Below are 230,686 nucleotides of genomic sequence, written 5' to 3' on the forward strand. Positions count from 1 at the left end.
CCTATGAACTTCTAGAAACTTGGTATGTTGAACCGAAAATTACCCAACTTCTACCGGATTTGTACGTGAATAATTTGGTGACAATTGTGGTGAATCGGATTAACTGGAATCGGGAAAAATATCTCGGACAATATGTTTTTTTGACTCGATTTGGTTCGGTTACTCGCAGTTATGGTTATAATTTACGAGTCTGTAATCGTTTGGGCGATTTGCTGGCTTACTATGTTTGTAATTTTGAAGAAAGTCCGTTAAATTGTGACGTGCAAATTCGCTCGGAAGGATTCCGAATTCGAGATTTTCGCAATTTTAACCCCGAATAACCCCGCCTTGCTAGTCCACAAGCAACTTTTTTCGAGATGTGCATAAGCTCCGATGGCTTGGAAATAGGTTTGATTGAACGACAAACATTTTTCTTTGTGAGCATCGGAGAAAAGAGCTATGAAACTGCATCTTACCACCGGACTGGCTGTATTATTAACTCTCGTCACTACCAACCCGGGCGAAGCCAAAGTTCTTAAAAATCTCAACAATGGTAACTCTTATCCGACCGGGGTTGAGACTTTAATCACTCCCAAAGTTCAAACCTCTCAAGGCGACGATACCGAAGCTAAACTGTTACTTGAGATGGGTTTACAGCAGTTGAAAAGTCAACAGTGGGAACAGGCGATCGCCACCCTAGAAAAAGCTTTAACCAAATTTCGTCAAGTCAACAACCGTCTCGGGGAAGCGGGAACGCTCGCTTTGATCGGTTCAGTTTATCACGAACAAAAAGATTATACTAAAGCGCTCGAATTTTATCAACAAAGTTTAACCCTAGTCCGACAACTTAGCAATCCCAGCTTGGAAGGGATGTTATTGCGGGCGATGGCGGGTGCAAATCATGCTTCAGGAAACATAAAAGAAGCGATTAATTATTATCAACAAGCTTTATCTTGGTTAAAACAATCGGATTTATCCGCTCCGGAAAGACAGAAACTTGAAGCTTTGGTAGGATACAGTTTGGGCGTGGCTTATCATCAAGATGGCAATTATCAAAAAGCCGTCGAATATCTAGAGCCAAGCACACAACAACTCGAACAATTGGGCGATCGCGCAAATCAAGGGATTGCTCTGAGTTATTGGGGTAAAGCCTTACTCGGATTAAACCAATACAACCAAGCCCTCGATCGCCTACAACAAAGTTTACCGCTACTTCAACAGGCCGGCAACACCTTACAACAAGCCGAGAGTTGGTTGAGTATGGGTGCAATTTATTTGATCCAGAAAAACTCCCAAGACTCATTAGAAGCTTATCAAGAAGCGGGTCGTCTGTATGGTCAAGTCAATAGTCGTCTCGGAGAGGGAATGGCGCTTGAAGGGAGCGGTTTGGCTTACTATCAGCTTGAACAATATTCTCAAGCCATACAATCTTATCAAGAAGCCGCTTCTATTTTTGTCCAACAGAAACTTCCAGACCGTCAAGGACGGGTTCTCTATCGTGCCGCCAGGATTTATGGTAAACTTGACCAAACCCAAGATGCGATCGAAACTTATCAACAGGCGTTAGAAGTTTTCCAAAAAGCGGGCGATCGCTTCGGAGCGGGGATCACACTTTATGAGTTGGGAGCAATTTACAGCAAATTGGGACAGTCTCAAACCGCTTTGGAGTCTTATCAGCAAGCACTGGCTTTATTTGAACAACTGGGCGATCGCTCTCGTCAAGCCGGAATTCACTATAGCATGGGGTTAGTCTACAGTCGCAGCAGTCAACCCCAAAAAGCAATAGATTCCTATCAACAAGCGTTATCGATTTTTGAGGAGTTGGGGAACAACCAAGCCGTCAGCGACATCCGCAAGCAAATAAAAGAAATAGATTGAGGTATTTTACACCGAACCCGTCTTTTTGGGGCGGCTTGGTGGGTAAATTGAGTACAGAGACTACAAAACCCGGTTTCTCTAAAGTTACCGGGTTTTTGCTACCCCGAGACCCGAGACCCTGATTAAACAAACTGCATAAGCTGACCGGTTCGATACATATGTCAGAGTAGATAACCACTATTCCCCGAATTGTCTTTCAGCTATGGAAACGCAAGCCACCCGGATAGAAAAATTGATTCTCAGTGCGTTAGTTGCTCTTGTGACAGCCACAGTTTCGACTCAAGTGGAAATTCAAACCCTAGCTGAGACAACGCTTGCGAGCTTATATCCGGGGATTTTAGCGAATCAATAAACCGTTTTCAAGTCTCGAAATTTTTCCGGATCTCCTCTAATTGAACCTTGTTGACTTCTTGGTAATCACGATGAAATCTATCTCCTCCCTACAATCTCGGTTAAAATCTCTGCATCAAACGGGCGTTCAACAGTTGAATGAACAACAATTAATTCCGGCTCTTAATACATTTCAACAGATGTTGGCGATCGCCGAAGAAACTGAAAGTTTAGAGTATCATGTAGAAGCGTTGCATCAAATCGGGATGATCCACTATTCTCTCAAGCATTATAGTTGGTCAATTAACTGTTTAAAACAAATTCTTCAGCTTGCTCCTAGCGATGCAAAATCCTTAAGAGTAGCCACAGTTTGCAATGATATTGCTCGGGTTTATTGTTCGGCAAAGCAATATTCTCAAGCCCTGCGTTATGCGGCTCAAGCGCTCGAAGTTTTTCTGAAACTGTCTAATATAAATGGAATCGGCATCACGTTAAATTATTTGGGAGAAATCTACAATCATCTGGGAATGTTTGAGCAATCCCTGCAATGCTGTCGGAAAGCGTTGACCATTTTTCAAGATACTAATGATACCATTCAAGAAGAAAACTTGAAAAATAGTATCCACGAAGCGGCCGCTCTCCACAATTTGGGATTAGCCGAATATCATCTAGATAGACCCCGCCAAGCTTTGGCTTTCCTCAATCAAGCTCTAAGCATTCGTCAAAAACTGTGTTCGTCTCCCAACAAAAAACGCGAAAGAAAATGTTCTAACACCGATGTAAAAGCCCGTTCAGAAATGGCGAAAACTTTGGGTCAAATCGGAATCGTTTACTTCGGCTTAAAAGAATATAGAACGGCGATTGAATACTATAAAAAAGCCGCCCAAATCTACCAACAGAACAACCAGCTTGAAGAACAAGCGAAACTCTTGAACTATATCGGAATCGCCTGCTATAAAAAAGCCGATATTTCTCAAGCGTTGTGGTATCATCTTAAAGCCCTAGAACTGTTTGAAAAAATCTCGAATTCCAAGTCTAAAGAAAACTATTTACCTCATATCCTTTCTGTCTATCAAAGATTCCAACTTTCCGATCAAGGCGTAAAATTGTATCAGCGAGTCCAGGAACTCTTTGAGATGATGGAAACCGAGGTTAGCTAAAATGAAAGATTGCAGGCAGTTTACAGTCACCCTTCGGGTGACTGTAAAAGACTGGTGACTGTAAAGGTTTTGTGTGAGATTCCGGATAAAGATGAATTCAACCGTTTCTAAATTTAATTTAAAAGTTCAACAAGTCGAACAAGTCTGTCTGTTTGAATTATCTTGGGGTCAAGGACAACACCTAGAAGTCAAAATCCCCTATCTGGAAACACTGACAAAATTTTATCAAGAGTGGCAAGACACCTATTTAAACTTCTACAAACGCCCTTTGCGAGGACGAGTCGTCAAAAAAGGTCAACTCTCGGTGCCAGTCGATTGGCACGCTAAACTGGTAGAAGCCGAAGCCAAACTCCTGGCAGAATTTCATCGCTGGTTGCGACACGAAGAACTCTTTGAGATCCGCGCAAGCATCGCCAAAGCCGCCTCAGATCATCTGCGAGTTGAACTCAGCTTATCCGTCACCCCCCTAGAATTATCCCGCCTACCTTGGGAAGCTTGGGAAATAGGCACCGAATTCGCCGCATCGGGAAAAATTCGCATCCTTCGCACAATCTATGCTCGCTCCAAAAGAATTTTACCGGCCCCCCGCCAACGAAAAGCCAGAGTTTTAGCAATTTTGGGCGATGATACCGGATTAGACTTTCAAGTGGATAAACAAGCGGTAAAATCCCTCTCTTCTATTGCCGAAATCGTCTTTGTAGGTTGGCAACCGGGACAAAGTTCAACCCAATTAAAAACTCAAATTGCAGAAGCGATCAAAGACGCACGCGGTTGGGACGTCCTATTTTTTGCCGGTCACAGCAACGAAACCAGCCTAACCGGAGGGGAACTCGGCATTGCACCGAATATTTCCCTGTCTTTGCGTGAGATCGAACAACCCTTAACCCTGGCGATACAACGGGGGCTACAATTTGCTTTATTCAACTCCTGTAAGGGTTTAAGTTTAGCCAATACATTGATCGGTTTGGGCTTGAGTCAAGTCGCCGTGATGCGCGAACCGGTTCACAATCGAGTTGCTCAAGAATTTTTGCTACAATTTCTCCGCAGTCTGGCCGAATACAAGGACGCACACGATGCGATGCTGGCGGCCTGTCAGTTTCTCAAACTGGAAAAACAAATAACCTATCCATCAGCCTATTTAATCCCCTCTTTATTCCGTCACCCAGAAGCGCCCGTTTTTCGTCTTGAACCCTACGGGTGGAAACAAAAACTCAAACGTTGGTTGCCCACCAAAACAGAAGCGATCGCCGTTGGGGTCCTGTGCGGGTTAAGCTGGCAACTGTCGGTGCAGGAATTATTACTCGACCAACGCCTGTGGGTGCAGTCGGTTTACCGTCAAATGACCCTTCAGACTCCCACCCATTCGCCCCCGGTGTTGATGGTTTCCATTGACGAAGAATCGATTAAACGGGCCAGAATCTCCGCTCCCCGGCCGATGAATCGCCGCTATTTAGCCCAAATTATCGACCAACTCGCCCTGTTAGATTCTCCGGTTGTCGGTGTGGATTATTTGCTTGATCGCCATCAACCCGAAAATGACCCGATTTTAGCCAATTCCGTTCGCCAAGCTGTAGAAAAGCGAGGAACTTGGTTTATATTTGCCACGAAAAGCCGTTCTGTAGGCGGTTGGTTTGAAGTTTTACCGGAAATTGCCGATCCCAACTGGAGTTTTAACGGCGATCTGCGGGTTTTGGGTTATCCCCCCCACTATATGAGTCTGGTTCCTTTACCCGAGGAGAATTCCCAACAGCGTTTACCTTTGTCTTATCTACTCGCCTTGGGATATTGGGTTCATTATGAATCTACACCAAATGAATCTACACCAAGTGCGACGACGATACCTAAACCCCAACTCGACGCTTCGAGCCAATTATTATCTCAGGTGAGGGCTTATTTACTCGAAACTACCACAAAAGACTACGGAAAGCTTTTTTCCCCCAAGGCGGTATTACACCCCCTAACCAATTGGGCTTATTTATTGCGTCAATGGTGGTTACAGCCGATTATTGATTTTTCTATTCCTCCCGAACAAGTTTATCAAACTATTCCGGCTTGGCAACTCCTCGAACAACCCTCCGAGATTGACTCGCTGATTGACTTAGATCAATATGTCATTTTGATCGCCCCCGGTGGATACGGTGAAGCGGGTGTGGAGACGGAGGGGGAGGATAATTATCCCGTACCGAGCGCTCTTGCTTATTGGCGATCTCAACAAAATCCTCCCGATTTACGTCCGATTTTACCAGGAGGTGAAGTTCATGCCTACATGGTACATCATTGGTTGAATCGCCGACTGGTCACGCCGATTCCCGATTTGTGGATGCTGGCGATCGCGGCTTTGTTGGGAAAGGGTACCGTGTTGGCTGTGGGGCAGATTTCCCGCAAGCAGTGGAAAAAAATTCTAGCAATGATTGCTGTTAGCGGGATCTATGGCGGAGCCAGTTTACAACTTTATATCACGGGAGGGATACTATTTCCTTGGTTTTTACCAACTTTAACTTTTTGGACGTATATTGTTGTGGCTTTCGTGGAGAGGAAATCTTATGGCTAAATTTTATCGGATGTTGTTAACGCTGGCTTTGACTGTATTTTTGGGTGGGGAAGCGGTGACGGGTACGGTTATATCCCGTCGGGTTGTCGAAGGTTTGAGTGAGAAAAGCCTGTTTTTGTCTCAAAATAATTTACCCCCAGAGTCGAGTGATGGCGGATCGCGTTATGCGGATACTTATGCCGATACTTCTTGGAGAGAGTCGTTTTTTAACAATCAACCTCCCGAGTCGGGTGATGGCGGATCGCGAGGGGGGCCACTGTGTCCTTTGACTCCGATGGATAATGCAACGGGAATTGAAGTTTTTAGCGATCGCCCCACGTTGATTTGGCGGGGAAATTTAGCCCGAGTTGAACTTTATCCCCATAATAATGATGAGTTGCTCTGGAGTCAGGATATCTCAGAAGGCTCGCGACAGGTTCAGTATACAGGAGTTCCGCTCAAACCGGGTCAGACTTATGATTTAATGTTGTTTGAAACGGTTTCCGATACGTTCCCTTTGCCTGCGATGCAGGTGACGTTTACGGTGATGGAAGCTGACAAGCGCCAACAAGTGAGTCGGGTGTTGGAAGAACTGAATACTGAACTTGAACAAAATGGCGCTTCTGAAGAAATGATCGCCCTGATTCGTTTTAATTATTTAGCAGAAAATCGGTTATGGTCTGATGCTTTGACTGAGGCTTTTTCGGTTCAAAATCCTTCGGCAGAATTGCAAGAACTTCGCGAAGAAACGATTCCTCAAAAGTTTTGTAACCCTAATCGTCCAAGTAGTGGTATAATGCCTCCGAGTTAAATCTGAAGGTGTTTTCATCGGTCTCAAAAGATGGCTATTCTTTGCCTCGCTTAACTCATATGATATCCGGTTGATTAATGTCTGTTCTGGGGCGGGGCGGGTTTAAACAGTGAACGAGTACCGTGCAGTGAACAGTTATAGCAGGCAAAACTTACCCACTGATAACTGAAAACTGTAAACTTTTTTCACGCTATCACTGATAACTGAAAACTGTAAACTGTAATGAACTCGCCCCTACGCTTGGAATTCTTGATGGGTCGGATATCATATCATTGCCTTGACAATTTTTAGTTAGTTTGAAGTTAATTACATTGAAAAAATGGCTGAAATTTTAGGAACTCCGGGAAATGATGATCTCGCCGGTACCGTCGAGAATGATTTTATGTTTGGGTTGGAGGGAGAAGATACGATTAATGGCGCTCTCGGAGATGATACGATTATTGGAAATCAGGGTAGAGATATTGTTTCGGGGAATGAAGGCAATGATATTTTGTTTGGAGGTCGAGATAATGATTTTATTAACGATCAAATCGGTTTGAATCAAATTTTTGGTAATTTAGGGAATGATCTTTTAGCCGCAGGTGGCGGAGATGATAGTCTTTTTGGCGGTCAGGGTAATGATAATTTATTTGGCGGTCAAGGTAATGATATTATCTCTGGGGATAAAGGAGATGATTTATTAATTGGCGTCGATATTACCGTTTCTAACCCCGGACAGGGAGAAGTTGATACGTTTAGCGGGGGGACGGAAAGTGATATTTTTGTCGTCGGAGATGAGAATCAATCTTATTATCTTGGGGGTGGAAATGCGGATTTTGCATTGATTACTGATTTTGCACCCACCCTAGATCGAATTAATATTAATCAGAGTAGTAGTCAGATTCGATTTCTTGATTTTACCTTCGGAGATTTCGGGGCCGGTGTGGGAATTATTGCCAGTGAAGATTTGATTGCTTTTCTTCCCGGTGTGAATGCAGGACAATTAGAAATTGGTCGAAATATCACCCCTGTAGTTTAATCATTTATCGGTTTAATTTCTCCGATCTCCGGTAACTTCCATTGAGATTCTCAACTGTAGAGACGTTGCAGACAACGCCTCTATTTTTTCTCTAGTTCCTGTTTCCGACTATAGCATTATTTTCTATATTTTATATAAAAGTTTAAGATGATATCATGTCCGACTAATCAATCTGAAGCGATGTAGGGGCGGGAACGACCGCGATCTTGACGACTACTCCGAGATTAAACTAAACCCGCCCCACCCCCATAACACGCATTAATCAAACGGACATCATATGATTAATACAGAGAAACCATCGGATCTAAAGTTAATAAACGGCTAATTTCATCAGTTTGAAATCCGAGGGCCATTGGTCGTTGAACGCCCGATAAAATCTGCACATCGTACAATTCTGTAATTATCCCTTCTAATCGTAACCAATTGATAATTTTACCTGTTTTCAAATCAATTACCATCAAACCACAACAAGGTTTAACATGATTTTTATCTAAGTTATCATCTAATTCTAAGCCCGAGAAAGTTCCCTCTCTAGGTTTTGATAATCCCACAATTGCCCAATTTTCCCAAAAGGCTAAACCTCGTAAATAACCGGGGCAAAATGTAATGGGTTCAAATTTCCCTCGCTCTAAATCAATATAACCAAAATAACCCCGACCTGAGTTCAACACCCACAATTTTTCTTGATAAAAACGGGGAGAATGAGGCATTGATAATCCCGTGAGAATGATTTCATTTGATTTAACATCAATCACACACCCTCCATTTTGCCTTTGTTCTCGCCAGCCATCAACATAATCAACCTGACTCACCGCCGTTACATAGCCCGGTTCTCCGTCTACCATCGCCAAACCGTTGAGATGACAACAATCTTGATTGATAATTTTAGAAATAAAAGGCGGTTTCCAAAGCGGCGTACAACTATTTTCTAGACTAACCGTTGCCAAACAATTGAGTAACGTACTGACAAAAATGATGCGATTACTTTTATCTATCGCAATATCATGGATATCTAAATCTCCAGTTGTGTAGCCAATTCTCGGAATATAAAGATGATCGTAACCATTATAAAATTGTCCTGGTTTGAGAACATTATTAAATTGCCAGAGTTGATATTTTGAACTCATGTAGAGTTGTTCGGGTGTGGTATATAATCCCATCGCCCGGTCAAATAATCGCTCAAAACCTGAAATTCCGCCATTTTGATTCACACCTATTAGTAATAGTCGTGAGGTTTGATAAGTTGTAAAGGCTAAACTAATTTGCTTCTCTTGCAACCAGTCCGTGAAATGAGAAGAAGCGGTAATTTGGGGTGATGTTGATGGCGGTTGTTTTGAGTCAGTTTTGGATTCCATCATTAAAGGTATAGACTATTTTAATTGTAGCTTATTAGCAGATGAGAGACGTTCGAGATGAACGCCTCTACAAGTAGTCTTCTAGATTTGAACGAATGGATCAACAGCGATGAAATCAGGAGTTTCTACCCCCCTGAGAATGGCAAGTACATTGTCTCCCAGACTGATTTCTGTATCGTTTCCGTTCGCAGTAATAGACAGTTGGTCGGGGGTAATTTCCTCCGCTAAACCAATCAAATCTATTCCCAGTTCAAAGTCAACAATAGTATCAATTCCTTCACCTTCGGCGAGGACAAACGTATCCATTCCTTCACCGCCAGATGAGTCATCCCCAGTCAGGGTATCATTGTCTAAACCGCCTCGCAATAGATCATCGCCATCATCACCAAAAAGTTGATCCTCTCCTTCACCGCCGAAGAGTTCGTCATTACCGCCTTTACCGCCAATTCGATCATCACCCTTACCTCCAATTAGCGTATCATTACCGCCATCTGAACCACCAGGAGAACGATTATTTAGGTCCCCTCGGATGAGATCATCGCCATCACCTCCCTCAATTAGGTCATTACCCAAGCCACCCGCCAGAACATCATCACCTTCTAAACCTTCGATAACGTCGTCTTCTGTGCTTCCAACTACGGTATCATTTTCGCTCGTTCCGACTAATACATCATCATCACCATCATCATCATTATCATCATCATCATCATCATCATCGCTGTTGTCTGCTTGATTGATCAATACCGAGACTTCTTGAATGAAAGAGGAATTCGGTTGCGCCAAGTCTAGATTACCATCTCCGTTGAAATCAGCCAAGGTAAACGAACCAAAATTGTTCCGTTGGAATGGAGAGTTTTCGGCAGGATTCAAATTCCCTTGCTCATCTCCGAGTAACACGGTAATCTGGTTATTTGAATAATAATCAACAAAAATATAGGAACTGAGTGCGGCATCGAACTGACCATCACCGTTGAAATCGCCTACAATTAGATCACTAACTGATTGATTGAGTTCAATCGTTTGTTGAAGTTCTAAATTCCCCGTTCCATCTCCTAAAAAGACTTCCAGGCTATCTTCAAACAAGAAGGAGTTATTGGGATCAGCTTCACTGGTGACTGCTAACAGGTCAAGATTTCCATCACCATCAATATCTGCCGATTTGAAGAATTTGGGATTTTCGACATCAACATCACGACTTCCACTAAATTCGCCCTCTCCGGTTCCAAACAGCACTGAAGTTTGAAGACCAAAACTGTAAGAATTGTAGGAACTTCGCTCAACTACGAGGTCAAAATTACCGTCTCCATTAAAGTCACCAATTGTTGATGGTTTTCCAGATAAGACTTCAATTGGAGTGCTAGGTGAGTTCAACTCTCCTGTTCCATCTCCTAACAGTACCGAAGAGCGGTTGACCGAATTACCCGACTCATAATTATAGACATAATATTCCTTAACCAGGACATCAAGATTACCATCGCCGTTGAAATCTACCACATCAATTTCATTGGGAAATTGGAAGTCTTGAGCAAGAGGAATACTGCTACTTTCTTCAAATTCTCCGTTGCCATTACCTGACAAGATTTGGATGCTGAAATTTCCAGAAAAACCATTGACAACTACGAGGTCAGATATGCCATCGCCATTCATATCTCCGGCTGCAACTTGATTGATATTTTCAAGTTCAATCTGCGTACCTGGGGCAAAATCTCCTTGTTCGTCTCCGAACAAAATATCCACAGTTTGTTTGAACAAAGAGGTGGAGATTTCGAGATCTTCTAACCCATCGTTGTTGGCATCGGCAACGATAACGTTGTTAATATTTTGTCCCAGATCAACACCTTGATCTAAGCTAAAATCTCCTGATCCATCTCCTAATAGTAATGAGAGTGTACTCTGACTACTATAAGTATAGTTATCAAAGTTAGATACAGTTGTCTGAACGGCTAAGTCGAGATTACCATCTCCGTCAAAGTTTCCAGTTTTGAAAATTCCGGAAAACCCATCAAACTGAGTTGTAAAGCTGGCATCCGATGAGAATTCTCCGGACTCATCTCCTAGAAATACGGAGACGTTTGTTTTATTGGTAAATGAGGTGTCATCAAAGATTGTCTCAACAACGGTTTTGTCTACCGAACCATCATTGTTTAAATCTGCGAAAAGAGTTGGAATGAAATTGTCAATTTCAAAGGGAGATCCGGGTACGGGAGTAAAGCCATTCTCATCCCTCAATAACACTTCAACCTGCGAGGGGAAAATGGAAAAATTCTGGAATTGCAGATCGCTTAAGCCATCATTATTTACATCCGCAACCGTAACGTTGCTAACATTTTCTCCGAGATCAACACCTTGATCTAAGCTAAAATCTCCTTCTCCATCTCCTAATAGTAATGAGAGTGTACTCTGACTACTATAAGTATAGTTATCAAAGTTAGATACAGTTGTCTGAACGGCTAAGTCGAGATTACCATCTCCGTCAAAATTTCCAGTTTTGAAAATTCCGGAAAACCCATCAAACTGAGTTGTAAAGCTGGCATCCGATGAGAATTCTCCGGACTCATCTCCTAGAAATACGGAGACGTTTGTTTTATTGATAAACGAGGTGCCATCAAAGATTGTCTCAACAACGGTTTTGTCTACCGAACCATCATTGTTTAAATCTGCGAAAAGAGTTGGAATGAAATTGACAATTTGAAAGGGAGATCCGGGTGCAGGATCAAATGTGACCACACTATTGTTAGACGCTTCGAGCATAATTAATCGCCTCTGGTTATGAAAGTGTATTTGTTCTGTACAAATCTAGGTTGCTACATTCGTACAGCAATTTTTTACCAAATTCACCAAAAGCATTAGAGATTAAGGTACCTTTAAATCTCTAATACTTTGCATTCAATACTTTTAAGCTGCTATGTGTTGAGCAGCTTTCTCGACAAAATCATCGCTAATCTTTTGTTCTGTTACAGCATGAGGAAAGGCAATGCTTACAAAGTAGATTAGAACTCAAGCTGTATATCACCCATGAGTCAACTTTATTCACCTCTAACTTAAAAGTCAATTACCTTTACTGAATCTTTAAAAATGGGCAAGATGAACTTTGAACAACAGCTTTTAATGTAGAGCAGACCCTGAAAATTCCAGTTTTTACTGCAATTTTTACTATTACCATACTAGGAAACTTTTCATCGACTTACCAGTCACACAAATGAGGACTTGACATTATTCTACATTTATGGTTATACTCTTGAATTGTCGTTGAAGAGTAGGGGGAAGTGAACAGTTATAAATACAGGAGACAGGAGACAGGAGACAGGAGTTAGAAGAACTGGAGTTGGGAAAAAACTGTTAATTGTTAACTCCTTTGACTGGTCACTGATAACTGATAACTGATAACTGATAACTAATAACTGTAAAAACTGATAACTGTAAACTGTAATGAACCCGCCCCTTTGAGGGGATTATTGATTATTATCAGCAGATGAGAGGCGTTCGAGATGAACGCCTCTACAAGTAGTCTTCTAGAGTTGAATAAATGGATCAAGAGCGATGAAATCAGGAGTATTTACCCCACTGAGAATAGCGAGTACATTGTCTCCTAGACTGATTTCTGTATCGTTTCCATTGGCAGTAATAGACAGTTGGTCGGCGGTAATTTCCTCCGTTAAACCAATCAAATCTATTCCCAGTTCAAAGTCAACAATAGTATCAATTCCTTCACCTTCGGCGAGGACAAACCTATCCATTCCTTCACCGCCAGATGAGTCATCCCCAGTTAGCGTATCACTGCCCAAACCGCCTCGCAATAGATCATCGCCATCACCTCCGGAGATCAGGTCATTACCCAACTCACCCGCTAAAACATCATCACCTTCTAAACCTTCGATAACGTCGTCTTCTGTGCTTCCAACGAGGGTATCATCTCCGCTCGTTCCGACTAATACATCATCATCACTATCATCATTATCACCATCATTATCATCATTATTATCATCATCGCTGTTGTCTCCTTGATTGAGCAATACCGAGACTTCTTGAGTGTAGGAGGAATCAGGTTGCGCCAAGTCTAGATTACCATCTCCGTTGAAATCAGCCAAGGTGAAAGAACCAAAACCATTTCGTTGGAATGGAGAGTTCTCGGCCGGATTCAAATTCCCTTGCTCATCTCCCAGTAACACGGTAATCTGACTACTTGGATAATAATCAAAAAAGTTATCGGAATTGAGTGCGGCATCGAACTGACCATCACCGTTGAAATCGCCTACAATTAGCTCACTAACTGATTCATTTAGGGCGATGGTTTGTTGAAGTTCTAAATTCCCCGTTCCATCTCCTAAAAAGACTTCCAGGCTATCTTGAAACAAGAAGAAACCATTGGGATCGGTTTGGCTGGTGACAGCTAACAGGTCAAGATTTCCATCACCATCAATATCTGCCGATTTGAAGAATTTGGGATTTTCGACATTAACATCACGACTTCCACTAAATTCGCCTTCACCAGTTCCAAACAGCACTGAAGTTTGAAGATTAGCACTGTAAGAATTGTAGGAATTTCGCACAGTTACGAGGTCAAAATTACCGTCTCCATTAAAGTCACCCACTGTGGATGGTTTTCCAGATAAGACTTCAATGGGAGTGCTAGGTGAGTTAAACTCTCCGGTTCCATCTCCCAACAGTACCGAAGAACGGTTGACCGAATTATTTGCAGGAAAATAAAAGCCATTATCTTCCTTTATAACGATATCAAGACTACCATCGCCATTGAGATCGACAACATCAATCTCATTGAGATATTGAAAGTCTTCATTCAGAGGAACACTGCTACTTTCTTCAAATTCTCCGTTCTCATTACCTGAGAATATTTGGATGCTGCGATTTCCAGGAAAACTATTAAAAAATACGAGATCGGGTATGTCATCGCCATTCATATCTCCGGCTGCAACCGGACTGGAAGATTCCAGTTCAATCTCCGTACCTGGGGCAAAATTTCCTTGTTCGTCTCCGAACAAAATATCAAGAGTGGCGTTGAAAGATGAGGTGGAAATTTCGAGATCTTCTAACCCATCGTTGTTGGCATCGGTGACGATAACGTTGTTAACATTTTCTCCCAGATCAACACCTTGATCTAAGCTAAAATCTCCTGCTCCGTTTCCTAATAGTAATGAGAGTGTACTCTGACTGCTATAAGTAGAGTTATCAAAGTTAAATACAGTTGTCTGAATGGCTAAGTCGAGATTACCATCTCCGTCAAAGTTTCCAGTTTGGAGAATTCCGGCAAACCCATCAAACTGAGTTGTAAAGCTGGCATCCGATGAGAATTCTCCGGACTGATTTCCTAGAAATACTGAAATGTTTGTTGTGTCAGTTAATGAGGTTTCATCAAAGATTATTTCAGTAATGGCTTTGTCTACCGAACCATCGTTGTTAAAATCTCCGAAACTAATCGGATTGAAATTGTCAATTTCAAAAGGAGATCCGGGTACGGGAGTAAAGCCATTCTCATCCCTCAATAACACTTCAACACTGCTACTTTCTGGAATGGGCAAAAGTGAAGGTTCAGAAGGAATCGGTTCTACAGGTAAAGGATCATCGCTTGAAATGGGTTCAGAAGAAATCGGTTCTACAGGTAAAGAATCATCGCCTGAAATGGGTTCAGAAGGAGAGTCTACCACTGGAGAAGGTAAGAGAGGAAAGACGGGAAACTCTTGGATTTGGAGATCGCTTAAGCCATCATTATTTACATCAGCAACCGTAATATTGCTAGCATTTTCTCCGAGAGCAACTTCTTGATCTAAGCTAAAATCTCCTCCACCATTTCCTAATAACAATGTGAGTGTATTCTGACTACTAAAAATATCGTCATCTGAGTTCAATACATTCCTTTGAAGGGCTAAGTCGAGATTACCATCTCCGTCAAAGTTCCCAGTTTGGATAGTTTGACCAAACCCCTCAAACTCAGTTGTAAAGCTGGGATTCGATGAGAATTCTCCTAATTCATCTCCTAGAAATACAGAGACATTTGTTGTGTTTGTAAACGAGGTGTCATCAAAGATTGTCTCAACAACGGCTTTGTCTACCGAACCATCATTGTTAAAATCTGCGAAACTAATCGGATTGAAATTATCAATTTCAAAGGGAGATCCGGGTACTGGAGAAAATGTGACCACACTATTGTTAGAGGCTTGGAGCATAATTTAATACTCTCTGGTTATGAAGTAATGTTTTTTTGGTCTAGAAAATGGGCTTTATACCATGTCCGGTTGATTAATGCGTGTTCTGGGGGCGGGTTTTTTTAATTGAGTAATGGGTGTCAGAGATGGTTTAGAACCCGCCCCTACATAGTCCTAATCGATTAGTCAGATATGATATTACACTTGATTGTTCAAGTGTAGAAAATTCTCTGATAAGTAGTTGCCAATTTGCCTGAAATTGTGTGACTTTTTGTAACATTATCAGAAGCCAATGTTTTCCGATGTGATTTTCAGACCATAGAGTTGAATCGAAACCTTCGTTCACTACTGACCATAACGGTTTTATATAGGGATTGAGGACGAAAAACGGCTGCGTCTGCAACTCCTCAAACCGAACTTCGAGGGTTAGATTGACGCTCTAATGGTGTTCTATATAAGTTTCTGAAATTGCCCTGCTTTTTTTCGGAGATTCGATACTTTTTTTTATAAACTTTTTTAAGTAGCGTTGAAAAACCCGGTTTCTCAATAGAAACCAGGTTTTTGGGATGTACACAAGAGGCGATCGCACACCGATGGACTTGTCCCCCGGTTCATCTGGATGAGAGAGTCAAATTGAACTCTATCATTGATTGATTATTCAAGACTTTTGGGGAAAGAAAACATCCAACAGACTTGACCCAATCAGCCGTTTAAACGACTGCAAACAAAACATTTTCAAGCTGTTTTATGGCTTGATCTAAGTTATCATTAACAACCTCTAAATCAAATTCTTTGGCGGCATTAATTTCTTCTGCGGCTCGTTTTAAACGTTTCGCGATCGCTTCGTCCGAATCTTGAGCGCGACTTCTCAACCGACGTTCTAATTCTAACATAGAAGGCGGGTGAATAAAAATTAATTGCGCTTGGGGAAATCGTTCTCGAATTTGTCGGGCGCCGATCAACTCAATTTCTAATAAGACCGACTCTCCGGCTTCAATGCGTTTTTTAACCGGATCTAGGGGAGTCCCATAATAATTTCCGGCAAATTCCGCCCACTCTAACAACTCTCCATTCTGCACCATTTCTTCAAAGCGATCGCGATCAACAAAATAATAATGTTTGCCGTCAATTTCACCGGGACGGGGGGGACGGGTGGTGACAGAAACGGATAAATGAAGTTGACGATGGCGTTCCAAAAGTTGGCGGACTAGAGTACCTTTACCAACTCCACTCGGCCCTGTAATTACAATTAATCTACCTTGAGATACCATATCATTCTCTGTATGTTTTTCCAAATTTGTCTCGGGTTCGAGGAAGGAACCCGGAAAATATTTTGATATTATGACACTTTACAAGCCCAATCTAATCAGAAATTTTTCGAGCGACAAGTACAATTGAATCGAGACTAGGTGTTAGAATCTTCTCGGTTGAGAACAAATCGATGAGCAACAGTTTCCGGTTGGATAGCAGAAAGGATAACATGACTGGAATCGGTAATAATTACAGCCCGAGTCCGACGGCCATAGGTCGCATCAATTAATTGTCCTCGATCCCGTGCATCTGTAATGATACGCTTGATCGGAGCAGATTCAGGACTAACAATGGCAATCACTCGGTTGGCTGAGACAATATTGCCAAAACCGATATTGATAAGTTGAATATCCATGTTTGGCCTGGGAATAGGGATCACAGAGGCTGGTAGCTCTTAATTTAATGATAGAGAGAATTTATGAGAGTTACAAGCTGAAAACTCATCCAAAATACTGATTTTAGATGAAACTGACGGTTTGAACCTTTTTTTTCGCTCATCCGTCAAAACAGTTACCCCTGATCCGCTTCTGATTTAGCTGCTGAGGTTGGCATCTCTTGAAATTATTTTTATCCGGTTTTTATTACTTTTTCTCGGCGTGAACGTAGTCAACAAAATAAAATTTGGGTTCTAGCCAAAACTTCAACAAAGCGTAAATTCCCAAACCGATTAAAGCGGTGATAACTAAGGGTAAACCGACTCTTAAACGCCAAAAATCAGGTAAAATAGCCGCAGTAGAAATGGCGATCGCACTCAGAACCAATAATCCAATTTGCCAGCGTTGAACGGCTTTTAACGCTCGCCGGCAACTGCTACAATGTTGAGTATGTTGCTGATAGCGATCCAAAATTTCTCGTCGAGTTTTATTCGTCGGTAAGACGTCCGGTTGAGAAATTCCCACCTGTTCCCAAGGTAATTTTCCCCCGCTATACTGATCGAACCATTTCCGAAATTCTATCACCAACCGATCCGCTTCTGTGGGAAGTTTATAAGCGGTTTTCCAACTTTGGGTTTTCTGCTTTTGTTGGAGAAAACGTTCCTGTTGGTGTAAAAAAATCATATCCCCATCCAAAACCAAATTCCGAGTTTTAACGTGTTCCCACCATCGGGGAATAATTTTATTCAATCTTTGGGCAAAGTTGCGGGTAAACAGGGCGACAATTCTTGATTGTCCGGGGGAAACGGGAACACAATAAGTAACCAAACCCACTTGTTTACCATCGGTTCCGAATTCTATTTCATATTCTAAACGACAGGGCGGTTCAAAGGTTATTTTTGTCTTTAAAAAACCCTCGTATTTGGCTTCAATAATATCGGCTTGAGATCGAATAGTTTTTAGAGGAATAGGCTTGCCTTTCTCGCGATTTCCTTGAACTCCATGATGAGCAAAAGGAACGTGACTGGGGTCAGCAATATTTTCAACTAACGTTTGCCAATCATATTCTAAATCCCGCACGTAAGACGACCAAACAAAGCCTTTACTCGCATCAATTTGAGGGGATAAAGGTAAAGGAGTATTTGCAGCTTGTTCGGTTGAATTTGGGTCGGCCCAAACCCACAGTAAATCATTAACTTCTTGAGTCGGAAATGTTCTTACACAAAAATTATCTTTATTTTTACTAACAATCTCCGGTTTTTCCGCCTGGGGAATTGACGTACAAATCCCGTTTTCATCAAATTCCCAACCGTGATAACTACACATTAAATTACCCGTTTTTTCATCAACTCTACCCTCGCTCAACGGTGCTAAACGGTGGGGACATTCATCCAAAAATACCTGATAATTTGGGCTATTTTTCGGCTTCCAAATAACGAGATTGATTCCTAAGAGTTTAACCGGGGTTGGTTGTTCGGGATTGAGATCTTCGACGGGTGAGAGGGGATACCAATTTTGAAAAAAGTTAAATTCAGTTCGCATAAATTCGGAGGAGTAATAGGGAGAATTTTGCTTGAGTATTGGCTTTTATTATTGTACAACACCTGAGAACACAAAAACCCGATAACTTTTGCGCGTACCGGGTTATTCTAGCCGTAGGGCGGGTTTATATAAATTGTTTGTGGGAAGACATAAATCGGCTCAGAACCGGCCCCTACATCACTGATAGGTAACAATAAGTTATAACAAAAAACCCGGTAACTTTTGTGCGTACCGGGTTATTATAGAGGAAAATACAGTTAAAAATCGATACTCAGCGGCGCTCTCGGGAAAGGAATCACATCGCGAATATTGCCCATTCCGGTCATAAATTGTACCACCCGTTCAAAGCCCAAACCAAATCCCGCATGAGGAACGGTGCCGTATTTTCTTAACTCCAAATACCACCAAAGTTCCTCGGGGTTAACGTCCATTTCTTTCATGCGACTTTCGAGAACATCTAAGCGTTCTTCCCGCTGAGAACCGCCAATAATTTCCCCAATTTTAGGCGCCAAGACATCCATCGCCCGAACGGTTTTTTCATCGTCGCCCAACCGCATATAAAAGGCTTTGATATCTTTCGGATAATCGGTAACAATTACGGGTTTTTTAAACAATTCTTCAGCCAAATAACGTTCGTGTTCCGACTGCAAATCCAAACCCCAGCTTACCGGGAATTCAAAATTTTTATCCGCCTTTTCCAAAAGCTTAATTGCCTCGGTATAGGTGAGACGTTCAAATTGGTTGTTGATAATATTGTCTGCGGTTTCCAAAACCGTTTTATCAATGCGTTGGTTGAAAAACTCCATATCTTCCGGGCATTTTTCCAACACATACTTAAAGATGTATTTTAAAAACTCCTCGGCCAAATCCATATCGCCTTGTAAGTCACAAAAAGCCATTTCCGGTTCAATCATCCAGAATTCTGCTAAATGGCGAGAAGTATTAGAATTTTCCGCCCGAAACGTCGGCCCAAACGTGTAAACATTTCCAAACGCCAACGCCATAATTTCAGCTTGTAACTGACCGCTAACGGTTAAAAAAGCCGGTTTTCCAAAGAAGTCTTGACTAAAATCAACCTCCTTAGATTCTGTTAGCGGTAACTTTTTAAAATCTAAACTTGTGACCCCAAACATTTCCCCCGCACCTTCGCAGTCACTCGAGGTAATAATAGGAGTATGAATCCATAAAAAACCCCGTTCTTGAAAGAATTGATGAACCGCCGCCGAACAAGCATTTCTGACCCGAAAAACGGCACCATAAGTATTAGTTCGGGCGCGTAAATGGGCAATTGTGCGTAAAAATTCAAAAGAGTGACGCTTCTTTTGCAACACATAAGTTTGGGGGTCAGCATCCCCATAAACGATAACAGACTCCGCCTTGAGTTCCACCCGTTGTCCTTTAGCCGGAGACTCCACCAACGTTCCGGCAACCTCAATTGATGCGCCCGTGTTAAGCTGTTTGAGAGTATCTTGATAGTTCTCGATATCGGGATTCAGTACCACTTGCAAGTTCGCCATTGCAGAACCATCATTAACTTCTACAAAAGCAAATTCTTTGAACTCTCGCTTGGTTCGTACCCAACCTTTAACCGTTAATGCTTCATCGGGTTGACCACTTCTGAGTATTTCTGCAATGCGTCGCGTCGTCATACAATCTATTTCCTTAAACAAACTGACTCGGGAATCGAGTCATCGCAGGCAACGCCTTTTCAAGGCGGTGTACCGATGACCGATTTTTGCCTAATCTTACTGTTCACACTATAGTTCACCCGTTCGGGAGTTGGAAGGAACGGTGTCAGGTTTGTAGGGGCGGGTTCTGTCTGCGAGGTATATTTTCCTAGCAATAATATTGCTAAACCCGCCCAACCCCTGTAGGGGCGGGTTCAGTCGGGATGTATGTTTTCCTAGCAATAATATTGCTAAACCCGCCCAGACAACAGCAATGACGGGTCAGGGACGGGTTTATAGAAGTTGTTGCTTAGAAGACATAGATTAATTGCAGAACCCGCCCCTACAATACTGGTCACTGTTCACTGTAAAAGACCAATTCCTGGTACAATGAACAATTAACGATTTCAATCAATGTTGAGGAGACCGATTCAATGCCACAAGCGGTTGGCGTGATTCAAACCCTTGGCTTTCCGGGTGTGCTAGCTGCGGCCGATGCGATGGTGAAAGCCGGACGAGTGACTTTAGTTTACTATGGGTTAGCCGAACGGGGTCAGTTTATGGTTGCGATTCGGGGTGGGGTTTCTGAAGTGAAACCCGCAATGGAAGCAGGAATTAGAGCGGCAGAGAATACCTTTGGTTGTACAATTATTACTCACTATACTATTCCTAACCCTCCCGAAAACTTGGAAGCTGTTCTTCCGATCGCTTATACCGAAGAGAGCGAACCGTTCCGAGTTTAATATCGTTTCACCGATTAGCAAAGCTAAAGCTTAACATAAGTATGAATTTGATCTAGACAGTCGCCAATCTTCTTACAATCAGTTTAGTTCAATCCGATCATTTTGCATTCATTCATCAGGAGAAGTTCCATGTCACAACAAGCCGTTGGCGCACTCGAAACCAAAGGATTTCCCGGAATTCTAGCTGCCGCCGATGCGATGGTGAAAGCCGGCCGTGTTACCTTAGTCGGTTATATTCGGGCAGGAAGTGCGCGTTTTACGGTAATGATTCGGGGGGATGTCTCCGAAGTTAAAACGGCTATGGATGCCGGAATTGCAGCAGTAGAGAAGGTGTATGGGGGGGCATTGGAAACCTGGGTGATTATTCCTCGTCCCCATGAAAACGTCGTTGCAGTTCTTCCGATTGATTTTAGCGAAAATGTCGAACAGTATCGGGCGGCGGCCGAAGGTTTAACCCTTCCGGGACTGCCAAACGGTAGATAGACCATCGGGGAATCGGGACAAAATGTAAAGATTTTGATCGGATTTCCGATTCGATTGAGTCGGGGATAGCAAAAATAATAGATACAATCGCGGCTTCGGGAATTTCCGAAGTCTAGTTTTGCGTTGATGTTTTGAGGGTTCTGATCAATTGTCCCTGTTCCCTATGTCCCGAGTGAGTTGCACGGTTGTAGAGATCCTAGCTAGCATATAGCAGGTCAATAAAACCGATCACCTTAGAGAGGAATTATCAAAGTATGAATTTACTTGAGAAAATGTTTGGTGTTCAGGATACAGACCGCCGAATATCACTATCTCCTGCCGAAGCCTTTGCAGCTATAGCTGTGGCGGCGATCTCAGCCGATGGCTACCTGTCTAACGAAGAACGTCATCGCATTGTCGAGGTCCTATCCCAGGTCGATCTGTTTCAAGGATACTCCGAACAACGCCTGACGGAACTGTTAGAAAAACTGTTTAACCTGCTGTCGGTGCGAGGAATCGATCCGTTGGTGGCGATCGCCAGGGAGTCATTACCGCACCAATTGCAAGAAACAGCATTTACCGTCGCCGTTGACTTAGTATTAGTCGATGGGGAGTTATCTCCGAAGGAAAAAAGCTTTATCGTGCGTCTGTGGAATATTATGGATATCCCCGTCGAAACGGCTTCTCAAATCTTAGATCTCAAAGTTGAGGAGTATGATGCCGTCGAGATCGCCAATCAAAGCTAATTAACATTCGTCTCCTCACTCAACTTCTGGGTTTGCTCTCTAAAATCTGTTCGTAGGCTTGGATCGTGGTACGGGCGATCGCATCCCAACTATAATGTTCTAAAGCAAACTGTTTCGCATTGTTCCCCCGTCGCCGTCGTTCCTGTTGATTTTCTAAAGCCGATCCAAGCATGGCCGTGATTTCATCCACTTCACAGGAACTCACCCAACCTGCTTCTGCAAGTTTGACTTGTTCGCAAATCTGCACACCATCAGAAATCATCACAGGTATTCCCGCTACCATAGCTTCGGCTACCGCAATGCCAAAATTTTCATAATAGGACGGTAAAACAAACAAATCAGCCTGCTGCAATAATCTCGCTTTTTCTTCCCCGGTGACAAACCCTGGAATTGTCGTGTATTCTCCGAGAGTAGACTGTTTAATCTGGGTTTGAATTTGGGTTTCGTAGGCGGGATCTTGAGGATTCGATCCCGCTAAAATAAATTGAAACTTGTATCCGGTTGCTAACAGTCGTTCTAACGCCGGAATCAGCAAGTTTAGCCCTTTTTTCGGTTCAATTCGCGACATGAACAAAATCACCGGGGGATCATTTGGTACTGTGTTGTCCGCTTGATATACAGGAGGATTCACCCCCAACGGAATCACCAAATCTCGGGTTGATACCCCAAAACGTTCGGAAATTTGCGCTTCGGGTTGGCTGGTAAAATGCAAAGCCGCAGCCCCGGCAATATTAGGCCGTTCTAATAGGGTTGCATAAATTTGTTTCAATTGCTTTTTTTTCTGCAAATCGGCCGGATCGAGGGTTCCCAAAGGGCGCAAAATATAGGGCAATTGACGCATCCTCGCCACCGTCGCCGAAGCGCTACTGACCGGAGAAAATAAAGCGTGAATGTGAGCCAAATCAAACTCGCCCGCGTGTTGCCACAACCAGTTTAAGAGATTGAGGGAAAATTTATAACGTCGAAAGGGCGAACAGCGAAAATAACGCACGGTGTAGCCATCTTCCGACACGGGTTGGTTGAGGGGAACATCCATTGGCGGTTGACCCGTATCGCCGTTTGAGTCTGTCGTTAAAATGGTGACATCTACGCCTTGGGTCGCCAACGCCGCCGACAGTCCCCGCACCATCTGACTGGGGCCACCGTAAACTAAAGCTATGGAAGGAATGATTTGAAGTATTCGCATTTTACAGTCACTCATTACCAGTCACCCTTCGGGTATCTCCTTCGGAGACGCTGCGCGAACGGCAGTCGCTTCACTTGGGGGGACCCCAAGACCGCGCTGCAACACCTGTCACCAGCGCGTTCCTTGCGACTTGGCGGCTTCCGTCGAGAGCGCGTTCCTTGCGACTTGGCGGCTTCCGTCGAGAGCGAAGTTCGTGCATAGAGTTATTTCAGTTTACAGTAAACAGTTTCTCCCCACCTCCCCACCTCCCAACTCCTGACTCCTAACTCCTGACTCCCAACTCCTTTAAAATTTAATTCGCTGTCGGTGGTTGGCGACAGACTGCACCAGTCCAATGGCTATAAAATTACTCAATAGCGCCGAACGCCCATAACTGAGCAGGGGTAAAGGAATACCTGTCACCGGAGCCAAACCGATATTCATGCCAATATTAACAAATACCTGAAACACCATCATACATAAAACGCCAATGGCAATCAGGGAACCAAAGGTATCTTTTGCGGTTAAGGCGATCATCACCAAACGCCAACACAAAACCCAAAAGGCGAGCAACACGCAAATACAACCAATAAACCCCAATTCTTCGCCAATGGCTGAAAAAATAAAGTCGGTATGTTGTTCGGGGATAAAATCTAACTGGGTTTGGGTGCCTTGATGGAGTCCGCGTCCGTAGAGTTGCCCCGAACCAATAGCGATCCGAGATTGTATTAAATGATAACCGGCGCCGAGGGGATCTTGTTCGGGGTTGAGAAATCCGGTTAGACGTTGTTTTTGATAATCTTGGAGCAAACCCCAAAAGAAGTTTCCCAGTTTTCCAGCACCCAAATTGGCTAAAACCGCTAACGGCGCCGTTAACCAACGCAGGGGTAAACTCCACCAACCGACAAACCCCATTAATACCGCCCAAACAATACCTGCATCTTCGTAAACGGTGAATAAAATCACCGAAGCGATGGGGGCGACTAATAAAATTAACCAACCGGGATGAACGTTTCCCCAGTAAAGCATTCCCAGGGTGATCGCTCCGAAGATCAGGGAGGTTCCCAAGTTGGGTTCGATAAAAACTAATCCCCAAGGAACTGCGGCGATCGCTAACATTCTAATCAAATCGGGAATGGTTGGGCTGGTGCGTTCGTGTAATAATGCCGCCAGGGTGATGATAATCCCGACTTTGGCAAATTCTGACGGTTGAACGTGAAAGCCGCCAATATTAATCCACCGTTGCGCCCCCAAAGCGGTTGTCCCGATAATTTGTACCGCGATCAGGGCGATAATGCTGGCAATATAAATAACCCATTTCCATCGCAGCAATTTTTCATAACGACAGCGGGAAATCACGATGGCGGAAACTAAACCGACTCCTCCGGTGATCCAATGTTGCCACCAGTCTGTTAAGCCTTGGTTAAGTTCGACACTGCGGATCATCACTCCGCCTAAAACGGTCAAACCGATACACAGCACAAACAAAAAGAAATCTACTTGTTCCCAAGCGGAAAAGGGGGTTCGCCGACGTCTTCCCAGGCGTATTTTATCTATCATAGTTTCGGGTCGTGTTTTGAATGGTGGTGTTTTATTTATTGTTTTCAAACGCTTTTAGGCACAGTCGGGAGTCCCTGGTTTAGATTTTTTAGTTGGTGGCTGTCGGTTCATAGAGGTACTCGAAGGCGTTACCATCGAGATCTCGACCGTAAAACGATGCGGTACCGTCTCGGTGTTCGTGTATGGGGCTGACGTCTACGCCTTCGGTTTTAAGCTGTTCGTAGGCGGTTTCCATTTCTCCGCGATCGCTAAAGACGAACCCAAAATGGGCACCTGCTTGGTCATAACCGGGACTGAGGAGGGCTAACCCGTCTTCTCCGGCTTTGAGATAGGCCCAGTCTGTATCTTTCCAAACCAGTTTCATGCCTAAATTTTTATAGAATTTTGCCGCTTTGTCTATATCGTTGACGCAGATGGCAACGTGTCCGAGTCGTTTCAGTTTCATGGTCAATATTTGTTAATATGCTTTTCTGCTGATTATTTTACCGCTTCTGTTGTGACCTGACCGACGGGGTTAGCGCGATCGCGCAGGGGACTGACTGCATAAGTTCTAACAATTGGGATATAGGTTAAATTGAATGGCTCAAGTGTGTTACACGTTCATAGCTATAACTTCAGTACGCTCTCCCGCTTGGGTAGGGTGTATTTTTTATTGACTATCGGTCAAAAACCCGGTTTCTCATCAGTCCCCAAAAACCCGGTTTCTCAAAGAAACCGGGTTTTTTATTCTAGTTTTTTATTCTAGAAAAGCGGATATTCTTCTGCCGGATAAGCCGACCATTCCCAGGTTGAACCGGGATAATTTTTGGCGGAAAATCCTAAGTCCACCAACACGGTTGTTAACCACGCCGATCGCACGCCTCCGGTACAATAACTGACTATTTCTTTGTCGGGTGTAATCCCTTTTTCTGCCAATTTTTCTAAGATTATTTCTCGGGAAAATAACATTCCCTTTTCATCGATTAACTCTTTATAATAAAGGTGAATAGCTCCCGGTAAATGACCGCCCCGTTGTTCTCCGTAGGGGGTTTCTCCGGCATATTCTCGGGGTTCTCGACTGTCTAAAATTACTAAATTTTTGTCATTTAAACGGCTTTGGAGTTGTTCGCGATCGCTCTGCCAATTTTGACAGCGTTGAACTTGAAAATCTCCCGTTGGGGATTGAATCGGTTTTAGATGACTTTTAACCCTTAAACCGGCTCGAACTAACGCCCCAAAACCGCCATCAACCCAAACCGCTTGAGAATGACCCAAACTGCGTAACATCCAAACGATGCGACCGTCTTCGCCCCATCCGGTTTTCGGGTCAATATAAACGATAACCGGTTTGTTCTTAAAAATACCCAGAGCTTGTAATTTTTTAGTTAAAATGCGATCGTCGGCGAGCAGTTTTCCGCGATCGCTGGCGGCTTCGGGTGAAAAATCCTGCCAACGGACAAAAGTGGCATTTTCCAGGCGTTCTAAGTGTAACATCGGGAACGAGCGGGCATCTAAAAGGGTGGCACCTTGTTCGGTGAGAATTTTAGCCTGTTCGCCGCTGACGATCCATTGTTGTTGTAAGCCTTCGGGGTCAATGCGAAGTCCGGCAAATTCAGATCGAGGTGAACTTTCGAGGCTCGGAGTCCCAAACCGCAGGTAAGCGTATACCGCCCCCAACCCGATCAAGCCAAGTCCGGCCAATCCCAGAAAACGGAAAGGATAGTTAAAAATACTGAGTGCAATGGCATCGATGAGCAACTTTTTCCCCTATGAAGACTGGATTCCTAAAGAAAAAGCAAAGAAAATCAAGTGTTAACAGAGATCAGATTAAGTTAAAGTCGTAAAGAAATCCCTCTGTAAATGTACTGTTAACTACTTTAAGCTGGCGTGGAAAATGTGACAATAGTAGGACTTTGAGTTCGTTGAAGCGTTCCCAAGATTCGCTCCAGGCTTGGAGGAGGATTTCACAAGGCAATGCCAGTATGACTCAATCTAGACAAACAGGATACAATAGACGCGAAAGTTAATGTTCTGGGTCTTCAAATCAAAAAAATTATCGATAATCTTCATCGGGAGCAGGAGTGCTGTTCAGACAGGCTGGAAACGATTGCTACAGAGATAGCGAGATTCAGCCTGATATGATTTCTGCAACCGAAAACTTGTCCTAACCCAACAGGCCGATAGAAAGGAGAATCTATGACTCAATCCCTCATCCCCGCAACTGAATGTCCGATTCAAATTGAGGACGATCGCACCGGAATGAGTGTGGACACGCTCAAACGGGCATTTGCGGATAATCTCTTCTACTTGCAAGGGAAGTATGAGTCCTTTGCCACCGCAGATGATTTTTACATGGCGCTCGCCTACACACTGCGCGATCGCTTGCTCAACCGTTGGCTGAAAACCTTTAAAACCTACACCGAAAACAACGTCAAGGTGGTCTATTACCTTTCGGCGGAATTTTTGATGGGGCGTCATCTCGGCAACAGTCTGATCAACCTCCACATCTACGAAAAAATCCGTCAGGCGGTTGAGGAGTCGGGACTGAATTTAGAGGAACTGTTAGAGCGAGAACCCGATCCCGGTTTGGGAAATGGGGGCTTAGGGCGTTTGGCCGCCTGTTTCCTCGACTCTCTGGCCACCTTAGAAATTCCGGCCGTCGGCTGCGGTTTGCGCTATGAGTTTGGGATTTTTCACCAAACCATTCAAGACGGTTGGCAAGCGGAAATTCCCGATAAATGGCTGCGTTTTGGCAACCCCTGGGAAATTGCCCGTCCCGATCAGTTTGTTGAGGTGAAGTTTGGCGGCCATACGGAAATGTACCACGATGATAAAGGTCATTTTCGAGTGCGTTGGATTCCCTCAACCACGGCCATTGGCATTCCCTACGATACGCCGGTTCCCGGATACGATACCAACACCGTTAACCCGCTGCGGCTGTGGCGGGCTGAGGCCAGCGATGACTTCAATTTTGATGCGTTCAACGCCGGAAACTACGACGGTGCGGTTGCGGAAAAAATGCGATCGGAGACCATTTCTAAGGTTCTCTATCCCAACGACAACACCCCTCAAGGGAAGCAACTTAGACTCGAACAACAATTTTTCTTCGTTTCTTGTACGTTGCAGGATATTCTTCGCACCCATTTGATGCACAACAAGAGTCTGCACAATTTACAAGAAAGCGCCGCCATTCAGCTTAATGATACCCATCCGGCGGTGGCGATCGCCGAAATGATGCGGCTGTTGATCGACGAACACAGTCTTGATTGGGATACCGCTTGGCGGATCACTCAAAATACTTTTGCTTACACCAACCATACTCTGATGCCGGAGGCGTTGGAAAAATGGTCGGTGAATTTGTTTGGTTATCTTCTCCCCCGTCATCTGGAAATCATCTACGAAATTAATCGCCGTTTTCTCGAAGATGTCAAGTTGTGGTATCCCGATGATAAGGGGATGTTGGCGCGTTTATCCCTGATTGAAGAAGGGCCGGAACAATATGTTCGGATGGCGAATCTAGCTTGTGTGGGATCTCACGCGATTAACGGTGTGGCGGCGCTGCACACGGAACTGTTGAAACAAGACACCCTGCGCGATTTCTACAAGCTTTGGCCGGAGAAATTCTTCAATAAAACAAACGGCGTGACTCCCCGTCGGTGGATTTTGTTGAGTAATCCCTCGCTGTCTGAGCTTTATACCTCTAAAATTGGCAATGGTTGGCTGAAAAATCTCGATGAACTTCGCAAGATTGAAGCCTACATCGAAGATCCCGGATTCCGCGAACAGTGGGACCAGATTAAGCTTGAAAATAAGCGCAAACTCGCCGATTATATCTGGAAACATAACGGTATTGGCGTCGATCCCAATTCGATGTTTGATGTACAGGTGAAGCGGATTCACGAATACAAACGTCAGCATTTGTGTGTGCTGCACATTATCACCCTGTACAACCGCATCAAACAAAATCCCAGTATTGATATTGTGCCGCGTACTTTTATCTTTGGTGGTAAGGCGGCGCCGGGATATTTCATGGCGAAACTGATGATTAAATTGATCAATGCAGTCGCCGAAGTTGTTAATGCAGACCCCGATGTTCGCGGACGGTTGAAGGTGGTTTTCTTGGCGAATTTTAACGCTTCTCTGGGTCAGAAAATCTATCCGGCTGCGGATTTGTCCGAACAAATTTCAACGGCTGGAAAAGAAGCTTCCGGTACGGGTAATATGAAGTTTGCCATGAATGGGGCGATGACTATTGGTACCCTGGATGGGGCGAATATTGAAATCCGCGAAGAAGCCGGAGAGGAGAATTTCTTCTTGTTTGGTTTAACCGCAGAGGAAGTTTACAAGACTAAAGCTGCGGGTTACAATCCTTGGGAATATTACAGCAAAAATGCCGAGTTGAAAGCGGTGATTGATCGGATCACATCGGGATATTTTTCTCATGGGGATAAGGATTTGTTTAAACCCATGATTGATTCCTTTATTCACCACGATCCTTATATGCTGTTTGCGGATTATCAGTCTTACATTGAATGTCAAGACCAAGTTAGCAAAGCATTCCAAGATCGCGAAGGTTGGATTAAAATGTCGATTAAGAATGCTACCCGCATGGGTAAGTTTTCTAGCGATCGCACCATTAAAGAATACTGCGAACAAATCTGGAATGTTAAGCCGGTTCCCATTGAAGTGGAAGAATACAATCAAGATACTGCGGTGTTAAAAGTCGCCAAGTAATCTTTCCAGACCCAGAAACCCGGTTTCTTTGAGAAACCGGGTTTCTATTTAAGAAGTGGGTTGATGATATTTTGTACCGTCGGGTAAGGTGACGTTTTCCATAACATTATTGTACAATTCAGCCCGACTCCAATTGGCACCTTTTAGGTTAGCTTCACTCAAATCAACTTCAATTAAACGGGCGTATTCTAATTTAGCATTGATCAGGTTTGCTTCGGCTAAACAGGCGCTTTCTAGGTTACTGGTTCTGAAATTAACCCCGCGAAGATTCGCCCGGTTTAAGTCGGCAAACTTGAGATCGGTTTCGCTCAAATCCGCATTCATTAAGTTCGCGTTGCGGAGAATAGCCTGTTGAAGTTGAGCTTGTTTAAAGTTGGCATTCTCGCAGATTGCATTTTCTAGTATAATACCATTAAGTTGAGCTTTTAGCAAGTTAGCATTGGTTAAATTGACACCGGTTAAATCGCTAACAATGGGCGCTGTTGAACCGTTGTTTTCCTCTAAATAGGGATTCAAATTGGCTTGTTTGAGATTGGCACCGGTGAGATTTGCGCCCTGCAAACAGACTCCTTGTAAATTTGCTTGAGCCAAGTTACTATTTTTGAGATTGGCGCGGTTTAGTTGAGTTTGTTGGGAAGAAAAACATCCCAGATTTGCCAATTTTAAATCGGAATTTTCTAAGTTAGCTTGAGTTAAATTACTCCCGCTAAGTACGGCGAAACTTAAATCCGCACCCCGCAAGTCGCAACCGCTTAACTTGGCATTTTTCAGGTTTGCTTTTTTCAGGTTAGCATTTCTTAAATTGGCATTAACGAGGTTGGCACCTTCGAGATTTGCTTGTTCTAAATTCGCCCCGGATAAATTAACACCCCTGAGATCTGCGTTTGGTAAGTTCGCTTTTGACAGGTTACTATTTTGAGCATTTTTGCTTTTGAAAAGCTGGCGAATTGAATCAAGAATTTGATAATTTTTATTTCCCAACTTGTGAGGTTTGGGGTTGAACGAAGGCGGGATATTGGGTTCGGAAAAACAGACAGTCATAATGCACACCTGGAGTAAAATCTAAAAACCCCGAGTCTCAAATGTTAAAATCAAGTCTAGTTAAAATTTTTCACCGGTGATGCGATCGCCTGATCCGATGTAAAATTAAAGAAGATGAGACTGTGGGCGTTCTACAGCTACATATTTCTCGGGTTCAACCTCTTATGCAGATTGACGCTTTTTGGCTTGTCTGGGGGCTTTATTGTTCGGGATTAAAACCAAAGGGCGGTAACGTTTCTTGAAGTTCCGAACCCAGACTAACGGTCACGATGAATTTTTCCTCTAAACTTCCAACAACCTCGGTGAAAATATAAGGATAATCATCGCCGGGATTTAATCCCTGTTCGTCTAAAATTGTGCTGGCATCGCTGACTCGTAACTGCACTTGATGGGGTAAACTCGTCTGAGAAGGGGTTCCCAAAATCAGTAATAATTTCCATTCGCGAACCGTATCTGACTCTAATTCCCCGGTTACAGCATATAACCGCAAAGAGGTTTCAGCCAGTTGTAAATCTCGATAACCGACTTTAGCTTGAGGGGAAATTTCTACTCCTTGTTGTTGAAGTTGTTGCAGAATTATTCCCATTTCTTCGGAAGTATCTCTCATGTTTCTCATAGCCGGATAACCTCTCATTTCGAGGGAAACGTCAGGAAGGAGAACCCAAGAGAATTCATTCGCTAAATTATCGAGTTCATCCCGCATCCAACGCCCCAAATTGATGGCGGGTTCGCTGATGAGTTTGAGGAGATCTTTGAGATAAGTTTTTTGGGTTTCAATCAACTCAGATTGACCAATTTCACCTTCTAAATCGGTTGTATTTTGGATTTGATAAACCCATCTTAAGAGTGAGGGATGGGTGAGTATTGCTGTGGCTTGTTCCCAGTTTAACAGGTTCCACAGTTGAGGGTTTGACGCTTGATTTTGAGGTTGAAGTTGGGGTAAAATTGTTTGTAATTGTGCTGTTTGAGCCGAAAGTAAAGTTTGACGGTTTGGAATTTCCGGTAACGGAATGGCTGCGGGTTCCAAACAGCGTAAATAGAGAAGTAATTCCTCGGTTTCTGGTTCAAACCATTGTAAGGGAATGGAATAAGTCCAGTCTTCATCCGGTTCTAAATTTGCATTAATTTTGGCGGCGATCAGATTTTGATAGGAGATAAAACCGGAAACAGCGACGGTTTCAAGTTCTTCTTGAACTTCCACCAACACATAAAATTGAGCCGCGTATTCGGGTAAATCTAATACCGCTTGAGGAACGGTAACAACTTCATCCAATAAACTTCCAACGGTTACTAAACAAACTTTAAATTGATTAACTTGTAAATTACAAACGGCGTCTATTGTATTCGCAATTTCCGGATTAAAAATAGAACAATTTTCGCGGTTAACAGTAAATTCATCGCCCCGTTCTTCCAACCAGTTTTCAAAGCCAAATAAAGCTAAAGCGTTTAAATAAGTAAACCATTTCCGAGATTCATCTTTAAGGGGATGAGTCAGTTCTATAGCGCGATCAATTTGTTCGTTAGATAAAGAAACAGACGATGTTGAGAAGGCTTCAAAACCGAGCGAAATTTCCGTTAATAAAGATGAATTACTCATTTTTAGTTCTCCTGATTCTGTAAATTAAGCGGGGGGAAGTTGTGATGCACGATTCCATTATAATCGATTGAGATAGCATAGAGGTAGAAGGTAAATTTTAACACTTATACTGACAATCTATCTGCTCACAAAGTCGCCGAGAAAATAAACTTTTTGTCGAACTTTCTTGGGAATTGTGAGATTCCGATTCTGCTTCTTGAATCACCCGGTCAATTTGTTCGTTGAGCGCTTCATCAAGTTGAGAATCGAGAGTTTTATCCAAACTTTTTAAGCGTTGAGAATCAGTATAATTTTTAGCAAATTCGAGAATGCGATCGCGCAGTTGAATTAAAAGAGTTTGTCGAACATCGGCTCTAAATTCCTTCAATTTTAACAAACGAGTCACTTGATACTGTGCTTTTAACCCTAACTGTTTGGCAATTTCTCCCATTGATTCTCCCCGACAATGAAATAGACTCAACGCTTTTAAAAATTGTTCTCTTTTTTCCGAACTCCGACCTTTAAACTTACTCAATCTTTGCTCAATCACTTCTAACAAACTGACATCCAAACAGGTTAAAAACTGTTGGCGGTACTGCTCTAAAAAGGCGACCTGTTGGCTATCATCTTCTGTTGTCGGTTCCTCGGGATAAACCAACTTATCCGATCCTTCCAACTCGGAATCATCGAGGGATTTAGTCGGAACTTGACCGCCGCGAACATAAATCCGATAATCTCTTAATTGAGTAGAAATCTCTTGCAGAGTTTGAGCAACCATTTTCGTAGAAATCGAAAGATCAAATTGAGCTTTTAGAAACCGAGTCATTTGTTCATATTGTTCGGGAGTTGGAGGTTGACATCGCCGTTTAAATCCGCTCGTGCGTTGTTGAAGTCGTTGGCTGCGATAAATGCTGTGATAGCTAGATAAAATTTGACTACTGCGTTGAATTTCCACCGGAGTCAGTTGATAAACCTCGGACAAAATTCGCTCAAGTTGTTTGGGTCGAGTATCGTTCAATATCGCCCAATTACTCACCATATAAATTCCCCGTTCGAGCAGAAACGTGTTCAATTCGGGATGGAATTTAACGCGGCGATTGGTCCAGGTTGCCAAACTGCTTTGTTGGGGGTCAAAACTGTCAAGAATTTGTCGAGCTAAAGACTGGTAATCACTATTTTTTGGGTTAATTTCCCCAGATTCATCAAGAACTAAAGGAAATAAATCTTGACGACTAAAACCGTGTTCTTCCCCAAATTTAGCCTCTAGATACAAACAGGTTTGCTCAATTTCCCAAGAAATAAAACACAAAAGACAAAGTTGAGCATCTGTTGAACCTAAATCGCTAGAAGGAAGGGTGGACGGTTGGCGATACCACTGAGTCAATTGTTTCTGAATGGGAACATCGGACACTTCGGTGCGAGTCGCCCACTCGGAGAGTGCTGACTGAAAAAATGCTTTAGCTGAGGGGATTTCGGAAATTTTCCGCTGTCCCGAACTTGTGAGTTTGACCAATTTCCAGTATTTTGACGCAGTACCCATTGAAATTTTAAGTTGGAGTTGGCGATGGTGAGCAGTCAACAGACTTCCACTTGATTCTAGTTTGTCATTATTTCACCTCCATGTCCTTTTTTGGGTGTTCTGTTGGGGTTGGTTCCCTTCTGCTGATACTTATTTCTGGAGATTTTCGGCCTATGCACTTTGCGTCTGAGTGTAACAGGCCGATTGAATTTACGCAATCAAAGCCGAAGGATTCGCCGTCTGGGTCAAAATTTGTTCAACTTCCGCAACAGTTAAATTGGGGTTTGCACTCAACATCAACGCCGCAACACCCGCCACATGAGGCGCCGCCATTGACGTTCCCTCATAATATTCATAATTATTGTTGGGGGTGGTAGAGTAAATATCGACTCCGGGGGCGACAACATAATCTAAGGGGTTAAAACCCGCCTGATTGGAGAAATCGGCGAAATGATTGTAAAAGTCGGAAGCACCCACCGCAATTCCGATCTCTGTGGCGTAGTTCGCGGGGTATTTCGGTACAAACTCCCCATCATTTCCGGCGGAGGAAACCACAACAACCCCATTGTCTGTAGCATATTGAATCGCTTCTTGGAGCGGATTGAAGTGATAGTAGTAGCTACTATAACTCTCGAAACCCAAACTCATGTTAATCACATCGGCACCGTTGTCAACAGCGTAACGAATCCCAGAGACAACGCTATAAATTCCCCCCTGATCATCTGTCAAGACTCGGACGGGCATAATTTGAGCGTTGGGAGCGACGCCGGTTATCCCAAATTCGTTATTTTCTGCGGCGATAACTCCGGCGACATGGGTACCGTGACCGTCTAAATCCATCGGATCGCGGTCATAATCAATAAAATCCCAACCGTTGACATCATCTCGGAAACCGTTCCCATCGTCATCTATACCATTATTGGGAATTTCATCAATATTTTGCCAGATGCGACTGTCGAGATCGGGATGATTGTAGTCTACTCCGGTGTCGAGTACCGCCACAACCACGCCTTCGCCGGTGTAACCCTGACTCCAAACTTCGGGGGCGTTAATTCGATTGACTCCCCAGTTGGGATCGAGGGTGTCGGGAACATCAACAAAGGGAACCGGAGAACCGATCGCCTGACTAACCGCAGCAGATGCGTTAATCAAACCGTATCCGTCTACAGCATCAAAACCGGAAACGGACTCATTAACCGGGATCGGCGTTGCGGAGAGGTTCAGGGTATAGGGTGTAGAACCGCTAAACTGGGTAACGTTGATGTAGTAGGTTCCCGCAGGTAAAGTCGCGGAAATATTTTCGGGGAAGTTATCCCATCGCAGAGAGTAGTCAATGATTTCATCGTAATCAACAAAACCGTCACTATTGCGATCGTCGATTAATTGTAAATCTGCATCTGCGATTAAACCATCTAAAGATAGATGCAGGTTGCTGGCGCTGTGGAGTTCAATCCGATAATAGTCGTCGAGATCGAAGATTCCGACAGAATCGCTCACGGTTTGAGTTCCTTCGATCAAACCCAAATTTTGAGCGGTGATTAAAGTATCATCGACGACCGGAAGTCCAAACTGATCGCTGAGGTTTTCCCCTGTGACTGGATCTGTGGTGAGGTGGTTTTGACTCGGATCGGGGTGATGATCCCAAACTTCAGCAGTAAGGGTGGGTTCGAGGGGTTTTAAGGCGGGAAGTTGGGGAACCGAAGCCCGGATCGGATCGGAATATCCATTCCATTCTGGGCTGTTGAGGGGTTCTGGGGTCGTTAAATCGACCAGATGCAATCCTGACCAATCTGCTTGTTGAGCGTCAAACATAGAGATGAACGTTACACAACGCTGTATACACCTGACTCAATGTATCTCTGAGGGAAGAAAGCTTATGCAGTTTAGCAGTCTCTCTGGAATCTGTAAATCCGATCGACTCCCCCCGATGCGGACTCGCTCATTTATCAATGGATAATGGATAATGGATAATTGATGATTGATGATTGATGATTAATTAATCAGGTTGAAGACCTCTCCTTTTAAGGAGAAAAAAGAAAAATTATTTTCAAAGCTTATTTTTAAAGCCTATTCTTTCTTTCCTGTTCGGGGTTCAGAGTCAAGTTTAAGGGAGTGGGATTGTTGATTTTACAGTGAAAATATTGGCGGTAGAGTTCACAGCTAATTCTTGCTCGATCGTTTTCGAGATAAATTAACCCCAAACTTAAGAGTTTAAACGCTTCAACTTGATCGACTGGGATTGGGCTTTCGGCGCTGAGAACTTTTTGAAAGGCGATCGCTAACTCCCGATTTTCTTGAAGATACCAGGCTTGACTTTGAAGGTGATCGCTATAAATTCCGGTGTCACTGGTAGCGGTTTCAATTAGATCTTTTAGCTCTATTTGTTGTAAGACGCTGTGATAAAAAGTTAATCTCACCAGGTAGGGAAATCCCCCGACTAATTCCATTAATTGGGATAACTCATCGGCCGAGAGATTTAACCCGTGATACCGCCCCAAATTAAAGACTTGTTCGGAGGTAAAAGGGGGTAAATCTACAGATAAACCCATGTTAAACGGATAGGGTATGGTGTCGATGCGAAGGTCTATTTCTGTTAAACTAACGAGCAGTATACGCAGTTTTTCCCATTGGCTGAGGTCTCGGGTTTCTTCGTGCCAAGAACGCAGGAGAACGAGTAGATCTCGCCTCAGCGATGGATATTCAAAAAGCTGATTGAGTTCGTCGAGTGCTAAAACGATGGGGCTGTTAATTTGTTCAAATAAATAGCTTTGAAAATAGAGGGTACAGCTGACTATAGCCCCCATTTCTTCATTCCAATATTCATCGAGTTTGGGATCTAATCCCAGTTGGCGGGCGCTATTGGCACAAAGCCAGCGCAGAAATTTTTCGCTTGAGGATAAGACTTCACTTTCTGCACGGTTGAGACTAATTTTTACGGTTTTAAATCCCTGATTTTGAGCAAAATCCAGTATTCTTACCATCAGGGAGGTTTTTCCCATTTTACGCGGCGCTTTGATGCGAATTAAAGAACGGGGTTTTTGAATTTCTTGATAACAGGTTGATTCGATGGGCGCGCGCTCTATGTAAAACCGAGAGGTGAGGGGTACTTGTCCTTCCGGGGATTCTATGTTAGTCACCTCGGATGTATCCTGGACTCCGCTTTGATTGAGTTCTCCTGACTTGATTAATTGTTTTTCGAGAAGAAAACGACAGTTGGTTTTGCTAATTTTTTCACCCAGGATTTCAGAAAGGAGATTCCATAATTTCGGCGCCGCTCCATTTTTGAGGTAGCTGGGAGAATAGCCATTTTCAATCGCTATTTGATCGTAGGTTTTTTTTACATCCTGCAAGGATTCGCTCAGAATCACTTTCTGAATATAGCTTAAAGGACTCCCTGTCCGAATACTGACTAAAGTATCGGTCAACTCTACTATTTCTTGAACACCCATCCCTAAAATTCACCCAATAGTTTCCTCTCGGTCTAGTATAGCCGCATTTTCTATTGACTTTAATTTTTGAGGAATGTCATATTCATATTCTTAGCCCTCTTAAAAAGTTCAGATAAAATTTATTTAGAACAATTGGGCCAGGGAGGGATATCTTTCTATCTGTTTTTTTACACTTTCTAGCTGTATAGTAATCAAAAATTTCTTGGAGGTTATTGCTTCGGTGATCAGAAGCATTGAAAATTATATTACTGAGTCAAGAGATCACGACTCAAGGAGTTTCAGCACAAAAAGTCTAGAAAACTGTCTAAAAAGTCTGAAGGTGAGCAAGTGAGTCTAAAAAGTTTAAAAAGTCTAAAAAGTTTTTAATGTTTGAAAAGTATAAAAAGTTTTTAAAGTCTCCACTCTATAACTCTGATAGTCAGTCCGCTACGAAAACCTATAGAGTTTTTAGAATTACACTACGGATTTTAAGAAATTGAACTGGCAACGCTAATCATTTCACGTTAGCCAGTCCACCTCAACAAAACCAGTCACAGTATTAATATGCCAGGGTTAATACCCCTTCGACAATACATAAAGTTAGTCTTTTGGTAGATGCGATGATACTGAGTTTTCAAGTATACTAAATAGGTTTTGGCTACTCACTGTCCCTATTCCTGTCCCCCGGGTTTTAACGCACAAACACGGTCATTTGTCAATATCTAAAGTTAGTTAATCTTCGTCAAAAAGTTAACAAAATATTAAATCTGTATCGAATTTGATAGTGCCGAAAAAGACCAAACTGTACATTACAAATAAATGCCAGGAGTATGAATTATGGCTAATGTTGTCTTCTATGAAAAACCCGGATGTAAAAATAACACTAAGCAAAAAGGCTTACTACAAGCAGCAGGCCACCATTTAGATGCTCGCAATCTTTTAACTGAATCTTGGACACCCCAGAAACTCCGTCCTTTTTTCGGGAATTTACCGGTAGCAGACTGGTTTAATCGTAGCGCACCCCGCATTAAATCGGGAGAAGTTGATCCCAGTCAAGTCAGTGAAGAAATCGCTCTTAATTTAATGATAGCCGATCCGCTGTTAATTCGTCGCCCCTTAATTCAAGTCGGAGAAATTTGTCGGGTTGGCTTCGATCCCGATGCGATCAACACTTGGATCGGTTTAAATTCCACCACTCCCCTTTCTGAAGACTTAGAAACTTGTCCCCGTTCCCACGCCGAAACCCCCTGTAAAACTCACAGTCATTAAAGTTTTACGGGTTCAGTTCAAAATCTTTCGGGCGCTACAGTTTGCGCCCTTATTTCTAACAATTAAACTAAGATTTACTGGAGTAGTAAAACGCAATTTCTTTCGGTTTTAGCCCTTCAAAACCCGCCTCAGTTAACATTTGATTCAGTTCGTCTTGGGGGATGTGTTTGGCGCCGATCCGCACGATCCGCGATCGCATTGTATTTGATACCCCACTGCGTTGACGTCCGGCTTCTAATCCCATCACTTGATTGTAGAGATTTAGTTTTTCTGAAGGAATTGGGCTACCATCTAAATCGATTCCCTCCGCGATCGCCCGATCGACTGCATCTGCACCTTGGGTACTTTGAGCGTCTGATGTCATATTTCAGTCCGAATTTTACCGAAACAATTCTATCAGATTTGGTTGCCCGGATTTCAAAACAATTAAAAGCCCACCTCAACAGGTGAGCCGAGTGGAATATTACGCTCGGTATTGCTGGATTATCTATACAGTAGCAGTTTAGTCGGCGGATCGTCCGTATAGATCTATACTTACTCCAATTTTTTTAATTAAATTTTTGAACGAAAAACATTCGCTTCTCTCTAAAGACAGAAATTTAACTTTGCTGTCTGTTTCCAAGTCGGTGGAAATCCGACAGAATTACCACCTTTGAGAAATTCTGAACAAAATCTAATTTCAACTCAGCCTAAATTAATCTTCCCCTCAATCGGACTTAATTCCGGGTTTAATCTTTCCTAATAATCTTCTCTTAAAGTAATAATTGAAGCGTAAAACAGAGATATTTATCCAGGAGAACACCATGAAAAAGATGTTCAGTTTAGTTGTGTTAGCTGCACTCGGTATCGGCTTATTTCCAACCCAACCCGCTCAGGCTCAATATACCCAAAGTGGGGTAACAAATGATATTGTTTGTCGGTTTAAGTACAAGTTCGCCGACGAAGATTGGATGAGCGGTGATGCCAGTGGAACAACTCGTTTGAACGCTAAAAATACACGAAATAAAATTATTGATGGTCTGGAAAGCCAAGCGGATTCAACGGGAACCGAGTTACAAGTTGTTCATTTAGGTTGTCGCGATCCTTGGGGTCAAAATTAGTTCCTCAAAGATGTTGTTTGGGAATTTAAGACAATTTTATATTAAAATCAGGGTCGCGCAAAGTGAGTTTACTAACCTCAGTAAGCTCATTTTGTGGTGGTTTGGAGAAAGCGCTTAACAAAAAACCCCCCAAACGATTATAATTAAAAAACCCAAAAAAGATGATCCGTTTGCCCGCCCATGAAACTTTCGCAGAAACAACTCAACATTTTGTCAGTTTGTCCGCGTCGGTTTCAACAAACCTATTTAGATCAACTGATTTCTCCCCCTTCTCCCGATCAAGAAGAACGCCTCGCCTGGGGAAATCGGTTTCACCTGTTAATGCAGCAGCGAGAATTGGGCTTACCGATAGAAGATTTAATGTCAGAAAATCCTCAACTCGCCCAAGAATTAAGCGCCTTAATTCAAGCGGCTCCCGCTCTTTTTCGTTCAAATTCAAATTCTCCCGACCCAACCTTTCGAGATGCGGAACATCTGCGAACGCTAAAATTTGGAGAACATCTTTTAATTGGGGTGTATGATTTGTTAATTGCCGATGAGAAAACCGCTCAAATCCTCGACTGGAAAACCTACCCCCGTCCTCAAAATTACGTTCATATTAAAAACAATTGGCAAACTCGCCTTTATCCTTATCTGTTAGTCGAAACCAGCGATTATTTACCCGAACAAATTTCAATGACTTATTGGTTTGTCAAAGGAAATCAAAATTCGGGGCCACAATATTTATCCCTTCCCTACGACAGCCAAAAACATCAACAAACTCAACAGGATCTCGCCCAACTGATCGCCCAACTCGACGAATATCTCCACCGCTACGAACAAGGAGAATCCTTTCCCCAAGTCGAAATCTCAACCGGATCTTGTCAATCTTGTTCTTTTGCCGTTCGTTGTCAGCGTCTTCAGGAAACCGAGGATAATTTTGGGGAATTTGGGGAATTGAACGTTAACAAATTGCCAAATCTCGCTACAATTGAAGAAATCCCGATCTAAATCTCTGGGAGATTTATACAGGGGTTGGCAGAAAAACCCGGTTTCTTCTTCGGCGATCGCTGTCTAAATTTTCAAATCTCGTTTACCAACCGGGTTTATAGGTAAGTCCTCATGTAAATCTTGTCAATATTTTCTTCCTCCAATTCTAAATTCAATCCAATTCAAACTCAATCCCCATGTGGCAAATTCAGCCGACTGTTGAGATTCCCGACTGGATGATTCCGGCAATTCGCGAGCATATCCCCCAGATAAACGGAGGTTTTGCGGCACAATTACTCATTTCTCGGGGAATAAAAACCCCCGAACAATTGGCGGTTTTTCTCGACGCCAACCTCTACAAACCAAGCAGTCCGTTTGAGTTTGGATCGGAGATGAAATGGGCGGTGAATCGATTAGTTATTGCCCGAAACTGCGACGAAGCGATCGCCATTTGGGGAGATTTTGACGCCGATGGAATTACCGCAACCTCTGTATTGTGGGAAGGTTTGGGTCAATTTTTTAACCAAAAGGGAAGTATAGACGCAACCACAGAAGATGCTTCGGCCTATTTATCCTACTACATTCCTAACCGTTTAACCGAGTCTCACGGCTTGAATATTGCCGGAATTGAACAATTAGCCCAACAAGGGGTGCGGGTGATTGTCACTTGCGACACGGGAAGTACAAATCTGGCTGAAATTAAACACGCCAAACAGTTAGGAATTGATGTAATTGTTACCGATCATCATACCTTACCGCCCGAACGTCCGCCCGTCGTTTCGATTATTAATCCCCGCAATTTATCCCCACAGCATCCCATGTATCATTTATCCGGGGTTGCTGTTGCTTATAAACTGGTTGAAGCCCTCTACAAAACCTTACCAGATATTCCCCAACAACCCCTAGAAGATTTGTTAGATTTGGTGGCAATTGGGTTAATTGCCGATTTGGTTCAGTTAACGGGAGATTGTCGTTATCTCGCCCAATGTGGCATCGAACAACTGAAAAAACAACAGAAAAATCCCACCCGTCCCGGCGTCGGAAAATTATTGGATTTGTGCAAACGAACCGGAGACCGTCCGACGGATATTTCCTTTGGTTTAGGCCCAAGAATTAATGCGGTGAGTCGCATTCACGGAGACGCAAGTTTTTGTGTGGAATTACTCACCAGTCGGGATGAAAAACGCTGCAATCAATTGGCTTTAGAAACCGAACTCGCCAACACTCGCCGCAAGTCGCTTCAGCGAGAAGTTACCCGAGATGTCATCAAAAAACTCGCCCAATTAGACTTATCAACCACTTGTGTAATTGTATTAACAGACCCCCAATGGCCGACGGGAGTTTTGGGGCTGGTGGCGGGTCAAATCGCCCAAGAATACGGACGACCGACGATTTTATTAAGTAGCGATGTTGGGGGAAGTTTAGAATTAGAAGATTCACAAACCCCAGAAAATCGTCAACTTTTTGCCCGGGGTTCGGCCCGTTCGGTTAATCAAATTGATCTGTACGAATTGGTTAAAGGTCAGGCCCATTTATTACATCGATTTGGCGGTCATCCCTTCGCTGCGGGGTTGAGTTTACCTGTAGAAAATATTCCGATGTTTACAGAAGGAATTAACCGCCAACTCCGCGAACAAATAGAACAGATACCCGGCGGAGGTTTGGAACCAATTGTACAGGTTGATTTGGTTTGTACCGTTGCCGAATTGGGGAAGGATTTGTTTCAAGAATTAAAAGTATTAGAACCCTGCGGAATGGGTAATCCTGTCCCCCATATTTTAATCGAAAATTGTTGGTTTAGCAACCCCTGGAATCAAAACGAAAAAGATATTAGAGGTCAGAAGGTTTCTTATATTAAAACCACGTTTGAACTGTGGGATGAATCGGTACAAGTTGGCTTTCCGGGGGTGTGGTGGGGTCATTACAAAGATGAACTTCCCGAGGGACGCTGTGATGCTGTTGTCGAACTTGATTTTAATACTTATAACAAACGCTATGAAGTGAGGTTGTTAGAAGTTAGATCGGCTGAAAATTCAGATGTAAAGCCAATTTCTCCGAAAATAGATTATATTATTGATCGGCGAAATGAGAAACAAAATCACTCGGAAGATGAACTTTTAAACGGGATAAAACCTTTAATGATTAAAGATTGTCCGACGAGTTGGGATGAGTTGCGGGTGTGGTTTCGGCGTTTAATTCATCCTCAACACCAGTTAATTTTGGCTTATCAACCCAAACCGGAAATTTCACCGCTAGAAATTTGGGAAAAACTGATCGGAATTGCCAAATATTTAAGTCGAACCGGAGAATCGGTCAGTCGGAAAAAATTACAGAAAACATTAACCATTGGTGATTCAAGCTTGATGTTGGGGTTTGATTGTTTGAGACAATTGGGATTTAAAATCGAATATCGCGATCGCGAATTTTTTATCATCAAAACCGAAAGTCTAGAAACAACTGAAGCCGAACAACAAGCCGAATTTTCGGAGTTACTTCAAAGGTTTTTAGCCGCTATTCGAGAAGAACAATTTCGCCGAAAATATTTCTGTGAAGTTCCCCTCTCTACCATTCAAGCGATCGCCCATCAAACTCTCAATCAATTGTCTACCGTTTCTTCCGAGTTAAAATTTTAGGAAATCGAAAAAGGTGATAGAAAAGCGAACGTTTGTAGTTGGGCGTCAGCCCCCTTTTTTCTGCGCTCAAGCGCAACGACGAACCCGCTGTTTTAACTCCTTCTTACGAGAGAGCAACAGAAGGTTTTAGCGTCAAACTGGGTAATAAATCTTCTAAATTGAGATTTGTTGCAACTTGAGCCAATTGATTAACATCGTGGGGGTTTTCCAGATAAGGTAAAATCCCTAAAACCGGAATTTGAGTTAACGATTCAATCAAATCAATCGGAGTCCAATTCTCAATTTCTTGTTGCTCGCAAGGTTGAACACAATTAAGAACAATTCCTCTCAAATTCACCCCCATTCGACGAGCCAAAGCCACATTAGAAACCGCTTGCGCGATCGCCCCCAACCGAATAGGAACCACCAAAACCGTTGGTAAACGCCAATCTCGCGCCAAATCCGCTACAATTAACTCGTGGGTAATCGGAGAACCCAAACCGCCCAGCGCTTCAATTAAAATAAAATCTCGCTGCTGTTGGAGATTACAAAAAGCCGCCCAAACCTTTTCTAATTCTACCCGACGCCCTTCTTGTTCGGCTGCAATAGGAGGGGCTAAAGGCGCTTCAAAATAGAGAGGAGTAATTTCTTCGGGAGACTGTTCGAGGGAAAAAAGTTGACTATACAATTCGCGATCGCCAACCCCAGACTGTAAAGGTTTCATTACCCCCAAACGCTGAGAACAAACATATTTTTTCCAATAAGCAATCAAAGCGGTTGTTAATACCGTTTTCCCCGCTTCCGTATCGCTTGCAGAAATCAAAAGTGAATTCATCATAATAACTTATCGCCTTAAAAAACAGGAAATTGACTGATATTTATCCCGAGCAAAATGAACTCAACCGGTATCATTATTATCTATATTCTCCTCTCCAGCTTCTTGTTCAGTTTCAGGAAAAAAAGTCGGTTCTTTTGGCTCAGATTTAGAAGAAGAAGTCGGTTCGAGTTCCGATGACTCTTGAGCCGGATCTTCAGGTTTGGGAAAGACTCTAATTTTCGGTTCCTGAGAAGATTTCGGAGGTTCATCGGGCTTGGGTTCGGGAATCAATTCCGGTGTGGGTTCCGGTTCCGGTTCCGGTTCAAAAGTCGGTTCCGGTTCCGGTTCGGGTATCGGTTCCGGTTCAAAAGTCGGAGTCGGTTCGGGAATCGGTTCCGGTTCAAAAGTCGGAGTCGGAGTGGGTTCCGGAGTGGGTTCGGGAAGGGGTTCGGGAGTCGGAGTCGGTTCGGGAATCGGTTCCGGTTCAAAAGTCGGTTCCGGGATCGGTTCGGGAATGGGTTCGGGTATCGGTTCCCAAGTCGGCTCCGGTTCCGGCTCCCAAGTCGGTTCCGGTTCGGGAAGGATGGGGGGGAGAGTGTTAACCAGACTCACCTCCAGGGTGTAATCGCTTTTGGAAAATCCGGGTAAAGTTTGTAACTCAATGATATAGTCCCCGGTCTGAGACACCGTTCCCTGCCACAAAGAAACCTCTTGAGCCACCGCATTTTGTTCGGGATCGTAGAGGCTGAATAACACACCCTCGCCCGAAATGGACACATAAAGCTGTTCGTTGGCGGCCGCCGAGACAATATAATCGGTTCTTTCGGTGGCTGTGACAGAACCTTTTTTGACCGCTTCCGGCCCATCGGGATACACATCTAGACGGCGAACGATCGGTTCGGGAGTCGGAGTCGGTTCCGGCGTCGGATCGGGAGTCGGTTCCGGTCTGGGAGTCGGTCTGGCTTGGGGAGTGCGAGAGGGAAAAGGTTCGAGAGTCGGACTCGGTGTAGACGGCGGACTGATCACCACCCGGGGAGTTTCACCGGGTTTTTCCTCGTCGGAGGAGATTAAACTGCGAATTAACGCTACCGTTCCCCAACCGGTCAGCAGTGCAACCGCGATCCCCGTCGCAATAATCGCCCAGGGATTTTCCCAAATCGATTTCGGGGAAGTGGCGGGAATACTCGGATTTGATTGATTCGGGTGGGAACTCCCCGGACTGTGAACAAGAGGTTGATTTCCCACCGCCAGGGTTTTCATTTCCGATAAATTCGCCCCGGTTGATGAACCCGAAGAAGCGGGAGCGGGAGCGGGATCGAGGCTTTGTAAAGCCCGTTCGACTTCCGACGCCGACTGATAGCGATCGCCCGGTTGACGACTGAGCATCCGGTTTAAAATTTGAGCAAAAGCCGGACGGACAATGGCCAAGGGTTGCCAATTCCAAGTGAGAGTGGCTTGATCGAGTAACTGATGGGGATCTTGACCGGTCAGCAGTACAATCGTTGTCACCGCCAACGCATAAAGATCGCTACTGGGGGAGACTTTCCCGGTTTGCAACTGTTCGAGGGGTGCGTAGCCCATTTTCCCGACTCGGGTAACGGGGGGTAAGGTTCCCACCGTCGAATGAATTTGAGTCGCCAAAGCGTTGACCACCCCAAAATCGATTAAAACCGGGAGTTGATCCCGTTGTCGGAGAATAATGTTATCGGGGGAAATATCCCGATGAATGATTCCCAGGCTGTGAATATGATCGAGAATGGGTAAGATTTCTCGCAAAAACAGCAAGACTTCCGCTTCAGAGAAGGTGGTGGGAAAGCCTGGGGGGGCGTTTTTTCGTTCGTTGAGTAGGGTGTGATAGGTTTTTCCTTCTACATAGTCTTGAACCAGAAATAGGCGTTGGTTTTCTTCAAAGACTGCACAAAATTGAGGAATTTGGGGATGTTTTATTTGGTAGAGAACCTGGGCTTCTCGCCGGAACAGTTCTTTGGACTTCTCAAAGGCGTAATTTTCCGTCGTCGGGGGAATGAATTCTTTGAGCGCACAGCGTTCGTTAAAGCGTCCTTGGTCTTCGGCTAAATAGGTACGACCAAACCCCCCCTGACCCAAAATATCGATCAAGCGGTAGCGATGTTGCAGAACTGTTCCGAGTGGGATGGCAGGTTGCATAGAAGGTCGATAGAGAGAAGCTCTTCAATTCTAAAGTTTAGATGAACGATTTTGTCAGCGCTCAGTGGTCAGTTCTTTAACTGTTCTCCCTGTGGCTGTCGGGTAGAGGGATTGATACACAGACAACGGTTTTGTGAGAAACAGGGGTTTTGGGGAAAGTTCTCCCCAAGAAAATTGTTTCTACTTTAACTCTGATTGGCAAGTTTGCCTAGTCGTTTTGTAGACCAGTTTCTCAAACGGTTACTCAATTTGATCCCGACTTTTACGGAAGCACTGGAAAATTTCCTGATAAAAGGAAGTGGGCGATCGCGATTTTAACGATTTGGGGACCTCTTGAGGTTGTCTGATGACCAGCCTGGTGATTCCCAATGGTAAGACGGATCTAGCATGGACTCATTTTAATCTGATGGTTCTCTGTCCTGTTTGTCAAAACGAATATCAACCGGAAATGGTTTCTTTTTGTTCGGTTTGTGGTTGGGATTTGACTCCCTGTCCACCCGCTTTTCAACAACGCCAGAGTCTACAAGAGGCTTGGGCCAGACAGGTGTGGGAAAAATTACAAGACTTAGAAAAAATTGCTCAAACTGACCGTTTGAAGGATCTATCTCTTAATCGAGAACCTCAGGAGATTTTGACTTCTAAAACTTTGATTTTTACCTCGAAAACTTTACAAGAATTACGCTCGGAGCGGGGGATTAATTATACTCCGCTTCGTTGTCTTTTGGAAGCCAGACAGTGGCGAGAAGCTGATGAGGAAACTACTCGCCTGATGTTGTTGGCTGCCAAACGCGAAAAGGTCGGTTATCTTGACCTCTACGCTATTCGCGATTTTCCTTGTACCGATCTGTTTACGATTAATCAACTCTGGCTTGAATACAGTCGCGGACATTTTGGTTTTTCTGTACAAAAACGGATTTGGGAAAGTTTGGCTAATCAAAAACAGTCCGCTTCTGAAGCCGATTTGGGGGATTATTTGGGATGGCGAAAACAGGGGCAATGGTTGGATTATGATGACTTGATTTTTGATTTGCGATCGCCTCAAGGTCATCTTCCCGTTGGCTTCGCTTGGTGGGTGGTTTGGTGGTGTATTTCTTTGTCTCGCGTTGTTGTTTATGAGGTGTTTGAACGTCTTAAAAGTTGTAAGTTTTAACCGGTGTCGGGACTAAAGAAGTCGTCAGGTCGATTTGCTCAGTCGTCAGAAGTTCAGAGTAAAAAACCCGCTTTCTTCTACTTCCTTACATTGGCGGCTCTGTGTTGAGAGCAGAAACCGGGTTTTTGGCGGGTACTTCCTCGCAACCCACACCGTGATCTCATTTTCGAGATTAAAGACAGAGTAAGCCCAATATACCATGTACCTCTGATTTTACCCGAAAAGCTCAAATTTAGCAAGTTTCAATTTTTTTTCTAGGATTAACTCTGCAAATTTGTTAGGATATAAAGTTGAAAATGCTAGCATTCTATCGAGAAGTTAAGTTTCACGATCAACCCTAGAATTTACCAGAATAAAATCCGATGAGTACCCAGATTTTACTCGTTGAAGACGAAGAAGCACTTGCTCAATTTCTCAAACAAGAGTTAACCTACGAAGGATATGAAGTCACCGTCGAAAATGATGGAATGAATGGGTTAGTCAAAGCCAGAGAATCTAATCCCGATTTAATCATTTTAGACTGGATGTTACCCCGATTGTCGGGGATCGAAATTTGTCGGCGTTTAAGAGCGAGTCATAACCAAGTTCCGATCATTTTATTAACCGCCAAAGATGAAGTTAGCGATCGCGTGACCGGTTTAGACTCCGGTGCTGATGATTATATCATTAAACCCTTTAGTTTGGAAGAGTTTTTAGCGCGAGTCCGGGTGCATATTCGCCGTCTTCAAGAATCCGATTCTGATTTATTAACCTTTTGTGATTTAAGTTTAGATCGAAAAACTCGGGAAGTCCGACGGGGTAATCGTTTAATTGATTTAACCGCCAAAGAATATGATTTACTCGAATATTTGATGAGTCATCCCCGTCAAGTTCTCACTCGCGATCAAATTCTCGAAAAAGTTTGGGGATATGATTTTATGGGAGATTCAAACATTATTGAAGTTTACGTTCGTTATCTGCGAATTAAGTTAGAATCCTCGGGAGAAACTCGACTCATTCAAACGGTTCGCAGTGTGGGATACGTGTTGCGAGAATAGACACAACATCCCGTTAACTCGCGGGTAAAATCACCGTAAAAATACTTCCTTCTCCCGGTTTAGAAAGCAGCGTCACCCGACCTCCCATTCCTTCAACTAGAGTCTTAACAATCGACAATCCCAAACCCGTTCCTCCGGCGCGAGTTCGAGCTTCATCAACTCGATAAAACCGTTCAAAAATGCGGCTTTGATGCTGTAGAGGAATACCCTGTCCTTTGTCGCAAACACTCAGATAAACTTTTTGATTTTTAGCTTTAACTTTCAAAGTAATCGGTTGTTCGGGTTCGGAATATTTAATCGCATTATCAATTAAATTGAGTAACACTTGTTTGAGGCGATTTCTATCGGCTTTCACCTGAATATTCCCTTGAATCGCTTCAAGACGAACTCGACCCTGACTAAATTGTTGCGCCATTTCTCGCACTTCAGACAGTAAACTATTCACCTCAAAAGATTCAATTTGAAAATGTAGATTTCCGTGATCGGCGCGAGCCAGTTCCAGTAAATCTTGCAATAAACGAATCGTGCGTTCGGCTTCATTGGCAGCCACTTCTAAGCCTTCTCGTTGGGGAGGAGTGAGATTATTTCCCCGTCTTAATGTACTTTGTAAATATCCCTGAACAATCGTTAACGGAGTTCGTAACTCGTGGGAAACATTACTAACAAATTGTCGCTGTTGTTCCCAAGATTCCGACAGCCGATCTAACATCTTATTACAAGTATTCGCCAGCATCGAAACTTCACTCGGCGCCTGTTCTAACTTCAGACGATAATCCGACAAATCATCAGCCGAAATCGTTTCGGTAAGCTGACTCATTTTTTGTAGGGGTTCTAAAGATTTGCGAATATACAAAGCACTAATAACCACCAATAAAACCGTCGCAAAAATCGTGACCGGAATCAAGCTATAAACAATCGATAAAAAAATAGTATATTCTCGGGTAATATCCGTCACCAAATACAATTTACCTAACCGTTGATTGGAAACCCAAAATGGTCCCCCACAGGCCACCCAATAGCGATCGCTAATTAAAGCAACTTTCGGCTTTAACGGCATATTGGTATACTCTAAAAGTAAACCGTGAGTTTGAGGATCAATCTCCTTTTGAAACCCTATTGATTGAGTAATAATATCTCCGTTATTATCTCGAATCCAAACTAAATGCTCTTGAAACTCTGGCTTTTGAATTACTTTTTTAATCGCCGCATCCCGAGACATCATTTCACTATAAACCGTTACCTCATGGGAAAACTTTTTCGCCATGTCTTGAATTTTATATTTATGACTATCAACCAATAACTTCTGCATTCTCAAACTCGTCCAAGTCGTCACACCTCCCAAACTCAAAACAGAAAATATTGTAATCCCTAAGGTGAGTTGAAATTTTAAGGAAGCGGGAGGTAAAATCTTCCCTTTTCGAGCAAAAGAAAAGTGTTTTGACATCCAATTTCCCAGGCTTGTATTGTTCGTTTTTAAAACGTCTACCATAAATTTAATTCAATAAAAACCTACAATTATAGCTAAACTTAATAGAAAATAAATCTATCCTCCCCTTCTATTCAACGCTAACAGACTGAATGATAACTGAAGTTTAACTGAGAAGTCGCTGAGAACATCTCCAACCCCGAAAAAAGGTTTAAAAAGGGACATCATTTTGATCGTTTTCATCGTCCTCCGGTTCGATAATTGTTTCAAAAGTAGATAGTTCTTCTGTAGATAGATCTTCTCCTGTCACTCCAGACAAATTATTTAAAGGTGTCGAACCTTTTTGTTCGGTTAAATGAATCACTTCTCCATCGAACGCCTTCGCCAGTTTTTGAGAAGCAAGCATAACCCGATCTTGCGGTAAATCATCGGAAATTATTGGGTCTTGAGGAGATATTGACGGGGAATTTTGAGGGGGAATTTCTCGCGGTTTAACAGGGGGTTCAACGGGTAACGGTTCAACCGGAAATTCTGATTTAAAAGTAGCTTCAGAGAGTTTCTCGGGTTGAGGATTTTCCCGAGGATAAACTGTCGGTTTATTTTCAACGGGTTTATTTTCAGGGGGTTTATTTTCAACGGGTTTATTTTCAGTTTGTTGGGGAGAGGAAGCTTTGGGAGAACTATTTTTCTTTTGGGTTCCCACTTCCAAGCGAACTTTAATAGGATGGTTAAACACCCGTTGAAAAGCAGCTTCCATATGAGGAATTTTTCCCTTTGCCATGTTATACAACGCTTGACTCGGAAAACCAATATCAGCAACTTCTGTATTGATGCTCAGTAAACGTCCATGCTGACGCAATAAAGCTTGGGTTGCTGAAGGTTTAACTTCTTCGAGAACCCTCCGCCAAATTTCTTCGAGATCATAGTTTTCTGTATCAGCAGAAAATGAAGATGTTGTTGTTTCTGCCGGGTGATTTTCCGGTATTTTCGGTGTCGGATCAGACGGTTGATGAGCGACGGTTTTTGAAGGTTCTACACCGGGTTTTTCTAACGGTTTAGGTGGGGCTTCGGGCGAGGGCAAAGGTGCGGGAGAAGGTGAATTTTGCGGGGGAGATGAAGGCGCGACAAACGGTTGAGAGACTGTTCTCGGTTGCGGTGAACTTTGAGTTGGAAAAGACTGAACCGATGACACAGAATGACTGAGTGCGGAGGGTAATAATCCCAGTAAAATAATTTCCAACCACAGACGGGGTTGGGTGGTATTTTTAATTTGAGTTTCGCTTTCGCGGAGATGTTTTTGAGCGGCTAATATTGTCGAAATTTCCCAATCATGGGAAAATTGACAAAGTTCTTGCCAAGTCGGTTGAGTTAATTTAACTAAATCTAAACGTTCGGGTGCAGTTTTTGCGATTAATAAATCCCGATAAAATTCCGCTAAGTTTTGCAGAACGATTAGGGGTTCTCGTCCTCTATTCAACAGTTGACGAACCGAATCAATTACCGTCGTGCTATTTTCCGAGGCGATCGCTTTTAACAGTTCAAGTAAATCTCGTTCGGGAACGGCGCCCACCAAATCCCAAACCCGTTCCACATCAATTTCACCCGCAAGTAAGCTTAACTGATCCAGTAAACTTTCCGCATCTCTGAGTCCGCCTTGAGCAATTTGAGCGACCATTTTAACCGCTTCTAGAGTGATGGGAATTTCTTCTTTTTGAGCAATTTGTTCTAAATGTTTTACCATCGGTTCGAGAGGAATTCGACGAAAATCGAAGCGCTGACAGCGAGAAATAATCGTCGGTAAAACCCGTTGCGGATCGGTTGTCGCCAGAACAAAAACCACCCGTTCGGGGGGTTCTTCCAAGGTTTTTAGCAGGGCATTAAACGCCGCCACACTGAGCATATGGCATTCATCAATTACATACACTTTATAACGACATTGAACCGGTGCAAATTGAGCGCGTTCGATCAATTCTCGAATATTATCAACTCCCGTATTACTCGCCGCGTCAATTTCAATCACATCCAAAGTCGAACCGTTAGCAATACCCCGACAAACGGCACAGGTTCCGCAGGGAGTCGCGGTTGGTTGACTGGCAGACAAACAGTTGAGAGATTTGGCTAAAATTCGAGCGCTGGAGGTTTTTCCGGTTCCTCTAGGCCCCGTAAACAGGTAAGCCGGAACGATACGCCGACGGTCGATGGCGTTGGTGAGGGTGGTGGCGATCGCATCTTGGCCAACCAAGTCCGCAAAGGTTTGAGGGCGATATTTGTGGTGGAGGGGTTCGTAGGTCACAACTAGACGGTCAGATCCAAAAAAAATTTGCTCAGTTTAAATATATCTATCCTAACGCTATCAGAATCTCTGTATCTATGATAGGGTTTTGTGCAGGTGTTGTTGGGAGCGATCGTGGCTTCCCTTGACTCAATTTTTGTTCGTTTGTGGGGAAGTAGACGGAGTTTCACATCTGCTAACAAGATTTATTATAGATTTGTCGGTTTGAGATGTAGAAATATCCAATCCTTGGAAATCTACGATTACAATGGTATTGAGACTAGAATCTGGAGCCTTTTTTATTAATTAAAGCTTATGTTAGTGCCAATCGTCCACACAGAAACCCAACTTGCTCAAGCTTCACCTCCTCCGAGTCCTGATGAATCTCTACCTCTGACGCCGGAGATCATTTGGATGGGAGCAACGGGAATCCTATTGCTGATTCTGATTGTTTTCTCCATTTTGTTTAAGTTAAAAACTCAAGACCTAAACAAGCAACTGAAAATGGAGCAGTTTAGAAATAAAGAGTTACAAAAAAAATATAAACTGGCGGTAGCAACTATTGCTAAAATGGAGAAGAATCCCGACCTAATTCACTCTCGCGAGTTTAACTTAGATTATCTGAGAATGCGAATGGCGGAAGATGTTTTCCACTATGCCATTATTGTTCAAATTAAGATGAAAGTTAAGCAGCAAATTGCTATTGCGTTGCGTCCAACTCAAGCGGCAGTCGGAGAAAAAGGCACCGCCGGAACCGGTCGCCAAGTGGATTCTATCTTTGATGTTGAGTATGAAACCGGACAGGGAAATACGACTAAAAAACGGATCTTGTTTCGGATTCAAATTCGACTGATGAAACTTCCAACACAAGCAACTTCAACGACAATTAATCAAATTATTGACTGTTTAGAAACTTATCTGAGTCCTTCGGATGATCGGGAAAATTGGCAACCGACTATTCAAGGTCGAATTGTACAAATTCAGTGGGATCAAAAAGCGAAACCCACTCCATTATTAGTTTTAGAACAATCTAATGAAGGGATGAATGTTACCTTTAGAACGACTCGTCAAACTCCCGGTAGCGGTATCCAACGAGCGGTTGTTCCGGGTGAGACTCCCTCTCAAAAAAGAACTAAAAAATCGTCAAAAAGCAGCGGTAAAAAATCAAAATCTCCGAAAAGTCAAGAAGTTAATTCTTAGAGACTTTTGGGGGTGAATGGGTGGGTTGGGTGGTCTATTCTTCGGTTAAAATCTCGAAAAACATCTCACCTAAAATTTAAGCCGAAAACGCGGTTGGATTTCGGTTGATTCATTGCTCATGTTTTAGTCCTCATTCCTCATTTTTTCGGGCGATCTGGCGGTCATTCGATATAATCAAATAATACCGTTGTCATGTAATAATTTGCCCACTCTGTGCCAAACGCTTTTTCTAAAACCCGTCGAGTTTTGTCATTTTGTTGCTGTTGGGTACAATAATATTTTTGAGCGGCTTGTATTTGAGTTTCTACATCGGCTGAAACCGGATTTTGAGCGATCGCATATTGACAGTGAACCCGCAAATAAGCATCTACTCGGTTTAAAAACTCGGCTTCTTCCGCTTCATCCATCGGACGAATAAATAAGCAAAATTCCGAGAAAATATCCCCCCATTCGGGAATATCGCGAGGCTGTGAAAAAGAATGAGGTAAAGAAGATAAAGCCGTGTAATAATCACTCGGAAGATGGGGTTTGGGATAAATCGGAGATAAATCAACAATGGCCGCACTAATTTTTCCCCGTCCTCCCACCAAGTCCGTCCCAAACATCGGTAAAGCGTAGTTCACCCGAGGAAACATTACACAATGGAGAATATCCAAACTCTGACCGACTTTTGCCAATTCCAGGTGTAGCTTGCGAAATTGTGGGGTTTGATAGCAACGGTTTTCAATAATCAGTTTTTCCCCTTCCAGTCGCCCTTCTACATAGCCCAATTCCGCCGGAAGGTGATAGGGTTCAAGATCGAGATATTGTTCCCAAATCGCTTCAATTCGGTTGGCAAGTTGACGAATTAAAGAATGTTGTTGTTGACGTAGAGTGGTGGTTGATGCTTCTACCATAGAAAAGTTGTTGGTCGTTGTCGCCTGAAAAAATCTGTGAGTAATCCTGATTTAACTATCTGTAGATCTAGAATATCAGTTGATCGGCCTTTTTGAACATCAAGCTTCACCCAACTGCTGGCTGTTTTCTACTCCGGCCACCTTTCCCGCTATGATCGAGGTGTCTGTTTGCGTCTAGGAGGTGGCGATGTTTGGTTTAGGATGGCCGGAAATGGGGGTAATTTTGTTAATTGCGGTGTTGATCTTCGGGCCAAAGAAAATCCCCGAGTTGGGAAAAACCCTCGGTCAAGCCTTGCGAGGCTTCAAAGATGAAATGCAAAATGACTCGGAAACCGAAGCAGAAAACCCGGACCTGAAAAAATCCGACGGCAACTAGAACCGGGAAATCCCAGAGAAGATTCTACGCTTGATAGTTTGATAGTACAAGCGTAGTTTTTCTTTTTTTAAGATTTGATTCAAGTTTAAAATTGTGCCACAGGACATCTAGACCGAGAATTTGTATTTGCTAAATCTATTTGCTAAATCTTTACAAATCTCGAGACAGCTTTTTACAAAAATTTGTTGATTTTTAAATTGAAAACTTGATATTTTATAATCCGAGTATCAAACCATCTCAACTTCTGATTTGGAATTCGGTTAAGGTCTGGGAAAAAACACAAATCGGGCATCTCAAACGCTTTGAATCCCGGCCCTATCGAAAGTTCCGTGTAGGTTCGGTATGGGCGTGACATGAGATCAGCGCAAATTTATAAAAATTTAACTGGGCTGTATCGAAGGCTGAACGGGATTGAATCAACTTCAATTCTAACTTTTTCCTGTTTGAATTTAATGCCTTCGTAAATTGTTATTGATCGTCGATTCGACTGCTATTTCGTCAAACTTGTTTAAAATTTCAAGAAAACTATGAGCAATTATCCTTCGGCCCAAGACCAATTCATGCTCGAATTGATCAACAGAGGTCGCTTGAATCCTCAAGCAGAAGCGAATCTTTATCTCAATGGAGACTTGAATGAAGGTCTTGATCCGAATCAACTTTCCACCACTCCCAAACAACCTTTAGCATTTAACCTCAACCTCAATACTGCCGCCAATGGTCACAGTCAATGGATGCTGGATAACGATGTATTCAGCCATACCGGAGAAGGGGGTACAAGTTCATATCAACGGATGCAGAATGCGGGGTATAATTTCACCGGTGGCTGGGGTAGCGGAGAAAATATTGCTTACAACGGAACAACCGGTACGCCCAACTTTACCGATTTTGTTGAGAAGAACCACATTGGCCTCTTTAAGAGTAAGGGCCATCGTATTAACCTGATGAATGGCAGCTTCGAGGAAATCGGTCTTTCTTCTCTCCTGGGAGAGTATACTTCCTCTAGCGGTACCACCTTCAATTCGGTGATGACGACCCAGAATTTCGCCTACACCGGCAGTAGCGGGCCGTTTATTACGGGTGTTGCCTACACCGATGCAGTCACCGATAACGACTTCTATACCGTTGGTGAAGGAATTGGAGGGATAACGGTTACGGCGGTTAATACGGCCAATAACGCCATCAGTTTCACCACCACAACCTGGTCTTCCGGGGGTTACAGTCTCGATGTCGATGCCGGTGCCACCTACGACCTCACCTTTTCCGGCGATTTTGATGGGGACGGTCAAACCGATACGGCAAATTATCAAGTTACGGTGGCCTCGGAAAATGTTAAACAAGATCTAGTAACCGATCTGCTTCCGAGTACCCCACAACCGACCACCGGAGATGATCACCTCGCGGGTACTGTGAATGATGACCTAATTAAAGCCGCAGCGGGTAACGATACAGTTAGTGGTGGCGATGGCAACGATACCCTCGGTGGCGGTGCCGGTAATGATCAACTCAACGGTGATAACGGCAATGACTCCCTCACCGGTTGGACAGGTAACGATGTGATTAATGGCGGTGTTGGCAGTGATATCCTGCAAGGGGGCGATGGTTTAGATACCCTCAACGGGGGCGAGGATGCCGATACCCTCAGAGGCGGTAACGATGCCGATACCCTCAACGGCGATGGCGGCGATGACGTCCTGCAAGGACAAGCCGGAGATGACCTCCTCAACGGGGGCGATGGCAACGATAACGTTGGTGGCGGTGTCGGTAATGATACTGTTATTGGCGGTGTCGGTAATGACACGGTTATGGGATGGAAGGGTAACGACGTCCTCATCGGCGTTGACCCCGCTGCTGCTAATCCCGGAACCCGAGAAGTTGATAGGCTGCAAGGTGGTGAGGATGCCGATACTTTTGTTCTCGGGGATGAACTCACCGCTTACTATCTGGGAGGAAATGCCAGCGATTATGCGGAGGTTCGGACGTTCAACCGGGCTGAGGATATCATTCAGTTAAACGGTGTTGAGGGTGATTATACTCTCAATTCTGTGGGTTCTGGCACCGAAATTCTCTGGCAGGGAACCGACCGTGTGGGTCTGGTAGTTGGTGTTAGTCTGACGGATTTTGATAGCGGTTTCAGCTTTGTTGAAGAACGACCCGTTTAACGACCGTTACTTACTGAGGCAATAAATTAATCTTTTCCGGGGCGATATCTACTGCATTATGTCTTGTAGATATCGCCCTGATTCCACTCTCATTTCTCGTAAAAATAAGACAGATTAACCCTTGGAATTGTTAGCTGCCTGTCTTAATATGGATACAAAAATTCAGCTTGGCGATCGCTTTCAGAATGATAAAAAGTATGACCGGGCTATTGTTGAGTATCAAGCCGCCTTGGAAGATGATCCTCAAAATGTGACCGCACTCTCGAAAATCGCCGATGCTTACGCAGCGCTGAAAAACTGGCAGCAGTCAATTTATTACTATCAAAAAGCGATTGAAATTGATCAAAATCAACCCTGGCTGTATATCGGTTTGGGAGATGCTTTCAAAGCTATAGAAAAACTCTCCGAGGCGATTGTAAACTACCAAGCTGTTTTGAATAAAAAGCCCCGGCACGTTAGCGCACTCTCAAAACTTTGCGGTGCTTATGCAGTGCTGAAAAATTGGCAGCAGTCTATTGAATTTTATCAAAAAGCGATTGAAATTGACCCGAGTCTTCCCTGGGTTTATATCGGTCTGGGAGATGCTTTCAAAGCGATAGAAAAAGTCTCTGAAGCTATTCTATACTACCAGAAGACGCTGGAAATCGATCCCAATAATATATCTGTTCATCTGAAGTTAGGAAATCTGTTTAAGGAACAAGGAAATTTTTCGGAAGCCGCTGCTTGCTACGAGAAAATTATTGAAATCGATCCGCAAGATTCTCGCCCCTACGAAAGACTGGGAAATCTCTACAGAAGTTTGGAACATTCTACCAAAGCGATTGATTATTATGAATTGGCAATCGCCCGAAATCCCAACAATTTTTACTGGCATATGGATGTTGGAAACTGTTTTTTTCAGCTAAAAAAACTCACAGAAGCAATTCACCACTATCAACGGGCGCTGGAAATTAATCCTCAAAATCCTAATTCCTACAGGCGAATTGGTGATGCTTATCAAGAGAAATATAATTTTTCAGAAGCGATTAATTTCTATCAAAAAGGATTGGAAATTTCGCCCCTAGATTTTTGGTTAACAATTAATTTGGGAGATTCCCTGACAAAAATCGGCAAGTTCTCAGAAGCAATATCTTATTATAAAACGGCAATTGAGATCGATTCTAAACATTTTACGGGTTATAGTAAGTGGGCGCTCGCCGAAGCTAATTTGGGTCATATTGAAACCGCAGTTGAGATTTATCAAAATGCAATTCTAGCCGAGCCAAATAATCCCGATTTTTACTGTTATTTTGCTGGTTTTCAAATCAATTATCTCAAAGCTTCCAAAGCCGCATTAATCAACTATAAAACCGCCCTAAAAATTGATTATCAGCATTTTCCTTCTCTGATGGGTCAGGGAAATCTTTTACTGGGATTGGGTCGATTTAATGAGGCGAAAACGTTCTTTGACCGACTGATTGAAAACTTTCCCGATAAATCGCAAGCCTTCCTAAATTGGGCTAGAATTGGTCAAAGATGTCAGGATTATGCTCTGGCTTTAGAACGTTGGGAACAGGTTTTAAAAAGGTTTCCGGACAATCTTCAAGCCCATGTGGGGAAAGGTTCGACGTTGATAGAATTGGGTCGGTTTGAAGAGGCTAAAATAATTTTCACAGACATCTCAAAACAGTTTCCAGATAGTTATGAAGGACTCTGCGGATTATGTCAAGTTGCAGAGCGATCGCAACAGTGGGAACTGGCTTTAGAAGAATGGGAAAAGGTAATTTATGCTTTCCCTCAATACCCCATCGCCCATCTCAGACGTGCGGCTATTTTAATTCAATTTGGAGAGTTTCAGCAAGCCGAGACGAAGTTAAAACAGTCGGTTGAAAATTTACCCGAAGCCGATTTAGGACTGGCTAATTTATATCTAAAAAAAGGTCACTTAGAAGCCGCAATTCAAAGCGGAAAAAAAGCGATTTCACGGGGAAAATTTCAACAGGCTTATCCCCTGCTTTGTCATCTATTTTTAAGAACGGGTAATTTAGAAGAAATCGATTCTATACTCGACGATTTTGTTCGCCAGAATACCCCGTGTGAATCTAATCCCGCAATTGACAATATTCAAAAGGCTAACCAACTTTTTAAACGGGGTCAGTTTGAAACCGGTTGGGCGGTTTATCAATCAACAATTACAGTTTATCAAAATTCCCGCCATCAACGGTTCCAAAATAATTTTAAACCCCAACCGTTGGTTTTGATCCTCTCTGCTATACAACTTGCTAAGGTTAGTTTAAATTTGAGTCAGCCCGAATGGGTTGAGAAAATTATTGATTTTGTTCATAATAATCAACGTGCATTTGAAGCCCAACACATTCTTCTATCAATTCTTTATTTTTATCTGGGTTTATATCAAGAAAACAGCGGTCAATCTACTCAAGCCCTCTCCTCTTTTAAAAGAAGCTTAACTTTAAATCCCGATAATCAATCCTGTCTACCTAGAATTAGATATCTCCTCAAACAACAGCATGAGGAAATCCTGAAAACCTCTCCGTTCTTAACAGACGAGCAGAGTCAAAATAAAGTGTTATTAATGGTTATTAGCTGTCAAAAAAATGAAGATAAACTTCGGGTTTTGAGGCAAAAAATATATCAAACTTTGGGGATTCCCTATTGCTTTGTTATGGCCGATCCTAACCTCAGTTCGGATTGGTTATGGAAATCAGATATTCTCTATGTTAAATGTCCCGATAATTATGAATCTCTGTCGCTAAAGGTTCTTAAATCCCTAGAATATGTCTATTGCTGTCATAATTTTAAGGGGGTTTTGAAACTCGATGATGATTGTTGGATTAAAGATAAAAATAGATTCGTACAAACGGTTAATTGGCTGGCGGATTCTTCCTATGACTATGCGGGAACAATAGATGGTTACAGCATCGGTCGAGCGTGGCATTTTAGCAAATGTGAGTCTGCTGAGGTCGATAAAAGTCCCTATGATTTACCCTATTTAACTTCGTGGTGTGGGGGAGGACAGGGTTATTTTCTCTCACAAAATAGCTTAAAAATTTTGTTTGAATATACGACCAAATACCCCGGATCTGTTCGCGGAGAAATTTATGAGGATGTTTTGGTTGCCAAGATTCTTTATCAAAACAATATTAAACCCCAGGAGTTTAATTTACCCCAAATGGGTTTGATCGAAAAAGATATCGATCCGCAAACTCAAGAAGAAGATGCCAATAGCTATTTACAACAAGCTAAAAAAGCGATAAAATTGGGAGAGATAGAAACGGCTGTCAAACAATTTCAAACCTCGATTAAAATCGATCCGGATCAACCTCTTTCTGTCTACAAAAAGCTATATAATCTCTTGGTGCAACTGAACCAACCCGACCAAGCAATTCAGACTTTATTAACGGCAATGGATAAGTTTCCAGAAGATGCCGGTCTATATCGACAAATGGGAAATATTATGATTGAGCAAGGAAATCAAGAAGCCGGACTGAAATTCTATCGCCAGTCATTAGCACTCGATGAAAAACAACCGTTAAAAGTTTATCAAGCTTTGGGTATTCGGGGGGTTGAAATCATAAGTTTAGAAAGGCTCGGTTGGATTTATACCCCAATTCCCAAGTGTGCCTGTACCAGTTTAAAGAACCTAATTTATAGTTTAGAATTTCAGCGTCATTATTCTGAAAAAGAGTCTAAAAAGTCGATACATGAGTTTTGGAATGAAAGTATTAAATATGTCCGAGACTTGAAAAGTTTGAAGGATTATTTCAAATTTGCTGTGGTTCGAGATCCGGTCAAAAGATTTTTATCCTGTTATAAAAATCTTGTGATCTATCAAGGTGACTTACGGATAAAACCCAATCCGGAAAAATTGGAGAAGGCGGGATTAAAGTCCGATCCTACAATCAATGAATTTGTAAAGGAACTTGAAAAATACGTGCAAATTTCCAAGGAAGTTAATCATCATACAAAGCCTCAATATTTATTTTTAGGTCAAGAGTTAGCCGCCTATGATTTTCTTTGTAAGATTGAGGATTTAGAAGCGCTGAAGCGGATTTTATCTGAAAAGTTGGGTCGGGAGATTGAATTACCCAAATTGCAAACAGAGGGGCCGAAAATCACCCTTCAAGATTTAACTCAAGACTCTCTAGAAAAGCTGATAGAATTTTATGCGCTAGACTATGAGTTACTCAAAGATTTCTATTCTGTTGATGACATTTGGAATGAGTTTAAACAAGCCAATTAATTGGGAGGATTTAACGTTTTATGTCGCTCAACTTTGAATCAATTCTAATTATCACCTACGGAAGAAGTGGTTCAACTCTACTTCAGGGAATGCTGAATGAAATTGAAGGGGTGATCATTCGCGGAGAAAATAGTAACTTTATTGCGGGTTTATACGAAGCCTACAGAAATTTAGAGATAGCCACCTCCCCAGAGTATGCTCAAAAATCAAACGCTCCCACTCATCCCTGGTACGGTGCCGGACTGTTGGATCTTGACGTTTTTTTGACTCACTGCCAAAATATGGTTAGAGAATTGTTACTCGCCGATCGCCAAGGGGATGACAGTATTATTTGCTATGGATTTAAAGAGATTAGATATTTGGATTTCTATTTTAAATCCGAGTATAGCTTGGCTGGATATTTAGATTTTCTAGCCAAAATTTTTCCTAACGTGGGATTTATTTTTAATGTTAGAAATCTCGATGATGTGTTAAAAAGTGGGTGGTGGGCGACAACAAATCCGGCAGATACTAGCGAAAAAATACTCGGACTTGAGCAGGCGTTTAAACTTTATGTTCAAAATAATCCTAATAATACCTTTTTGATTTCCCACGAAGATATTGTTCAAAAGTCGGATAAATTAAGGGATTTATTTCTTTTTATCGGGGGCCGAATATGGCGATCGCGATCTCGATCGGGTTCTGTCGATTTCCCACAGTTATTGAAATCAAAAAGGCGCTCTGGGAATAGGCAAGGGGAAAGGGGACGGGGGACAGGGGACAGGGGCAATAATCGGGCTGTTTATCCGGGCGCATTGCCATGCGCCCCTACTCCTGTAGGCGAAGCCAGTGCGAACGCACTTACTCCTGAACTCCTGACTTCCGACCTCACGACTTCAAAAAATGATGCTCCGGGTATCTCTTTTGCTGAGATGACCCGGAGTTGATATTACCCCAAACGCCTAACTAAATTGACTTAAACCTGGGAGGGTTTCAAGTCGGTGGGATAGGCAGTGGATGCGGTTCCATTTTGACCCATAGGCGACTCAGAAAGGGGTTTGCGGGCTTCGATCAAACTAATCGCCCGGGTGACGCTTTCGGGTAAAATCACCACCAAACCGCCTTCGGGGGCGCGATCGAGGGTGGTTTCTATCGCTTCGGTTTCGTTGAGGATGGTTTCGTGGCTCACCCGGGGGTCGGGAACCCGGCTCAACACCTGTTGGACGCCTTCGCGAATTAACTCGGCGGCGCTGCCCCGCTCCCGGCCCCGGGTGTCGTCATCTTCTTTGATCACAATTTGGTCAAACATCTCGGCGGCCAGTTTCCCCAAGGTGACAAAATCTTCATCGCGGCGATCGCCAGGACCGCCCACAATGCCAATTCTCACCCCCTGCCAGTTGCGAACAAAGCCGGCCAAAGCCTCGTAGCTGGCGGGATTATGAGCATAATCAATCAGGGCGTGATACTTGCCCATATTAAACAGATTCATCCGTCCGGGGGTTTGAGAAGCCGAAGCCACAAAGCTTGACAAACCCTCGCGAATATGCTCTATTTTGATGCCCTGGGCAAAGGCGGCCAAACAAGCGGCTAAAGCGTTGGCAATCATAAACGGAGCCTTGCCGCCCATCGTCAGGGGAACATTAACCGCCTGTTCAATTCTGAGCGTCCAGTCGCCTTTGAGGATGGAGAGATAGCCGTTTTCGTAAACCGCAGCCAAGCCGCCGGCGGCCGTATGCTTGAGAACGGTTTCATTTTCCGGGTTCATGGAAAAATAGGCAACTTGGGCCTTGGTCCGCTCGGCCATTTCCGAAACCAACGGGTCATCGGCATTTAACACCGCATACCCCTTGGGCATCACCGACTCGGCGACAACGCTTTTGACTTTCGCCAGTTGTTCAACGGTGTCAATATCGCCCAAACCGAGGTGATCGGCGGACACGTTCAACACCACGCCCACATCGCAGGTATCAAAGCCCAAACCGGAGCGGAGTATTCCCCCTCTGGCGGCTTCTAAAACGGCAATTTCGACCGTCGGATCGCAGAGAATCAGTTGGGCGCTTTGGGGGCCTGTATTATCTCCGGCTTCAACCAGATAGTCGCCGATATAAGTCCCGTCTGTGGTGGTGTAGCCGACCATCGAACCGGTTTGTTTGACAATGTGAGCCAACAAACGAGTCGTGGTGGTTTTGCCATTGGTCCCGGTGACGGCCAAAATGGGAATGCGGCTGAGTTGACCGCTCGGGAATAACATATCCATCACCGCCCCGGCGACGTTGCGGGGTAAACCTTCGCTGGGGGCGACGTGCATTCTAAAGCCTGGGGCGGCGTTGACTTCGACGATCACCCCGTCAACTTCCCGCAGGGGGCGGCTAATATCGGGGCTGACGACATCGATTCCGGCAATGTCTAAACCGATAATTTTGGCAACCCGAGAAAACAGCCAGATATTTTCCGGGTGGACTTCATCGGTGCGATCGATGGCACTTCCGCCGGTGCTGAGGTTGGCGGTGGCCCGCAAGAAACAGCGTTTTCCTTCCGGCAACACCGAATCCAAACCGTAGCCCTGTTCCGCTAGCATAGAAAGGGCGGTTTTGTCAATCTCAATCCGGGTGAGAACGTTATCGTGTCCGTCGCCCCGGCGGGGGTCGCGGTTGGTGGCTTCGATCAGTTCTTCGATGGTGGAACGACCATCCCCGACGACGTGACCGGGAACCCGTTCGGCGACGGCGACCACTTTGCCGTTAACGACCAACACGCGGAAGTCCCGACCTTGATAGAAGCGTTCTACGATGACGCTGCGGGTTTTAGAAGCGGTACTGGCGGCGTCGTAGGCTTGTTCTGCGGTTTCCCAACGGGTAATATCGAGGGTAATGCCGCGACCGTGATTGCCGTCTAGGGGTTTCATGGCGATGGGATAGCCGCCTACAAACTCAACGGCATCTTCCAACTCGTCAAAGTAGCGAATCACGGTGCCTCGGGGAACGGGAACCCCGGCATTGCGGAGAATTTGTTTGGTGCCTTCTTTATCGCAGGCGAGTTCTACGCCCAAAATGCCCGTTTGATTGCTTAAAGTGGCTTGGATGCGTTTTTGATTGACGCCGTAACCGAGTTGAATCATAAAGCGGGTGTTCAACTCCAGCCAGGGAATGCCTCTGGCTTCGGCTTCCCCGACGATCGCTTCGGTACTCGGCCCGAGGGCGGCTTGGGCTTTGAGTTCTTTGAGGTCTTCGAGATCTTGGTTGAGTTCTTCTTGGGGATAGCTGCCGGTGTCAGCGATACTCTGGCACAGTCGGACGGCGGCCCGACCCGCGTAGCGACCGACTTGTTCACTTTGATACTCATAGACGACTTGGAAAATTCCGGGGGTGCCGGTTTCTCGGGTGCGGCCAAACCCCACTGACATTCCCGCCAAGTTCTGGAGTTCGAGGGCGACGTGTTCGATAATGTGTCCCATCAGCGTCCCCCGTTCGACCCGGCTGAGAAATCCGCCTCTGACTCCGGGTGAACAGTGGTGTTCGACTAAACTCGGCAAGACCGAGGTCAGACCTTCGTAAAAGCCCGGAATGTCGTTGGAGTAGCGTTCGGCCAGTTCTTCGAGGTCTAGACGCATGACGATGAGTTTGTGGCGTCTAATGCTCCAGTAGTTTGGGCCGCGTAATGTCAGAACCTTGAGAATTTTCATATCTGTCTGTGAGTGGGTGATGCCGGAGTTTTCTGTGAATAATACTTCTTCTGTTACCAATTTGTAACTTTAAAATACATGGTAACTGTTCTTGATGAACAGTTTCGCGAGAAGACCATGATCACTGTGTTCACACTCCGATCGGGCTATAGGGGCTACAGGAGTTTTGACTCAACCCAGGGGAAATTTTAGCCTGGGGTTGGCTGTGATTTCCGGGTCTTTTGTTCATCCGCAGCACCCCTCGCCTTAGGATTTTAGCAGCATCTTCTGTTGATCGAGCCAGAGAAAATCGAGGTTTAGGAGTTGGGTCCTAAAGACTCGGTGCTGCGGTCGGAATGCGGGTGCGAATGTTGTATTCATCACCGTGAGAGAGGATATGAATTCGCAAGTTGAACAGGCTCAGGGGATCGGCCGCTCCCACTTTGGAGGCATTGGTATAAGACATTTCCGTTGCATCGACAATGGTCACGGTGCCTTTACCTATGACTTTGAGTTTTTCTTGGGCTTCAAACATCGCACAGGTGTCTTCGTCAATCCCCAGGCCCAAGCGTTCCGGGTGAGAGGTGATGGCGCTGATTAAACGGGCCAAGCGGTTGCGGTTGTGGAAGTGTTGATCGACGATCAGTTCTGGCATGATATCTAAACCGGTCGCCATATCCACTAAGGAACGGTTGGGGGATTCTCCGCTTCCTCCGCCTGCGATCATGTGATGGCTCATTACCGCCGCCCCCGCACTGGTCCCGGCGAGCGCCATTCGTCCTTCGCGAGCGCCTACCCGAATTTTGGTCATTAACGGCGTATCTGCCAACAAACTGTACAACCGCAGTTGATCTCCCCCGGTGAGAAACACGCCTGTACAGGAGGTGTCCAGGTAGGAGTGCCAGTCTGTGTTTTCACAGTGATGGCGTTCGCGAATATCAAAGATTTTGATTTCTTTTGCCCCCATTTCCTCAAAAATTCTTTGGTAACGTTCGCCTTGAAGACCCGGTTCTCTAGACGCCGAGGGAATAATCGCAAGCTGTGCTTTGGCTCCGCCTGCTCGGTTAAAAAAGGTTTGCAGAATCTCACGTCCATGAACTTTATCTTCGGCTCCCCCAATAATTAAAATTGAGGTCTGAGTCGGTGGGGGTATGGTCTGTTCAAGGGCTTGAGACGTCAACTGCTGCATATTTGATCTCCTCTGATCAGCATAAGTTTAATCACGGGGACATAATCCCTACTTAAAATATTTACAGGCTTTTTGGGGGGGGTTCTGGTCAATTCTTGACTTTTTATATTGGGCATTTGAGAGGTTTAGCAGGAGATTTTAGCAAGGACTACAGGATAAATAAAGGGAGTGGGTGTTGACGGGTTTACCCTGCGGTTGTTGCTTCCCTTACCCTTATCCGGTTTGATGAGGTCTGACTTCTGTTCTCCTGAGGTCTGAAAATCATCAGCCGACCCCCTGACTTTAGTCGTCCGATTCTTTTGCGGTGTTTAACCCGGTTGACCTCAACTCTTAGCTGGGTCTTTGGTGAGGAGTCTCACCCCAGTCGATGATCCGGCATCTTTTTGTTGACCTAATCTAAGCTGCATCACAGAGATCGAAGCCTGACTTTACACCCGGTTGAGGTTGAATTTGCCTATCCAACTTCGACCGCAATGGTGGAAATTTTATTATCTCATGCTAGTGAGCCTAGCTTCAGATTTTCTCCGATTCCACTTGGGTTCGTCAGGTTAAGCTTACACCCCAGTCTAGTATATTTTGATACCTAATTAAACGATCTTTTAGATTTTATCGGTTATCATATAGTATTGTACAGATTTTGTGGCGGCGAGATTTTAAGGTTTCTTAACAATTAATTCCTCTGAGTTTTTTCCCGTGCAATTTGACGTTATTACCCTATTTCCAGATTTTTTCAGTTCTCCACTGCAATCGGGACTGTTAGGCAAGGCTTTAGCCAAGGAAATTGCCCAGATTCATTTGGTGAACCCGCGAGATTTTGCCACCGATAAGCACCGGCGGGTTGATGATGAACCCTATGGCGGTGGAGTTGGAATGGTGCTTAAGCCGGAACCGATCTTTGCCGCCGTTGAGTCTTTACCGATTTTACCCCGACGGGAGATCATTTTGTTGACTCCTCAGGGAGAACGCATGAATCAAGCCTTATTCCGCCAGTGGGCGACGGATTTCGATCAACTGGTTCTCATTTGCGGTCATTATGAAGGCATTGACGAACGGATTACCCACATTGTTACCCGTGAAGTCTCTCTGGGCGATTTTGTCCTGACGGGGGGCGAAATTCCGGCGATGACTTTGATTAACGGTGTGATTCGTTTGCTTCCCGGAACCGTCGGTAAGGAGGAATCCCTCAAAGCCGAAAGTTTTGAACAGCCTTTACTCGACTATCCCCACTACACTCGACCCCCCGATTTTCGGGGTTGGAAAGTTCCCGAGGTTTTACGCTCTGGAAATCATGCTGAAATTGAAAAATGGCGCCGACAACAGCAACTCGAACGCACTCGCCAACGCCGTCCGGATTTGTTAGAAGATTAGTCGTAAATGGATTGAGGGGAGACAGACCTGAGGAGTAATTTTTCTCCGGGGTATTTCCCCTCTTTTGTTCTGGGAAAACATCAAAGCTTGTTCTGTTTTTGTCCAACCCGTCACTCGAACTCAGAATTTATTCCCCAAAATCTCACTTTTAAAAGACTGTTTTCGAGCAAATTTGTTGTATAATAAATTGTTTAAGGAGTTCAATAAACGGAAATAACGTTAACTCTGTAATTGCAGATTAACGCTTCCTAGAGAGTTCTACGTTTTGTTTTTTTCAAAGCTTAACATCCTCATTAGTTTCTGCGATCAGGGCGTGTTGTAATATAATCTCCGGTTGATTAATTTTCTTAGGGTTGCAGGGCGGGTTTAGTTCAATCTCGGAGTGGTCATCAAGATCTAAGATAAACCCGCCCCTACAGCACTTCGGATTGATTAGTCGGATATCATCTCAGTACATTTAAGGCAGAGAAATCAGACGAGAACGCCTCTCCCCCACGCTCCAATTAGACTCAGAAATTAGGGGCATCCAGACCCATCAGAGGGTCTATTTTTAAAGTTTTTTTCAGTTGTATATCCAGATTTTATTTTATTTTATCTGGAATTATTTGCAGTCAGATTTTTAAAAGTCTGGCTTACCCCGTCGTTGCAAAAACCAAATCCAAACCAATAGGAAAAACTATGACCGTTACTCAATCCGTCGAAAAATACCAATACTTTCAACACCGGGTTCAACCCTTATTAGAAATCATTTACGATGAACCCACCGTCCAAACGTTATTAAAGCAAATTTTTGAGATTCTCCAAGACTATTCCAGCGAGTTTCACGAAGAAAATCTCAACAAATGGAGTCAGGACAATGTGTTGCTGATTACCTACGGAAACAGTATCGAAAAATTTGGCGAAAAACCCCTAGTCACCCTAAAAAATTTCTTAGATAAATATCTCAAAGACACCGTGACAGGCGTTCACATTTTACCCTTTTTTCCCTACAGTTCCGACGATGGATTTTCAGTCATTGACTATTTACAAGTTAATCCCCAATTGGGAGATTGGGAAGATATCGAAAATATTGCCAATCAATTTGATTTGATGGCTGATTTAGTCATTAATCATATCTCCAGTCAAAGCGAATGGTTCAAACAGTTTCAACGGGGCGAAAAACCCGGTTCTGATTATTTTATCACGGTCGATCCCAATACAGATTTATCCGCAGTTGTTCGCCCTCGAAGTACACCTGTTCTCACACCCGTTGACACACCCGAAGGGGAAAAACACGTTTGGGCGACGTTTAGCGAAGATCAAATCGATCTCAATTTTGCCAACCCGAATGTCTTGTTAGAATTTATCAAAATTATTCTAATTTATGTCCAAAAAGGAGCCAAATATATCCGCTTAGATGCGGTGGGATTTCTCTGGAAAGAAATCGGCACGACTTGCATACATCTTCCCCAAACTCATGCGGTTGTAAAACTGTTGCGAGAACTTTTACAACTGGTAAATCCTTCGGTGGTATTAATTACAGAAACCAACGTGCCGAACCGAGAAAATTTAAGCTATTTTGGCAACCGAAATGAGGCGCATATGATTTATAATTTTAGTTTACCGCCTCTGGTTTTACACGCTCTCCTTCAAGGCAAATCCGACTATTTAAAAAGTTGGATGATGAGTATGCCACCGGCACCTTTAGGCTGTGCTTACTTCAATTTTACCGCTTCTCACGATGGTATTGGTTTGCGTCCAACTGAGGGATTATTATCCGAACAAGAGTATTGGACGATGTTAGAAACCATGCAAAAATTTGGGGGAAAAATTAGCATGAGGAAAAAACCGGATGGTAGCGAAAGCCCCTATGAATTGAATATTTCCCTATTTGATGCGATGAAAGGAACGGTTCGGGGGGAAGATCAATGGCAAGTTCAACGGTTTATTTGTTCCCAAACGATTATGATGTCGTTGGAGGGAATTCCGGCTTTTTATATTCATAGTTTGTTGGGTACGCCGAACGATTATATCAAGCTGAAACAAACGGGAAGAAATCGTTCAATTAACCGTTCCGAATTGGATTTAAACGAACTTGAAAATAAACTCGCTCATCCCCATTCACCCCAATCTATTGTTTTTCGAGAACTTTGTCGTCGGATTCAAATTCGTCGCCGTCAAAGCGCTTTTCATCCCAACGCTACCCAATATACTCTACAATTAAAGCGAACATTATTTGGCTTTTGGCGACAAAGTATTATTCGCGATCAAAGCATCTTTTGTGTCTTTAATTTAAGCGACCGTCCGCAACTTTTGCGGTTATCTGACTTAAACTTAGTCTGTACCGATCCCTGGTGTGATTTGATTAGCGGCGAGAAAATCGATGATATCTATTCTAGCTTCAATCTGCATCCCTACCAGGCGGTTTGGCTGACGAATAAATTCTAATTTGAAGTTCACTTCATCGGGCTTTGATTAGACTTTGGAGACGTTCGATCTGGGCGTCTCTATTTATTTTGAAAGGGTAGGAAAATCCCAATTCGTAAAATTAATTACTCTCTGAAGGAAAATTGATGATATAATCGGAGCTTTAATAGCTTATTAAAATTAAATTTGTTGTTTTCATCTGGGGCTTATGAATTTTACTGAAAATACTCCTCAAACGGATCGGAAAGTAAAATCCTATTTGTGGATGATTCTTCTTTTTGATTGTGTTGTACTGGGTTTAACGATTCGTCGGGCGGTTTTGCTAGGAAAAAGTCCGATGCGATATTTTGGTGAAACGGGGATTATAAGCTGGTTTTCTTGTTTACAGTTGTTGATTCTTTCGGGATTAGCTTGGAAAATTTATCGCATCCGAAAATTAGCCCCCGTAGAAACAAAACAAAAGCACAAACCCCAAACGTTATGGAAACTGATTTCCATTGGATTTTTCTTTTTAGCAGTTGATGAAATTGCACAAATCCATGAAACAACAGATGTTTTAATTCAGTGGCTGTTTAACGTTCCCGATGGTCACAATATTCTGAGATTTGATGGCGTGATTGTTGCGGGTTACAGTGCTGTTGGCGCTTATATTTTATACTCTTTTGCCGATGAATTTAAACGGTATAAACCCACATTTTATCTGTTTTTTTTAGGTTTTGCTTTCAAAGCCACTATGGTTTTAATTGATTTGGGTACCGATGATGACAGCATCTTTTCATTTTGGTTAGCCGATCCCAAACGTCATCAACTCGTGTATGACTGGATACAAACGGTAGAAGAATCGTTTAAAATTCTAGCTGAAGGTGCATTTATTGCCGCTTTTATAGCCTGTTTACAAATTGCCAAACGAATTACCCGAAAGCAAATCACCCCGTAAAATCGACCTGAAAAAATCCGGCTTCTTCGAGAAACCGGATCTTAATTAACCCTCTAATTCCAAAAGGTTATATGAAATACTGAAAGATTTGCGACTGATAAGCGATCAAAAATCTTGTAGGGGCGGGTTCAGTCAAAATCTCAGTCTTCTCAGCAATAACTTACATAAACCCGCCCCGTCAGGCGTCTATTCTCATTATTTTCTGTATTTCAGATTAACACGAAAATCATTGAGATTCTACCTTTACAAACCATACACCCAAATAATCAATAACGGGGTAAAAATGGTTAATAATGCCGACAGGGGAGCGCCAACTTTTGTAAAGTCAAAAAACTTATAACCTCCGGTACTGTAAACCATTGTATTGGTTTGATAGCCAATCGGCGTCATAAAGCTACAAGATGCGGCTAATGTTACCGCAAACATCAACGCAAAGGGGTTTAAACTGAGGGTTTTTGCGACTTCAACCGCAATCGGAATCATCAATAAAACCGAAGCATTGTTCGAGAGAATTTCCGTAAGAAATACAGTCACCAGATAGAAAAACAACACAATCCAATAACCGGAAAGATTACCCCCAACCGTTACTAACCCACTGGCTAACCATTCGGTTGTTCCTGATTTTTCCATCGCAGTTCCTAAGGGGATTAATCCGGCTAAGAGAAAAATAACATCCCAACGAATGGCGCCATAAATTTCACCGGGTTTGAGACATCCGGTAATCACCATTAAAATTACCCCGGCTAAAGCGCTGACCAAAATCGGCATTAAATCAAAAGCAGCGCTGAGGACAACACCCGCTACAATCGCCAGCGCAATTTTAGCTTTATCTTGTCGTAAAGTTTCCACATCCCGCTGTTCAAGTACCAATAATTCTCGGGTCGTTTGTAAACCAATAAAGCTTTGTTTTGGCCCTTGAACTAACAGCAAATCCCCAAATCGTAAGGGGGTTTTCCCCAAACGTCCCCGAACTAATTCCGCACCTCGACGAATTGCTAAAACGGTCGCGTTATAACGTTGTCGGAAGCGCAAATCTTTTAACGTCGTCCCAATTAATCGAGAGTTAGAAAGGATTAACACTTCGCCGATTTTTTCCTCTCCCGAACTTAAAACCGATTCAATCGAGTCGCCTTTAAACTGTACATCGGGTAAGATATTTAACCCTCTTTCTTCCCGAATTTTCAGCAAATCATCTCGACTACAACGAATAATTAAAATATCACCTTCGCGCAACTTTTTATCGGCGACCGGTTGGGGAAGGTGAACTTTATCCCGCACCAATTCTAAAACGTCTAAGTCAAACTTTCGCTGAATTTCACTTTCTCGCAGGGTTTGTCCGACTAAACTGGATTGGGGCGTAATAATTACTTCACTCAGATAGTCATTAATATCGTAGCTTTCCCCTAAAAAATCCATTCCGTTCGATTTCCGTCGGGGGAGAAGATAGGGCGCGATAAAGGCAATATAAACCAAGCCAATTAAAAAGGCAATTATTCCGACTTGGGTAAACTGAAATAACGTAAACGCTCCATATCCCAATTTTTCGGATAAACCGCTGGCGAGAATATTGGTAGAGGTCCCAATTAAGGTAATCATTCCCCCTAAAATAGAGGAATAGGAAAGGGGAATCAAAACTTTGGATAACGGGATTTTTTGCTGTTTGCACCAATCTTCAATAATCGGCAAAAAAATCGCCACCACAGCCGTATTATTAATAAAAGCACTAATCGGGCCGACAATTGCACCCATGATAAAAATTTGTTGAGAAGGATGTTTTCCGCCCCATTTTATTAACAAATCTCGAACAATTTGAATCACCCCCGTGCGAGTAATTCCCGCACTGAGAATAAACATCGCCATGACGGTAATTGTGGCGGAATTTCCAAACCCAGAAATTCCTTCATTGGGAGTGACTAACCCTAAGATCATCAGAAGAACTGTAACGCTCAATGCTGTTAAATCGACGGGTAGCCATTCAACAACAAAGCTTATTAAAGCTAAAATCAGTACAATGAGTGTCAGAACAATTTCCATACTAAAGTAATACCTGGTTTATTGGCATTGAAAGCGATCTCCGTTCAATTGTTTTGAGCCAAAAGACTCAACTCTAACTCCATGAATTCATAAATTTTATCTAGTCTAACCTAATTTTAAAGATGTCATCGTTTTCATTTCTCGATTCAATTATCGGTATTGGACAGGGACAATGTAGAGTAGACTCTCAGTAGATTTTGAACCCATGACATTGAATTAGGTTGGCCCAGAAATCAAAGCAACCTGAACAGAAATCCTTTAAACTTGTATCAAAGCTTGCGGTTTAGCGTCCCAGACTCTCAAGATTTTTACGGTGGCAATTGCCTACAGAAGTTGAGATGGCGATCGATAATGATCGTAAAACATCCATTGAATGTGGCAGGATATCCTGCATCAATATACCCTTTTTTGCAATACACCCCGAGTTCCTACTCTCTGTAGCAATAAATAGTTTTTCTGCCATGATGGTGTTTTCATGCAGTCGGATTTCTCGTCAACTATTTATCCTTGACTAGATTGGCTGTTGGTTTACACAATATAGCTAAACCTTACAGTTGATTCTAATCTAATCTAACATGGTCGTGTCTGACGTCAAATTGTGTTCGGATTGCGGAGTTGACTACACAACCCTGCAAGATCTTCTCGCGAGTGGTCAATGGAAAGCCGCCAGTCGAGAAACAACTCGGGTGATGCGGATGGCGGCGCGACAGACTTCCGATCGCGAGTTTAGCGCATCCGATGTGGAAAAATTACCCTGTGCGGACTTGCGGACTATCGATCAACTTTGGGTGGCGTCTTCCGAGGGACATTTTGGCTTTTCGGTACAATACCAAATTTGGGAGAGTCTGGGAAAAGGTACCGACTGGGATAGTTATTCTCGTTTGGGGGAGGTTTTGGGGTGGCGAAGGGGGGGAAGTTGGATTTCTTTCTTTAAACTTACCCATAATTTACAAGCACCATCAGGCCACCTTCCTTTTTCTCACCGGTGGTTTTTTTCTGTGATGAATCGTTTAGAAACTTGTCAAATTTGAGTTGTAGGGTGCGTCAAATTGTTAACCGTTTTTTCCCCAAAAGAAATCTAAAAGTTTGACGCACCAAAACTCTATTGTAGGGTGCGTCAAATTGTTAACCGTTTTTTCCCCAAAAGAAATCTAAAAGTTTGACGCACCTCAACTTTCTTAATTGTTATGATATCTGGTTGATTAATGCCTGTTATTAGAGCGGGTTTTTACATCTCACCAGTGTTTTCAGTTATCAGTAACCTCACGAATTCTGAGAGGGGCGGGTTTAGATTAGTTATCTGTGGGAAAACATAAATAATTGCTGAACCCGCCCCTACAGAATAATTATTGATTAGTCGGATATCATATCGCCTAAAAGTATAACACAATTTGACGCACCGAACCCCTTTTAAACCTGATTAGAATTAACAACAGGTTGGCGCGAAGGTTGATAGAAACTGGCAACTAATGCGACCATCAACCACCACAAAGTATTAACTTGGGGACGATACCAAACCGTATCCACCGCACCGTGCGCCAGCATTCCGACAATGGTCGCGATCGCCGCCATTAACCACAATCCTTGAGTATTTCTCAATTCTCGCAACCGTTGCAATTGTAACCAACCTTGCTGCAAAGTTACAACTAACAACCACAGAAAACAACTTAACCCAATAATTCCCGTTTCGACAGCCACTTCTAAAATCACAGAATAGGCACTCAAAGCGCTGTAGCGGGGTCTCATATAAAGCGGGTAAATTTTATTAAAAGCGTTATTACCCGGCCCTATGCCTAAAATTGGGCGATCCTGAATCATTTCTATTACTGCCGCCCAAACGTTCATTCGGAAGTTGTTGCTGCTGTCTTCTCGACCTGCAAAAATACTCGCAACTCGCAAGCGCAAACTGGGAACAACCAAAACAGCTAAGATTAAAATAGCGGCTAAACTGGCAATTCCAATCGGTACCGCCCATTTACGCCAAAACGGTGAAAAATTAATACTCAACCAATACAATAATAACACCGCTAACGTAAACATTAAAGCCACAAAACCGATCCAACCGCCCCGACTAAATGTTAGTACCAAACAGGCAGAATTAACAACCGTCATGGTTAATCCCAAGGCTTTGGGTAGCCAACCTTCCCAAACAAATATCGCCGCCACACTTAACGCACAAGCCGGTAATAAATATCCCGCCAATAAGTTAGGATTTCCCAAGAAACTAAACACCCGAATTAAATCCGCTTGTGCAGAAGTTGGATCGACCCAAGTTGCCGAGGCTTCCACCCCAAAAAACCACTGTCGCAAACCGTAAATACTGACAATGAGAACAATATGCAGATAAAACGTGATAAAAATAGAACGAACCCGGGGCGATCGCAATATTCTAGCCATTAAGAAAAATAGCAACAAATACAGCGTTAGCTTGATTAAACCCGTTAGTGCCGCAGCTTTTACGGGAGATAAAGCCGTCGCCGCCACCGCAATTCCCCAGTACAATAATACTAATAAATGAATCGGGGTAAATGCGGTTTCCGAGGGGTCATCACACAAGGTTATTAGCACCCAAAACCCCGCACAAGCAATGAGTAAAACCCCAATTAAAGCGGTACCGACAAACGGCGCCAAACCAAACAGCAAACTGATTAAAATCGCACCGAGAGGTTCCCCCCACTGCATCAGCCAACTCGTTTGTCGCCAGCTTCGCAGACAACCACCGAGGCGATAAAGGAGGCTACCATTGCGCCATTGATAGGGGGAGAGATAGGTCAGGGTTAACTGTTGCCAAATTGAATTAAGCGTTGTCATGGGTTTGTTGTTTGTAGCGGGGTGAGAAAATTTTTGTTCCAATAATGTCTACAGCACAGGGTATCATCGATGAGGACAGTATTCAAGATTTTAAACAATCTTCTGACATTTTCTAACCATTAAGTTCTAAACCTAAAGTAATGAAGTCCTCAAAACCTGCAAACCCCTGGTTAAAACAGTTGGCGATTATTTTGATGATTATTGGCATTGGATTTCGGTTTGTCAATCTCGGTCATAAAGTTTATTGGTACGATGAAGTTCAAACCTCTTTTAGAATTTCCGGCTATACCCAAGAGGAATTTTTTCAACAAGTTTATATCGGTTGGCCGGATACCGTCGAACATTTACTCAATATTTATCAATATCCAACCCCCGAACGCAATTTACAGGATTCTTTTACCGCTTTAACCAAACATCCGGAACATACTCCCCTTTATTTTCTCACGGCTCGCTTTTGGATGCAAACTTTTAGTCATTCTACCGCAACAATTAGAAGTTTATCGGCTTTCATTAGTTTACTCATTTTTCCGGCGATTTATTGGCTGTGTTGGGAGTTGTTTAAGTCGGCGTCTGTCAGTTGGGTGGCGATGGGGATTGTGGCGATTTCTCCGTTTCATCTTCTCTACGCTCAAGAAGCCAGAGCTTATAGTCTTTGGGCTGTTAGTATTTTACTCTCCAGTGCGGCTTTATTGCAAGCGTTGAGAATCGGTCAAACTGAAAAATCTCTGAAGGCTAAAATTGCACGTTGGGGAATTTATTCGCTTACCGTTGGCTTGGGATTGTACAGTCATTTGTTTTCTATTTTTGTTTTTGCGGCACAGGCGGTTTATGTCTTTTTAACTCCAGTTTGGCAAAAGCGAAAATTCATTCTTCCCTATCTATTTTCGAGTTTAATTGGAGTTGTGCTGTTTAGTCCTTGGGTGTTTATTTTTGTTCAAAACCTAGATTTTTTCTTGAAAAATACGGAATCTCGACTGGTTCCTCGCGAGGGTTTTATCTTATTTTGGTTTTTGAATTTAAACCGGATTTTCTTCGATGTCAACCAGGGAATTAGTCCGTTAAATGTAACCTTGTATTTAACTCTGGCTTTAACAATATACGCCTTTTATTTTTTAATCAAAAACACGCCGAAAAACGTTTGGTTGTTCATTCTAACTCTGATTGGAGTTCCGGGAATGATTTTGATTTTACCGGATATTATCTTAGGCGGACGGGGTTCAACTATTGCTCGATATGCCATGCCCTGTTATTTGGGGATTCAAATTGCAGCGGCTTATCTTTTGACGGAAAAACTAACAACTCCGAAAATTCCAAGTTCGCAGAAAAAACGCTGGCAATGGATTTTTTACACTCTAATTTTTACCGGGGTTTTATCCTGTACGGTGAGTTTATTTCATCCCGTTTGGTGGCACAAAAGTTATGCCAAAAGTCGAGATATTCCCATTTCTGCTCAAATTATCAATCAATCCCCATCTCCGCTCGTTATCAGCGACGAAGAACCGGGAAGAATTATGTCTTTGCTGCACGAACTCAAACCAAACGTTAAAGTTCAATTGATGCCGGAATATCAAGTTCCCGTCTTGCCAAAAATAGAACCGTTTAGCGATGTTTTGTTGTACCGTCCAACCCAAAGATTAATTGAAGGAATGGAAAAAATCTATAACGTTAAAGTTGAGAAACCCTACGAAACCAGTTGGGTGAGAAAAGTCGTATTTCCGCAAAAATAATAGCTAACTGCTACAGTAAAATAGTAATGATTTGAGGTAAAATGATTAGGATGACAGAGATATCGACCGACCCCAATGTATCGCTTACATTTCCCGATCACACTCAACTTCCAGAATCAGATGGTACATTTGTGAAAAATTTTCAGGAGCATCCTCAAAGTCTACTTTTAACGGATTCTATCGGATTAATTCTACAACAATTACATCCCGATGGACAATATGCTATCGGACAAGATTGTGGAATTTATTGGCGAGAAACGAATCCCCCCGAACAAGGTGCAATTGCTCCAGACTGGTTTTATGTTCCCAATGTTCCGCCGAGACTGGGAGACAAAATTCGCCGTTCCTATGTTTACTGGCGGGAACTGATGGTGCCGTTGATTGTGTTAGAATTTGCCAGTGGAGAAGGTCTCGAAGAACGGGATAAAACTCCTTTGTTTACATCAAGCGGAGAAGTTCAAAAACCGGGTAAATTTTGGGTTTATGAACGAATCCTTCGCATTCCCTATTACGGAATTTTTGAGATTAATCGCAATCAATTAGAAGTTTATCATTTGGTTGATTTCACCTATCAACAGATGGAAGCAAACGAACGGAATCATTATCCAATTCCTCCCCTTGGTGTAGAATTAGGCTTATGGAATGGAACCTATCAAAATCAGACTCAATCTTGGTTGCGTTGGTGGGATTTAGACGGAAATTAGTTGCTAATTGGACAAGAACTGGCGGAAAAAGAACGACAACGGGCCGAACTTGCCGAACAAAAAGCTGCACAATTAGCCGAACGTTTGCGAGAAATGGGAATTGAACCCGAAGCGTTAGAATAGAAACTAAACGCGATAAATAGCATCGGCGACCCGACAAACATCAACCATTTCTTTGACATCGTGAACCCGCAAAATATCCCCCGAACCGACAATAGCAGCAACGCAAGCCGCAGCCGTTCCCCAAACTCGTTTTTGAGGGTCTTTTTCGTTGAGAATATGACCGATAAAACTTTTCCGAGATGGCCCAACCAACAGGGGAAAACCCAATGATTTTAACTTCGGAAGGTGTCGGAGAATTTCTAAATTTTGTTCGTAAGTTTTAGCAAAACCAATCCCCGGATCGAGTATAATATTCTTGGGGTCAATTCCAGCCGTTTTTGCGGCTTGTATTCGCTCTTGGAAAAACTGGGAAATCTCCCCAATCAAATCTTGATAGTCGGTTAATTGCTGCATGGTTTTGGGAGTTCCGCGAATGTGCATTAACACAATAGGAACATCTAACTTAGCCACAACCGATAAAATTTCGGGTTCAAAAGTCGCCCCGGAAATATCGTTAATTAAATCCGCCCCCGCTTCGATAGCCGCTTGTGCAACATTCGCTCTTGTGGTATCAATAGAAAGGGGAATATTGGCTAACTCATTGGGTTGACTTCGCAGCAATTCAACCACCGGAATCACCCGATTTAACTCCTCATCTAAGGAGATTTGTTCGGAACCCGGACGGGTAGATTGACCGCCAATATCAATAATATCAACTCCTGCGGCGAGCATTTTTTCAGCTTGAGTCAAAGCCGCATCCAAAGTATTAAACTGTCCGCCATCGCTAAAACTGTCGGGTGTCACGTTCAAAACACCCATAATATAAGTTCGTTTTCCCCACTCAAACTCTTTATTTTGCAGTACAATTTTTTCGGTCATTGAATTGTAATAAAATTAACTAACTCGAACAAAAATTATAGCAATTTTCAGGATAATTATCCCGTTAAAAACCCGGCATCTCGGAGAAACCGGGTTTTTCAATTCGTGTAACTGAACAGTATTTTATTGATAATTTACAATGCGAGCAAAACTATCCGGTGTCAAACTTGCTCCCCCAACCAAAGCCCCATCTATCTCTGGTTGAGCCATAATTTCATCAATATTGTTGGGTTTAACAGAACCACCATACTGAATAGAAACATCGGGATTCTTTAACTTGCTACGAATCAAACCAATAACTCGATTTGCTTCGTCAGCCTCACAAGTTTCACCGGTTCCAATTGCCCAAATCGGTTCGTAAGCAATCACCAAATTATTTTGATCGATGTCAACTAAACCCTTTTCCAACTGAGAGAAAATATGGGCGTCCGTTTTCCCTGTATCACGCTGTTGTTTGCTTTCTCCCACACACAAAATCGGCGTTAAACCGTGATTTTGGGCGGCTTTCAGTCGCAAGTTAACCGTTTCATCTGTCTCGCCAAAATATTCACGCCGTTCGCTATGGCCCACAATCACGTAACGCACGCCAATTTCCACCAACATCGGGCCAGAAATCTCTCCCGTATAAGCCCCCGAGTCTTCCCAGTGAACATTTTGAGCGCCGAGTTTAATCCGACTCCCGTGCAAACTTTTAGACATCACCCACAAAGCTGTAAACGGCACACAAAGGACAGTTTCTTGCTCGTCTGGGGTTTCATCTAACTCGGTAACAAACCCCTGCAAAAACTCTTGAGCCTCTGCCTGAGTTTTGAACATTTTCCAGTTCCCGGCAATAATCTTTTTTCTCACTGCTTAATCAATCAACTTCTGAACACAACAAAATGCCACACTCCAGTTTAAAGCGTTACGGGACATTTTTACAGTCACCAGTCACCATATGCGGGAACGTCCGTTGCTCCGATACGGAAACCGCCAAGTCCGCACTGCCTCACCAGTCACCAGTCACCAGTCACCCTCCGGGTTCGCAGTCGCTCCTTGATGGAAACCACCAAGACCGCGCTGCTCACCAGTCACCAGCGCGTTCCTTGCGACCCGGCGGAATAGTCGGTAGCAAAGTTTGCAAGAGAGTGTTTTCAGTGAACAGGTTACAGTTTCTGCCCATCTGCCTATTCCCTGTCCCTCACTGGCCAAACTCTAAGCGGGCTTTTTCCACCAGTTCAACGGTTACAACCTCTTGGTGGGCTTCGCGAGCTAGCTGTTCAATGCGTTTGCGGGCTTGCGATCGCGCAAAATAGGGGATATTCTTAAGTTTAGCTTTAGCTTCGGGCATCCAGGGCAGATCGTCTAAAAACTCATCGTTGGACATGGTTAAACGGGCGCTGAAAAGGACGGAAGTTTCAGAGAGTTTATCCAGTCACAGACTCAACTTTCCTCTGTTGCTAAAACTTTGAGCAAGTGGCGAACCAAAGCAATCATCATCGCAGGTTCTTCGAGGTGGGGAGTCAAGCCGACATTATCTAAAGGTTGAAAAACTTTAACGGCTTCTCGGTTTAGGTTTGCCAAACGCTGTCCGATTTCGGGACTGGTGAACTCTGATTTTTCTCCCCAAATTATAGCAGTTGGAGTGGTCAGCCGACCCATATACAAAGATAAATCAAAACACAAATCCCCCCGAACAAAAGAAAGGGCGGCGTATTCGGCGTTAGGTTGTACAGAAGATTCGAGATAAGCTTCGACAATTTCGGGATAAACTCGGTTGGGACGGGCAAACTGACGTTCTTCTAAAAAGCCGCGAATTCCCGCACTATTAGCGACACCTGTAGTATAAATCACCCGGTCTAGGATGGGAGTTTTCACCAATTGGGCAAAGAAGCTATTGCGATAATTTTCGCCAAAATCAGACAAACCCGAAGGCGTCGTTAAGATTAAACATTTAAACAAATCTGGCCGTTCAATGGCGGCTCTTATGGTAAAAGCGGCTGTCAACGAAGATGCAATGACCGGGGTTGCCGTCTGGCAAGTTTGTTCGAGAAACTCAATAATTGTGGTGATGTAGTCGTCAATATTATATTCTCGGGCGGGATGTTCGGAGCGTCCCCAACCGATTAAATCCGGCGCCAAAATCTGATATTCCCCCGCAAAAGCCGGATAAACTTGCGACCATTCATAGGCTGAAGACCCGCCCCCAAAGCCGTGTAAAAACACCAGTTTGGGTAAATCTTCTGATGAGGCAGTTTCTAACGGCAACCAAGACAATTTCTCGGCGGTGTAGTAAACCATCCTTCCCAGTGAGGTGACAACGGAACGTTGCTCAAAACCACGCGGTAAAAACATAAAAAAACCTCTCTCTATATTAATTTACGCAGATGGCGATCGCAAAAGGTAGCTATACCAGAAAACTGTACTTCATCAAGCCTAAAAAATGTTCGACCAATTTTCCTCTGTCTGAGGTAGCCAATTACAGTCACTCATTACCAGTCACTCATTACCAGTGATAACAGTTTACAGTTAACAGTTTTTCCCCATCTCCCCACCTCCCCCCGCTTCCCCCGCTTCCCCCGCTTCCCCCGCTTCCCCTGCTTCCCCCACCTCCTGATCTGCTCTGTCCCCTGTCCACTGTACTCTGTACCCTAAGAACTGGTGACTGGTGACTGGTGAGGCAGTGCGGACTTGGCGGTTTCCGTATCGGAGCAACGGACGTTCCCGTAAGGGTAATGAGTGACTGTAAAGACTCCCCATCTCCGTTTATAATATGAGGGGTAAAACCCCCTATGGGTGCATAACCTCCCGGATGAAAATCCTATTTATATACGGAGGAGGCAAGCAATCGTCTGAATGCCTATAAATCCAGAAATTGCTCGCTCGCAGTTTCTAATCCCTTGAACCATCAAGAAAGGACATCTCCCAATGAAAACAGTTATGGAACAAGAGTGCCGCCCCTTATCTGATTGCATCCATTTGTCAAATTTATTCAATGGGGCGATGGAATGGAACAGTCCCGAAGAACTAATTGTTTCTCCTCAAAGTCAAAAAGAACATTTAGGGACGGTAAAAATTCCATCTGGCCAACGCATTCGTCTAGCTTTGGAACAGTTACAATGTTTTGAGGTGGTCGAGGAGCAGTTTCTAGCTTGGGGGATTAGTTTTGTCAATGCAATTGCTCTACAACCCTCTAACCCGGCTTTTGGAATACAACCCAATCAAACCGTTGTGATGGCAGCCCCGAAAAGTGGATGGTTAGAAGTTCACTTTCAGCAACCTGTTCGTCGAGTTCAAGCGGTCGTGACCAGTTCTCGTCGGACGATTTTATCGGCTTACAATCAAGACGGTCACGAAATTAATCGTACAGAGATGGCAAGCTTTGATCGCGCCTCTTTACCGAAAGTTTTACCGAGCGACCAACTGATCGTACAAGGGACAAATATTCATAAAGTTACTTTCTACACTTTTGATGGTCAACTGATTGTGGATCAATTTCAAATCGAATTTTAAGGTTAAATTAAAAGTTAGTCCTTTCTCACCGGGTCAATCAACCTGAGAAAACCCCTAAAATTCAGATCATTGCCCTGCTACACCTCCAAGCCCCGATCGCTGCAAACTGGAGGTGATTTGCCAGTGGGTCTCAACTCAAAGCGTTAACATCGGTTAACTCGCATCATTACAAGAAAACAGAGCCAATTCCAACACAGTTGTAGAACAACATAGTTTTATGGTTTAAGATAGACTGGTATTCAACTCAATTTCTAGTCTGTCGCTGCACAGCGGGGCTATCGGATTTGCCTTCGTTGCTCAAATTTCAACCCGATCAAAGGGCAAGTTTAAAAGTCATTGACTTTAAAGCTAAACCCAGGTGTCAATACCTCGATCGCGATCGCGCATCATTCACCTTGCATTCGAGCCTATGTCTAGTCCGCAAAATCAATTTACGATTCATTTTTGGGGAGTTAGGGGAAGCATTGCCTGTCCTGGGGCGGAGACAGTACGCTATGGCGGCAATACCTCCTGTATAGAAATGCGAGTGGGAACAGAACGCCTGATTTTTGATGGCGGAACCGGTTTGCGGGTTCTCGGACAATCTTTGATGTCTCAAATGCCCGTCACCGCTCATCTGTTTTTTACCCATGCCCACTGGGATCATATCCAAGGTTTTCCGTTCTTTACTCCGGCTTTTATCCCCAAAAATACATTTTATATTTATGGAGCCGTTGCCCCCAATGGTTCGACAGTCCAGCAGCGACTCAATGACCAAATGCTTCACCCGAATTTTCCGGTTCCCTTACAAACGATGGGAGCAGCCCTGAAGTTTTTTGATATTAATATTGGTCAAACTTTAGAAATCGGAAACGGGATTAAAATTGAAACGGCCCTGTTGAATCATCCCGGTGAAGCCATCGGTTATCGGGTGAATTGGTACGGTTATGCTGCGGCTTATGTCAGCGATACCGAACATTTTCCCGAGGGTTTGGATGAAAATGTTTTATTTCTGGCTCGCAATGCCGATGTTTTAATTTATGATGCCACTTACACCGATGAGGAGTATTACTCGCCAAAAACCAGTAAGGTGGGGTGGGGTCATTCGACTTGGCAGGAAGCTGTTAAAGTGGCAAAAGCGGCCAATGTGAAACGGTTGGTGATTTTTCACCACGATCCTCTCCACAATGATGATTTCCTCGATCAAGTCGGAGAACAAGTCGCTCAACGCTTCCCCAATAGTTTGATGGCCCGAGAAGGTCTTTCGATTCAGTTAATTTCTCCCGAAGATACTGAAAAACCTCAAGAGAGTTAAAAATTTTTCAGCAATTTTTGATCGGGAGCCATCGTTTGTGTCAAAATGTAAAGCGTGTGGATTACTTCTTCGCTAGATACGGTTCTGACTCCGACTGCCGTTGCCTTAGGAAACTTTGATGGAATACATCGAGGGCATCGACAGGTAATTCAGCCTATCTTTAAATCCTTTGATCCGAGCCGTTCGGCTTTCGTGACGCCGCAACAGCCAGAAATCCTTCTAACTCAAGGGGATTCGTCTTTACCGTCCCCCAGTCTGACTCAGAATTATCCATCGGGTTTCTCATTGACTCCTGAAGACAAAACGAATCATTCCGACGGGGGCGAAACTCCGCAACTTTACGCTACGGTTGTCACCTTTCATCCCCATCCTCAAGAATTGTTTACGGGTCAATCCAAAAAGCTACTCACCCCGATTGATGAGAAAATAGAATGTCTCAAAGCGATGGGGGTCGAACAAGTGGTTTTGTTGGCTTTCGATCGCCAACTGGCGAGTTTGAGTCCCCGCGAATTTGTCGAAGAAATATTGCTCAAGCATCTACAGGCGACTCAGATTTCCATTGGCTTTGATTTCCGCTTTGGAAAAGGTCGCACCGGAACCGCTACGGATTTAAAGGCGATCGCCAGTTCTCAAGGCGTAGAGGTGACGATTGTGGAGCGTTATCCTTGCGAACAGGGGGAAAGAATTAGCAGTTCGATGATTCGTCAAGCCCTAGAATCGGGCAATCTCGAACGCGCCCATCATTTGCTCGGTCGCAATTATACTTTAGTCGGTCAAGTGGTTCAAGGTCAACAGTTGGGCCGAACTTTAGGATTTCCGACGGCGAATTTACAATTACCCCCAGAAAAGTTTCTCCCGAGATATGGGGTTTATGCGGTTGAGGTTGACCGTCGAGGCGAACCGTCGAATTTGCAGGCTTATCCGGCGGTGATGAATATTGGCTGTCGTCCAACGGTGGCGGGTCAGCAACCGACGGTGGAGGTTTATTTATTAGGTTGGTCGGGGGATTTGTACGGTCAAACTCTGACGGTTTGTTTAAAAGAATTTTTACGACCCGAACAAAAATTTGCTTCTCTCGATGAACTCAAAGCCCAAATTCAGGCCGATTGTCTTCGGGCGGAAAAAGTGTTAAAGAATGAACGGTAAACTGCTTTTTTAGGGAATAGTAATCTTAAGAACGGGTAAGAGATGACGGGGAAGTGCATCTACCTTTTGCGCTAAACCTAAAATAACGCGGGAAGAAGTTAGCCATGTCTTTAAAGACATGGATGAATAATGACACGCAAGATTAAAATCTGCCGTTATTTTCCTCTCGTCGTCGGGTTCTCAATGTATTTTTTCAATGAGGGTTGATGCGATATTCATCTGAATTACGTTTCATTAACTGTCTTTAAATACTGTTTATTAGTGCTATTGTATCTATAGGAGGTGATGAGATTGTACGGTTGTCAACAACACTTAATCAATACCAGTCAAGAAGTTGCAGCGATACTTGAGTATATCTGCTCAGAATCAAGTAAGCTAATAAACTGCGGGATTTATTTATGTCGCCAGATGTTTTTTAAGGCGAATCACTTTTTATCGAAGTATGACCTTGACAAGATGCTGAAGAGTCATCCACATTTTAAAGCTTTAAGGTCAGCTTGCGCTCAACAGACTTTGCATGGCGTGGTCGAATCATTCAAGTCTTACAAGAAACTAATTAGAATGTACAAGCGAGGGGAGTTAACCAACAAACCTAAGCTACCCAAGTATAGGAAAAAAGGTGGTTTAGCTGTTGTAAGCTATCCGTCTCGTTGGGTCAAATTATCAGGCAATCAGTTAAAATTTCCACTGGGCAAGCAGGTAAAAGCCTGGTTTGGAATTGATAACTTTACGTTACCTATGCCCGCTAATCTGAGTTTTGAGACTATTAAAGAGTTTCGGTTTATTCCGCGCAATAACAGTTTTTACCTAGAATTTGTCTACGAACAATCGGAAGTAAAGAAGGTCGAAAAATCTGAACACATACTTGGAATCGATCCGGGATTGAATAACTGGCTAACTTGCGTTAGTACGACAGGTAAATCGTTCATCATTGATGGCAAAAAGGTGAAATCCCAAAATCAATGGTATAACAAGCAGGTTGCTCAGTTAAAGACTGGAAAAGAACAGGGATACTGGGATGAACATCTTGCATCTATTACCGAAAAGCGTAATCGTCAGATGCGTGACAACGTTAATAAAGCTGCAAGGTTTATCATTAACTGGTGTCTCAAGAATAAGGTTTCAACCATTGTATTTGGATGGAATCAACGCAACAAAGACCGTATCAATATTGGGAAGAAAAATAATCAGTCTTTCGTACAGGTTCCTACTGCAAAATTAAAATCCCGTATCGCTCAACTCTGTGAACAGCACGGGATAGAGTTTATCGAGACTGAAGAATCTTATACTTCAAAAGCTAGTTTTTTAGACGGCGACACTTTACCTACATTCGGCGAAAAACCTGAAGGGTGGAAGTCATCAGGAAAGCGAGTTAAAAGAGGTTTATTCAAGGATTCTAAAGGACAGTTAATCAATGCAGATTGTAACGGCAGTGCCAATATAATCCGCAAATCAAATGTATCAACACAGCAGTTAGCTAAGGTTGTTAGGGGAGTTTTGGTGTGATTCGTTGGGTATAAACCAACACATCCAATGTGTTAGGGGGACTGCCCGGAAGGTCTAAAACCTTTACAACTAAATGTTCATGCAGGTGCAAGTGAGTATCAAAGGATACGAACCAAGTCCTGCCCCGTAGGTGCAACGGTGACAGCATCACCCCTTGGTTTGCGACTAGCCATCAACGCCAAAAGCGGGGTGAAAAGGAGGCAAACTGATAGCCTAATTCGGTATCCCTTCGAGCAAAGTACCCATGAGTAACGAAAGTAAAGATGTACTCAAACCGTCGTAACCCTAAACCAGCCAAAAGGCTGAAAGGCTGGAGCCAAAAGGCAAAGGATAGGGAGTTAGCGGTCAAAACACGACTAACAAGCACTTCCCCAAACCCCGGCGCATAACATCACTCTAAAGGTACATAGAATATGAACATTTGGAACGAAGTAACCTCTAGTAAGCTCTTGTAAGGTCGATTTACAAGTAGGTGCGTTCCCGGATGCTACTAGCAGGAAAGATGGTGTAAGAAGCGAATGCTAGAAGTAATTTTCTAGATATGCTGACGTACACCCGATGATTTGGAAGGTAGAGACTAAAGTCGGAGTACAAATGTCTAAAACCAGTACAGTTAATGATACTAGGGTGGAATGGAATGCGATTAACTGGCGCAAGCTAGAGAAGCGTGTTTATAAGCTCCAAAAGCGTATCTATCAAGCCTCTAGTCGTGGTGATGTAAAAGCAGTTCGCAGACTCCAAAAAATGCTGATGAGGTCTTGGTCTGCAAGATGTCTCGCGGTGCGTAGAGTTACCCAAGATAACCAAGGGAAAAAAACTGCTGGTGTGGATGGCGTCAAATCGCTGACCCCAAAGCAAAGAGTAGCCTTAACTGGAAAACTAAAACTGGGTTCAAAGGTCAGCCCGACCCGGAGAGTTTGGATAGACAAACCGGGGAAGGATGAGAAGCGACCTTTGGGAATACCTACCATGTACGACCGCGCATTGCAGTCGCTTGTAAAAATGGCTCTAGAGCCAGAATGGGAAGCGAAATTTGAGCCTAATTCATACGGGTTCAGACCAGGACGCTCATGTCAAGATGCAACTGAAGCAATATTCAACGCAATAAAGCAGAAGCCTAAATACGTGCTAGATGCTGACATTGCTAAATGCTTCGACCGCATCGACCACAAACGACTCTTAGAAAAATTGAAGACATTCCCCACCATGCGCCGACAAATAAAAGCCTGGTTAAAAGCGGGAGTGATGGAGGGTTTTGAGTTGTTTCCAACATCTAAGGGTACGCCACAGGGGGGGACGATTTCCCCGCTTTTAGCCAATATTGCCCTTCACGGGATGGAATATCGAATAAAAGAATATGCCGAAACGCTAAAAGGGGTAAGACAAATAAACCGTCAAAACCTCAGCTTAATCAGATATGCCGATGACTTTGTGATTCTCCACCAAGACATAACCGTTGTCCAAAGATGTAAGGAGATTATCTCCGAGTGGTTAAACGACATGGGTTTGGAATTAAAACCAAGTAAAACAAGATTAGCCCACACACTCAATAGTTATGGGCAAGAACAACCCGGATTCAACTTTCTAGGTTTCAACATCCAACAATTCAATGTTGGTAAATGTCATTCAAAACAAGGTTTTAAAACCATCATCACCCCCAGCAAGAAAAGCATAAAGGTACATTACGAACAAATCGCAAAAGTAATCGACTCTCACAAATCGGTTAAACAAGAAGTGCTAATACAACACTTAAATCCAATCATCCGAGGATGGAGCAATTACTATGCGTCAGTGGTAAGCAAGGTGGCTTACTCATATATAGATAACCTCATGTACTTTAAGCTAATGTTCTGGGCAAACTACCGTCACCCTAACAAGGGTAAGAAATGGGTGGCCAATAAATATTGGCATAGAATAGGCAATGCTAATTGGGTTTTTTGCTCCATGAAGAATGGAGAAATATTAGCTCAACTACTCAACCATAGTGCGACTCCAATAGTTCGCCATGTGAAAGTAAAAGGAAATGCCTCACCCTACGACGGGAACCTAATCTATTGGAGTTCAAGAATGGGTAAAAACCCAGAAATGCCAACAAGAGTTGCAAAGCTTTTAAAGGCACAAAAAGGAAAATGTCCCCACTGCGGATTGCACTTCCGCTCTGAAGATGTGATGGAAGTAGACCATATCATTCCCAAGTCAAAAGGCGGACGGGATGAGTATAAAAATCTACAACTGTTACATCGACATTGCCACGACGAAAAGACACGCCTTGATGGTAGTCTAGTAGGTACTAATGACAAAGCCCAAGTCACTGAGGAGCCGGATGACGGGAAACTGTCACGTCCGGTTTTGAAGACGAGTCGGAGGGGCGACTCTCCGGCTTAGTTTAATAGTCTCCCACATCGATATTTTCTGGACAGTCTTTCTAGATCGTATCGTAAGCAATATTGCTACTCAGATTAAAATCTGAGTAGCAATTCCGCGCACGAATCCAGGTTTTTTAAAACCTGGAGAACTCAATGAAGGCTATCGCCCGAGAACCACTGACTGCTAATACCTGATAACAAACTATTAATAGAATGAGAGAAAGAATTGAACGGCTCAAACAAAATCTCAGCCGGACAATTGTCGGAAAAGAGGATGCAATTCGTCTGACGCTCGTTGCTTTGCTCTCCGGAGGTCACGCTCTGTTAGAAGATGTTCCGGGTGTGGGTAAAACTCTACTGGCCAAGTCGATCGCCCGTTCCATCGGGGGACAGTTTCAACGGATTCAATGTACGCCGGACCTGTTGCCGACGGATATCACCGGAACGAATATTTGGAATCCCAGTTCGGGGGAGTTTGAATTCTTACCGGGACCTGTTTTTACCAATATCTTGCTCACCGATGAGATTAACCGGGCGACTCCCCGCACTCAGTCGGCGTTGTTGGAGGTGATGGAGGAACAACAGGTGACGGTTGATCGGGTTTCTCGTCGGGTTCCGCGACCTTTTTTTGTGATTGCGACTCAAAACCCGATTGAATATCAGGGAACGTTTCCCCTCCCTGAAGCCCAAATGGATCGCTTTGTGTTGTCTTTGAGTTTGGGTTATCCTTCTGAGTCGGAAGAATTGCAAATGCTGCAACAGTTTAGCAAAGGTTTAACGCCTGAGGAATTGCAGCCCTGTTTGACTCCCGAAGAAGTGTTGGAATTGCAACAGTTTTGCAGTCGGGTGCAGGTGGAAACTTCTGTTCAGCAATATATTCTGAATTTGGTCAGAACGACACGAGATCACGAAGATATTGCTTTGGGAGTGAGTCCGCGAGGGGCGATTGCTTTGCATCGGGCGACTCAAGCTTTAGCCTTTCTCTCGGGACGTGATTATGCTTTACCCGATGATGTTAAGTTTCTCGCGCCTTACGTGCTGTCTCATCGTTTAATTGCCGTCGGAGGAAGACGAGCCAAAACGATTGTTGAACAGTTATTACATTCTGTTGCTATTCCTTAATCTCAAAAGGATAATCAAATGTTCTGGCTGGCGATGACAAACTCTCGGTCAAAACCAGCCATAATTTTGATGCGTGTTCGGGTTGAATTCAATTAGAGATTAATTGAACTTAATCCTGTTGAACGATGCCGTCAAAGACCAGAAGTGCGAGTTTATGACGCTTCGAGTTCTTCTCCCGGTTCGACTTGTCTGAGATGGATATGTTTGCGTCCTAAAGAAATTTCAAATTCATCACCCGGTTGTAGATCCATTTGTTTGGTGTAAGCGGCACCAATTAATAAATTTCCATTCGACTGTACACTAATTCTATAGCTTGCCGAACGTCCGCCCCGTCCATTTCCCAACTGTCTACCATCTAACTCAATGCCTTCTGCATCAATCAGAGCATTGAGGAATTTCATCATGTTAACTCGCTCAACGTTATTTTTGGTGAGGGTGTAGTAACCACATTCTCTCGCCTTCTCTTCTTTGCTGAGATGTTCGAGATCTTTAACTTTCCTGAGTAAAGCTTCACCGGTAAGCGGTTCCGGTTGAACATCCGATTTTTTCTGTTGTTTAGCCATTAATTGTTTCCTTCGACATTCGACAATAAGGTTGTGGCTTTTCTTCGGGCTGACAATTTGTCGCCCAAAGCATTAGCTAAATATGTGCTTGTGAGACTATATTACACGAATTAAGGAAATTATTCATCACTATTTTAAATTTTTTACTAGATGTAATTTCTGTAAAGCAATTGGCTTGAACCCATAGGCATCTTCGATCCGCCCTCAAGGGTTGTGCGATCACCTGTGGGGGTGACTAAGAGAAAGGTCAACAACAGTTCGATCAAATCTATTTGCTCAACTGTCCGATCAACCTGTATATATAAAGTTACTCTGTAGGGGTTCTGATTTTCGCCGGTCTGAGATTTGATTAAGTGTTATTCCATCGAGTAAGCTAGAGTTGGTCTTCCTCGTCCGGATTGGCTTTATTGGGCTAAACTAAATGCTGAAGTTGCCGATTTTTTCATTTGAGGATGAAGTTAACCACTCGCGGACACTATAGTGTAAAGGCATTATTGGACTTAAGCTTACAGCAAGAGTTTGGTCCGACTTCAGTCAATGCAATTGCTCAACGACAAAACCTTCCCGCACCCTATCTAGAAAAGCTGTTGATAGAGATGCGACGGGCGGGTTTAGTCGAATCTGTTCGGGGATCGCAAGGGGGTTATCAATTGTCAAGATCCCCGGCTCAAATTTCTTTGGGACAAATTTTAGAAGCCGTCGGAGAAAGTATTGAACCTTTACCTCGCCATCAACCAAATGCCGAACTTGCTGAAGACTGGGTAACATTTACCTTGTGGAATCGATTGCATCAAAAGCTTAAAGAAGCCCTCTACAGCATTTCCCTTGAAGATCTCTATTATGATGCTCGCAGTTGGCAAGCCGCTCAAGGGGAAGAAACCAGTTTTGTGGTCTAGGCGTATGGGTAGGTTAACCCTCAATAATCTCAACTTTTTTTGCAATTTTCCGATTCTCCCAGTCCTCTAGAAATGATAGACTCAAGTTCAATTGTGACTCTGGTGATTGCGGCTTGGCTCGACTTTCTCATCGGCGATCCTTGGGGGTGGCTGCATCCTGTACAGGTGATGGGATGGGCGATTGGGCGGTATACCCGTTTAGCCTTCGCTTGGTTTAAAACCCCTCAATCTCTCAAAGTTTCTGGTATATTACTGGCAATCTTACTCATTTTTGGTAGCGGATTTACCAGTTGGTTAATTTTACAAGCCGTCAAATCGATCCCCCTTCAATTTCCCCTGCATCCAATTTTGGACATTGGGGTAGAAAGTATCATGTTAGCCAGTTGTTTTGCCCTCAGGAGTTTACGTCAGGCAGCCGAAGATGTTCTGCACCCTCTAAATAATGGTAATCTATCTTTAGCACGTCAACAGTTAAGTTTATATGTAGGTCGAGATACTCAAGATTTATCAGAGTCAGAAGTTCTCCGAGCAGTCTTAGAAACTGTAGCAGAAAACTCGACGGATGGGGTGATCGCTCCTCTATTCTATGCCTTAGTTGGTATGGCAATACCCGGAATTGGTAGTGTACCCTTTGCCTTCGCCTATAAAGCTGCTAGTACCCTCGATTCAATGGTGGGTTATAAAGAAGCTCCACTAACCGATATCGGATGGTTTAGTGCCAAATTAGAAGACATCCTAACCTGGTTGCCTTGTCGGTTGAATACCCTTTTAATTGCTCTTGTCTCGGGAAAACCTAAATTCGTTTGGACCATCTGTCAGCGGGATGCAATCTATGACCCGAGTCCGAATGCAGGTTGGAGTGAATGCGCTTATGCCGCTACCTTAGGTGTACAGTTAGGAGGTGTGAATAAGTATAAAGGCGTTATCAAACATAAACCCCTGTTGGGTGACTTTATTTCCCCTATTAGTCCGGCAATTGTTCGCCAAGGACTGCAACTGACTCGTCAAACTTTTTTAATGGTGTTGGGATTATTCCTTTTTGTCTATGGGGCGATCGGCTTAATTGTCAATAGACTCTAGCAACCCTCAAAAATTGCGATCGCGGATTTATCTCTGCAAAAATCCTATTTTGTCCCGCTCAAACTCCCCAAATCGATAAAATACAACTCCGGCTAAAGCGATCGCGATCGCAGGCATCAAAACATCTTCCCCGAGAGACTTTCCGGCTTAAACTAACCACCGATCATACAACATCTTTCTATGAGCAAAATTGTTGAAATCCTTTCTAATGAAGAACTCCGACGAACCCTAAATCGTTTGGCCTCAGAAATTGTTGAAAGAGCGGGGGATCTTTCTCACCTGGTTTTACTGGGAATTCATACCAGAGGCGTACCCTTAGCCCAAAGACTCACCCATCAAATCGAAATTCTCGAACAAGTCACCATTCCCGTCGGCGCGATCGATATTACCTTTTTTCGAGACGATTTAGATAAAGTCGGAATGCGAACCCCCGCCAAAACTCAAATCCCCTTTGATTTAACGGGTAAATTCGTGGTATTAGTCGATGATGTTATTTACAGTGGACGCACCATCAGAGCCGCTTTAAACGCCGTTAACGAGTACGGACGCCCGGAAACCATCGCCCTCGCCGTTTTGGTTGATCGCGGCCACCGTCAGCTTCCCATTCATCCCAATTTTGTCGGGAAAGAACTCCCCACCGCCCGGGAAGAACAAGTTAAAGTCTATCTCGAAGAAATTGACGGACAAGATCGAGTTGAACTTCTATGTCCTTAACCGATGTTGGCTGTCGGGTATCGTGTAGGGGCGGGTTCTCCATTAATCTATAATTTCCCACAGATAACTGATATCAAATCTGGTTGTATATTCAACGAATAACAGACACCTGACCCGTACCGCAGACCCTGAACAGGCTTCGGTCGAACCCCGCTACTCCCAACACCGAATAGCCAGAGCATTGACTATTGATCAGCAGATCATTTATAATTTGGCTATACATTTTCAAAACTATTGCGTTCCCCTTTTAGTTCTATGGTAGTCTGTACAACTGAAGCAGCCCGTATTTTAAAAATCTCTACCGCTCGTCTGCGAGTTCTCCTAAGCGAAGGCCGAGTCGAAGGTGCCTATAAGAGCGGGAAAATGTGGCTCATTCCCCTCGTTAAGGGCGAACCCATAATTGAGCGAGGGAAAAGAGGTCCGGCTCCCCGTTGGTGTAATCTCAAAAAGCGTGCAAAAAAGATTGTTCACGTTAATTCTCAAAGAATTCGGCAAAATCAAAAACACCAGGAACAACTTCCCGTGATTACCGTCAAAACGGGTCAGACCAATACTTATGGGCATATTGTCGAAATACCGGGAGGATGTCGTGTTGTCTATCGTCCCAATAAACCTCTCCCTTGTGGTGCGAGGGTTTGGATTGAAACCTTTTATGATGTTAATGTCGTCGGTTAGTCAAAATCTCCCGATCTCTCCACACTTTTATGATAAGTATTCAACCGGACTTGATATGATATAAACCCGCCCGGTCGGATGTAGGGGCGCGCCTCTGTAAAAATTGATCATTTCCCACAGATCACCTCACTAAACCCGCCCCGGTATTGTCTAGGGGCAGGTTGATCTAAGTTATTATTTCTCAGTTAGATAGCTTGAGGCTGAGGGACGCTCCTACAACAGGGGTTTTCAGGTGACTCAAAAGGGGCGGATTTATAGAAGTTGTTGGTGGGAAAACAGACATCTTAGCCGAGGCGCGCCCCTACAACACTGGTCAGTAGTTACGGGTGACTGTAAACTGTAGAAATCGATTCTCGTTTGGTACAGAACTCCCAGAATGTCCTCACAAATTACTCCCCGCTCTGAAATTTCCGACTCCATCAACGCCTCGGATCAAACCCAGACTCGCAAAGCCGATCACTTGCGGATTTGTTTGGATGAAGATGTACAATTTCGACAACAAACCAATGGACTCGATCGCTATCGTTTTACTCACTGCTGTTTACCGGAATTAAACCGCAACGACATCGATCTTACAACTGTTTTTTTGGGTAAAAAATTGGGGGCGCCGCTGTTAATCTCATCGATGACCGGAGGAACCGCCCAAGCTAAAATGATTAACCAACGCCTCGCGATCGCCGCCCAACATTTTAACATTGCAATGGGGGTCGGTTCTCAACGGGTAGCCGTAGAAAATCCCGAAGTTGCCGATACTTTTGCCGTGCGAAATTTGGCACCGGATATTTTATTATTTGCCAATTTGGGCGCCGTTCAACTTAACTATAATTATGGTTTAGAACAATGTCAGCGAGTGATCGATATTTTAGAAGCCGATGCTTTGATTTTACATCTCAATCCTCTGCAAGAATGTATTCAAACTGAAGGCGATACTAACTTTCGCGGACTGCTTGACAAAATCAATATTTTATGCAATAAATTACCCATTCCCGTGATTGCTAAAGAAGTCGGAAATGGCATCTCGGCAACGATGGCAACCCGGCTTTTAGAAGCGGGTATAACGGCGATTGATGTGGCGGGAGCGGGGGGGACTTCTTGGGCGAAAATCGAGGGCGAACGGGCAACAGACCCCCGCCAAAGACGCCTCGGACAAACGTTTGCAGATTGGGGTTTACCAACGGCCGAATGTATTGCTCGAATTCGCACAATTGATGCTAATGTACCCTTGATTGCTTCGGGAGGACTTCGCAACGGTTTGGAAGTTGCAAAAGCGATCGCATTGGGTGCCGATTTGGCGGGGTTGGCTTTTCCGTTTTTACAAGCCGCAGCCGAATCTCAAGAGGCGGTTTCTACGCTGGTTGATATTCTGAAAGCGGAAATTTCAACGGTTCTTTTTTGTACCGGAAATCGCACGTTAACTGAGTTGAAACAGTCGGGAGTTTTAGAACAAATTTGAGGTTAAAATTAGGGGCTGTTGTTTGGCGACCGCCCCAAAATATTAAACGTTCGTAGTAGGGCTTTAGCCCCTAATTCTCAAGGTTAAAAAAGATATTAAAATTTATAGCGCGAAGCGCAGGGAACGGGCAACAGGCAACAGGAAGTTAAAAACCTCTCTCAGTAAAGGTTTGAGAGTTGATCAGTTTCATCAATTTGTCAATACACGACTTGCGACCTGCTAGAACTTAAAAAAAGCCGAAAGATTCTGAAGATTTAAGATAAAATTAAGCATTGATCGCGATCGCGGTCATCTCAAATCCCTTCAATTGTCAATCCCCCGAATCAGCGAAGCAGCAGACCGAACACATCAGGGAACGGGTAAGCTATGATTAAAACATCTGTAATGATCAAGTTCTACAATTTATCCCTTTTAAACTCCTCCACTCAGTTCGGTTAAACTGACTAATGAAAGACTTCATAAAATACACCTTTGCTAGCTTACTTGGAAACCTTCTAGGACTCGCCCTCATTGTCACAATGGGAGTCGGAGGGTTAATCTTTTTAGTGATGGCAGCCGCAACGCAAGACACAGGCCCTCAGGTCAAAGATAAATCCGTTTTAGTCTTCGATCTGTCGTTAAATATTACCGATGCCGATCCCGAATATAGCACCGGCGAACTGTTTCAACAAGCGCTCGCCGACAGTTCAATCAATCAAATCAAATTGCGATCGATTTTAGAAGCATTGGAAGAAGCCAGTCAAGACGATCGCATTGTTGGGCTGTATATTAAAGGTACAAATAACCCCACAGGTACGGGTTTAGTTAATTTAAAAGAAGTTCGAGATGCCCTAGAAAAATTTAAAGAATCTGGCAAACCCATTATTGCTTATGATTTGGACTGGACCGAACAAGAATATTATCTCGCTTCTACGGCGAATACAGTCGTCGTTAACCCCTTGGGTTCGGTGGAAATGGACGGACTGAGTTCGGAAGTAATGTTCTTAACCGGGGCGTTAGAAAAGTTTGGAATTGGCGTACAAGTGACGCGAGTCGGGAAATATAAATCGGCGGTTGAACCGTTTTTACTCACAGAAATGAGTCCCGAAAATCGACAACAAACGCAAAAGTTACTTAATGATATTTGGGGGGAATATCTAACCACAATTAGCCCCAGTCGTCAATTAAATGCGTCTCAGGTTCAACAAATAGCCGACGCACAAGGAATTGTCATGGCGCCGGAAGCGGTAAAAAGTAAATTGGTTGATAAAGTCGCTCATTTGGATGAAGTTATTGTCGATCTTAAAAAGCTAACGGGTGAACCGGAAGATGAGGATAAAATGTTTCGGCAAATTAGCATTAATTCCTATGCAAAAATGCCGGATGTGATGCGAGTCAGTCGCGGAGATATCAACAGTGATAATAAGATTGCTGTGGTTTATGCCGAAGGAAGTATTGTTGATGGGGAAGGTTTGGGCGGCGATATTGGAGGCGAAAGGCTGGCGAAACAACTGCGAGAATTGCGGATGGATGAAGATGTAAAAGCGGTGGTTTTACGGGTGAATAGTCCGGGCGGAAGTGCAACGGCTTCGGAAATTATTGGGCGAGAAGTCGAACTTTTAAAAGAACAAAAACCGATTGTTGTTTCGATGGGAAATTTTGCGGCTTCCGGTGGATATTGGATCTCGATGGCGGCGAGTCAAATTTTTGCCGAAGCGAATACCATTACGGGTTCTATTGGGGTGTTTGGTTTGTTGTTTAATGTGCAGGATATCGCCAATGATAATGGGATTACTTGGGATGGGGTGAAAACGGGTCGTTTTGCCGATATTAACACGGTTTCCCGTCCTAAAACTCCGGAAGAATTAGCCCGCATTCAAAAGGTGGTTGATGCTATTTACGAACGGTTTTTAACGAAGGTTTCTGAGTCTAGAAAGCTCCCGAAGTCGAAAGTGGTCGAAATCGCTCAAGGGCGGGTTTGGTCGGGTTTAGAAGCTAAAAAAATCGGTCTGGTGGATGAAATTGGCGGGATACAAGATGCGATCGCCGCAGCCGCAGTCCAAGCCGAATTAGAAGACGATTGGAAACTACAAGAATATCCAGAAGGTCAAACTTTTGAACAACAACTCTTAGAAAGTTTTACCGGAGGAAACTCGGCTCAAGCTTCTTCGACAACTCTCGATCCGATCACTCAGGAATTTCTCAAGTTACGAGAAGAATTAGCACAATTAAAAGCCTTGAATGATCCGCGTGGAATTTACACTCGTTTACCGTTTAATCTGCACATTGATTAATTAGATTAATTAATTCTTATCGAGTTCGTTTTGCTCTTTCAAGGATTCTAATTTTTCTGCGTGTTCTCCATTTTGACTGTGTTTTCCGTTGGCAATGGCTCGGGGACAACTCCAACTACTCGGAAGCAAAGAGGGCCATCCCCGTCTGATGGCTTCAATACAAACCGCATGAACCGTCAGTTGACAGTCCAGCAGATGAACTCCCGCTTTATCGGCTTGTTTCTGACCAATTTTTAAAATGGACTCGTCACTAAATTCAAAGGTTTTGTAGCACTGGACGCAAACTAGATGGTGGTGTCGGCGGCCTTGAGCGGTAAAGAGTTCATAGTGTTTGTGGCCCTCGGCGAGTTCGAGTTCCCGCAAAATACCGATATTGGTCAGGAGGTGTAAGGTTCTGTATACCGTCGAGAGGCTAATGTTTTCTCCCTGAGTCTGTAAGAAGCTGTGAAGTTCTTCTGCACTCAAATGTTTACCTTGGGGAAGGCTATGAAACACTTGAAGAATTTTTTCTCGTTGCGGAGTCAAACGACAGCCCTTTTGGTTTAGCTCAGATTTGATCGAGCGATTGTTGTAAAACGCCATGTTGTTGGAAGCTTGGATAGATCTCATAATCCCTGCATGATCTCAATTACGACTATATACTTATTGAAAGTATTTTGCAATACTATCTTAAGGATATACTTGCTCAACCCCTCTTGGCAACTCCCTAGAGGAACTGTTACAGCTAGGGTTCAGACAAAATTAGTAATTTCAACTGGACTCGCCAGGATAGAATTTGTAACTGAACGAACAATCCTGAGTCTAGGATTAATCACCTAACTGCAAATAACTATCAAACTTACCTCTGACCCCGGTTCTAGGGTGGGGATGGGTAACGGATGGGTTGAGTGTGGGTTTTTGAGATTTTGGCTTTTTTAACGGATGGATTTGGGTTGGGTGATGGGAAATTTATTATTCATTATTTGGTGAAATTTTATGGCATTTTTAGGGCGTAGAGTGTTTCAATATTCCGCTTTTTTGGGTATCTTTTCCCCAGTTTCGCTGCTTTTCCTGATGCGGAAACGGTTGAATTTGTGACTCGGAAATATAACGTACTGTTGGAAAATACTAGAAGTGGATGCGGATATTATGCAAACCCCAATACTTTAACTGTATCTTCGCAAAATTCGAGTGTGCGAGAGTTAAGCGTATTACTCAAACCCGGAGAAATATCGGGTTCAATGTGTAATGGTGTGTTTGAATTTTGGGTGTTAACGGTGAACTGTCAAACCTCGGAAATTTATTATTCTGAAAGAATGGGTTCGCCTTCCAATTGGACGCAAAACTTCTACAAAAATTTGGATGTCAGTCAAAAAGTTTGTGGTTTATAGGTTAAGGGTAGGTTGATGTTAATTATTGATTATCAACATAGTTAACGGTGGAAACCGCCCCTAAAAAATAGATTAAAAATGATTTATAGGCTGATTCCGCCTAGATTTATGTCTCTAATAAATAACAGAAATAAACCCGCACCCCTGTTGTAAAAATCTCATAAAAAACCCGGTTTATCTAATCAACCGGGTTAATTTAAAAAGCTAGAATTTATAATTTTGATTGCGAACCCACAAACTCAGAGGAACCGCTTTTCCTTTGGCGTTTACTTTCACTTCTACTACAAAAGATTCGGGGTTGCTTTGTTGGACGTTGGCAATATTTTCATTAACTTGAATTCGTTGATCTTCTGGCATATAATAGGTTTCTAAACCGTATTCAATTTGCCAACCTTTTGATTCTCCTTTGAGTGCAATTTGATTATCGGGTAAGTTTTTAGGTAAAGTTGAACTGACTTTAACGGGTTCCCAAGCTTGCGGGCGAGGAGAATCCGTTTGTTGTTCGGTTGGTTGTTCGGTTGGTTGTTCTAAAATCACATAAATTATTGTTCCCGATGCTAGATAATCTTGATTGTTTGAAACCTCTTTCCAACCGGGGAGAGTTTTCAGGGTTTCTGGAGTCGAAATATCATAATTCAACACCTGATAATAACCCCGCAAAAAATCATAAGGATCGACGGGTGCGGTTTGCAAAATAACGGTTTTTCCGGTAAGATGAGTATAAACCGCCTCGGCCGGAACTGACCCAATTAAACCGAGTTGAATCAGCAACGGTATCCACAGTCTCCAACTTGAAAGACGTTTGGTTTTAACGGGAGATTTAGTAATCTGAGGCGGGGTTTCAGTCTCCAGATTTTCAGAAATATCAGTAGAGAATTTTTCGGTATTTTTAGCATTGTGTTCTTGCATTGTCTTCAACCTCCAGATCGAAAATAATAGAAAAAATTTGAGCAAATGATGAATGATGAATCTTGCCTATTGCCTATTGCCTGTTGCCTATTGCCTATTCCCTTTAACTGTGTTGACGGGATAAATGACGTTCAAACCATAACCCCGCTAAAATTACCCCGACACCACATAATACAAAGACAAATGCTTTCAACAGTAATTCTGTGTTATATTCAAAAGTACGGCTCATAATTTGCAGCGTCAGTAAGACCAGACCGCCCCAAAATGCCCCTCGTTTTCCTTGTGATAATCCGATTCTAACTAAGCCACCTGCGAGTAAAAAGAGTAGAATATTGAACACAAATACAAATAGGAATGTCTCAATATTTTGAAATGCCAAACTAACCAGCGCCGTTACAACTAAAAAGACAGCGATCGCACTGCTAACGGCATCGAGTCCCCAACGTTGACCGGAATGGCGGGGTTTTGCTAAATACAGCCATTGACAAATCGTTAAACCGCCAAATAAAATCACATCAAAGATGAAATTAAACCCATTAATAGTTAGAGATTCTCTATAGCCAGTATAGAAGAAAAAATTCCCAAATCTTTGAAAAGAAAAGAGAAAAAATAAAACCCCTAAAAACCAAATTGCCAAGTTGCGAGTAGAAGATCGAAAAGGTCGGCTATCAATAAAAGGAAATAGGCTGTCATCATAACTCCAAAGCAATGCGGGAGGTAAAATTAATCCGATTGTCATTAATTCTGTAGAGAAATTCCTGTTTAAAAGCACGGCGATATTCATTTCTACAGCGGGAATTAATAGCAATATCGCCAGGATAAAAATTGCTCTGGACTGACACCAATAAGCCAGGGGAACATACAAAATAGCGGCGAGTAACCCCATGTGTACGAGAAGAAATTCTAACCCGGTTAATTCCCCCGGAACAAAAATATTATTGACTCCCGACCAATACCCAATTCCAACCAGTAAACTTGATAGAATACCGAGGGAAACCAGACGCAGGCTGTAAGCCATCAGTAAAACACCCAATCCCCACACCAAAAACAGTCCGTAGGGAGAACCGCCAATATGGAACATTTGCGCCATCAGGGAAATATTAGCCCCCAAACTGAGGGCGCCAAAAATCAGCAATCCCTCTCCCAAACGTTTTGTTTTCCCGGTTTCGGGGTTAGACTGCCACAAATAAAACCCACTGGCATTTAAACCGATAAATAAACTCAGTAGCAAGATAATTTTAAATTCTCGCGGCCACTGTTGCCAATTGGCGGCGACAAAGGTAATCACGCCCAAACCTAACAGAATACTCCCCAAACCGATGAGAATCATCACAAAACGGTTACTGGCGGCAGAATCAATCCTGTTAAATTGATAGCGATCGCAAATTTGTTGATAAGTTGAATCGTCGATCAATCCTTCTGCTTTCCAAAGTTGAGTTTCATGGCGCAGTTGGCGACGAAATTTTTCGGAAGCCATCTTTTATTTATTCGCCTCTAAAAGGCGATTATATCCCAAGTTACGCTTCTAGTTTGTCATTCATTTTTAGGGTTTTCTAATCGCTTTAGACACCTGTTAAACCTGCACAATTAGGGGAACAGGTCTCAGGTGTCGGGTTTGTAGGGGCGGGTTCTGTCAAAATCTATGTTTTCCTAGAAATAATTGATATAAACCCGCCCCTAGATCTGCCCAAAAACCCGGTTTCTTTGAGAAACCGGGTTTTTGAATAATGACAACTGAAAAAACTGGTGACTGGTGACTGGTAATGAGTGACTGTTTATTGTCCCCGTAGTTGTCCTGAGGTTTGATCGTGTTGAATTTGCAACTGTTGGCGGCCATTACGAATGACTCGTAACATTTCGCTGAGTTGCTGTTCAATATTTCCTAAAACGTGGTCGGCGTACTCATCGGCGCCATTTTGAATGTCTTGACAGTCGGCCAACGTTCTAGAGCGGATGTCATCAAGTTCTTTTTGAGCTTGATAACGAATATGTTCAACTTCGGAGACGGTTTGCTGCTGGAGGGCTTCGCACTCGGCTTGAACTTGTTGTCGTAACTGTTCGGCTTCGGCTTGGGCTTGCTGAACAATTCCCATTTCATTCAAGATTTGAGTCGCCCGAAGTTCTGCGGCTTCGAGAATTTCCTGGGCGTATTCTTCGGCTTCGGTGAGAATTTCGTCTTTGTGGCGAACAATAATATCCGCTTCTTGAAAGGCGCTCGGTAAATTTAAGCGGATTAAATCTAATTGATCTAATAATTGTTCTTCATCCACTAAAGTTCGGCGAGTCAGGGGAACCCGAGGACTGTCAAGAATCATTTCCTCCAGTCGGTTGAGTTCTCGTTGAATATCGATCCCAGGTCCGCCACTGGGAGTGGTGTCTATCTCTGGGATAATTCCATTTTCTTCGGGGTCGATTTGGCGATTGGATTCCTGGCGTAGCATTTATAAATATTTTTTATATATATCTTGAGCAACGTGTTTAGGAACGAGATGATCGACGGAACCGCTAAACTTAGCAATCTCTTTTACCACACTACTGGATAAAAAGCTATATTCATTTGAGGTTGCCAAGAAAACTGTCTCAATCTTATCAGAGAGGGTCTTATTCGTGTGAGCCATTTGAAGTTCCATTTCAAAATCTGACAGGACTCGCAGCCCTCGAAGTAGAACTTGAGCATTCCGTTGTTTTGCATACTCTACCGTAAGACCTTTAAAGCTGACGACTTCTAGATTATCCAGATGTTGAACGGAGGTGCGAATTTGTTCGATGCGTTCTTCGACGGTAAACAAAGGGGTTTTGTTTGGATTTCGCAGAACTGCAACGATGACCAGTTCAAAAAGCTGACAACCTCGTTCTATAATATCTAGGTGGCCTAAGGTAATCGGATCAAAGCTACCAGGATAAATCGCAATCACGATTGAGCCATTGTAGGAGTTACTGACAAATTATAGGACGATTTGAAAATCCCGCCCAATTTAATCAACAGAAACTCTACAATTCAAATGGCCTCGACAAAGACCCTCATCGGTTGAGAACCCATTGCTTTCGACCATCGAACTGCTCAACCTTTCTACAAATACACCCAGATAGAGAAAGGCTCTACTGCAACTAACCCAAGTTAACCGTCCGCACTAAAGGGAGATTTACCCGATTTGTACTGACGAATTGAACCATCGGTATCGATCCCCGACATTCGGAAACGGCGATCGAGATCTGCCGGTTCTGGCGAAACTTTTTCGGCTTCCTCCATCGTAATCCGGCCTTCGACGACTTTATCAAAGATGGATTCGTTCAGCAGTTTCATTCCTTCGTAGTTGTCGGTTTCCATCAACTGCATTGCACTTTCTTCATCCCCTTTCAGGAGATAATCGCGCATCGCCGGAGTATTGATCAAGATTTCATGTACCCCCGTCCGACGATTTTCGACTGTAGGAACCAGCAATTGGGCGACAACCGCCACCAAAGAATCGCAGATTTGAATTCGCATCGCCGGCTGTTCGTCTACGTTAAACAGGTTCAACAGACGGTTAATGCTATTAATTGCACTGCGGGTGTGCAGGGTTCCCAGAACCAAGTGACCCGTTTGCGCCGCTTGCAGCGCCGTGTTTACCGTTGCGCGATCGCGCATTTCCCCGATCAGAATCACGTCGGGATCTTCCCGCAAAGCCGCCCGCAAAGCGTTCTGAAATTCTAACGTATGCAGGCCGACTTCCCGCTGACTGATCAGACAGCGATGGGACGGATGTACAAATTCGATTGGATCTTCGATGGTGATCACGTGCTTTTTGGCGGTTTCATTGAGATAACGAATCATCGCCGCCAGGGTGGTGGATTTCCCCGAACCGGTTGGCCCCGTGACCAAAATTAATCCCTGGGGAAAGCTAATAATCTTTTTCAAGACTTCGGGTAAACCGAGTTCATCAATGGAGGGAACTTTTAAGTTAATTAACCGCAGTACCATCGCCCCCCCGCTGAGGGAGTCAAAACAGTTCACCCGACAACGGACTAAACCGGGATAAAAAATCGCCGTATCGAGTTCTTTATCGCGATCAAACTGCTGTCGTTGATGGTTCGTCAGGATCTCGGCCAGGTATTGATCAAAAACTTCCGGTGTGACCTTGACCTGATCCTTGGCCCTGACCATCTCCCCCTGAATCCTAAACCGGGGAGTATGTCCGACGCGAATATGAATGTCGGAGGCTTTGAGATTAAACGCATCTTTGACCATTTGTTTGATGCTGGTCTTGATGGTTGAGCTTCTCCCCGGAGACTCTGGGGATTTTGGGGGTGGGGGTACCTTCGGCAAAGAATTGTTAGACGACTGAGGTACAGCAGCGTTTGTCATAGGTTGGATTCTCCTGGCTTGCGCGAACTCAGTTAATTTTTGTCGGGTGAATTAACAGCAATTACAGCAATTATAGAAAATTTAATGAGTTCTTGTAGACTTTTTAAAAGTTTTGTAATCAAAATTTTAGCTCGGACCCGATCAGATTACCCCAATTTCTTCTGAAAATTACTCTGTTAATTTACCATAAGATCAAAGTTATTACCCGAGAAAATTACAGAGATTCTCGGACCACGCCAACACGCTCCCCGCAGTATTTCCTATGAAAATTAACCGAAAAATCTTCAATTGGCTCGAAACTCACTGGGTTGCTCCCGCTTATGCCGGGGGATTACTTACTTTTCTGTCGCTGTTTTTCTTTGGTGCGGCGACGAATACGATGGCCGGTTGGCTGTATGTGATCAGCGGGATCAGTTTGGCTTTGTTGGGCATTGCCGCAGTCTTACCCGTGCGATCGCTCAAATCTCTGGAGGTTCGCCGTCGTTCCCTCGAACCCGTTAGCGTGGGCAATCAACTGACGGTGGAACTGGAAATTTACAACCGCTCCGATCAACCCAAAACCCTTTTACAAGTATACGATCAACTGCCCTCGGTTTTGGGAAAATCCGCCACCGCGATCGAATCTCTCGCCCCCCGCAGCACTTATCATTGGGTTTATTATCTCCCTACCGAGCGCCGAGGGGTTTATCATTGGGATCGGGTGCAGTTTCGCACCGCCACTCCTTTGGGTTTGTTTTGGTGTCGTCGGTCCCGAGACGCGAAAGCCACTGCTATTGTTTATCCGACGGTTTTACCCTTGACAAGTTGCCCGCTTGTTGATCAAATGGGATGGGAACAAAATCAACAAGTTCTCGATCGCAGTCAGTTTCACATGGCGACTGAAGGGGTGACTCGTACCCTCAGACCTTATCGTTATGGCGATCCCACTCGTTTAATTCACTGGCGATCGAGTGCGCGGTACAATCAACTGCGAGTTCGGGAGTTAGAAGTCGCCACCGGAGGTCAAGAAATTGTTATTTGTCTTGATAGTGGGAATTCCTGGCAAAGTGATGATTTTGAACGGGCGGTTATTGCTGCGGCTTCTCTGTATTTTTATGCTTCGCGATCGCAGCTTAATGTTCAATTGTGGACGGCAAAAACGGGGTTAATTCAAGGAAATCGAGTGGTATTATCTACTTTGGCTGCGGTGAGAGAATCTGAAGAAGCGATCGCCGATAATTTCCCGAATATTCCGGTAATTTGGCTGACTCAAAATACACAGAGTCTTTCTTCTCTCCCGTCTGGAAGTCGTTGGGTTTTGTGGTCTGATCAAACTCAGGTTAGTTCAACAAAAACAACTCAATTTTCAGACAAGGGCGTACAAATTTATCCCGACCAACCCTTACAACTTCAACTCCAGTCCGCTTTGAAATAAAATGTAAAAACAAGTTCACAAATCAGAACTGTTAACTGTTTTCGCGGATAACTGTAAAAACGGGTCAGGTGATAACTGATCACTGAAAACACTGGTGACTGGTGACTGGTAATGAGTGACTGTAAAGCTCCCATCCTGCGTTACAATCTAACAAACTGTTTGAAATTTAAAGATCTAATACGATGACAACTGAGACTACCGGAAATTTATCGACAGAAAAAAGCTTGAAAGCGATGAAAAAATTCGCCGAACAGTATGCCAAGCGTACAGGAACCTACTTTTGTGCCGATCCTTCAGTGACAGCAGTCGTGATCGAAGGACTCGCCAAACACAAAGATGATTTGGGTGCGCCCCTTTGTCCTTGTCGCCACTATGAAGATAAGGAAGCTGAGGTGAAAAATTCCTTCTGGAATTGTCCTTGTGTTCCGATGCGCGAACGCAAAGAATGTCACTGTATGTTGTTCTTAACTCCTGAAAATGATTTTGCGGGAGAACAGCAAGATATTACCGACGAAGATCTCGAAGCCGCCCGTCAAAGCATGGTATAACAACATTACATAACAAGCCTCTTTTAAACTTTTGAGAGATTAGATGATTGTTTGAGAAGATTACCCCCTGACCCGGCTTGGAAGGGGGGTTAATCCCTCAAAACCACCCGAAAAATTAATAAGTTTTGAAACAATCCTTTCTGCAAGTTTTATTAAAAATTTAACAAAATCAAGACAATGATCCAAGAAATTCCGCCCGAATTTTGGCAAGGGATTGAAGAATTCAACCAACAAGAATATTACGCCTGTCACGACACCTTAGAGGCGTTGTGGATGGAAGCGATGGAACCGACTAAAAAGTTCTATCAAGGCATCTTACAAATCGCCGTAGGACTCTATCATTTAAGTAATCATAACTGGCGGGGTGCGGTCACGTCTATGGGCGAAGGAATGCGTCGGTTAGACTATTATCAGCCGGATTACTTTAATATTAATGTCGAAGAATTAATCGATCAAACCGCTCATTTATTATCGGCAATGCAAGAGGCGGGGCCGGAGAAAGTCGCCGATTTTGTTTTTGCCAAAAATGCCGAAAAAAATTCCCTAGACATTCATCCTCCGAAAATCTCTAAAATTGAAGAATAAACGACACAACACTAGAAAAATATGATAAAATAAAAATTTACTTTTGCTGATTTTTTATAAAAAATTGCTCGAATCAAAAACATATGACCCTCATTGATCGAACGCTATTGAGCCGTTATCAAGTCCTTCAAAAAATCGGAACCGGAGGATTTGGAGATACTTATTTAGCTGTTGATTTAGCTTTACCCGGTCAACCGCAATGTGTGGTTAAACATCTGTCTCCCAAAGATACCAGTCCTCACGTTCTTTCCGTCGCTCAACGATTATTTGATCAAGAAGCACAACTGCTGCATCGCTTGGGAGAACATTCTCAAATTCCCCGGCTTTATGCTCATTTTAATGATAGCGGAGAATTTTATCTCGTTCAAGAATTTATCGAAGGAAAAGATCTCAGTCACGAACTTCAACCCGGACAACCTTGGAGTGAAGAAAAAACCCTCAAACTGTTATCTGAAATTTTAGAAGTTTTAGCCGTTATTCATCAACAAAATGTAATTCATCGGGATCTCAAACCCACCAATATTATGCGGCGAAACTCCGATGATAAAATAGTATTAATTGACTTTGGTGCAGTTAAAGAAATTCAAGGAATAGCCGTTAACGCCCAAGGACAAACTCACCTCACCGTTGGTATTGGTTCCCCCGGATATATGCCAAGCGAACAAGCCAAAGGAAGACCCAAACTCGCCAGCGATATTTATGCAGTAGGAATCATCGGAATTCAAGCGTTAACCGGCTTAAAACCTTCTCAATTTCCCCACGATCAAAATACCGATGAAATCCTCTGGAGAAACCACGCAAACGTCAGCGATGAACTTGCAGAAATCCTCAATAAAATGATACAAGAACGGTTGAGCGAACGCTATTCTAATGCGTCCGAAGCCTTAACTGCACTGACACCGTTATTGAGTCAATCTAACCCGGTTTTAGCAACAAATTATCCGCCCGTTTATCAAGCCAATACTGTTAATTTATTCCCGCAAAATCTCCCTCAGTCCGCCACAGTAAAAACACCCGTTTCTGCTCCTAGCGTAAAATCTAAAACTCAATCTTTAAAAAAAGGGTTGGGCGGAATGGTGACTGCAATCTTTTTTATCGGAGGAGTTTATATTATGATAGAAAATCTTAAATCTCCCGAGGCTTTGCTGAATGCAGATTATACAGAACTTCAGAACTTACTCCAACAAGGAAACTGGAAAGAAGCAGATAAAGAAACCGAAAAAATCATGCTAAAAGTTGCAAATCGAGAGCAAGACGGATGGATAGATGCCAATGCAATAGAAAGTTTATCCTGTGCAGATTTACGTCAAATCGATCAACTTTGGGTTAAATATTCAGACGGAAAATTTGGCTTGAGTCGTCAAAAAGAAATTTACCTCCAAACCGGAAATCCCCTCGGAAAATTTCAGGAGTCAACTTATAATAGATTTGGCGATCGCATCGGTTGGCGAAAAAATGACAAATGGTTAAATTATTCCGATTTAATCTTAGATGAAAATGCACCGAGAGGTCAGTTTCCCTCCTGTACAAACGCCGCTCAAAACTTTTCGGGCTGTCGTTGGCCGGTCTATTGGTTATTTGCTCGGGCGGAAACCTGTCAACTTTAATCGTTAAAAATTGTTGGGCGGGTCAAACCGAAGATGTATAATGACTCAATTAAGAGTGATAAAAATTGATGCACCCGACGAGAGTAAAATCCTGAAAAATTGTTGGTGCATCAAACCCAAAATTCGTTAAAAGTAAATAAAGATAGATAGAATTTGATGCACCCGACGAATAAAATTCCGGAAAAGGGGGGACGAAGAACTGATATAGTATTCAAAATGTCTTAGTGTGAGCAGTCAGATGAGTAAAATTCGGGTGGGATTGTTATTTGGCGGACGTTCCGGCGAACATGAAGTCAGCATTCGTTCGGCGATTGCGATCGCAACCGCCTTGAGAAGCGATGAAAATGCCAGTAAATATGAACTGCTACCCGTTTATATTGGCAAAGATGGGGTTTGGCAAAAAGGCGATCTCGCCCAACAAGTTCTCGCTTCCGGCGAACCGCTTTATTTAACAGAGGAGAAAACAACATCAACAGATTTAGTACATACTCCCTCGCTGCTTCCTGAACCCGCAAATTTTGCAGAAATTGACGTTTGGTTTCCCATTTTACACGGCCCCAACGGAGAAGATGGTACCATTCAAGGATTGTTAACTTTAATGCAAGTTCCCTTTGTGGGATCGGGGGTTTTGGGTTCGGCGGTTGGCATGGATAAAATAGCCATGAAAATGATTTTTTCTCAAGCGGGATTGTCGCAAGTTAAATACAAAATGGTAACGCGATCGCAAATTTGGTCTAATCCTTGTGTGTTTCCAAAATTATGTGATGAATTAGAAGCGGAACTCGGATATCCTTGTTTTGTAAAACCTGCGAATTTGGGTTCGTCGGTGGGAATTTCTAAAGTGCGATCGCGCTCAGAATTAGAAACAGCCCTCGATAATGCAGCCAGTTACGATCGGCGAATTATTGTTGAAGCGGGAGTCGAAGCCAGAGAACTTGAATGTGCCGTTTTAGGAAACGATCAACCCCAAGCTTCTGTGGTCGGAGAGATTACTTTTGAAAGTGATTTTTATGACTATGAAACCAAATACACCGAAGGAAAAGCAGCTTGGTTCATCCCTGCAAAAGTGAGTGATAATATTGCCAATCAAATTAAAGAAATGGCGGTGAAAGCCTTTTTAGCGGTGGATGCAGCAGGTTTGGCGAGGGTTGATTTCTTTTATGTGGAGAAAACGGGCGAGGTTTTGATTAACGAAATCAATACGCTTCCCGGTTTTACTGCAACCAGTATGTATCCGCAGATGTGGATAACCAGTGGAATTTCTTTTCCGCAATTGGTCGATCGCTTAATTGAACTGGCTCTGGAACGACAGGCTGAAGTTCGCCCCGTGTAACAGTTTGTATAGGTTGGCTGATCGGAGATTGACGTGTTAATTTAAAGAGTATCCCCTCAGCCAATAAACCCTATGAGCGATAGTCATTTATCAGAAGGTCGTGCCGAGTCCGGCGGTGCAGATGTTATTGGTTTTCTCAATGATTGTACCGACCAAATTTTCGCCAATGTTCTCGATCCGCACAGTGATTTGTTCGAGTCGAATGCCACGATTCTCGGCGAGTCTCACCCGCCACTGCGGGCAATTATTGAGCAGGTACAAATTCAACAGCAAGAACTGACATCATCACTGGCGGCGGGTCTGGATTTTATCTTGGGTCGGGAAGACTACGCCAACGATCAAATTGAATCGGCTCTCGCTCACTATCAACGGAGTTTATCATTTTGGCCTCATGCTCTGACTTCTTTTGAACAAAACTTATTTGCCGATCCGTCGGTGATTCCTCCGGCTAATTCTTTAGAACGGTTGGGGGCGATTTTGTTTCATGTGGGGTTGAGTTATTATCGGCGATCGCAACTTGATTCTTCTAATCAACAGCGTCACAATCAGGATGCCAAAACTTACTTGAAACAGTGTTTAGATATTTTTGAACTGGCACAACGTCGGGATTTGGTCGCCAAATTTATTCCCAAATTATGTATTGTTCTCCAACAATTAAAAGCTTGGGAAGAATTACAAACACAAGCCCAAAAAGCTTTAGATTTACATATTTCTTACGGTTCGCACCACGATATCGCCCAAGATTATGGCTTTTTAGCTGAGGCGGCTATGCACCAGTCTCAATGGTCACACGCCAATCAACTGGCGGAATTAGCCTTAGAAATTCAGAATCAATCTTTACGCGATCCCCTTCAGAGTTTATCCGATGAAAATCCCTATCTGTTGTTGTTGGCAGAATCCAAACATGAATTAAAGGTTTGGCAAGCCACAGTTAACCGCCTAGAAGATGCCTTAAATCAAACCAATCCTTACGAAGAAACTAAAACTTATCTGCAAATTTTAAAGGCCCTCCATCAACTTTATTTTGAGCAGGATTATTATGGGAGTGCGACTCATATTAAAGAAAAACGGTTCCAAACCGAATATCAATTAGGCTTGCGTTCTTTTGTCGGTTTTCGTCCGTTAAAACAGCAATTTAAGCCTCAAGAATCATCGGGTCAAGTGGCTCCCGAGATGATCGCTTCGGGTCGATTAAACGAGATTAATGAATTGGTCGAACGGATTGAAAGTCCCGACCATAAATTGATTGTATTGCACGGAGAATCCGGGGTCGGAAAAAGTTCTTTAATCAATGCGGGAATTATTCCCACTCTCCTACAAAAACAAGCAACATATCCAGAAGTTTCTGTTCCGATAACCTTGAGAATTTATACGGATTGGCTGCGGGAACCCAACCCGGAAACTTGGAACTTAGGAACGGTTTTAAACCGCTTAAGAAAAAATAGCGAAAATCATTTATCGACGGTTTTGATTTTCGATCAATTTGAAGAATTTTTTCTCATCTGTACCGAACCCAATCAACGTTTACCTTTTTATCAATTTCTGCACGATTGTTTGAGTTTGAAATGGATCAGCGTGATTCTCTCGATGCGAACCGATTTCTTACATTATTTACTCGAATGCGATCGTACTTCTCGTTTAGAAGCGGTGATCGGTTATGAAGTTCTTTCTAAACAGGTGCTTTATGAATTGAGAAACTTTTCAGCCGATCAAGCTAAGGCTTTTATTAAACATCAAACTCAACACAAACCCACTCAATTTGATGAGGAATTAATTAACCACTGGATAGAAGACTTAGGAACTCGCTTGGGAGAAATTCGCCCGATAGAGTTGCAAATTACCGGATCACAACTACAAACCGATGGAATTACCACCCTAGAACAATATCAACAATTTTGCGATCATCCTCAACTTAATTTAATCGCCCGTTTTTTAGATGAAGCTTTAGCCGACTGCGGTTTTAAAAATGAACGGGTTGCTTTATTGGTTTTATATTCGCTCACTCAAGAAAATGGCATCCGTCCTCTAAAAACTCGCGCCGAACTTATTGCCGATTTAGACATGACTTCACCGGAAAAAATAGACATGGTTTTAGAAGTTTTTGTCGAGAATGGATTGGTGTTATTACTTCCCGATATTCCCGAAGATCGCTATCAACTCGCCCACGATTATTTGGTGAGTTTGATTCGTCAACAAAAGGGCGAACGTTTGATCGCAGAATTAGAACTTGAACGTAATAAAGCCCAACGTAAATTGATGCAAGAAAAGCCCGATAGTTTTGTTGAACGGGCTATAGGCTCGATGTTGCGTTGGATGCGTGTGGAGTAACACCATCTTCTTTTACATCTCAAAAACCCGGTTTCGATAAAGTTACCGGGTTTTTAATCGTTCGACACAACCTGCTAAAATTCTCAGGGGTAGCGGGGCGGGTTTATGTATGTTTTTTCTCAGAAAATATCAGATTGGGTTGGAACCCGCCCCTACGAAACTTTGGAATAATGTTCTCGGCAGAATTGAACGGCGATTTGATGCTTACAAATTGTGTTGCGATACAACGAATCTGCACAACTGCATCCGCTTTCATTCACTTGAGAAAGGCTTTGATGAACCGAATTCCAAACTACCGCATCACTCCCATTAATTTTAACAGACAAAGGTTCCATCGCCACCCGATTATAACGGGATAAAAAGGCTTTTGCTTCGGAAAAACTTAACCAAAATTTACCCTGATTTGTGGTAAACTGAAGACCTGAAGTTTTGATTTCCCAACTCTCAATTTTCTCGATTTTAGGATGGCGAATTTGCAGCCAACATTGCCAAATCTTCAGAAATTGCTGTTTCGATAACAGCGTTGAACAGCGCCCTTTTGCCGTTTTATAAATGATTTGGGGAATTTTAGCCGATCCAACGGTTTGAATGCGTTCAACTTGAATATTAGCGGCAACTAAGGCGGGAATGAGGGGAGTTAGGGTTGGGGTTTCTAAACAATTGTTAACACTTCCTCCCCCAGAAATTTGATCGGCAGGGGCGCTCAATCGAGAACTATTCATGGTATGATCCTTTTGTGATGAAACTTCAACCTCTTAGCACCCAAGTCATTGCTTCTAAACATGGGGTGCTTTTTACTTTTGCTACTTCTATTCTAACATTTGTTGAAGAAATCGACAACGTTCTCGCCCAAGCTTCCGGTCTGGGTTTCTTTGGGTTTTTTTCAACACTGCTGGACCGAAGTTCAGGTAAAATAAATCAAAGATAGAAAGCGTGAAATACCCGCAATACAAGCTGATCTGATTATGAGCAACGGAACACTATTTGATAAGGTTTGGGACTTGCACAGGGTTGGCACTCTCCCCTCAGGTCAAACTCAACTCTTCATCGGTTTGCACCTGATCCACGAAGTCACCAGTCCTCAAGCTTTTGCGATGCTGCGCGAACGAAATTTAAAGGTGCTATATCCCTCGCGCACGGTCGCCACTGTCGATCATATCGTTCCCACCGATAACCAAGCCCGTCCGTTTGTGGATATCTTGGCGGAGGAGATGATGCAAGCCCTAGAAAAAAGCTGCAAAGACTACGGCATCCGCTTTTATAATATCGGTTCGGGCGATCAGGGAATCGTTCACGCGATCGCCCCGGAACAAGGCCTGACACAGCCGGGAATGACGATCGCCTGTGGGGACTCGCACACCTCGACTCACGGTGCTTTTGGGGCGATCGCTTTTGGGATCGGTACCTCCCAAGTGCGGGATGTGTTGGCGTCCCAAACCTTAGCCCTTTCTAAATTAAAAGTTCGTCGGATCGAAGTCAATGGTCAATTGCGTCCCGGTGTTTACGCCAAAGATGTGATTTTGCATATTATCCGCAAACTGGGCGTTAAAGGCGGTGTGGGTTACGCCTACGAATTTGCGGGGACGACCCTTGAAGCGATGTCGATGGAAGAACGGATGACCATCTGCAATATGTCCATCGAAGGCGGCGCCCGCTGCGGCTATGTTAACCCGGATCGGGTAACGTTTGACTACCTCAAAGGGCGAGATTTTGCACCAAAAGGCGAAAATTGGGATAAAGCCGTGAGTTGGTGGGAAAGTCTCCACAGCGATGCCGATGCGGTTTATGATGATGTGGTGATTTTTGATGCGGGGGAGATTTCTCCGACGGTAACATGGGGAATTACACCCGGTCAGGGAATAGCGGTCGATGAGACTATCCCCAGTTTAGAGAGTTTTGATCTCGGCGATCGCGATGTCGCAACCGAAGCTTACCGTTATATGGAGTTTTCTCCCGGTACGCCGATCAAAGGAACAAAAGTGGATGTTTGTTTTATTGGCAGTTGTACCAACGGACGGTTAAGTGATCTGCGGGAAGCGGCGAAATTTGCCCAAGGACGTCATGTGGCGAATGGGGTGAAAGCCTTTGTGGTTCCCGCTTCTGAACGCATTAAAAAAGAAGCTGAAGCCGAAGGACTTGATAAAATCTTTCAAGAGGCGGGGTTTGAATGGCGGGAGGCGGGATGTTCGATGTGTTTGGCGATGAACCCCGATAAACTGCAAGGAAATCAAATTAGTGCGTCTTCGTCTAATCGTAATTTTAAAGGGCGTCAGGGTTCGTCTACCGGGCGAACTTTGTTGATGAGTCCGGCGATGGTGGTAGCCGCAGCAGTCAAGGGCGAAGTAACAGATATCCGCGAGTTGTTGTAACCAATGAACCTCACCTCACCTCAACTGGAAATTCAGGCCTTCTACGATAAGCGAACCAATTATGATAATAATCTGACGGTCAGACGGGCGTTGCGACTGGTGGAGTTAGCCCCTCAACTTCAGCCCGGACAGCGAGTCTTGGATCTGGCGACGGGTACGGCTATAATTGCGATCGCCGTCAGTCCACAGGTTGGGGATGAGGGGGATGTCATTGGGGTTGATTTTTCTGCGGTGATGCTGGATCAAGCCAGACAAAAAATAGCAAATGCAGGCTTGAATAATATTCAATTGATTGAAGCGGATGCAGAAAAAATTGATTTCCCAGACTGTTATTTTGATGGAATTTTTTGTTCTTCGGCTATTGTCTTATTTCCGGATATTCCGGCACTATTAACGAAGGGATATCGCTGGCTAAAACCGGATGGGTTTATGGCATTTTCCGCCTATGCAGAAACGTCTCATTTCACGCCGTTAATTGCGAAGGTTTGTGCGAATAATGGGATTTTATTACCCAATTTACACGAACCCGTTGGCAGTTCAGAAAAATGTTACCATCAATTCCAACAAGCGGGATTTCCAGAAATTGATATCAAAACTGAACAATTTGGCAGATTTCTTAGTCTTGATGAAGCCAAACAATTCTGGAAAGGCACTTGGTTACACCCAAACGGACATCCCTTATCTGAACTAACCCCCGAACAAACGCAGAACTTGACAGCCGAATTTCAAAGACAAATTGAGACGTTAGCAACAGAAGATGGAGTTGGGTTAGATATTACCATGTTTTTTGCGATCGCTCACAAATAATTAACAGGAATTTACAGGAGGAAAAAATGAGTCAAATTCAAAGCATTTCAGGACGGGGAATTCCTTTGGTTGGGAGTGATATTGATACGGATCGAATTATTCCCGCCCGGTTTTTACGCTGTGTGACTTTTGATGGTTTGGGCGAACAAGCGTTTGCTGACGATCGCCAACAAACTCAGGGAAATCACCCGTTTGATTTGCCTCAATATCAGGGGGCGAATATTTTGGTGGTTAACGGTAATTTTGGTTGCGGTTCATCGCGGGAACACGCCCCACAAGCCCTTTCAAAATGGGGAATTCAAGCAATCATTGGCGAAAGTTTTGCCGAGATTTTCTTTGGAAATTGTGTGGCAATTGGGGTGCCTTGTGTGACCGCAACGCCGGAACAGGTTCAACAGTTACAACAGGCGTTACAAGCCGATCCACAATTACCGATGCAGGTGAATTTAGAAGCACTACAGGTGCAATGTGGGGATGTCAAAATTGAGGTGAATATGAACCCCGGATCGCGACAAATGTTCCTGAGTGGAACTTGGGATAGTTGCGGTCAATTGTTGGCAAATGTCAAGGAAATTCAAGCAACGGCGGGTCAACTTCCTTATATGGGTTGGGCAAATTCTGCCGGTGCAAATTGAATTGATTTTGGCGATCGCAGAAGATTGAACTTTTAGGGATGAAAAACCAATCATTCAATAATGGATAAGTAATAATGGATAATGGATAATTACCTCGATCCTTTATGAAGAGGATTGATAGAGAGGAAATAATTTTTCTTTTTTCTCCTTGAAAGGAGAGGTCTTCAACCTCATTAATTAATGATCAATTATCAATTGTCAATTATCCATTGATCAAACCTATTTCCTCACCGATGGCGATCGCCATGCACTCCTCACACTAAAATTCAAACCATTACGACAAGCATTAAAATGCTAGCATGATTGCAAGATTGCCTGCACTTGGCGCCTAATTTCCCTCTCAAATTCCCAAGACTTTTCGTAATACCGCTTCGTCTTTGGGTTTGGCAGAAAAACGACCTTTTTCTAAATCCCGTATCCAGCTTTGACTTTTTCCGGCCATTTCTGCCAAAAGTCTTTGACTAATTCCTCGGCGTTTGCGGGCGTTAGCAATTTGGTTAGCCGATAAACCCATTCGGGTAGAAGTTTTAGTTTTATTGGAGATGCGAGAGGTTTTTTTCTTGTCCAGTTTGGCAAGTTGTTGTTCCCACTCGGGGGGAAGATCGAACCAAGAAATTCGGGCTTTCATCAAGCGATTCCATTTTCCTCGGGGACTAGAATCGGTTAAACGTTGATCTTGACCGCCATCGTTGATCCAAAAGTCGAGGGCTTCTTCGGCATCGTCGGGTAATTCGGCGAGTTTGGCCCACAGGGGTTGAATTTCGGGAACGTAGGTGGCCGCATCAAATACGGCTTTGATACCGTAGTGATTGAGAACTTCGAGATCGCTTTCAAACGATCGAATTAGGCGTTTGCGGTGTTCGCTGTGAAGATCGGCTTGAGACATCTTTTCCTCGCCGTAGGCGACCCGCATCAGGGTGGGAATGGTGATGCACTGCTTTCTTCCCATTTTGGCTTTAAACAACAACCACAGCATCATCCGGGCGGCGCCGATGTGTTGTTGCCAGATACTCATCACGGTACTGAGTAGGAATTTGGGTAATGTACCGTATTGATAAAAGGCGGTGCGTTTGCGATAGTCGTGTTTGTTGAGGAAATATTGCGCCCAAATACCGGCTTTGAGGGTGAAGGTTAAGCCGGTGAGGTATTTGTTTCCTTCGGAGTCTTTTTGAAAGTGATGCTTGATATCGAGTAGGTGCCAGAGGCGATCTTCGCCAACGGAGAAGCCTCTGACTTTGCCCTGTTGCGGCCAATTGATGGTGGTGAGAAGTTGACAGGGTTGTTGGGCGAGGGCTTTAATCAGGGTTAATTTGCTGGCTTTGCTGAGATCTTTTCGTTTGTCGAGTCCGAGATATTGTTCGATTTGGCGATCGCTGATCACAAATTCTTGTTCCCAGGGGCGATCGAGGGTGGTGGCGTAGGCCGCATAAATCAGATGCAAACCTGCGGCGCGAATGTCTATGCCTTCAATGGCGGTTAATGCGGCTTCATGTTGGAGGATTTCGGGGGTCTGAGATTCGATCTCGTTGGTGAGTCGGAAGATGATCGATCCTTCCCCTTGTTTGACGGTTCGTTCATAGTAGGGTTGACCTTCATCGTTGAGTTGCCAGGGGATTAAAGAAGCGCTGGTCAGGAGATTACAGGCTTCCCAGACCACCATCGAGGAGGCGAAGGGATTATTCTTGCCATTGAGGAAAATATCCGGACTGGTGGGCATTCGGACAGTGGCTTTATAGCGTCCTTTTTTCGGTTGTAAGGGAACCGGGCAACTGATTGGACAATGAACCACGCATTGGGGTTCGCTATAGTATCCTTCGCAGTGGTTACACAGTTTGGGGTCGATCCAGAGTTGTCCTTCGACTTGTTGAATGGCACCTGTCGGACATTCGGGTTGACAGGTTCCACATCCAGAACAATTTTCAGGGATTGAATAGGACATAGTTGGGAGGGTGAGAAGACACTGAAACAACAATTTAAACTTGAAAGTAGAATTTTTACCGTTAACCTTTTTGCTGATCTAACAACTCAAGTTGAAAATCTTCCTCACTTTTTTTTTGAGGGATGGATCAAGTTTTAGGTTTGGGTTAAACTGCTTTCAAATCTTGCATAACCTTCATCCTAATCTTGCATTGAGTCTCGATTGAGCGGCTTGGACAAGCATTTAGAATTTAGATTAGAATAGTGAGATAGAGTTAGTATTGCAACTGGTAGATACTCAAGTTTGAGAGTCTTTTAAGTTGTTTTCACTGCTATATAGACAGAGTAAACACCTTACTTACTCTCATCTGTTTAACATTCTCTTAAGAACAGTCTTAATCATTTGCTCATTATGAACATTTTCTTAAAAAATTTGGTTCGACATAAACCTTTTAGTAAAAAAAAATCAGCAATAATATTTCATAACATTTCGTATCGCGAGGGCGTCAGGAAACCTTAAAATCGCAACTTTTTTTTAAGCAAAAAGCAACAATACTTTATAAAATTTCCCGTCTTGATCGTCTCCGGGAAAAGAAGATCCCGAAGGGTTGGCGATCGCCAGATGTCCATTCTTACGGTTAATTCTTAAGCTTTAATTTATATTTTTGAGTCCATTTTCTGGTAAATCCCGACCGGCTGACCTTCTCACCCATCAAATTTTACAGAAATAAAACGGCGCTGCCCCTCTCGGAGTCTGCGGGGTTGTGCAGTATGATTATATACTTATCAAAGGGATGTTTTTTTCTCGATCTAGTAAAATTCAATTGAAAATTCCAAAGGACTGAGGCGCCGGGGTAGGCGATAAACGACAACATTAGATTAACCTTCGATCCAAGATGAATATGCAGTCAGAAACCCGCTCATTTTCCCCAGAGATTTTAGTGATTGACGATACTCCAGAAAATCTACAACTTTTGGTAAACTTGTTAACGAATCGGGGTTATCAAGTGCGAGCGTATACGAGCGGAAATCTGGCAATTCAAGGGATAAAAAAATCACCCCCGGATTTGATTTTGCTGGATATTATGATGCCAGAAATGAGCGGCTATGAGGTGTGTAAACTCCTCAAATCCGATCCGGAAATCCCAGAGATTCCGGTGATTTTTATCAGTGCGATGGATCAGGTGATTGATAAAGTTAAAGCCTTTGAAGTGGGGGGAGTAGATTATATTACCAAGCCGTTTCAAGTACAAGAAGTTGTGGCTCGGGTCCAAGTTCAACTCGAAAATCGTTTTTTGCGTCAAAGTTTAGAAGAAAGAAATCAAGATTTATCTCAAGCTTTAACCCAAATTCAAACCACTCAAAACCATTTGATTCAATCGGAAAAAATGGCGGCTTTGGGGCAACTGATCGCCTGTATAGCCCATGAAATTAATACACCTTTGGGGGCGATTTTAGCGTCGAGTAATAATTCACAAACGGCGATTCAGGAGTTTTTAGAGACATTGCCGCAATTGGTCAATGAAACTTCATCGGCCGATAAAGAACAGTTTTTTGCTTTATTAGATTGTTCATTGAAGGCAGAAAAACAAAAGTTCAACAGTAAAGAAAAACGTCAGTTGAAGCGAGAAATAACCCGGCATCTCGAAGAACAGGAGATCCCCAAAGCTCGGCGAATAGCAGATACTTTGGTGGACTTAGAAATTTATGAAGGAATAGAAGCTTTTTTTCCGCTTTTCAAAAGTCCTAATGCCGATTTTATCTTGCAACAAGCTTATAATCTCATCGGTCTGAAAATGAATAGTCAAAATATTATTATAGCCGTCGAACGGGCTGCAAAAATAGTCTTTGCTCTAAAAAGTTATGCCCGTTATGATAATAGTGGTCAAAAACAGTTTGTTCGAGTTACAGAGGGTCTAGAAACGGTTTTAGAGTTGTATCGCAATCAAATCTCCTCAGGAATTGAAGTGATTCGAGACTATCAGCCTATCGCTCCCATCTGGTGTTATCCTGATGAATTAAACCAGGTTTGGACGAATTTGATTCACAATGCGATTCATGCTATGCAAAGTAAGGGGTGTTTACAAATTTCTGCGTTTGAACGCCAAGACGGGGTGGTGGTTGCGATCGCCGACTCGGGCGGAGGTATTCCCCCCGAAGTTCAGCAAAGAATCTTTGAGCCATTCTTCACCACCAAACCTGCGGGAGAAGGGAGCGGCTTGGGATTGGATATTGCTCGTAAAATTATTGAAAAACATCAGGGAAAGATTGAGTTTGAAAGCCAAGTCGGACACACGCGATTTCAGGTCTGGCTACCGAGGGAGACGCCTTAAGGAGTCTCTGTAAAATGGGGGTTGATCTGCCGAGAAAAACTGATACAATTCAGGAAAAAATTCAGCCGATTGTTGTTGATGATTAAAACTAGATGATTATGTCGGAAAAAGCGATTCTGTGTGTTGATGATGAGGCGATTATTCTAGAAAGCCTCAAAGAACAACTCAAAAGGCGATTTGGAAGTCAATATTTGTATGAAATGGCCGAAAGTGTCGAGGAAGCGTGGGAAATTATTGAAGAACTACAGGAGGACGAGATTGAAATTTTAATGATTATTTCGGATTGGTTAATGCCCGAAACGAAAGGGGATGAGTTTTTAATTAAAGTTCATAAAAAATATCCCCAAATTCTCACGGTAATGTTAACGGGTCAAGCGGATAATTTGGCGGTACAACGCGCTCAAGATCAGGCGAACTTGTACTCTTGTTTATATAAACCTTGGAGCGAGGAGGAATTGGTGAATATCATTTCCTCTGCCTTAAACTAATCTATGAGTAATCTGGCTATTTTATGTGTTGACGATCAATGGTCTATTTTGGTGGCTCTCACCGAGCTACTCAAGCATTATTTGGGAGAACAGTATGAAATTATTGGCGCTGAAAGTGGAGAAGCTGCGCTGGAAATTTTAGAGGATTTTTCCGAAGAAGGATTGGAAATTGCCCTGTTGATTGTCGATCAAGTTATGCCGGAAATGTCCGGAGATGAACTGCTGGTTAAAGTCCACGAAAAATATCCGAAGGCTTTAAAAATTCTGCTCACCGGAGAAGTAGAAACACGGGCTGTTATTCGAGCAATTAATCAAGCCAATTTATACCGCTATATTACTAAACCTTGGGATGAAACCGACTTGGTTTTAACCGTCAGAGAAGCGCTGAGATGTTATTTTCAAGAGAAAACGTTAGACTTGCAAAATCAGGCTTTAAAACGATTAAATTTTTCTTTAGAGCAGAAAGTTTCCGAACGAACGTCCGAATTAATTCGAGCTAATGAAGAACTGCAAAAACAAGTCCGAGAACGTCAACAAGCCGAAGAAGAATTACAACTGCTTTTAACTTTAAGTCAGGCTATTAGTTCGGCGCCGGATTTTGAAACCGCTTTGCAAGTTGCATTACAAACGCTTTGTGAAACCACCAATTGGGTTTATGGCGAGGTTTGGCTTCCTTCGACTGACCAAACGGTTCTCGAATCTAGTCCGATGTTGTCTTATTTTTCTCCAGAAAATGCTCAAATGAACGCCGCTCTGGAATCTTTTCGCTCTCATTTAGATGGGATTAGATTTAAACCCGGAGAAGGAATCGCCGGACGAGTTTGGCAATCCAAACAACCGGAATGGGTTGATAATATTGAAGCCGAACCGGAAAACGTTAATTTCCCAGTTCGTCACCTGCCTTTTATTCAAAATCCGGCTAAAAATTACGGTTTAAAAGCTCATTTTGGCGTGCCGATTTTTGGAAGTTCTAACTGGAAAATCGAGGAGGTTTTCACGGCTCCGGTGTTAGCAGTATTGGTTTTCTTTATGCGGGAGTCTCGCCCTCAAGATCAACGATTTGTTGAGTTAGTTTGTGCTGCGACCAATCAATTGGGGGCGGTTCTTCAACAAAAGAAATCCGAAGCCGAAATGAAGGCGTTATTTGCCGCCATGACAGAGGTTGTTATGGTGTTAGATGCTTCAGGAAAGGGTTTAAAATTGGCGCCAACCGATCAATCTTTTTGTACTCCCGAAGCGATTGTCGGGCGAAAATTATCCGATTATTTTCCTCCCGATGAAGCCGAACGGTTATTGGGATGTATTCAAACGGCTTTAACAACAAAGCAGACGGTTCAAGTGGAATATAATCTCACGATTAATCAACAGTTAGTTTGCTTTTTGGGAAGTATTTCACCCCTGACTCAAAATACAGTAATTTGGGTTTCTAGAGATATTAGTCAACGTAAAATTACAGAAGAAGCTTTGAAAACCAATGAAGCAAAACTTCGTCATGTTGTTCATAATGTTAGTTCTGCTATTGTTCAATGGGATCGCTCGGGACGAATTTTGTTTATTAATGAATATGGATTAAACTTTTTTGGCTATCAAGAATCAGAAATTTTAGGTCAAAAGTTAATGGGAACACTTCTTCCTGAAGTTGAAACATCCGGACGAGATTTACGCAATTTAATCGATAATATTTGTCAGAATCCAGAACAGTATATTGTTCACGAAAATGAGAATATTCGCAGCAATGGGGAACGGGTTTGGGTGACTTGGATTAATCAGCCAATTTTTGATAAAAATGGTAATTTAATAGAGGTATTATCCGTAGCGACAGATACCACAGAACGCCGTCTCGCCGAAGAAGCACTTCGCCTGGAACGGGAAAAATCCGAACGATTATTGTTGAATATTTTTCCGAAAAAAGTTGTCGAAAAACTTAAACAAGAAAAAAAAGGTTTAATTGCTGAAAAGTATGATGAAGTGAGTATTTTATTTGCAGATTTAGTAAATTTTACCGCTCTTTCCGAACGGTTAACACCCATTCAACTGGTTAAATTACTCAATGAAATTTTTTCGACTTTTGATCAACTCGCAGAAGGTTTAGATTTAGAAAAAATTAAAACCATTGGAGATGCTTACATGATGGCTGCGGGTTTACCTTTACCCCGCGAAGATCACGCCGAAGCTATTGCAGATATGGCGCTTTCAATGCAATTGGTTGTGGATCATTTTCCTTTTGCTTATGGTGAAACCCTACAAATTCGGATTGGAATTCATAGCGGTACTGTTGTGGCTGGAGTGATTGGAACTCATAAGTTTATTTATGATTTGTGGGGAGATACCGTTAATGTTGCTTACCGGATGGAATCTTCCGGTGAACCCGGAAAAATTCAAGTTACTCAAGCTTTTTATGACCGATTAAAAGATGAATATTTGTTTGAAAAGCGGGGTGAAATTCCCATCAAAGGAAAAGGAAAAATGATTACTTATTGGTTGATTGGTCGCAAGTAAAACGATAATTTAAAAACCCGGTTTCTCAAAAAAACCGGGTTTTTAGGACAAAGAAACCGGGTTTTTAGGAGGAGGTTTTTTAGAGATAAAATTAGCTGGATGCACTGGTATAAAACCGCAACGCAAACCGCCAAAACCCGGCGGAAAAACAGAATAAAATTAAAGCCAAAATTCCCGAACCGATAACCCAACTGGCTTCGGTTCGACCTAATAGCGTTTCTGCGGGAATTGTTGTTAAAAAGGCGACGGGAACAATAAAGGTAAAGAAAAATCGATAAACCGTAGGATAAGCCACCATCGGAAAGCGACCGGCTTCTAATAACCCGCTCAAAACTTCCGTTACATTATAGATTTTTACAAACCAAATACTCATCGCCCCCAACATAAACCACAAGCTATATAAACTGATGATTCCAAAAAAAAGCGGAATTAAACTCAGAAAATAATCGGCAGTTTCTAACTGTAATTGACGGCCAGCATAAATAATAATGATACACCCAAAAATAAAATCCGGTAGCCCCCAAGGTGAAACGGTGCGGGTAGACAACCAAAACTGACTGCTAATCGGTTTTAATAAGATAAAATCCAGGGTTCCTTCTTGAACGTGGGTAACAATCCGATTCAAATTTGGAACTAAAACGGTTGCGGAAAATCCTTGCAAAATCGTAAAAATTCCCAAGACAACTAACGCTTCTTGCCAACTCCAACCTTCAAATTCATAGCCGGTTCTATAAAACAAAAATAATCCAAAAATACTCCCGATTAAGTTGCCTAAACTGCTGATAGTTGATAGAATAAAGTTGAGTCTGTACTCTAATTCTGCCGCGATTGCGGTTCTCCAAAACAGTTGTAAAATTTGCAAGTAACGTGTCATTTTCTCTGGTGTATTCAAGTTAAATTTACTGAAGTCGTCTCTGCATTCTGCGACCACCCGGACGCCGATTTTGACGAATCCGCAAACGACGGTTAGCCCGAAATTTAGCCCGAATTGCTTCGGCAATTTCAGTTAAACCCACATCTTCTAAAATATCACTGGCGACTAATTCTCCAGTTTCACAACCCCCCTCCATAAACCCTTGATATTCTAAAGAGGTGTGTTCGCCCGCAAAAAATAAATTCCCCACTCGTTCTCCTTCGACGCCATAAAATCGGGTAAATTCTCCCGGTCGATAACACAAATACGACCCCAAACTAAACGGACTTCCCGTCCAAAATGCACGGTCTGCTTGATTAGGAATTGCCACCCCATTAATACCCGGAAATACCGCCTCAAATTGGCTGCGAAATAATTGGGCTTGGTCTTCAACTGTTCCCGCTCCTATCGCTACGCCTTTGCTTCCTCCGGTGTAGTTTGTAATTAAACCTACCGTACTCGAAGCATAGCGGCTCTGGCTACTTTCCCAGGTATTTTGAAAGCCCAAATCGGTGAAAACATTTGCCCGAGAATTAAAACGACTTCGCCAGATTTTATCAGTATAACCGGTAATTAATTTCGAGTTTGTACCATAGCCAACCGTTTCGATGGCTTGTCGTTTGATTTCCGGTAACTCAACGTCAATTTCAATCGTTCTAAGAACGCTAAACGGAACCGTTAAAATCACCCGTTCATAGGTGCGTTCAAAACTATTCATTCCCGAACGTAAACTCACCAAAAAACGCCCGTCTGACTGTTCTCGAATCGATTCTAAAACAGTTGATGTGGCTATCGAACCCGTTAACAATTGGGCGAGTCGTTGGGTGATTTGTTCGCTCCCACCATCGAGATAAAACCGTTCGTCACTGTCTCCAAAAACTTCAAAAGTTCCCGGTTCAGTCCCGATATAATAAATTAAGTTTAAGGGGGATTGTTCTTCAGGATTTAACCCAAAGTCAGACGTGTAAGCAATTTTTAGCAGTTGGCGAATAATCGGCGTTGTAGGAATTTGATCTAAATATTGAGCCAAAGAAATATTATCAAGTGCTAGGGCTGTTTCATCTTCGCTGGTATAATCTTCAAAGTTCTCAAGTGCTTCTAAATCGGCTTCAACTTGCGCCGCCACCGGAACAAAATCATTAATAATTTCTTCTAAGGAAACTCGCCGACCTTCAAAAAAATAAGTATCGGGAATTAATCCCGCATCGACGGGTAATAAATCAATTAAAAATAAGCCCAATTCTTCGGCTAAACTGCGAATACAGATATGATCGGTATCAATAAATTCTCCGCCTAATTCGGCAATTAAAGGCGTTCCTGCGGCTTTGGTTCGGGTATTAATTCGCCCGCCAACTTTATTTCTGGCTTCAATAATATCTATCGGAACTCCGGCTTGACCCAAGCGATAACCTGCTGCTAATCCGGCAATTCCCGCGCCCACAATTAACACCGGAGAAATGCTAGACTGAGCAGTAGCACGATGTCGATATTGGCTAAGAGTTGCTGTAGCCATTGCACCGGCACTGGCTAACCCGATTTGTAGCAAACGACGGCGAGTTAAAATAGCAGGAGTCGGGCTATTTTTCTCGTGCATTCCTAACAGTTCATCGGTGGGAATTCCGGTTCGGCGCGACATCTGAGCGATGCGATACGCCTGACGCAAGACCCGCATTAATGCAGATTTAGCCATGATTTTACCTTGCTTTTATAAGTTACACGAACTGCCCAGGCTTTATTGTTATCTATTGTCGTTAAAATAGCTCAAATTATTAACAAAAGTATACATTTTATTTCGGTTGGTCAAAGGGGCTATTCAATAATTGATAATTAATAATGGATAATGGATAATTACCTCGCTCCTTTATGAAGAGGATTGACAGAGAGGAAATAATTTTTCTTTTTTCTCCTTGAAAGTCGAGGTCTTCAACCCCATTAATTAATGATCAATTATCAATTGTCAATTATCCATTGAAAATGCTATGATCGCTTAACGTTATCGGGTAAAGGTTAACCTTATAATATTGAGGAGTTAATACTTGATGCTTACCTTTGAAGAATTCTTAGATGAAGACTTTTATTTTGAACAATATCCCGCAGTTCAAGCCGCAGTAGAAGCGGGAGAATTTGAAAGCGGACTGGATCATTTTTTGCAAGTCGGTCAGTTTGAAAGTTTGCAACCCAATCCTTTATTTGATCTGGGTTATTATCGTTCGATTTATACCGATGTTTCCGGTGCGGTTGAACGAGAAGCGATCACAGAAGCCGAACATTTTATCTTATTTGGTCAGTTTGAACAACGAAACCCCAATCCCTTATTTGATACGGCTTATTATTTAGAACAATATCCCGACGTTCAAACCGCTTTTGAAGAACAGCGACTCACCCCGTTTGAACACTTTTTTAGATTTGGTCAATTTGAAGGACGAAACCCCAGTTTATTTTTTGACCCTTTATTTTATCAAGAACGCAATCCCGAAGCCATCGGTGCTATCGAAAACGGGGTTGTAAATAGTTTATTTGAACATTTTCTTCGCTTCGGACTTCCGACCGGAAAATTGGGCGTTTCTCCCGACCCTAGAAATGATTTATCGGGAGCATTTCAACTCGATACTCTCCTCGGAAGTCGGACTGTAATTGAATCAGTTAGTGAAGAAAATCCGGCTGATATTTATCGTTTTGTTATCCCGAATGAAGCCAGTGCAGTTACCATTCGTTTGACTGAATTAACCGCCGATGCTGATTTGGAGATTTTAGAAGATCTTAACGGGAATTTAGCCGTTGATTTTGATGATATTTTTGCGGTATCAAAAAACTTGGGGATTGCTTCGGAATCTATAATTTTTGATGAACTAACCGCCGGAAATTATTATGTGCGGGTCTCTCAATTTGAAGGAGAAACCGATTATAATTTAAGCTTTGATATTACTCCTCTGGTCTAAGCAAACTGGCGACAAAAACGCGGTCGCGACCTTCTTTTTTAGCGCGATAAAGAGCCTCATCAGCCGCTCGTATAACCGCATCTTTCGTGAGTCCATGTTCAGGAAAAATCGCCACTCCCACAGAAATTGAAATCCTTCCCAAGGTCTGACGACGATAATGTAAGTTAATGTGTTTTACCTCTTCTCGCAACAATTCTGCTCTTTCTTGAGCGGTTTCTAAATTGGTTTCGGGAAGCATCAATAAAAACTCCTCTCCTCCATAGCGACAAGCAATGTCAGATTTACGGATGGAAGTTTGCAGAACAAGACCTAATTCTTGAAGGAGTAAATCTCCGGCTTCGTGACCAAAAGTATCATTAAATTGTTTAAAATGATCGACATCGAGTATAATAATTCCTAAGGTTTGTTTTTTGCGTTCAGCACAATAAATTTCCCGGGCTAGAGACTCTTCTAAATAGCGTCGATTAAACAAGCCAGTTAGGGGATCGCGAATATTTTGGAGTTGGAGTTTTTCCCGCAATTTTAAATTTCCCAGCGCCAAAGCAATATGTTCAGCAACGGTTTCGGCGAGCGCTTTTTGAGCGTGAAATAATTTTCCTTTTTCTTGAGAACTTAAGTGTAAAATTCCAATGGCTTCTCCTTGCGCCATCATCGGAATACAAGCATATTCAACCGGGAGAGGAACAGAAGCAGAAGTGAGATGTTGACAGAGTAAATCGGTATTAATATCTTCAACTAAATGTCGCTTTCCTCGACGCAGCGCCCAACATTCATTGGGGGTAAATAATCTTTCACTTTCGGGGTTTCCCCAAATGACAACCGCTTCAACTAAATGTCGAGATTCGCTCATCATAAATACCCCTCCCGAAGTATGAGGAAATAGGCGTTTGAGTGAACTGGTAATTACTTTATAAGCTTCTTCTACCGTGACACAGGCTTGTAATAAATCACTCATCACGCTAATCTGTTGTAAATCGCGGTTATATCGTTCTAATTCTCCGACCCATCCTGATAGTTTTTGATTGGTTTCTTCTAATACTTTTTCGGCTTGCTTCTTTTGGGTAATATCGCGCAACATGACCGTAAAAACTTGTTGAGAATTAACTTCCAGTTTAGAAATAGAAGCTTCGGCCGGAAATTCGCTGCCATTTTTACGAATTCCTTGAATTTCTCCCCATTCTTTTCCGGTGCGATGACTGGTTTTTGTTGAGTCGGCAAACTCCGCAATATTTTGATGATAAATGACTTGATAATTTGGCGGAAGCAACATCTCAAAGGCTTGTCCGATCACTTCCTCGGCAAAATAACCAAATAAATGTTCGGCGCTGCGGTTAAATAGAATAATTTCCTGCTGTTGATTAAAGGAAATAATTGCATCTTGAGCGAGATCGACTATTCCCGAAAATTGGGCTTCGCTGGTTCTCAATTTTTCCTCAATATCCCGCCGTTTTTTGACATCTTGATACAGTATAAATCCGGCTAAAGAGACCAACCCCACCGCAAAAATACTGCTCAAAACAATAGCAACGATCATATTCTTGGTTGTGGCGATCGCTGCGGTCGTTCGCTGTTCTAACAGGCGGTTTTCTTCCGTTTGAACTTGCTCAATCAGTTGGCGGATTTTCTCATTGACGACTTGATTTTCACCCGTTTGTAGAAAGATCAGAGCGGGTTCTAATCCCTCGGTTATCCGCAGATTCATGCTTTTTTCGATCAAATCAATTTGGTCATTGACCAGAGACTTTAAAACAGCAATTCGGTTCTGATGGCGGGGATTATTTTGGGTAATTGCTTCAATTAAATCAAGCTGTCTTTGGATTAAAGTATACTTTTCTTGATAACTATAAAAATAAGTTTGATCGGCGGTCACAATATATCGTTCTTGTTGATTTTTGATCGCTTCTATTAAATAAATAAGTTCTTGAATTTCTGAGATCACTTTATGCTTGTCTGAAACCTCTTGAGAGGTCTTAACCAAGCGAATTGTATTCCAATAAGACAATCCACTTACTGTTGCTAAAATTGTCACAGCCAGCGCACATCCTGTGAAAATCGTCGTTTTTAATGACCATTTCATAAAGTAAAAAAAAATTAATTAGCAATCCGATTGTCAAAAATAGATGGATTTTCCATAAAGATTGCTGTTCCTTCTTGTAAGGCGGCGATCGCATAGGTTGCTTGATGAATATCCATCGGTTTAGCAAACAAATATCCCTGTCCAAATTCGCAGCCTAACGCTCGCAATTGTTGCCATTGTTCAAAAGTTTCAATCCCTTCTGCAACCACCTCCATACCTAAATTATCAGCCAAAGCGATAATTGCGCGAACAATTGCATCATCTTTTTGTCCGAGATGCTGGACAAAAGTGCGATCTATTTTTAAACTATCAAGGGGTAATTCTTGCAGGTGACTTAAGCAAGAATAACCCGTCCCAAAATCATCAATACACAATTGCAACCCTATCTTTTTAGCTTGATCCAGAACTCGCGACGCTTTCACCTGATTGGAGATCAAGCAACTTTCGGTAATTTCTAGCTTTAAACCCGTTCGATCTAGATGTTTTTCTATCAGAAGTTGTTCCAGTTTAACAAATAGATTATCTTGGGATAATTGCAGGGGTGATAAATTAATATGAAGCACCAAATTTAAACAGGAGGGAAATTGTTCTTGCCAGTCTCGCCACTGATTAATTGCCGAGTGTAAAATCCAGTCTCCCAACTCATAAATTAAACCGGTTTCTTCTGCAATGGGAATAAAAAGTCCTGGTGAAACAACTCCCCGAATTGGATGTTGCCAACGCACTAACGCTTCAAACCCGACAAGTTCTCCCGTTGTCAAAGAAACAATGGGTTGATAATACAAGCAAAATTCTTTATTTTTGATTGCTTTTCTAAGCTCTTGTTCAAGTTCTAAGCGCAACGCCGCTTGCTGTTGCAAATCGGTTGTTAGAACTCGATAACAGCCTCTTCCGGCTCGTTTTGCACTATACATCGCCAAATCTGCATCTCGCAAGACTTCAGCGGCATCTTTATATCCAAAAGAACTGTGAGTAATTCCAATACTGGCATTAATATAATATTGATAATCTTCCCATTCCAAAGGTAACTTAAACTGTTCTAAAATCCTTTCTGCTAAGGCACTAGCTTTTTCAATATAGCAAATATTTTCTAATATAATTAAAAATTAATCCCCACCCAAACGCACCACAGAACCGAAAGTTTTAGCACAAGTTTTCAACAACCGTTGAGCAACTTGATTGAGCAAACCATCTCCAACAATATGCCCCATGCTATCATTAATCACTTTAAAATGATCGAGATCGATATACATCACCCCAAAATGAAAGCTACAATCAACCTGCGAACGCTTAATCAAATTCTCTAATCTAAACATAAACCAATTCCGATTCGGGAGTCCCGTTAAGCTATCATGGCAAGCCATGTATTCTAATTCTTGCTTGCGTGATAATAAATCTCTGTGGGTTTTTTGAAGCTGTGTTAACGTGATTTCTAGCTCTTTTGTGCGTTCTTGAACTTGCCGTTCTAACTGTTGATTCAGTTGAGAAAGAGCCATTTCAGCTTTCGTGCGTTCAATAACTTCTTGTTTAAGTTTTTGAGTGGTTTGATAGAGTTTTAAATGCTGTTGAAGGCGAGCGATCACTTCATCGTGACTGAAGGGTTTGGTAATATAATCAACCGCCCCCAATTGTAATCCTTTCAGTTTATCGACCGTTTCCGATAATGCCGTCATAAAAATCACCGGAATTTCTGTTAATTTTGAATCCGACTTTAACTGAGAACAAACTTCAAACCCGTCCATTCCCGGCATCATTACATCCAATAAAATTAAATCCGGCGGATCGCGTTTAATTTTGGCGATCGCACTTTCTCCATCTTGAGCAATCCGCACATCATAACCAATACTATCCAGAATATTAAACAATAAGCCCAAATTTTGGGAATTATCATCTACTATAATAATTTTAGTGGGGGAACAGGAAATTTTATTCATGTTTTTTACTCCGATAGTTTTCGAGAAGTTGACAGATTTCTTTTTCTTGAAACTGATTCGCAAGTTCTAGCAAAGCCTCCGCAAAAGAAGCATAACTCGCATCAATTTGTTTGAGATTTAAAGCCTGTTCTTTAATTTGTTTTATTTTTCCATCTAAAGCCAACTCATATAAATTTTCGAGTAACAGATCGTCGATATTAGCGGAGAAGTCCTCGGCTAATTTTTTTTGATGCTTTACGGCCGATAGTGACTCTTTTTCTTCTGCATAAATCCATTGTATTTTAAGTAAATTATCTAACTTTTTGAGCAGTACATTACTGTCAATCGGTTTGACCAAAAAAGCATCGCATCCGGCTTCAAAACAAAAGGCTTGATCGGTAAGAAAACCGCTAGCCGAAGCGACAATAAGCTTAACCTTTTCATAAGCTGGATCTTGACGAATTATAGAGATCATTTCTACCCCACCCATCTCAGGCATAACAAGATCAACAATGACCACATCTAAATCTGGATGGAGTAATTTCATTTTCTCTAAGCCTATTTTACCATTTTTTGCAATTTCGACTTGAAAGCCAATTGATGACAGAAACTCTTGCAAAAAAAGACAATTTTCTAATCGATCATCAACCACCAATACTTGAGGTGATTCTCCCTTAATTCCAATAATTCTTTTAGATACTTTACTGGATTCCTCGGGCCGTTCCACTTCCGGTACAATGGGCAACTGAAGATCAAATCTAAATAGACTTCCCTGATTATATTTGCTCTCGACTTCTAGTTTACTACCCATCATCTCTAAAAGTTTTTGAGTAATTGTTAAACCCAGACCCGTTCCTTCTGATTGTTTGTACGCTTCCAGACCTTGTTCAAAGGGCTGAAATAAACGTTCAAGACTTTCAGAAGGAATACCAATTCCTGTATCTTGAACTTTAAACCTTAGTGTAACAGATTGAGTAGAATCCGTAAAAGGGGAGATGGCCTCTACCGCAAACATCACTTCACCTGTATCGGTAAATTTAACCGCATTACTTAAGAGATTTAGCAATATTTGTCGGAGTCTTTTTTTATCAAACAAACAGTATACATCGGAGATTTTTAGATCGATTAAATATTTCCATTTTAATCCTTTCCCTTCGGCTTTCGGATGAAAAATCGCGGCGATTTCGTCTAAAAAACTCTCGATTCTGACAGCAGTCGGATGCAATTCCATTTTTTTAGCTTCAATTTTTGCCAAATCTAAAATATCATTAATTAAATCGAGTAAATGTTCCCCACATTTATAAATAACGTCCAAACTTTGTTGTTGTCGCTCCGTTAGTGTAGGATCGCGTTGGAGAATTTGAGTGTAACCTAAAACCCCATTAAGCGGTGTTCGCAATTCGTGACTCATCTGTGCCAAAAATGTACTTTTAGCTTGGTTCGCCGCATCCGCCGCCGCTTTCGCTTCTTTTAAAGCTTGGTTCGTAGTTTCTAAAGCCGCCGTGCGAATTTTTACCCGTTCTTCCAGGCGTTGGTTCAACTCCCGAACATCCTGTTCAATCCGTCGTCGCTGAACCGTTAGCGCCAGTTGATCTCCCAAAGAACAAATTAACTCAATTAAACTTTGATCTCGATAACGACATTCCCGACAATAGAAAACAAAAATAGCAACAATTTGACTTTCCAACTGAATCGGAATCGCCAAAGCGGTTTTGAGTTGAACCAACTCCGCCAATTCTCTCCGCAAATAAACCGAATCAACCTGTTTTGATAAAGGCGCTAACCATTGAGGTTTTTTACTCGCCCACACTTTTCCAGGTAGTCCTTCATTCAGTTTAAATTTGATTTGAAGACTTCCAAAGAAAAACGGTTCAAAATCCGAACTGTTACTGTAGAAATGAGAACAAAGTTCTAGAGATTGGATTTTTTCATCCGGTATCCAAGCTTCTGCAAAATCCCAATGAATCGATTCACAGATAAACGATAAGGCAATTTCTAACGCCGAATCCAAATCCTCAGCCGCCGTCATCGCTTGATTAATTTCATATAATAACCGTTGCTTTTCTTCATTTCGTTTGCGTTCGGTGACATCAATTCCTATTCCCCAAGTCGCCCAACCCGGAACCGGATAAACATCGGATATATTCGTCCAACTAATCGTTTTTACACTGCCATCTTTTGCCCTTAAATTCCATTCCCAATCATAATAATAATTCCCTCTCGCTTGCCAAGCTTCGCTCATCTGTTGGCGGTAATTTTCATCGGGATATAACAACTTCATCGCCTTAGAATTACCAATCATTTCCGCTGCGGTATATCCCGTAATTTTTTCACAGGCTTTGTTCCAAGCAATAATATTCCCCCGCTCATCAAAAGCATCCAACATCACCGTCATATTTTCTAAAACTCGACGCAACCGTTCTTCACTTTCGCGAAGCTTTTCTTCGTCCCGTTTTCGTTTTGTAATATCTTGACCAATGGCAATAATATTACCGTCGGAAAGATAAGTATTCATCCAAGTTTGTTCGGTAATTCGTCCGTCCCTCACCCGAATTTTCATATCGACCCAACTTCCAGTTTCTGCTTGCACCTTTTTCCGAATATCTTGAAAGTATTCTGGGTCAGGAAAAGCATCAGCCCAGATATCAAACTGACCGATTTCTTCAAATTTGTAGCCCGAAACTTTTTCCCATTCTTGGTTAACCCAAATAAAATTATTCTGACTATCCATTAGGGCGATCATCACCGGAATATTATCCAAAATCGTTTCCAGTAATTCCTTTTGTTCTTTCAACTTCATTTCGGCTTCTTTTTCTTCGGTAATCTCATAGTTAATTCCGATCATTTTTACAGCCTGACCCGCTTCATTATACTGAATTAAAGCATCCGCTTTAATGTAGTGAATTGAGCCATCAGGATGCACAATCCGAAACTCTGTATCGTATTCCTTCTCCCCTCGCAAAGCTTGTTGAGAAAGGGAATAAGCCCGCTCTTGATCCTCGGGATATATCGCTTTTTGCCACGCTTCATAAACACCATCAAACTCTAACGGTTCAATACCATAAAGTTGATACATCCGCTCATCCCAAGTTAAAATATTATTGACAACATCCCATTCCCAAATTGCAATTTCACCCGATTTAAGCGCTAATTGCAAGCGTTCCGAAAGTTTACTTAATTCTTCTTCTGCTTGTTTGCGATCGGTGGTATCAGTCGCAATTCCAACACTACGATAAACCTCTCCTTGTTCGTTATAAAGCGGAAACGCCTTCGACGAAATCCAACGCACTTTTCCTGTTGGTTGAATGATCCGATATTCGATTTCTAATTCACCGGAATTCATAAACGGGTTGAGTTTCTCTAAAACCCGTTCGCGATCGTCGGGATGTACCGCATCAAACCAAGCATCATGTCTTTGATAAACTTCTTGACAACTATACCCCCAAACTTTTTCGTATGCGGGGTTAACATAAAGCATTTGAGGCGGATGTAGAGAACGCACAAAAAATACATCTCCAACATTTTCTGCAATTTGGCGAAACTTTTCCTCACTTTCCCGTCGAGCTTGACGAATTCGCAGGGTGTTAATTCCATAAGCTAAATCCGAAGCTAATTCTTGAAGTAACGGAATTTCGGCTTCGTCAAAATTTTCTTTTTCCACAGATTCTAATACCAAAACCCCAAAAACATCTTGATGTATGAATAAGGAATTCTCTTTTCCCCCGATATAACCGATCCGATTGTGTTCGTTTGTCCCCAACAGGGGAAAATTCCCAACATAATAGCTTTCCAAATGAGTAGAGTCTCTGGTACAAGGCTGACACAAAGCAATATTATAGACCCCTGTTTGTAAGACTGTTGCTGTCGATTTATTCGTCGCTTTTAGTATACTTTGACAATCGACAACATTCAACAAATCCTCAACACTACCATTGGCAACCCAACAGAGGGTTTCGCTATCCGGTTGCACAAACCCCACTCGTACCCGTTTAAAACGGCCCATTTTAACGAGAATCTGGCAAATTTCGTTTAAAAGTTCTTGTTCTGTTGTTGCTCGCACTAAAGCTTGGTTGCACTCGCTCAGGGTCAGCAGCGAGCGGTTAAGCTGTTGGATATCGTTCAGTTGTCGGGTTCTCCCTTGGAGTAAATACACCATCAACCCCAACAACGCCGAAATTAATAATCCCCCGCACAAAATCACCGTCGGAAGATAAGAATAATGTTCTAGTAGAATTTTTGAACTCGGGATGATTTCAACTCCCCAGGATGCTCCGGCAATATTTACCGAAAATCTCTGAGTATAGGCGAGTTGATCGGAAGAAATTAGCTTATACTGTTGGGATGAATTGATTGGGTAAAGTTGATCTTCTCCTGCTGTCAGGTAAATGTCATAATTATGCACTTTAGCAAGTTCTTTGAGCAAATCATTAAATAAAGTATCAACATCAACCAACGCCACTAACCACCCTTGAAATTCTTGCTCTTTTATTAAGGGAACATAGATAACTAATCCTTCGTTTAATTCTTGATTAAAGTAGTTTAATTCCACCCGATCGCTTATTTGAGTTTGCTGAAACACTTGAGACTGAGTGATTATCCGGTTTTGAGAGCGTTTGATCTCCTGATGTAAGCGAGTAATATTCTGAGTTTCGATAGTGGGAATCACCCATTGCACCCGTGACTCCGGATTAATGCGTCCGAGAGCGAGGATCTGCGGATAAGAGTCTAAATAGCTGTAAGTCTCTGTTTGCCAAAGATCTTCGGCTTGTTTGCGATCGAGCATCCAACGATTTCCCATCCGTTCGAGAGTCGATATTTTATTTTTTAATCGATTTGTAAAAGCCACTTTTATGGCTTGGGTGTCTGATTGGATTAACTCCTCTAAGTAATTGCGATCGCGAATCTTAACTTGTTGGGCTAAAACAATGGCAACCCCGAAATTTAAGCCCACTAACACTGATAACCAATAGGAATTTAACCCGAATTGTTTGATTTTATGAAATAAAAAAAACATAGCATTAGTAGAACCTTTTACTTGGTTAAATTTAAGATTTTGATGAATACACAGGTACGGTTATAATAAAAATTATTGAATCCAGAAAAAAAAATTTAAGTTTACAATTTTTATTAAAATTTCATAGAAGTTGTTTGACCGCTCAATCTACTGTTCAAGTTTTATGTCTATGATATGTTAAATTGTTGGGCATGAGGTTAAGAAACAATTATCTTAATTAATCTCAACCGGGACTTTTATGTATAAAAGTATACATTTTGTCGGCGTTCAAAACCAACTTCTAGATTAAATCCTCTCAGAGGGGAAATAATTTATAAGTTGACTTTATCAAAAATCCAAGAAATTAGAAGAAACTTCTTTCAAAGTACCTTCTAGTTTAAAAAATAATTTTATTTACATCAAGGATATTTTTCACTTCTCAATCCAGGTTGAAATGTGAAAAAGTTGGGTCAATCTTGAGAATTTAGAAGTTAGAAGTTAAGAATTGGGAGTCAGGAATTGGGAGGACCGGAGTCGGGAGGAAAGAAGTCGTGAGGTCAGAAGTCAGAAGTTCAGGAGTTCAGGAGGAAAGAATTACCTGTTGCCTATTGCCCTTTCCCCTTCCCCCTTCCCCTTTCCCTTTCCCCTTCCCCCTTTCCCCTTTCCCCTTCCCCCTTTCCCCTTCCCCTTTCCCCTTCCCCCTATAGCAGCCTATTGCCTACTCCCTTCAGTTTGCATAAGTCCAACCTGTTGAGACGTATGTATCGATGGATGGATCTAAATGCTCCGAAGTGCAAGGCTTCAATGCACTCTCCGAACAACGGTAGGGTGTATTTTTTTTTGCCAAGCGGGTATGGTGACTGATTTACCCTCCGGTTGCCCCAGAATAAACACAACCCCGCTGCATATCCAAAGTTAAAATAGCCCCATTGCGAATCACATCCGTTGCATTCTTCACCCCAATAATCACCGGAATACCCAAACGCAAACCAATCACCGCAGCATGAGACGTTAAACTATCAACTTCGGTAACAATACCCGAAGCCTTGCGAATCACCTCAACAAAATCCGCATTCGTTTGAGGAACAACCAAAATATCACCCGGATTAAAATCCTTCAGTTCCAAAGCCTCCCTTGCCACTCTCGCCCGTCCGGTCACAGAACCCTGACCCACAGCCGTTCCCTTGCCCAACAAAGCATTGACAACTTCCACTTTCACCAAATCCGTCGAACCCGGAACCCCTTGCAGCGTTCCCGCCGTCGTCACCACCAAATCCCCATCAGAAAGTAAATAATTTTCTCGGGCAACATTCACCGCCGACTGAAACGTTTGATCCGTCGAAGACAAATCTAAGACCAATAACGGCTTCACCCCCCAAACCAAACTCAACTGTCTTGCCACCTCCACATGGGGCGTAACCGCTAAAATCGGGGTGGAAGGGCGAAACTTAGAAACATTGCGGGCCGTTGCCCCGGTTTTGGTTAACGTCATAATTGCCCCCGCATCCAGTTGTTGGGCAATTTGAGCCACCGCCGCCGATATAGCATTGGGAATTGAGCGTCCGGTATCGGCTACCGTCGAAATATTGCGAGTAATCCCCTCTTTTTCAATCCGGGCGGCAATTCGAGCCATTGTAGCCACCGCTTCCACCGGATATTTACCCACCGCCGTTTCGTTAGACAGCATCACCGCATCGGTACCATCTAAAATTGCGTTGGCAACATCAGAAATTTCCGCCCTCGTCGGTCGCGGGTTGCCCACCATACTGTCTAACATTTGAGTCGCCGTAATCACCGGAATTCCCATGCGGTTCGCCGTCACAATTAACCGCTTCTGTAAAATCGGAACATCTTCGGCCGGCAGTTCCACCCCTAAATCTCCCCGGGCGACCATCACGCCGTTACAGAGGGTGAGGATTTCCTCCATTTGTTCGATCGCTTCGTGCTTCTCAATTTTGGCAATAACCGGAACATTTTTACCCGCACTGGCGATCAGTTCTTTGATTTCCAAAACATCTTGGGGATTTCTCACAAAAGACAGGGCGACCCAATCCACCCCTTGATCGAGGCCGAACGTCAAATCCTTGCGATCTTTGTCCGTTAGGGCTTTAATCGACAAATAAACCCCCGGAAAGTTAACCCCTTTGCTATTAGAAAGCGGCCCGCCAACGACGACCCGACAGTGGAGTTCTTTGGCTTTGCGATCAACCTTTTCGACCTTCATTTCTACTTTGCCATCATCGAGCAAAATATTTGCACCTTCTGGCACTTCGTCCGCCAGGGGTTCGTAGGTGACGGACGAGATTTCTTGCGTTCCCGGTAACAGACGACTGGTCAGGATAAAGGGATCGTCTCGTTTGAGGATAATTGAACCGTTTTCAAATTTTCCCAAACGAATTTTCGGGCCTTGAAGATCCTGTAAAATGCCAACGGGTTTATTGAGTTCAAAGGAAATTTGCCGAATCATTCGGATACTGCGTTGGTGATCGTCGTGGGTGCCGTGAGAAAAGTTCAGTCGCAAGGTGGTTGCACCTGCTTCGATCAACGCACGTAAAACATCCGGCTGGGCGGTTGCCGGGCCAATGGTAGCAACAATTTTGGTTCGGTGCATCATTACAGTGAACAGTTATCAGTGATCAGTTACCAGTGTTTTCAGTTTACAGTCACCAGTTACCAGTTATCAGTTATCAGTGTTTACAGTTAACAGTTATCAGTTATCACCTGACCAGTGTTTACAGTTTACAGTTACCAGTTACCAGTTATCAGTTTTCTTGGTACTGGTCAAGTGTTCCCTGTCCCCTATTCCCTGTTCACTGTCTACTGTTCACTGTCTACTGTTCACTGTTCGCTGGTGACTGGTGACTGGTCACTGTTCACTGTCTACTGGTCACTGTAATTTCGCTCCGGTTCCTCGGTCTTCTGGGGCGAGGAAGGGTTTGAGATTAATTCCTCGGGAGCGATATCCTTGAGTAGAGTTGCGACCCGTACCGCCTCGGAATATACCCCGGATAACATCGCCCGTGCTGTTTTCGTCCGTGAGGGTGTAGACGCCTTGGGTGACGGTGCCGCTATCTGCTATCACCAGGTTTTGGAAAATGCGATCGCGTACCCATTGCGGATTTTCTCCGGTCGGTACGGTTAAGACAATTCTACAGCTTGGTATATCTTCGGTGGTCGCACAGATCGTGTTGTAGCCGTTTTCTACACCCGTGAGCAATTCATACAGTCCGTCGGGCCGATAAGATTCTAAACGGCGACTAATTTCGTTGCAGCGACGCTCGGGTGTCCAGCCGCCTCCCATTTCCCCCGGAACGGCCCAAGCAAAGCCTTGATTGTCTTGGCTGACGGGATAATACATCACAGTATACTCTCCCCCCACGATTTCACATCTAAACCGAGGAACGGTTGCGGTTTCGGTTTCTATTTCTTCGACGGGAATGGGGGAGTTGTCTGGGGAGTCGGGAACCGGTGAACGTTGGGTTTGGTCGGTTTCGGTTTCGGTTTCGTTGGTTTCCGGTGCCGGAACTCTAATATCTCGGCGATCGTCGTTTTGTTGGGGGAACCATCCGGGACTTCGGCCCCTTCCCGTCCAGTTGGGTCTGGCTTCTGCCGTGCCGAAACCCAGTAAAATAACAACGCTCACCGATAAACTGAGGATTCGGTGTACAGTAGAACTGAAGTGAGAATGAGACTTTAAACGAGAGGACATGGAATTTTTCTCCTTCTTCGGGTAAATTTAAAGTTGGTTTTCAACTGATTAAGATGAGACTCAGATTTGTCACGAATCTTTACAGTTTGTGACTTGTTCTCATAAAATACAGTGGTGTGACAGAATAAGGAGTGCGAAAAGTAATGTCGGAGGCCGGAAAGGCACTGACGGCTCCCAAGGAGTATCTCATCCCTGAGGGGGGCTTGAATGTAACGCTACTGATGTTTTTAGGTGCAGTAGCTTTAGTAATAACTTCCGTTATCGGATATTGGTGTTGGAACTGGGTTGGTTGGTTTTGTTTCTTCATTAACGTGCTGGCTCTGCACTTGGCAGGAACCGTGATTCACGATGCTTCTCATAATTCGGCGCATCGCAATCGGATCGTTAATGCCATCCTGGGACATGGAAGTGCGCTCATGCTAGGTTTTGCCTTTCCAGTGTTTACACGGGTTCATATACAGCACCATGCTCATGTTAATGATCCAGACAATGACCCCGATCATTTTGTTTCCACCGGTGGGCCTTTGTGGTTAATTGCCGCTCGGTTTTTTTACCATGAGGTATTTTTCTTTAAACGGCGACTTTGGCGAAAATATGAGCTTTTAGAATGGTTTTTGAGTCGGTTGGTGGTCTTTACAGTTGTGGGCTGTTCCATTCATTATGGCTTTACAGCTTACATTCTCAACTACTGGTTCTCACCGGCTTTGGTCGTCGGTTTGGCGTTGGGATTATTTTTTGATTATTTACCCCATCGTCCGTTTGTCGAGCGCAATCGCTGGAAAAATGCCAGAGTTTACCCCAGTGCGATCCTGAATCTTTTAATTCTAGGTCAGAATTATCATTTGATTCATCATTTATGGCCGTCTATTCCTTGGTATCAATACAAACCCGCCTATGAGAAAATGAAGCCCTTACTCGATGCTAAGGGTTCCCCTCAAAGTTTGGGGTTGCTCCAAGGAAAAGATTTTCGGGGTTTTGTTTACGATATCTTTTTGGGAATTCGCTTTCATCATCGACAGTCAACCCCAGAAAATAAATAAGTCTGACCCCGGAAAATTTAACTCGAAATTTGAAAACTTTGGAGAAAATTCGTTAAATTCAAACCAGATCAGCCCAATGCAAATAGAATTGGATATGGGATATTAGTAGATGGAAATGCCCTCACAGCGCAAGGACAGTCAGACCGAGACCCCACAAACCGGACCGAAGAAAATCTGGAGTGAAAATCGCGAAAATCTCTTGATTTTGGCGATCGCTCTGGTCTTATCTGTGATCATCCGAATGTTTGTGGCCGAACCCCGCTACATTCCCTCAGATTCCATGATACCGACCCTGGAAATTGGCGATCGCTTGGTCGTCGAAAAGGTATCCTACCACCTGCATCCCCCCCAAGCGGGAGATATCGTGGTCTTTACCCCGCCGAAACCGTTACAAATTCTGGGTTATTCAGTTGAGCAAGCCTTTATTAAACGGATTATTGCCCAACCCGGTCAAACGGTGGCGGTGCGAAATGGGAGGGTTTATGTCGATAACCAACCCCTCGAAGAAGATTATATCGCCGAACCGCCGGCTTATGATTGGGGACCCGAGAAGGTGCCTGGGGATCATTATTTTGTTATGGGGGACAACCGCAACGACAGCAACGATTCTCATATTTGGGGGTTTCTACCCCAACAAAATATCATTGGTCATGCTGCTTTTCGCTTTTGGCCGTTCGATCGCTGGGGACGAGTTTAGCAGAATCGGTAAAAATTCGCCCCCTCTCGAACTCATCTCAAGCTACCCTGAGTCTGGGGTTGCGTCCTAAGTACGGGAATTGCGACTACTAAGGGTGGGAAGACTCTCGATCTTGACTGTTAAAATTTAGAATAATACAAGTAGAATCATACAAAAACTTGGGAATTTCCTGAGTCTAAATGACGCGCAGTTGAGTTTAATCAAGAGTAGCTATGGGATTTTTTGATTCAGAGATCGTGCAGCAAGAAGCCAAGCAGTTATTTGAAGATTATCAATCTTTAATTAAACTTGGTGGTGATTACGGAAAGTTTGATCGCGAAGGCAAAAAAATCTTCATCCAACAAATGGAATCGATCATGGATCGTTACCGGGTGTTTATGAAGCGCTTTGAACTGTCCGAAGACTTTATGGCTCAAATGACAATGGAACAGTTGAAAACTCAACTCGGTCAATTTGGCATTACTCCCGATCAAATGTTTACCCAGATGAACACCACCCTCGAACGCATGAAAGCGGAGTTAGAAAAGCAGCCTTAGTGGGTGACAAAGCTCGGGAACGCTCGGTTCGTGACGGGGGTATAACCCGACGGGGGTTGCTGGCTCAGAGGAAACTTGGGGTCTTTTCGCGGGAATTGAAATTAGCTTAAAATTGAGTAGTCAAAGCAATTAACAAAAAAAAGTTATCAAGATGGACGATTGCCGAGCGTAGTTTTGTTAAAATACGTTAAGTTAAGTTCAGCCCCCTGATATTGTCCGGCCCGATCGCAAGCTATCCAGCGTGGAAAAATCCCTATGACAAACGTTCCTGTTTCTCGAATTCGCAACTTCTCGATTATCGCCCACATCGATCACGGAAAGTCAACTCTAGCCGATCGCCTGTTATTAGAGACAGGTACTGTAGCCTCACGGGAGATGAAGGAGCAATTTCTTGATTCGATGGACTTGGAACGAGAACGCGGCATTACCATCAAGTTGCAAGCGGCTCGGATGAATTATACAGCCTCTGATGGCAATCAGTACGTCCTCAATCTGATTGACACTCCCGGTCATGTGGATTTTTCCTACGAAGTTTCCCGCAGTCTGGCGGCTTGTGAAGGCGCGTTATTGGTGGTCGATGCGTCTCAAGGGGTAGAAGCTCAAACCCTCGCCAATGTCTATCTGGCTTTAGAAAATAACTTAGAAATTATCCCCGTATTAAATAAAATCGATCTGCCCGGCGCCGAACCCGATCGCGTCAAGGGAGAAATTGAAGAAATTATCGGTTTAGACTGTTCCGACGCCATCCTCGCTTCGGCTAAAGAAGGAATCGGAATTACCGAGATTTTAGAATCAATTGTACAGCTAGTTCCGCCGCCTCAAGATACCGTTTCCGACAAACTGCGGGCGTTAATTTTTGATAGTTATTACGATAGTTATCGCGGAGTTATTGTTTATTTTAGAGTCATGGATGGGACGCTAAAAACAGGCGATCGCATCCGTTTAATGGCTTCTAAAAAAGAATACGAAATCGATGAAATCGGCGTATTATCTCCAACTCAAAAGCCCGTTGATGAACTTCACGCCGGCGAAGTGGGCTACTTAGCCGCAGCGATTAAAGCCGTTGAAGATGCCCGAGTTGGGGATACCATTACTTTAGCCAAAGATGCCGCAGAAGAAGCGTTACCGGGCTATAAAGAAGCCAAACCGATGGTATTTTGTGGCTTATTCCCCACCGATTCCGATCAATTTCCCGACTTGCGGGATGCCCTTGATAAACTGAAGCTGAACGATTCGGCCCTCTCCTACGAACCGGAAACCTCTAGCGCGATGGGATTTGGGTTTCGCTGCGGCTTTTTGGGGTTGCTGCATATGGAAATTGTGCAGGAACGTTTGGAACGGGAATATGATTTAGATTTAATTGTGACTTCCCCTTCTGTAGTTTATCAAGTCACGACGTTAAAAGGGGAAGTCTTAATGATTGATAACCCCAGCAATTTACCCGAACCCCATCTGCGAGAAAAAATAGAAGAACCCTACGTCAGAATTGAAATGATCACCCCCGAAGAATATGTGGGGACGCTGATGGATTTGGGTCAAACTCGTCGGGGCGATTTTAAAGATATGAAATATCTGACCCTGGGACGAACAACTTTGGTTTATGAAGTTCCCCTCGCCGAAGTGGTGACGGATTTCTTCGATCAGATGAAATCTCGTTCTCGGGGTTATGCCAGTATGGAATATCATTTGGTTGGCTACCGATCCAATCCGTTGGTGAAGTTGGATCTATTGATCAACGGCGATCCGGTTGATTCGCTTTCGATGATCGTTCACCGAGATAAGGCTTATAACGTCGGTCGGGCAATGGTGGAGAAGCTCAAAGAATTGATTCCCCGCCATCAGTTTAAGGTACCATTACAGGCGGCGATCGGTTCTAAGGTGATTGCGAGCGAACATATTCCGGCGCTGCGAAAAGATGTGTTGGCCAAGTGCTACGGCGGAGATATCAGTCGGAAGAAGAAATTGTTGGCGAAACAGGCGAAAGGGAAAAAACGGATGAAGTCCCTGGGGTCCGTAGATGTTCCTCAAGAAGCGTTTATGGCGGTTCTGCGATTAAATCAAGAATCGTAAAACCAACTGTTGTCGGGGCGGGTTTATAAAAGTTATTGGTGGGTTCTATAAATTCTTCCCAAGGCCCGCCCCTACGCTTACTGTTGCCCGTTGCCATTGACAATGAAATGATTTTGTGATGCGATGGTAGATGAATGGCATCTTTAACAGTTGACCCGTTGAACATTTGACTCAGTGCGGTTTTCATCAACTTAGGGCATCAAGGGTGACATCAAGTCAAGAGGGTCAAGCAGACAGGTTGAAATTTGTTAATTTGGAACTCAAGCCAGATTTTTGTACTATGGAATTACCCTCTACGTTTGCGTGGTACGTGCAACAATGAGAATTTTAGTAACAGGCGGAGCAGGTTTCATCGGTTCACACCTCATCGATCGCCTAATGGAGCAAGGACATGAGGTCGTATGTGTAGATAATTTCTTCACCGGGACAAAGCGAAACCTAATTAAATGGTTTGGCAACCCCTACTTTGAATTAATCCGACATGATATCACAGAACCGATTCGCGTAGAAGCGGATCAAATTTATCATTTGGCTTGTCCGGCTTCCCCGGTTCATTATCAGTACAACCCCGTCAAAACCATTAAAACCAATGTGATGGGGACTTTAAATATGCTGGGGTTAGCCAAACGGGTGAAAGCCCGATTTTTGTTGGCTTCAACCTCCGAAGTGTATGGCGATCCCAACGTTCATCCCCAAACCGAAGACTATCGGGGAAACGTTAATCCGATTGGGATTCGCAGTTGTTACGATGAAGGAAAGCGGGTCGCGGAAACACTGGCTTTTGACTATCACCGTCAAAATGGGGTTGATATTCGAGTCGCCCGAATTTTTAACACTTACGGTCCGCGAATGTTAGAACATGATGGCCGAGTCGTGAGTAATTTCGTGGTACAAGCGTTGCAAGGCATTCCGTTAACCGTCTACGGAGACGGTTCCCAAACTCGCAGCTTTTGCTATGTGTCCGACTTGGTAGAAGGGTTAATGCGTCTGATGAACGGGGATTTTATTGGCCCGGTCAATTTGGGGAATCCCGGCGAGTATACCATTCTCGAATTAGCAGAAAAGATTCAGCAAATGGTTAACCCCGATGCCGAAATTCAATATAAACCCCTTCCTCAAGACGACCCCAAACAGCGACAACCGGACATCACCAAGGCGAAAACCTACCTCAATTGGGAACCGACTGTTCCCCTCGAAGAAGGTTTAAAGCTCACGATCGCCGACTTCAGCCAACGAATTTTAGAGGAACAGTCAAAACAACAATAGAATAGAAACAGGATTCACCAGGTAGCGAGACCACATGAATCCCAACCAGATGATTTGGGGCTAGCAACCCATCTCACCTAGCATTATGTTGCTTGAAAGTTTCGTTTATAGAATGAGGATATCATTATTATGCGAGTTTGTGTGATTGGTACGGGATATGTTGGCCTAGTAACGGGAGTGTGCCTCGCTCATACCGGCCATGATGTACTCTGCGTAGATAATAACGAAGAAAAAGTCAAATTGATGAGATCCGGACAGTCGCCCATTTATGAGCCGGGTTTGTCAGAATTAATGAAGAAAAATATGGATGAAGGGCGGTTGTCCTTTACTTCCGATTTGGGCGAGGGGGTCAATCACGGGGATATTCTGTTTATTGCGGTTGGTACTCCTGCTTTACCGACGGGTGAAAGTGATACTCGTTATGTCGAAGCAGTGGCTCGCGGAATTGGTTCTCATTTAAGAACAGGTTACAAGGTTGTTGTCAATAAATCAACGGTACCCATTGGTTCGGGTGACTGGGTGCGGATGATTGTTCTTGATGGGGTTTCCGAACGACAAAAGCAAGAGGGAACAACCGCAGATGTAGAAGTTGCATTTGATGTGGTTAGCAACCCGGAATTTTTAAGAGAGGGTTCTGCCATTTACGATACTTTTAACCCGGATCGGATTGTTTTGGGAAGCAACAACCAAAAAGCGCTCGATATGATGCAGCAACTTTATACCCCGATTATTGAGCGTAAGTATGCCGATGATCCCAGTTTACCTCCGGTTCCGGTGGTGATGACCGATCTCAGTTCGGCGGAGATGGTCAAATATGCGGCGAATTCTTTCTTGGCGACCAAGATTAGTTTTATTAATGAAATCGCCAATATCTGCGATCGCGTCGGGGCGGATGTGAAGCAGGTTGCCAACGGGATTGGTTTGGATTCTCGCATCGGTCAAAAGTTTTTACAAGCCGGTATTGGTTGGGGCGGTTCTTGTTTCCCGAAAGATGTTTCGGCTTTGATTCACACCGCTGATGACTACAATTATGAAGCGCAGTTGTTAAAGGCGGCGGTGGAAGTTAACAATCGTCAACGGTTAATGGCGGTTGAAAAGCTACAGCAAATGCTGAAAATTCTCAAGGGGAAAACGATTGGATTGTTGGGGTTAACGTTTAAGCCTGATACTGATGATTTGAGAGATGCTCCGGCTTTAAATATTATCGAACAACTCAATCGTTTGGGGGCAAAAGTTAAAGCTTACGACCCGATTATTTCTCAAACCGGAATGCGTCATGGTTTGTCGGGTGTGATTGTTGAAACCGATCCGGAATTGTTGGCTGATGGTTGCGATGCGTTAGTTTTGATTACCGATTGGGATCAGTTTAAGAATTTAAACTACTCGAAAATGGCGAAGTTAATGCACTCGGCTGTATTAATTGATGGTCGGAATTATCTCGATCGCAAACATTTAGAAGAAGCTGGATTCCAATATATCGGCATCGGACACTAACTAAATTCTTGGGTTTGACAATCGCATTCAACAAACAATAGACGGGAGAGATTGAACCTCTTCCGTCTCAATCTTCTCAAATTTTTCCGGAGATTGTGTCGCTCAAAATGTCAAGTCTTTGCTCGTTTATAAAATTGATGAATCTAAAATTTATCAATCCCGGGTTTATTTATTCCCGAAAACTGCTCAATTCAATTGAGAAATTTAATAATTTCTCGGTCAAACTTAATGCGTGTTGAACCTTGCTGTCTGGCGTTGCTGAAGATGATTTTACCGGAAATCGATTCGCAACGGGAAGGAATTTGTTTTGATATTGGTGTTGGAACTTTTGCGTTTTATTGCGAATTATTTGCTCAATTAAAGTTCACTACAGTTGCGGTAGAACCTTTACCCGTCCCCAAGCTTTATAAACTCTGCAAACGGTATCCCATTACCCTGATCGAGAGTTGTTTATCCGATCGCAACGGAACTCAAACCCTTTACCGGGGAAAATTTGCCAATCTTATTAATTCTAATTTTAGTTCTCTTTCTCCCAATTGGTTTGGTTCTTCGGCTTCTATTCAAGAAGTGAAAACCCTTGATTTGTTGGCGCTTTTTTCATCGGTAAATGCTCAAAAAATTACTTGCTTTAAACTCGATATAGAAGGCTGGGAATCGGTGATTATTAAACAATTTTTGGACTTACCCGAACATCTACTTCCCAAAGTGGTGATGTTTGAATATGGGGGAGGTAGCCGTCGCTTTAGCGGAACAAAAGGTTGGTCTTCTCCCTTTTTAGAGGGGACGATGAAAAGTCTACACACCTTACAGGACTGTGGCTATGGCTTCAGTATTATGATAGATTATGCGGCTAAGACTCAACCCAAAATCTTTGACTTGCGATCGCTTTCTTTGGATGAAAATACTCTCTTTTATCCCAACGCCGTCTATGGAAATATTATCAGTTTTTACAACTGTTTCTACTCGGAAACCGCAGTGAATCAAATTTGTCAGTCCTATACCGGCAATATTATTCATTGGTTTGTGGAAAAATTTCTTCTCAGCTAACCCCAAACCCCCATTTATCCCAATACAATATCATCCAATGTCAACGTTTCATTATTAATTTTTGATAACTCGATCAATTCTTCGCCGGTTTGTGCTATAGTTATAATGAGAGAATGTGCGCGCCTATAGACCCCCAACTGTTCCCGGAGTAACCCCCCATCGAGAACGATCGCATCGGTTCCTATCTCAAAGTCAATCACCAGATCCAAACCGCGACCGGGAACAATAAAAAAGCGATCGCGTCCTTCTCCACCGGACAAGGTATCAAAGCCTTCCTCTCCTAGCAGCCAGTCATCCCCGGAACCTCCATCAAGGCGATCGTTTCCCGAACCTCCATCGAGGGTATCATCCCCGAGATCGCCAAAAATTTGATCATCTCCCGCATTTCCATCAAGCCAGTCATTTCCTCCACCGCCAAACAGGATATCATCATTTTCGTTACCCGAGATCGTATCCCGACCCTCATTTCCCCAGAGGGTATCCTGACCCTCGTTTCCCTCGATCCAGTCTTCTCCGAGGTTTCCCTGAATATAGTCATCATCGGTTCCCCCTTGGAGGGTATCTTGATGTTTTCCCCCGTAGAGGGTATCCTGACCCTCATCTCCCGACACATAGTCTGATCCGCTGTTTCCGTTTACCCAGTCATTACCGGAGTCAGCAAAAAGGCGATCGTTTCCCGAACCTCCATATAAACGATCTTCTCCATTTTTACCCCAAAGATCATCGTCTCCCCTGTCTCCAAACCCTTGATCGTTTCCGAAACCCATTTCGAGAGTATCGTTTCCCTCTCCACCGTGAAGGGTATCATCTCCTTCGTCTCCACTGAGGAAGTCGTTATTTTTATTGGCGATCGCAATATCGTTACCTTTACCCGCAAACAGGGTATCTTCCCCGAATAAGCCAAAAATTTGGTTATCTGCGGATGTTGCGATAATCCGATCCGAACCGTTTGTCGGAACTGCGATCGCAATATTATCTGATTGTACATCTAATTGTACATCTAAGGATCGTTTTGGCGCTCTAATTGCTGGAATGTAAGCAGTTAGATCGAACACATCCGATAAACGGGGAACTTCTAAAACTGGAGTGGGAGTTGGGAGTTGGGAGTTGGGAGTTGGGAGTTGGGAGTTGGGAGTTGGTTCAATAGTTTCTTCAACACTCGGAGTTGGAGTTGGTTCAATAGTCGGTTCAATAGTTGGTTCAATACCCGAAGTTGGAGTTGGAGTCGGAGTTTCTTCAATAGTTTCTTCAAAACCCGAAGTTGGAGTTGGAGTTGGAGTCGGAGTTGGAGTTGGTTCAATAGTTGGTTCAAAACCCGAAGTTGGAGTGGGAGTTGGAGTTTCTTCAATAGTCGGTTCAATAGTTGGTTCAATACCCGAAGTTGGAGTCGGAGTTGGAGTTGGAGTTATTTCAATAGTTGGTTCAATACCCGAAGTTGGAGTCGGAGTTGGAGTTATTTCAATAGTCGGTTCAAAACCCGAAGTTGGAGTTGGTTCAATAGTTGGTTCAATAGTCGGTTCAAAACTCGGAGTCGGAGTTATTTCAATAGTCGGTTCAATACCCGAAGTTGGAGTCGGAGTCGGAGTTGTTTCAATAGTTGGTTGAAAACCCGAAGTTGGAGTCGGAGTTGGAGTTATTTCAATAGTCGGTTCAATAGTTGGTTCAAAACTCGAAGTTGGAGTCGGAGTTGGTTCAATAGTCGGTTCAAAACCCGAAGTTGGAGTTGGAGTTGGAGTCGGAGTCGGTTGAGAAAGAACTGCGAGAGTAAAAGTATCAGAAACGAGACTATTATTTTTATCGATAGCAGTAACTTTTATTTGTAGTTCTCCGACATCTTCCCGACGAGGAACCCCAGTAAACAAACCCGTAGACTTATTAAAATTAAGCCAAACCGGAAGTGTAGAACCCTCCTCCAAAGTCGCATCAAAACTCAGAACATCATCCGGATCGACATCTTGGAAACTATTGGCGATATTCAGACTAAAATTATGATTTTCTTCGAGAGTCTGATCCGCGATCGCGTCTAAAAGTTCGGGAGGATCGTTAACCCCGTTAACCGTTATCGTTACCGTAGCGGGAGACGAAATATTATTGAAATTATCGGTAACAGTATAAGAGAGGTTATCGGTTCCCGAAAAGTTGGAGTTGGGTGTATAAACAATTTCTCCAGTCGTTGTCTTAACCCTCGCATTTCCAAACTTGGGAAGTTCGACTAACGTTATCGTTGCGGTTTGAATACTATCATTTTCTAAAATAGCAATATCGACAGACTCATCCTCTTCTGCGATCGCCGTATCATTCTTAACGACTATCATCTCATCCCCCAGAATATTAATAGTTGCTATCTCCGGTAAACCCAACGTTAGTTTTGAGTTGGGGTTCGGGTTGGTGAGTGCAAAATTAACCGTTTCATCTGCTTCTATCTCACGATCATCTATAATAGGAACCCCGATGGCTTTTTGGGTTTCTCCGGGATTAAAAATAAGCACCCCGCGAGTCGGAATATAGTCTATTTCTGCGGTTGCGGTTCCTCCAAACGTGGTATAGTCTATACTGACCGGAAAACTAACCGAACTATCGAGATTAACGATAATTTCAACGAGACCCTCGCTTTCATTAACAGTATAGTCAACCCGTTCTAAACTCACCGTTGCTTTTTGACGATCCGCGAGAATAAGTTCGGCTTCGCTAACGGTTCCCAAAGTCGCATTTGTGGAATTATCCAGTTTGAGGTTTACCGTTTCATCCGCTTCTATCTTCTCATCGTTTTGAACAAAAATTGTAAAACTTTGTTGGGTTTCTCCGGGTTTAAACGTTAAAGTTCCCGTTGTTTCGGTGTAGTCAGTTCCCGCTATCGCTGTTCCGTTGGAAGTCGAATAAATAACCGTAATAACTGAACTAGACGGGTTGGTGAGACTGACATCAATAGTCGCCATTTCCTCCGGTTCATCAACGGTATAACTCGCGGTTTCAAAATTAATGATAGGAAGCGGATCATCATTGGCGATCGCCAGACTTAGAGGAGAGTTATCAAAAGTCGTTGTTTCCTCCGAAGCGAGACGAACTTCGAGAGTTTCTTCGGGTTCAAAAGTATCATCTCCCAAAATATCTACCGTTAGGGTTTTAGTCGTTTCTCCGACCTCAAAGATAATGTTTCCGCTAGTATTTACAACCGTTTCCCCAAGGCGAATATTGTGATAATCTATATCAGGAGTAGCGGTTCCTCCGATATTGTAGTCGATCTGGGTGGGTTGACTAATATCCCCAGTTCGAGTAATCGTATAAGTAACCGTTTTGCTGTTACCATTCCCTTCTATTATTGTGTTACTCTCAACCGATAAACTGTAACTAATTTCATTATCCGCAATATCAACCTCAACATTCCCCACCCCAATATTATTGTAATTTCCATCATCGCTAGTCACCGTATGAGTTAGGGTTTGGTTGTGGTTTCCTTCAATAACATTATCATCTGTTGCGGTAACAGTAACCGTTTGGGGAATATTCCAGTTTGTCTCATTAAAAATAAAAGGAGAAACCGCTTCAACTTGGTTTCCCGTATCAACCGCAATAGTCACCGGTTGAGTCGGTTGGGTTGCGAGTTGGAGGGTGTAAGTCTTGTTTTCTCCTTCCTTTATATTAAGGTTAGTCGCAGTCACAATAACTTGAGGAGTATTATTATCAACCAGAGTCGCGGTTACAGTTTGAGTCGAAGTATCCGTCGCGTTAATAATGCTATCAATACCCACTTCTACCGTTTCGTTTCCTTCCGCGATCGCATCGGTAACACCGGTTAAAATAATACTGCTTTCAGTCTCTCCTGCTGGAATCAATATAGAGGTATTATTAATAGTGTAGTCTGTTCCTAAAGTTGCGGTTCCTGCGAAGTTCAAATAAACCGTTACATCTTGACTCGATACCGTATCCAAACTTGCGGTAAGAGTTGTTGTGTCTGCGGTTTCCGAAAATAAGTTATTATTCAAACTCAGACTAACCTCGGGAGGAGGATCAATATCGACAAGCGTCACCGTAGAAGTTGAAGTCTCCCCAACCGTCGCGTTAGTTGGAGTGTCTAAGGTTAACAGAATAGTTTCCTCAACTTCATCGAGGTTATCTTGACTCAAGTTCAGCGAAATAACCCCTTGAGAATTCCCCGCAGGAATTATAATCAAACTAGGATTAATATTATAGTCGCTATCTTTTGTCGCTGTTCCCCCGACTGAAAACGGAACCGCAACATCAACCCCCGCTACAGCAGAAAGTTCTGTTATTACTGTTATATCTTCCCCTTCTTCACCGCTAGAGTTGGCGGTTGTAAAATTAACCGTCGGCGCCGTATCGTTATCTATAATAGTACCCTCTCCGGTTGCTTTTTCTATCCCCGCGTGGGAGGGGTTGCTGAGAACTAAATTAAAGCTTTCGTTGGTTTCAAATAAACTATCTCCCGAAATACTAACGTTAACCGTTTTAGTCGTTTCTCCGGGTTCAAACGTCAGACTTCCGGTTTTAATAATATAGTCGTTTCCCTCGCTTGCGGTATCGTCTGCGGTGGTATAGTTAACCGTTACGGTTTTACTCGTCGGGTGAGAAAGACTGATAGTAAATGTCGCATCTAAACTTCCGCTATCGGTTTCTACAATATCAACATCGTTCACCGATAAATTAGGAATTGCCCCGAGAGAATTAGCCGATTTTGGTGTACCATATATAAGGTTATCATTAGCATCAATCCCGTTAATTGTTAGTCCGTCATTTGTACGCCAGTTGGTATCATCTCCGGGTAGAGTGGGATCGATCCGTTCCATTGTAAAACGAACTGAATTTTTGTTGTATCCCGCTACCCAACCCCCACCATCCCCATTAACAATATCAATAATAGTCCCATCTGGAGATTTTAACGTTAGCGTTTCTCCCTCATTATTTAACCCCCCGGTATAAATCAAGTCGGCCGTGATATTATTAATAGTAGTCTGGTCTGTTCGTTCGAGTAATAAATAACTTTTGGGTTCGATAATAACTCCATTCGGAATTGTTTTGTTAATAGGAACACCACCATTTCCCTGTAAAGTCCAACCGCTTAAATTAATGCTTGTTTCACCGGGGTTATAAAGTTCTATCCATTCATCATTAAAGCTATTCGGTGTTCCCATCCAAGCGATTTCATTGATGACAACGGTTAGAGGCGAATTTTGTTGGTTTAAAAGGGTGTTTTCAGGCATTTTTTTGTGGTATTTATTTATATAAATCTGGGCTTATGTTGATAATTATGATTGTTTGTATTGTTGTTTTTTATAATATTTTGATGAAAATTTAGTTAAAAAATATCAACAATATCAATATTGTTTGATGACTCTAATAAATTTTGTTTTAAATTCAGTCTCGAATCAGCAACAAAAAATCTTGATAATAATAAGGGCGAATTCGAGCAAAATCCGAGAGAAAAAACCCCTTTAAAGCTTGATTTATCATACCATCAAGCTTGTAAAAATTTCAAGTCAAAGTCTGAAATCAACTCAAATTGAAATAATAGGGGTTGTGTTATATTTTATTGAATAATTCTAAGGTCTAACATAGCGCAAACGGGCAAGAAAAGAGGGACGTTTAAGCAGAGTCACCGCTTCTTCTAAAGGCAAAATTCTGACTTTATTATTATATAAAACATTCACCTGATAAACCTGCTTATTGGTGATATCGAGTCCGGTCAACCAACCACTTTTAGCATGATAAACGCCGGTATCAATGCCCAACCATCCCTGTCCTTGAACCAAAGACCCCGGTTCTATCCCATCAAAAGTAAAAGTAATCGTATGACCAATAATAATCAATTTATTGTTAAAATAGGGTTTAGGAATCTTATGAAATTCTCGTCTGATCCAGCAAAATTGGGCTTCTGTTTGTTGAGAAAGGGGCAAATAGGGATTAACGCCGGCATGAACTAACCAGACATCTCCCAAGTCTAAAAAAACGGGAAGTGATCGCATCCACAGGAGATGGTCGCGGGGCATCATACCCGCTTCTTGATAACTGGCAATAGTTGAATGTCCGCCGCTGTAAAGCCAAGCCTGCCAAGCTTGAGTATTTTTTCCAACTTCCGGTAAAGCATTTAACATCAGTTGTTCGTGGTTTCCCATCAAACAGCGATAGGGACTATTTTTGACAAACTCGACAACCTGGGCGCTTTTCGGGCCGCGATCAACTAAATCTCCGAGAAAATAAACCCGATCCTCCTGTCCGGGATCAAGTTTTTCCAGGAGCGTCATCATACCATCATAATGCCCATGTACATCACCAATAATCAGGCGTCGGTTTGGCATTTTTTTCACCGGGGTTGCTCAAAAATCGATCGAGATCTAACCTTATCGACTAAGGGCGTTGAGAAAGCTTTGTAGTCCAGCCAGAAAGCCTTGTTTTTTCGGCTGTGGCTTTGAGGACTCGCCGGAGTCACCCTCACTCGGGCTGGTTCCTGCCAAAATTTGATCGAGTTCATCTCCGACAGGCTTAGTTTCTTGTTCGGCGATAATCTGGTATTGTCCGTCAATTTCTTGCCAAACTTGCCACAAAGAAGGATAACAGCGATAAAGTGCGGCATCTCCTTCTAGGGGGCGGAGATAATAGCAGGTGGAAATCCTATTAATAAACCGATCGCGCAAGGCGCGAGCAGCATAGCCTATTCCTATGATAGCAACATCTTCCAAGCGGGGATTGAGTAAAATCGTAACGCGATCGCAGGCCAACTGAGATAATTTTTCCACCTGTTCCACCTCAACCGGAGTTGCAGAAACCACCAAGAAACGGCCATCATCGTCTTGAAGACGGGTATCTATCGGCGATCGACTGCTTCCGAGATCGCTAATTCTAAACGGGACTTCTCCCCAGTCTCGACGGGCTAAAGCGGCGGCGCCCGCATCGGGAAAAAAGACTTTTAGAACAGTTTCGGGTTCTTCAATAGCGGGAATAAATTGTTGAGCAATGGTTTGGGCTTGCAGTTCAATTTCGGGAAAAACTAACTCGACTTGCAGCAGTTTGTAACCGTCATCGAGAGCGGCTTGGGTGGCTTGTTTTGCCTGTTCGACTGCTTCTTCTATGCTTTTCGGTAATTGCGTCATTTTCGTTCAAGGTTTGCCCAGAATCTTGTTATAAATTCAATTTCTTTCGGTATTGTATCGTAGGATGAGCATTGCCCATCCTAGTACAGTTTAAACCGTAACAACAACAGCTAACGGTTTGAGTCGCTGAAGAATTTGTTTCAACACCATCGCCGTCCAGTCAATATCCGCTTCGGTGGTATTCCGTCCCAAGGTTAAACGTATTCCGCCCAAAGCGGTTTTTTCGTCGTAACCCATCGCCAATAAAATCGGACTGGGACTCAGTTTACCACTATGACAAGCCGAACCCGCACTAATACCAATTCCGGCAAGATTCATTTGTCTGACTAGGGTTTTTCCGGTAACGGGTGATGAACTTTGATCGGTTTGCGGCTTTAAACAAAAACTGACATGATGGGGCAGTCGGTGAATGCGATCGCCTGTGGGAATTAACGCCGGCACATCGGCCATTAAATCAAATAAGCGATCGCGAAGTTGAATTAACCGGGGAGTTTCTGTTACCATTTCCTCTAAAGCGAGTTCTGCGGCGACTCCCAAGCCGGCAATCACCGGAACCGCTTGAGTTCCAGACCGCAACTTCATTTCTTGACCGCCCCCGCCTAAGAACGGTTCTAACTCAACTCCGGGTTTAACATAAAGGGCACCGCTTCCTTGAGGTCCATAAAATTTGTGACCGGACAGCGATAATAAATCAACAGGTAAACTCTGTACATCGATCGCTATTCGTCCGGCAACTTGTACCGCATCGGTATGAAATAATATCCCCTGAGAACGGGCTATTTTCCCCAACGCTTCGACGGGTTGCAAGCTGCCGATTTCACTTTGTCCGTAAATCACCGATACTAGAACGGTATTGGGTTGTATTGCCGCTTGCAAGTCCAACGGATGAACTCGCCCCAAACCATCCACCGGAAGACGGGTGACTTCCCATCCCCATTTTTCCAGCAATTTTGCAGGTTCAGCGATCGCCGAATGTTCCACACTGGAAATAATCAGATGTTGGGGGGTAGAATAACATCGAGCCACGCCCATGATTGCCATATTATTGGCTTCAGTCCCCCCCGAGGTAAAAATAATCGATTCTGGAGGGGCGTTGATCAAATGCGCGACTTGGCTTCTAGAACGTTCTAACACCGTCGCCGCCCTTTGACCCCATTCGTGTAAACTCGAAGGGTTCCCCCATTGTTGCGTGAGAACCGCTTGCATGGCCGCGATCGCTTCTGTACGGGTGGGGGTGGTTGCGCTATAGTCTAAATAGATTTGCATGGGTTTGTTGGCTGGTTTAGCGTCTTGATAAATTTAGCCCGATCCAAGCTTCAAAATTCGGGAAGTTCTCGGGAACTGTGAAGCCTGTTGATTCGTCTACAATTGGGTTGGCTCAGTCTCCTGGCTTGCAAACGTTGTAGTCTTCGTGAGATAGGATTTTTTGCGGGACAACAAAATTACCGCTATCTTGGCAGAGCATACGATAGTTGCGAGTCACTGGAATACTTATGATAAAGCGATTATGTCGCAGTCGCTTCCCTCCAAAGTCACGATAAGTTTTCTGATCGCTGAGTCCGGCAAGAATAGCCCGTGCTTTAATGACCACATAATCGGGTAAACCTCTGAGATCGATAATATCTTGCTCAAAGGATGCTTCCCATTCTTGCTTTCTATTTCGTTTCTCTGCTAGCTGTCGGTCTTCAAGTTTTTCTACCATCTCTTCTTGTTTGCAGCGATGGCAGACTTTTCCATATCCTTTGTGGCCACACGGAAATGTTCTCTTTCTTCTAGGCATAACACTAATGTGAGGGTTCTGACCCAGGTCGTGCGAACAAAATATGAGGTCCCACTGTCCTTGTCCAAAACAAGGTTGCGGGGGGTTATGCAAAAAATGATTCTGCACAAATTGAAATTAAGCTCTATTTAATAGATTACCTGCCTTCAGCGATATCCCCCAAGCGGATATCTCTAGAAAATTCCTCGGGTTGGACGGAATGTTAAAAGTTTAGGAGATAAAGGGGTTTGGGGAGATTTTGCAAATATTAAGATTGTCAAACTTAACCTCACCCATCCCACCCCGATTTTCTCACCAAGATGGAACAGAATAAATCTTCCTCAGAGAATTTTTACATTCTCTCCTCAGACCGTTGACGGCTGACTAAAATAATTATTATCCATCTTCGCTTACCCTATTTTTACCGTGCATTTATTCAAAAAAAATCGATTAATTCTCGGTTTGGCGGTTTTATTCGCTTTGCTGTTGGGCGGACGTTTTTTGCTGGAGAAAAAACCCTCTCAGTCTACTCTCAAACCGCCTCTAGAAACTTTACCCCAAGATGGGTTAATTCAAGCTTACTTTAATCAGTCTCAAGCTTCTGTTTATACCGAACCCTACCGCCAACAAACTCGCTTCGGAGATGACCTCGAACAAATTATCATAGATACCATTAAAACGGCAAATTCTAGCGTTGATGTGGCGGTTCAAGAATTGCGTTTACCGAAAATTGCCGAAGTTCTGGTTAACCGACATCAAGCCGGGGTTAAAGTTAGAATTATTCTCGAAAATAGTTACAGTCGTCCTTGGAGTTTTTTAAGCGAAAATGAAGTGAATCAACTCTCCGAAACTGAACGCGATCGCTATTTGGAAGCGGTGCAATTAATTGATATTAATCAGGATGGAAATCTCTCAACCGATGAAATCAATCAACGGGATGCTTTAGTTATCCTGAATAACGCCAAAGTTTCTCTAATTGATGATACCGCAGATGGTTCAAAAGGTAGCGGGTTAATGCACCATAAATTTGTGATTGTTGACGGGAAAACGGTAATTGTGACTTCGGCTAATTTTACCCTCAGCGGAACTCACGGCGACTTGGATGAACCGGAAAGTCGGGGAAATGCCAATAACTTATTAAAAATAGAAAGTTCACAACTCGCCCGTTTATTCACTCAAGAATTTAATTTGATGTGGGGAGACGGTCCCGGAGGCGAACCGGATAGTCAATTTGGGACGAAAAAACCTTATCGAAGGGTGGAAAATGTTACCGTTGGAAATACACCCGTTTTCGTTCAATTTGCACCGACTCCCCGCAGTCAAACCTGGGAAAATAGCGTTAATGGTTTGATTGCCAAAACGTTAACTGAAAGTAAACAATCAATCGATTTTGCGTTGTTTGTTTTTTCCGATCAAAGGTTAGTTGATGTGATGGAAACAACCCTTCAACGTCCGATAACATTGCGGGGAATGATCGATCCGGGTTTTGCTTATCGAAATTATAGCGAAATGTTGGATATGATGGGAGTTGCTGCGGTAAGTAACTGCAAATATGAAGACGAAAACCGTCCCTGGAAACAGCCGATTTCTACCGTTGGTGTTCCCAATTTATCCCCCGGTGATAAGTTACATCATAAGTTTGGAATTGTTGATAATGAAGTTGTTATTACAGGTTCTCAAAACTGGACGGAAGCCGCCAATACGAACAACGACGAAACCTTAATTGTGATTAAAAATCCCACCGTCGCCGCCCATTTTAACCGGGAATTTAACCGACTTTACGACACCGCAACGTTAGGACTTCCTGCGGGAATTTTAGCTAAATTTCAACGGGATATAGAAGCTTGTCAGGGAAACATTGAAACCGTTTCAAAACCTCCCCGTTGGAGTTTGGGATACAAAGTTAACTTAAATACTGCTACTTTAGAAGAATTAGAAACCTTACCCGGAGTCGGTCCTAAATTAGCCCAACGCATCATTCAAACCCGCCAACAACAACCGTTTACCTCTTTAGAAGACTTGCAACGGGTGTCGGGAATAGGTCCGAAAATGACCGAAAATTTGCGGGATAAGGTAACATGGTAGTGTTCGGCGCATAGTTTTGAAATTGGGTTTAAATTATCAGTTGACGTTGATTAACTAAAATCATGGAAAATACCGCAAATCAACAATTTAAAATTACTCAAATGACGGCGATTAATGTCGCCAAAACCGTAACAATTTTCTTTTTAATTGGATGTGCTATCCTGTTAGGTATTCGGGATATGCGTCAGGTGATTTATCTGTGTTTGCACATTGGTTACTGTGTTTGGTGGTTGGTTGAACAATGGTTTTATCCCAAGCGGCGAGAGGTATTGTTTAGTGAACCTGTGGGAGTTGGCGGGTTTACTTTCTCGCTGTTATTTATTGGGTTTATTTACGCCCTTCCCGGTTATTTAGCCTTTGTTAATCCCGAACCGATTTCATATTTAACCGTTGGAATTGCTTTACCTCTGTTCTTTTTTGGCAGTTTAATTAATGCCAGTGCGGACGTACAAAAATTAACCGCAAAAGAATTCGGTGCGGGTTTGGTTCAAGATAATATTTGGAGAATTTCTCGCAATATTAACTACTTCGGAGATTTGATGAGATATTTCAGTTTTGCTATGGTTGCGGGTTCACTCTGGGCTTATATTGTACCGGGGTTGGTAACGGCGCTTTATCTGCAAAGAATGAATCAAAAAGACCTCAGCATGAGTGAAAAATATCCCGAATATCAAGAATATAAACTCAAAACTCGGCGACTAATTCCATTTATCTGGTAAGTTTGATTTTCAGTTAAACTTGAACGGGTGAGGAGAAAAATTTATACAATCCTTATCCGTTTTTTGTTATAATTAAACTCATTACCGAGTCTGTTGAAAGTTATGGCGATCGCAACTCCCAAACGTTTTACAATAGAAGAATATCACCGCTTAACTGAATTGGGTTTTTTTACCGAAGATGATCGGGTCGAACTTATTGGCGGAGAATTTTTTGATATGGGGGCGAAAGGAACACCTCACTCCGTTTGTGAGACTCGTTTAGAACGGGAATTATACAAATTAATTGGAGACAAAGCAACTCTCAGAGGACAACAACCGATTATTTTATCTTCCAATAGCGAACCGGAACCGGATCGAGTTATTGTTGTTAACCGGGAAGATGATTATTTAAGTTCTCATCCGACGCCCGAGGATATTTTACTTTTAATTGAGATATCAGACTCGTCTTTAGAGTACGATCAAGAAATCAAATTAATGGCTTATGCTGAAAATCATATCAAAGAGTATTGGATTTTTAACTTAATTGATTATCAACTGGAATGTTACAGCGAACCTTACCAAAAATTAGATCGAACCTTCGGTTATCGAAGAAAATTAATCGTTTTACCGGATGAAACGGTTATTTTACCTTGTTTTCCCGAATTATCTTTAGAGTTATCAAAAGTATTTCCGCCTCAGTTTAAATCGTAGAGTAAAGCAAATTAATCACTTCAGATACTTCCTCTTGCAAATCCTCAACTGTCATGGTTTCGTCAAAAGGACTAATTTTATATTCACGCATTATATTAGATAATTGTCCGCGATCAATTTTTAACATTTCTGCGGCACGTCCCGCACTAATTTCAGCATGGCGTAATAAATCCATAACAAAGGCTTCTTTTGCTTTTTCTTGGGCGGCGAGAAATCGTTCTTCAGTGATGAATTCGGGAATCTCTGTAATGGTAAAAGTTACTTCGCGTTTCCGAAATGACATTTTTTGACCTCAGAATACTCAAATTTTAACTTCTTTTATATAATAATATAATACATTTTAAACTCGATAGGCGATTAACTTACCATAATCTGAGATAATAGTAAATTGCTCTCTACAGGAAATTAGAAACGATGCGACTCTCGAAAATGTTATTTGTTACGTTACGCGAAGATCCGGCAGAAGCAGAAATACCCAGTCATAAACTCTTGGTTCGTGCGGGTTATATCCGTCGCATCGGAAGCGGAATATACGCCTATCTTCCGTTGATGTGGCGGGTGTTGCAAAAAGTTTCGCAAATAGTCCGCGAAGAAATGAACGCCACCGGCGCCGAAGAATGTTTGCTTCCCCAAGTTCAACCGGCGGAGTTGTGGCAAGAGTCGGGTCGGTGGGATACTTATACCAAAGCCGAAGGGATTATGTTTGCTTTGCGCGATCGCCGCAACCGAGATCTGGCTTTGGGACCGACTCACGAAGAAGTGATCACCACCATTGCCAAAGAAATGATCCGTTCCTATCAACAACTTCCCCTACATTTATACCAAATTCAAACCAAATTCCGGGATGAAATTAGACCCCGTTTCGGGTTGATGCGGGGACGAGAATTTATTATGAAAGATGGCTATTCGTTCCATACCGATGAAGAGAGTTTGAAAGAAACTTACAAGGATATGGATCGGGCATACCGTAATATTTTACGGCGTTCTGGGCTGGCTTTTCGCGCCGTAGAAGCGGATTCTGGCGCTATTGGCGGTTCGGGTTCTCAGGAGTTTATGGTGTTGGCTGAAGCGGGAGAAGATGAAGTTCTCTACACCGAAGATGGCAAATATGCGGCGAATGTTGAAAAGGCGGTTTCTTTGCCTGCCGACGCCGAACCTTCGACTTTTAAAGCCTACGAAAAACGAGAAACGCCGAATACAGCAACGATAGAAACGGTTTGTAATTTCCTCAAATGTTCGCCGACGCAAATTGTCAAAAATGTTCTTTATCAGGCAATTTTTGATAATGGAATGACGGTGTTGGTGTTGGTGAATATTCGGGGCGATCAGGATGTTAATGATGTTAAATTGCAAAATGAGTTAACAAAATTGGCGGGGGAATATAAAGCAAATACGGTGCTTTCGTTAACGGTTCCCGATGAGGAAGCGCAGCAAAAATGGGCGGCGAAACCGTTGCCTTTGGGTTATATTGCGCCGGATTTATCGGATGATTATATCGCGGGAAGTAAAGAAGTTTCTTCTAAGTTTTTGCGGATGGTTGATCAAACGGCTGTGGACTTGGAGAATTTTGTGACGGGGGCGAATGAGTCGGGTTATCACGTGGTCGGGGCGAACTGGAAAAAAGAGTTTGAATTGCCTAAAATTGTGGTGGATGTGAGAACGGCTGCATCGGGCGATCGCGCGGTTCACGACCCGAAACAAGTGTTAGAAACGGCCAGAGGAATTGAAGTCGGTCATATTTTTCAGTTGGGAACAAAATATTCTCAAAAAATGGGGGCGACTTATACCAATGAAAAAGGGGAAGAAATGCCGTTGGTGATGGGATGTTATGGGGTGGGCGTGTCGCGGTTGGCACAGTCTGCGGTTGAACAATCTTATGATAAAGATGGGATAGTTTGGCCGGTGGCGATCGCCCCTTATCATGCAATTGTTACGATTCCTAACATTAACGACACTCAGCAGGTGGAAACGGCAGAAAACTTGTATACTCAGCTAAATAAAGCTGGAATTGAAACGTTACTCGACGATCGCAACGAACGGGCGGGAGTGAAGTTCAAAGACGCGGATTTGATCGGAATTCCTTATCGGATTGTCACCGGGCGATCGCTAAAATCCGGCAAAGTGGAGATTGTCGAACGGGCGACCCACAACTCCGAGGAAGTCGCAGTCGAAGATGTGGTCTCCTACCTGCAAAAGTCCATCGCCGCAGCCACAGACAGTGAACAGTGAACAGGAGTCACCGAGTCACCCTCCGGGAACGTCCGTTGCTCCTTGATGGAAACCACCAAGTCCGCACTGCCTCACCGAGTCACCGAGTCACCGAGTCACCGAGTTCAGGAAAAAACTCTTGCCTATTGCCTCTTGCCTATCCCCTGTTTCCTGTTCCCCGTTCCCCGTTCCCCGTTCCCTCTTGACTGGTGACTGTAAATTCCCTATTGCTATTTTTGTTACCGATACGTGGTATTATCGGTGTTGGCTTGCAGAGCGCGGCCAATAACCCAAGTTTGAGTTTGTGAGTTTTGTTACCTTGTCTAACTCCAGAGTAGAAACCACACCCCCGGTAGAGAACAATTCCGACTCAGGCGTGCTTAGTCCTGAACCGGACGCCTCCATGCAGGAGTATTATCAACTCCAGATGGACTTGTTAATCCTGACGGTTATATTGACCGGCGTGATTTTTGTGACGGTCTGCTTTTTTTATCCGCTCAAGATTGCTCTAAATTATTTATTAGGAGCGGTTGGAAGTGTGGTTTACTTAAGAATGTTAGCAAAAGACGTTGAGAAACTGGGTAGACAGCAACAACGTCTGAGCAAAGCTCGGCTAGCTATATTTATTGGGTTGATTGTAGTTGCAACTCAATGGAATAGCTTGTCAATTCTACCCATATTTTTGGGATTTCTGACGTACAAAGCTGCGCTCATTCTGTATGTGCTGAAATCAGTACTGATGCCTGAGAGCTAATGAGTTGAAGGCAAAGCCAGACTTGGGTTCTGTATATGTTCGGGGAAGCCTTTTGAATGCAAATGCTTGAATTTTTCAACGCTATTAACTGTTTTCCCCTCGCCAGTTTGGAAGTGGGCCAGCACTTCTACTGGGAACTGGGCAATTTCAAGGTTCACGGACAAATATTCCTGACCTCTTGGTTTGTCATAGCCGTGCTGATGTTGGCTGCTATTTTAGCATCAACCAACGTTCAGCGTGTTCCCAGTGGAATGCAGAATTTCATGGAATATGTCCTGGAATTTGTTCGCAACCTGGCTAAAGACCAAATCGGGGAAAAAGAATATCGCCCCTGGGTACCGTTTGTTGGTACATTATTTTTGTTCATCTTTGTGTCGAACTGGTCAGGTGCGTTAGTTCCCTGGAAGCTGATTGAGCTACCAGCCGGAGAATTAGCGGCTCCGACGAGCGACATCAACACAACGGTAGCCCTAGCCCTGCTAACGTCGGTGGCGTATTTCTACGCAGGTATGAGTAAAAAAGGCGTGGTCGGTTATTTTGCTGATTATGCCAAACCCGTACCCTTTCTCGCCCCTTTCCGGGTGATCGAAGATTTCACCAAGCCTCTTTCTCTGAGCTTCCGTCTGTTCGGTAACGTGTTGGCGGATGAATTAGTTGTAGCGGTGTTGGTCTTTCTGGTACCTCTATTTATTCCATTGCCGTTGATGATCCTGGGTTTGTTCCTGGGTTCGATTCAGGCGCTCATTTTTGCCACTCTAGCAGCGAACTATATTGGGGAAGCTCTAGAAGGGCATGGTGAAGAACATCACTAACTAAAGCGAAACTAAGAGTATAACTCGGAATTCTTAGCCAGTAGAAATACTGCTGGTCAAAGAAAATAGTGTTCGCCAATGTATTCTCTTGAACTGTCAATTTCGTTGTTTAGATAAGGAAATCATTATGGACCCGTTAATCGCTGCTGCTTCCGTGATTGCTGCTGCTCTAGCTGTAGGTTTAGGTGCAATTGGCCCGGGTATTGGTCAAGGAAATGCGGCAGGTCAAGCTGTAGAAGGGATTGCTCGTCAACCCGAAGCCGAAGGAAAAATTCGCGGAACATTGCTGTTGAGCTTGGCATTTATGGAAGCTCTGACCATTTATGGTCTGGTTGTTTCTCTAGTGTTGCTTTTTGCTAACCCCTTCGCGTAAAAAGTTAGGAGTTTAGGTTTTAGAGAGGCGGGATATTCTTCACCCGAAAATCTGAAATCTAAACTCTCAAACCAGACAGCATGGGAACCCTAGACACAAAAACAAATGATGCACTGGACGACGACGATTTTATTCGCGGTTGAAGAAACAGCCAAAGAGGGGGGACTCTTTGATCTCGATGCGACCTTGCCTCTGATGGCAGTACAATTTTTGCTCCTGGCAGTCATTTTAAACGCGATTTTTTACAAGCCACTCGGAAAAGCAATTGATGAGCGTGCCGAGTATATTCGAGAAAATAGACTGCAAGCTCAAGAGCGATTAGCCAAAGCCGAAAAGTTAGCTCAACAATACGAGCAAGAACTGGCAGAAACCCGCAAGCAAGCTCAAAACGTGATTGCCGAAGCTCAAGCCGAAGCAAGAAAAATCGCATCGGATAAAATGGCTGAGGCTCTACAAGAAGCCCAAAAGCGAAGAGAGCAAGCTGCTCAGGAAATAGAGACCGAAAAGCAACAAGCTTTACAAACTTTAGAGCAACAGGTTGAACCCCTCAGTCGGCAAATTCTAGAAAAGCTATTAGGACCTGAATTGGTGAGATAATCGTCAATTTTTTTGGGTCAAACTGTTAGCAGCGCAGTTATGAGAAGAACATCATGGAGACGGTAGTATTACTCGCGACCGAGGCAGCCTCTGAAGGCGGTTTTGGCTTAAACTTCGATATTTTAGAGACCAATCTAATTAACCTTGCCATTTTGATTGGAGTTCTAATCTTTTTTGGACGGGGTTTTTTAGGGAAAATCTTGAGCGAAAGACGAGCCAATATCGAGCAAGCAATAGCTGATGCAGAGCAACGTCAAAAGCAAGCGGCTCAGGCGCTCGCCGAGCAACAGCAAAAGTTGACTCAAGCCCAAGCCGAAGCAGAACGAATTCGAGCCGAAGCTCAAGAACGAGCCAAAGCCGTGAAAGCTCAGATCGAAGCTCAGGCGATACAAGATCTAGAACGCATGAAAGCGGCCGCCAGTCAAGAAATGGATGCAGAACGAGAACGGGCGATCGCGGCTTTACGCGCCCAAGCCGTAGCAATGGCTTTACAGCGCTCGGAAGCCCGAATGAAAGAACAACTGGATCATTCTGCTCAAGAACAACTAATCGACCGCAGTTTGGCGTTATTGTGAGGTAGTTAATGAGCGCAATTGTTGGAGAAATTGTTGAGCCTTACGCACAGGCTCTGATGTCAGTCGCCAAGTCGAATAACCTCACCAACGAAATCGGAGATAATATCCGGGCTTTGTTGGAGTTGCTGGAAAATTCGCCAGATTTAAAACAGTTTTTGGCAAATCCTGTAATTAAACGGGATGACAAAAAAGCGGTAATCGGACAAGTTTTTCGCGAGGAAATGAACCCCTTTGTGCGAAACTTTGTCATGCTTTTAATTGATCGAGGACGGATTCTGTTTCTCGAACCGATCGGACAGCAGTATTTGGCTTTATTGCGTCAACTCAATAAAACGGTGTTGGCTGAAGTGACCTCAACCGTTGAGTTAAATGACGGTCAAAGACACAGCCTGTCTGAGAAAGTCAAAGGGATGACCGGCGCCGAAAACGTAGAAATCAGCACCAAAATCGACCCCGAATTGATCGGCGGTGTGATTATCAAAGTTGGTTCTCAGGTGATTGATGCCAGTCTGCGCGGTCAATTGCGTCGGATTGGAATTCGCCTGAACGCTTAACACAGTCACCAGTCACCAGTCACCAGTCACCAGTGAAGAGTGAACACTGATAACTGCAAAACTGATAACTGTGATTGCCAATCAACAACAGAAATCTTGCAGATCTAACGACTAGAGAACTATGGTATCAATCAGACCCGACGAAATTAGCAGCATCATTCAACAGCAGATTCAACAGTACGACCAAGATGTAAAAGTCTCCAACGTCGGAACAGTTCTGCAAGTAGGGGATGGTATTGCTCGCATCTATGGCTTGGATAAAGTCATGGCTTCCGAACTGCTAGAGTTCCAAGATGGTACAATCGGTATCGCCCTGAACCTCGAAGAAGATAACGTGGGTGCGGTATTGATGGGAGAAGGCCGTGGAATTGAAGAAGGGTCTTCTGTTACGGCGACCGGCAGAATTGCTCAAATTCCCGTTGGTGATGCAATGCTGGGCCGAATTGTAGACGCTTTGGCTCGTCCCATCGATGGCAAAGGCGACATCCAAACTACCGAAAGCCGTCTGCTGGAATCCCCCGCCCCCGGTATTGTTGACCGTCGCTCCGTGTGCGAACCGATGCAAACCGGAATTACCGCCATTGATTCGATGATTCCCATCGGTAGAGGTCAGCGGGAACTGATTATTGGCGACCGACAAACGGGTAAAACCGCGATCGCCATCGACACGATTATTAACCAAAAAGGCGAAGACGTGATCTGCGTCTACGTGGCGATCGGTCAAAAAGCTTCTACCGTTGCTCAGGTCGCCGGAACCCTGGCAGATAAAGGCGCGATGGACTACACCGTGATTGTCGCCGCCAACGCCAGCGACCCCGCCACCCTGCAATACTTGGCACCCTACGCCGGAGCCGCGATCGCCGAATACTTCATGTACAAGGGTAAGGCGACCCTGGTTATTTACGATGACTTGTCTAAGCAAGCCCAAGCCTACCGTCAAATGTCGCTGCTGCTGCGTCGTCCTCCCGGTCGGGAAGCGTATCCCGGAGATGTATTCTACCTCCACTCCCGTCTGTTAGAACGGGCGGCGAAATTAAACGACGAACTCGGTGGCGGAAGTATGACAGCCCTGCCGATCATTGAAACCCAAGCGGGTGACGTTTCGGCTTACATCCCCACGAACGTAATTTCGATTACCGACGGTCAGATCTTCTTATCGGCCGACTTGTTTAACTCCGGTTTGCGTCCGGCGGTGAATGCGGGGATTTCGGTATCCCGTGTGGGTTCTGCCGCTCAAACCAAAGCAATTAAAAAGGTTGCGGGTAAAGTTAAGCTAGAGTTGGCTCAGTTTGCTGAGTTGGCGGCATTTTCTCAGTTTGCTTCTGACTTGGATGAATCCACCCGGAAACAGTTGGCTCGCGGTCAACGCTTGCGGGAACTCCTCAAACAGCCCCAAAACTCGCCTCTGCAATTGTTTGAACAGGTGGCAATTATTTACACCGGTATTAACGGTTATCTTGATGATATTCCCGTTGACAAAGTGGTTCCTTTTGCGGCTGGACTGCGGGATTACCTGAAGAATAGCAAGCCCAAGTATGGCGAAATCATCCAGGGCGAAAAAGTCTTAACAGACGAAGCAGAAAATCTCCTCAAAGAAGGTATTAGCGAATTTAAGCAAACCTTCCTCGTTTCTGCCTAGTTAGGTAGTGTGACCAGTGAGAAATCGGGCGTTTAGCTGTGATTAAATCTCATTGGTCACTGTTAACAAGTAACTGATCACTGACCCTATGTCAAACTTAAAAGCGATTCGCGATCGTATTGCTTCAGTCAAAAATACAAAAAAAATTACCGAGGCAATGCGTTTAGTTGCCTCTGCTAAAGTTCGTCGCGCTCAAGAACAAGTTTTAGCAACCCGTCCTTTTGCTGATAGATTAGCTGGCATTTTATATGCTTTGCAATCCCGTCTACAATTTGAGAATATTGATTCTCCTCTTTTAGAGCAACGGGAAGTTAAAAAAGTGGGATTGCTGGTCATTTCCGGTAATCGTGGCTTGTGCGGCACCTACAACAGCAATATTATCAAACGCGCCGAAACTCGCGCCAAAGAACTAACCGCCGAAGGGATTGATTATACTTTTATCCTGGTTGGACGGAAAGCGATTCAGTATTTTCAACGCCGGGATGTACCCATTCAAAGAACGGCTGAAAACCCGGAAAAAACCCCTCCCGGCGATAAAGTTGCTGAGGCGGCCGACGAAGTTCTTTCCTTATTTTTATCGGGAGAAGTTGATCGGGTAGAATTAATTTACACGAAATTTGTTTCGCTGATTAGTTCAAAACCGGTTGTTCAAACCCTGCTTCCTCTCAATCTTCAAGGGTTGGAAGTTCGAGATGATGAAGTCTTCCGACTGACCACAAGCGGCGGTCAACTGGATGTCACTCGGGAAAAAGTAGCGGTCACGCCGACAATTATACCCCGTGATATGATTTTTGAACAAGATCCGGTGCAAATTCTGGATGCTTTGTTACCGCTTTATTTAACCAACCAACTGTTACGGGCGTGGCAAGAATCAACTGCTAGCGAGTTGGCCGCCCGGATGACGGCGATGAGTAACGCCAGTGAGAATGCTGGAGAGTTGATGAAAAGCTTGACGTTATCTTACAACAAAGCTCGACAAGCTGCAATTACTCAGGAACTCTTAGAAGTTGTTGGTGGTGCCGAAGCACTCAGCGGTTAAACGACATCTACCAACAATTTGCGATACACCATCGGGGTTGTGATTTTCACAGCCCTTTTTTTATTGAATTACCCGCCTCTAGATTCAAATTATATCAATCAATGATATCATCAACTTAAAAATTGATGCGCTGTAACCAAAATTTTATGCTGATTTTTTTTATTCATGGCGTTGCAGAACGAAATTCTCAATATGCGAATAACTTACAAAATTTGCTACAAAAACAATTTCGTCAACGTCAAGAAAAACTTCCCCTATTTTACTCTAGTTTTTGGGGAAATGTTTATCGAGAATTAGAAAATATCTGGAATAAGATTGATAATTCACAAAATCCCCTCAAACATCAAGACTTTAGAAAAGGATATTTTTCTCAGTTTGTTGGCGATGCTTTTACCTATTTAAGTTCGGAACGAGGTGCAAAAATTAGAACAATTATCGCCGATCAACTCCTTGATTTTATTCATAAAAACCCCCAAGAAACAGAGTTACATATTATTACTCACTCTTTGGGAACAGTTATTTTATGGGATATCTTATTTTCGGATAAATTTGAAAGCAATGATTCCGCTTTGGAAATTCGAGAAGTTTTGAATCAAAATTCGGAAGTTTTAGCCAATCAAAAAATCAATCTCAAAACTATCACAACGATGGGTTCTCCCATTTCTCTATTTAATATTATGTTAGAGGTTAAACCGCAGCAGGTCAACCAACTAGCAAAGCAATATTCTAGTCAAAAACTCCGATGGTTAAATATAATTCATGCGTCTGATATTATCGCTTATCCCATTCATCCCGTTTTAGATGATAACAGTTTATCCAGTCTGTCTCTCACCGAAGAATACCTTCAAGAAGACGCCAACCCGTTTGAAGCGACACTTCGTCAGTTTTCTGAATTTATGAACGGTAAACCCGCTAATAATCAGAATAACATACTAAGCTATGCACAAGTAGCAGCAGGCTCAATTAACGCTCATACTGACTATTGGAACAGCGAAAAAGTTGCTAGTTTCATTGTTAATCATATCTTAGAACAACCCAACAATCAACCCTCTAATCAAGATAATTTTAGAAAACAAGCCATTCGGCGATTAAAACGGGTTCCGGGTTTTACAGAAGATACAATGATACTCACTTATAAATTAAATCTCGATCAAATTCTTATAAAAAGTTACTTTAAAGATGAAAGCGGATATCTTTTATTGACCAAAAATCCGGTAGGAGTTCACAATGTTTATATTTTTGATCGTCACGATATTTCTTGTTTCGCGGGATATGTGGGGTTAATTCATGTCAACGGTTTGAAACAAGAAGTTGAGTTGATTAAAAGAGAGTTATGTGATTAGAGGTATATTTTAACTTGAACTGTTGTTAATTGAAAGAGATGCACCCCAAGTCACTGTTTGAGAAGATAAACAGCAGGGTGAATATTTGACACATCTTCCAATCAAAACTCATTATTTCCTAAACAAGCCCGTGCTTGAGAAGTAGTCGTAGAAGCGGAAGATAAGTCACATTTTTCGAGGATACTAACTTTTGACTCCACTTTGATTTCGCTTCGGGGTAGTAGGCTAGGAACCGGTTCGGAAGAGTCTTCAAAGCTAACGATAATAATGACGAATGTGATAGCCCCTGCCATCAACACTCTCTGAAAGAAGTTCATTTTTCACTCCCTTGTCACAAATAATATGCCTTATTTATAATTTAATTAATAATTGGCAATTTTTCAAGAGAGTTGTGTAAAGTTTTGATTGAATTGATGTAAAGCTTTGATGAAACAATAAAATCTTGGATGAATTTGCGGAATATTGATTCTATTCTAACACATTATCGGATGAATCTGTCGGGTGCATCAGACAAAACAGTTAATCTTCATATTATTAACCTATAAATCTGATGCACCCGACTTTCAATAATCTTTGAGGTGGATCAGACAAAAGAGTTAATTCTCATATGATGTCCGGTTGATTAATATTATTCTGGGGTGCGGGGCGGGTTTAACTCAATCTCGGAGTGGTCGTCAAAATTAATGCTGAACCCGCCCCTACAGCATGATTGTTGATTACTCGGATATCATATTATTAACCTAGAAATCTAATGCACTGTACTTTTTTTACATTTTCATCGATAAACCAATCCGCTTTAACTTTTCATTCACCTCTAAAACTCGCACTTTCACCACCTGTCCAACTTTGACAAACTTATTGGGGTCGTCAACAAATTGATCCGCAATTTGGGAAATATGAACCAACCCATCCTGATGAACGCCAATATCAACAAACGCCCCAAAATTAACAACATTCGTGACAATTCCTTCCAACTCCATCCCCTCTTTGAGATCGGAAATCTCCTTAATTCCTTCTTTAAAGGTTGCGTATTTAAACTCAGCCCTCGGGTCGCGCCCCGGCTTTTCTAACTCGCGAATAATGTCTTTTAATGTGGGAATTCCAACGGTTTCTGTAACGTATTTTTTCAAGTCAATTGACTTCAATTTTTCAGCAACTTGAGAGATATTCTTCAAAGAAACCCCCACATCAGCAGCCATTGTTTCCACAACTTTATAACTTTCGGGGTGAACTGCGGTATTATCCAGAGGGTTGGCGCCTTCACGAATGCGTAAAAAACCCGCAGCCTGTTGAAAGGCTTTTGGACCCAATTTAGAAACTTTCAGCAACTCTTTTCGGTTTTTAAATGCCCCTTTTTCGTTGCGATAGGTGATAATATTCTGGGGCAACACTTGGGGTAATTCCCGATACAAACGTCAGCAGTTCTTTAGAAGCTGTATTCAGTTCGACACCGACATAGTTCACACAACTTTCGACGGTTTCATCGAGTTTTTTCTTGAGTAACTTTTGGTCAACATCGTGCTGATACTGTCCGACTCCAATCGATTTTGGGTCAATTTTTACCAATTCCGCCAAAGGATCTTGTAGACGTCGCCCAATACTAATCGCCCCCCTTACCGTTAAATCTAATTCGGGAAATTCTTGTCGCGCCACCTCACTCGCCGAATAAATTGAAGCGCCGGATTCATTCACCATGACTTTGATTGGTTTACTGTCAATTTGGCTTAAAACTTCCCCAATAAATTCGTCGGTTTCTCGCCCTGCGGTACCATTTCCGATGGCAATTAATTCGATTTTGTACTTTTTAATTAACGTTTTAATCGTCTTGGCGGCGTCTTGGCGCTGGTTGGCGGATTGATGGGGGAAAATGGTTTGATACTCAGAAAATTGACCGGTTTCCGAGAGAACCGCCACTTTACAACCAGTTCTAAAACCCGGATCGATCGCCAGGGTTGGCTTCATTCCCGCAGGAGAAGATAACAGCAATTCCCGCAAATTGGCTTCAAAGGTTTGGATGGATTCAATATCGGCGTAGGCTTTGCGATCAGATCGAACTTCACTCATTAAAGAGGTTTTCATCAAACGATTAAACGCATCTTTAATCATTGCTTGATAAAATTTTCTCACTTCTGCGGTTTTGGTTTTAATTTCCTGCGCTTCTAAATAGGTGAGAACAAAATCTTCATCAAATTCTAAATCTACTTTGAGAATGCCTTCGGATTCTCCGCGAAACAGCGCTAAAATATTGTGGGGCTTAATCTCTGTGGCTTTTTCCCGAAAAGTTCGATACATCTCAAACTTGGTTGTACCTTCGGGATAGTCATCTTTCACCGACGAAACAAACACGCCTTTGTTCATCAAATATTCTCGCAAATAAGCCCGATATTCTGCTTTTTCTGAGACAATTTCCGCTAAAATATCGGAAGCACCCTGTAAGGCTTCTTCTACGGTTTTAACGCCTTTTTCTTCGGAAATATAATCGGATGCGGCTTTTTCTAAGGGAATAACGGGCGCTTTGGGAAGGTTCAGAGAGGCGATCAATTCTGCTAGGGGTTCCAAGCCTTTTTCTTTGGCGGTTGTGGCGCGGGTGCGGCGTTTGGGTTTGTAGGGAAGATAGAGATCTTCGAGTTCGTTTTTCAGTAAAGTTGATTGAATTTTAACTTTCAGTTCGTCGGTGAGTTTTCCTTGATTTTCTATCGCTTCTAAGATGAATTTTTTGCGATCTTCGAGTTCGGTTAAATAGCTAAACCGTTCGGAAATTTCTCGCAGTTGGGTTTCGTCGAGAGAACCCGTTCTTTCTTTTCGATAACGGGCGATAAAAGGAATGGTTGCACCTTCTGAAAACAGTTCGAGGGTGTTTTCTACCTGAGAGGTTTTCAGGGATAATTCTTGGGCGATGGTTTGAGGAATTTTGAGCATCATTTCAACAATCTATTAACTTTTTGGGATGATTTTGGGGATAATTTTATTGTACTTTCCCAATCATGTTAGCAACAATTTTAGCCGAACTCATCACTCCGGGTATTCCTGCGCCGGGATGGGTTCCAGCGCCGACAAAATACAGGTTTTTAACGTCTTCGCTGACGTTATGGGGGCGGAACCAAGCCGACTGCATGAGTGTGGGTTCGAGGGAAAATGCACTCCCTTTATAACTGTTTAGCGTATCTTGAAAATGAACGGGGTCAATGTAATGTTCTGTAACAATATGTTGGGATAAGTTGGGAAGATAGTGTTGTTCGAGGAACTGAATTATTTTATCTTTGTAAGTTTTTGCTGTGGTTTTCCATTCTATTTTAGCATCTAAATTCGGAACTGGAGATAACACATACCAACTGTCACATCCTGAGGGTGCAAGGGTTGGATCGGTTGCGGTTGGGCGATGCAAATACAAGGAAAAATCATCGGCTAAATGTTTGCGCTTAAACAAATCATTCATTAATCCTTTATATCTGGGTCCCATAATAATTTCGTGATGCGCCATTTGTTCATAGCGTCGGTTTGTGCCGAAATAGAATACAAATAATGAAATAGAGTGGCGCATTCGTTTGATTTTTGCGTCGGTATATTTGCGGCGAAAACGGGGTTTGATTAAGTTTAAATACGTCCAGGAAACATCGGCATTGCTAACAATGGCATCTGCACTCAATAAATTACCATTTTTTAATGCAACTCCCGTCGCTTTTTTGGTTTTATCGTTCATCAAAATTTCGGAAACTTCCGTATTCAGTAACAGTTTACCCCCAATTTCTTCAAACAGTTGCACCAACGCCGAAACTAACGCCCCGGTTCCTCCCATTGCAAACCAAATCCCAAATTTTTGTTCTAATTTGTGAATCATGGCGTAAATTGAGGTACTTTGAAACGGATTCCCGCCAATTAAAAGGGGATGAAAACTAAACACTTGTCGCAAGCGTTCATCTTTGATATACTGATTCACAAATCCGGCAACAGACTTATAAGATTGTAACTCGATCATCTCCGGTGCAACCCTCAGCATATCCCCAAATTTTGTAAAGGGTTGGGTCATCAACGGCAAACCTTTTTCAAAGACTTGGTTCGCCGCTTGACAAAATCGTTTATATCCGCCAACATCTTCGGGATTAAAAGCGCGAATTTGTTGGATTAAATCATCGGAATGATCGTTATAATGAAAAACGGAACCATCGGGAAATCGGACATTATAAAAGGGGCTGAGTTTAACCAGGGTTAAATAGTCTTGGGTTCGTTTTCCTGCGAGTAGAAATAACTCGTGAATGAGGTAGGGAGAAGTAATAATTGTTGGCCCGCCATCGAAGGTAAAGCCATCCTGTTGATAAACATAAGCCCGTCCACCCGGGCGATCGCGTTTTTCGACAATTGTGACTTGATGTCCTTGGGCTTGTAGGCGAATTGCTGCTGCTATTCCGCCAAAACCGCTACCGATTACAATTATTTTCATTCGAGATTAAATCAATTAGAGATTTTGAATTTTGAGAATCTAAACAATCTGTGCGAATGGAATCAACACCTTGTATTATTAATTTAAACCCTAAACCCAAAATCTGCAATGAAAAGTTGGAATCAATTGTGTCTATTGTTTGCTGTGATTTGTTGTTTGTCATTGCAATTGCTGGTGTCTTCTCCGGCTTTGGCTTTTATTCATCGCTATCCAGAAACCGAAAATCAGGTGATGTATCGTTCCAAACAAAGTTTGCGCGATCGCCAGGATTTATCTTGGCAAGTGGTATTATTTAAACGGATAAAATTTGGTCAAGTCAATGAAATTCATTTGCGACTGGTTGGTTTTCCCGGCTTAACAGAATTTGCCCATCGCGAACCTTTACAGTTAACAACTGCAACCGGAGAAACGTGGCTGGCCGAAGATGTGGTTGATTTATCTTTGCCGAAAAATGTGGGAGAGTACGATGTATTTAAGATTTTGCAAGAAATCGAAAAAGACATTCCTTTAGAGTTATCTTTGCCTGTCGTTGAAAATCAGAAGATTCAATTACCCGTACCGCCCTACATTGTGAAAGAGTGGCGAAAACTGTTAGAATTAAATGAGCTATCTTATCAACTTTCTGGGAATTTGTAGGATTTCGTTGGGTTTTCTCAACCCAACCTACAGTTTAAATGAGTCGTTTCACAATCTTAACCGATCGTTCAATGAAATTCACCAAAATTTTAACCAGTCTTTTCCTAATTTTAACTTTAGTCCTGTTCGCGTTTAATTCTCCGGTTTGGGCGGCTAACCCGGAAAATGGCGGGAAGATTTTTAACCAACAATGTGCCGGTTGTCATGCGGGAGGCGGTAATATTGTCAGATGGGGAAAAACGCTCAAAAAAAGGGCATTAACCCGCAATGGCTATGATACCATTGAAGCGATTTCTTACTTGGTGACTCGGGGTAAAGGCAATATGCCGGCTTATAAAGAACGTTTAACCCCAAAAGAAATTCAAGACGTTTCTGAGTATGTAATGAAACAAGCCGAAAAAAATTGGAAGTCCTAATTTTTCTAAGTTCGTAGTTGCGCTTTAGCGCAGCAAAAAAAGGTTAAAACAACGACTAAAATATCCTTGAAAATTTCACCCGAAATAGACTTACCTGCTTAATAATGTCTGTTTGCAACTCGAACAATTTTAAGATAGAATAGGAGAGGAAAAAAGAGGTAATTATTCCCGATTAAAATCTCAGCAAGTGGAGATAAAATAGAGATGATTAAACTGCTTGTTTTGATAGGTTTCCTGCTTTTTTTCTCTCCTGCAATGGCACAACCGCAAGCCTGCGATCCGTCCTATCCGACAGGAGAAAAGGGTGAAAAAATTTGTATTCCTCCCGCCCCTCCCGACTTAGATTGTCAGGACATTCCCTATCGGGGGTTTAAAGTTTTATCCCCAGATCCCCATCGGTTTGATCGCGATCAAGACGGAATTGGTTGCGAATTAGACTCCTAGAAAACATTATTGTTTCATTAAAGAAACCAACGTTTTCAAGTCGGGAACTTCCAAGTCGGGTTCGGCTGCGGTGGGTTGAGTGGCACCGACTTCTTTACCTTGTTGTCGGTTCACCCAAACGGTTTTTAAACCCATTTGTTTGGCGGGTGCAATATCGTGATATAAACTCTGAGCAACGTGTAACAGCTTATCGGGAGAAAGTCCGATTTTTTCTAGGGTAAATTCAAAATTTCTCAAAGCAGGTTTATAAGATTTTACCTGTTGGGCGGTGACAACTTCATCAAATTCTACCTCTAAATGTTCGGCTGTTTTCGCAAACAAATCATCATCAATATTAGAAATAACAACCAAACGATATTTTGGCTTGAACGCTTGTAACGCTTCTATCGTATCCATAAACGGTTGCCAAGTATCAATGGACTTCCACAAACTTTCTAACTCAGAAATTGTCGGTTCAAACTCCAACCGTTCCCCAATGTTTTGTACAACTTCCCGCAAAACATCTTTATAACATTGATATTTTCCACTTTGAGCAATTGGCTCGTATTCAGAAAAAAACTTTAACAATTGTTCTTCGTTGCAATCAATTTGATGGTCAGAAACGATTTTTTGTAAAACGGGAGTAATTCCATTTTCCCAATCAATTAAAGTCCCGTAACAGTCAAAACTTAAAGCCTCAAACTGATTAAAATCTAACATCTCCAATTTCCTCAACTCTGATTATTTTACTTCAACCACGCTTGCCAAGCCCACCAACTTTTAACTAAATTTGCCCATTCAGCATAACCAGCTAAACGGGGATGAGCGCCATCATAATTTTCAACTTCACTCATCCAAACCCAAGAAGACTTTAAGGGTATAAAAACATCAAGATAGGGAATATTAACCCGCTCACAAATCAACCGCATTTGTTGAGACAATTCACCAATTCTCTGATTTTGTTCAACATCTGCAATGGGTGGCGGCCCAATCATTAAAACCGGGAAACGAGACAAAGCTACTGTTAAAATTTGACGGGTATTGTTGAGAGAATCTAATAAACTAACGCGAGTTTTTCCCCGTTCTATCGTGGTATCATTGACCCCAAAAGAAAAGACCAATCTGCTATCATATTCTGGGGATAAACGACAAGAAACTTCCGCCAACCAACGTTTAAGAATATCCGCACTGGTTTCTCGTCGGATGCCCAAATTGTAGTAGGTAATTTCATCTTTATATTGATAAGCATCAACACAAATTCGACCCGTCCATCCCAAACAACTCGGATCGCCCACACCATTAACAAAAGAATCACCCACAAAACAAATTCGCATCTGTAAGTTTCAAGAATTAGAATAAACTTCTTCCGGTAACAGACAGACCTTCAACCGTCAAAGACGGCGTACAACAAGACCCATTCCAGTCGGCATCTTCTCCCACTTCAATCACCCGTTTGAGAGCGGTATAAACATTTCCTGAAACCATCGTATTCTTAACTCTGCCGACAATTTCCCCCCGTTCAACCCGATAACCCAAATCGACATTAATCGAAAAGTCGCCGCTAATTCCCGCCCCTCCACCTAACATTTGATCGATAATTAATCCCCGATCTAGATTTTCAATTAAATCTTGTAACGTTCCCTTACCCGGTTTAACCAATAAATTAAATAAACCCGGCGTCGGATAACTATTTAAACCCGCTTTAAAACCATTTCCCGTCGTACCACTTCCCAAAACCCGACCCGTACTTAAATCGGTGTAAAATAGCTGCAAAACGCCATTTTCAATAAAAACAATCGGGCGAGTTTGTATTCCCTCATCATCAAACGGACAACTAAACGGCCCCTCATCCGGCGCCTGATAAACCGTCAACAGCGATGAGATTACCGGGGTTCTCAGGCGATCGCTCCAAGGGGAAGCGCCTTCTAAAACCTGTTTCCCACTCAACGCCGCCGCCACCGTTCCCCAAAGCATATCCGCCGCTTTCGCCGTGAACAAAATCGGCACCCGACCCACAGGCGGCTCGACATTTTCTTTGGCCCAATTTAACCGCTTTAAAATGCGTTCGGCGATCAAACCCGGATCGAGAGTTCCCCGCTGAGTTTGACCGTCTGATATACTCAGAAAATCATCTCCGCGCACCCATTCGGTTTCCACATAACCGCTGAGGGTTGTATCGGTGTAGCCCGAGTCCAAGCCCCGAGAATTCACCAAACGGGTTGATTCGATTTCGCAGTCCCACTCCGCACTACAGAGAATTTCGGGATAGTCCTCTCGAATTAAAGCGATCGCCTCTCGCCCCCATTCGATCAGTTGTTCAACCCCAACCGTCTCGCCTAAATTGGGATAATGTTTGTTAATGGAAGTCGCCGTCAGTTCAATGGTTTCGGGTTCATTGAGATGACTGAGGGCGATCGCCCGTTCAACCAATTTTTCCGGTTCTACGGGGCCGTGAGCCACAGCCAAACCCGGACGCCCATCTCGCCAAAGTCGTAAGGCTGTCCCCCCGGTTTGAATACTTTCGAGTTGTTTGAGTCGGTTGGCTTCAAAAAAAATCGGTTGTGATTGAGATTGGGACTGAAAGACCTCAGCAGCCTCGGCACCGGCTAATGAAGCCAACTCCAGAAGCTGTTCGGCAGATTGGTCATGGGTCATAAACGATCGGTCATCGCACGGTGTTCATCGTTCCATCCTACCTTGTGGTGAGTCACTTATCGCAAATGGGAATCGGCAATCGGCAATCGAAAATCGGCAAATCCTCGTTAGAATTGACTTTTAGGTTTTGAGGCTGTTGGTATTGGTGGCGAACTTCCGTCTTTGGGCTTTGAGCGATACGGGCGTTTGGGTGTAAGGTATTGATTTGAGGGATTATTATTACTTCGCTTAATTGGAAATCAAATTTGATATGACAACAAATTATGGTATTGTTTTGGTGACGGCAGGTTCTCAAACTGAAGCGGAGGCGATCGCATTTGCTTTAGTTGAAGCTAAACTCGCCGCCTGTGTGAGTCTGAGTCCGATTCGTTCGATTTACACTTGGTCTGATGAAGTTTGTTCGGATGAAGAATGGCAACTGACGATTAAAACCGATTTAACTCAATTTGAAGCTTTAGAAGCCAAAATCCGTCAACTGCATTCCTACGAGGTTCCTGAAATTATCGCCCTTCCGATTGTTGCCGGTTCTTTGCCTTATCTTCAGTGGATTGGTCAAACGGTGAATTCCCATTCCTTGAATTAATTTCAATTGCTCAATTCAACCCCAAAAAAATCGACGGGCGGCGCCTAAATTCATTTCTGGGTCAATCTTGAAACACTGAAAAAAAACCAGGGATTTCTATCCCTGGCTGACAAAAAAAGCCCTCAAAAAAGGACTTAGAAAAGCTATACTTTGAGAAACTCGAAGTTAACGTTCAGAGGATTGATTCTCCAGATTAACTCTCCGCAAATAAACCGCACCACACCAGTCAATATCCTGTCCGACCCTGAATGTGACATAATCAATACCGTAAGCACTCCAGTAATTAATCACCTGTCCTGTGAGTCCTTGAGTGCTGTTAATTCGCTCAACTGTACAACCGGGAGGAAATTTTTGAGCGCTCGGACAATCTTTCCACTGTTTGAGTTGTTGGATATATTCCCGTTTCTGTGGAGACAATAACTCCCACGCCTCCCGTTTCCAGTGAGAGTAAGCTTGACCCAAAGCCTCTACTTCTTTCCAGGTTTGGGCGGTTGTCAATAATTCGGCGAGTTGTTGTGGGTTTTCCAGTTCCCAGGGAGAAAGGGGAAGAGCAGTCATAGTTACTTATAACACCATAGATAGGGTTTTTGACAAATTAACTCTGCCTAGACTCTAAATATAGCGTGTTTCCCCCCGATCTCCAATAGGCAACAGGGGACAGATAGAAGTCAGAACTCAGAAGTCAGAAGTCAGGAGTTACTGACAACTGACAACTCTAATAACTGGTGACTGTTAAGGCGTTTGCCAAATTCGCTGATGATATTTTTGCGGATCGGCGTAGGGGTCAACAGCCTGATGGGAATGATCGTGGCTGTGATGATGATCGTGATGGTGATGAGCGTGATGGTGATGATCGTGGTGGTGATGAGCGTGGGAGTCGCCAGAAACCGCAGCCAACCGGAACTTACAGGCTTCACAGTTCATCTGCACTTGGCCGAGTTGGGTTTCAATTTCGCGATCGCGTAACAGTTGCAGCAGTTGGGGTTGAATCCCCATTTCCGGCAAACAAGTCATGCTAATCTCGGGATATTCTTCTTGCTGTTGGGCGGTAATGTCAAAAATTTTCTTGACCAACACCCCGGTAAACAAGAAATAAGGCAAGACAATGATCCGTTTGGGCTGATACAACCGGGCGCGACGAAAACCTTCTTCTAGACGCGGGTGAGTAATGCCGATAAAACAGGTTTCCACCGTTTGATAACCGCTTCCTTCCCACACCATCCGAGCCAGTTTGTAGACGTCGCTGTTGGCGTCCGGATCGGAAGAACCCCGCCCCACAAATAAGATCACCGTTTCCGATCGCTCAATATCGGGGCGATCGAGTTCGGCCAACCGCGTTTTCCATAACTCCAAAATTAGGGGGTTAATCCCAAAATGACGTCCATAATGAAACTTCAGTTGAGGATAGGTTTCTCGGCAGCGATCGAGTTCGTTGGTAATATCAAATTTGTTGTGGCGGGCCGCAAATAACAGCAACGGTAAGGCTGACAATTCGGTATAACCTTGTTTGATGCAGCGTTCAATGCCTTCGGCTATGGTCGGGCCTGTGAGTTCGAGAAAACAAGGAATCACCGGGCGAGAATGGTCAAGGCTTTGATAAGCCTCCGCAAAATCGATAAACGTTTGGCGGCCTTCTGTGTCCTTTGTCCCGTGTCCGATCAGCAACAGGGGACGTTGCAAGGGCAAAGGCGGAAGGCTGAGGTTGAAATTTGCGGTTGGATTAATAATCAAGAATTTTGCTCCTTCCCCGTGCTAGGCGGGATGTCGGTTTTAGGTAACAAGTTGGCATTCTGGCTCGTCAAGATCGCTGCGAACTGACTTACAGTTGCCGCACAGCCCCGGACTTTCACCGGAGTTTCCCAACAGGTTACGATTAACTGAGTAATGCTTTTATAGCATAGCAAGTTAAGATGATTTTGCAGCAAATGTCACGAATCAAAATAATTTAGTGAATCAAGGGACAAATTGAACCCGATCTGTTGCGATCGGATTTGAATATTTGTCCCGTTGTCTGTTAATGTTCGCGATCGCGATTGATTGTCCATTTTGTTAATTTCGTCTGCAAGCGGTTTGGGATCAATTTTCGTAAATGTTTCTCACAAAGTTGGCAGGATTGCTAACATAACGATAAAATCTTTTGTGATAACCTAAACTCTAATCTTGCTGTTTCTGACTGACGCTATGAACGACATAACGAATGATACACAAGAAGTGTTACCCCGCGAGGTTAGGGTTAACCAACTTCGCAATTTGATAGAAACCTTGCATATTGCTGACGAAATTGCCAGCAAGCGCTACTTGATCAGTAGTTCCGAATTGGCCGATCTCATGGATGTCAATGCGAGTGCTGTCACCAGTCGCGGTGATAACTGGGCTTGGCGGAATTGGGAGGTTTCCCGAGTTCGCCGTGAGGGAAATCAAATCCTTTGGCAGTTGGAACGGGTAGACTAATGGTTTGAGCCTGTATTGAGCTTTTCAATTTTCGCTCGATCCATGCTCAGTAATGTTGGGTTTCATTCTTCAACCCAACCTACAAGTGAGAAACCGGGTTCAACCTAGAAAATGAACCTGTTCTCTGTTCCCTCAAGATTCAGACTCCCAAACCGATCCGGGTTTACTGCTGTTGCACGATCTGGACTTGTGCGTGATTTGGACGATCGCGATCGCGGTCAAGTTTTCTGGTGTGAGGGATTGGTAGAGTCGAAAGTTGATTGATAGTGTTATCGAGTTTATACCATTTTACCCGAAAACTACCCTAAAGTTACATCCAAAAACATCATAATCACAAAGCCAAGCATCACCCCGAGGGTTGCTTCTTTTTCCTGTCCGAGACTGTGAGATTCGGGGATAATTTCATCGCTAATAACAAATAGCATTGCACCCGCAGCAAAAGCCATCGCCCAGGGTAAAATCGGTTGAGCAACCGAAACCACTCCCGCCCCAATTAACCCGCCCACCGGTTCAACTAATCCGGTAAATAAAGCAATACTAAATGCGGTCAAACGGGAATATTTTTCAGTCAATAAAGCAATGGCTACCACAAATCCTTCGGGAATATTTTGTAAACCAATCCCGATCGCCAAAGCGGTACCATTGGCAACATCTTCGCCCCCAAAACCGACCCCAACCGCCAATCCTTCGGGAAAGTTATGAATGGCGATCGCAATTACAAACAGCCAAATTCGTTTTAAATTCTCGTAATTTCCTTCCGGGCCTTTGATAAAATGTTCGTGGGGAAAATATTGATGGCTGTACCACAAAAAAGCGCCCCCCAGTAAAATTCCAATCACGACAATTAACGCCGAAAAAACATTACTATTCGTCTGTCGGATCGCCGCTTCTAAACTGGGAACAATTAAAGAAAATGAGGTCGCCGCCAACATCACACCCGCCCCAAACCCCAACATCGCCCCTTGAACTCGTTGACTAATTTGACGGATAATTAAAACCGGAACCGCACCCAAACCCGTTCCCATTCCGGCGATAAAACTGCCTATTAATCCCAGATAAACAGTTGGAATATCTTTAATAAAATCCAGCATATAGGCGTTAAAATTTTAGGAGGTGGACAGAAGGATTAGTCAATTTTCAAACATTGAATTCGCTTAAGCCTAACAACGAACTTATTGTTTTCTCGCTAATTGATTTTTGCTCACCTACTGAGTTAGAATAAAAAAGCAATTGCAATTATAGTATATCAGGATCGACACCCAACTCCCGCAGTTTGGCGGCTAATTTTTGATTGCGCTGTTGTTCGGCTTCTTTTTGTTGACGTTCTATTTCGAGTTGGTGTTCGGTTGCTTCCCGTTGTAGATGTTCCGTTTGGGCTGATTCTTCGGGAGTAGGAACTAATTCACCTTCGGGAGTAAAAAATCTCAATTTATGTTCATAAACCCCGAGAAAAAGTTGTAATTGTGTACTCCAAAGCCATCCATTTTCGTTGGGTTGAATCTCTTGATATTGTCCTCGCAGCAACTCAAATCCTTGAAATTCCAAAGTATTCGGATCGAACCAAAAATAGTCGGGAGTCCGGAAAATCTCTTGATAAATTTGTTTTTTTTCGGTACGGTCTACTTTAGCCGTTGAATTAGATAATAATTCTATAATAACGTGAGGATATTTTCCCCCTTCTTCCCAAACCACCCAACTTTTCCGGGGTTTGCGTTCGGTATCGAGTACCACGAAAAAATCAGGCCCTCTAAAATATTCCGATTTTTTCTGATTCGGGCTATAATAAATGGTAAGATTTCCTGCGGCAAAATAGTCTTGTTTGTCTTTCCACAGCCAATCCAAACATTTCATCAACAGCAACAATTGTTGCAGATGTAAATAGCTTTCCAAGGGTAACTCGTGACTTTCTAAATCACCGGGAGGATAGTCAATATCTTCAAACTCTGGTGAGGGACGGAGCAAATCTTCAGCAATAGTCATAATATTAACCCGATAAACGATAACCTATCCTCAATTTTATATCGTATATTTATAATCCGTAGGGGTGCCTTGCCATGCGCCCTTCTTAACCAAAGAAACCCGGTTGATAAAAGTGACCGGGTTTCTATCAATTAACCTAACTTACAGTCGAAGGTTGTTTGCTAAAAAAGGCATCTCGAATTTGTTCGGAAATTTGAGAAGTGGTTAACCCCAAATCAACTTTAGACTCATCGGGTTTCGCATGATCAACCAACTTGTCGGGAATCCCAAAGCGCTTTAATGGAACCAAAACATTATTATCCATTAACGCCTCAGCCACAGCCGAACCAAAACCGCCCATCACACAGCCTTCTTCTAAAGTAGCAACTTTACCAATGCGTTGGGCCAAAGGTAGAATTAACTCAGTATCCAAAGGTTTAACAAAACGGGCATTAATCACCGTTGATTCTATGCCATGTTCGCTAAGAATTTCTGCAACTTGCATCGCAGAATAAACCATCGAACCATAGCCCAATAACAACAAATCATCACCATTGCGAAGAATTTCCCCTTTACCAATAGGTAACGCTTCCCAACCTTCCTCCATCAACGGTACACCGTAGCCGGAACCGCGAGGATAACGCATGGCGATCGGTCCATCGGTATGATTAATTCCGGTAACAAGCATTTGCTGTAATTCCGCCTCATCTTTCGGTGCCATAATCACCATATTCGGCAAGCAACGCAGATAGGCAATATCGTACATTCCCTGATGGGTCGGACCGTCCGCACCAACAATTCCCGCCCGATCTAAACAGAAGAAAACCGGCAGATTTTGAATGCAAACATCGTGAACAATTTGGTCGTAAGCCCGCTGTAAAAAGGTCGAATAAATTGCCACAATCGGCCGCATTCCTTCGCAGGCCAAACCTGCGGCCAAAGTAACCGCGTGTTGTTCGGCAATACCGACATCAATGTACTGTTTGGGAAGTTTGGCTTGCAATTTATCCAAACCGGTTCCCGTTGCCATTGCTGCGGTAATTCCCAAAATTTTCGGATTATTTTCAGCCAGTTTTACCAAAGTATGGGCGAACACTTTAGAATAACCGGGAGGCTTGGGTTTACTCGAAGGAATAGCTTTTCCGGTGGCGAGGTTAAAAGGGGACTGGGCGTGATAGCCAACCTGATCTTTTTCGGCGATCGCGTAGCCCTTTCCTTTGGTGGTGCAGACGTGAACCATCACCGGGCCGTGAATGCTGTGGGCCTGTTTAAACGTTTCGATCAATTCTTCTAAATTATGACCGTCAACCGGGCCTAAATAAGTAAACCCAAGTTCTTCGATCACCGCCCCAACTTTGGGAACCGCCAGACGTTTCATCCCTTCTTTGAGGCGTTCCATTTCGGGGGTAAAGGTTTCGCCGACAAAGGGAATATGTTTAAACTGTTCGCGGAGGTTATCTTTAAGGAACTGAACGGGCGGGCTGAGACGCATTTTGTTGAGATAACGAGGGATAGCGCCGACGTTGGGCGAGATCGACATTTCGTTATCGTTGAGAACAACCAACAGCTTGGTGTGGGGTAAATGTCCGGCGTGGTTGATGGCCTCCAGCGCCATACCGCCGGTTAAAGCACCATCTCCGATGATCGCCGCCACTTTGAAGTCTTCGCCCCGCTGATCCCGTGCGATCGCCATCCCTAAGGCGGCTGAGATGCTGGTTGAGGCGTGTCCGGCGCCAAAATGGTCAAATTTGCTTTCGCAGCGTTTGAGGTAGCCTGCAACCCCGTCTTTTTGCCGCAACGTGTGGAAGGTGTTGTAGCGACCGGTGATCATTTTGTGGGGATAGGCTTGGTGGCCAACATCCCAGATCACTTTGTCTCGATCCAAGTCTAGGGTTTGGTAGAGGGCGATCGTCAGTTCTACGACTCCCAAGCCGGGGCCTAAATGTCCCCCGGTTGCGGCGACTGTTTCTAGGTGTTTTTCACGAATTTGTCGGGCAATTTCTTGCAGTTCGTGAATGGATAAACCGTGTAGCTGATTCGGATGAGTAATTTCACTCAAATTCATACGTCTAAGTACCCGCGCTAGCCATTACTTAAGGTAACGTGTCAATAACAAATTTGGATCGGTTTGGCACCATCCAAGTTCATGCACAGATGTCATCGTAGCAGGGGAAAGGGATCTGCGATCGAGTTGGCTGTAATTTATAATTGATGAACACGGCATCAGAACTCAGGTTTTCGGTGGCTAAACGGGGTCGAGTCGCGCTTTTTACTAAGAAAATTGGAGTTGGCGATCGCGGCTCAATGCCGAGTGCGCTGATCGAATAGATATCCATTTGGGGTATACTGATTTTAGTATTATTGAATTTAGCCCCGAGCGTTTAAATAGCCGTTTGCTCAACCCTGACCCGTCAACAACTACAGGTGAGATTTGACCGGGTGCTATCAACTTGGGGTGGCTTCGTTTTTGGGTGAGTATCGGCCGGGAGAAAGCGGGGATTAGATTGATTTTTAAAGCATTATCAAATGTCAAAGATAGTTACTGAGCAAAAAGGGTGGTTTAATTGGTTTAAATTAGCCATAGATCTGAGAAGTTCGGTAATTCGGACGATTTGGCGGCGAGTCGTGGCGACGATGATTTTTGCTGCTGTGATTCATTGGATCTATTCTCAAGGGATGCCGGTTAATCAACCCGTTCTTACCAGTTTAATTCCGAGTATTGTTTTGGGTTTATTATTGGTTTTTAGAACGAATACCGCCTACGAACGCTATTGGGAAGGTCGCAAACTTTGGGGGGTAATGATTCATAATGGTCGAATTTTATCCCGAAATATGTATTTTATGATTGTTGCTAAAACTCCCGAAGAAAAGCGCCGGAAGTTGGAGGCGATTAAATTGATCGGAACTCTCGTCTGGGCGATTAAAGTTCATGTCAGAAAAGAAGATGTAGAAACGGAACTGGATCATTTGCTGACCCCGGATCGGCTTGCTGAGATTCAACCCCTACAACAGCGACCTTTGAGAGTTGCCAATTGGTTGGCGGATTATTTTCGTCAAATGTACGAACAAAATAAACTGAACTATCGATTTTTTATCGAATTAAATCAGTCAATGGATCGAATTTTAGAAGCGATGATTGCTTGCGATCGCATTGCTTCAACTCCCCTACCCAAAGCTTATTCAATTCATTTAAAACATCTGTTGTTAATTTATTGGTTGAGCGTACCCTTTACCTTGGTTGACTCATTAAACGGGTTCGTTATTCCGGCGGTGGGAGTGATTACCTTTTCTTTATTGGGAATTGAAGAAATTGGGTTAGAAATTGAAAATCCCTTCGGACACGACCCCAATGATTTACCCCTAGAAAGGTTTTGTTATGTTCTGCAAAATGATATTCTTGAGTTGGTTCAATATGACAGTCAGTTGAAGGAGGACTCGGGAATTGAGAGTCAGAAAACCGATGAAAAATCAAAAGAAGTAGCTAGTTTCCCTTTTTTTGTTGTTTTCAGAGAATGTCGGTAAAAAACCCTCTAGTCTGGACTCTCAAATTCACTTTCTGATTCATCTTCGGGTTCTGCGTTAATATCAGAAGGGGGTATTTTGTGCAACCCAATTAAACCTTCCATCACCGATTGAACAATCGGCGCCGCCACCCTTCCCCCGCTAGCGCCGTCGATTCCGGGTTCATCAACCACCGCAACCACAACATAACGGGGATTATCAACGGTTAAAATCCCGACAAAACTGGTAATTCGAGCATTATCGGAGTAACCGCCAGAAGCAGAAGCTTTTTGAGCGGTACCGGTTTTTCCGGCGACTCGATAACCGGCTATTCGCGCGGCTTTACCCGTACCATCTTCTGCGGCTACCACAGATTCCATCATTTCTAAAACGGTATTGGCCGTTTGAGAGGAGAAAACTTGCCGAGATTCGGGTAAAGAAACTTCCCAATAAAGCTGTCCTTTACTATTATATAATCCCTTGACCACATGAGGAGTAACTAATTTTCCGCCATTGGCTAAAGTTGCATTGAGTTGAGCCAATTTCAGCGGTGTAATGGAAAGCCCCTGACCAAAAGCTGCCGTCGCGGCTTCAACGGGAACATTCGCAAATTGATGGCGGGTTTTTAAGGTACTTGCCACTTCAAAAGGCAAATCAACCCCAGTGATTTCTCCGAGTCCCAATCGTTTTAATCCCTCATAAAAAACCTCGGGTTCCATCTTTTGAATAATCCGAACCATACCAATATTACTCGAATATTTAATAATATCGGTAATATTCACCGAACCCCGAGTTCCGGTATAATAGTAATCGGCATTTTGAATCGTCCATCGACCCATTTGAATCCGACCTTCATCATAAATCACCGTATCGCTTTGAATCGCGCCTGCTTCTAAAGCAATCGCAACATTAATCGGTTTAAAGGTAGAACCGGGTTCGTACAGGTCAGATAACGCCCAATTTTTAAAGTTTTCAACATTCGATTTCCAATACTGATTCGGGTCGTAGGATGGCTCATTGACTAAGGTTAAAATTTCCCCATTGCTGGCATCCATGACAACCACGGTAGCGCGTTTGGCTAAATTTTTATCGACACTTTCTTCAAGGATTTTACGAACCATTCTTTGTAGACGAGTATCAATGGTGAGTCGCAATTCTAAATCGTCTACTTGAATAAACCCGGAGGCGAGTTGAGTCGGCACCCAATTTCCATTGACTGAACGTTGAAACTCCAAAGAAGGCATTACCCGTTCAAGTAATTCTTGTTGACTGTTTTCGACACCGGCTTGACCTTTGCCTTCGCTATCGACATAACCGACAATATCCGAGGCGATATCTTGTTGGGGATAAAGGCGCTGTCGCTGTTGAATCAGTTCTAATCCATCAATGCCCAAGTTGGCGATTTTGTTGCCGACTTCTTCGCCAATGGACTCGGCGATTTTAATGCCACTTTCTGCTTGATTAAACTGTTCGAGGAGGTCGTTGGGTGTGGGATTGGTTAAATCATTAAAGACCAAGATCGGGGATAATTTTTCGGCGATTTCAGCCGCAGATTGTTTAAATAATTTTGGATGAGCGTAGAGGGTATAAACAATTTGGTCGATGGCTAAAATATGACCGTTGGCATCACTAATTGGACGGCGAGGAACAAAAGGAAGATCCCGCTGGCTTTGTTGAAATTGGGCTTGCTGTTTGAGCATTGGCCCCATCGTAATTTGAACGCGAAATAAATTCACCGACAGTCCCAATAATCCCCCGAGCAGTATCAGCCAAACCATTCGCAAACGGGAGGATTTGCACCTTTTAATTTTGGGGGGTTTGCGGGGAATGGGTTGTTGAAGCTCCCGAGGATTTTGAGGAGGGCGAGGATTTAAACCCGAAAATCGAGAGGGGAACCGAACAGGTTTTTCTGTCGGTACCCAACGGGGAAAACGGCGTCGATTCTGACGGGATCTCGAAGAAAGGTCGGAAGAATCCATGATAATCAGTAAACAGTAAACAGTAAACAGTAAACAGTAAACAGTAACCTCAATCGTGAACAGGTGACAGATGACAAGGAAAAGAACTGATAACTGATAACTGATAACTGTTCACTGTTAATATCCTAGCGGTTTATTTGGGGTAGTAGTCGGACTGACATTGAGTTCGAGATTGGGAATGTCCGCCGAGACTTCGGGACGGGGAGGCGCCGGACGCAAAAAGATCATGTCGAGAGGTTCTCTTTCAACCAGTCCGGTGTTTGGTTTTTGGGCGCCTTCGGCAATTTGATGTTTGAGAACTTCGTTGGCGGCTCGCAGTTGTTGTTCTTGAGTGCGATAATGTTCTAGAGTCTGATATTCTTGAGTCCAGGCCGCTTCTCGGGCTTGGGTCAGGCCGTAGACGCTGAGAGTGATTCCAACGAGCGATCCGGCAACAATCGAGGAAACTTGTTGTAAGGTAACAAGCGATCGCAGCCAAACGGGTTGGTCCGGTTGAGCCGGTAAAATTTCGACGACATCAAGCTCGATAATTTCGGGAGTCGCAGAAGAAGAACGTCGAGTCAGCGGCTGAGTGGGCTGCTTCCGTTGGAGTCTGGCTCGTTCGAGGGGAATGATGTTTCCCGGCGTGGTGGGGGTGACGACCGATTGAGAGAGACGGTTTTGAGTGGAACGGGTGGGTCGGAATGCAACAGTCATAGCTCAGTTAAACAATCACGATCGCGGTAGTTAAGTTATCAAGTCAAATTGTTGAAGCTGAAGTCAGCAAAAAACTCGCTCAGAGTATTTCATCCCCATCCTACCATTAGTTTGTTTGAGGAATACAGGGAAATTGATACTTCTGCTAAGTTCTGCCGTTTTTTTTAGAATTTCTCAAGCTTCAAACCCAATTTCTTTCTGTTTTTACTTATGCTTTTGCTGCAATTCAGTACATCCCATTATTGTCGAAAAGCCCGTTTAGCCTTGGGCTATAAGGGGATTTCCTACGAAGTGGAAAATCTCACACCGGGCTTACACGTGTTGAAACTCAAACCTTTAACGGGTTTAACAACGGTTCCGGTATTAATTCCGCAGTTGGACAATCAACCGCCGGCGATCGCAGATACGAGTCAAATTTTTGCATTTTTAGAGGCTTATTGTCCCAGTCCGCCCTTATATTTTGACGATCCCCGCCTAAAAACTCAAGCGTTGATGATCGAAGATTGGCTCGATGAAAGTATTGGCACGGCGACGCGATTTGTATATTATCAATTTCGGGCAGGTGCAGGAAAAGCGATCGATCCGTCTTGGTCTTCTCAACTGGTGATTCAAGTGGTGCGCCGTCAATATGGGATCGATGAAGCTTCTGCGGATTTGGCCGCCCAACGCCTAAAAATTGCCTTCGAGGTATTAGAAGTTTGGCGCTCAGGGGGTTATCTGGTTGGCTCGCGCCAAAGCGCTGCGGATTTGGCGGCGGCGGCGTTATTGAGTCCGCTGGCGTTAATTCCCGACTATCGAGAAAAATATCCTTGGATATTTGAGAAGATCATCGAGATTCATCAATCGTGTGGAGAAGCGTTACCGCCCGGATTATCCCCACAAAGATAGATTTCTCTTTTTTGTTACAAATCATTAAAGCTTTGTGCAATAATATCAACGACTTGCCGATTCTTGTCCGTATCCTCAAAAACAAACATGAGAGAAACTCCTCCTGTTGGTCATCTGATTTGTATACTGGTGTTAAAGCATTTGTCGATGAAGATTGGCTTGATCCCCAATCAATCTACCTGATTTTTAAAAGCCCGAGCGCTCCCAGAGCGGACAAATTCCCGAAACTCGGTAAAAATTGTATTGTAATATAACCTGCCCGTTTAAGATTAACCTGTTTGTAGTAGTAACGTGTGAGACCCATGACCACCATCGCACATGATCAAATTGACCGGATTGTTTGGAATCATCATCACGATCCCTTTGAAGTTCTCGGCCCCCATCAGATCCAACAGGATGGCAAAACCGTTTGGGTAGTGCGAGCCTACCTCCCCAATGCTGAAGCGGCATGGGTCATTTTGCCCGAGCAACGAGAAGAATACGCAATGCAGTCGGTCCATAACCCCCACTTCTTTGAATGTATTCTCGATCTCGATACGCCCAAACTCGCCAACTATCAACTTCGGTACAAAGAAGGAGAACACGAGCGGGTCATGTATGACACCTATGCTTTCCGCTCTCCCAAACTGACCGACTTTGATATTCACCTGTTTACCGAAGGAAACCACCACCGCATCTATGAAAAACTCGGCGCTCACTTAGATACCATTGATGGTGTCAGTGGGGTTTACTTCGCCGTTTGGGCGCCGAATGCTCGTAACGTTTCCGTGCTGGGTGACTTCAACTACTGGGACGGCCGTAAACACCAAATGCGGAAGTTTGGCAACGGCGTCTGGGAACTGTTCATCCCAGAAATTGGAGTTGGCACTCATTACAAATACGAGGTGAAAAACTGGGAAGGACACATTTATGAAAAATCCGATCCCTACGGTTTTCAGCAGGAAGTCAGACCCAAAACCGCTTCTATTGTTACCGATCTCGATACCTACCAATGGAACGACGCTCAATGGATGGAGGAGCGCCGCCACACCGAACCCCTAACCCGGCCCATTTCCGTTTATGAGTGTCATTTGGGATCGTGGAACCGGGCGCCAATGTCCGAACCCCACAAGTTACCCGATGGCACCGTAGAACCTGCCATTCAAGCGATCGAACTCGATCCGGGCGGTCGCTTTATGACCTATCGAGAAATGGCCGACAAGCTGGTTCCCTACGTCAAAGAACTCGGTTATACCCATATCGAAATGCTGCCGGTTGCCGAACACCCCTTTGATGGTTCTTGGGGATATCAGGTTACGGGTTATTATGCCCCCACCTCCCGGTTTGGAACGCCCCAAGATTTCATGTATTTTGTGGATGAGTGCCATAAACACGGTATCGGGGTGATTGTAGACTGGGTACCGGGACATTTCCCCAAAGACGGACATGGTTTGGCGTTCTTTGATGGAACTCACCTCTACGAACACGGCGACCCCCGCGTTGGAGAACACAAAGGTTGGGGTACTCTGGTCTTTAACTATGGTCGCAACGAAGTTCGCAATTTCTTAGTTGCCAACGCCATCTACTGGTTTGACAAGTTCCATATCGATGGAATGCGGGTGGATGCGGTGGCTTCGATGCTTTACCTCAACTACTGTCGCGAAGATGGCGAATGGGTTGCCAACAAATACGGCGGTTGCGAACATATTGAAGCGGCCGATTTTATTCGTCAAACCAATCACGTCCTATTCGGCTATTATCCCGGTACATTGATGATCGCCGAAGAATCTACCGCATGGCCGATGGTGTCCTGGCCGACCTACGTGGGCGGTTTGGGCTTTAACCTCAAGTGGAACATGGGCTGGATGCACGATATGTTGGATTACTTCCACATGGACCCCTGGTTCCGCCAGTTCCACCAAAATAACATCACCTTCAGTATTTGGTATCACCACAGCGAAAACTTTATGTTGGCGCTGTCTCACGATGAGGTGGTACACGGTAAGAGCAATATGTTGGGTAAAATGCCCGGAGATGATTGGCAAAAGTTTGCTAACGTCCGAAGTTTATTTGCCTATATGTATGCTCACCCCGGTAAGAAAACCATGTTTATGGGGATGGAGTTTGCCCAGTGGAAAGAGTGGAACGCCTGGGGAACTCTCGAATGGGAACTGCTACAATTTGAAGCCCATCGGAATATTCAGAGGTTCTTTAAAGATTTGAATAATCTCTATCGTTCTGAACCCGCTCTCTACGAACAGGATTTCGCTGAGGAAGGTTTCCAGTGGATTGATTGTAGCGATAATCGTCATAGCGTAGTGTCGTTTATTCGTCGGGCTAAAGATACGGATGAGTTTATCGTGACGGTGTGTAACTTCACGCCTCAGCCCCACAGTCACTATCGCATCGGGGTGCCGGAAGCGGGCTTCTACACCGAGTTGTTTAACAGCGACGCTCGTGAATATGGCGGTAGCAACATGGGTAACTTGGGCGGTAAATGGACAGAGGAATGGTGGTTCCACAATTATCCCCAATCTTTGGATCTGTGCTTACCTCCTTTGGGCGTGTTGATGCTGAAACTCGATCGCGAAAAAACGGCGGCGGCTTTAGGCGAAGGTGAAGCGTCTGAAGCTTAAGTTTGCTCTTTAATACTTTCAGTCTTTGCTAAGGACAGTGGCCCAGTTTCTTCGAGAGACTGGGTTTTTTTTGGTTGGGTGTCAGGTGTTTCGGGTCTGTAGGGGCGGCTTGGTGTAATCATGTCTGTTTTCCTAGAAATAATTGATGTAAACCCGCCCCGGTTTCGGGTCTGTAGGGGCGGCTTGGTGTAATCATGTCTGTTTTCCTAGAAATAATTGATGTAAACCCGCCCCGGAGTCTAGAGAAGTCAGAAGTCGTGATGTCAGTCGTCGTGAGGTTATACCAATTCTTTATGAAGCTGCATCTAATTGATCCCCCCCAACCCCCCTTTTTAAGGGGGGATCAAGGGGGGATTGATCGGGGGGTGGCGTTCGCGGGGGGGATCATAAAAAGTTGCATGATTACAAAGAAATGGTATTACTGATAACTGCTAACTGAAAAAAACTGGTGACTCTCTTACAAACTTTGCTACCGGCGGTTTCCGTCAGAAGCACAGTTTGCAAGAGAGCAACGGACGTTCCCGAAGGGTGAGGTGGTGACTGAAAAGGGGCGGGTTTATAGAGGTTGTCTGTCGGACGTGATCAATTAACTCTGAACCCGCCCCTACGCTCACGGGTGAGGTGGTGACTTTCAAAACCCGCCCCGGTGTCAGGTGTTGAGAAATGATGAATTATGAATTATGAATTATGAATTATGAATTATGAATTTTCCCTATTCCCTATTCCCTATTCCCTTTTCCCTCTCTTAGAAATAACGTTTATATCTAAACCGGATTTGGTATTATAATGCGATCGCGTCCTTGTTTTTTGGCTTGATAGAGAGCAGAATCGGCTGCATGAATCAAGCTATCTAAGGTTATTCTAGAACAGGGAATTACGCTAGAAATCCCCAAACTTAAAGTAATATATTGACTGATATCCGACTTCACATGAGGAATTTTTAGCTGTCGTATTTGATCGCGAATTAATTCGGCGACTTGTACCGCCCCATCGACATCGGTATTCGTTAAAATCACCACAAATTCTTCACCCCCATAACGGGCGACTAAATCCCTGGCATTGACGGCTTGACGGATAGCTTGAGCGACTTGGATTAAACATTCATCTCCGGTTTGATGACCATAATAATCGTTGTACGGTTTAAAATAATCGACATCACAAAGAATTAAAGACAAAGGTTGCTGTTGGCGAAAGCAATGTTTCCATTGTTGCTCTAAAGTTTCATCAAATTTGCGACGATTGGCAATTTGAGTTAAACCGTCAATATTGGCTAAATGCTGCAACTTTTGGTTTGCGGCTTCTAAAGCGGCTAGAATTCGCCGACGTTCAGTTATATCTTTAGCAACCGTTAATATACAATTTTGACGTTTAATTTCTATCCGTTCAGCCGAAATTAATAAGGTTTTTATTTCCCCGGTTTTGGTGCGAAGTTCAAACTCTTTATCATAGATAAATCCCACTTCTTTTAAAGCTTTAATTTTGATTAAACGATCTTGGGGATTCGCCCAAATCTGGATATCTTCAACGGTTTTATCGATCACTTCCTCTCGTTGATAACCCATCAAACGACAAAAACTTTCATTCACTTCTAAATAACGTCCTTCTTCTAAGGTACTAATCACCATCGGATCGGGACTCGCCCGGAAAGCAGAAGCAAACTTTTCTTCCGATTGTTGTAAAGCTTCTTCGATTTTTTTGCGTTCAGTAATATCGGTTTGGATGCCGATATAGTGCGTAACATTTCCCCCATAATCTCGCACCGGAGAAATTGACACTTCATTCCAAAAAAGAGTTCCATCTTTGCGATAGTTCCGCATTATTACTAAACAATCTTCCTCATTTTTTAGGGCTTTGCGGATAATTTCTAAATTCGGTTGGTTTCGATCTTCGCGTTGTAAAAAACGGCAATTTTTCCCCAAAACTTCAGAAGCGGAATAACCTGTAATTTTTTCAAAAGCTGGATTGACATAAATAATCGGATTATCGCTTTGAGTTGCATCGGTAATAATTACGCCATTGCGACAAGCGGAGATGGCTTGATTAAAGAGTCTTAAATGGGTTTCTGCTTGCTTTCTTCTGCTAATTTCTTCTCTAAGTTTTTGATTTTGTTTTTCTAACTGTTGTTTTTGCTGTTGGAGTCGCAACTGAAGCTGAACCCGGGCTAATACTTCTTGGAATTGAAAGGGTTTTGTAATATAATCGACTCCTCCGACTTCAAAGGCTTTGACTTTATTAAAGGCTTCATCTAACGCACTGATAAAAATAATCGGAATTTGCGAAGTTGTTGAATTTTCTTTTAATTTTTTACAAACTTGATAACCATCCATTCCCGGCATGATAATATCAAGTAAAATTAAGTCTGGAGGCTTGGAAAAGGCAGAGTTTAACGCCATTTCGCCATGAATTGCTTTTCGGACCTGATAACCTTGATCAGAAAGAATCTGTGTTAAAATTTTTATATTTTCGGGACGATCATCAACAATTAAAATATTTTCAGGTTGAAAAGATTCTCGGGGATTATTCATCTTTTTATCGGTTCAATTAAATCTATAATTTTATCCAAACGAAAGTTATGAACACAATCGGTTAAAGCGCCTGCTAAAGAAGCATGATTTTCAGGAATTTGAGTAATGAGGGTTAAAACGAAGTCATCATCTAAATCAATAGAGGCTTGATAAAGTTCCTCTAACCAATCTGCTGGCATGACTTTTAAACTCTCTGTATCTAAAGTATAACCGACTTTTTCCTTTGCCGATAAACAGGTTTCTTCATAAACATAACGAACCCCTAAGTGTTTTTCAAGCATTTTGAAAATGATCGCATCTTGAAAGGGTTTCCGCACAAAATCATCGCATCCGCCGGAAAGAATAATATTTTTATCTTCTTCTAAGCCACTGGCAGTAATGGCAATAATTGCGGTTGCTTGTCCTTTTATTGTGGTTTTAATCTGTTGGGTGGCTTCATAACCATCCATCACGGGCATTCTCATATCCATCCAAATTAAATGGGGTTCCCAGTCTTCCCAAATTTCAATAGCTTCTTTGCCGTTACCGGCTTCTTTGAGTTCAAAACCTAAAGGATTTAGGAGTTTAATTAAAAGTTTACGATTGATGGGATTATCATCAACAATTAGAAGTTTATAACGGGGTTGATTCGGTTCGAGGGCAAGAATTCGACGGGGAGAGGTTTGGGTTTCTACTTCTGTCGGGTTCACCAAGTTTACCGGAATATTAAAGCTAAAAACCGTCCCCACTCCCACTTGACTTTTAACGTTAATTTTACCGCCCAGAAGTTGTACAAATTTCTGACTAATTGCCAACCCCAAACCCGTTCCTTCTTGAACTTTTTTTCCGCTTGTAGTTTGGCTAAAAGCTTCAAACAGTTGATCGAGTTCTTCGGTCGCTATTCCCACTCCCGTATCTTCGACTTCAAAATAGAGGGTTTGGGTTGAAGGTTTTGTTTCTGGAGTCGATAAGCTTTTGACTCTTAGGAATACGCCTCCTTTCTTGGTGAACTTTAAAGCATTACCGAGTAAGTTAATTAAAACTTCCCGTAACTTCAACTCATCGGTTTGTACAAACTGAGGAACATCATCCCCTCGTTGTAAATATAATTGTAATCCTTGATTGATAGCTTTCAGCTTAAATAAGTCTTCAATTTCATCTAAAAGTTGATAAAGATCAAAATTATTGGGGTTGAGGGTGGTTTTTCCGGCTTCGATTTTCGACAAATCTAAAATATTGTTAATCAGGGTGAGCAAATATTCGCCACTGCGGTTAATAATACTAACACTTTCTTGATGTTCACTCGGAAGATTATCAGAACAAGCCATAATTTGAGAAAAGCCCAGAATACCATTAAGCGGCGTGCGTAATTCATGGCTCATATTGGCAATAAAAGCACTTTTGGCAAGGTTAGCAACTTCGGCTTTTTCTTTGGCTTCTGCGAGTTCCGAGGTGCGTTGAGCAACTTGTATTTCTAACGTCCGGTTGTAGTCTGCTAAGAGTTGTTCGGCTTGTTTGCGTTGAGTAATATCTTGAAAAGCAGCAATTGTATAAATAACCTTACCCTGTTCATTGTAAATGGGAGTTGCCCAAACTTCTATCGGTACAATTTGATTGTAATAGTGAAATTCGAGATCGTCAGCGTAGGCAATTTCTCCGGTTAAAGCCCGAACAATAGGTAAAGCTTTTGTCGGATAAAGTTGTCCGGTTCCGGCTTGATAAACTTGGTAAGCTTGGCTGAGTTCTTCGGTTCCAGCATCGAGAGGAAATTGAATCTTTAATATGCGTTTGCTGGCTTGATTTGCATAATAAAGTTTTCCGGTTTCATCGTGAACAGAAACGCCCACAGGTAAAGCTTCTAGATATTGAATCAGGCGATGTTCGCTATCTTTGAGTTCCTCAAAAGAAGCTTGCAGTTGATGCGCCATTTTGTTAAAAGAATCGGCGAGTTCTCCCAGTTCATCCCTGCGGTTTATTGCTGTAGTTGTCTCCCATTTTCCCTGAGCGATATCTTTGGCGGCTTGGTTTAATTTGAGAATCGGTTTTGTTACCCAACGGCCGGTAATAATCCCCAAAATTGTTGCTATTATTAAAGCCACAATACATAAAATAATCGTCGTGCGAGTATTGGCATTAATCCGGGTCATAAAGTCCGATTCCGGGACAACAATTACCGTAAAAAACTCTAAGCCTTTATCTTTTTGAGTGGGAGTAACTTGTAAAAAATAATTTTGATTATTTAATTTAAACTTAAGCTGTTCACGGCGATAAATTTGCTTTAAACTTTGAAAACTATCCAGCAGGGTTTGGGTGGCATTCCGAACCAGAAAACTTTCACTTTGAATTGCTAACTTTTTCCGTCTTTTCGGATCGAGCGTTCGGGCTTTATCCAGATCAAAATTCTGAATAAAAGGGAGTTCTCCTGTAGAAGTGGCAATCAAAAATCCTTCGCCATCAACAATAAATGCCTCTCCCGTTTTTCCGATTTCCAGTTTGGCTAAAAAATCTCCAATTTGAGAGAGATGAAAAGCCGCAGTAACCACTCCTTCAAAATTTCCTTGCTGATTATAAAAGGGTTGAAAATTAACGAGGGTTACAATCGGTTTGTCATAACCTAAAGGCGCAGAAACACTATGTATCCAGACTAATTTACCTGCCTTTTTTGTTCGGCTATACCAAGGATTACCGGGCGGATCGTTATGAGGATCATAGGAATGAGTTTCAACCAGTTGAATCGGATTTCCTTGCTCATTCAGTTGGTAATTATATTGTTGTCCTTGGGTGGATTGATTATAAGTTCTCAGAATTACTGTTCCCGGTTCAATACTTTCAATTATTAAAAAATCTTTGTTTTCTGTGGCAATTCCGATGGCATTTGCTCCATCAAAAATTTTAATTTTCTGCCAAAAATAACGCTGTAAAAGTTCGAGATCTTCCGCCGGTAAAATACCCATTTCTAAGGCTTCTGCGTTATTTCTGGTAATTTTTTCTAGGGTATTCAAATAATTAGAAAAATTCTGCTCAACCCGATTTCCCACCTCATCCATTAACTGCTGTGCTAAGTCTTCAACCGCTTTTTGTCCGTTTCTAAAAGAAAGATACCCCACCAGTCCGACGGTCCCGAAGATTTGCAGCACAAAGGGAACTATCAAAATGACTCGCAAGGGTAGTCTAGTGAAAATTTTCGCAAAGACAAGAGGGAAGGGTTTGGTCGGCATAGTAGCCAGCTTATGTTACCTAACTTGACCATCCCCATAATAACTCTGATTGCCGGAGCGGAGTAAAATATACCTACCTCAAAAATCAAGTTTTTTTAAGATGTCACTAAAAAACTCAGTTTCTCCAGGGTAATCAAAGCAATTATCCCATGATTCATCAGTGCTGACTGCATCAACAATCAAGTTTTTTATGAAAGTTAAGATTTACCGTAAGAAGCGGTCATTTGAGCGATCGCCGGTAAAGGTAATCCGGGGGGATAATTCCCTTCGGCTTTAATTCGTTTAATCTCCGTTTCGGGAACAGGAACTTTCATTTCTGTTAACACCGATCTAACAATATCACCCCGATCAATTACACCTGAAACCGCTCCGGCTGGAGATAAAACTGTAATCCGAGAAAGCTTTTGAATTTCCAAAGTGTTAATGACTTCTACCAAAGGAGTTTTTTCGGAAACTGTTATTAATTGATCGAGGGGAGTAACTACATCATGTAGAGTTTTAAGGTTCCATTGACTGCGTTCAATTGCCCGCAGAGCATCAACAGAAACTAAACCCCGATAACGACCCTCTGAAGCGGCAAAATAGACGGGAATGGTGTCCGGTGTAATTAGATATTCATCGGCAAATTCTCGCAGCGTTAAATTGGCATCAACCACCCTAAATTCTCGGGTCATGGTTTGTTCTGCGGTGATTTTCAGCAGGATTTCTTGTAAGTCTGTGATGCGATTATAAGAGGTAGCATTGCGAATGGCAAACCAACCAATAAAAGCGATCCATAACCCGCCAAATTGATTTTCTGCTAAAAACAGAATTAATCCTAAGGAGATGGCGATCCAACCGATCATTTGACCGGCTCTCGCCGCCCAACGCACCCCCGCAAAACGGCTACCGGTCGCTTTCCAAACGGCCGCTTTTAACACCTGACCCCCATCTAAAGGTAAGCCGGGAATCATGTTAAATATGGCTAAAACCAGGTTAATTCCAGCTATTCTATTTGCTAAGATACCGGTTAAACTGGATTCGGGTAAAAATTGAGCCGTTAAACTGAGAATAAAAAATAATCCTAAACTCACCAAAGGCCCCGCGATCGCCACTTGAAAAGCTTGACCCGGGGTTTTGGATTCTCGATCAATCGATGCAATTCCCCCGAATAAAAATAGGGTAATCGAATTGACTTTAATTCCTTGAGATTTGGCGACTAAACTATGCCCTAGCTCGTGCAATAATACCGAGCCAAATAATAACAACGACACGGCTAACCCCGCACTCCAAGACAGAATAGGCCCCCATTCCAGGTACTCCTGACTATTGGCAAGGGTAACCAGCACCAAAATTAAAAACCAAGAAGAATCGATATACAGTGGAATTCCAAATATCGATCCAATTCGCCAACCTGCTTGCATGAGTTTTATCCTTCACTCTCGCTATTCCTGTTGTTGATACCCAGGATTGATCATCTTCTCTTTCCAGTGTACCAACAACGCTCGTCAGGTCGGGTTTAAAGGACACCTGCATTACTTAATCCCAGAATCATTCCGGCACCTAACAGATGTCCGAAACTCGCCGTCGCCAGCAATTCGGGAACGCCGAAGCCCGCAAATAAACCCGGTAATTGCACGGGGAGATCGGGACCTTTGCCGCGATTTTTTTGGGGAATTGCATAAAATCCGATGGCGATCGCAAACAAGTTACAGGCAATCATCACCAGTGCCACTTTCGGCGACCATTCCGGCGTTGAGGGAACGGTAGATTGCACGGCCAGAAGTAAAGATGAATACATCAAAATTTGACTCTCCTTTTGAATGAATTGTTGCTAAAAATGCGGTAAAATTTTAGAATACTATGGCATTATAGGGAGTCGTTTGCTCAAAATAGAATTTTGTTGAAATATTTAACATAGACGTTAAAATTTGCAACAAACTCGGGCGATCTTCCAAAAAATTTTCATCTCACTGGCGATAGATTTATCAAGATCGGGAGCGGGATTTGGGTTTAAAATTAAATAAAAACGGACTCGGATAGACCAATGCGGATTAAAATTTGTGGAATTACGAAACCCGATCAGGGAAAAGCGATCGCCGAGTTGGGAGCGACAACGCTAGGATTTATTTGTGTGAGGAGTTCACCGAGGTTTATCACTCCCGAAGACATTCAAGCGGTGATTGAAGTGTTACCCAAAACGGTAGAACGGATCGGAGTTTTTGCCAATGCGAGCGCTGAAGAAATAGGTCAAACTTTATCGTTATCGGAATTAACCGGAATTCAATTACACGGGAATGAAACCCTAGAATATTGCGATCGCCTGCGGGAATTATTCCCCGATTTAGAACTCATTAAAGCCATTCGAGTGAAAACCCCAGAAGCGTTAAATTTAGCGGAAACTTATGTTAATCACGTTGATACTTTGCTGTTAGATGCCTACCATCCCGAACAATTGGGGGGAACGGGTCACACGTTAGATTGGAACAGTTTACAACAATTTCGTCCGGCTTGTCAGTGGTTATTGGCGGGAGGTTTAAGACCCGATAATATTATAGAAGCATTAAAGTTATTAAAGCCGGATGGGATAGATTTATCGAGCGGTGTTGAACAGTCTCCCGGTGATAAAGATTTAACCAAAGTCACCCAATTATTTGAAGTTTTATCAACACTGACATGAGTTCTAAGTGAAACAATTGTAGGGGCGCTTTTGCTTGCGCCCTGATACACAACCCCACAACTAAAATCGATTAAACCTAATCTAAATATTCCTCTCCGACTTCTTGAATTGCGGGGGGTTCATCGCCGGGAGTTCTTAACTCCTCAACCAACCTTTGAACCGACTCCGGCGGTGGGGGTGTTAGGCGAGAAACCACCAGAGTAACGATTAAGTTGAGAATCATCCCAAGCGTACCAATTCCCTCAGCAGAAACCCCAAAAAACCAGGGTTCCATGTTGTAGAATTTCACCGCAAGAATGTAATACATGGTGAAGGCTAAACCGACAACCATTCCGGCAATTGCCCCTTCTCGGTTGGTGCGTTTATCGAAGACTCCGAGAATAATAACCGGGAAGAAACTTGCTGCGGCTAACCCAAAAGCAAACGCCACAACTTGGGCAACAAATCCGGGGGGATTCACGCCAAAATAGCCGGCAATTGCGATCGCAAAACCAACCATAATTCGACCCACCATCACCCGCAAAGATTCCGATGCTCCGGGGTTAATCATGCGATAATAAACATCGTGAGCAACGGAACTGGAAATTACTAATAATAAACCGGAAGCGGTTGATAAAGCAGCAGCTAATCCCCCGGCTGCAACTAATGCAATTACCCAAGGGGCTAATCTGGCGACTTCTGGAGTGGAAAGAACGATAATATCCCGGTCAATTGTGATTTCGTTGGTTTCAGTATCAGGAGTGAGTTGAAAGCGTCCGTCGTTGTTCTTGTCGTCAAAGGCTAAAAGTCCGGTTTGTTCCCATTTATTCACCCAATCTAACTGACGCACTTCTTCGATAGGTTGGTCATGTAAGGTGGTAATTAAGTTGTACCGAGCGAAAGAAGCGAGTGCGGGTGCAGTCGTGTATAATAGGGCAATAAATAATAATGCCCAACCCGCAGAATATCGGGCAGAACGAACATCGGGAACGGTATAAAACCGGACGATCACATGGGGTAAACCTGCCGTTCCGACCATTAAAGCAATGGTAATAAACAGCACGTCTAACATGGATTTATTCACAAAGGGTTGGGTGTATTCTTGAAACCCTAAATCCGTTTGAATTTGGTTCAGTTTGGGAATGATATCGCTGAACGGAAAACTGAGTTGAGGAATGGGATTTCCGGTGAGAAGCAAGGAAATAGCAATTGCCGGAATTAAGAAGGCAAAAATTAACACGACATATTGAGCAACTTGTGTCCAAGTAATGCCTTTCATACCGCCTAAAACAGCAAAAAATCCGACAATTACCATCCCAATGACAACACCGGTTTCGATGTTGACTTGTAGGAAGCGACTAAAGACAATTCCCACCCCTCGCATTTGTCCGGCAACGTAGGTTAAAGAAACAAAAATCGCCGCCACAACAGCCACCAAACGGGCGATATTGGAGTAATAGCGATCGCCAACAAAATCGGGAACGGTATATTTTCCAAACTTGCGTAAATAGGGCGCCAAAAGCAAGGCTAACAAGACATAACCGCCCGTCCATCCCATCAAATAAATTGAACCATCGTATCCCAAAAAAGAGATTAATCCCGCCATCGAAATAAACGACGCCGCCGACATCCAATCCGCAGCAGTGGCGGCACCATTTGCCAAAGAAGGAACCCCTTGTCCGGCAACATAAAATCCTTTACTATCTCGAACTCTTGAACTCCAACCAATGTAGAGGTAGAGAATAAATGAAATGAGAACCAGAACCGTAGTCCAAACTTCTACTGACATGATTAATCTCTCCGATTAATATTATATTTGCGGTCTAGTTTATCCATCTGATAAGCGTAGACAAAAATCAGGATGACAAACACATAAATTGAGCCTTGTTGGGCGAACCAAAATCCTAAGGGAATGTTGCCGAGAGAAATGTTATTTAACACCGGAACCAAAAGAACTCCGCATCCTAAAGAGACAAAAGCCCAAATCAGCAGGAGTGTGATAATTAACTTGGTATTGGCACGCCAATAGGCTTGATGCCGATCTTCATTTGGATTCATTGTATTTTGGAGAATAGAAAAAGATTAACCCAAGTATTTGCCCAGGGTTGAATATTTTGTTATTTGCGATCAAAGGATTTAGCGCTATTGCTGAATATTTTGAATAAAATTAAAGAAAATTTAATCAAATTCAGTCTTTTTCAAGCTCAAATTTTGCACCCAAAATAGTCAGATTGTCCTCAAAAAAGGACAATTCCACCCTGTTGGCATGATACTGTTTGCCTATGATACCAATAATTGGTTATTTATTTACAAAAAAAAATTGTATCAACTGTAGCGGGGAAGGGTTGGGGACGGGACTCCCAGACTCGCGGATGGGGAGGAGGGTCAGGTGTTGGGTGTCGGGTGTCGGGAAGTCAAAAGTCGTGAGGTTAATATGAATTATGAATTATGAATTATGAATTATGAATTATGAATCTTCCCTGTTCCCTATTCTTTGTTGCCTGTTCACTGTTCGCTGTAAAAACTTTTCAGTTGAAATTTTTCCGAGGAGATTGCCGAAGGAATTGATCGACAATCTCCTCCAAAAAATGACCTCAATTGACTTGTTTACAACTGAGGTTGATAATAGTCGTTGGCCTTAAGATCTCCGATCAAATTCGGATCTTTATTAATACAGCCACTCTGGTTTACGAACTGACAAACTCGTGCTGTCAGGCGGGATCTTGTTCCAGGAGGCCCGGAAGAAAACAAGACTTTATCTCCTGCTGGTGTCTTCTGGATTTTAACGTTACAAACGGGACAAACTTGAGTTTTTTGGTCAGGCATAGATACTAAGAACTCATCCATCTTGACTTGTGAGATATCTTAACATGATTAATTGAAAATATTGTATCTCTCTAGACAGACTTGAAGGAGATTTTCAAACCGTAAGTTCTAACCTTAGGAAGAGAAAGCCCTTAAAATTGTAGCCATTGATTCAGGATTTTATATATGTTGACCAAGCCGCGCAAATGGGATTTATCCGAACGTCCGTAGAGAAAATCCGACAAACTCATTTGATAATTTTGCTGAACCGCTAAATCTAACCAGAGGTTGTTAAACGCTTGTCCGCGAACATAGTCAGGAACGTTTTCTTGATAATAAGAATAGCGATCTAAACAGGTATTCATAAAGTTCTTGCGTCCCCGAGATTTCAGATAAGTTAGGCGAGGTTTAAAGGCGGTTGGATTTTCTAAAACGGTGTGAATGGTATCGGCTAAAGATTCGGGATCGAACTTTGCATATAAACCTGCTCCTTCTGGAAACGCACCATCTTCACCCCGCACATATTGATTAAATTCCTGAAAACAAATCACCGGAACGTTACAACTCATGGCTTCGCTCAAAAAGCGATTTTTTCCTTCTAAAAGAGAACCCAAAACCGCAACTTTTGCGCTGGAATAATAAACGGGTATTTGCTGATAATATTCGGCCCGAGGCACCAAATTAATATAGTCAAACGGATCGGCAAAAATTGCTTCGATTTGACGCCACTGTTCCCGGGCTTGAGCATCAACTTGATCGATACTTTTAAAATTATGAAAACCGGGAATTAAGGTCATCTTAATTTTTTTTCCATACTTCTGATGATAAATTTTTAAGGCTTTGGCGATCGCAGGAATATTTTTTTCCTCCGATAGCCGAGAAACACATAAAACATCAATATCTTTTTGAGGAACGGGTTTGGGTGCGATTACATATTCATTGATAAAATCGGAGTCATAGCAAGAAATGAGAATTTTATTGGCCCGTTCCGGATAAGTTTGACGAAACCAACGATTTCGATGAGGATTATCATAAATAGAAGAATAAGAATCGGCCGTATTTGACCAGGGAAAAGCCGCATACATCGAATAAGCATGAGCGAAAAAATATTTCGACAGTTGCGGTAAAACTTTGTTCAACAAATCGACGGATTCACTCAAATATAAACCTTTAATTAATCGCCCTTCATAGCGAACGGGAGGTAAAACGACAAAAAAACTAACCGTATCAAAACGATCCGGTTGATTTTCAAAAATTTCATAGGTATAAGCATCTAAATCTGCATAGATTTCTTCCAGGGGTTTATTCACATTTGGATTGTGAAAATATTGGCGCAGGCGCTCGTAATTTCCTTGTCCCATAAAGGTTTAAAGTCTTTGGTTTAAATATTATATGATGTCCGATTAATTAATTTTGGGGGTGGGGCGGGTTTATGTCAATCTCTCAGTAGTTATTAAAGATATTGTAGAACCCGCCCCTTTGAGCGGATTATTGATTGGTCGGATTTGATATTAGAATTTTTAGATAATTTACGGGCGCAACGATAGCGCCCCTCTCAAATTATTCGCTCAAATCATTACACAGTTGTTAATTCTCGATGCTCTATTTTTGTGCCTAATACGTTGAGAAATTCCGCCAACCAGCGGGGATGAGCCGGCCATGCGGGAGCGGTCACTAAATTCCCATCAACCACCGCTTCATCAACAGAAATATCGACATATTCTCCGCCTGCTAATTTCACATCAAAACTGCAAGCCGGATAAGCCGAACAGCGCTTTCCTTGAATCACATTCGCTGCGGCTAACAGTTGGGCACCGTGACAAATTGCGGCAATCGGTTTGTTATGTTGGGCGAAATGTTGTACCATTTCAATAACCTTTTGATTGAGGCGAATATATTCGGGAGCGCGTCCGCCAGGAATCACTAAAGCGTCGTAATTTTCAACATTAATTTCATCAAAAGTGGCGTTTAACTTAAAATTATGACCGGGTTTTTCACTATAAGTTTGATCGCCTTCAAAGTCGTGAACCGCAGTCCGAACCGTTTCCCCCGCTTTTTTGTTGGGACAAACTGCATCAACGGTATGACCGACCATCTGTAACGCTTGGAAGGGAACCATACATTCGTAGTCTTCTACAAAGTCACCGACGAGCATTAAAATGTGTTTTCCAGCCATGTTAAACCTCTGTAATCTGGCATTAATTTATTCTTAGCATGAATTGCCGAAAATTGGCGATCGCATTTGTAGTAACCTTTAACTGATTTTCAGCTTGGGAATGACAACGCATTGGTAAAAAGCCATGAAACCGATTATTTTCGCCTTAACCCTATTGTTACCCTTGGTGTGGACTGAACCGATTTTTGCAGAAACCTCGCCGAGACAACACCGCCAAGATTTGACTTGTCAAAACTCGATTCTACTGGCTCAAAATCCCGCTCTGACCTTAGGAGAAGCGGCTGATTTAGTCAGCGAATGGTTGACTGCAAAATCCCGTATTTTTGCCCCTCCTTTTGACCGTCGAACTTTAGAACAGTTTACCACAGGAGTTTTATATCGAGATACTTTAAAAGCGATTGATTTTTTAATCGAAAATGATGCTTATTACGAGTACGGGGTGCAGAAGGTCGAAACCGTTGAACGATTTGCGGCGTCTGGAAATAAAGCAACCATTGAAGTTCGGGTAACTGAAGATACGACTTTTTATCAAAATGGTCAGGTGAAAGATAGCGATTTTAATACGAAAAGAGTTCGCTATAAATTAGAGTATTGGGATGGAATTTGGAAGATAGCAGATTTTCAAGTCGTGGACTAAGTTCTATTTTCAAACTGCTTTTTGGGGTGTTTTACTGCTATGCTCCGCTCAATCTTTTTAAATATCGAGCGGCTTCGTTCAGTTGAAAGTTGTTTGTCGAGAAAGATATAAAAAAAATGAGCAAATACATCAGCGATACAGTTCCCGAAAATTGAGTTAAAATTATGGTAAAATAGTTGACGTGAAGGATCGAGCGAGATTCACTTAAAAATGGATACAAAAGCTTTAGATCGAAATACTGCTAAAAACAACCTCCGAGACGCTTTAAACCAACAGGGGGGAAACCCCAAAGCCGAAGCTGTTGTGGCGGCTATCTCCCAACTAACGGCTTTAAATCCTACACCCCAACCGGCTCAAAACCGCTCATTATTAGAGGGAAACTGGCTGTTAATTAACGCTCCCGATTTTCCGGGGGGAAAAAGAACCGAAGACGGAAAATATATTTATTCATTGGGTCGGCTGGCTTTCAATCTCTTTCAACCCGCAGATTTACAAGTATTAATCAATCGTGTCATTCAACCGATTTTTCCGATGAACGAGGGTGAAAAACTCAGCTACAATATTGAGATAGAATTCACCATCCTTGATGAAAATTATCCCAAATTACAAGGTATTGTCAGAAATCAAGGCGTCTGTTCTCCCCAAAACGAACAAAGCTTACAAGTTCAGTTTCTCGGCGGAGAACTCGCACCCCTAGACCCCGATAACTCCGAAACTCTTAAAGAGTGGCTGTCTGTTTTTGGCAATCAAAACCGTAAGAAATCTGTAAATATTCCTCAAAAAATTCAATCTTTTATCGCTCAACTCCTTTTCGGTTTAGAACCGCCTCAAGGAATAAATAATCAAACCGGGAAAGTATCATTTACTATGAAAAAATCTCCCAAAGGCTCTTTAGAAGTGCTTTATCTCGATGAAGAACTTCGCATCACTCGGGGAAATCGAGGCACCGTTACCGTTTGCGAAAGAATTTAGTAGAATTTAAGCTAGAATTTCTTCCCCTAGCCGAGCCTCTAGCCTCTAGCCTGGTGACTGTTAAAATCATCAACATCTAAAATATTATTGAAGGCAGATTTATCGGTCGATTTTTCAAATTTTTGCTTTTTAATAATCGTAATATTCCCGACAGGTTCCATAATAATCGCTTCCACATTTTGCAAAGAAACAACTCCCTGCTGTCGAACCGTTTCCAATAAATTCTTTTTGGTTAAACGCTGTTTTCTCATCGCCTTCTCGATAAACTGTCCGTCAAAATAAAGCAAAGTAGGCGTCGCCATCACCAAATCGGCAAAACCCGAAGATTTAACCGTCAGCCAAGAAACAATATATTGTAATCCAATTAAAACCCCAAAAGCCGTAATACTTTCAGCCAGAGAAACCCCTTTTGCTGTTAATAATCGACCAAAAGTTGAACCAATCGCCACCGTAATCACAAAATCAAACGCATTCATTTGAGCGAGGGTTCGTTTTCCCGAAACCCGCAACAGAAACAACAAACTAATATAGGCTAAACTCCCAATAATAATTATTCTTAAAAGGGGTTCCAAGCCCGTATAAAAGAAAACAACTTGATTCATTGTAAGATAATTTAATTCTCAAAAGCTAAAGAGTAGAGATATTTTGAGGTCTGTTATAAGTCCCCCTTTTTACCCCCATTATTGGGGTCACGGGGGCGGGGGATAATGGGGGATCTTTCCTTTTTCATCAAAATCTGTTAGACTTGAGTCAGTTCTTTTTGAATGATTGGATACCCTTGAACATCAATCATCGCGGAATTCGATGAGCCTTGTTTTTGGGGAATAACACTAAAATTTCCGTTGGTTTCTAACACAACAGCTTCCACATTTTCTATCGCTGAAATTCCCTGAGTGCGAATCGCCGCTAACACATCTTCTTGAGTAATTCGTTCTTTTTTGAGCGTTTCTGGAATCATCTTCCCTTGATAAAGCAATAGAGCGGGTTTTGCTTTAATCAACGCTTGCATTTCTTTAGAGTTAACCGATAACCAACTGACGCCCAGTTGCAGCAGAACTAATAAACCAAATCCAACTGTTCCTTGAATTAAACTGGTATCCTCTGCTAACAGAATCATTCCCAGAATCGAACCGAATGCAATTGTCACGATAAAATCAAAAGCATTCCACTTAGAAAGGGTGCGTTTTCCTGAAATCCGTAGTAGAATAATCAGAACGACATAGGCAAGCGTTCCGATGACCAGTGTGTGAAAGATCGTTGTCCAATTAGCTGACAAAATAATTCCTCCCTGATAAACTAAAGTGATAGGATTGGTTACAGCTTACGATGACAGCCTGTAAATCACATCTCCTCTAAGACAGACATCGCCGAAAAATCTTTTTTTTGGCTTTCTGTTGAACTCAGAATGTAAAGATTAATTACAATAGAAAGAGTGTCTTTATAACAAAATCCGATGTATCTGACTTGGTTTGATAGTAATTCTTGGCTATTAGAGATTGGAAACAAACGAATTCTCATTGATCCCTGGCTAGTTGGGCCGTTAGTCTTTGGGAATCAGGGTTGGTTGTTTAAAGGCGAAAAACGCACGCCTCGCCCCGTTCCTCACGATATTGACCTGATTGTATTGTCGCAGGGATTGGAAGATCACGCCCATCCCCCGACATTGAAAATACTCGATAAAATGATTCCGGTTGTCGGTTCGGCAAATGCGGCTAAAGTTGCAGAGGAATTGGGATTTACTCAAGTGAGGACTTTAGAACAAGGTTATACTTATTCGTTAGATAACCAAATCGAAATTAAAGCCGTTCCCGGTTCACCCATCGGGCCGACAACGGTAGAAAATGGCTATATATTTCGAGAGTTAGAAACGAATTTCAAAGTCTATTACGAACCGCACGGCTACCACGATCAATCCCTGCAACAAGAAACACCCATTGATGTAGTCATTACGCCAATTATTGATTTAGCTTTGCCGTTAGTTGGGCCGATTATTAAAGGCACCAAGAGTGCATTACAAATTGCCGAATGGGTAAAACCCCAGGTGATGTTACCGACGGCAGCAGGCGGAGATGTTACCTATGAGGGGGTGTTGGCTTCTCTGCTGAAAGCGGTTGGTAGTTTAGAGGATTTTCGTTCGTTATTGGCGCGTCACAACCTCTCTACCCGGGTTCTCAACCCCACTCCCGGAGAACGGTTTGAGGTGCCGTTAGAAAAGCAACCCGCAGGTGTCGCCTAACCGTAAACCGTAAATAGGTGTCGGCTGTCAGGTGTCGGGGTTTTGCTGTAGGGGCGCGCCTCCGAATTGATTTATCATTCCCCGCAGACAACTGATATAAACCCTTCCTTTGAGTCCGGGAAAAACCGATCACGGGTTGGGGCGGGTTTATGTAAGTTATTTCTGGGTAGGATAAATTTACTCAGAACCCGCCCCTACAAAACTGGTGACTGAATAAAGCTATTCCTGATTGGCCTGAGCATCCCGAACCGCAGCCCAAAACGAAAGCCCTCCCAAGGGGATACTCAGGAGTAAAATAACAGTCGTTACCGTTGCGCCCAGTTCCGGCTGTCCCGAGGAAAGTTCAAAAATCGAACCCACCGCCGCAATCCCGGCTATACACGAAGCCCCTAAAAATAAGGCACTCTTTGGCGTTCCAACCATATTTGTTTTAACCCAATCTGTTAAAAAATCTTAACTTATAGTAATATTTACCCGACTTAAAAGCTAGGAATTGAGGAATTGGCAATTTTTGCCACTCCGGGGCGGGTTGATATGGGTTGAGAGTGGGAAAGATAAATAATTACAGAACCCGCCCCTACAGAATCGTGATCGATTAATCGGAGATGATATTAAGACTTAATATGTTTAACGGCTTTGGGAGAAAACTTGTGTTTGGTCAACTCTTGGGTGAGGGCGAGTTGATTTTCCACCCGGTCTACAAATAATACCCCTTGCAGGTGATCCATTTCGTGTTGAATCGCCCGTGATAACAGTTCATTCGCTCGAATAGTCCGGGGACGTCCGGTTTCATCTTTAAACGACACTTCAACCACTTCCGGGCGGGTCACATCCATATAAACCCCCGGAATACTCAAACAGCCTTCTTGGAAAGGAGAGATTTCTTGACTATACTTTTTAATGGTCGGGTTAATCAAGACTAACGGGGGAGTTGCAGCGTTATCGGGTTCGCAGTCAATCACAATCAGTTGTTTTTGAACTCCCACCTGCGGCGCCGCCAAACCAATACCATCAGCACTATACATCGTTTGCAGCATCTCTCGTATCAATCTGCGAGTGTCGTCATCCACACGAGAGATCCGTTTAGCCGACTGACGCAGAACGCGATCGCCGAGATAATGAATTTGAAAGGGAGGATTGTCTAACTTTTGCTTTTCAACGATTACTTGAGAAGTCATGGATTTCGTCACTCGCTTGCGTAATTACCGTTCTACTCACATCTTAAAGGATCTTCGCAACCGTTGGAGTGAGGTCAGGACGAGGGAAACGGTTCGGATATCAGTCACCAGTTTTTAAAGTTACCAGTTATCAGCGTTGTAGGGGCGGGTTCTGCGTTCAATCTATGTTTCCCACTCTCAACTTATATAAACCCGCCCCCAAGTCGGGAGTAGGGGCGGGTTCTGCGTTCAATCTATGTTTCCCACTCTCAACTTATATAAACCCGCCCCCAAGTCGGGAGTAGGGGCGGGTTCTGCGTTCAATCTATGTTTCCCACTCTCAACTTATATAAACCCGCCCCCAAGTCGGGAGTAGGGGCGGGTTCTGCGTTCAATCTATGTTTCCCACTCTCAACTTATATAAACCCGCCCCCAAGTCAGGATTACGAAGAAAAACCGGGTAACTTCTGAGAAACCGGGTTTTTGGGTAACTCTTGCAAAGTTCATTGACTTTGTGGGTTGCTTGTGCTAGGTTCTTAAGTAGAAATGATTGAACTCAACAAAAAGAGCCAGCAAGCTATGTATTCAGCGAACAGCTATTTTTATTATTGGTTTACCCCGGTTCACCGAGAGTGAGTCCAACTTTTCATGGATAACTCAAGGTGAGCCGCAGAACTAAGACCTGCGGCTTTTTAATTGCTCAGAAATTGCTCAAAACATGATTTCCTCGTATTAGCGAACGGCGATGATTTTACCCAACACCTACTTTTATGGCTTTTATTTTTGGCCCCGAACAGGTTCCGGGTAAGTTGTCATGCTGGTTCTTTTACCTCACCCGGGACACTTAAAGGTTCCGGGTTTTTTTTTGACTCATTCACAAACTTTAGGAGAATTTCACCATGTCTCAGGCTAAACTCGTCAGCAAAACCCATCTTGAACACCAAACCCAAATTAAAATTAACGAACAAACCACCGTTGGCGGTCAAGAGTTGTTAATTATTGGTGGTCCCTGTACCGTTGAAAGTCTCGAACAAATGGAACAAGTCGCCCAACAGCTAACAAAAGCCCCCGTTCAACTGTTGCGAGGTGGCGTCTACAAACCGCGTACTTCTCCTTATTCCTTCCAAGGTCTCGGCTTGGAAGGATTAAAAATTTTAAAGGGGGTGAGTCAGCGTTATAACGTTCCGGTGGTGACGGAGGTGATGTCTATTCCCCAAATTGAATCTGTTGTCGCCTACGCCGATGTCCTGCAAATTGGTAGCCGCAATATGCAGAATTTCGAGTTACTCAAAGCCATCGGACAAGCGGGAAAACCGGTGATTTTGAAGCGGGGACTGGCGGCAACCCTCGAAGAATTTATTATGGCGGCCGAATATATTATGGCGCACGGCAACCCCGATGTCATCTTGTGCGAGCGGGGAATTCGCAGTTTCGATAGTTTCACCCGCAACGTTCTTGACTTGGGGGCGGTTGTCGGACTCAAACAGTTAACCCATCTTCCGATTATTGTAGATCCCTCTCATGCGGCCGGAAAACGGGAACTGGTTGAACCCCTGGCACGGGCGGCCGTTGCTTGTGGGGCTGATGGCATAATGGTAGAGTGTCATCCCGAACCGGAAAAATCTGTCTCCGATGCGCGTCAGGCGTTGTCGTTAAAAGATATGGTGCAGTTGGTGGAAAATTTGCGTCCGGTAGCGGCGTCTGTTGGACGGAAAGTGATTGAGGTGGCTTCTGAGTCCCTTCTTTGCGCGTAAGCATCATACCCAATTTTGTCAATGATTTTTAACTAAAATCGGGGTGGGGCTTGACTCACCCTTGATTTTTTTGCGATCAAAGATTGACATTTGACCGGACTGTGCCAAAAATAGTACACAACAACATTTTCAGATTGATTTTCCCTAAAATAGAATTGGGGGTTGCGGATGAATCAGTTTAAATTACAAGGTATAAATCATTTAGCCTTGGTTTGTCGGGATATGGCTCGAACGGTCGATTTCTACACCAATATTTTGGGTTTGAAATTGATCAAAACCATTGCTTTACCCGATGGCGGTCAACACTTTTTTTTTGATGTGGGAAATGGGGATGCTTTGGCGTTTTTCTGGTTTCCCAATGCTCCCGAATCGGCTCCCGGAGTTGCCTCGGTTGACCCGGAACGTTTAAAAAAAGGGGATATTGTTACGGCTCACGGTTCTATGAATCATGTTGCTTTTAATATTTCTTTAGAACATTTGCAAGATGATCACCAAAAATTAAGTGATTTGGGAATTCCAACTACTCGGATTTTGCATCGCGCAGATGTTCCTTCTGGTTATGTTGAACAACAGAATGAAACGACATTTATTTCCTCGTTTTATTTCTTTGACCCCGATGGAATTTTGCTGGAATTTGCCGCAAAAACACGGGAATTAGGCGATCCAAAACGGGATCTGCAACATGAACCCGCAACCGCTACCAACTGAATGACTGTGAAAAAATCTTTGAGGTTCCGGAACCTTTACCGCAACTTTAAAGACTTGTTTAATGAAGCTGACCGCACAGTTGTTACAAATTTGACTGTTTTTTGGTCGTTCGGATTCTATTTATAGTTAAAAATCAAAAACCTTCTGATCTCATTGAAATGAATCCGAAAAAGCAAATTATTCAGCCATTCAGTTCCGTTCACATCGTTCTCTAATCTAAGTTTCTCTATCAACCTTGTTAACGTCTAGACTATTGCCACTGGGTTAATAGTGTAGAGATTTTGAACACATTTATTGAGGTTTTCTCCTGCTATGAAACGTGCATTTCAACGAACTTTTGCAGCGCTCGCCCTGACCGTTTTATCCACTGTAAATGTCGCCTCTGAAGCTTTTGCAGTTCAATTTGGTCAAAAAGAAGTCGAACAAGAACGGTATGTGGCGATGGCTGTTCCTCGTACTTATGGGTATTCATTAGTTATTGTTGAACAGGTTTCTAATACCACACCCTGTTGGAGCGAAAGTGGTAGCAATCCCATTCAAGTTGATCCGTTATTACTCAACTTTGATTTTACCGGAATTTGTGGTCGGGCAACCGATAGTAACGGCTATTCTGTTCGCATGGGAGGCGAAGATTTAGCCCTGTCTCACAGTCTCAGTGTTCGAGGTTTGGGCGGTGAGATTTTATTAGTTGCAACTTCTCGGGATAATCCCTACAGTGAACCCATTGTTATTGGTCGAACTAATGGTATGTCTAATGGCTTTGTCAAGATTGTTTTAGAACCCGGTTGGCGGTTTACCAAACGCACTTATCAGGATAAAACTTTGGGTCATATTTACTTTACCCATGACTATTCTGCAAGTGCTTATTCCCAAATGGTTAATCCCACTCAAACCGATAACAGAACCGATAACAGCAGAAAAAACACCCCCGACAACAGCACTTCTAAAACACCCGACAACAACGAAGATAACACCGCTAAAACACCCGACAACAACGAAGATAACACCGCTAAAACACCCGACAACAGCGAAGATAACACCGCTAAAACCGCCGATAAAACCCCCGACAACAGCGAAGATAACACCGCTAAAACCGCCGACAATAGCGAAGATAACACCGCTAAAACCGGAAGTTCTACCCGAATTTACAACCGAGTTGGAAACCGAGGAGAAAACCGCAATTCTAATAGCGCTGACAAAACCACAGACGACGACACCGAAACCCGAGTTTCTGAGCGTAATTCCGAGCGAGTTTCTGAACGTAAGTCTAGCCGAGTTTCTAGCCGAGTTTCTAGCCGGAATTCTAACTCAAATTCCAATAACTTTTTTAACCGCTCTTACGACAAATACTAATCGGGTTTAACTCCCGAAAAAGTAGAGATGTGCTATGAGAACACGTCTCTACTTTTTTTTAGGTTCGGCGATTAAGCCAGAGTAATGATTTTATACCATCCTAAGTTATCTTCTAACACACTCACGGGCGCTAATGTTAGGTCTGCACCTCCATCGAGAACCGCTATCCTATCCCCTGCAATTGCCACCACTAAATCATCCCCAGAAGGCAAAACACTGTAGGTTTCATCGAGTATTGTTAGAAATTTAATTTGATCTCCCTGTTCTTGATTAAAGTCTTGAATGAGTGCTTCTCCTTCTCCCTGATACAATTGCTGTAGTTGCAGACCTTCGTTATAAGTTAATAGGATATCACCAAAAACAAAAGTATCCGTTCCCGAACTGCCAATTAAGGTATCAAATTCGCCGCTACCGTCGCTGGTGTAAGAAACTCCTCTGGGCGTGGCAAATTCATACAAACTTTGCACGGCATCGACACCGAAAATCTGATGAGAACCGATGCCAAAAGCGGTAACAATATCATTGCCGGGTGTGCCGATAAATGTGGCCGAACGTTCCGCATCAAATTGACCGACTTGTTCGTAATGATCCAAACCCGAACGATAATTTCCGGCTTCTACTAAGGCATCAACATCGGGATTTTCGACCAGATAATTATCCTCAAAAAAGTTTCGTTCAACTGCGGCTTTATTTCCATAAATCAGATTCAAATCATTAACATCGGTAATTCCTTCAATAATTGCCAAACCCCGGTTATTATTACTGGTAATCCAGAGGGAATCGGGAGTTGTTCGATTCAAGTAGGGGAAGGGTAAAAAGTCGTAATAATCCGGGCTGTTATGACCGAGTTTGATAAAATCATTATTGGGGTCATAATTTCTAATGATCGCTAGACCTCCGGGATTAAAATGATTGTAATAAAAGTCTTTTGGCGGGAGTTCTCTGACATAATTATTTCGGCCAATGAAGAAAGGAGTTTCTGCGCCAATGACAAATGTATCCGAAGCGGAACTTCCCGTTAACATATCTTGTCCCAGATTTCCGCCAACTCTATAAATGCGATCGCCCTCGGCATCTAAACCTACAGTGATTCCTATCAATTCAACTTCACCGACTCCAAAACCTTCTAAAGTATCATTATTAGAAGTTCCGATAAAAGTTGCTTTTCGTCCTTCTTCAAATTGTCCAAATTGTTCATAATGATCCCGTCCGGTTCTCAAAAGTCCCGACTCAATAGCGGGTATAATATTCGGATATCGGGCGAGATATTCGGCTTCAAAAAACGAGTTGCTGTAGCGTCCTTCTTCGGCGCCAAATTTGAGAAAATGTTCTAAGCCATTGCGAAAAGGACGGGGTGCTTCTGAAGGATAAGTTTTGATAAAAGGGATTAGATCTAGATTCGTTTCTCGATAAACAAAATCATTGTAATCCGAAGAAATTTGAGTTCGCCCTTCTTGTTCGTAGCCAATTTCAATAAAATGAGCCAGTCCGGAAGGAAATATTCCCGCATTCACCGCACCGGCAACATCGGGATTTTTTTCCAAATAATAGGCTTCATCGTAGTAGCGAGAAACGCCTGTTAACCCCAGTTGTAACCCAAAACGTTGGAAGTGATCTAAGCCGGATTGAATAATACCTTGTTCGATAGCGGGTTGCAAAAACGGATATTTTTTGAGATAATAATTTTCATCAAAGATATCAAAATTCATCGGAGTTATTGTTTGGAGATCTGCTCTTAATAACTCCGACTCGGAGCGATCGATAAGGTTCCAATTTGACGCTCTCCGGTTGATTAATTCTTGATGGGGAGAGGGCGGGTTTATATAAGTTGAGAGTGGGAAAACACAAATAATTGCTGAACCCGCCCCTAGATCACTGGTGAGGTGGTGACTCTAAAACCCGCCCCCAGATGACAATTATTGATGAATCGGATATAATATTACTGATGAATCACGGTGCGGTTATAGCCTTGTGTGCTTGCTTCTTGGAGTCCCCGATCTGCATTTTCAATCAACATTTTCGGTTGAGATTTATTGCTCGGAATGATACTACTTACCCCCAAACTTAGGGTAATATAAGGACTCTCTTTAGCCGAAGCATGATGAAGTTTGAGTTGAGCAACTTCTGTGCGAATTTGTTCGGCAACTCTAAAGGCTTCGGCGACGGTTGTCTGGGGTAAAATTAAGCCAAATTTCGCATCGCTATAACGAGCAACTAAATTTTTAGCGGGTTTAATGGGGCGACAAATTGCCCAAGCTACGGTTCGCAAACATTCATCAGCAGAAGGATCGCCATTGGTTTTAACATAAGCATTAAATTCATCAATTTCGCATAAAATTATAGAAATTCCGTTTTTTTCTAAAGTTAATCTTTGCCACTGTTCATTAAGATATTCATCAAAACGGCGGCGGTTAGCCACATGAGTCACACTATCAATTGTGGCGAGATGGTGGAGTTCTTGGTTGGCTTTTTTTAGGGCTAATTCTGTTTCAGTCCGGGCTTTAACTTCCTGTTCTAACCGGGCTTTTTGCTCCATTAAAAGCAGGCGTTGATGTTGAATGGTTAGATGGGTTTTTACCCGGGCTAAAACCTCTTGAAATTGAAAGGGTTTAGTCACATAATCTACCGCTCCCATTTCAAAGGCGATCACCTTATCTTTTTCATCATTAAGAGCGCTCAAGAAAATCACCGGAATTTCGCGAGTTTTTCCTTCGGCTTTCAACGCATGACAAACTTCATAACCGCTCATATCCGGCATTCTAACATCCAACAAAATCAAATCGGGCGGTTCCGCTTGAGCCGATCTTAACGCCATTTGTCCATTAATCGCCTTGCGAACTTCGTACCCCTGCTCTAACAACATACTCGACAAAAACCGCAAATTATTCGGCGTATCATCTACTATCAAAATGCTAATTTTATGATGTTCGGTTTGATTTTCGCTCATAGCTTTGATTGAAACTAGGCACTATTTAGAAGAGTTCAAAATTAAAATTTTGATGCAGACTCGGGAAGTTGAACCGGTAGCCAGAGGGTAAAAATTGATCCTTGACCAAAAACGCTTTCAACGTTGAGATCTCCTCCCATCAGTTGAGATAAGCTTTTGGCGATCGCCAAACCCAGTCCGACGCCGCCATACTTGCGAGTCGTGGAGGTATCGACCTGAAAAAACGGTTCAAAAATTTGCAATAAATACTCGGCTTGAATCCCAATTCCCGTATCGCTGCACTTTACTAATAACACATCCGCCAAACCCTCAGCAGAATTAACGTGATTTTCTTTAGAACTTTCGGTTTTGAATGGGTGTTGGTCGAGGCGTTCGAGACTCAAGGTAATCATCCCGTTGCGGGTAAATTTACAAGCATTACTGAGCAGTTGTAAAACGCACTGGCGCATCCAGACGCGATCGGTGTACATCCAACCCGGATCGTTAATATACTCAACCGTTAAAGTATTATTATTTTTTTCGGCCAAAGGTTGAACTTTGGCGATCGCTTCATCAATTAATCCTTTCACGTCAAATTCATGGAGATGAAACTGTTGTTTCCCCGTCTCGATTTGACACATTTCTAAAATATTGCTAAAAATTTCTAACAGATCGTGTCCGGCGTGGCTAATTTGTTGGAGATCGGGAATAAACTCCTCAAGCTGTTGCTCTTGGGCTTCCATTTCCAGCAATTGACTGTAACCGATGATCGCATTCAGGGGGGTTCGCAACTCGTGGCTCATCATCGCCAGAAATTGACTTTTCACCTGAGAGGCTTTTTCGGCGACATCGCGAGCGTGTATCAATTCTCGCAGGGAATCTTCAAGTTGAACCTGAGTGTGTTGTAACTCATCGAGGGTGTGGGTTAATTCTGTGGTTCGTTCTTGTACCCGCAATTCCAGGTCTTTGGTCAGGCGCCGCAGGGTGAGATGAGTTTTCACCCGCACCAACACTTCTTGAACTTGGAAAGGCTTGGTAATGTAATCAACCCCACCGACTTGAAACGCCAACACTTTATTAAACACATCATCTAAAGCGCTCAAGAAAATGACGGGAATATCGCGAGTGGCTTCGATCGCTTTTAACTCCGAACACACCTCATAGCCATCCATATCCGGCATTTTTATATCCAGCAACACGAGGTCTGGCGGGTCAGCTTGCACGGAGCGGATCGCCATTTTTCCGTTAACAGCCTTGCGAATTTCATACCCCTGCTCTTGCAGTATTGAAGATAAAACGCGCAGGTTGTTCGGGGTATCATCAACAATCAGGATATCAGCTTTGTAGTCCCGAATGGGATTGTGAGTCATCGGATGAGTAAATTTGCAATTATGGTAAGAATTGACCCCCTGAATCAATTTTAGCCGTCAATCGGGATAGATCTGTGACTCAGGTACACTTCTCTATACCAATTCACAACTCGATCGGATCGGGGTCAGACAAACCAAGCTTTGATGAGGATAGCTAGCCGAGTGTACGGGAGTCAAAACCCTGTTGAACCGAAAGCAGATGTACTGCTACAGTTCTAGCTTAACTCAGGCTTCTCCTTCGTTGAAAGGGGTCTAGATGATTGAACGGCTGACCTTGTTTGAATCATCGATTACCAAAAGGCTCACCGATAAAATCAATCCATCTCACCTCTTGATTATCCCAGGCGATCGCACAGACTTTATTGATCTCGACTTTGTTGTTATTTTACTCTACAACCCGGTATTTTTTGCTATTCTTCGGGGTGAATTTCGGGACTGATTAACTCTACAATGCGGTCAAATTCAAAATTTTCGACCATTTGGGTTAAGGCTTTGGCGACAGAACTGTGGCTTGGGGGGATAGCTTGAATTAACTCTAACATTTGTCCATCCCGACCCACCAAAGCGGCTTGTTGCATTTGCGTTAGCCAGTCTTGCGACATCATCTGCAAGTGTACGGGTTCAATTTTCTCTAGAATTTCTTCAGAATTTGAACTGGGATTCAAATCATTTGATGGAGTTTTCGGTTGATAAATATACCGCACCCCCAAATAGTAAGCCAGCTTTTCAAAGATAATTTCTTCTCGAAACGGTTTCCCGACAAAATCATTACATCCCGCTTCTAAAACCGCCCCCCGATCTTGTTCAAAGGCGCTGGCGGTCAGGGCGACAATCACCACTTTATCCCCTTCTGAAGACGCCCGAATTTGTTGGGTGGCTTCATATCCATCTAAAATTGGCATTCGCATATCCATCCAAATAAAATCCGGTCGCCAACTGTTCCAAATTTCGACAGCTTCTTGACCGTTTTCTGCTTCTTTGACTTGAAAACCAACGGAGATTAATAACCGCGATAACAGTTCCCGATTTTGCCATTGATCGTCTACCACTAATATTCGATAATCCCGCTGACCCGATTCTAAACCGATGGCGGTTTGAGAGGGTTTTTCCCGTCTAATATCGCAGGCGTCTGTGGGAGTCACTCGAATATTAAACTTAAAAGTTGTTCCCGAACCCAATATACTTTTTACGGTAATATCGCCGCCAATCATTTGTACAAATTTACGGCTAATGGGTAATCCTAAACCGGTACCCTGTTGAGATTTTCGTCCGGTTGCGGTTTGTACAAAGGCGTCAAATATTGTCGGGATTTCTTCCGGGGCGATTCCGGTTCCGGTATCGCTGATTTCAAAGACGAGATTAACCGTATCTTCTGGGGAGTCATCGGGCAAATTTTCTTGTTGAACTCGTAAACTTACCCCGCCTTTTTCGGTATATTTTATCGCATTTCCGAGCAAATTAATTAAAACTTGACGCAGTTTACTTTCGTCGGTTTTAATAAATTGGGGAACGTTTTCTTCCCGCTCAAATTCCAGAGATAACCCCTTAGTTGCCACTTTTAAATGTAGCATTTTTTCTAAACTATTCAGCAATCGGTGCAAATCGAAACTATTTTCATTTAAGGTCATCCGTCCCGCTTCGATTTTAGACAGATCCAAAATACTATTAATTAATGTGAGTAAATGTTCGCCGCTACTGTTAATAATATTCAGACTGTTTTGTTGGTCGGGTGTCAGAGAAGGATCGCGACTCATCAGTTGAGAAAAGCCCAGAATCGCATTTAAAGGCGTTCGTAATTCGTGGCTCATATTTGCCAAAAATTCACTTTTCGCCCGGTTTGCGGCTTCCGCAGCGTCTTTAGCTTGTTCTAACACCATTTCCGCTTGTTTGCGCTGAGTAATATCTTTTAAAATAGCGGTATAAATCCAACCGTCACGGATTTTTAACTTAGAAATCGAAGCTTCTGCGGGGAATTCTTCGCCACTTTTTCGCCGTCCACAAACTTCCCTCGAACGTTCACCCATTTTGCGAGATTGACATTCTAAACGAGAAAAATCACCCACATATTGATGATGAACAGTTCGCGCTTTCATCGGGAGAAGCATATCTAAAGATTGACCAATGGCTTCAGCAGGAGAATAGCCAAAAATCTTTTCAGCGCCGTGATTAAACAGTAGAATATTTTGATCTTCATCTACAGAAATAATCGCATCTTCTGCATTATCTAAAATTCCCGCCAATCGTTCTTGACTTTCTTTAAGTTTTTGTTCGGCGATATCTCGTTCTAAACCAATCGGAATCATCTCCCCCACTCGTTGAATTAACTTGATTTCTTCGGGACTCCATTCTTTAGTACAACGCACCATGCTACAACCAACTGAACCGACAATTTCTCCGGTGCTAATCATCGGAACCGCCAAAACCGATTGAGTTCCTTCAAGTTTCCAATTCCGTTTTTCATTGATCGCTTCAGAGGGTAAATCTTCGAGATTGGGAAGGTGTATAATATTATTATTTTGAAGCTGTTGATAACTCCAACTGAGCGGTTTAACCGACATTTCTTGTACTTTTTCCATAACCGAGGGAATATTTTCATTACACCACTCGTGAGTCATTTTAATATACTGTCGTTCTCGATCTGCATATTGAACCACATAACAGCGATCGCTGTGGGTTAGTTTACCAATTTCAGCCAGAGCAAAATTAATCGCCGTGTTCACATCTTGGTCAACAAACTGCTGAAAAATCCGGCTAATTAAATGGTCAATTTGAGAGCGATTTTGTAGGGTCAATTCCGTTTGTTTGCGTTCGGTGATATCGTGAATAATACTTAAAACACAAGTTTGTCCGTTTAAATCGATCAATTCTGCCGAGTATAACCCGATGCGAATCTCTCCCGATTTGGTGATAAAATTAGATTCAAAACTGCGAATAATCCCCTGTCGGTCGAGTTGTTCAAAAATGCGTTCTTGATCTTCAGAATCCGCCCAAATTTTCAACTCCAATGTATTTTTATTGGCAACCTCAACCGAGGTATAACCGAAAAATTTCAGCGCACTCTCATTAAATTCGAGAATATACCCATCAATTAAACGAGTAATCAAACTCGGATTGGGGTTGCTATGAAACGCCTTAGAAAACTTATTTTCAGACAATCTTAACGCCCTTTCCACCTGTTTTCGCTCCCAAATTTCCTCCCGCAACAGTTGATTAACATCTTTGAGTTGTGTCGTCCGTTCTTCGACCCGAATTTCTAACACCTCAAACGCCGATTTTAACTGACGCGCCATCTGATTAAACGACTCGGCTAACACTTCCAATTCGCTCACCCGAGCCGAATGAACCGTTTGATCTAGCTGTCCAAAAGCGATCGCCTGAGTCGCCCGAGCCAGTTGTAAAATTTGTCTGGCGATCCAACGAGAAGTAAACAAACCCAAGCCGGTCGCCAATCCCAAAGCCCCCAAACAAAGTATAATAGTCGTGCGACGACTGGCATTAATCTGCCCCATAAAATCGGCTTCGGGAACCACAACAACAATCAACCAATCCAACCCATAACCATCAGAATAGGGCGACACTTCTAAAAAATGCCGTTCACCGTTTATTTTAAAATCCAATTGCTCAACTTGATTAATATCACCGAGAGAACCGACCGATTCAATTAAATGTTTAATGGTCGCCCGAGTCAAAGGATCTTGACTTTCTACGCCTGGAATTCTAAACTCTTGAGCATTATCCGGGTTAATCTGATAAAGCGGTTCATAGGTCGAAGTCGCCACCAATTCCCCCGAACGTTCCAAAATAAAAATTTCCCCCGAAGGCGTTAATTTTAAACGGCGAAGAAAATCACTCAACACCGTTAAAATCAAATCAACCGCCATCACCCCTTGTAAATTTCCACCGCGATCGTAAAACGGTTGAACGGCTGTTATCCCAAATTCTCCGCGAATAAAAGGGTAAATCGGACTCCAGGTGGCTTGTCCCCTTTTAAGGGCTGCGTTATACCAAGGTCGAGTGCGAGGGTCAAAATCATCGAGGGATTTCAGGGGAGAAATGCGTTCAACTAAGGGGTCGCGCTGCTTTAACAACCCTTGATAGTAGCCTTGAGACGCAAAACTCCCCAAAGAAGATTCGGGAGTGCGAGAAACCCCAAGATAATCTCCGTCTGCGGTACCGAGATAAATTTCTTGAACCGACTCAAAGCGCTGCATTTGCAAAATAAAGCGGTTTTCAATCACCGATAAATTTTTCAGCGCCAGTTGTCCGATCCGAGCCGCATCCGTATTAATCTGGGTAATCAGCAGGGGTTCTTCGAGATAATTGTTGAGCCGTTCGTTCACGTGATCGCCGAGTTCATCCATCAACTGACTCGCCAAATCCTGAACGGCTTTTTGACCGTTGCGGTGGGCGAGATATCCGGTTAACCCCACAACGGCGACAATCTGAATCGCAAAGGGTACGATCAAGATCAGTTGTAAGGGCATCCTGAGTTGGAGAGTGAGTAGACGACGCACGGGATTGACAGGCATAGCTGCAAGAGGAGACGGACTATAAATTTAATCTCAGCTTAATTTTGATGTCGGCGATCGGCGGTTTATGGAAAGATTTAAGATAATTTACACATTTTCATCCTAAGCTATTCCAGGAACGATTGTTAACCGAGCGGTGCCGGGATTCAGTCAAACCGTTACAATCAAAATAAGCTAAATTGACAGCCGAAAAGGTGTGAACGACTCCGTGTCCTCTACAAACCATCCAACTCAACCCTTTAAATTCGACTCCATCGAAGCCGCCCTCGCTGACTTGAAAGCCGGACGTTCTATTGTCGTCGTCGATGATGAAAATCGGGAAAATGAAGGCGATCTCATTGGCGCCGCTCAGTTTGCCACCCCCGACATGATTAATTTTATGGCGGTTCACGGGCGAGGATTAATTTGTCTGGCCCTCACAGGCGATCGCCTCGATCAACTGGATTTACCCCTGATGGTGGCTAACAACACCGACAGCAACCAAACCGCCTTTACCGTCAGTATCGATGCGTCCCCGGCGATGGGGGTCAGCACCGGGATTTCCGCCGAAGATCGCGCCCGGACGATCCAAGTGGCGATCAACCCCTCAACTCGTCCTCAAGATTTACGACGACCGGGCCATATTTTCCCCTTGAGGGCGCGAGATGGGGGCGTTTTGAAACGGGCGGGCCACACCGAAGCGGCGATCGATTTGGCTCGGTTGGCGGGGTTGTATCCGGGGGGGGTGATTTGCGAAATTCAAAACCCCGATGGTTCGATGGCTCGTTTGCCGGAGTTAATTGAGTACGCTCAGGTTCACGATCTCAAACTGATTAGCATTGCCGATCTGATTAGTTATCGCCTCATTCACGATCGCTTTATTCATCGCGAATCGGTTGCCAAATTGCCAACTCAGTTTGGTGATTTTTTGATTTATGCCTATCGCAATACTCTTGATAAATCGGAACACGTCGCGATTATTAAAGGCGATCCGATGCGGTTTAAGGATATGCCGGTGATGGTGCGGGTTCATTCGGAATGTTTGACCGGAGATGCGTTTGGATCGTTGCGCTGTGATTGTCGGATGCAGTTACAAAGTGCCTTGAAAATGATCGAACAGGCGGGTTCGGGTGTGGTGGTTTATCTGCGGCAGGAAGGCCGAGGAATTGGTTTGATTAATAAGTTAAAAGCTTATTCTTTGCAAGATTTGGGATTGGATACGGTCGAAGCGAATGAACGTTTGGGATTTCCGGCCGACTTGCGAAATTATGGCATGGGAGCGCAAATTTTAAATGATATTGGCGTGAAAAAGATTCGCTTGATTACCAATAATCCCCGGAAAATTGCCGGCTTAAAAGGTTATGGGATTGAAATTGTCGATCGCGTACCGTTGTTGATTGAAGCGACGGATTATAATTCGGTTTATTTGGCAACCAAAGCGAAAAAATTGGGTCATTTGTTGATTCAAACTTATTTGGTGACGGTGGCGATGCAATGGGATGAAACGGGTGTCGAGTCGTTGAAGGAAGAGTTAACTTCGGATACGCCGGCGACTCCTGCGGTGTTGAAATCTGCCGCCCGACTCCACGAACTTTCCGATCGCTTAGAAAAACTTTCTGATCTGGCTAGAAGTCACGATTTATTATTACAAGAAGAACGGCGTCCGGTGGCGACGGCTTTGTTTCATCGGGCATCTTTAACGTTTCATTTGGGTTTGGATCAACCCGATGCGGCGAGTTCGGATTGGTACGAACAAACGGATCATCCTTATATCGAAGCGATCGCTAAAATTCTCGATCAAATGATTACTTCCCCCGGTCTTCAAAAGTTAGAATTTCTCATCGCTCCGGGAGTCGATCCGCTGGCGAATTTAAAAGTACAACTTCAGCGAAAAACCTTTTCTCTGAGTGAATTTCCGTCCTCAGTTTGCGATCGCCTCGAACCCCAAACCATTTACAGTTTTTCTAAAGACTAACCCGAAAAAATATAGCGCAACGCAGGCGGCAACAGGCAATTCTGTAGGGGCGCGCCTCCGAATTAATTGATCATTTCCCGCAGACAACTGATATCAAGTAGCCCGGTTGAATAGCCATCATAAAAGTGTGGGGAGATCAAGAGATTTTGACTCACCGACGATCATCACTTTATTTAGGGTTTCAATCCAAACCCTCGCACCACAACTGAGCGGCTTATCGGGACTATAGACAACACGACATCCTCCCAGTATTTCGACCTGATGTCCATAAACGTTAGTATTACCCTTCTTGACCGTAATCACGGGAAGTTGTTGCTGTTGTTTTTGATTTTGCCGAATTCTTTGAGAATTAACGTGAACAATCGTTTGAGCGGGCAATCTTGGATTGCGCCAACGAGGATCGGGGCCTCTTGTACCTCGCTTAATAATGGGTTTACCGTTAAAGAGGGGAATTAGCCACATCTTCCCGGTTTTATAAGCACCTCGGACTCGGCCTTCGCTCAGGAGAACTCGCAGTCGAGCGGTAGAGATTTCTAAAATATGGGCTGCTTCTGTAGTACCTACTATCATTGGACCCTCTGGGGACTATTTGGGAATCGCAATAGTTTAAAAACTGTATAACTCAATTATAAATGATCGGCCGCTCAATAGTCAATGCTCTGGCTATTCGGTGTTCGGAGTAGCGGGGTTCGGCCGCGCGCCTGTTCACTGTCGGTGGTACGGGTTCGCGACTCGCGGTCTTGGGGTCCCCCCAAGTGGAGCGCTTGCCTTGCGGCGGGCGCGGTTTCCGCCGAGAGCGCAAAGTCCGTTGCTCTGGTTCTCAGAGTTGAAGGAACGATGCCACGAGAGCGCTCGTTCGCGCATAGAGCGACTGGCGAACCCGTAAGGGTCAGGTGTCTGTAAAAACTGGTCACTGTTCACTGTAAAAACTGGTCACTGTTCACTGTTCACTGTTAAAACTGGTACTGAATTGACGGATGGGGATGCGGATGATAAATTCTGTTCCCTGTTCGGTTTGAGAAATACATTCAATCGAACCGCCATGTTTTTCGGTGATAATTTGATAGCAAATCGATAAACCCATCCCCGTACCTTTCCCGACCGGTTTGGTGGTAAAAAAGGGATCGAAGACACGCTGTTGAATTTCTGGGGGAATTCCTAAACCGTTATTGGAGATGGAAATCAGGACTTGATTATCTTCAGTTAGTTTGGTGTGAATCCGAATGTGAGGATAATCGAAACTTTCTCCATTTTCTATGAATTTTAAGATCGATTCTTCGAGGGCGTCAATAGCGTTGGTGAAGATATTAATAAAGACTTGATTGAGTTGACCGGCGTAGCATTCGATCCGGGGTATATTGCCATATTCTTTGATGATTCCAATCTCAGGACGGTTCGGTTTTTTGTACAAACGACTCTCGACGATCATTAGGGTGCTATCGATACTTTGGTGGAGATCGATAGTTTTTAATTCGGCTTCGTCCAGACGGGAAAAGGTACGCAGTGACTCAACAATTTTTTTGATTCGTTCCGCTCCCGTTTGCATGGAATTAATCAGTTTGGGTAGGTCTTCGATGACAAAATCTAAGTCAATGGTAACGATTTCGGTTTCAATTTCGGGATGGGGGTTGGGGTAGTGAGTTTGATAGAGTTCGATCAGTTTTAACAAATCGTTGGCGTAGTCGTGAGCGTGGGTTAAGTTACCATAAATAAAACTTGCTGGATTGTTGATTTCGTGAGCGACACCCGCAACCAGTTGACCTAAAGAAGACATTTTTTCATTTTGGATCATTTGCGCCTGAGTGCGGCGAAGTTCTTCCATTGCTTGTTCGAGTTGTTGTGCTTTGGTGCGAGTTTGTTCGTAGAGTTCGGCTTGTTTTAAAGCAATGGCTAATTGTTCGACAACCGCTTCTAGTAAACTCACTTCTTCATCGGTCCAGTTGCGAGTTTTATTCTGGTGCATACTACAGGTGAGTAAGCCAATTTGACCGGACGATCTTCTTAGAGGTATACTGACTAAAGATTTCGTTTTTGTCGCTTTTAAAACTTGTCTAAAGGCTCTATTGGGTTCGAGATCGGCATTAACAATTTTGATCGCTTCTCCCTCCAAGGCGTTCTCGGTTATTCGAGCGATCACACTGGCCGAAAAAATTCGCCCTTGAAAGTCGGGTAAATCTTGATTACGGGCTTCTGCGATCACTTCCCAGTAAGGCTGTTCCCCGTGAGGATAATATAAGGAAAACCCGCAGCGATCCACACCCAAACATTCTTTAACGCTGGCTAAAGTTGTCTGTAAAATTTTATCAAAATTTAGAGATTTTCGGATTTGTGTTGTCAGTAGATTCAGGATTTTTTCTCGTCTGGCTTGTTGTCTGAGGTATTGTTCGGTTTGTTTGCGATCGGTAATTTCTACGGCAATTCCAACCACACCAATGGTCTGATTTTTATCGCCCAAAATCGGAGTTTTATAAATCTCTAGCCAGCTTGTTTTACCCCGCTCGTCAACAATTCTTTTTTCAAAACGTTGGGTTTTTTCCGAGGCTAAAACTTGCAGATTATCTCGAAGAATTTTTCGCGCAAACTCCGCATTTAAAAGATCGGAATCGGTTTTTCCAATCATTTTTTCGGGAGTTAACCCCAATCTCCGACTCAGAGGTTCATTCACGGCAATAAATTGACCTTGTTTATTTTTTAACCAAGCCATATGAGGAATATTATTGAGCAAATACTTAATCTGAGTTTGCTGCATTCTCAGTTTTTCTTCTGTGCGTTTGCGTTCGGTAATATTTTCGCTAGTCGCGACAATTTTATAAACTTTACCTTCGACATCTTTTAAAGGCGCAAGGGTCAGAAACCACCAGGTTAAATCATGTTCGCTGACAAATTTTTCCTCAAAGGAAATACTCTCACCCAGGCGAACAACTTCTCGATAACGGGGGAGGAAAATTTTAGCCATTTCCTCGGAACAAACTTGTTTGAGCGTTTGACCAATAAAGTTGTCTAGCTGTTGACTGTAAGCTCGAATTGCAGCCGGATTAAAACTCACAAACCGAAAATCTTCGCCGTCATCAATCACATCGAGAACAAAGATACCGTAATTAATATTATCCCAAATACTTTGCAGAAAATCCGTTTGGGTTTTGAGTTCTTGTTCAGTCCGTTTGAAAGCGGTGATCTCGGTGGAAATTCCGCAGAGAGCATAGGGTTGATGATGTTCGTTTAATAAGGGAAATTTGACCGCCAAAAAATGCCGCATCTCTCCCCCAGAAATAACCGTTTCTTCTAGATGAATCGGTTGACCTTGAACAATCACCTGTAAATCATTATTTTGTATAGATTCGGCAATTATACCCGGCATAACTTCCCCGTCTGTTTTGCCAATCCAGTCCGCTTGTTTCACCTGAAAAATTTCTTCAACCGCACGGTTAATTAGCTGGTAGCGCCCTTCTAAATCTTTGACATAAATCGCCACGGGTGTATTATCTAAAATCGCTTGCAGTTGCGCCTGAGAACGCTGTAATTCGCTTTGAATTCGTTTTTGTTCGGTAATGTCAATTGCCATCGATGCGACTCCCACTAATTCCCCTTCTGCGGTAACGAGGGGAGTGTTATACCATTGACAAATAATTAAACGATTTTCTTTAGTTAGGTTACGATTAATGCTATGACTTCCATTGTGTTGTGTTAGTAAATGGGCAACGACATGATTAACTTGTTGTCGCTCAAATTCGGGAACCAAAAATTCCAGATTGCGTCCGATCGCTTCAGAAGCCGTGTAGCCAAAAATACGCTCGGCTGCGGGGTTCCAAGCCGTCACCCGAAACTCACTATTCCACTCAATTACCGCCAGGGGTGTTTGCTGAACTAATAGAGAAAGTCGCTGTTGAGAAACCCTTAATTGTTCTTCCATCGCAATCCGATCGCTAATATCGCGAATAATCGCAATATGACCTAATAAATCTCCCGAGTTATTTTTCAAGCCATCTGCTCGCACAAAGCTATTAAACAGTCTCCCCCGACAAGAACGCTGCACCAGTTCACCCGTCCAAGACTCGCCCCGCATCACCGTTTGAAAAATTTCGACCGCTTTTTCGGGTCGCAAAAATGCCGAAGGAATTCCACCCGCTTGATTGAATTCTTCAACGGTTTCGGCTTCAAAAAGTTTGGAGAAAGCTGCATTTTGATAAGCGTGTTTTCCCTGAGCATCGGCAAAGGAGATCGCATCACCGCTACATTCGACCATGTACTTGAAAAAGGTCAGTTCGGCTTCAATTTTTTTGCGGTCGGTAATATCTTGAAAAGACCAAATTCGACCATAATACTCTCCCGATGGAGAGCGAAGCGGCGCCCCGTAGCGTTCAAAGATCCGTCCATCTTTTAACTGAATTTCGTCTTCGATAATCAGGTCTCGATGTTGGTATACATATTCAACTTGATCGATAAACTCTTTCGGCGAAGCCAGTTGATCCAAAACATATCTTAATAATTCCGGGTCTTTACCCCGTTTCATCAGGGTGGGGGGAATCTGCCACAGTTGACAAAATTTTTGGTTATAACAGAGGACGTGGCGATCGTCGTCAATCATCAAAAACCCCTCATCGGAGGCTTCCATTTGAGCCTGTAAAATCGCATTGCTGCGGGTGAGTTGTTTGAGGAGGTCAGCCTGTTGTTGTTCTGCTTGAAAGCGATCGCTGATGTCGCGACAGACGCAGATCACGATTTGGTCTTCGGTATAAGTTAGGGAAACTTCTTGTACAAATGTACTGCCATCCTTGCGTTTGGCGATCGCTTCTCCGTGCCAATGACCCACAGACTCTAAAATAGGGATGGCTTGCTGTTGCAAACGGTTTGCTTCTGATGGTTCGTAGAGAAGTAACCAGGGTTGACCGATCAACTCTTGTGCATCGTTATAGCCAAAAATCCGCAAATGCTGAGAATTG

The 230,686-nt window shown here is 43.3% G+C and carries 172 protein-coding genes, 3 pseudogenes and 1 riboswitch (2 of these 176 only partly in view); of the genes and pseudogenes, 91 read left to right on the plus strand and 84 right to left on the minus strand.

The window, feature by feature from the left end; all coding sequences use genetic code 11:
- The 7 genes from ACL6C3_RS21460 to ACL6C3_RS21490 form a co-directional block, all read left to right on the plus strand.
- Positions 1–320: the 3' portion of a hypothetical protein gene (locus ACL6C3_RS21460; protein WP_413161078.1), read on the plus strand. Its footprint begins 274 nt before the window's first position; only the last 320 of its 594 coding nucleotides appear in the window; the start codon falls outside the window, past its left edge; it ends in the stop codon at positions 318–320.
- Positions 321–438: 118 nt separating this feature from the next.
- Positions 439–1,857, plus strand: coding sequence for a tetratricopeptide repeat protein (locus tag ACL6C3_RS21465; protein WP_413161079.1), 1,419 nt, complete (start codon positions 439–441; stop codon positions 1,855–1,857).
- A 202-nt stretch (positions 1,858–2,059) separates the two neighbouring features.
- On the plus strand, positions 2,060–2,209 hold the full coding sequence (locus ACL6C3_RS21470) for a hypothetical protein (protein ID WP_413161080.1): 150 nt from the start codon (positions 2,060–2,062) through the stop codon (positions 2,207–2,209).
- Between the two features lie 70 nt (positions 2,210–2,279).
- Entirely contained in the window at positions 2,280–3,347 is a 1,068-nt protein-coding gene (locus tag ACL6C3_RS21475; protein WP_413161081.1) for a tetratricopeptide repeat protein, read from the plus strand.
- Positions 3,348–3,438: 91 nt separating this feature from the next.
- A complete protein-coding gene (locus ACL6C3_RS21480; protein ID WP_413161082.1) occupies positions 3,439–5,898 on the plus strand; it encodes a CHASE2 domain-containing protein in 2,460 nt (819 codons plus the stop codon).
- Complete coding sequence (locus ACL6C3_RS21485) at positions 5,891–6,688, plus strand: hypothetical protein (RefSeq protein WP_413161083.1); 798 nt, start codon at positions 5,891–5,893, stop codon at positions 6,686–6,688. The genes ACL6C3_RS21480 and ACL6C3_RS21485 overlap by 8 nt, the downstream gene beginning before the upstream one ends.
- 319 nt (positions 6,689–7,007) lie before the next feature.
- Positions 7,008–7,706, plus strand: coding sequence for a calcium-binding protein (locus tag ACL6C3_RS21490; RefSeq protein WP_413161084.1), 699 nt, complete (start codon positions 7,008–7,010; stop codon positions 7,704–7,706).
- 281 nt (positions 7,707–7,987) lie between these two features.
- Here the strand turns inward: ACL6C3_RS21490 and ACL6C3_RS21495 are convergent, their stop codons facing one another.
- The 7 genes from ACL6C3_RS21495 to asnS all read right to left on the minus strand — a co-directional run bounded on the left by ACL6C3_RS21495 (position 7,988) and on the right by asnS (position 20,098).
- Entirely contained in the window at positions 7,988–9,064 is a 1,077-nt protein-coding gene (locus tag ACL6C3_RS21495; protein ID WP_413161085.1) for a TIGR03032 family protein, read from the minus strand.
- Between the two features lie 78 nt (positions 9,065–9,142).
- Positions 9,143–11,812: an FG-GAP-like repeat-containing protein gene (locus ACL6C3_RS21500; protein ID WP_413161086.1), complete on the minus strand. Its 2,670-nt coding sequence runs from the start codon at positions 11,810–11,812 to the stop codon at positions 9,143–9,145.
- Positions 11,813–12,573: 761 nt separating this feature from the next.
- A complete protein-coding gene (locus tag ACL6C3_RS21505) occupies positions 12,574–15,243 on the minus strand; it encodes an FG-GAP-like repeat-containing protein (RefSeq protein WP_413161087.1) in 2,670 nt (889 codons plus the stop codon).
- Positions 15,244–15,932: 689 nt separating this feature from the next.
- Positions 15,933–16,493, minus strand: coding sequence for a guanylate kinase (gene gmk, locus ACL6C3_RS21510; protein ID WP_413161088.1), 561 nt, complete (start codon positions 16,491–16,493; stop codon positions 15,933–15,935).
- Between the two features lie 134 nt (positions 16,494–16,627).
- Complete coding sequence (gene remA / locus ACL6C3_RS21515) at positions 16,628–16,888, minus strand: extracellular matrix/biofilm regulator RemA (RefSeq protein WP_413161089.1); 261 nt, start codon at positions 16,886–16,888, stop codon at positions 16,628–16,630.
- 226 nt (positions 16,889–17,114) lie between these two features.
- Positions 17,115–18,449, minus strand: coding sequence for a Rieske 2Fe-2S domain-containing protein (locus ACL6C3_RS21520; protein ID WP_413161090.1), 1,335 nt, complete (start codon positions 18,447–18,449; stop codon positions 17,115–17,117).
- Between the two features lie 257 nt (positions 18,450–18,706).
- Positions 18,707–20,098 (minus strand): asparagine--tRNA ligase, encoded by a 1,392-nt coding sequence (asnS, locus tag ACL6C3_RS21525; RefSeq protein WP_413161091.1) that lies wholly within the window; start codon positions 20,096–20,098, stop codon positions 18,707–18,709.
- A 452-nt stretch (positions 20,099–20,550) separates the two neighbouring features.
- On the opposite strand from asnS, the gene ACL6C3_RS21530 reads away from it, so the two are divergent.
- The 3 genes from ACL6C3_RS21530 (at position 20,551) to ACL6C3_RS21540 (ending at position 22,067) form a co-directional block, all read left to right on the plus strand.
- On the plus strand, positions 20,551–20,859 hold the full coding sequence (locus tag ACL6C3_RS21530; protein ID WP_413161092.1) for a carbon dioxide-concentrating mechanism protein CcmK: 309 nt from the start codon (positions 20,551–20,553) through the stop codon (positions 20,857–20,859).
- A gap of 129 nt (positions 20,860–20,988) precedes the next feature.
- Positions 20,989–21,342, plus strand: coding sequence for a carbon dioxide-concentrating mechanism protein CcmK (locus tag ACL6C3_RS21535; RefSeq protein WP_413161093.1), 354 nt, complete (start codon positions 20,989–20,991; stop codon positions 21,340–21,342).
- A gap of 254 nt (positions 21,343–21,596) precedes the next feature.
- Positions 21,597–22,067, plus strand: coding sequence for a tellurite resistance TerB family protein (locus ACL6C3_RS21540; protein WP_413161094.1), 471 nt, complete (start codon positions 21,597–21,599; stop codon positions 22,065–22,067).
- A gap of 19 nt (positions 22,068–22,086) precedes the next feature.
- Here the strand turns inward: ACL6C3_RS21540 and hpsP are convergent, their stop codons facing one another.
- The 4 genes from hpsP to ACL6C3_RS21560 all read right to left on the minus strand — a co-directional run bounded on the left by hpsP (position 22,087) and on the right by ACL6C3_RS21560 (position 26,529).
- Positions 22,087–23,253 carry a hormogonium polysaccharide biosynthesis glycosyltransferase HpsP gene (gene hpsP, locus ACL6C3_RS21545; RefSeq protein ID WP_413161095.1) on the minus strand — a complete coding sequence of 389 codons (1,167 nt, stop codon included), beginning with the start codon at positions 23,251–23,253 and terminating at the stop codon, positions 22,087–22,089.
- Between the two features lie 285 nt (positions 23,254–23,538).
- On the minus strand, positions 23,539–24,792 hold the full coding sequence (rodA, locus tag ACL6C3_RS21550; RefSeq protein WP_413161096.1) for a rod shape-determining protein RodA: 1,254 nt from the start codon (positions 24,790–24,792) through the stop codon (positions 23,539–23,541).
- A gap of 88 nt (positions 24,793–24,880) precedes the next feature.
- The gene (locus ACL6C3_RS21555) at positions 24,881–25,237 is read right to left on the minus strand and encodes a VOC family protein (RefSeq protein WP_413161097.1); all 357 of its coding nucleotides are present in this window, start codon (positions 25,235–25,237) and stop codon (positions 24,881–24,883) included.
- Between the two features lie 296 nt (positions 25,238–25,533).
- A complete protein-coding gene (locus tag ACL6C3_RS21560) occupies positions 25,534–26,529 on the minus strand; it encodes a sulfurtransferase (RefSeq protein ID WP_413161098.1) in 996 nt (331 codons plus the stop codon).
- Positions 26,530–26,967: 438 nt separating this feature from the next.
- On the opposite strand from ACL6C3_RS21560, the gene ACL6C3_RS21565 reads away from it, so the two are divergent.
- Positions 26,968–29,505, plus strand: coding sequence for a glycogen/starch/alpha-glucan phosphorylase (locus ACL6C3_RS21565; RefSeq protein WP_413161099.1), 2,538 nt, complete (start codon positions 26,968–26,970; stop codon positions 29,503–29,505).
- A gap of 48 nt (positions 29,506–29,553) precedes the next feature.
- On the opposite strand, the gene ACL6C3_RS21570 is transcribed toward ACL6C3_RS21565, so the two are convergent.
- The 5 genes from ACL6C3_RS21570 to ACL6C3_RS21590 form a co-directional block, all read right to left on the minus strand.
- The gene (locus ACL6C3_RS21570; protein WP_413161100.1) at positions 29,554–30,546 is read right to left on the minus strand and encodes a pentapeptide repeat-containing protein; all 993 of its coding nucleotides are present in this window, start codon (positions 30,544–30,546) and stop codon (positions 29,554–29,556) included.
- Between the two features lie 199 nt (positions 30,547–30,745).
- Complete coding sequence (locus tag ACL6C3_RS21575; RefSeq protein WP_413161101.1) at positions 30,746–32,143, minus strand: DUF1822 family protein; 1,398 nt, start codon at positions 32,141–32,143, stop codon at positions 30,746–30,748.
- 97 nt (positions 32,144–32,240) lie between these two features.
- Positions 32,241–33,662, minus strand: a complete 1,422-nt coding sequence (locus ACL6C3_RS21580; protein ID WP_413161102.1) for a hypothetical protein — start codon at positions 33,660–33,662, stop codon at positions 32,241–32,243.
- Between the two features lie 189 nt (positions 33,663–33,851).
- Entirely contained in the window at positions 33,852–35,453 is a 1,602-nt protein-coding gene (locus ACL6C3_RS21585; protein WP_413161103.1) for a S8 family serine peptidase, read from the minus strand.
- A gap of 248 nt (positions 35,454–35,701) precedes the next feature.
- A complete protein-coding gene (locus ACL6C3_RS21590) occupies positions 35,702–37,090 on the minus strand; it encodes an AAA-like domain-containing protein (RefSeq protein WP_413161104.1) in 1,389 nt (462 codons plus the stop codon).
- Between the two features lie 816 nt (positions 37,091–37,906).
- Here ACL6C3_RS21590 and ACL6C3_RS21595 point away from each other — a divergent pair.
- A complete protein-coding gene (locus ACL6C3_RS21595; protein ID WP_413161105.1) occupies positions 37,907–38,338 on the plus strand; it encodes an ArsC/Spx/MgsR family protein in 432 nt (143 codons plus the stop codon).
- 67 nt (positions 38,339–38,405) lie between these two features.
- Here the strand turns inward: ACL6C3_RS21595 and ACL6C3_RS21600 are convergent, their stop codons facing one another.
- On the minus strand, positions 38,406–38,702 hold the full coding sequence (locus ACL6C3_RS21600) for a DUF4090 family protein (RefSeq protein WP_413161106.1): 297 nt from the start codon (positions 38,700–38,702) through the stop codon (positions 38,406–38,408).
- Between the two features lie 439 nt (positions 38,703–39,141).
- On the opposite strand from ACL6C3_RS21600, the gene ACL6C3_RS21605 reads away from it, so the two are divergent.
- From ACL6C3_RS21605 to recJ, 3 genes are all read left to right on the plus strand, one after another.
- The gene (locus ACL6C3_RS21605) at positions 39,142–39,438 is read left to right on the plus strand and encodes a hypothetical protein (protein WP_413161107.1); all 297 of its coding nucleotides are present in this window, start codon (positions 39,142–39,144) and stop codon (positions 39,436–39,438) included.
- 210 nt (positions 39,439–39,648) lie between these two features.
- The gene (locus ACL6C3_RS21610) at positions 39,649–40,428 is read left to right on the plus strand and encodes a PD-(D/E)XK nuclease family protein (RefSeq protein WP_413161108.1); all 780 of its coding nucleotides are present in this window, start codon (positions 39,649–39,651) and stop codon (positions 40,426–40,428) included.
- Between the two features lie 176 nt (positions 40,429–40,604).
- Positions 40,605–43,040, plus strand: a complete 2,436-nt coding sequence (gene recJ, locus ACL6C3_RS21615) for a single-stranded-DNA-specific exonuclease RecJ (RefSeq protein ID WP_413161109.1) — start codon at positions 40,605–40,607, stop codon at positions 43,038–43,040.
- A 103-nt stretch (positions 43,041–43,143) separates the two neighbouring features.
- Here recJ and bioD read toward each other — a convergent pair whose 3' ends face one another.
- Positions 43,144–43,857 carry a dethiobiotin synthase gene (gene bioD / locus ACL6C3_RS21620; protein WP_413161110.1) on the minus strand — a complete coding sequence of 238 codons (714 nt, stop codon included), beginning with the start codon at positions 43,855–43,857 and terminating at the stop codon, positions 43,144–43,146.
- Between the two features lie 60 nt (positions 43,858–43,917).
- On the minus strand, positions 43,918–46,002 hold the full coding sequence (locus ACL6C3_RS21625) for a protein kinase domain-containing protein (protein WP_413161111.1): 2,085 nt from the start codon (positions 46,000–46,002) through the stop codon (positions 43,918–43,920).
- Positions 46,003–46,348: 346 nt separating this feature from the next.
- On the opposite strand from ACL6C3_RS21625, the gene ACL6C3_RS21630 reads away from it, so the two are divergent.
- Positions 46,349–47,152 carry a GUN4 domain-containing protein gene (locus tag ACL6C3_RS21630; RefSeq protein ID WP_413161112.1) on the plus strand — a complete coding sequence of 268 codons (804 nt, stop codon included), beginning with the start codon at positions 46,349–46,351 and terminating at the stop codon, positions 47,150–47,152.
- Between the two features lie 362 nt (positions 47,153–47,514).
- A complete protein-coding gene (locus ACL6C3_RS21635) occupies positions 47,515–48,189 on the plus strand; it encodes a response regulator transcription factor (RefSeq protein ID WP_413161113.1) in 675 nt (224 codons plus the stop codon).
- 13 nt (positions 48,190–48,202) lie between these two features.
- Here ACL6C3_RS21635 and ACL6C3_RS21640 read toward each other — a convergent pair whose 3' ends face one another.
- The gene (locus ACL6C3_RS21640) at positions 48,203–49,678 is read right to left on the minus strand and encodes a sensor histidine kinase (RefSeq protein ID WP_413161114.1); all 1,476 of its coding nucleotides are present in this window, start codon (positions 49,676–49,678) and stop codon (positions 48,203–48,205) included.
- A 148-nt stretch (positions 49,679–49,826) separates the two neighbouring features.
- Positions 49,827–51,908, minus strand: a complete 2,082-nt coding sequence (locus tag ACL6C3_RS21645; RefSeq protein WP_413161115.1) for a DNA polymerase III subunit gamma/tau — start codon at positions 51,906–51,908, stop codon at positions 49,827–49,829.
- 294 nt (positions 51,909–52,202) lie between these two features.
- On the opposite strand from ACL6C3_RS21645, the gene ACL6C3_RS21650 reads away from it, so the two are divergent.
- Positions 52,203–53,087 carry a hypothetical protein gene (locus ACL6C3_RS21650; protein WP_413161116.1) on the plus strand — a complete coding sequence of 295 codons (885 nt, stop codon included), beginning with the start codon at positions 52,203–52,205 and terminating at the stop codon, positions 53,085–53,087.
- A 161-nt stretch (positions 53,088–53,248) separates the two neighbouring features.
- On the opposite strand, the gene ACL6C3_RS21655 is transcribed toward ACL6C3_RS21650, so the two are convergent.
- Complete coding sequence (locus ACL6C3_RS21655) at positions 53,249–53,983, minus strand: phycocyanobilin:ferredoxin oxidoreductase (protein ID WP_413161117.1); 735 nt, start codon at positions 53,981–53,983, stop codon at positions 53,249–53,251.
- A gap of 187 nt (positions 53,984–54,170) precedes the next feature.
- Between ACL6C3_RS21655 and tatA the strand changes: the two genes are divergently transcribed.
- From tatA to ACL6C3_RS21675, 4 genes are all read left to right on the plus strand, one after another.
- Positions 54,171–54,359, plus strand: coding sequence for a twin-arginine translocase TatA/TatE family subunit (tatA, locus tag ACL6C3_RS21660; RefSeq protein ID WP_413161118.1), 189 nt, complete (start codon positions 54,171–54,173; stop codon positions 54,357–54,359).
- A gap of 527 nt (positions 54,360–54,886) precedes the next feature.
- Positions 54,887–56,518, plus strand: a complete 1,632-nt coding sequence (locus ACL6C3_RS21665; protein ID WP_413161119.1) for a CAP domain-containing protein — start codon at positions 54,887–54,889, stop codon at positions 56,516–56,518.
- Positions 56,519–56,666: 148 nt separating this feature from the next.
- On the plus strand, positions 56,667–60,758 hold the full coding sequence (locus ACL6C3_RS21670; protein ID WP_413161120.1) for a tetratricopeptide repeat protein: 4,092 nt from the start codon (positions 56,667–56,669) through the stop codon (positions 60,756–60,758).
- 20 nt (positions 60,759–60,778) lie between these two features.
- On the plus strand, positions 60,779–61,684 hold the full coding sequence (locus ACL6C3_RS21675; RefSeq protein WP_413161121.1) for a sulfotransferase: 906 nt from the start codon (positions 60,779–60,781) through the stop codon (positions 61,682–61,684).
- A gap of 29 nt (positions 61,685–61,713) precedes the next feature.
- Here ACL6C3_RS21675 and cphA read toward each other — a convergent pair whose 3' ends face one another.
- Together cphA and ACL6C3_RS21685 are read right to left on the minus strand one after the other, a co-directional pair.
- The gene (gene cphA, locus ACL6C3_RS21680) at positions 61,714–64,419 is read right to left on the minus strand and encodes a cyanophycin synthetase (protein ID WP_413161122.1); all 2,706 of its coding nucleotides are present in this window, start codon (positions 64,417–64,419) and stop codon (positions 61,714–61,716) included.
- Positions 64,420–64,729: 310 nt separating this feature from the next.
- Positions 64,730–65,587, minus strand: coding sequence for a cyanophycinase (locus tag ACL6C3_RS21685; RefSeq protein WP_413161123.1), 858 nt, complete (start codon positions 65,585–65,587; stop codon positions 64,730–64,732).
- Between the two features lie 693 nt (positions 65,588–66,280).
- On the opposite strand from ACL6C3_RS21685, the gene trmD reads away from it, so the two are divergent.
- From trmD to ACL6C3_RS21700, 3 genes are all read left to right on the plus strand, one after another.
- The gene (gene trmD / locus ACL6C3_RS21690; RefSeq protein ID WP_413161124.1) at positions 66,281–66,955 is read left to right on the plus strand and encodes a tRNA (guanosine(37)-N1)-methyltransferase TrmD; all 675 of its coding nucleotides are present in this window, start codon (positions 66,281–66,283) and stop codon (positions 66,953–66,955) included.
- Between the two features lie 678 nt (positions 66,956–67,633).
- Complete coding sequence (locus ACL6C3_RS21695; RefSeq protein WP_413161125.1) at positions 67,634–69,382, plus strand: alpha-amylase family glycosyl hydrolase; 1,749 nt, start codon at positions 67,634–67,636, stop codon at positions 69,380–69,382.
- A 187-nt stretch (positions 69,383–69,569) separates the two neighbouring features.
- Entirely contained in the window at positions 69,570–70,298 is a 729-nt protein-coding gene (locus tag ACL6C3_RS21700; RefSeq protein WP_413161126.1) for a hypothetical protein, read from the plus strand.
- 243 nt (positions 70,299–70,541) lie between these two features.
- Here ACL6C3_RS21700 and ACL6C3_RS21705 read toward each other — a convergent pair whose 3' ends face one another.
- Positions 70,542–72,332 (minus strand): SLC13 family permease, encoded by a 1,791-nt coding sequence (locus ACL6C3_RS21705; RefSeq protein WP_413161127.1) that lies wholly within the window; start codon positions 72,330–72,332, stop codon positions 70,542–70,544.
- Positions 72,333–72,907: 575 nt separating this feature from the next.
- Here ACL6C3_RS21705 and ACL6C3_RS21710 point away from each other — a divergent pair.
- On the plus strand, positions 72,908–73,363 hold the full coding sequence (locus ACL6C3_RS21710) for a GUN4 domain-containing protein (RefSeq protein ID WP_413161128.1): 456 nt from the start codon (positions 72,908–72,910) through the stop codon (positions 73,361–73,363).
- Positions 73,364–73,742: 379 nt separating this feature from the next.
- On the opposite strand, the gene ACL6C3_RS21715 is transcribed toward ACL6C3_RS21710, so the two are convergent.
- Entirely contained in the window at positions 73,743–75,143 is a 1,401-nt protein-coding gene (locus tag ACL6C3_RS21715) for an IctB family putative bicarbonate transporter (protein ID WP_413161129.1), read from the minus strand.
- Between the two features lie 140 nt (positions 75,144–75,283).
- Here ACL6C3_RS21715 and ACL6C3_RS21720 point away from each other — a divergent pair, with 140 nt between their 5' ends.
- Positions 75,284–76,870 (plus strand): glycosyltransferase family 39 protein, encoded by a 1,587-nt coding sequence (locus ACL6C3_RS21720; protein WP_413161130.1) that lies wholly within the window; start codon positions 75,284–75,286, stop codon positions 76,868–76,870.
- Positions 76,871–76,920: 50 nt separating this feature from the next.
- Positions 76,921–77,697: pseudogene (locus tag ACL6C3_RS21725) on the plus strand (Uma2 family endonuclease).
- A gap of 3 nt (positions 77,698–77,700) precedes the next feature.
- On the opposite strand, the gene folP reads toward ACL6C3_RS21725, so the two are convergent.
- From folP to ACL6C3_RS21745, 4 genes are all read right to left on the minus strand, one after another.
- Entirely contained in the window at positions 77,701–78,555 is an 855-nt protein-coding gene (folP, locus tag ACL6C3_RS21730; protein ID WP_413161131.1) for a dihydropteroate synthase, read from the minus strand.
- A gap of 123 nt (positions 78,556–78,678) precedes the next feature.
- Complete coding sequence (gene tpiA / locus ACL6C3_RS21735; RefSeq protein WP_413161132.1) at positions 78,679–79,404, minus strand: triose-phosphate isomerase; 726 nt, start codon at positions 79,402–79,404, stop codon at positions 78,679–78,681.
- A gap of 331 nt (positions 79,405–79,735) precedes the next feature.
- A complete protein-coding gene (locus ACL6C3_RS21740; protein ID WP_413161133.1) occupies positions 79,736–79,921 on the minus strand; it encodes a PCP reductase family protein in 186 nt (61 codons plus the stop codon).
- A 56-nt stretch (positions 79,922–79,977) separates the two neighbouring features.
- Entirely contained in the window at positions 79,978–80,889 is a 912-nt protein-coding gene (locus tag ACL6C3_RS21745) for an alpha/beta fold hydrolase (protein ID WP_413161134.1), read from the minus strand.
- 573 nt (positions 80,890–81,462) lie between these two features.
- On the opposite strand from ACL6C3_RS21745, the gene ACL6C3_RS21750 reads away from it, so the two are divergent.
- The 6 genes from ACL6C3_RS21750 (at position 81,463) to ACL6C3_RS21775 (ending at position 89,481) form a co-directional block, all read left to right on the plus strand.
- Positions 81,463–82,047 carry a hypothetical protein gene (locus ACL6C3_RS21750; protein ID WP_413161135.1) on the plus strand — a complete coding sequence of 195 codons (585 nt, stop codon included), beginning with the start codon at positions 81,463–81,465 and terminating at the stop codon, positions 82,045–82,047.
- A gap of 409 nt (positions 82,048–82,456) precedes the next feature.
- Positions 82,457–83,341, plus strand: a complete 885-nt coding sequence (locus tag ACL6C3_RS21755; RefSeq protein WP_413161136.1) for an MBL fold metallo-hydrolase — start codon at positions 82,457–82,459, stop codon at positions 83,339–83,341.
- A gap of 54 nt (positions 83,342–83,395) precedes the next feature.
- Positions 83,396–84,487 (plus strand): bifunctional riboflavin kinase/FAD synthetase, encoded by a 1,092-nt coding sequence (locus tag ACL6C3_RS21760; protein WP_413161137.1) that lies wholly within the window; start codon positions 83,396–83,398, stop codon positions 84,485–84,487.
- Positions 84,488–84,778: 291 nt separating this feature from the next.
- Positions 84,779–85,993, plus strand: coding sequence for an RNA-guided endonuclease InsQ/TnpB family protein (locus tag ACL6C3_RS21765; protein WP_413161138.1), 1,215 nt, complete (start codon positions 84,779–84,781; stop codon positions 85,991–85,993).
- A 594-nt stretch (positions 85,994–86,587) separates the two neighbouring features.
- Positions 86,588–88,378 (plus strand): group II intron reverse transcriptase/maturase, encoded by a 1,791-nt coding sequence (ltrA, locus tag ACL6C3_RS21770; RefSeq protein ID WP_413161139.1) that lies wholly within the window; start codon positions 86,588–86,590, stop codon positions 88,376–88,378.
- A 194-nt stretch (positions 88,379–88,572) separates the two neighbouring features.
- On the plus strand, positions 88,573–89,481 hold the full coding sequence (locus ACL6C3_RS21775) for an AAA family ATPase (protein ID WP_413161140.1): 909 nt from the start codon (positions 88,573–88,575) through the stop codon (positions 89,479–89,481).
- Between the two features lie 152 nt (positions 89,482–89,633).
- Here the strand turns inward: ACL6C3_RS21775 and ACL6C3_RS21780 are convergent, their stop codons facing one another.
- Positions 89,634–90,044 carry an AbrB family transcriptional regulator gene (locus ACL6C3_RS21780; protein ID WP_413161141.1) on the minus strand — a complete coding sequence of 137 codons (411 nt, stop codon included), beginning with the start codon at positions 90,042–90,044 and terminating at the stop codon, positions 89,634–89,636.
- Positions 90,045–90,496: 452 nt separating this feature from the next.
- On the opposite strand from ACL6C3_RS21780, the gene ACL6C3_RS21785 reads away from it, so the two are divergent.
- The 6 genes from ACL6C3_RS21785 (at position 90,497) to sppA (ending at position 97,135) form a co-directional block, all read left to right on the plus strand.
- Entirely contained in the window at positions 90,497–90,940 is a 444-nt protein-coding gene (locus ACL6C3_RS21785) for an Rrf2 family transcriptional regulator (RefSeq protein WP_413161142.1), read from the plus strand.
- A 72-nt stretch (positions 90,941–91,012) separates the two neighbouring features.
- Entirely contained in the window at positions 91,013–92,020 is a 1,008-nt protein-coding gene (gene cbiB / locus ACL6C3_RS21790; protein ID WP_413168384.1) for an adenosylcobinamide-phosphate synthase CbiB, read from the plus strand.
- A gap of 180 nt (positions 92,021–92,200) precedes the next feature.
- Complete coding sequence (pyrR, locus tag ACL6C3_RS21795; RefSeq protein WP_413161143.1) at positions 92,201–92,734, plus strand: bifunctional pyr operon transcriptional regulator/uracil phosphoribosyltransferase PyrR; 534 nt, start codon at positions 92,201–92,203, stop codon at positions 92,732–92,734.
- Positions 92,735–92,989: 255 nt separating this feature from the next.
- A complete protein-coding gene (locus tag ACL6C3_RS21800; protein WP_413161144.1) occupies positions 92,990–93,409 on the plus strand; it encodes a DNA-binding protein in 420 nt (139 codons plus the stop codon).
- A gap of 376 nt (positions 93,410–93,785) precedes the next feature.
- Complete coding sequence (gene fni, locus ACL6C3_RS21805) at positions 93,786–94,862, plus strand: type 2 isopentenyl-diphosphate Delta-isomerase (RefSeq protein WP_413161145.1); 1,077 nt, start codon at positions 93,786–93,788, stop codon at positions 94,860–94,862.
- A gap of 446 nt (positions 94,863–95,308) precedes the next feature.
- Positions 95,309–97,135, plus strand: a complete 1,827-nt coding sequence (gene sppA / locus ACL6C3_RS21810) for a signal peptide peptidase SppA (RefSeq protein ID WP_413161146.1) — start codon at positions 95,309–95,311, stop codon at positions 97,133–97,135.
- 9 nt (positions 97,136–97,144) lie between these two features.
- On the opposite strand, the gene ACL6C3_RS21815 is transcribed toward sppA, so the two are convergent.
- Positions 97,145–97,717: a Fur family transcriptional regulator gene (locus ACL6C3_RS21815; RefSeq protein ID WP_413168385.1), complete on the minus strand. Its 573-nt coding sequence runs from the start codon at positions 97,715–97,717 to the stop codon at positions 97,145–97,147.
- A gap of 491 nt (positions 97,718–98,208) precedes the next feature.
- Between ACL6C3_RS21815 and ACL6C3_RS21820 the strand changes: the two genes are divergently transcribed.
- Entirely contained in the window at positions 98,209–98,505 is a 297-nt protein-coding gene (locus tag ACL6C3_RS21820) for a hypothetical protein (protein WP_413161147.1), read from the plus strand.
- 204 nt (positions 98,506–98,709) lie between these two features.
- Here ACL6C3_RS21820 and ACL6C3_RS21825 read toward each other — a convergent pair whose 3' ends face one another.
- The 5 genes from ACL6C3_RS21825 to ACL6C3_RS21845 form a co-directional block, all read right to left on the minus strand.
- Positions 98,710–99,414 carry a GDYXXLXY domain-containing protein gene (locus tag ACL6C3_RS21825; RefSeq protein ID WP_413161148.1) on the minus strand — a complete coding sequence of 235 codons (705 nt, stop codon included), beginning with the start codon at positions 99,412–99,414 and terminating at the stop codon, positions 98,710–98,712.
- A 103-nt stretch (positions 99,415–99,517) separates the two neighbouring features.
- Positions 99,518–100,891: a DUF2157 domain-containing protein gene (locus tag ACL6C3_RS21830; protein WP_413161149.1), complete on the minus strand. Its 1,374-nt coding sequence runs from the start codon at positions 100,889–100,891 to the stop codon at positions 99,518–99,520.
- 298 nt (positions 100,892–101,189) lie between these two features.
- Positions 101,190–101,855 (minus strand): DivIVA domain-containing protein, encoded by a 666-nt coding sequence (locus ACL6C3_RS21835; protein WP_413161150.1) that lies wholly within the window; start codon positions 101,853–101,855, stop codon positions 101,190–101,192.
- Positions 101,856–102,329 (minus strand): pantetheine-phosphate adenylyltransferase, encoded by a 474-nt coding sequence (coaD, locus tag ACL6C3_RS21840; RefSeq protein WP_413161151.1) that lies wholly within the window; start codon positions 102,327–102,329, stop codon positions 101,856–101,858.
- A gap of 203 nt (positions 102,330–102,532) precedes the next feature.
- Positions 102,533–103,759, minus strand: coding sequence for a type IV pilus twitching motility protein PilT (locus ACL6C3_RS21845; RefSeq protein ID WP_413161152.1), 1,227 nt, complete (start codon positions 103,757–103,759; stop codon positions 102,533–102,535).
- Positions 103,760–104,021: 262 nt separating this feature from the next.
- On the opposite strand from ACL6C3_RS21845, the gene ACL6C3_RS21850 reads away from it, so the two are divergent.
- From ACL6C3_RS21850 to ACL6C3_RS21875, 6 genes are all read left to right on the plus strand, one after another.
- Entirely contained in the window at positions 104,022–105,173 is a 1,152-nt protein-coding gene (locus ACL6C3_RS21850; protein WP_413161153.1) for a DUF58 domain-containing protein, read from the plus strand.
- Between the two features lie 182 nt (positions 105,174–105,355).
- Positions 105,356–105,721, plus strand: coding sequence for a ferredoxin thioredoxin reductase catalytic beta subunit (locus ACL6C3_RS21855; RefSeq protein WP_413161154.1), 366 nt, complete (start codon positions 105,356–105,358; stop codon positions 105,719–105,721).
- A gap of 177 nt (positions 105,722–105,898) precedes the next feature.
- Positions 105,899–106,306, plus strand: coding sequence for a DUF309 domain-containing protein (locus tag ACL6C3_RS21860; RefSeq protein WP_413161155.1), 408 nt, complete (start codon positions 105,899–105,901; stop codon positions 106,304–106,306).
- A gap of 83 nt (positions 106,307–106,389) precedes the next feature.
- Complete coding sequence (locus tag ACL6C3_RS21865; protein ID WP_413161156.1) at positions 106,390–107,913, plus strand: GUN4 domain-containing protein; 1,524 nt, start codon at positions 106,390–106,392, stop codon at positions 107,911–107,913.
- 238 nt (positions 107,914–108,151) lie between these two features.
- On the plus strand, positions 108,152–109,246 hold the full coding sequence (locus tag ACL6C3_RS21870) for a D-alanine--D-alanine ligase family protein (RefSeq protein WP_413161157.1): 1,095 nt from the start codon (positions 108,152–108,154) through the stop codon (positions 109,244–109,246).
- A gap of 72 nt (positions 109,247–109,318) precedes the next feature.
- Positions 109,319–111,574 carry a hypothetical protein gene (locus ACL6C3_RS21875; protein ID WP_413161158.1) on the plus strand — a complete coding sequence of 752 codons (2,256 nt, stop codon included), beginning with the start codon at positions 109,319–109,321 and terminating at the stop codon, positions 111,572–111,574.
- Positions 111,575–111,726: 152 nt separating this feature from the next.
- Here the strand turns inward: ACL6C3_RS21875 and ACL6C3_RS21880 are convergent, their stop codons facing one another.
- The gene (locus ACL6C3_RS21880) at positions 111,727–112,296 is read right to left on the minus strand and encodes a hypothetical protein (protein WP_413161159.1); all 570 of its coding nucleotides are present in this window, start codon (positions 112,294–112,296) and stop codon (positions 111,727–111,729) included.
- Between the two features lie 17 nt (positions 112,297–112,313).
- Here ACL6C3_RS21880 and ACL6C3_RS21885 point away from each other — a divergent pair, with 17 nt between their 5' ends.
- The 4 genes from ACL6C3_RS21885 to leuD are packed head-to-tail and all read left to right on the plus strand — an operon-like array spanning position 112,314 to position 115,385.
- On the plus strand, positions 112,314–112,502 hold the full coding sequence (locus tag ACL6C3_RS21885) for a hypothetical protein (RefSeq protein WP_413161160.1): 189 nt from the start codon (positions 112,314–112,316) through the stop codon (positions 112,500–112,502).
- 37 nt (positions 112,503–112,539) lie between these two features.
- A complete protein-coding gene (leuC, locus tag ACL6C3_RS21890; RefSeq protein ID WP_413161161.1) occupies positions 112,540–113,943 on the plus strand; it encodes a 3-isopropylmalate dehydratase large subunit in 1,404 nt (467 codons plus the stop codon).
- Between the two features lie 3 nt (positions 113,944–113,946).
- On the plus strand, positions 113,947–114,750 hold the full coding sequence (locus ACL6C3_RS21895) for a class I SAM-dependent methyltransferase (protein ID WP_413161162.1): 804 nt from the start codon (positions 113,947–113,949) through the stop codon (positions 114,748–114,750).
- A 26-nt stretch (positions 114,751–114,776) separates the two neighbouring features.
- A complete protein-coding gene (gene leuD / locus ACL6C3_RS21900) occupies positions 114,777–115,385 on the plus strand; it encodes a 3-isopropylmalate dehydratase small subunit (protein ID WP_413161163.1) in 609 nt (202 codons plus the stop codon).
- Positions 115,386–115,725: 340 nt separating this feature from the next.
- Here the strand turns inward: leuD and ACL6C3_RS21905 are convergent, their stop codons facing one another.
- Complete coding sequence (locus tag ACL6C3_RS21905) at positions 115,726–117,324, minus strand: helix-turn-helix domain-containing protein (RefSeq protein ID WP_413161164.1); 1,599 nt, start codon at positions 117,322–117,324, stop codon at positions 115,726–115,728.
- A gap of 874 nt (positions 117,325–118,198) precedes the next feature.
- Here ACL6C3_RS21905 and ACL6C3_RS21910 point away from each other — a divergent pair.
- The 3 genes from ACL6C3_RS21910 (at position 118,199) to ACL6C3_RS21920 (ending at position 122,622) form a co-directional block, all read left to right on the plus strand.
- Positions 118,199–119,635, plus strand: a complete 1,437-nt coding sequence (locus tag ACL6C3_RS21910) for a sensor histidine kinase (RefSeq protein WP_413161165.1) — start codon at positions 118,199–118,201, stop codon at positions 119,633–119,635.
- Between the two features lie 98 nt (positions 119,636–119,733).
- Positions 119,734–120,123 carry a response regulator gene (locus ACL6C3_RS21915; RefSeq protein WP_413168386.1) on the plus strand — a complete coding sequence of 130 codons (390 nt, stop codon included), beginning with the start codon at positions 119,734–119,736 and terminating at the stop codon, positions 120,121–120,123.
- A 3-nt stretch (positions 120,124–120,126) separates the two neighbouring features.
- Complete coding sequence (locus tag ACL6C3_RS21920) at positions 120,127–122,622, plus strand: adenylate/guanylate cyclase domain-containing protein (RefSeq protein ID WP_413161166.1); 2,496 nt, start codon at positions 120,127–120,129, stop codon at positions 122,620–122,622.
- Between the two features lie 91 nt (positions 122,623–122,713).
- Here the strand turns inward: ACL6C3_RS21920 and ACL6C3_RS21925 are convergent, their stop codons facing one another.
- Together ACL6C3_RS21925 and ACL6C3_RS21930 are read right to left on the minus strand one after the other, a co-directional pair.
- The gene (locus tag ACL6C3_RS21925) at positions 122,714–123,496 is read right to left on the minus strand and encodes an ABC transporter permease (protein WP_413161167.1); all 783 of its coding nucleotides are present in this window, start codon (positions 123,494–123,496) and stop codon (positions 122,714–122,716) included.
- A gap of 25 nt (positions 123,497–123,521) precedes the next feature.
- Positions 123,522–125,225, minus strand: coding sequence for a flavin monoamine oxidase family protein (locus ACL6C3_RS21930; protein WP_413161168.1), 1,704 nt, complete (start codon positions 125,223–125,225; stop codon positions 123,522–123,524).
- Between the two features lie 349 nt (positions 125,226–125,574).
- Between ACL6C3_RS21930 and ACL6C3_RS21935 the strand changes: the two genes are divergently transcribed.
- Positions 125,575–126,474 (plus strand): PPC domain-containing protein, encoded by a 900-nt coding sequence (locus tag ACL6C3_RS21935; protein WP_413161169.1) that lies wholly within the window; start codon positions 125,575–125,577, stop codon positions 126,472–126,474.
- On the opposite strand, the gene ACL6C3_RS21940 is transcribed toward ACL6C3_RS21935, so the two are convergent.
- The 6 genes and pseudogenes from ACL6C3_RS21940 to ACL6C3_RS21965 all read right to left on the minus strand — a co-directional run bounded on the left by ACL6C3_RS21940 (position 126,458) and on the right by ACL6C3_RS21965 (position 139,166).
- On the minus strand, positions 126,458–128,551 hold the full coding sequence (locus ACL6C3_RS21940) for a diguanylate cyclase (RefSeq protein WP_413161170.1): 2,094 nt from the start codon (positions 128,549–128,551) through the stop codon (positions 126,458–126,460). The genes ACL6C3_RS21935 and ACL6C3_RS21940 overlap by 17 nt on opposite strands.
- A 14-nt stretch (positions 128,552–128,565) precedes the next feature.
- A complete protein-coding gene (locus ACL6C3_RS21945) occupies positions 128,566–129,465 on the minus strand; it encodes a putative bifunctional diguanylate cyclase/phosphodiesterase (RefSeq protein WP_413168387.1) in 900 nt (299 codons plus the stop codon).
- Between the two features lie 30 nt (positions 129,466–129,495).
- Positions 129,496–130,485 (minus strand): annotated as a pseudogene (locus ACL6C3_RS21950) (diguanylate cyclase domain-containing protein); the annotation flags it as partial.
- Positions 130,478–135,478 (minus strand): PAS domain S-box protein, encoded by a 5,001-nt coding sequence (locus ACL6C3_RS21955; protein WP_413161171.1) that lies wholly within the window; start codon positions 135,476–135,478, stop codon positions 130,478–130,480. The gene ACL6C3_RS21955 and the pseudogene ACL6C3_RS21950, both read right to left, overlap by 8 nt.
- An 844-nt stretch (positions 135,479–136,322) precedes the next feature.
- Complete coding sequence (gene pyk / locus ACL6C3_RS21960) at positions 136,323–138,068, minus strand: pyruvate kinase (RefSeq protein ID WP_413168388.1); 1,746 nt, start codon at positions 138,066–138,068, stop codon at positions 136,323–136,325.
- A gap of 276 nt (positions 138,069–138,344) precedes the next feature.
- Positions 138,345–139,166: a COP23 domain-containing protein gene (locus ACL6C3_RS21965; protein ID WP_413161172.1), complete on the minus strand. Its 822-nt coding sequence runs from the start codon at positions 139,164–139,166 to the stop codon at positions 138,345–138,347.
- 143 nt (positions 139,167–139,309) lie between these two features.
- Here ACL6C3_RS21965 and crtR point away from each other — a divergent pair, with 143 nt between their 5' ends.
- From crtR to ACL6C3_RS22000, 7 genes are all read left to right on the plus strand, one after another.
- Positions 139,310–140,206 (plus strand): beta-carotene hydroxylase, encoded by an 897-nt coding sequence (gene crtR, locus ACL6C3_RS21970; protein ID WP_413161173.1) that lies wholly within the window; start codon positions 139,310–139,312, stop codon positions 140,204–140,206.
- Between the two features lie 109 nt (positions 140,207–140,315).
- The gene (gene lepB / locus ACL6C3_RS21975; RefSeq protein ID WP_413161174.1) at positions 140,316–140,903 is read left to right on the plus strand and encodes a signal peptidase I; all 588 of its coding nucleotides are present in this window, start codon (positions 140,316–140,318) and stop codon (positions 140,901–140,903) included.
- 212 nt (positions 140,904–141,115) lie between these two features.
- Positions 141,116–141,439, plus strand: a complete 324-nt coding sequence (locus tag ACL6C3_RS21980; RefSeq protein ID WP_413161175.1) for a DUF1825 family protein — start codon at positions 141,116–141,118, stop codon at positions 141,437–141,439.
- Between the two features lie 255 nt (positions 141,440–141,694).
- A complete protein-coding gene (gene lepA, locus ACL6C3_RS21985; protein ID WP_413161176.1) occupies positions 141,695–143,509 on the plus strand; it encodes a translation elongation factor 4 in 1,815 nt (604 codons plus the stop codon).
- 318 nt (positions 143,510–143,827) lie between these two features.
- Positions 143,828–144,775, plus strand: coding sequence for a UDP-glucuronic acid decarboxylase family protein (locus tag ACL6C3_RS21990; protein ID WP_413161177.1), 948 nt, complete (start codon positions 143,828–143,830; stop codon positions 144,773–144,775).
- Positions 144,776–144,904: 129 nt separating this feature from the next.
- A complete protein-coding gene (locus ACL6C3_RS21995; RefSeq protein WP_413161178.1) occupies positions 144,905–146,269 on the plus strand; it encodes a UDP-glucose dehydrogenase family protein in 1,365 nt (454 codons plus the stop codon).
- A gap of 228 nt (positions 146,270–146,497) precedes the next feature.
- On the plus strand, positions 146,498–147,316 hold the full coding sequence (locus ACL6C3_RS22000) for an FkbM family methyltransferase (protein ID WP_413161179.1): 819 nt from the start codon (positions 146,498–146,500) through the stop codon (positions 147,314–147,316).
- A 14-nt stretch (positions 147,317–147,330) separates the two neighbouring features.
- Here the strand turns inward: ACL6C3_RS22000 and ACL6C3_RS22005 are convergent, their stop codons facing one another.
- The 5 genes from ACL6C3_RS22005 to ACL6C3_RS22025 form a co-directional block, all read right to left on the minus strand.
- Positions 147,331–152,535 carry a Calx-beta domain-containing protein gene (locus ACL6C3_RS22005; RefSeq protein ID WP_413161180.1) on the minus strand — a complete coding sequence of 1,735 codons (5,205 nt, stop codon included), beginning with the start codon at positions 152,533–152,535 and terminating at the stop codon, positions 147,331–147,333.
- 339 nt (positions 152,536–152,874) lie between these two features.
- Positions 152,875–153,630, minus strand: a complete 756-nt coding sequence (locus tag ACL6C3_RS22010; RefSeq protein WP_413161181.1) for a metallophosphoesterase family protein — start codon at positions 153,628–153,630, stop codon at positions 152,875–152,877.
- A gap of 42 nt (positions 153,631–153,672) precedes the next feature.
- Positions 153,673–154,422 (minus strand): DUF1995 family protein, encoded by a 750-nt coding sequence (locus ACL6C3_RS22015; RefSeq protein WP_413161182.1) that lies wholly within the window; start codon positions 154,420–154,422, stop codon positions 153,673–153,675.
- A gap of 90 nt (positions 154,423–154,512) precedes the next feature.
- Positions 154,513–155,688 (minus strand): cysteine desulfurase family protein, encoded by a 1,176-nt coding sequence (locus ACL6C3_RS22020; RefSeq protein WP_413161183.1) that lies wholly within the window; start codon positions 155,686–155,688, stop codon positions 154,513–154,515.
- Between the two features lie 112 nt (positions 155,689–155,800).
- The gene (locus ACL6C3_RS22025; RefSeq protein WP_413161184.1) at positions 155,801–156,202 is read right to left on the minus strand and encodes a hypothetical protein; all 402 of its coding nucleotides are present in this window, start codon (positions 156,200–156,202) and stop codon (positions 155,801–155,803) included.
- A 405-nt stretch (positions 156,203–156,607) separates the two neighbouring features.
- On the opposite strand from ACL6C3_RS22025, the gene ACL6C3_RS22030 reads away from it, so the two are divergent.
- The 3 genes from ACL6C3_RS22030 to ACL6C3_RS22040 all read left to right on the plus strand — a co-directional run bounded on the left by ACL6C3_RS22030 (position 156,608) and on the right by ACL6C3_RS22040 (position 159,675).
- Entirely contained in the window at positions 156,608–158,266 is a 1,659-nt protein-coding gene (locus tag ACL6C3_RS22030; protein WP_413161185.1) for a DUF655 domain-containing protein, read from the plus strand.
- A 62-nt stretch (positions 158,267–158,328) separates the two neighbouring features.
- Positions 158,329–158,985 carry a DUF1295 domain-containing protein gene (locus ACL6C3_RS22035; RefSeq protein WP_413161186.1) on the plus strand — a complete coding sequence of 219 codons (657 nt, stop codon included), beginning with the start codon at positions 158,329–158,331 and terminating at the stop codon, positions 158,983–158,985.
- 102 nt (positions 158,986–159,087) lie between these two features.
- A complete protein-coding gene (locus ACL6C3_RS22040) occupies positions 159,088–159,675 on the plus strand; it encodes a Uma2 family endonuclease (protein WP_413161187.1) in 588 nt (195 codons plus the stop codon).
- On the opposite strand, the gene ACL6C3_RS22045 is transcribed toward ACL6C3_RS22040, so the two are convergent.
- Positions 159,665–159,958, minus strand: a complete 294-nt coding sequence (locus ACL6C3_RS22045) for a UPF0175 family protein (protein ID WP_413161188.1) — start codon at positions 159,956–159,958, stop codon at positions 159,665–159,667. The two genes, ACL6C3_RS22040 and ACL6C3_RS22045, sit on opposite strands and share 11 nt — an antisense overlap.
- A gap of 131 nt (positions 159,959–160,089) precedes the next feature.
- Between ACL6C3_RS22045 and proS the strand changes: the two genes are divergently transcribed.
- The 10 genes from proS to ACL6C3_RS22095 all read left to right on the plus strand — a co-directional run bounded on the left by proS (position 160,090) and on the right by ACL6C3_RS22095 (position 169,569).
- A complete protein-coding gene (gene proS, locus ACL6C3_RS22050; RefSeq protein ID WP_413161189.1) occupies positions 160,090–161,904 on the plus strand; it encodes a proline--tRNA ligase in 1,815 nt (604 codons plus the stop codon).
- Between the two features lie 283 nt (positions 161,905–162,187).
- Positions 162,188–162,637, plus strand: coding sequence for an ATP synthase subunit I (locus ACL6C3_RS22055; protein ID WP_413161190.1), 450 nt, complete (start codon positions 162,188–162,190; stop codon positions 162,635–162,637).
- A 56-nt stretch (positions 162,638–162,693) separates the two neighbouring features.
- Entirely contained in the window at positions 162,694–163,449 is a 756-nt protein-coding gene (atpB, locus tag ACL6C3_RS22060) for a F0F1 ATP synthase subunit A (RefSeq protein WP_413161191.1), read from the plus strand.
- A gap of 127 nt (positions 163,450–163,576) precedes the next feature.
- Positions 163,577–163,822, plus strand: coding sequence for an ATP synthase F0 subunit C (gene atpE / locus ACL6C3_RS22065; protein WP_009782610.1), 246 nt, complete (start codon positions 163,577–163,579; stop codon positions 163,820–163,822).
- 105 nt (positions 163,823–163,927) lie between these two features.
- Positions 163,928–164,419: a F0F1 ATP synthase subunit B' gene (locus ACL6C3_RS22070; RefSeq protein ID WP_413161193.1), complete on the plus strand. Its 492-nt coding sequence runs from the start codon at positions 163,928–163,930 to the stop codon at positions 164,417–164,419.
- 53 nt (positions 164,420–164,472) lie between these two features.
- Positions 164,473–164,994, plus strand: coding sequence for a F0F1 ATP synthase subunit B (locus tag ACL6C3_RS22075; RefSeq protein WP_413161195.1), 522 nt, complete (start codon positions 164,473–164,475; stop codon positions 164,992–164,994).
- Positions 164,995–165,002: 8 nt separating this feature from the next.
- Positions 165,003–165,548 (plus strand): ATP synthase F1 subunit delta, encoded by a 546-nt coding sequence (gene atpH / locus ACL6C3_RS22080; RefSeq protein WP_413161197.1) that lies wholly within the window; start codon positions 165,003–165,005, stop codon positions 165,546–165,548.
- Positions 165,549–165,669: 121 nt separating this feature from the next.
- Positions 165,670–167,187, plus strand: a complete 1,518-nt coding sequence (gene atpA, locus ACL6C3_RS22085) for a F0F1 ATP synthase subunit alpha (RefSeq protein WP_413161198.1) — start codon at positions 165,670–165,672, stop codon at positions 167,185–167,187.
- A gap of 88 nt (positions 167,188–167,275) precedes the next feature.
- Positions 167,276–168,226, plus strand: a complete 951-nt coding sequence (locus ACL6C3_RS22090; protein WP_413161199.1) for a F0F1 ATP synthase subunit gamma — start codon at positions 167,276–167,278, stop codon at positions 168,224–168,226.
- A gap of 146 nt (positions 168,227–168,372) precedes the next feature.
- Positions 168,373–169,569, plus strand: coding sequence for a hypothetical protein (locus ACL6C3_RS22095; protein WP_413161200.1), 1,197 nt, complete (start codon positions 168,373–168,375; stop codon positions 169,567–169,569).
- A gap of 101 nt (positions 169,570–169,670) precedes the next feature.
- On the opposite strand, the gene ACL6C3_RS22100 is transcribed toward ACL6C3_RS22095, so the two are convergent.
- The 3 genes and pseudogenes from ACL6C3_RS22100 to ACL6C3_RS22110 form a co-directional block, all read right to left on the minus strand.
- Positions 169,671–169,886, minus strand: coding sequence for a hypothetical protein (locus ACL6C3_RS22100; RefSeq protein WP_413161201.1), 216 nt, complete (start codon positions 169,884–169,886; stop codon positions 169,671–169,673).
- Positions 169,887–170,336: 450 nt separating this feature from the next.
- Positions 170,337–172,488: pseudogene (locus ACL6C3_RS22105) on the minus strand (Tex family protein).
- A 46-nt stretch (positions 172,489–172,534) separates the two neighbouring features.
- The gene (locus ACL6C3_RS22110) at positions 172,535–174,007 is read right to left on the minus strand and encodes a phytoene desaturase (protein ID WP_413161203.1); all 1,473 of its coding nucleotides are present in this window, start codon (positions 174,005–174,007) and stop codon (positions 172,535–172,537) included.
- Between the two features lie 108 nt (positions 174,008–174,115).
- Here ACL6C3_RS22110 and ACL6C3_RS22115 point away from each other — a divergent pair, with 108 nt between their 5' ends.
- From ACL6C3_RS22115 to ACL6C3_RS22125, 3 genes are all read left to right on the plus strand, one after another.
- Positions 174,116–174,643 (plus strand): DUF3122 domain-containing protein, encoded by a 528-nt coding sequence (locus tag ACL6C3_RS22115; protein WP_413161204.1) that lies wholly within the window; start codon positions 174,116–174,118, stop codon positions 174,641–174,643.
- Positions 174,644–174,714: 71 nt separating this feature from the next.
- Positions 174,715–175,059 carry a cytochrome c6 PetJ gene (gene petJ, locus ACL6C3_RS22120; RefSeq protein ID WP_413161205.1) on the plus strand — a complete coding sequence of 115 codons (345 nt, stop codon included), beginning with the start codon at positions 174,715–174,717 and terminating at the stop codon, positions 175,057–175,059.
- Between the two features lie 255 nt (positions 175,060–175,314).
- Positions 175,315–175,503 (plus strand): hypothetical protein, encoded by a 189-nt coding sequence (locus ACL6C3_RS22125; protein WP_413161206.1) that lies wholly within the window; start codon positions 175,315–175,317, stop codon positions 175,501–175,503.
- Positions 175,504–175,509: 6 nt separating this feature from the next.
- Here the strand turns inward: ACL6C3_RS22125 and ACL6C3_RS22130 are convergent, their stop codons facing one another.
- The 3 genes from ACL6C3_RS22130 to ACL6C3_RS22140 are packed head-to-tail and all read right to left on the minus strand — an operon-like array spanning position 175,510 to position 178,137.
- The gene (locus ACL6C3_RS22130; protein WP_413161207.1) at positions 175,510–176,202 is read right to left on the minus strand and encodes a haloacid dehalogenase type II; all 693 of its coding nucleotides are present in this window, start codon (positions 176,200–176,202) and stop codon (positions 175,510–175,512) included.
- Positions 176,203–176,228: 26 nt separating this feature from the next.
- Positions 176,229–176,816: a GDSL-type esterase/lipase family protein gene (locus ACL6C3_RS22135; protein WP_413161208.1), complete on the minus strand. Its 588-nt coding sequence runs from the start codon at positions 176,814–176,816 to the stop codon at positions 176,229–176,231.
- A gap of 16 nt (positions 176,817–176,832) precedes the next feature.
- Positions 176,833–178,137 carry a TldD/PmbA family protein gene (locus ACL6C3_RS22140; protein WP_413161210.1) on the minus strand — a complete coding sequence of 435 codons (1,305 nt, stop codon included), beginning with the start codon at positions 178,135–178,137 and terminating at the stop codon, positions 176,833–176,835.
- A 250-nt stretch (positions 178,138–178,387) separates the two neighbouring features.
- On the opposite strand from ACL6C3_RS22140, the gene cutA reads away from it, so the two are divergent.
- Complete coding sequence (gene cutA, locus ACL6C3_RS22145) at positions 178,388–178,720, plus strand: divalent-cation tolerance protein CutA (protein WP_413161211.1); 333 nt, start codon at positions 178,388–178,390, stop codon at positions 178,718–178,720.
- Positions 178,721–178,885: 165 nt separating this feature from the next.
- Here cutA and ACL6C3_RS22150 read toward each other — a convergent pair whose 3' ends face one another.
- Positions 178,886–179,278: a hypothetical protein gene (locus tag ACL6C3_RS22150; protein WP_413161213.1), complete on the minus strand. Its 393-nt coding sequence runs from the start codon at positions 179,276–179,278 to the stop codon at positions 178,886–178,888.
- Positions 179,279–179,452: 174 nt separating this feature from the next.
- On the minus strand, positions 179,453–180,451 hold the full coding sequence (locus tag ACL6C3_RS22155; protein ID WP_413161215.1) for a sirohydrochlorin chelatase: 999 nt from the start codon (positions 180,449–180,451) through the stop codon (positions 179,453–179,455).
- 31 nt (positions 180,452–180,482) lie between these two features.
- A riboswitch (cobalamin riboswitch) is annotated at positions 180,483–180,627 on the minus strand.
- A 274-nt stretch (positions 180,628–180,901) separates the two neighbouring features.
- On the opposite strand from ACL6C3_RS22155, the gene ACL6C3_RS22160 reads away from it, so the two are divergent.
- Positions 180,902–181,171 carry a hypothetical protein gene (locus ACL6C3_RS22160; RefSeq protein WP_413161216.1) on the plus strand — a complete coding sequence of 90 codons (270 nt, stop codon included), beginning with the start codon at positions 180,902–180,904 and terminating at the stop codon, positions 181,169–181,171.
- Positions 181,172–181,470: 299 nt separating this feature from the next.
- Here ACL6C3_RS22160 and ACL6C3_RS22165 read toward each other — a convergent pair whose 3' ends face one another.
- The 3 genes from ACL6C3_RS22165 to dxs form a co-directional block, all read right to left on the minus strand.
- Positions 181,471–182,262, minus strand: a complete 792-nt coding sequence (locus ACL6C3_RS22165) for a ZIP family metal transporter (RefSeq protein WP_413161218.1) — start codon at positions 182,260–182,262, stop codon at positions 181,471–181,473.
- Between the two features lie 145 nt (positions 182,263–182,407).
- Positions 182,408–183,151, minus strand: coding sequence for a Uma2 family endonuclease (locus tag ACL6C3_RS22170; protein ID WP_413161219.1), 744 nt, complete (start codon positions 183,149–183,151; stop codon positions 182,408–182,410).
- A gap of 136 nt (positions 183,152–183,287) precedes the next feature.
- On the minus strand, positions 183,288–185,195 hold the full coding sequence (gene dxs, locus ACL6C3_RS22175) for a 1-deoxy-D-xylulose-5-phosphate synthase (protein WP_413161220.1): 1,908 nt from the start codon (positions 185,193–185,195) through the stop codon (positions 183,288–183,290).
- 461 nt (positions 185,196–185,656) lie between these two features.
- Here dxs and ACL6C3_RS22180 point away from each other — a divergent pair, with 461 nt between their 5' ends.
- Positions 185,657–186,652: a bestrophin family protein gene (locus tag ACL6C3_RS22180; protein ID WP_413161221.1), complete on the plus strand. Its 996-nt coding sequence runs from the start codon at positions 185,657–185,659 to the stop codon at positions 186,650–186,652.
- 8 nt (positions 186,653–186,660) lie between these two features.
- Here the strand turns inward: ACL6C3_RS22180 and ACL6C3_RS22185 are convergent, their stop codons facing one another.
- Positions 186,661–188,610: a peptidoglycan D,D-transpeptidase FtsI family protein gene (locus tag ACL6C3_RS22185; RefSeq protein WP_413161223.1), complete on the minus strand. Its 1,950-nt coding sequence runs from the start codon at positions 188,608–188,610 to the stop codon at positions 186,661–186,663.
- Positions 188,611–188,727: 117 nt separating this feature from the next.
- Positions 188,728–189,306, minus strand: a complete 579-nt coding sequence (locus ACL6C3_RS22190; protein ID WP_413161224.1) for a hypothetical protein — start codon at positions 189,304–189,306, stop codon at positions 188,728–188,730.
- Between the two features lie 210 nt (positions 189,307–189,516).
- On the opposite strand from ACL6C3_RS22190, the gene ACL6C3_RS22195 reads away from it, so the two are divergent.
- Complete coding sequence (locus ACL6C3_RS22195) at positions 189,517–190,194, plus strand: glutathione S-transferase family protein (protein WP_413161225.1); 678 nt, start codon at positions 189,517–189,519, stop codon at positions 190,192–190,194.
- 302 nt (positions 190,195–190,496) lie between these two features.
- Positions 190,497–192,809 carry a 1,4-alpha-glucan branching enzyme gene (gene glgB, locus ACL6C3_RS22200; RefSeq protein WP_413161226.1) on the plus strand — a complete coding sequence of 771 codons (2,313 nt, stop codon included), beginning with the start codon at positions 190,497–190,499 and terminating at the stop codon, positions 192,807–192,809.
- 764 nt (positions 192,810–193,573) lie between these two features.
- Here the strand turns inward: glgB and ACL6C3_RS22205 are convergent.
- The 4 genes from ACL6C3_RS22205 to psaK all read right to left on the minus strand — a co-directional run bounded on the left by ACL6C3_RS22205 (position 193,574) and on the right by psaK (position 200,311).
- On the minus strand, positions 193,574–195,334 hold the full coding sequence (locus ACL6C3_RS22205) for a diguanylate cyclase domain-containing protein (protein ID WP_413161227.1): 1,761 nt from the start codon (positions 195,332–195,334) through the stop codon (positions 193,574–193,576).
- Positions 195,331–198,465, minus strand: coding sequence for an ATP-binding protein (locus ACL6C3_RS22210; protein ID WP_413161229.1), 3,135 nt, complete (start codon positions 198,463–198,465; stop codon positions 195,331–195,333). The genes ACL6C3_RS22205 and ACL6C3_RS22210 overlap by 4 nt, the downstream gene beginning before the upstream one ends.
- A 263-nt stretch (positions 198,466–198,728) precedes the next feature.
- Entirely contained in the window at positions 198,729–199,934 is a 1,206-nt protein-coding gene (locus ACL6C3_RS22215) for a site-2 protease family protein (RefSeq protein ID WP_413161230.1), read from the minus strand.
- A gap of 95 nt (positions 199,935–200,029) precedes the next feature.
- The gene (gene psaK, locus ACL6C3_RS22220) at positions 200,030–200,311 is read right to left on the minus strand and encodes a photosystem I reaction center subunit PsaK (protein WP_413168389.1); all 282 of its coding nucleotides are present in this window, start codon (positions 200,309–200,311) and stop codon (positions 200,030–200,032) included.
- A 246-nt stretch (positions 200,312–200,557) separates the two neighbouring features.
- Between psaK and ACL6C3_RS22225 the strand changes: the two genes are divergently transcribed.
- On the plus strand, positions 200,558–201,190 hold the full coding sequence (locus ACL6C3_RS22225) for a phosphoribosylanthranilate isomerase (RefSeq protein WP_413161232.1): 633 nt from the start codon (positions 200,558–200,560) through the stop codon (positions 201,188–201,190).
- Between the two features lie 76 nt (positions 201,191–201,266).
- Here the strand turns inward: ACL6C3_RS22225 and ACL6C3_RS22230 are convergent, their stop codons facing one another.
- From ACL6C3_RS22230 to ACL6C3_RS22245, 4 genes are all read right to left on the minus strand, one after another.
- Complete coding sequence (locus tag ACL6C3_RS22230) at positions 201,267–202,958, minus strand: sodium:solute symporter family protein (protein WP_413161234.1); 1,692 nt, start codon at positions 202,956–202,958, stop codon at positions 201,267–201,269.
- Between the two features lie 2 nt (positions 202,959–202,960).
- Positions 202,961–203,227: a DUF4212 domain-containing protein gene (locus ACL6C3_RS22235; RefSeq protein ID WP_413161235.1), complete on the minus strand. Its 267-nt coding sequence runs from the start codon at positions 203,225–203,227 to the stop codon at positions 202,961–202,963.
- A gap of 899 nt (positions 203,228–204,126) precedes the next feature.
- Positions 204,127–205,335 carry a glycosyltransferase gene (locus tag ACL6C3_RS22240; protein ID WP_413161237.1) on the minus strand — a complete coding sequence of 403 codons (1,209 nt, stop codon included), beginning with the start codon at positions 205,333–205,335 and terminating at the stop codon, positions 204,127–204,129.
- Positions 205,336–205,550: 215 nt separating this feature from the next.
- Positions 205,551–206,150, minus strand: a complete 600-nt coding sequence (locus ACL6C3_RS22245) for a DJ-1/PfpI family protein (RefSeq protein WP_413161238.1) — start codon at positions 206,148–206,150, stop codon at positions 205,551–205,553.
- A 124-nt stretch (positions 206,151–206,274) separates the two neighbouring features.
- Here ACL6C3_RS22245 and ACL6C3_RS22250 point away from each other — a divergent pair, with 124 nt between their 5' ends.
- Both ACL6C3_RS22250 and ACL6C3_RS22255 read left to right on the plus strand, forming a co-directional pair.
- Positions 206,275–206,787, plus strand: coding sequence for an ARC6/PARC6 family protein (locus ACL6C3_RS22250; protein ID WP_413161239.1), 513 nt, complete (start codon positions 206,275–206,277; stop codon positions 206,785–206,787).
- A gap of 210 nt (positions 206,788–206,997) precedes the next feature.
- Positions 206,998–207,759 carry a PAP/fibrillin family protein gene (locus ACL6C3_RS22255; protein ID WP_413161241.1) on the plus strand — a complete coding sequence of 254 codons (762 nt, stop codon included), beginning with the start codon at positions 206,998–207,000 and terminating at the stop codon, positions 207,757–207,759.
- 38 nt (positions 207,760–207,797) lie between these two features.
- Here ACL6C3_RS22255 and ACL6C3_RS22260 read toward each other — a convergent pair whose 3' ends face one another.
- A complete protein-coding gene (locus tag ACL6C3_RS22260; protein WP_413161242.1) occupies positions 207,798–208,361 on the minus strand; it encodes a DUF421 domain-containing protein in 564 nt (187 codons plus the stop codon).
- A gap of 137 nt (positions 208,362–208,498) precedes the next feature.
- The gene (locus ACL6C3_RS22265) at positions 208,499–209,035 is read right to left on the minus strand and encodes a DUF421 domain-containing protein (RefSeq protein WP_413161243.1); all 537 of its coding nucleotides are present in this window, start codon (positions 209,033–209,035) and stop codon (positions 208,499–208,501) included.
- Between the two features lie 177 nt (positions 209,036–209,212).
- Here ACL6C3_RS22265 and ACL6C3_RS22270 point away from each other — a divergent pair, with 177 nt between their 5' ends.
- Complete coding sequence (locus ACL6C3_RS22270) at positions 209,213–209,995, plus strand: MBL fold metallo-hydrolase (protein WP_413161245.1); 783 nt, start codon at positions 209,213–209,215, stop codon at positions 209,993–209,995.
- A 219-nt stretch (positions 209,996–210,214) separates the two neighbouring features.
- On the opposite strand, the gene ACL6C3_RS22275 is transcribed toward ACL6C3_RS22270, so the two are convergent.
- Positions 210,215–210,418 (minus strand): hypothetical protein, encoded by a 204-nt coding sequence (locus tag ACL6C3_RS22275; protein ID WP_413161247.1) that lies wholly within the window; start codon positions 210,416–210,418, stop codon positions 210,215–210,217.
- Between the two features lie 188 nt (positions 210,419–210,606).
- A complete protein-coding gene (gene def, locus ACL6C3_RS22280) occupies positions 210,607–211,173 on the minus strand; it encodes a peptide deformylase (RefSeq protein WP_413161248.1) in 567 nt (188 codons plus the stop codon).
- A gap of 878 nt (positions 211,174–212,051) precedes the next feature.
- Between def and ACL6C3_RS22285 the strand changes: the two genes are divergently transcribed.
- From ACL6C3_RS22285 to ACL6C3_RS22295, 3 genes are all read left to right on the plus strand, one after another.
- Complete coding sequence (locus ACL6C3_RS22285; protein ID WP_413161249.1) at positions 212,052–212,906, plus strand: bifunctional 3-deoxy-7-phosphoheptulonate synthase/chorismate mutase; 855 nt, start codon at positions 212,052–212,054, stop codon at positions 212,904–212,906.
- A 168-nt stretch (positions 212,907–213,074) separates the two neighbouring features.
- Complete coding sequence (locus ACL6C3_RS22290) at positions 213,075–213,614, plus strand: VOC family protein (RefSeq protein ID WP_413161251.1); 540 nt, start codon at positions 213,075–213,077, stop codon at positions 213,612–213,614.
- Between the two features lie 312 nt (positions 213,615–213,926).
- Positions 213,927–214,967, plus strand: a complete 1,041-nt coding sequence (locus ACL6C3_RS22295; RefSeq protein WP_413161252.1) for a DUF3747 domain-containing protein — start codon at positions 213,927–213,929, stop codon at positions 214,965–214,967.
- A 71-nt stretch (positions 214,968–215,038) separates the two neighbouring features.
- Here the strand turns inward: ACL6C3_RS22295 and ACL6C3_RS22300 are convergent, their stop codons facing one another.
- The 4 genes from ACL6C3_RS22300 to ACL6C3_RS22315 form a co-directional block, all read right to left on the minus strand.
- Positions 215,039–216,676 carry a hypothetical protein gene (locus ACL6C3_RS22300; RefSeq protein ID WP_413161253.1) on the minus strand — a complete coding sequence of 546 codons (1,638 nt, stop codon included), beginning with the start codon at positions 216,674–216,676 and terminating at the stop codon, positions 215,039–215,041.
- A 230-nt stretch (positions 216,677–216,906) separates the two neighbouring features.
- Positions 216,907–217,914: a diguanylate cyclase domain-containing protein gene (locus ACL6C3_RS22305; RefSeq protein WP_413161255.1), complete on the minus strand. Its 1,008-nt coding sequence runs from the start codon at positions 217,912–217,914 to the stop codon at positions 216,907–216,909.
- Positions 217,915–217,955: 41 nt separating this feature from the next.
- Positions 217,956–219,263, minus strand: coding sequence for a hybrid sensor histidine kinase/response regulator (locus ACL6C3_RS22310; protein WP_413161257.1), 1,308 nt, complete (start codon positions 219,261–219,263; stop codon positions 217,956–217,958).
- A 410-nt stretch (positions 219,264–219,673) separates the two neighbouring features.
- Positions 219,674–223,792 carry a PAS domain S-box protein gene (locus ACL6C3_RS22315; protein WP_413161258.1) on the minus strand — a complete coding sequence of 1,373 codons (4,119 nt, stop codon included), beginning with the start codon at positions 223,790–223,792 and terminating at the stop codon, positions 219,674–219,676.
- Positions 223,793–224,000: 208 nt separating this feature from the next.
- Here ACL6C3_RS22315 and ribBA point away from each other — a divergent pair, with 208 nt between their 5' ends.
- Positions 224,001–225,746 (plus strand): bifunctional 3,4-dihydroxy-2-butanone-4-phosphate synthase/GTP cyclohydrolase II, encoded by a 1,746-nt coding sequence (gene ribBA, locus ACL6C3_RS22320; RefSeq protein WP_413161260.1) that lies wholly within the window; start codon positions 224,001–224,003, stop codon positions 225,744–225,746.
- A gap of 117 nt (positions 225,747–225,863) precedes the next feature.
- Here ribBA and ACL6C3_RS22325 read toward each other — a convergent pair whose 3' ends face one another.
- Together ACL6C3_RS22325 and ACL6C3_RS22330 are read right to left on the minus strand one after the other, a co-directional pair.
- Positions 225,864–226,316, minus strand: a complete 453-nt coding sequence (locus ACL6C3_RS22325) for a DNA-binding protein (RefSeq protein ID WP_413161262.1) — start codon at positions 226,314–226,316, stop codon at positions 225,864–225,866.
- 370 nt (positions 226,317–226,686) lie between these two features.
- Positions 226,687–230,686, minus strand: partial view of a PAS domain S-box protein gene (locus ACL6C3_RS22330; RefSeq protein ID WP_413161264.1) — the 3' portion only. Its footprint extends 185 nt past the window's final position; the window shows 4,000 of its 4,185 coding nt (coding positions 186–4,185); the start codon falls outside the window, past its right edge; the stop codon is at positions 226,687–226,689.

Source organism: Capilliphycus salinus ALCB114379 (genome assembly GCF_047276495.1).
In the GTDB taxonomy this organism is placed as follows: Bacteria; Cyanobacteriota; Cyanobacteriia; order Cyanobacteriales; family Microcoleaceae; genus Capilliphycus; species Capilliphycus salinus.

Excerpts from the sequence above, each read along its gene's own strand:
- ACL6C3_RS21465 (WP_413161079.1), top strand. The coding sequence starts at position 439 with ATGAAACTGCATCTTACCACCGGACTGGCTGTATTATTAACTCTCGTC.
- ACL6C3_RS21470 (WP_413161080.1), top strand. The coding sequence starts at position 2,060 with ATGGAAACGCAAGCCACCCGGATAGAAAAATTGATTCTCAGTGCGTTA.
- ACL6C3_RS21475 (WP_413161081.1), top strand. The coding sequence starts at position 2,280 with ATGAAATCTATCTCCTCCCTACAATCTCGGTTAAAATCTCTGCATCAA.
- ACL6C3_RS21480 (WP_413161082.1), top strand. The coding sequence starts at position 3,439 with ATGAATTCAACCGTTTCTAAATTTAATTTAAAAGTTCAACAAGTCGAA.
- ACL6C3_RS21485 (WP_413161083.1), top strand. The coding sequence starts at position 5,891 with ATGGCTAAATTTTATCGGATGTTGTTAACGCTGGCTTTGACTGTATTT.
- ACL6C3_RS21490 (WP_413161084.1), top strand. The coding sequence starts at position 7,008 with ATGGCTGAAATTTTAGGAACTCCGGGAAATGATGATCTCGCCGGTACC.
- ACL6C3_RS21495 (WP_413161085.1), bottom strand. The coding sequence starts at position 9,064 with ATGATGGAATCCAAAACTGACTCAAAACAACCGCCATCAACATCACCC.
- ACL6C3_RS21500 (WP_413161086.1), bottom strand. The coding sequence starts at position 11,812 with ATGCTCGAAGCGTCTAACAATAGTGTGGTCACATTTGATCCTGCACCC.
- ACL6C3_RS21505 (WP_413161087.1), bottom strand. The coding sequence starts at position 15,243 with ATGCTCCAAGCCTCTAACAATAGTGTGGTCACATTTTCTCCAGTACCC.
- gmk (WP_413161088.1), bottom strand. The coding sequence starts at position 16,493 with ATGGTATCTCAAGGTAGATTAATTGTAATTACAGGGCCGAGTGGAGTT.
- remA (WP_413161089.1), bottom strand. The coding sequence starts at position 16,888 with ATGGATATTCAACTTATCAATATCGGTTTTGGCAATATTGTCTCAGCC.
- ACL6C3_RS21520 (WP_413161090.1), bottom strand. The coding sequence starts at position 18,449 with ATGCGAACTGAATTTAACTTTTTTCAAAATTGGTATCCCCTCTCACCC.
- asnS (WP_413161091.1), bottom strand. The coding sequence starts at position 20,098 with ATGACGACGCGACGCATTGCAGAAATACTCAGAAGTGGTCAACCCGAT.
- ACL6C3_RS21530 (WP_413161092.1), top strand. The coding sequence starts at position 20,551 with ATGCCACAAGCGGTTGGCGTGATTCAAACCCTTGGCTTTCCGGGTGTG.
- ACL6C3_RS21535 (WP_413161093.1), top strand. The coding sequence starts at position 20,989 with ATGTCACAACAAGCCGTTGGCGCACTCGAAACCAAAGGATTTCCCGGA.
- ACL6C3_RS21540 (WP_413161094.1), top strand. The coding sequence starts at position 21,597 with ATGAATTTACTTGAGAAAATGTTTGGTGTTCAGGATACAGACCGCCGA.
- hpsP (WP_413161095.1), bottom strand. The coding sequence starts at position 23,253 with ATGCGAATACTTCAAATCATTCCTTCCATAGCTTTAGTTTACGGTGGC.
- rodA (WP_413161096.1), bottom strand. The coding sequence starts at position 24,792 with ATGATAGATAAAATACGCCTGGGAAGACGTCGGCGAACCCCCTTTTCC.
- ACL6C3_RS21555 (WP_413161097.1), bottom strand. The coding sequence starts at position 25,237 with ATGAAACTGAAACGACTCGGACACGTTGCCATCTGCGTCAACGATATA.
- ACL6C3_RS21565 (WP_413161099.1), top strand. The coding sequence starts at position 26,968 with ATGACTCAATCCCTCATCCCCGCAACTGAATGTCCGATTCAAATTGAG.
- ACL6C3_RS21570 (WP_413161100.1), bottom strand. The coding sequence starts at position 30,546 with ATGACTGTCTGTTTTTCCGAACCCAATATCCCGCCTTCGTTCAACCCC.
- ACL6C3_RS21575 (WP_413161101.1), bottom strand. The coding sequence starts at position 32,143 with ATGAGTAATTCATCTTTATTAACGGAAATTTCGCTCGGTTTTGAAGCC.
- ACL6C3_RS21580 (WP_413161102.1), bottom strand. The coding sequence starts at position 33,662 with ATGGGTACTGCGTCAAAATACTGGAAATTGGTCAAACTCACAAGTTCG.
- ACL6C3_RS21585 (WP_413161103.1), bottom strand. The coding sequence starts at position 35,453 with ATGTTTGACGCTCAACAAGCAGATTGGTCAGGATTGCATCTGGTCGAT.
- ACL6C3_RS21590 (WP_413161104.1), bottom strand. The coding sequence starts at position 37,090 with ATGGGTGTTCAAGAAATAGTAGAGTTGACCGATACTTTAGTCAGTATT.
- ACL6C3_RS21595 (WP_413161105.1), top strand. The coding sequence starts at position 37,907 with ATGGCTAATGTTGTCTTCTATGAAAAACCCGGATGTAAAAATAACACT.
- ACL6C3_RS21600 (WP_413161106.1), bottom strand. The coding sequence starts at position 38,702 with ATGACATCAGACGCTCAAAGTACCCAAGGTGCAGATGCAGTCGATCGG.
- ACL6C3_RS21605 (WP_413161107.1), top strand. The coding sequence starts at position 39,142 with ATGAAAAAGATGTTCAGTTTAGTTGTGTTAGCTGCACTCGGTATCGGC.
- recJ (WP_413161109.1), top strand. The coding sequence starts at position 40,605 with ATGTGGCAAATTCAGCCGACTGTTGAGATTCCCGACTGGATGATTCCG.
- bioD (WP_413161110.1), bottom strand. The coding sequence starts at position 43,857 with ATGATGAATTCACTTTTGATTTCTGCAAGCGATACGGAAGCGGGGAAA.
- ACL6C3_RS21625 (WP_413161111.1), bottom strand. The coding sequence starts at position 46,002 with ATGCAACCTGCCATCCCACTCGGAACAGTTCTGCAACATCGCTACCGC.
- ACL6C3_RS21630 (WP_413161112.1), top strand. The coding sequence starts at position 46,349 with ATGACCAGCCTGGTGATTCCCAATGGTAAGACGGATCTAGCATGGACT.
- ACL6C3_RS21635 (WP_413161113.1), top strand. The coding sequence starts at position 47,515 with ATGAGTACCCAGATTTTACTCGTTGAAGACGAAGAAGCACTTGCTCAA.
- ACL6C3_RS21640 (WP_413161114.1), bottom strand. The coding sequence starts at position 49,678 with ATGGTAGACGTTTTAAAAACGAACAATACAAGCCTGGGAAATTGGATG.
- ACL6C3_RS21650 (WP_413161116.1), top strand. The coding sequence starts at position 52,203 with ATGTTAGTGCCAATCGTCCACACAGAAACCCAACTTGCTCAAGCTTCA.
- ACL6C3_RS21655 (WP_413161117.1), bottom strand. The coding sequence starts at position 53,983 with ATGGTAGAAGCATCAACCACCACTCTACGTCAACAACAACATTCTTTA.
- tatA (WP_413161118.1), top strand. The coding sequence starts at position 54,171 with ATGTTTGGTTTAGGATGGCCGGAAATGGGGGTAATTTTGTTAATTGCG.
- ACL6C3_RS21665 (WP_413161119.1), top strand. The coding sequence starts at position 54,887 with ATGAGCAATTATCCTTCGGCCCAAGACCAATTCATGCTCGAATTGATC.
- ACL6C3_RS21670 (WP_413161120.1), top strand. The coding sequence starts at position 56,667 with ATGGATACAAAAATTCAGCTTGGCGATCGCTTTCAGAATGATAAAAAG.
- ACL6C3_RS21675 (WP_413161121.1), top strand. The coding sequence starts at position 60,779 with ATGTCGCTCAACTTTGAATCAATTCTAATTATCACCTACGGAAGAAGT.
- cphA (WP_413161122.1), bottom strand. The coding sequence starts at position 64,419 with ATGAAAATTCTCAAGGTTCTGACATTACGCGGCCCAAACTACTGGAGC.
- ACL6C3_RS21685 (WP_413161123.1), bottom strand. The coding sequence starts at position 65,587 with ATGCAGCAGTTGACGTCTCAAGCCCTTGAACAGACCATACCCCCACCG.
- ACL6C3_RS21695 (WP_413161125.1), top strand. The coding sequence starts at position 67,634 with ATGACCGTTACTCAATCCGTCGAAAAATACCAATACTTTCAACACCGG.
- ACL6C3_RS21700 (WP_413161126.1), top strand. The coding sequence starts at position 69,570 with ATGAATTTTACTGAAAATACTCCTCAAACGGATCGGAAAGTAAAATCC.
- ACL6C3_RS21705 (WP_413161127.1), bottom strand. The coding sequence starts at position 72,332 with ATGGAAATTGTTCTGACACTCATTGTACTGATTTTAGCTTTAATAAGC.
- ACL6C3_RS21710 (WP_413161128.1), top strand. The coding sequence starts at position 72,908 with ATGGTCGTGTCTGACGTCAAATTGTGTTCGGATTGCGGAGTTGACTAC.
- ACL6C3_RS21715 (WP_413161129.1), bottom strand. The coding sequence starts at position 75,143 with ATGACAACGCTTAATTCAATTTGGCAACAGTTAACCCTGACCTATCTC.
- ACL6C3_RS21720 (WP_413161130.1), top strand. The coding sequence starts at position 75,284 with ATGAAGTCCTCAAAACCTGCAAACCCCTGGTTAAAACAGTTGGCGATT.
- folP (WP_413161131.1), bottom strand. The coding sequence starts at position 78,555 with ATGACCGAAAAAATTGTACTGCAAAATAAAGAGTTTGAGTGGGGAAAA.
- ACL6C3_RS21740 (WP_413161133.1), bottom strand. The coding sequence starts at position 79,921 with ATGTCCAACGATGAGTTTTTAGACGATCTGCCCTGGATGCCCGAAGCT.
- ACL6C3_RS21745 (WP_413161134.1), bottom strand. The coding sequence starts at position 80,889 with ATGTTTTTACCGCGTGGTTTTGAGCAACGTTCCGTTGTCACCTCACTG.
- ACL6C3_RS21750 (WP_413161135.1), top strand. The coding sequence starts at position 81,463 with ATGAAAACAGTTATGGAACAAGAGTGCCGCCCCTTATCTGATTGCATC.
- ACL6C3_RS21755 (WP_413161136.1), top strand. The coding sequence starts at position 82,457 with ATGTCTAGTCCGCAAAATCAATTTACGATTCATTTTTGGGGAGTTAGG.
- ltrA (WP_413161139.1), top strand. The coding sequence starts at position 86,588 with ATGTCTAAAACCAGTACAGTTAATGATACTAGGGTGGAATGGAATGCG.
- ACL6C3_RS21775 (WP_413161140.1), top strand. The coding sequence starts at position 88,573 with ATGAGAGAAAGAATTGAACGGCTCAAACAAAATCTCAGCCGGACAATT.
- ACL6C3_RS21780 (WP_413161141.1), bottom strand. The coding sequence starts at position 90,044 with ATGGCTAAACAACAGAAAAAATCGGATGTTCAACCGGAACCGCTTACC.
- ACL6C3_RS21785 (WP_413161142.1), top strand. The coding sequence starts at position 90,497 with ATGAAGTTAACCACTCGCGGACACTATAGTGTAAAGGCATTATTGGAC.
- cbiB (WP_413168384.1), top strand. The coding sequence starts at position 91,013 with ATGATAGACTCAAGTTCAATTGTGACTCTGGTGATTGCGGCTTGGCTC.
- pyrR (WP_413161143.1), top strand. The coding sequence starts at position 92,201 with ATGAGCAAAATTGTTGAAATCCTTTCTAATGAAGAACTCCGACGAACC.
- ACL6C3_RS21800 (WP_413161144.1), top strand. The coding sequence starts at position 92,990 with ATGGTAGTCTGTACAACTGAAGCAGCCCGTATTTTAAAAATCTCTACC.
- fni (WP_413161145.1), top strand. The coding sequence starts at position 93,786 with ATGTCCTCACAAATTACTCCCCGCTCTGAAATTTCCGACTCCATCAAC.
- sppA (WP_413161146.1), top strand. The coding sequence starts at position 95,309 with ATGAAAGACTTCATAAAATACACCTTTGCTAGCTTACTTGGAAACCTT.
- ACL6C3_RS21815 (WP_413168385.1), bottom strand. The coding sequence starts at position 97,717 with ATGGCGTTTTACAACAATCGCTCGATCAAATCTGAGCTAAACCAAAAG.
- ACL6C3_RS21825 (WP_413161148.1), bottom strand. The coding sequence starts at position 99,414 with ATGCAAGAACACAATGCTAAAAATACCGAAAAATTCTCTACTGATATT.
- ACL6C3_RS21830 (WP_413161149.1), bottom strand. The coding sequence starts at position 100,891 with ATGGCTTCCGAAAAATTTCGTCGCCAACTGCGCCATGAAACTCAACTT.
- ACL6C3_RS21835 (WP_413161150.1), bottom strand. The coding sequence starts at position 101,855 with ATGCTACGCCAGGAATCCAATCGCCAAATCGACCCCGAAGAAAATGGA.
- ACL6C3_RS21845 (WP_413161152.1), bottom strand. The coding sequence starts at position 103,759 with ATGACAAACGCTGCTGTACCTCAGTCGTCTAACAATTCTTTGCCGAAG.
- ACL6C3_RS21850 (WP_413161153.1), top strand. The coding sequence starts at position 104,022 with ATGAAAATTAACCGAAAAATCTTCAATTGGCTCGAAACTCACTGGGTT.
- ACL6C3_RS21855 (WP_413161154.1), top strand. The coding sequence starts at position 105,356 with ATGACAACTGAGACTACCGGAAATTTATCGACAGAAAAAAGCTTGAAA.
- ACL6C3_RS21860 (WP_413161155.1), top strand. The coding sequence starts at position 105,899 with ATGATCCAAGAAATTCCGCCCGAATTTTGGCAAGGGATTGAAGAATTC.
- ACL6C3_RS21865 (WP_413161156.1), top strand. The coding sequence starts at position 106,390 with ATGACCCTCATTGATCGAACGCTATTGAGCCGTTATCAAGTCCTTCAA.
- ACL6C3_RS21870 (WP_413161157.1), top strand. The coding sequence starts at position 108,152 with ATGAGTAAAATTCGGGTGGGATTGTTATTTGGCGGACGTTCCGGCGAA.
- ACL6C3_RS21875 (WP_413161158.1), top strand. The coding sequence starts at position 109,319 with ATGAGCGATAGTCATTTATCAGAAGGTCGTGCCGAGTCCGGCGGTGCA.
- ACL6C3_RS21880 (WP_413161159.1), bottom strand. The coding sequence starts at position 112,296 with ATGAATAGTTCTCGATTGAGCGCCCCTGCCGATCAAATTTCTGGGGGA.
- ACL6C3_RS21885 (WP_413161160.1), top strand. The coding sequence starts at position 112,314 with ATGAAACTTCAACCTCTTAGCACCCAAGTCATTGCTTCTAAACATGGG.
- leuC (WP_413161161.1), top strand. The coding sequence starts at position 112,540 with ATGAGCAACGGAACACTATTTGATAAGGTTTGGGACTTGCACAGGGTT.
- ACL6C3_RS21895 (WP_413161162.1), top strand. The coding sequence starts at position 113,947 with ATGAACCTCACCTCACCTCAACTGGAAATTCAGGCCTTCTACGATAAG.
- leuD (WP_413161163.1), top strand. The coding sequence starts at position 114,777 with ATGAGTCAAATTCAAAGCATTTCAGGACGGGGAATTCCTTTGGTTGGG.
- ACL6C3_RS21905 (WP_413161164.1), bottom strand. The coding sequence starts at position 117,324 with ATGTCCTATTCAATCCCTGAAAATTGTTCTGGATGTGGAACCTGTCAA.
- ACL6C3_RS21910 (WP_413161165.1), top strand. The coding sequence starts at position 118,199 with ATGAATATGCAGTCAGAAACCCGCTCATTTTCCCCAGAGATTTTAGTG.
- ACL6C3_RS21915 (WP_413168386.1), top strand. The coding sequence starts at position 119,734 with ATGTCGGAAAAAGCGATTCTGTGTGTTGATGATGAGGCGATTATTCTA.
- ACL6C3_RS21920 (WP_413161166.1), top strand. The coding sequence starts at position 120,127 with ATGAGTAATCTGGCTATTTTATGTGTTGACGATCAATGGTCTATTTTG.
- ACL6C3_RS21925 (WP_413161167.1), bottom strand. The coding sequence starts at position 123,496 with ATGACACGTTACTTGCAAATTTTACAACTGTTTTGGAGAACCGCAATC.
- ACL6C3_RS21930 (WP_413161168.1), bottom strand. The coding sequence starts at position 125,225 with ATGGCTAAATCTGCATTAATGCGGGTCTTGCGTCAGGCGTATCGCATC.
- ACL6C3_RS21935 (WP_413161169.1), top strand. The coding sequence starts at position 125,575 with ATGCTTACCTTTGAAGAATTCTTAGATGAAGACTTTTATTTTGAACAA.
- ACL6C3_RS21940 (WP_413161170.1), bottom strand. The coding sequence starts at position 128,551 with ATGAAATGGTCATTAAAAACGACGATTTTCACAGGATGTGCGCTGGCT.
- ACL6C3_RS21945 (WP_413168387.1), bottom strand. The coding sequence starts at position 129,465 with ATGTATAGTGCAAAACGAGCCGGAAGAGGCTGTTATCGAGTTCTAACA.
- ACL6C3_RS21955 (WP_413161171.1), bottom strand. The coding sequence starts at position 135,478 with ATGTTTTTTTTATTTCATAAAATCAAACAATTCGGGTTAAATTCCTAT.
- pyk (WP_413168388.1), bottom strand. The coding sequence starts at position 138,068 with ATGCACCGAACCAAAATTGTTGCTACCATTGGCCCGGCAACCGCCCAG.
- ACL6C3_RS21965 (WP_413161172.1), bottom strand. The coding sequence starts at position 139,166 with ATGTCCTCTCGTTTAAAGTCTCATTCTCACTTCAGTTCTACTGTACAC.
- crtR (WP_413161173.1), top strand. The coding sequence starts at position 139,310 with ATGTCGGAGGCCGGAAAGGCACTGACGGCTCCCAAGGAGTATCTCATC.
- lepB (WP_413161174.1), top strand. The coding sequence starts at position 140,316 with ATGGAAATGCCCTCACAGCGCAAGGACAGTCAGACCGAGACCCCACAA.
- ACL6C3_RS21980 (WP_413161175.1), top strand. The coding sequence starts at position 141,116 with ATGGGATTTTTTGATTCAGAGATCGTGCAGCAAGAAGCCAAGCAGTTA.
- lepA (WP_413161176.1), top strand. The coding sequence starts at position 141,695 with ATGACAAACGTTCCTGTTTCTCGAATTCGCAACTTCTCGATTATCGCC.
- ACL6C3_RS21990 (WP_413161177.1), top strand. The coding sequence starts at position 143,828 with ATGAGAATTTTAGTAACAGGCGGAGCAGGTTTCATCGGTTCACACCTC.
- ACL6C3_RS21995 (WP_413161178.1), top strand. The coding sequence starts at position 144,905 with ATGCGAGTTTGTGTGATTGGTACGGGATATGTTGGCCTAGTAACGGGA.
- ACL6C3_RS22000 (WP_413161179.1), top strand. The coding sequence starts at position 146,498 with ATGCGTGTTGAACCTTGCTGTCTGGCGTTGCTGAAGATGATTTTACCG.
- ACL6C3_RS22005 (WP_413161180.1), bottom strand. The coding sequence starts at position 152,535 with ATGCCTGAAAACACCCTTTTAAACCAACAAAATTCGCCTCTAACCGTT.
- ACL6C3_RS22010 (WP_413161181.1), bottom strand. The coding sequence starts at position 153,630 with ATGCCAAACCGACGCCTGATTATTGGTGATGTACATGGGCATTATGAT.
- ACL6C3_RS22015 (WP_413161182.1), bottom strand. The coding sequence starts at position 154,422 with ATGACGCAATTACCGAAAAGCATAGAAGAAGCAGTCGAACAGGCAAAA.
- ACL6C3_RS22020 (WP_413161183.1), bottom strand. The coding sequence starts at position 155,688 with ATGCAAATCTATTTAGACTATAGCGCAACCACCCCCACCCGTACAGAA.
- ACL6C3_RS22025 (WP_413161184.1), bottom strand. The coding sequence starts at position 156,202 with ATGCCTAGAAGAAAGAGAACATTTCCGTGTGGCCACAAAGGATATGGA.
- ACL6C3_RS22035 (WP_413161186.1), top strand. The coding sequence starts at position 158,329 with ATGGAAAATACCGCAAATCAACAATTTAAAATTACTCAAATGACGGCG.
- ACL6C3_RS22040 (WP_413161187.1), top strand. The coding sequence starts at position 159,088 with ATGGCGATCGCAACTCCCAAACGTTTTACAATAGAAGAATATCACCGC.
- ACL6C3_RS22045 (WP_413161188.1), bottom strand. The coding sequence starts at position 159,958 with ATGTCATTTCGGAAACGCGAAGTAACTTTTACCATTACAGAGATTCCC.
- proS (WP_413161189.1), top strand. The coding sequence starts at position 160,090 with ATGCGACTCTCGAAAATGTTATTTGTTACGTTACGCGAAGATCCGGCA.
- atpB (WP_413161191.1), top strand. The coding sequence starts at position 162,694 with ATGCAAATGCTTGAATTTTTCAACGCTATTAACTGTTTTCCCCTCGCC.
- atpE (WP_009782610.1), top strand. The coding sequence starts at position 163,577 with ATGGACCCGTTAATCGCTGCTGCTTCCGTGATTGCTGCTGCTCTAGCT.
- ACL6C3_RS22070 (WP_413161193.1), top strand. The coding sequence starts at position 163,928 with ATGATGCACTGGACGACGACGATTTTATTCGCGGTTGAAGAAACAGCC.
- ACL6C3_RS22075 (WP_413161195.1), top strand. The coding sequence starts at position 164,473 with ATGGAGACGGTAGTATTACTCGCGACCGAGGCAGCCTCTGAAGGCGGT.
- atpH (WP_413161197.1), top strand. The coding sequence starts at position 165,003 with ATGAGCGCAATTGTTGGAGAAATTGTTGAGCCTTACGCACAGGCTCTG.
- atpA (WP_413161198.1), top strand. The coding sequence starts at position 165,670 with ATGGTATCAATCAGACCCGACGAAATTAGCAGCATCATTCAACAGCAG.
- ACL6C3_RS22090 (WP_413161199.1), top strand. The coding sequence starts at position 167,276 with ATGTCAAACTTAAAAGCGATTCGCGATCGTATTGCTTCAGTCAAAAAT.
- ACL6C3_RS22095 (WP_413161200.1), top strand. The coding sequence starts at position 168,373 with ATGCTGATTTTTTTTATTCATGGCGTTGCAGAACGAAATTCTCAATAT.
- ACL6C3_RS22100 (WP_413161201.1), bottom strand. The coding sequence starts at position 169,886 with ATGAACTTCTTTCAGAGAGTGTTGATGGCAGGGGCTATCACATTCGTC.
- ACL6C3_RS22110 (WP_413161203.1), bottom strand. The coding sequence starts at position 174,007 with ATGAAAATAATTGTAATCGGTAGCGGTTTTGGCGGAATAGCAGCAGCA.
- ACL6C3_RS22115 (WP_413161204.1), top strand. The coding sequence starts at position 174,116 with ATGAAAAGTTGGAATCAATTGTGTCTATTGTTTGCTGTGATTTGTTGT.
- petJ (WP_413161205.1), top strand. The coding sequence starts at position 174,715 with ATGAAATTCACCAAAATTTTAACCAGTCTTTTCCTAATTTTAACTTTA.
- ACL6C3_RS22125 (WP_413161206.1), top strand. The coding sequence starts at position 175,315 with ATGGCACAACCGCAAGCCTGCGATCCGTCCTATCCGACAGGAGAAAAG.
- ACL6C3_RS22130 (WP_413161207.1), bottom strand. The coding sequence starts at position 176,202 with ATGTTAGATTTTAATCAGTTTGAGGCTTTAAGTTTTGACTGTTACGGG.
- ACL6C3_RS22135 (WP_413161208.1), bottom strand. The coding sequence starts at position 176,816 with ATGCGAATTTGTTTTGTGGGTGATTCTTTTGTTAATGGTGTGGGCGAT.
- ACL6C3_RS22140 (WP_413161210.1), bottom strand. The coding sequence starts at position 178,137 with ATGACCCATGACCAATCTGCCGAACAGCTTCTGGAGTTGGCTTCATTA.
- cutA (WP_413161211.1), top strand. The coding sequence starts at position 178,388 with ATGACAACAAATTATGGTATTGTTTTGGTGACGGCAGGTTCTCAAACT.
- ACL6C3_RS22150 (WP_413161213.1), bottom strand. The coding sequence starts at position 179,278 with ATGACTGCTCTTCCCCTTTCTCCCTGGGAACTGGAAAACCCACAACAA.
- ACL6C3_RS22160 (WP_413161216.1), top strand. The coding sequence starts at position 180,902 with ATGAACGACATAACGAATGATACACAAGAAGTGTTACCCCGCGAGGTT.
- ACL6C3_RS22165 (WP_413161218.1), bottom strand. The coding sequence starts at position 182,262 with ATGCTGGATTTTATTAAAGATATTCCAACTGTTTATCTGGGATTAATA.
- ACL6C3_RS22170 (WP_413161219.1), bottom strand. The coding sequence starts at position 183,151 with ATGACTATTGCTGAAGATTTGCTCCGTCCCTCACCAGAGTTTGAAGAT.
- dxs (WP_413161220.1), bottom strand. The coding sequence starts at position 185,195 with ATGAATTTGAGTGAAATTACTCATCCGAATCAGCTACACGGTTTATCC.
- ACL6C3_RS22180 (WP_413161221.1), top strand. The coding sequence starts at position 185,657 with ATGTCAAAGATAGTTACTGAGCAAAAAGGGTGGTTTAATTGGTTTAAA.
- ACL6C3_RS22185 (WP_413161223.1), bottom strand. The coding sequence starts at position 188,610 with ATGGATTCTTCCGACCTTTCTTCGAGATCCCGTCAGAATCGACGCCGT.
- ACL6C3_RS22190 (WP_413161224.1), bottom strand. The coding sequence starts at position 189,306 with ATGACTGTTGCATTCCGACCCACCCGTTCCACTCAAAACCGTCTCTCT.
- ACL6C3_RS22195 (WP_413161225.1), top strand. The coding sequence starts at position 189,517 with ATGCTTTTGCTGCAATTCAGTACATCCCATTATTGTCGAAAAGCCCGT.
- glgB (WP_413161226.1), top strand. The coding sequence starts at position 190,497 with ATGACCACCATCGCACATGATCAAATTGACCGGATTGTTTGGAATCAT.
- ACL6C3_RS22205 (WP_413161227.1), bottom strand. The coding sequence starts at position 195,334 with ATGAATAATCCCCGAGAATCTTTTCAACCTGAAAATATTTTAATTGTT.
- ACL6C3_RS22215 (WP_413161230.1), bottom strand. The coding sequence starts at position 199,934 with ATGCAAGCAGGTTGGCGAATTGGATCGATATTTGGAATTCCACTGTAT.
- psaK (WP_413168389.1), bottom strand. The coding sequence starts at position 200,311 with ATGTATTCATCTTTACTTCTGGCCGTGCAATCTACCGTTCCCTCAACG.
- ACL6C3_RS22225 (WP_413161232.1), top strand. The coding sequence starts at position 200,558 with ATGCGGATTAAAATTTGTGGAATTACGAAACCCGATCAGGGAAAAGCG.
- ACL6C3_RS22230 (WP_413161234.1), bottom strand. The coding sequence starts at position 202,958 with ATGTCAGTAGAAGTTTGGACTACGGTTCTGGTTCTCATTTCATTTATT.
- ACL6C3_RS22235 (WP_413161235.1), bottom strand. The coding sequence starts at position 203,227 with ATGAATCCAAATGAAGATCGGCATCAAGCCTATTGGCGTGCCAATACC.
- ACL6C3_RS22240 (WP_413161237.1), bottom strand. The coding sequence starts at position 205,335 with ATGGGACAAGGAAATTACGAGCGCCTGCGCCAATATTTTCACAATCCA.
- ACL6C3_RS22245 (WP_413161238.1), bottom strand. The coding sequence starts at position 206,150 with ATGGCTGGAAAACACATTTTAATGCTCGTCGGTGACTTTGTAGAAGAC.
- ACL6C3_RS22250 (WP_413161239.1), top strand. The coding sequence starts at position 206,275 with ATGAAACCGATTATTTTCGCCTTAACCCTATTGTTACCCTTGGTGTGG.
- ACL6C3_RS22255 (WP_413161241.1), top strand. The coding sequence starts at position 206,998 with ATGGATACAAAAGCTTTAGATCGAAATACTGCTAAAAACAACCTCCGA.
- ACL6C3_RS22260 (WP_413161242.1), bottom strand. The coding sequence starts at position 208,361 with ATGAATCAAGTTGTTTTCTTTTATACGGGCTTGGAACCCCTTTTAAGA.
- ACL6C3_RS22270 (WP_413161245.1), top strand. The coding sequence starts at position 209,213 with ATGTATCTGACTTGGTTTGATAGTAATTCTTGGCTATTAGAGATTGGA.
- ACL6C3_RS22275 (WP_413161247.1), bottom strand. The coding sequence starts at position 210,418 with ATGGTTGGAACGCCAAAGAGTGCCTTATTTTTAGGGGCTTCGTGTATA.
- def (WP_413161248.1), bottom strand. The coding sequence starts at position 211,173 with ATGACTTCTCAAGTAATCGTTGAAAAGCAAAAGTTAGACAATCCTCCC.
- ACL6C3_RS22285 (WP_413161249.1), top strand. The coding sequence starts at position 212,052 with ATGTCTCAGGCTAAACTCGTCAGCAAAACCCATCTTGAACACCAAACC.
- ACL6C3_RS22290 (WP_413161251.1), top strand. The coding sequence starts at position 213,075 with ATGAATCAGTTTAAATTACAAGGTATAAATCATTTAGCCTTGGTTTGT.
- ACL6C3_RS22295 (WP_413161252.1), top strand. The coding sequence starts at position 213,927 with ATGAAACGTGCATTTCAACGAACTTTTGCAGCGCTCGCCCTGACCGTT.
- ACL6C3_RS22300 (WP_413161253.1), bottom strand. The coding sequence starts at position 216,676 with ATGAATTTTGATATCTTTGATGAAAATTATTATCTCAAAAAATATCCG.
- ACL6C3_RS22305 (WP_413161255.1), bottom strand. The coding sequence starts at position 217,914 with ATGAGCGAAAATCAAACCGAACATCATAAAATTAGCATTTTGATAGTA.
- ACL6C3_RS22310 (WP_413161257.1), bottom strand. The coding sequence starts at position 219,263 with ATGACTCACAATCCCATTCGGGACTACAAAGCTGATATCCTGATTGTT.
- ACL6C3_RS22315 (WP_413161258.1), bottom strand. The coding sequence starts at position 223,792 with ATGCCTGTCAATCCCGTGCGTCGTCTACTCACTCTCCAACTCAGGATG.
- ACL6C3_RS22325 (WP_413161262.1), bottom strand. The coding sequence starts at position 226,316 with ATGATAGTAGGTACTACAGAAGCAGCCCATATTTTAGAAATCTCTACC.